Here is a 224,885-nt window from a genome sequence, read left to right on the forward strand (position 1 = left end):
GCCGCGTTCCTCGGGCGGGATCGGCGCGCAGAACCGGGCCCAGAGATCCGGCCAGAACCGGCCCGCGCCGCCGGCATAGAACCAGTCCAGCTCTCGCTGCCGGCCCAGAAACACGCCGCGCAGAACCAGGCCCTGCACCTCGTCGGGAAAGGTTTGCGCATAGGCGAGCGCCAGTGTCGCGCCCCAACTGCCGCCGAACACCATCCAGCGGTCGATGCCCAGTTCCTGCCGGATCTTCCGGATGTCGCCGATCAGATGCTGGGTGGTGTTTGCCGTGACGCTGGCATTCGGCCGCGAACGTCCGCAGCCACGCTGATCGAACATCACCAGCCGATAATGATCGGGATCGAAAAACCGCCGCATATAGGGGCTGGAGCCGCTGCCGGGGCCGCCATGAAGCACCACCACGGGCTGACCCTGGGGGTGGCCCGATTGCTCGATATAGATACGGTGGCCATCGCCGACATCCAGGGTCCGCCTGTCGAATGGCGTGGCCATGGGATGGGGATGTCCCCGGCTTGCACCGATTTCGCCTGCGATCCTGTCCATATTCGGTTTATATAGCGACCGGACCCACGCCGTCACGAAGGAATCTGCAATGACCGCCAGTATCGACCCGGCCGAGATATCGAAGTTCGAGGCCATGGCCGCCGAATGGTGGGATCCGCGCGGAAAGTTCCGGCCGCTGCATATGATGAACCCGGTACGGCTGGATTACGTGGTCACCCAGATCGCCGCCCAGTTCGGGCGTGATCCGCGTGCGCCGGCGCCGTTCAGGGGCCTGCGCATTCTGGATATCGGTTGCGGCGGCGGCCTGTTGTCCGAGCCGATGGCCCGGCTGGGGGCCGAGGTGGTCGGGGCGGATGCGGCGGCCGGCAACATCACCGTGGCCCGCCTGCACGCCGACAGCCAGAACCTGAGCATCGACTATCGCGCCACCACCGCCGAATCACTCGCCGCGGCGGGCGAGCGGTTCGATGCCGTGCTGGCGCTGGAGATCATCGAACATGTCGCCGACCCGCAGGACTTCATGACCACCTGTTGCGCGCTTCTGCGGACCGGCGGCATGATGATCTGCTCGACCCTGAACCGGACGCCGCAAAGTTTCGCCATGGCGATCGTGGGGGCCGAATGGGTGTTGCGCTGGTTGCCGAAGGGTACGCATGACTGGCGCCGCTTCATCACCCCGGACGAGCTTTACGAATTGTCCCGCAAGGCCGGTCTTGATCCGGTCGACCGGCGCGGCATGGTGTTCAACCCGCTGCGCCGCGACTGGCGTCTGTCCGACCGGGATCTGGCGGTGAACTACATCACCACCCATCTGCGGCAGGACTGGGCATGACGGTCGGTCTCTGCCGGGCCTATGACAGGGACGCGCTGGCCCACGCGGTCGGGGCGCGGGTGCTGGTCGACCGCGTATGGCCGCGCGGGATCAGCAAGGCGGATCTGGATCTGACGCTTTGGGCGAAACAGGCCGCGCCCTCGACCGGCTTGCGCAAATGGTTCGGCCACCTGCCCGCGCGCTGGGACGCGTTTCGCCGCCGCTATATCGCCGAACTGGACGCCGCGCCGGAAAACCTGATGCCGATACGCGCGCTGATGGCCAAGGGTCCGGTGGTGCTGATCTATGGCGCGAAGGACCGTGCGCATAATCAGGCGGTGGTCCTGCGGGACTATCTTGATGGTGTGGACGGCACCGCCTAGCGGCTTCAGCTTTCCGCGTCGGCCAGTTCAAGGCGCTGGCGCAGTTCCCGCAATACCGGCAGGGCGGCGCGGACCCGGTCCGGGCCGATGTCACGGACGATTTCATTGATCAGCGGCATGAAGGAGGCGATCGCGGCATCGCGCGCGGCCCGCCCCGCCGGGCTGATCGAGACGAATTTGCGGCGCGCGTCGTCCCAGTCGGGGCGGATATGGACGTGACCGGCCCACTCCAGCCGCGTCAGCGTATTGGTCATGGCGCCACGGGTGACGCGGAACGCATTCGCAAGCTGGGCCGGCGTCCGCTCTTCACGGACATGGGCAAGCAGGTTCAGAACCGAAAAATGCGAGATACGCATGCCACGGGGCAGGGCGCGGGACACAAACTCCCGCGCCAGTTGATCGGTGTTGAACATCTCCGAGAACAGCGCAGCCGCCAAAGGGTCGACCTGCTCGCTTGCGGTGATGGCTTGGGCTTCTGTGGCCATAAGGCAGGTTACACACGCTTGGATTGCCAGACCCGGCGCAGCATGCGTTTGCCCGATGCATATTGCAAGAATTACTCGCCGTCATCGCGATGTCACCGCGACCGCGCTTTCGGACCGGCGGCCGGTCAGCCGGCCAGAAGCGCGTCCAGCTTGCCCTCGCGCTCCAGCGCATGCAGATCGTCGCTGCCGCCGATGCCTTTGCCGTCGATGAAGATCTGGGGCACCGTGCGGCGGCCGTTCGCGCGCTGCGTCATCGCCGCCCGCAAAGTCGGATCGGCGCCCACGTCGGTTTCCTCATAGGCGACGTTCTTGCGGGCCAACAGCGCCTTTGCCGCCGCGCAATAGGGGCAGGTGCGGGTGGTGTAGATCTCGACTCGGGCCATGGCGTGTTCCTTGATTGACAGGCCCTGCCTAATCATTTTTCGCCGCCCTTGCCAGCACCGCCGTGACGATGGGACCGGCACCCGCCGCATGCAGCGCCGTCGCGGCCGCCGTCATGGTCGCGCCCGAGGCCATGACGTCATCGACGATCATCACCGGCCGCCCCGCAAGATCGCCGGCAGGGCCGCGGACCCCGATCGCATCGGCCTGATTGTCGAACCGCTCGTGCAAGTCGCGGTGATCCTGCGCGGGTGTGTGGCGCAGCCGTTGCAGAAGGCCGGGGCGATGCTCCAGCCCCAATTGCCGGGCGACCGTGGCGGCAAGCAGCGCCGACTGATTGTATTTGCGCCGCAAAAGGCGGCGGGCGGGAATGGGAATCGGGGCTACGATCATGCCGGGCCGGGCAAGCGGTTGCGCGGCGCTGGCCAGCCATTGGCCAAGCGCGGGCGCCAGATCGGGCCGGTCGCCGTGCTTCAGCGCCAGCACCAGCCGCCGGCCGCCGCCCGAATAATCCAGTGCCGCGCGGCCCCTGACCCAAGGCCGCGACAGGATGACGCAATCATCGCACAGCAATCGCTGATCTGCCGCAACGCCGCCGCCCGGATCGTCGACATCGCCGGGCGCGGGCAGGCCCACGCCGCAAAGATCGCAGCAATCCTCGCGGATGAACCGCGTCTCGCGCCAGCAATCGCCGCAAAGCCCGCCCTCATGATCCACGGTCGCGCCGCAGCCGAGGCATTGCGGCGGGTAAAGTAACCGTAAAGCGACTTTCCACCCGCGGGGAAGCAGCCTATGTTCAAACCCCATGAATACGGCCCCCGCCACCCCCCATGCCTCGCGCCTGACCGACCGCAAGGCCCTTTCGCGACAAAGGGACCGGGCGCGCCGCCAGGGGACGGTCGATTATCTGCAAAGACTCGCCGCCGTCGAAGTGCAGGATAGGCTGGCCGAGGTTAACAGAAGATTTACGCGGGTGGCCGTCATCACCGCTTTCCCGGAAATCTGGCGGGAATATTTTCCGGATGCCCGCTTCGTCGCGGACGAGACGGTTCTGGACCTGCCGCAACAATCGCTCGATCTGGTGGTTCACGCCATGGGCCTGCACTGGTCGGACGATCCGGTCGGGCAGATCATCCAGTCGCGGCTGGCGCTGGTCCCGGACGGGCTGTTCATCGCCGTGCTGCCGGGTGGCCGCAGCCTTGCCGGTTTGCGCGCCGCGCTGACCCGCGCCGAGGCCGAGGTCTCGGGCGGCCTGTCGCCGCGGCTTCTTCCGATGGCCGATATCCGTGATCTGGGGGCGCTGATCAACCGGGCCGGCCTTGCGCTGGGCGTGGCCGATCAGTTGGAACAGCGGGTCTCGTGGCGCGATGCCTTTCACATGATGCGGGACCTGCGCGGCATGGGCGAGGCGAATGCGATGCAGAACCGGCTGCGTGTTCCCACCCGCCGCGCCGTCCTGACCCGCGCGGCCGAGATCATGGCCGAGACCTGCGCCGACCCCGATAACCCCGGACGGATCCGCGACGGGTTCGAGCTGATCTTTCTGACCGGCTGGGCCCCCGCCGAAGGCCAGCAAAAGCCGCTGCGGCCCGGATCGGCCCGGATGTCCCTTGCCGAAGCCTTGAACAGCCAGGAAAAGCCCCGACCGTGAACGACATGCCATCCCCCGCATTCCGGCCCTCAGTGGCCATGCCCGCCGACCATCCCGCCGTTCCCCCGGCCCGCATCGGTATCCTGATCGCCAATCTGGGAACGCCGGACGCGACCGATTATTGGTCCATGCGGCGCTATCTGAACGAGTTTCTGTCGGACCGTCGCGTCATCGACTATCCAAGGTGGAAATGGCAGCCGATCCTGCAAGGCATCATACTGACCAAGAGGCCGTTCACCTCGGGCGCGAATTACCGGCTGATCTGGAATAATGAGGCGAATGAAAGCCCCCTGATGACGATCACCCGGAACCAGTCCGCCGCGCTGGCCAAGGCGGCGGCGGCGCGTTGGGGCGACCGGGTGATGGTCGATTTCTGCATGCGCTACGGCAACCCCTCGACCGCGTCGGTGGTGGCCCGCATGGTCAGGGCGGGCTGCGACCGGATCCTGTTCCTGCCGCTTTACCCGCAATATGCCGGCGCCACGACCGCGACCGCGAACGATCAGTTCTTCCGCGCCCTCATGGCCGAAAAGCGCCAGCCCGCCAGCCGCACGGTGGCCGAATATTTCGCCCGCCCCGACTATATCGCCGCACTTGCCGCATCGGTGCGCCGCACGCTGGGCGAGCGCATACCGCAGCGGCTGGTGGCCAGCTATCACGGCATGCCGATCCGTTATCTGACCGAGGGCGATCCCTATCATTGCCAATGCCAGAAAACCACGCGGCTGCTGCGTGACGCGCTTGGCTGGCCCGAGGGGGTCATCGACACCACCTTCCAGTCGGTTTTCGGGCGCGAGGAATGGCTGAAGCCCTATACCGTCAAGCACGTGGCCGAGCTGGCCCGGCAAGGCGTGACGGACATCGCCGTGATCTCGCCCGCCTTCGCCGCCGACTGCATCGAGACGCTCGAGGAAATCAACGGCGAAATCCGCGACGCCTATATCCATGCGGGCGGCAAGGACTTCACCTATATCCCCTGCCTCAATGACGATCCCGAGCATATCGCCATGCTGACCGACCTGATCGCGGACAATCTGGGCGGCTGGGTCTGACGTCCGACGTCCGACGGTCCGGCCGGCCGGCCGTCAACGGGCCGGGGTGACGATCTGATAGGTGCAGTCGAACGAGGCTGCGGCGACACGGTAGGTGTCGGCCGTATCGGCCGGGTTCTGCACGATCGCGTCACCGGCCCTGGCGACCATCCGTTCTCCCCACGGGGCGGTGAAATCATAGGGGCCGTTGCCGGCCGGGATGATGAAATACGCCATCGGGACGCCCTTCGGAACATAAGCCGTCCAGCCATCGACCGGCGCGGCGCCGTCCTGTGCGGCATAGCGGTCGGCGAATTTTGCGGCCGCGACCAGATATTCTTCGTTCCCGGTCGCCGGACAGCGGTTCCTGACGACGAAATCGCCGGTTTCGGCCGGTTTGCTTCTGGTCTCCACGCCGTCATTCCTGATGATCGTCACGATCACCTCGCCCGACGCTGCCGGGCGGGCATCCACCGGCCGGGTCTTTTGGGCGATCCCGGTGCGGCCCTGCTGGCGGGCCTCGGCGAAGATGGCGACCATATCGACATCCTCGGCCGCGGCCATTGCCGGCGGCAGAAAGGCGGCGACCACAGCGGATAGCGCGGCGAAAGCAGGAAAAGCGGTCACGGCGAAAGCTCCGTCAAAAGGGGTGGCAGGCGCGGCGATACCGGGCTGCCCGAAAGGTCCGGGTGTGCGAGAATTAGGCCGATCACGGATCGAACCGGCAAGCAAAAAGGGGACCCTTCGGCCCCCTTTTTCCAAAGCGTGTGCCCGGCTGAGCGTCCTAAAGCAGCACGACCTGCGTGCCGATCTTTGACAGCTCGAAAAGCTGGGCGATGTGTTCGTTATAAAGACCGATGCAGCCGTTCGACGATTTGCGGCCGATCTTGCGGGTGTCGTGGGTCCCGTGGATCCGGTAATACTGCCACGACAACCACAGGGCATGCGTGCCAAGCGGGTTGTCGGGGCCGGGGGGGACAAAATCGGGCCACTCGGGGTTGCGCTTTTTCATTTCGGGCGTCGGCGACCAGCTGGGCCCGACGACCTTCTTGATGATCTCTGTACGGCCGCGGCGGGTCAGATCCTCGCTGACCGGGATCGAGGTCGGGTAAAGCCGGTAGGTAACGCCGTCCTCGCCCCAGAAATGCAGCGCGCGCGAGGTCATGTCGACCAGAATGGCGCCGTTGGTCAGGTTCTGGAAATGCGGGCGCCAGTCCTGCATCCGGAAGCTGGAGATATTGTGCCGCGGGCTGGCGCCGGCGTCATACTGGACCATGCCCGCATCCGGTGTCGCGCCGGCCGGCGCGCCGGTGCCGACGACGGGCTGTCCGGTGTAAGGGTCGATCTGCTGGGCAAGGGCGGGGGCGGCCAGACCGGCTGCGCCAACGGCGGCGGCAGTGGACAGAAAGGCGCGACGGTTCAACGGGGACTGCCTGTCGTTCGTCATCAGTTTCTCCTTCGTGGACCGCCTTGGGCCGTTTCGCTTTTCGCGACTGCTCGGTGGGCCGGCGGATTTTTTTTAAGCTGGCGGGTCGTATCCATGCGGGCATGGCCCGGCCTGTCTACGTTCATTCGTAGCCGGGAAATACGCCTATGCGGGCAAAAGTGCAATTCAAACTGGTGTCATCGCAACACTCACGCAACTTTGCTTGCCACGACACTTTGCCGCAGGCATTTGCTTCGCTATGGCACGTAATAAAAACATACATGAGGGTCACGTGAACATGAAACTCCGAGCATTAACCATGGTTGCCGTGCTTGCGCTGGCCGCTTGTGGTGGGCCGCGCACGCCGGCGCTTGGGCCGGACGGTCAGCCCTTGCCGGTCGCCTACAAGATCAGCGGGCGCGAGGCTTCGGCCATCCCCGGCCGGGTGCTTCAGCAGGTCAATGGCCTGCGCGCCAACGTCGGCCTTGCCCCCCTGACACCGAACCCGCAGCTTGATGCCGCAGCCCTTGCCCAGTCGCGCGACATGTCGGCGCAGAACCGGGCGTGGCATTTCGGCTCGGACGGGTCGTCGCCGCTCGACCGGATTCAGCGCAGCGGCTATACCGGCCGGCTGATCGGCGAAAACATCTCGGAAACCTACGAGAACGATATCGCGACGCTGAATGCATGGATGCAGGAACGCGATACCCGCGACGTGATCATGGACCCGTCGGCGCGCAATCTGGGCATCGCATGGTATCAGGAACAGGGCGGCAAGATCTGGTGGACGCTGCTGGTCGGGGCCTGATCAGGACCGCCTGACACGCGGTCGGGTCCGGGCCGCGCGGGAAACGAAAAACCCCGGCAGCGATGCTGACCGGGGTTTTTGATGTCCCGCCTTGGGCCGGCGGGCAGGGCGGATGCGCCCTTACGGCCGGATGATGATCGGCACCCCGGGGCGCAGCATGGAATAGACATCCTCGATCTCGCTGTCGGTGATCGCGATACAGCCCGCGGTCCAGTCGGGACGGTTCGCCGCGCGACCCTCGGCGCCCTGACCATGGATGAAGATATCGCCGCCCGGACGCCGGCCATAGGCCTCGGCCTGCGCCACGTCCTGCGGATCGGGGTAAGAGATACCCACCGACAGATAATATTGGCTGTTCGGGTTGAAGCGGTCGATGAAATAGACGCCTTCGGGCGTCTTGCCATCGCCTTCGAACATCTTGTCGCCAACCGGGTTGTTGCCAAGATTGATCCGATAGGTCTTGAGCACCTGATTGCCGCTGAACAGCATCATCACGCGCTGACCTTTGTTGATCTGCACCTGTGTGACCGGCGGGCCGGCATAGGTCTTGAATTTGCTTTGGGGCTGTCCGCCGCACGAGGCAAGCACGACAACAAAAAGCATCGCAATCGCTGCGCGGATATGTGTTCTGATCACTGCGTCGTCGCCATTTTTGCGTGTTTTGATTAAGCCAAACCTATCACAATCCCAAGAGCACCGCTAGCGGCGCCGGAATATTGCTGCAGTTTCGATATGCGCGGACCAGCGGAACTGATCAATCACAAAAAAGCGCGTCATATCGTAACCGCCGTCCAGCATCTTGCGCGTATCGCGCGCGAAACTGACCGCGTCGCAGGAAATCCACGCAACGACCGGCACGTTTGACGCCGCGATCTGCGCGGCCTGCGCTTCGGCCCCGGCGCGTGGCGGGTCGATCACGATTGCGTCAAAAGAATTCAACTCGGTCGTCAAAAGCGGGTTCCGGGCCAGATCGCGCAGCTCGGTCGTCAGAATCGGCCGCCCCGCCGCCTGCCGCCACGCCGAATCAAGCGCGGCAAGCGGTGCGGCCAAGCCCTCGACCGCGTGGACCCGCGCCCGCCGCGACAGCGGCAGCGCGAATGTGCCCGATCCGGCGAACAGATCGACGATGCGTTCGGCGCCCTTGCACGCCTCGGCCACCACGGCGGTCAGCGCCGTCTGCCCCTCGACCGTCGCCTGAAGAAACCCGCCCGGCGGCGGGATCAGTTGTGCGCCGCCGATAGGCAGCGCCGGGGGGCGGCGGAGCGCAATGATCCGGTCATTCCACGTCAGCCGCGCCAGATCGCCCTGTTCCGCCAGCATGGCCAGCGTCTGGAACAGTGCCGCGTCGGGTTCGCGGCCGCCGGTGACGGTCACGTCCAGCCCCGCCGGCCCCTCGGTCACCGCCAGCGCGCATTCCCCCGCGCGCGAGCCGCCCGCCGCGACGATCTGCCGAAACAACGGCAGCGCCGCGACGATGGCGGGCCGCAGCACGAGACAGTCCTGAATATCGACGATCACGTCCGAGGCGCGGGCGTGAAATCCGATCTGCGCGCCCTTGCGGCTGCGTTTGCCGGCAAGGGTCGCGCGTCGCCGGGATCGCGGGGGCGAGGTGCTGATGCCGTCGACCCGCGCCGTGATCCCATGGGCGGCCAGCGCCTGTACCGGCTGGGCGCATTTCCAATCGGCGACGAAGCGGTCACTGGCGTGTTGCAGCGCACAGCCGCCGCAGCGGCCGAAATACGCACATGGCGGCTCCACCCGAAACGGCGAAGCGGTCAGGATCCGCGGCTCGGCCATGCGGCCGTCCGAGATGTCGCCCGCGACGGTCTCATCCGGCAGAGTCAGGGGGGCGATGATCCGCGCACCAGCCTCGTCGACCCCCACGCCCTCGGCGCGGCGGCCCAGCCGCTCGATCAGGGCCACGGTCATTCCCGGCTGTCCTGCGCGCTGCTGTGCAGGATGCTGCGGGGTTGTTGTTGCGGGGCCGGAAGAGGGGATTTTTCGGCGGCTGGTTTTTCGGCTGCGGGTTCTTCCACTGCGGGTTTTCCATCCCCCGACGCTTCGGTGATCGCCATCCCGGTGTCCGCCATCTCGGGCGCTGGCGTTTCGGGCGCAGGCTTTTCGTCGCCGGCGTTCCCGGCCGCAATGGGTTCGGCGGTTGCGGGCTCGGGCACCGGCTTCGCCGCCGCAGTCAACGGCTTCGCGCCGTCCTGCGGCAGCGGCACCCGGCGGCCTTGGGTGCTGGCCTCGACGATGGCGCGCATTTCGGGGCTGCGGTCCATCAGCTTGGTGAACCGCGCCTCGTCGAGGCTAAGCAATGTGCTGGAACTGATCGCCTTGACCTGTGACCGGCGCGGGCGGCGGGTCAGGATGCCGATCTGGCCGAACATCTCGCCCCGGCCCAGACGTTCCTTGTGCCCGGCGGTGTCCATCTCGACCGCGCCCGAGGCGATGAAGAACACCGAGCGCGCCGGTTCGCCCTTACGCATGATGATGTCACCGGGGTGGACATAGATGGTGCGCAGCGCGCGGGTCAACTGTTTGCGGTCGCTGTCGGGCAGGCTGGCGAACAGCGGGAACTGCTGCACCAGCTCGGCCTTCTGCATGGTCAGGTCCAGCGGCGGGCGTTCCTCCAGTCGGGCGCGCGTGGCCAGAATATCCTGCTGCAAGGTTTGATACAGCTCGGGTCCGATCAGACCGTCATCCCGCAGGATCTGGTATTCGCGCTCTTCCATCCGCGCGGTGGTGCGGCGGATGAAGCGGCGTTCGATTTCCTCGACATAGCCGGGATATTGCAGCCGCAGCCCTTCCAGCGCGGTCGAGGTTTCCTCTTCGCGGCGCCGCAGCAGGTCATGCAGCAGGTCGGCGATGCGGCGACCGTGAATACGGCGGATCTTGGTGTCGATGTGATTGTGCAGCTCGGCGAGCGTCATGCGCTGGTTCAGCAGCATTTCGAAGCGGTTGGCGGTCAGGTTCGACAACAGCCGCGAATAGCCCAGCCGGTTGTGCAGAAACACCGCAAGCCGGTACAGCCGCCCGGTCCCGAGTGCGCGGCGCCCGGCCTCGCGATAGCCGTTGCGGCCGCCGGTGCGGGTACGCTCGATCAGCCGGTCGGCGTCGGTCAGCATCTGGTCGACGATCCGGGTCGAGACCATCTGCTGGCGGAACCCTTCAAGGATGATGTCGCGTTCACGCGCGGCCAGCGCCAGAAGGCCCAGTGTCACGCGCTGGGTTTCGGGAATGTCCTCGGCTTCCTCGGCACGCTCGACCGCCTCGTTCAGACGCTCGCCAAACCGCTTGGCTTCCGAGCGGATGATGTCGTGGTCAAGGTCGTGGTCGCGCACGCTTTCGGCCACATCCTCGCGCACGTTCTGAAGCGCGACGGCGATGACCTGCTGGGACAGGGCGCGGTCCAGCGGCGCAAGCTTCGTCAGACCCAGCCGCTTGACCACCCAGCGCAGCGTCGTGCCCTGAAGGAACAGCGTCATCAGGGTGAAGCCGGTGGCGAGAATCCCGATCTCGCGCTTGATGTCGATCGGCACGCGCAGGTTTTCCGTCACCGCCAGCGCCAGCGTCAGGGTGATCGCCCCGCGCAGGCCGCCCCACAGGATCGCCACACGGTAAGGGCGCTGCACGCGCGGCGAAAACCCCATCCGGTGCAACAGCGGCAACATTCCCCACAGCATCACGATGCGCGCGCTGAATGCGGCCAGCGTCACCACGAGGATCAGCACCAGATCCCACAGCTGCGCATTCGCCATCAGACGCGGGATCAACAGCGCCGCCATGATGAAGATCAGCGCCCCGGCCCAATGCGCCAGAAGATCCCAGACCTCGCGCAGGTGGGTCCAGAGCGCGGGGGTCAGCCGCCCCGGGCCCAGCAGGTTCAGCGTCATGCCCGCCGTCACGACCGCGATGATGCCCGACGCGCCCAGCACGCGTTCGGCCACCAGGTAGGTGACATAGGGCAGCGCGATCGACAGCGACATCTGCGCCGCGGGATAGGACGGAAAGCGCGACATCACGATCAGCCCAAGCTGCCCGGCGATCCAGCCCGAGATAAGGCCAAGTGCGACCAGTTTGGGGAAATCGACCATCGCGTCACGCAGCGTCGGGTTCGGCACGCCGGCCATCACGAAGGCCAGGAAAAAGCCGAACAGCGCGATGGCGGCGGCGTCGTTCAGCAGGCTTTCGCCCTCGACGATGCGGGTCAGGCGCTGGGGTGCGGCGATCGAGCGGAAGATCGACACGACCGCCGAGGGATCTGTGGTGGACACGATCGCGCCAAGCAGCAGGCACGCGATCAGCGGCATTTGCGAGAACGGTTGCAGCCAGAAGCCGACGAAGAAGGTCGCCACCACCACCGCGACCACCGCCATCACCAGAATCGGAACCATGTCGTCCATCATCCGGCGCAGGTTTAGTCCCAAGGCGACCTGAAAGATCAGCGTGGGCAGGAATACGTACAGAAACACCGACGAACGTATCGGCAAGGACAGGATCGCCAGCATCCCGGGATCCAGCTGACGGGCGAACGCGGTCTGCTGCACCAGCACCGCCGAGACGCCCAGTACCGTCCCGATAACCGCCAGCACGACCGAGAACGGCAGCCGCAACCGGGCCGAAAGCGGTTCGCTCAGCCCGATGATGATGAACAGGACCGCGAAGGCGGTGACGATTGCAACAACATCCATGCGGACACCGTAACGGCATGGCCGATCCGCCGAAAGATAGCCCGGCGGGAAGACGATAATTTTTTCGAGATTACCGCGCCTTATTGCCGATCCTGCGGCGGTTCAGCCGGCGGCGGCCGCGGCGTCGTCCCGGGCATCGGCGTCATGATCGTCGGTCACCAGCCTGCCGCCCGACTGCCGCGACCAATAACGGGCGTAAAGGCCGTTCCGCGCCAGCAATTCGTCATGGCTGCCCTGCTCGACGATGCGTCCCCGATCCAGCACGATGATGCGGTCCATTTCCGCGATGGTCGACAGGCGGTGCGCAATGGCCAGAACGGTCTTGCCGGTCATGACACGTTCCAGCGCCGACTGGATCGCGGCCTCGACCTCGCTGTCCAGCGCGCTTGTCGCCTCGTCCAGAACAAGGATCGGTGCATCCTTCAGAAAGGCGCGGGCCAGCGCGATGCGCTGACGCTGGCCACCCGACAGCTTGACGCCACGCTCGCCCAGATGGGCGTCATAGCCGCGTCGCCCGGTGTGGTCCTGCATGGTGATGATGAACTCATGCGCCTCGGCCGCCTTGGCTGCGGCGATGACCTCGGCCTCGGTGGCGTCGGGACGGCCATACAGGATGTTGTCGCGGGCCGAGCGGTTGAACATCGCGGTTTCCTGCGTGACCATGCCGATCTGGCGGCGCAGGCTGTGCTGGGTCACATCGCGGACATCGTGGCCGTCGACAAGGATGCGCCCCTTCGACACGTCGTAAAGCCGCAGCAAAAGCGCGACCAGCGTCGATTTGCCGGCCCCCGAGGCGCCGACGATGCCGACACGCTCGCCCGGTCTGATATGCAGGTCCACGTCGTCCAGACCGCCGCCCAGAACATCGTCGCGCCCATAGGCAAAGCTGACGTGATCGAAATCGACCCGTCCCTTGACGCGGGTCAGGTCGACGGCGCCCTTGCGGTCGGTCAGGGCATGGGGCGGCGACAGCGTTTCCATGCCGTCCTCGACCTCGCCGACCGAGCCCCAGATGCTCATCAGCGACATGCTGACCCAGCCGGTCATCTGCGACAGCCGCATGGATATCGCGCCCGCCGCCGCGATGTCGCCCGCGGTGGCCTGCCCCTGCCGCCACAACAGGACCGATCCGCCGATCAGCACCACCGGCAGCACGCCCGAGACGAACATCAGCGACACCCGGAACAGGCTGGAGGTCATGCCGAAATCGACCGCGCGCTGGCGGAAACGCGACATGGCGGACAGGGCGGCCTGATCCTCATACTCGGCATGGGCGAACAGCTTGACGGTCTTGATGTTGGTGATCGTATCGACGACCTGTCCGGTGACCATCGCGCGGGCCGAGGCGCGGCTGGCCGAGCGGCCCCGGATGCGGGGCAGGAAAAACCGGATCAGCGCCAGATAGACGCCCAGCCACAGTATCAGGACCAGCGCCCCCCAGCCGTCGACCGAGATCAGGAACAGCGCCGATCCGATGATCGAGGCCAGCGCGAAAGCGACCGTGTTGACGATCTCGCTGGCGACATCGGTCACGGCGCGGGCGGTCTGCATCTGCTTCTGCGCGATGCGACCGGCGAAATCATTGTCAAAGAATGTCACCGCCTGACCCATGGTCCAGCGATGCAGCCGCGACAGCACCAAAGGCAGGACGTTCGGCCCGATGATCAGATTCGACGAAATCGTGGACAGGCCAAAGATCACCGGCCGCAGCAGCAGATAAAACCCGACGAAGGCCGCGATCAGAACGACATTGTCGGCCAGCACCCGTTCGGGCGTCGAGGCGGTCACGGCGTCGACCACACTGCCCAGAAGCACGGCGGCGATGACCTCGGCCGTGCCCGAGATCACGGCGGTCGCGCTGGCCACCGCCAGCCCGCCCCATGCCCCGTTCAGGCACCATCCGAAGAATTTCAGCAGCGTGCGCGGCGGCGGCCCCTCGGCCGGGCGGAATGCGTGGATCATGCGCGCGGGGTCAAGGCGGATCATGGCATGCCTCCGTTTTCGCCGGGTTCTGCTTTCCGGGGTCTGGTTGCGGCCGCGATCAAGGCGTCGCGATCGGCCGAGAAATCCGAGGCGATCCACAGCTTTTCAGCCGCCCGCAGCCCTCGGCCTAAGGCCGGCCCGGACAGGTGGTCGGACAGATCGGCGCCAGTCAGCGGCAGGGGCGCGGCCGCCGCGCCCCGCGCGACCTGACCCCGCCAGCCGGGCGGCAGATCGACGCCATGGCGCGCCGCGGCGATCAGGACCGCGCTCTCGCCCTGACCGTCGCCCAGCCGATAGCCCGCGACGGCGGCCGGCCATCCCGCCGTTACCGCGCGGGACAGGTCATGCCAGCGCCGCGACTCGGCCCGGCTCAGCCGCAATGCGTCGGTCGGATCCTTGCCGCCAAGTGCTACGAGGCGGCGCAGCCAGTCCGGTGCCAGCCCGTGTTCAAGCGCGACCAGCGGCGGAAGGGCGGCGGGGTCGGCGCCGGGCAGGATTTCCTGCAACACCCCGGCCTCTGCCGCCAGCCCGATCGCGGCCGAAGGGTCGGGGGCCGAAAGCAGTTTGCGCATTTCGGCCCCGATCCGCTCGCGCGAGATGCGCGACAGGCCCGGCGCGCCTTGCGCGCAGGCCCTCAGCGCCGCCGGATCTGGCGGTTGCCGTGGATCGGTGTACCAGGCGAGGAAACGGAAATAGCGCAGGATGCGCAGGTAATCCTCGGCGATGCGGGTCGCCGGATCGCCAACAAAGCGCAGATGCCGGTTTTGCAGGTCCGGCAGGCCGCCGACCGGGTCGATCACCTCGCCCTCGGGCGTGGCGTAAATCGCGTTCATGGTGAAATCGCGGCGCCGGGCGTCATCCTCGATCCGGTCCGAAAAGGCCACGACGGCATGGCGGCCATCGGTATCGACATCGCGGCGGAAGGTGGTGATCTCATAGGGGCACCCGTCCGCGATCACCGTCACGGTGCCGTGGTCGATCCCGGTTGGCACCGGCTTCAGCCCCGCGGTTCTGGCCAGACCGATCACCCGGTCGGGCGGCGCATCGGTGGCGAGATCAAGATCGCTTGCGGGAAGGCCCAGCAGCCGGTTGCGCACAGCACCGCCAACGATCAGCGCCTGATGACCGCCTTTGCGCAGCATGTCGGCCACCTGTGCCAACCCCGCGTCATCCTGAAACCCGCCGTCAATCCGCATCAATCCAGCCTTTGCGCAAGCGCGTGCAGCATCCGCGCCGTGGCGCCCCAGATGTAATAGGGCCCGAAGGGCAGGACGCGATAGCCCCGGCGCCCGCCCAGCCAGTTCCGATCCTCGATCCGATAGCGGTCGACGGCGGCGACATGTTCCAGCGGCACGGCAAAAATCTCGGCCACCTCACCGGGTTCGGGCCGGGGGTTGAATTCGCGGGTGATCACCGCAAGCACCGGCGTAACCCGAAAGCGGGTGACGGTTTCGTGGGTCGGCAGGCGGCCAAGCACCCGCACGCAATCGGGGGGAAGCGCGATTTCCTCATGCGCCTCGCGCAGGGCGGCGGCGACCTCATCGGCGTCTTCGGCGTCGACCTTGCCGCCGGGCAGGGCGATCTGGCCGGGATGATGGCGCAGCGCCGACGACCGCATGGTCAGGATCAGTTCGGCACCGCCGGGAACCGCGGCCGGGCGGAACGCGGCCAGCACGCCGGCGGGGCGCAAGGGCGATGTGTCGGCGCCCCGCATGCCCGGCAAAAGCTCGTAATCCGAGGTTGTTTCGGCCGCCCGCTGAAGGGCGACCGAAAGCCGTTCCGTCAATGCGGGGATCGACAGCGCCCGCATCGCTATCCGGCGTCACGCGGGTTCGCGGCTTCGTCCTGCGGCAGCGGATTGCCGTCGGCGTCCAGCACCGCCTCGAACCCGAGGCTACGCGGGTCAAAGACGTAATGCGCGCCGCAGAACTGGCAATCGGCGGTCACCGTGCCCTCATCCGTGGTCATATGGGCGATGTCCTTGGCGGAATAGATCGCCAGCGTGCCGCGCACCCGGTCGGCCGAGCATGAGCAGCCGAATTCGACCCTCTGCGCGTCATAGACTCGCGGGGTTTCTTCGTGGAACAGGCGCACCAGCAGGTCGGTCGGCGCGACCGAGGGGCCGATCAGCTCCATCATCTCGACCGTATCCAGCAGATAGTTCGCGCGCGACCAGTCTTCCGATTCGCGCCCCTGCAGAATGTCGGCGGCTTCGATCAGGCCGTTCTCGCCGCTGCCGCCGGCATCGCCCATCGCGACCGAGTTCTGAGCCAGGGTTTGTAGCATGATCCCGCCCGAGCGCCATTTGACCGGCTGGCCCGGCATCTGCGACCGCCCGGCCGCGATGCTGAACCGCGTCGGGATCTGTTCCGACTGGGCGAAATAGGTCTGAGCCGAGGCCGAAATGGACCCCCCGGCAAGCGGCGTGATGCCCTGATAAGGCTGCGTGCCCGCGCCCTGGTCGATCAGGATCGCGAAATAACCCTCGCCGATCAGCGTGAAGGGATCGGCGGCAGCGTCCAGCCGATCGGCCGAAAAATTGGCCCAGGCGCGAAGCTGGGCGGGCTCACCCGCGGCTTGCGGGGCGAAATAATCGGCGGCGATGGTGCGCACGGCGCCGTTGCCCTGCACCTGCAGGCTCAGCTTCCAGCCGCTTTTGACGGTCGGGCCGATCAGGGCGGCAAGAAGCGCGACCTCGGCCACCAGCGCACCGACGGCGGCCGGATAATCGTGACGGGTAAGGATGTGGTCCAGAACGCCATCCAGCCGCGCCACCCGGCCGCGGATGTTCGAGCGGTCCAGTTGAAACGGCAGGACAGTATCGTCCCAGGCGATCTGGTTGATCGAGGCCATGATTTTTCCTTGCTATAGGGCGTTCTATTGCAGATGTTCCGGCGCGAACGCAGCGCGCCTGTCGCCGACCAATATAGGCCGTCACGCCGCAATCCCAAGGGGCCGGCTGCCGTGGCGCCTGCTTCGGGCATGACCGGGCATCCGCAGGCTCTTGCCCCGTCTCGGCCGTCGTGCGACTGGGCGCGGGACCTGTCAGGCGCGACGGACCAGATCGGAACGGGTCGGATCGGAACCGGGGTAACGGGTGGTATCGGCATGATCATTCGCCGCCACGGCGCATCGCCCGATCCGGCGCGTCACTATCGCGTCCGGCCGGGGGCCTATGCGATCCTGCGGCGGGACGGGCATTTTCTGGCGACCGTTCAGGCCGATCCGGGACCCGAGGTCCAGCTTCCCGGTGGCGGAATCGATCCCGGTGAATCGCCTCAGGTCGCGTTGCACCGCGAGGTCATCGAGGAAACCGGCTGGACGATTTCCACCCCGCGCCGGGTCGGGATGTTCCGGCGGTTCGTCTATATGCCCGAATATGACCTCTACGCCGAAAAGCTGTGCTCGGTCTGGTTGGCGCGCCCGATCCTGCGGCTGTCACCGCCGACCGAGCCCGGGCACAGCGCCGTTTGGTTAACCCCGGCAGAGTTGCTTGTAGCTCTGGCCGATCCGGGGTCGCGGGCGATTTTCGGCCATTGGTTGCGAACCGAAGGGTGAAACGGGCCGGAGCGGGCAAGACGGCTACGGGTGAGACGGGCGCCGGCATGGGGGGTGCCGGAAAGTCGGGGGCCGGAAAGCCGGGTGCAGGCAAGCCGGATGCTGATGACCGGTGCCCGCAAGACCGGCATGAGCGCAAGACCGGCGTAAGTGCAGGGTCGGCGTAAGGCCAAGACAGGCGTAAGGGCCCCCGGGATCACCCGGCGATCTTGCGCTCCGATCGGGCGGGATCGGCGGTTAGGGCGCCGCTTTCGCTGCGTTCCAGCAGGATGGCCGAGACGTCGTCGCCCTCGACCCCGCGCGAATATGCGGCGACCGACCACGCCAGCGATTCCAGCAGCGAAGACCCCCCCAACTTCGCATTGGTCTGCAAAATCGTCCTGAGCCCCTCATCGCCCAGTTGACGCCCCTTCGCGTCCGTGGCCTCGGTAATGCCGTCCGAGGCAAGGAAAAGCCGGTCGCCCGGCTCCAGAACCGCCGAGATCTCCTCAAACTCGGCGCCGGCGAACACGCCCACCGGCAAGCCGCCGCTGCCGAGTTCCTGCAACCGGCCATCGCGCCGCTGGATGACCGGATAGGGGTGGCCGGCCTGCACCAGACGGATCCCGCCGGTGGTCACGTCCAGTTCAAGATAGACCATGGTGAAATAGGAATCGGTGCGGATCTCGCGGATCATCATCGCGTTCAGCCGTTTGGCCAGATCGGCGGGCGGCAGGGCGGCAACCGCGCCATGGGCGTTGTGATACAGCGCGATATTCTGCCCGACCGAACCGGACAGATGCACCGCCAGCCGCGCGGTCAAAAGCGCGGCGGTAACGCCGTGTCCCGACACGTCGATGGCATAGATCCCGACGCGTTCCTCATTGATCGGGAAAAAGCCGATCAGGTCGCCGCCGATATGACCGGCCGAGCGCAACAGCAGCGACAGATCGAAATCGCCGAAACGCGCGTTCCGGTCGACCAGCAGACCTTCCTGAAGCATGCGCGCCTCGCGCAGGTCGCGCTCGATCGCGTCCTGCGCGCTTTGCAGCCGGGTCAGGGTTTCCTCCAGCCGGCGATTGCTGGCGCGCAGCCGTTCGTCCATCGCCAGAATGCGGTCGCCGGCCGCCACGCGGGCCAGCAGTTCGGCGCCCGAGACCGGCTTGACCAGAAAATCATCGGCGCCGCTTTTCAGCCCGAACGCCAGATCATGCTTGTCGGTCTTTGAGGTCAGCAGAATGAAATAGCAGTAATGTTGCCGCGGCTTCTGGCGGTAAAGACGGCAGAACTCGGGGCCCTGCATGCCCGACAACACCCAGTCGGAAATGATGAAATCCGGCTCGACACCGGCGCAGATGTCCAATGCCTCGGCGGCGTTCCCCGCCTCGGCCACGTCATATCCGGCGCGCCGCAACTGAATCGCCAGAACCCGGCGATGCGCGCGGCTGTCGTCGACCAGAAGCACCAGCCTGCGGGATTGAGAGGATTTGTCGGGCATGGTTTTCGAAGGCTTCGTATCCGAATCGATGTTGATGCACCCTGTCTAGCCGCCCCGGTTTAACATCGGGTTAAGCCGTTCGATCGCGGCGGTTAGGCTTTTCGTAACCTGTGGCTGCTATCGGTTAAGGGGACGGAGAATCGGGAACGGAAGGCGGCATGATAGATTGGGACAGGGTAGCAGAGCTTCGCTCGGATCTGGGCCCGGAGGAGTTCTTTCCCGTCATCGAACTTTTCGTGGATGAGGTCGAAGCCGTCGCGCTGCGGCTGTCGCGCGACGATGCCGCGCGGCTGGAACGGGATCTGCATATCCTGAAAGGCAGCGCCTGGAATCTGGGGATGCGCGGTTTTGGCGACAGATGTGGCGAGGCCGAGGCACTGGCGGCGCAGGGGGCGGTAGACGCGATCGACCTCGACGCGCTGCTTCAGCATTACGCCGATTCGAAAGCCGCATTCACCCGCGACATCGGGCGCCTTATGGCGGGCGAATTGCCGGACCATGGCTGGCGGGATGAGGGTTAGGTGCGGCCCCCGACGCCGCAGAATGGCCGGCCGACCGGCGGGAGGATTGACGCAAAAACCGGGCGGATCGTTCGGGGTGGGATGGCCACGACGGGTCGGCGCAGGCAGGTCGCGACCGGCCGGTCAGATGAGGAATTCGGCCAGTATCGGATCGTCGGTGATATCGCGATAACGCAGCCCGTTCCGGTCCAGCGCATCGGTCAGGTGGCGCAGGTTCGCGGGGTCCGTCGTCTCGATCCCGATCAGGACCGAGCCGAAGTTGCGGGCCGATTTCTTCAGATACTCGAAGCGCGAAATGTCGTCATCGGGGCCCAGAAGCTCCAGAAAATCGCGCAGCGCGCCCGGTCGCTGCGGCATCTGAAGAATGAAATAACGCTTGCGCCCGGCAAAGCGCTGCGCGCGTTCCTTGACCTCGGGCAGCCGCTCAAAATCGAAATTGCCGCCCGAGCAGACGCAGATCACCGTCTTGCCGGCAAGGTCGGGGATGTCCCGCAGAACGTCAATCGCCAGCGCCCCGGCCGGTTCCAGAACGATGCCTTCGGTATTCAGCAGATCCAGCATCGTGACGCAGATCCGGTTTTCCGGCGCGGCGATGACATCGCCGGGGGCAAAGCCCGACAGTTGCGCGAAGGGCAGATCGCCGATCCGCGCCACCGCCGCGCCATCGACGAAACTGTCCACCCGCTCAAGCGTCACCGGTTCGCCGGCGCTGAGCGCGCCCATAAGGCTTGCGCCGCCGGCGGGCTCGGCAAAGACGAAACCGGCGTCGGGCGCCTCGGTGCGGGCATAGCGGCTGACACCTGCCGAAAGCCCGCCGCCACCCACCGGCAGCACGATCAGGTCCGGGGCCCGGCCCAGTTGATCAAGCATTTCCGCCGCGACCGTCGCCTGTCCTTCGATGATGTCGGGATCATCGAAGGGCGACAGGAAATGCGCGCCGGCCTTGGCGCAATAATCCTTGGCCGAGGCCAGCGTCTGGTCGAAATAATCCCCGGTCAGGCGGATCTCGACCGCGTCGCCGCCGAAGGCGCGGGTCTTGTCGATTTTCTGCTGCGGCGTCGTCACCGGCATGAAGATGGTGCCGCGGGTGCCGAAATGGCGGCAGGCATAGGCCATGCCTTGCGCGTGGTTGCCGGCGCTGGCGCAGACGAAATGCGCCAGATCCGGGCTGGTCTGCATCGCCTTGCGCATGGCGTTGAAGGCGCCGCGCAGCTTATAGCTGCGGACCGGGGTCAGATCCTCGCGTTTCAGCCAGATTTCGGCGCCATATTTCGCCGAAAGGTGGTCGTTGCGTTGCAGGGGCGTCGGCTCGAACAGATCGCGCAACGCAATCTCGGCCTGACGGACAGAAGCCACAAAGTTTTCCATTCTCCGGCCATGCCGCGAATGTGGCGAATTGGCAAGATCGCCGCGCCCTTCCGTGATGATTTCCGGGTATTTCGCGGCTGTTTGCGGCCCGCTGCCTCTTGTGACACCCGACGAATGCGCCTATGCCGTCCGGCAAATTCCAAGGGGATCCGCCATGTCCGACGCGCCGAAGAAAGTCGTCCTCGCCTATTCCGGGGGGCTTGATACCTCGATCATCCTGAAGTGGTTGCAGACCGAATATGGCTGCGAGGTGATCACCTTCACCGCCGATCTGGGGCAGGGCGAGGAACTGGAACCCGCGCGTCAAAAGGCCGAGCTCTTGGGCATCAAGCCCGAAAACATCCACATTATCGACGTGCGCGAGGAATTCGTGCGCGATTTCGTCTTTCCTATGTTCCGCGCCAATGCGGTCTATGAGGGGCTCTATCTGCTCGGCACCTCGATCGCGCGGCCGCTGATTTCCAAGCATCTGGTCGAGATCGCCCATCAGCACGGCGCCGATGCCGTGGCCCATGGCGCGACCGGCAAGGGCAACGATCAGGTCCGGTTCGAGCTTTCGGCCTATGCGCTCGACCCCTCGATCCGGGTGATCGCGCCGTGGCGGGAATGGGATCTGACCAGCCGCACCAAGCTTCTGGAATTCGCCGAGGCGAACCAGATCCCGATCGCCAAGGACAAGCGCGGTGAGGCGCCGTTCAGCGTCGATGCGAACCTGCTGCATACCTCCAGCGAGGGCAAGGCGCTGGAAAACCCCGCCGAGGAAGCGCCCGATTACGTCTATCAGCGCACGGTTTCGCCCGAGGATGCGCCCGATACGCCCGAATATATCGAAATAACCTTCGAAAAGGGCGACCCGGTGGCGATCAACGGCGAGGCGATGTCGCCCGCGACCGTGCTGACCGTGCTGAACGACTACGGCCGCAAGCATGGCATCGGCCGGCTGGATTTCGTCGAAAACCGTTTCGTGGGCATGAAGTCCCGCGGCATCTATGAGACCCCCGGCGGCACCATCCTGCTGGAGGCCCATCGCGGCATCGAACAGATCACGCTGGACGCGGGCGCGGGCCATCTGAAGGACTCGATCATGCCGCGCTATGCCGAGCTGATCTATAACGGCTTCTGGTTTAGCCCCGAACGCGAGATGCTGCAGGCGCTGATCGACAAGTCGCAGGAACATGTCACCGGCACCGTGCGGCTGAAACTGTACAAAGGCAATGTGAACACCGTCGCGCGCTGGTCGGATCATTCTCTTTACAGCGAAAAGCATGTGACGTTTGAAGAGGATGCGGGCGCCTATGACCAGAAAGACGCGGCAGGCTTCATCCGGCTGAATGCGCTGCGCCTGAAGCTGATCGCGGCGCGGAATGCGCGGGTGAAGTAGGGCGGCGCGGACCACCCCCTGACGTCATCTGTCAGCAGGGATGTTCTTCACTGGCATCGCGAAACCCGTGATGCAAAGGCACATCCCATGGACAGAACACCCGTCAATCCCTCGATCTGGTCGCTGAAATTCGGCTTCAATCAGGCCGAGATCTTCACCGGCGCGACGCGGCAACTGGTCTGCTCTGGCCAGACGGCCACCGACGCGGATGGCAACCCGCAGCATCCCGGCAACATGCGCGGCCAGTTCGGCCTCGCGCTCGACAATCTGGCGACGCTGCTGGCCGCCGCCGGGATGAGCTTTGCCAATGTCACCCGGCTGGGCATCTACACCACCGACATGGACGAGGCGCTGAAGCATTTCGATCTGCTCGGCGCGCGACTGGGATCAGCCGGGGTCACGCCGCCCTCGACGCTGGTCGGTGTCACCCGGCTGGCCCTCCCGTCGCTGATGATCGAGATCGAGGCGACGGCGATGGATTGATTCGGCACCGGTCAGTCTGATCGCGGTTGCAGCGCCGCCGGATAGGTGATGCCCCCATCCGCCCCGATCACCGCGCCGGGGGTCAACACCGCCGGGTCGAGCCGTCCCTCGGCCATGATGTGCAAGACCGGGTTTTCGGCGGCGATCAGATAGTCCGCGACGATCCGGCGGTGACAGCGCCACCAGACCGCTTCCGAGCACATCACGGTCAGCGGCCGCTCAGCACCCAATTGAAGGATGTGGTCGAGACCTTCCCGGAACTCGGGAGACAGGGCGTAATCGGCGTAATTGTGAAAGCTGCGGTTGCGCCACAGCGCATTCACCTCGAACGGCACATCGCGCGCCTTGCCGCGCAGCCCACCAAGACGGGCAACGTGTTCAAAGCCGATCCCCTCGGCCGCCAGAGCGGCTGCCAGCACATCCTGATTGAACTGGGGGTTGGCACGCGACATCGGCATCTTGCGGATATCGGCGACGAAACCGACGCCTGCATCCCGGAGCAGCGCGATGAAATCCTGAAGGCTGCGGTCGGAATGGCCGACGGTGAAGAAGGGGGTCGTCACGGATCACTCAAGACGCAAAGCCCCGCCTTTATGAGCGGCGATATGGTCGGTCCTGTCGCTTTTGATCTCGTATTGCGGATCATCCGCGCTGGCGTGATGGGTATAGCCTTTATAGTCGAAGTCGCTGGTATGGACGGCGATGATCCTGCCAAAGACGCGCCCCGCCTCGGAGTTCCAACTGACGTGATCGCCGATCTTGAATCTCTCCGTCATCCGCTCCTCCATCATTCGGCAGCATCGCCCCGCGTCCGAAGCACCGCTTGCGAAAGGGTCAATCGCAGCGAGACCTGCCGGCCATGGCAGCGCGCCGCAGGGGCATCCGCCCAAAAGCCTAAGCCGGCACGCCGCCGCAAGCCAAGCGGCGTTTTCCACGCTCGGCCGCTTTCTTCAGCCCCTTTTCATCGGCGCTACACCCGCCCAGAATGGGCAAGGATCACCGAAGGCTCTCTCATGACCGAACCGCACGCACCCGCCCGCATCGCCATCATCACCGTTTCCGACCGCGCCGCATCGGGCGAATACGAGGACAAGGGTGGCCCCGGCGCCGAGGCGTGGCTGCGCGAGGTCGTCACCTCACCGATGGAGATCACCCGGATCATCGTCCCCGACGGCCGTGAAAGCGTCGCCGAAACGCTGATTTCGCTTTGCGACGACCGGGGCGCCGACCTGATCCTCGTTACCGGCGGCACCGGCCCCGCGCCGCGCGACCTGACGCCCGAGGCGGTCAGCGACATCGCCCATCGCGAATATCCCGGCTTTGGCGAGGAAATGCGCCGCGCCTCGCTCGCCGAGGTGCCGACCGCGATCCTGTCGCGGCAGACCGCCGTCAGCCGCGGCAAGACGTTGATCATCACCATCCCCGGCAAGCCCTCGGCCATTGCCACCTGCCTGAACGCGGTTTTCGCCGCCGTGCCCTATTGTCTCGATCTGCTGGGCGCGGCGCGGATTGAAACCGATCCCGAAAAGATCAAGGCTTTCCGGCCCAAGGGCGCCTAGCGGCGGCCATCACGCCAGTATGGCGATCAGTTCCGCCGGCAGGCGTACCGGCCGCATCGTCGGCCCAAGACAGGCGAGCGTGACGCGGGCGCGGAACAGATCGGCGCCATCGCGGCGGACGGTCTGGTCGACGATCAGCCGCGCCGGGGTGCGTTCGGACAGGGTGGTCTCGACCGTCAGCAGATCGTCGAATCGCGCGGGGGCAAGATAATCGGCCTCGACCCGGCGGACCGCAAAGACGATGCCGCGCGTCTTCAGGTCGTTCTGGTCGATGCCCAGATCGCGCAACCATTCGGACCGGCCGCGCTCGATGAATTTCAGATAGTTGGCGTAATAGACGATACCGGCAAGGTCGGTGTCCTCGTAATAAACCCGGATCGGCAGGTGATGCAGTGCGGAATGGGGCATGGTCGCAGTCTAGCCCGCGCCAAGCCGCGCGGCCAGCCGCAGCGCATAGGCCGGGTCGGTGGCCGCAACCGGCAGCATCGGCGCATAGGCTGCGCGTATAAGCTGCGCCAGCTCCGGCGTGGGCGTGACGTCGACGGCAAATGTCAGGGCCGAGCGCACCGCAAGGGTTTCGGCCAGAATGCCGGGATGGGCATCGGCGAGCGCGCCCCCCATATTGACGAAGGTCAGGCAGGCGCGGATGCCGCCGTCCGGGTCGAACCGGAACAACCGGTACTGATCGGCCTTGGCCTGCGCCAGCCGCGCGGGCAGGCCCGGCACGCCGGTCAGCGCATCAAGATCGGGGACGCCGGCAAGCTCGTCCCAGTTGCGCACGAAAAAGGACATCAGATTCGTGCCCATCTCGGGGTCGGTGTCGGTCAGCGGCTGACCGGCATGGGCGAATACGGCGCGCGTGGCCTCGCGGAAAACGGCAAGGCTTTCATCGCTTAGCCCGAAGATCACCGGCGCGACGGGGCGCCCCCAGCGGGCGCACAGAAAGCTGCCGTCCGGGCGGGTGAACAGGGCGGCGATCTGATCAGGGGTCATGGTCATGACGCACAGATGCCATGCGTTGAAAGCGGTTGCAAAGTCGAAAAGCGAAACGGCCCCGTGCGGGGACGGGGCCGTTCGCGTCTGCGTTGCCGCTCAGGACAGATCGGGACGGAACGACCACAGCAGGGTCTCGCCCGAGGCGTCATCGACGCCGTCATTGTCGGTGATGGTCCAGATCGTGCCGTCCTGGGTGATGGCCATGCCTTCGACCTTGTCCTGCACATAGCCGCCCTGCTGCTTCAGGTCGGGGATCAGGTCGCGAACGGTTTCCTTGGCCACGACCGGCAGGGTGCCGTCCAGCGGCGCGGGCTTAAGCTCGGCCATGTTCACCCGGGTCACCGCCTTCAGCGCGGCCTTCTGCCCGATCTGATTGTCACGCTCCAGCAGGTACAGATAACCGTCGCGGGCGGCGATTTCCGACACCCCGACCCAACCGTTTTCGGGGGCCTTGTCCAGCGGATAGCGGACGCCGGCCCAGGTTTGGGTCGCGGGATCGAGTTGCAGAAGCTTCACCTGACCTTTCGGGTCGTCCTTCCATTCGCGCTGCACGGCCAGCCACAGCTTGCCGTCGACCACGGTCACACCCTCAAGACCGAAGCGCGTCGATTGGGCGGCAAGCGCGTCGGGCAGGGCGATTTCCTGCGTGATCGCCCCGGTTGCGTCGACACGCAGGACGGCATTCGGAACGTCTTTTTCCGGGTTGCCTTCGCTGGCCAGCCAGAACCCGCCTTCACCGTCCGCGGCGATGCCTTCCAGATCCAGCTTTTCGGCCGGCTTGCCGTCGCGGGTCACCGGGGTCCTGGCGCTGATGCGCGCGGGGCTGACCGAGGTGTCGATCGTGAAGATCGCGGGCGCGGCGGAATAGGCGTTGTCGCTGATCGCAAAAAGCGTGTCGGGCTTGGCCGGATCGAGCGTCAACCCGGACAACGCGCCCCAACCGATCAGCGGATCGCTGCCTTCCGAGGTGAGGGTCGGATAGGCGGCCGGGGCGTCGCTGCGCTCATACAGCATCACATGGGCGCGGGCGGCGCCGTCCTCGCCCAGATCGGTTTCGTTCGCGGTCGCGAACAGGTTGCGAGAGGCGATCGTGGTCAGCCCTTCGGGGCCGATGCCCGACGGCAGCATCTGCAGCAGCTTCGGCGCCGCCGGATCGGTCGCGTCATAGACGCCGACCACGCTGCCGCGTTCCGAGGCGACGAACAGCAGGCGCTGACCGTCATAGGTCGCGGTGGCAAGGCCTTCGGGTTCGACGCCTTTCTTGCCGGAACGGCCTTCGGGGTAATGGCCGATGGCGGCGACGGCGCGTTCAAAGCTGTTGCCGCTGTCAAAGACGACGGTGCCATCCTGCGCAAAGACGGTGAACCCGCGCGAGCCACCCTTCCAGTCGCCTTCATTCGCCACGGCGAAACGCTCATTATCCAGCCAGACCAGCGAATCGGGTTCGCGCGCGACACCCGTAAGGCTGCCGCTGAAATCAAGCTTGCCGTCCTTTTCGGTGTCGATCCCGTCGATGTCGACCGTTCCGGCGCTGAAATCCGTCTTGATCGCGCCATCGGCGCCGATCACCACGATGTGGTTATTTTCCTGAAGCGTCACCGCCAGTTCGCCCGCCTCGTTGAAGGCGAGGAATTCGGGTTCGGGATCCTCGGGGGCGATGTCGGCAAGACCGGTCAGGTCGATCACCTGCTTTGCCGCGCAGTCGACCGCGCCGTCAACCAGCGGCAGGCGCACCACGAAACCGGCCGGCATCTGCGGCAGCGCGCCGTCATTCACCTCTTCGTCGCGTTCGTTTTCGATGGCGACGGCGATCATGTCACCGGCGGGGGACAGCGCCACGCTGTCGGGCTGACCGCCAAGGTCGCAACTGGCGGTGACGGCCTTGGTGGTCAGATCCACGGTGCGCAACACACCCGAGGGCTGGGTGAAGGATGCCGAGGTATTCACGCCCACGAACGCACGCTGGCCCTTGACCACGGTGGTCGTCGGCTCGCCGTCCATGGCGACATTGCCAAGCGGTTTCGGCGCGCGCGGGTCGGTGATGTCGATCAGTCCGATCGCGCCCAGCGGGCTGTCGGAATAGATCAGCGTCATGCCATCCTCGGTCACCGCCATGATCTCGGCCGACGTGGTGCGGTCACGATCCTCGCCCGCGGCCATGTTGTCGACGGTGGCGAAACTGGCGATGCGGTTGAAATTCTGCTCGGCCAGCGCAGGGCAGGCGGCAACCAGTGCCAGGGCCGAGGTGAATATGGTCCGACGAAACATCAGCGCGAAACTCCTGTTGATAAGCTCACAGGGCTTTTCAGCCGAAGCGGTGACAGCCGCGTGTCGGTCTTGTGACGTTTTGATGATGGTGCGGCCCGGTCATGAAGAAGGGGGGGGATCAAGAAAGGGGCGCCGCGCCAATCGCAACGCCCCCGGATGACCAGTTGCGGCCGGTCAGTTGACGATGGTCGCCTGCGTGGCGGCGCGCAATTCGTCCTCGGTCACGCCTTCGGCGGTCTCGACGATCTTCAGACCGCCGTCGACCACATCCAGCACGCCCAGATTGGTGATGATCCGGTCCACGACGCTTTTGCCGGTCAGCGGCAGGGTGCATTCCTTCAGCACCTTGGATTCGCCGGCCTTGTTGGTGTGATCCATGACCACGATCACCCGGCCTACGCCGGCGACCAGATCCATCGCCCCGCCCATGCCCTTGACGAGCTTGCCCGGGATCATCCAGTTCGCCAGATCGCCGTTTTCGGCCACTTCCATCGCGCCAAGGATCGCCGCCGCGATCTTGCCGCCGCGGATCATCCCGAAGCTGGTCGCGCTGTCGAAATACGAGGTGCGCGAAAGCTCGGTGATGGTCTGCTTGCCGGCGTTGATCAGGTCTGGATCCTCTTCGCCCTCATAGGGGAAGGGGCCCATGCCCAGCATGCCGTTTTCCGATTGCAGGGTGATGTCCTTGTCGCCGACATAGTTCGCCACCAGCGTCGGGATCCCGATGCCGAGGTTCACATACATCCCGTCTTCCAGTTCCTGCGCGGCCCGTTCGGCCATCTGATTGCGGTCCCAAGCCATGCCGATCAGCCTTTCTTGATGACCAAGCCGGCCTCGCCGTTGCGCACCGCGTCCTCGACGGTGGCGCCGTGGTCCTTGGCCAGCTGCTTGACGTTCAGGGTTTCGCCACCGGCGGCTTTCATGTCGAAAACCGCCTCATGGCTGATGAAGATCTCGCCCTTGAGATGCTCGAAAATCGTGGCGAGCGGAGCGGCAAGGATTGATTTGGCCATTACGCAGTCTCCCTTTTGCGCGTCGTGCGCTGTTCAATACGTTTCTCGTGCGGCCCCTGAATGACCCGGTGCACATAGATGCCGGGCAGGTGGATCAGGTCGGGGTCGATCGAGCCGCGCGGCACGATTTCCTCGACCTCGGCCACGCAGACCTTGCCGCACATGGCGGCGGGCGGGTTGAAGTTGCGGGCGGTCTTGCGGAACACCAGATTGCCGGTGTCGTCGGCTTTCCACGCCTTGACGATCGACAGATCGGCGACGATGCCGCGTTCAAGGATGTAATCCTGACCGTCGAAATTCTTCACTTCCTTGCCGTCGGCGATCACCGTGCCGACGCCGGTCTTGGTGTAAAAGCCCGGAATTCCGGCGCCCCCGGCCCGCATCCGTTCGGCCAGCGTGCCTTGCGGGTTGAATTCCAGTTCCAGTTCGCCCGACAGGTATTGGCGCATGAATTCGGCGTTTTCGCCGACATAGCTGCTGATCATCTTCTTGATCTGGCGCGTGTCCAGCAGCTTGCCCAGGCCAAAGCCGTCGACGCCGCAGTTGTTGCTGGCGATGGTCAGGTCCTTGACGCCGCTTTTGACCAGCGCGTCGATAAGCAGTTCGGGGATGCCGCAAAGCCCGAAACCTCCGGCCGCGATGAACATCCCATCGTGCAAGAGGCCATCCAGCGCCTCGTCGGCATTCGCATAGACCTTTTTCATAGATCCTCCTCTGATCCGGAGTGGTGCTTGCCGAGTAGTGGCCCGCAGGTCAACAAGTGTCAATTGCGCCAACTATTGTTAGCGTCGGAACCAGACGCTGGTCGGGGTTGGGTGCCCTTGCGGTCCTCCGGTCAGAGCGTCGGCGGCATGAGGCGCGGTGAAATCGGCCGAGGACGAAGGCGGGGGTGATGGGGTCGATCGGCGCGCCCTCGGGGCCTTGCGGCATAAACTGGCGGTGCCCGAAATCCGCGCGGCGCAGGGCTTGGATGGACGCCCATCTTCAGCCGACGGGCGTGGACGGCAACCACGGCTGCAACACCGTAATGCAGCAGGATGCCGGATGTGCGCCCCCGCGCGCGTCACCAGTTAATCTGATCGGGCACCATCAGCATTGCCGTTCTGACCGATCATCGGCCATTTGCAGGCGAACAGTACTGTCATCCCGATAATGGGCGCGAAAGCCGAAGTAATGGTTGAAACAGGCGGCGCGGCCTCGCCGCCTATTCGCTGGTGGGCGTCTTTGCGACCTTCGTCGCCGCGGCTTTCCGTGCAGCGGGCTTCTTCGCGGCGGTCTTGGTTGCCCCAGTCCTGGTAGCAGTCTTAGCCGTCGCTTTTGGTTTGGCCGCCTTCGTTTTGGCTGCCGCCTTCGGGGCGGCTTTTTTCGCGCCCTTCTTCGGCGATTTCGCGGCCTTGGCGGTGATCAGTTCCAGCGCCTGTTCCATGGTGATGGTCTCGGGCGTCATGCTGTTCGGCAGCGTCGCGTTGATCTTTCCCCACTTCACATAGGGCCCATAGCGGCCGTTCATCACCTGAACCGGGCCGCCATCGGGGTGGTCGCCAAGCTCTCTCAGCGGCGCGGCGGCGGGCGCGCGGCCGCGGGTTTGCTTGGCGGCCAGCACCTCGACCGCGCGGTTCATGCCGATGGTGAACACCTCGTCCACCTCGGGCAGGTTCGCGTATTTCGACCCGTGCTTGACATAGGGGCCATAGCGGCCGATCCCGGCCTCGATCATCTGGCCATCATCGGGATGCGGGCCGATCGGGCGCGGCAGGTTCAACAGCATCAGCGCCCGGTCCAGATCAAGGCCGGCCGCATCCCAGCCTTTGGGCAGGGACGCCCGCGGCGGTTTGGGATTTTCCGCCGTCGCCTCACCCCGCTGGACATAGGGACCGAAGCGGCCGACCTTCAGGCTGATTTCATCGCCGTCGTTTTCGCCCAGCACCCTGTCGCCCGCGACCTCTTCGCCGTCGGGTGCCGACAAGGGGCGGGTATAGCGGCATTCGGGGTAGCGCGAGCAGCCGATGAACGCCCCGCCCGAACGCGCAGTTTTCAGGTTCAGCCGCCCCTGATGGCACAGCGGGCATTCGCGCGGATCGCCGCCGTCGGCGCGCGCCGGATAGAGATGCGGCGCAAGCGCCTCGTCGATCGCCTCCAGCACCTCGCCGATCCGCAGATCGCTGGTGCCTTCCAGCGCCTTGGTGAAGTCGCGCCAGAACCGGCCCAGAACGTCGCGCCACAGCCGGTCGCCGGCGCTGATCTCGTCCAGTTCGGTCTCCATGTCGGCGGTAAAATCATAGCTGACATAGCGCGGGAAATATTTCACCAGAAAGGCGGTGACCAACCGGCCCTTGTCCTCGGGGATCAGGCGGTTCTGTTCCTTGCGGACATATTCGCGGTCCTGAATGGTCGTGACGATGCTGGCATAGGTCGAGGGCCGCCCGATGCCCAGTTCCTCCATGCGCTTGACCAGCGTCGCCTCGGTATAGCGCGGCGGCGGCTGGGTGAAATGCTGGTCGGGCCAGACCCGGCGCTTGTCGGCCGTTTCGCCCTGCGTGATCACCGGCAAACGGGTGCTGTCGCCGGCATCATCATCGTCGGTGGCATTCGGTGTGGGATCGTCGCGGCCCTGATCATAGACCCGCAGAAAGCCGTCGAACAGCATCACCTGACCGTTGGCGCGCAATCCGACCTGACCGTCCTTGCTGCCGATCTCGACCGTCGTGCGTTCCATCCGGGCGGCTTCCATTTGGCTGGCCAGCGTCCGCTTCCAGATCAGGTCATACAGCGCCCGCTGGTCCTTTTCGGACACCCGCAGCTTGTCGGGCGACAGCATCATGTCGGTGGGCCGGATGCATTCATGCGCTTCCTGCGCGTTCTTCGCCTTGTTCTTGTACATGCGCGGCGATTTCGGCAGGTACTCGGCCCCGAAACGCGCCTTGATCGCGTCGCGCGCGGCCATCACCGCCTCGGGCGCCATGTCGATGCCGTCGGTCCGCATATAGGTGATCAGCCCGGCCTCATACAGGCGCTGGGCCGCCGACATGCAGGCCCGTGCGCCAAGGCCCAGCTTGCGGCTGGCCTCCTGTTGCAGGGTCGAGGTCATGAACGGCGGCCAGGGATTGCGGCTGGCGGGCTTGGCCGTGACGCTGGTCACGAACAGATCGCGGTGCTGGACCGCCGCGACGGCCATATTCGCCTGCGTCTCGTCGGCGATGTCGAAACGCTCCAGCTTCTTGCCGGCAAGGTTGACCAGCGTCGCGTCGTATTCGGCACCCGAAGGCGTCGCCAGCCGGGCATGGACCGACCAGTATTCGCGGGACTTGAATGCCTCGATCTCCATCTCGCGATCGACGATCAGTCGCAGACAGACCGATTGCACCCGACCGGCCGAGCGGGCGCCCGGCAGCTTGCGCCACAGGACCGGCGACAGGTTGAAGCCGACAAGATAGTCAAGCGCACGGCGCGCCAGATAGGCGTCGACCAGCGGCTGGTCGATCTGGCGGGGATGGGCCATCGCGTCGGTCACCGCCGCCTTGGTGATGGCGTTGAAGGTCACCCGGCTGACCTGAGCGCCCTTTTTCAGCGAGGGCGCGAGTGTTTCCAGCAGATGCCAACTGATCGCCTCGCCCTCGCGATCGGGGTCGGTGGCAAGGATAAGGTCGGGGTCTTCCTTCAGCGCGTCCTTGATCGCCTTCACATGCTTGCGACTTTCCGCCGCGACTTCCCATTTCATCGCGAAATCGTCGTTCGTGTCGACGCTGCCGTCCTTGGGCGGCAGGTCGCGGACATGGCCGAACGACGCCAGAACGCGGTAATCGCCGCCGAGATATTTCTCGATCGTCTTGGCTTTTGCAGGGGATTCGACGACGACGACAGGCATTGCAACCTCAAACGTGACAACTGGGCCGGGAACATGGGGGTGCCTTGGCGGACTTGTCAACCAGCGCGGCGATTGCATGTGGTCCGTGGTTGTGCAGACAGGACGCCGCAACTAACTATGCAAAAACCATTTCTGGAACGGAGTATCAGCATGTCCGCACCGATCCACGCCGTCTTTGGCCGCCCGCTGGATGAGCCGGTCCCCCACGGTTTCGACCAGGTCATCTTCGGCATGGGCCGGTTTTGGGGTGCCGAGCGGCTGTTCTGGGAACAAGAGGGCGTGCATATGACATCGGTCGGATTTGCCGGCGGCACCACCGAGAACCCGACCTATGAGCAGGTATCAGCCGGTGACACCGGCCATGCCGAGGTCGTGCGCGTGGTCTTTGACAGCAGCCGGATCAGTTTCGAGCATCTTCTGAAGCTGTTCTGGGACAATCACGACCCCACGCAGGGCGACCGGCAGGGCGATGATGTTGGCAGTCAGTATCGCTCGGTCATCATGACCTTCAACGATACCCAGCAGGCATTGGCCGAGGCGTCCAAGGTCGATTACGGCAACCGGCTGGCCGTCGACGGTTTCGGCGACATCACCACCCAGATCCTGCCCGCGACGACATTCTGGCCCGCCGAGGAATCGCAGCAGCAATATCTGGCGAAGAACGCCGACGGTCGCAGCGATCTGCGCGGCACGGGCGTCGAATCCGCGATGATCCAGCCCAGCGGCGAGCTCTGATGCCGACCTGGAGCGTGCTGAGCCACGTCGCCGGCCGCGAAGCCGCCGAGGCGCTGGCCGGGCGGATCGAGGATCTGGAGCCCGAACCCGCCGGCACCGGCGTTTTCGAGATCGAGGACGGCAGCGACCGCTGGGAGGTCGGTGCATGGTTCACCGAGGAACCCGACGAAATCGCGTTGACCCTGCTCGCCGCCGCCTGGGGGGCCGAGCCCTTTGCGATCTCGGAACTGCCCGAGGTCGATTGGGTCGCCCATGTCCGGCGCGAACTGACCCCGGTCGAGGCCGGCCGCTTCTTCGTCTATGGCAGCCATGATGCCGACAAGTTGCCGCCCCATGCCGTGGCCCTGTGCATCGACGCGGCCATGGCCTTCGGCACCGGCCATCATGCGACCACGCGGGGTTGTCTGTTGGCGCTGGACCGGCTGGCGAGTGACGGTTTTCAGCCGGGCAGGGTCGCGGACATCGGCTCGGGCACCGCGGTTCTGGCCATGGCCGCCGCCCGGCTGTGGACGGTGCCCGTCATCGCATCCGACATCGACCCGGTCGCGGTCGAGACAGCCGCCGCGAATGTCATCTCGAACGGGTTGGCGGGCCGCGTCGAATGCATCGAGGCCGCCGGCTTTGACCATCCGCTGCTGGAATCCGCCGCGCCCTTTGATCTGGTTTTCGCCAATATCCTGAAGCAGCCGCTGATTGATCTGGCGCCCGACATGAGGAAATCGACCGCGAAAGGCGGCCGGATCATCCTGTCCGGTATCCTGACCACCCAGGCCGATGAGGTCCGCGACGCCTATCAGGCCCATGGCTTTCAGCCCGACCGGCGTGACGATCTGGGCGAATGGACCGTGCTGGTGATGACCCGCGCCTGACAATGCCCCTTGGCGCCTTTGGGCGGTGATCAGGGTCGGCGGCGATCAGGGTCTGCGGTGATCAGGCTGGGCGGTTCAACAGATCATCAAGCACCAGCGCCATGACCCGCGCCGAATCCAGCATGTCCTGCACGCCGATCCATTCGTCGGGCTGATGCGCCAGATCCAGCACCCCCGGCCCATAGGCGATGCAGTTCTTCAGCTTGCCGATCCGGTCGATATGCTTCTGATCATAGGTGCCGGGGCTGACCACATAGCCGGCCTCGCGCCCCAGCACGCGCGCGATCGCGGCGGCGGTCGAGCGGACCACCGGCGCGTCGCGGTCGGTCATGCTGGGGATCACCTCGAACAGGTCGCGGATTTCATAGCGAAAGCTGGGGCGCCGGGCCCTGACCTTTTCCAGAAGCGCGGTGACCTCGGCCTTCACCTCGGCCAGATCCTCTTCGATCAGGAACCGGCGGTCGATGGTGATCCGGCAGCGGTCGGGCACGCAAGGCGCGGGCAGGCCGGTGAAGCCCGCCGGCGGTTCGGCCGCGCCGCCGTGAATGGCGTTGATGTTCAGCGTCGATGACCGCGCGCCTTCGGGGATCACCGGCATTTCGGTGTGCTTCCCGGCCAGAAGCGGCCATAGCGTCGCCTCCATCTCGTCCAGGACCGCGCCCATATGCCGCACCGCGCAATCGCCCAGAAATGGCATCGAGCCATGGGCGATGCGGCCCTGGGTCTCGATCTCGGCCCACCAGACCCCGCGATGGCCCAGACAAATGCGGTCCTTGTGCAGCGGCTCGGGGATGATGACGTGATCGACATGGGCATAATGGCCCTGTTCGGCCAGCCATGCGACACCGCCGAAACCGCCCGATTCCTCATCCGCCGTGGCGCTGATCTCGATCGTGCCGGCATGGTCGGGGAAACAGTCGACAAAGGCTTCGGCCGCGATGATGCTGGCGGCCAGACCGCCCTTCATGTCGCAGGATCCGCGGCCATAGATGCGGTCGCCCTCAAGCGCGGCGCCGAAGGGGTCGCGGGTCCAGCCGTGGCCGACCTCCACCACGTCGTGATGGCTGTTGAAATGCACGCAATCGCCGGCCCGCGCCCCCTTGTGCCGGGCGATCAGGTTCCAGCGCGGAAATTCTTCGCTGTCGCCGGGTGTGCCGCGGGCGCGCAGCAGTTCGCAGGCAAAGCCCCGCCCCGACAAGCGGCCGTCCAGATAGGCGCATATCTCGTGATACTGCCGCCCGGGAGGGTTCAGCGTCGGAATGCGGATCAGATCCTGCGTCAGGTCGATCAGGCTGTCGCGGCGGGCGGCTATGGCATTGGCAAGGCGATCCATGGGATGCAGGCTATGCCGCCCGGGGATGCGGGGCAAGCGATCCGCCGGAACCGACTTGAACCGGGGCGGTTGACGACTAGACTAATGTAAATTGGCCTTCATCGGGGGAAACTCATGGCATCGCTGGACCAGCAGATCATCGAAAGTCAGAAGCAGGTCGCTCTGACCCAGCAGAAGATCTCGGAAGTGACGACGCGGCTTGATCAGGCAACGAAAAACGCGGTCGAGGCGCCCTCAATCGACATTGCCAATGCGACGCTGGCCGATGTGCACAAACATACCGAGACGATGAACGCGAATATCGCCGAGCTGATCATGGGGCTGGACGATGTGACGGCGGGCTTCTCGCGCGATTTCGATCAGATGCGCACCAAGACGACTTGGGAAAACGTGGTCGGCGTCTTTTCGCGCGGGAAATCGGAATCGATGCGGCAGGAACGGCTGCGCGACGCCAGCATCGACGACAAGTTGCAGGACCTGATCGGCAAGTCCGACACCATCGTGAAGCTTCTGGACAGCCAGCTTGCGCTGTTGAACGACCAGAAAGCCAAGGTCGAGGCCAACCTGACCCAGACCCTGACCGACCGCGAGGATGCGGTGGCGCAGCTTGAGGCGCTGCGGGCGCAGATTCAGGCGCTGGACCCGCGCATCATCGAGCTTGAGAACCGGATCTCGACCACCACGGATCCAAGCGACCGCACCCGGCTGGAAACCGAACTGGCCAACGCCAACAAGCAAAGCAACGCGCTGGTGCAGGACGAACAGGTCGCGCTGGCCAAATCGCAGACGCTGGAACGTTATATCGAGGCCGGCAAGACCTGGGTCGACAGCCTTCAGAATCAGGCGGCGACGCAGATGGTGCTGATCAACAAGTTGCAGACCGACACCCGGCAGCGGGTGGTGCTGTATGATGCGCTGACCAAGTCGTTGAAAACCGCGCAGCAGCAGGACGTCGCCCACCGGATCAACGAGATCGGGGTAAAGACCGACCAAGAGGCGCAGGCCGCGATGGCCGCGATCGGCACCGCCACGAACGATCGCATGGCCGACATGCTGGAAGCCCATGGCGATCAGATGGTCTTTGCCCGCAAGGTGCTTGAGGAAAAGGCCAAGGCCGATGAGCGTTTCGCCCGCCGCTTCGCCGAAATCGTCGAAAAGCATGACAAGAACCTTTACGGCGGGTGACGGGCTGCGCGCGCGTCGGATCATCTGCATACTGGCGCTGATCAGCGGGACCGGCGCCATGCTTGCGGTTCTGCTGGGCGGCACCGGGTCCGGACAGCCCTCGGATCGGGTCGAGATGGCGGTCTCGGGCGTGTTCTGGGGGCCGGTTCTGGCGGTCGCGCTGCTGGCGGGCGGTATCTTGCTGCTTTATCTTGCCGATGTGATGATCGGGCTGGCCTTCGGCCTTTATGGTATCCTGCGGGCGCTGTTCGATTGGGAGAACCGCGCCGAACATATCCGGCGGGCACAACGCGCCGAACGGGTTTGGGTACGGAATGCCAAGCGTGTCATGCATTCGGGCTGGCAATGGTTGTTGGGCGGTTAAATGGCTGAGACGGGAACCCTGGACGCCGATCACCGGCAACTGACCGACGATCTGGCCTCGCGGCGCTATTTCGCCAAGGTCAGCCGGATCATGGGCGCCCTTCCGACCGTCGCGGCCGAGATGGTGCGCGACCGGCTGATCGGTCCGGTCGAGGTGCGCGTGGTCGGCCATTACGCGCGCGCCATGCTGGCCAGCCTGAACGCGCTTTCGATGCGCTATCTGGTCTCGGGGCGGATCGAGGGGCCGTTGCAGGCCTATCCGACCATAGATATTCACGAAAGCGGCTTTCCGGTCTGGCAGGAAATCGCGCGGCTGGCCAATGACGCGCCTCAGGCCGGCGAGGAACTGGCGCGGACCCCGACGGCCGCGGCGATCAAGGACGACATGATCCGCGAGATCGTCGGCCGCCTGACCGTGCCGACGCGGCTGCAATATGCGATGTCGCAGCGGCTTTACACCGAGGCCGTGGCGGGTGGCGGCCTTTTCTGGCCGCAGATGCCGGTTGTGGCGGAACTTCTGTCGGACGCGGCCGCGCATCGCCGGCGGTGGTTGATCCATTGGGCGGTCTATGACAGCCAGCTTAACGTGCCCGTCGTCTATATGCTCGAGGTTGACGACACCGGACGCCGCGACCTGCCGAAAGATCCGCGCCGCTGGCCCGAGGTGCAGGCCCAGTTGCGGGCCCAGTCGCTGACCGGGCTGATGTTGGTCACGATCGCCGAGGGGTTCGACCGCGATTTTTCCGACCTGCATCCCATCGTTCTGCGGCGGCTGTATCTGGGCCCGATCTATTCGCGTGAATTCACCGCGCAGGAAGGCCCGATCAAGCAGGTGCTGGACAACGCCCGCGCGCCGACGGGCGAGGATTGGGCGCTGGCCTTCACGCTGGAAGAGCTTGTTTCCGAACGTGCGGAGATGCAAAGCGCCGGCCTGTTCTCGGTCGTCGAGCGGCAGGTTTTCCGGCTGGATCCGTTGCAGCGCGAAGGCGTCGGGTTGGGCGCCAGCCGCGCCATTCGCGCGCTGATCCTGCCGCAGCGTCCCTATCAGGCGCTGGCCGAACTGGATCCGCCCGGTTTCCGCGACATCCGCAAATATGTGCCCGGTCCGAACGGGCGGGTGGCGGGGTACCGCTGACATGGCTGTTCATGTCCATTGGCGGCGTTTGCAGGATGGCGGCACCGACGCCTGCCGGCTTGCCAGCCACAACACCGGGTGGCGGCTGGAAGGCGCGGCGATCTGGCAGGGCCGCGGCACCGGAAGCTGTATCGCCTACCGGATCGTGACCGACGGGCAATGGCGCACACAACTGGCCGAGATCGCCGGCTGGTCGCGGGGGCACGCGATCCGCGAACGGATCACCCGCGATCACACCGGCTGGATGGTGAACGGAATGCCGATCGGCATCACCGCCGCGCAGGATGTCGATCTGGGCTTCACCCCCGCCACCAATACGCTGACCATCCGCCGACTCGCGCTGGTCGACGGGCAGGAAATCGCGCTGACGGCGGCGTGGCTCGACCCGGATGACTGGCAGGTCAAGCCGCTGGAACAGGCCTATCGCCGGGTCGGCGCGCGCTATGCCTATCGTTCCCCCGCGCATGGCTATCACGCCATGCTGACCGTCGACCCATCCGGCATCGTGACCGATTACCCGGAGCTTTGGCGGGCGGAATTGCTGACCGAAGGACCCGAGGAGAGTTAGGCCGTGGATGCACGCACCGAAATGGAGTTGCCCGAGGACCGCATTCGTGCCCATTACCCCGGTGCGCTGTCGATGCTGCGCGGGGTCGATCATGCGCCACGTCTAGCCAAGCCCCTGGCACTCGCCGCGGCCGCCCCCGCCGCGCCCGAACGCTCACCCGGCGTTCCCACAGGCGCGCGGTTCCGTTCGACCATCCCCGGGCTGGCCGGGCGCAGCGTCGCGACGGCGCGGCCCGACGGGGTGCGGGTTCTGGACCGGCTTGGCGCGGCGTCGGGCGACGATCTGCCTTCGGCGGCGGCGGCGACCGTCGGCCATGCCCTGCGCCGGGCACTCGCCATCGCATTGGCGGTGGGCGACGAACTGTCGGCCCGCACCGGTGCGGCCGAGCTCAAGCGCGCCAATCTGGAGGGCAACCTGCCGGCCGAGCGCAAGACCGAATTCAGCCAGCTTCTGGCGGCGGAATCGCTTGCCGTGCTGTCGGTATTCGCGAACGCGACCGCTTTTCTGCTGGCGGAACACGCCGGCGGCAACCAGCCCGCGATCGGCGCCGTCGAGGAAATCCTGACCGATTCCCCGCAGGTCGCGCTGGCCGGGGCGCTGTGGGAGCTTGATCAGGATCTGGCGGCGCTGGCCCATGACGACGCCGGGGTGATCGGCGTCACGCTGGCCTATGCCGAAGCCCTGTCCGAGGCGGTCCGCGCCCGGGCCGAGACCGATCCCCGCACCGCGCTGTTCGCCGGCCTGTCATGGCGGGTCGCGGCCGATGACATGCCGATCACCGGTTTCCAGCCCGCGACGCGCGGGCGCGGCAAACCGCTGGCGATGGCCTTCAAGAAGCCCGAGGAAGTGGTCGGCAACGCCATCGCCAAGCATCAGGCGCAGCGGCTGGCGCGGATGATGATGGCCTATGATTTCGACCGGCGCATGAACCCCTTTGTCGAGCTGGGCGGCTTCGTCTTTACCTTTCTGGGCGATGGCAAGCCGGGGACCGGCAAGACCACGCTTATCCAGATGATGGCGGGCCTGCTGAACGATTATTGCGGGGTCGCGGGTTATCCGTTCCGCTATCAGAATTTCGGCATCGAGAATGTCGACAGCTATCAGGGCAAATCCGGGCAGAACGCGCGGGCCTTCATCGACGCGATCCTTGATCCGTCGGTCATCGGCTTCGGCACCATCGACGACATCGACCAGATCGCCGGACGCCGCGGCGATCGTCAGTCAAGCGCCGGGCAGCAGGAAATCACCGCCGTGCTGATGAACGCCTTCGCCGGCGCGCAGACGGTGGTACGCGGCAATTGCACCTTCGGCATGTTCTCGAACTATGCCGAGGCGATCGACGATGCGCTGCGCCAGCGGGCGGGGGCGCGTTTCCTGATCGACGGGCCAAAGACGCGCGAGGATTTCATCGACATCTTTGCGCTTTTGCTGGGCAAACGTCACGACATCCCGCTGGGCGAGCATGACCTGATGCGGGCTCAGACCATCAAGACGGCGGTGCAGGAAAGCTTTGCCCGCCACGACAAGCCCGAGGAAGCCGGGCTTGCCAAGGTCTGGGACCAGGTGACCGCCCAGCTTGGCCCGTTGGACAATCTGGCCGAGATCGGCACCTATCTGCACGCGATCAGCCTTGCCGACGAACGCTTTACCGGCCGCGCCATCAAGAACATCACCGATGCGATCAAGATGCGGGCGATGGATTTCGACATGCCGGATGAATGGTTCACCTCGGCCCAGCCATTCATGCATCAGGATTATGATACCAAGCTGAAGATGATCTCGGCCCTGCGCCAGCCCATCACGACGCAGGTGGTGGTGCAGGAAATCAACCGCTATGCCGACAGCGAATGGCGCTATAGCGAGACTTCGGACGAAACCGCGATTGATAACGCGGTCCGCGACATGGAGCGCGCGGTCCAGGCGCGCCGCCGCTTTGAGGCGAAGCAATGAAACGGCTGATCGAAAAGGGGCTGATGTTCGGTAATCTGGTGCTGGTCGACAGCCCGGCCTGGGTCGCGCGCTATAATCGCGCGCTGGAGAAGCTGACCGGCAAGACCACCGATCTGACCGAGTTCCACATCGACCTTGCCGGTCATTCGCCCGAGGTCGGCGATGCGCTGGGCGATCTCGACTATCTGTCGCCCAAGGGCGCCAACCGGCAGTTCATCCTTCTGACCACCGAGCAAAAGACGGCGCCGCTTCTGAACCCGTCCATCTCGGCGCTGCGCGACATCCTGCGCCGCTTCATCGTGGAAAACGAAAGCCAGCTTCTGTCGCTGACCGCCCGCGACGCGGTTCTGGGCGAGATCGAGGACCATGTGTGGGAGCTTGCCACCCCCGCCGATCTGGCCGCCGTCACCCAGATCAAGATCATCGCCGATACGACCGGCCGCCATATCGCCGAGGCCGACCGCATGGCGGCGCTGATCGAACGGTTCCGAACCGAGCCGGGCGGCTGGTATGACGACGTGCTGATCGCCCAGATGATCACGCAGGCGAAATCGACCGGCGACGTGACCCGCAACCCGGTGCATCTGGGCCGGGTCGAATTTCCGATACCGGATTTCCACGCCGAGGCATTCGGCGGCGTCTACATGATCCGTTCGGTCCCCGAACCGGCGATGATATTCTCGGACAAGACGCAACTGACGAATGTGCCGGGGCTGCTGTCCATCGCGATCGAGGATCGCAATCTCGTCGCGGGCTGGCTGGCGCGGAACGGTCTGGCCGAGCCCATCGCTACCGCCCACGGCACTGATGCGGCGGCCATTCTGCGCCAGAAAATCGACTTTGTACTGGTCGATGCCGCGAACCGGATGGGGCTGGATCAGGGCGACGGCTCGCGTTCCGACCTGCGCCGCGCCGCCGCCCGCATGGGGGAACGGCTGCCGCCCGAGATTGCCGGGCTTGCCGCCCTGCTGCGCTGGGTCGAGACGGGTGGCGACTGGCCGGTCATCGACAGCTCCAACCCCGCATATTTTCATGCCATCCGCGCCACCGCGGGGCCGGCGCGGGACGTGATCAACATGCTGCTGGCGGAAATGGCGCCGCAGGATGTAAGGAACCTTTACATTCTGAACAAGCCATTGTTCTATCGTCTTTACGCAACCTGGCCGGAGCCGAAAAAGGAATATGTCGCGAACCTTCTGTCGCGCGAGTATCAGATGGACAAGCAAGGCACCCGCGCGGCGCTGTTCGGGGGCGAACCCGACATGCGGCCGCCTGATCCGTCACCCTCGACCTCGGGCGGGAATGCGGTGACCGGGCCATGGGGGTCGGCATCGTCGATGCGGCTGAATGAGGCCGGGCTTGAAGGACCCGCACCGGCGGGACCGTGGGGGCGGGCGGGCTGATGGCGTTCATCCGGCTGATCCTGCTGGTTATCCTCATCCAACTGGTGCTGTATCTGTTGCTGTCGGTCTACATCCGCTCGCTGCGCCGCGAGGCGCTTGAAAAGGAATGGGCCGCGCGGCACCCCGAGAATCCCGATGCGACCGAAAAGCGCGATCTGTTCGTCGAAAAGGCGATGGTCGGTTTCAACAAGACGCTGCGCATGCGGCTGGTCGGCCTTGTGCTGATCCTGCCCATGGTGGCCGTCATCGTGATAGCCTATATCGTTAACGTGCAATAAGGGGCTTCGTGATGCGCAGACTCAAATGGATCCTCATGGGCATATTCGCCCTGTTTCTGTTCCTGTTCCTCGACTACACGTTGCCGACCAAGACCACGGTGCGGGTGACCAACGTCTACAACCGGCTGACCGATATCGGTCCGCTCGTCGGTATGTTCTACGCCTCGGCGGATTCGGGGACCGAGACGAATGCGCAGGGCCAGCGCGACATCCGCTTCATCGACACGGCGCGCGCGAACGGCAAGGTCATGGTCTATCGCAATGAGGATACCGGCTGGATCTGGCCGCCCTATTTCAAATACGACAGCTCGAACCTTCAGGCCGAGGCTTCGGATGCGCAATCGACCAGCGAAGCGCCGAAATGGGTCAGCGTCACCAGTTACGGGTGGCGGATTCCGATGATTTCGGCCTATCCAAACGCGATTTCGATGAGACCCGTCGCCGGACCCGACGTGAATCCGACCAACTGGGGCCTGATCATCTTCACGGTCCTGATCCTTGCGTTTCTGCTGCTGTTCTGGCGGATGTGGGCGCAATTCCGCGAACGCACCATCGACCCGACGCTTGCCCGCGCCGACGCGGCGTGGAACCGGGTCGAGGATGGTGCGGACGCAGCCCGCGACCGCGTCGTCACCCGTGCGACAGACGCAAAGGGCCGGTTTCGCGGCTGGCTTGACAGTTGGCGGGGAAAACCCCGGAAATGACGGTGCAGCGCAATCCGGGAACCCCACTGACACCGGACTGGTTCGCCGATATCCGCATCAACACCCCCGCCACCCTGCGCCGCGCGGCAAGCCTGCCGGCGCGCCGCAGCCTGAAAAAGGAATGGCAGGCGGCATGGCTGCTGAACGCGGTGCGCTGCATCGACCTGACCACGCTTGCCGGTGACGATACCGTCGACCGGGTCGAGCGGCTTTGCGCCAAGGCGCGCCAGCCGATCGCGCCCGAGGAGCTTGCCGCGATGGGGGTCGAGGGGCTGACGACCGGGGCGGTCTGCGTCTACCCGACCATGGTCGCCACCGCCAAACGCGCGCTTGGCAACAGCGGCATTCCCGTCGCCAGCGTCGCGACCGGTTTTCCCGCCGGGCTGATGCCCTTGGATCTGCGGCTGGCCGAGATACGCTATGCCGTCGATCAGGGCGCGGACGAAATCGACATCGTGATCACCCGCGCCCATGTGCTGGGCGGCGATTGGGCGGCGTTGTATGATGAGATCCGTGCCATGCGCGAAGCCTGCGGCGCGGCACGGATGAAAGCCATTCTGGCGACCGGCGATCTGAAATCGCTGGAGAATGTGGCCCGCGCCAGCCATGTCGCCATGCAGGCGGGGGCGGATTTCATCAAGACCTCGACCGGGAAAGAAGGCGTGAACGCCACGCTTCCGGTCAGTCTGGTGATGACCCGCGCCATCCGTGAATATCATGCCCTGACCGGCCACAAGGTCGGGTTCAAGCCGGCGGGGGGGCTCAAGACCGCCAAGGACGCGATCAACTGGGAAGTCCTGATGGCCGAGGAACTGGGGCGCGACTGGCTGTCGCCGGACCTGTTCCGGATCGGCGCCTCGAGCCTGTTGGGCGATATCGAGCGCCAGATCTCGCACCACCTGACCGGCCGCTATTCGGCCGCCTATCGCCACGCCATCGCCTGACGGAGAGGGGGACGCCGTGAATAGCATCGCAAAGATCATGGAGACGATGGAATACGGGCCATCGGTCGAGGATAGCGGCGCGGTCCGCGAATGGTTGGCCGGGCACCCGCGCTGGGGCCATTTCATCGGCGGCAAGTTCACGAAGCCTGGCAAGGGGTTCGACACCATCGACCCCGCGACGGGCGAGGTGCTGGCGCATATCAGTCAGGGAACGGTCGGCGATGTGACGGCTGCGGTCCGCGCCGCCCGGCGCGCCCAGCCGGGTTGGGCGAAGCTGTCGGGGCATGAGCGTGCGCGGTTCATCTATGCCATCGCCCGCACCATCCAGAAGCGCGAGCGGTTCCTGTCGGTGCTTGAGACGATGGATAACGGCAAGCCGATCCGGGAAAGCCGCGACATCGACATCCCGCTGGTAGTCCGTCACTTCTATCATCACGCCGGCTGGGCCGAGTTGCGGGACAGCGAATTCCCCGACCATGCGCCGCTTGGCGTCTGCGGGCAGATCATTCCGTGGAATTTTCCGCTGCTGATGCTGGCGTGGAAGATCGCGCCGGCACTGGCGGCGGGCAATACCGTGGTGCTGAAGCCGGCCGAATACACGCCGCTGACCGCGCTGGCCTTCGCCGAGATCTGCGCCGCCGTGGGATTGCCGGCGGGCGTGGTGAACATCGTGACCGGGGACGGTGAAACCGGCGCGGCCCTTGTCGATGCCAAGGTCGACAAGATCGCCTTCACCGGCTCGACCGAGGTCGGCCGCGCCATCCGCGCCGCCACCGCCGGTTCGGGCAAGCGGCTGACGCTGGAACTGGGCGGCAAGTCGCCCTTCGTCGTCATGCCCGATGCCGATCTGGATGCGGCGGTCGAAGGCGTCGTCGATTCGATCTGGTTCAATCAGGGGCAGGTCTGCTGCGCGGGCTCGCGGATATTGGTGGCCGAGCAGGTCGCGGACGCATTCGAGACCCGGTTGCGCCACCGGCTTTCGCATCTGCGCATGGGCCCGCCGCTGGACAAGTCGACCGATATCGGCGCCATCGTCCACCCGGTGCAAAAGGCGCGGATCGAGGCGATCGTGGCCGAGGGCATCGCCGCCGGCGCCGAACTGGTCGGCGGTGAGACCGGCGATGGCTGCTTTATCGCCCCGGGCTATCTGAAGAACATCACCCCGGCGAACCCGGCGATGGCGCAGGAGATCTTTGGACCGATCGCCACGCTGTCGAGCTTTCGCAACGCCGATGAGGCGGTCGAGCTTGCGAACAACACCCGCTACGGGCTCGCGGCCAGCGTCTGGTCGGAAAGCGCGGCGGTGGCAACCGACATCGCGGCGCAGATCCGCGCCGGCGTGGTCTGGGTGAACTGCGCCAATCTGTTCGACGCGGCCGCGCCTTTCGGCGGCATGCGGGAAAGCGGTTTCGGGCGCGAGGGCGGACGTGTCGGGATGCTCGACTATCTGGCGCCGCCGCCGGTGAAACCGGCAAAGGCGGCCGATGCGGGGCGGCTGTCGGCGATGCCGCATGAAGGCGCCTCGGCCGGGGGCATCGGCATTGACCGGACGCCAAAGCTGTATATCGGCGGTGCGCAGAAGCGGCCGGACGGCGGCGCCTCATATGAGGTAAAGGGCGGTCTGGTGCCGTTCGGGAACCGCAAGGATATCCGCAACGCGGTCGAAGCCGCCGCGAAATCGGTGAAATGGGCCGGGATGGGCGGCCATGGACGGGCGCAGGTGCTGTATTACATCGCCGAGAACCTGTCGGCGCGGGCCGAGGATTTCGCCCGCCTGACCAGCAAGCCCGAGGTCGATGCCGCCATTCGCCGCTGTTTCCATTATGCCGCGCAGGCCGACAAGTTCGATGGCCGCGCGGTCCATGCCAAGGCCGGTCATGTGACGCTGGTCCTGCCCGAGCCCTGGGGGGTGATGGGCGTGATCTGTCCCGAAGAAGCGCCTTTGGCCGGGTTCCTGTCGCTGGTCCTGCCGGCGATCGCGATGGGCAATAACGTGGTGGCGCTGCCGTCTCAGCAAGGCGCGCTGGCGGTGACCGAGCTTTATCAGGTGTTCGACACCTCGGACCTGCCGGGCGGTGTGGTGAACATCGTCACCGGCCCCCATGCCGATCTGGCCAAGACCCTGGCCCAGCATGACGAGGTTGCCGCCATCTGGTCGACGCCTGCACAGCGGCGGTTGGTCGAGGCGGAAAACGTTGGCAACCTGAAGGCCACATGGACCCCGGCGCCCCGTGACTGGCTGGGGCCGCAGGCCCAAGGGGTCGAGTTTCTGGACCATGCCGTGCAATGGAAGACGGTCTGGCAGCCCTATGGCGCGCTGCCGGACGGTGGCGCCGGCGCGAAATACTGATCACTGTCCGGGGCGTATGAGACAGCCGGGGGTTTTGCACCCCCGGACCCCCGCAGGATATTTGTGCAAGAAAGAAGGCTGCGGCAAAGAAGGCTGCGGCAAAGAAGGCTGCGGCGTCAGATACGGGCGCCGCCGGTCTTGTCGAACAGGTGGATGTCTTTGCGGGCAACGCTGAGGCGGATCTCATCGCCCAGCGGCTCGCCCGAGGGCAAGGCGACGGTGATCGGTTCGTTCTGAACCTTGCCATGGACAAGGCGTTGCGCGCCCAATTCCTCGACGGCGAGGATTTTCATGGCGATCGGCCCTTGCGGGTCGGGTTTAAGATCCTCGGGGCGTATTCCGATCAGGCCGGCATGGGCGGTGCCGGGCAGGTTCGGCAGCGCCGTGGCGGGGATCAGGTTCATCGCCGGGCTGCCGATGAAGCTGGCGACAAAGGCCGATGCGGGCTGACGATAGACATCAAGCGGCGTTCCGATCTGTTCGACGCGACCGGCCGACAGGACGACCAGACGGTCCGCCAGCGTCATCGCCTCCAACTGGTCATGGGTGACATAGATCGACGTCGTGCCGAGACGCTTCTGCAACTGCTTGATTTCAAGCCGCATAGTGACGCGCAGTTTCGCGTCAAGGTTCGAAAGCGGTTCGTCAAAAAGGAAGGCGGCGGGTTCGCGGACGATGGCGCGGCCCATGGCGACGCGCTGACGCTGGCCACCCGACAGGGCGCGGGGCTTGCGGTCCAGATAAGGGCCGATCTGCAGGATCTGCGCGGCCTCATCGACGCGGCGTTCGATCTCGGCCCGGGGGGTGCCGCGGTTTTTCAGCCCATAGGCGAGGTTCTGGCGCACCGACATATGCGGGTAAAGCGCGTAGTTCTGAAACACCATGGCGATGTCGCGGTCGGCGGGCTCGATGTTGTTCACCACCCGGTCGCCGATCCGGACCGTGCCTTCGGTGATGCTTTCCAGCCCGGCGACCATGCGCAGAAGCGTGGACTTGCCGCAGCCGGACGGCCCGACCAGCACGATGAATTCGCCGTCGGCGATGTCGATGCTGACCTCGCCGATGGCCCGGGTTCCGCCGGGGTAGACCTTGCCGACATTGTCCAGAGTGATTGAAGCCAAGATTATTTCTCCGTCTCGACAAGGCCTTTGACGAACAGCCTTTGCATGGCAATGACCACGGCGACGGGCGGCAGCATCGCCATGACGGCGGTGGCCATCACCAGATGCCATTGCGGCAACCCGTCCACCGCGTCGGCCATGCGCTTGATGCCCGCGACGATGGTGTAATAGCTGGAATCGGTGGTCACCAGCAGCGGCCACAGATACTGGTTCCAGCCATAGATGAACAGGATCACGAACAGCGCCGCGATATTGGTGCGCGACAGCGGCAGAAGGATGTCGCGGAAGAATTTCATCGGCCCGGCGCCGTCGATCCGCGCCGCCTCGGTCAGCTCGTCCGGGATGGTCAGGAACACCTGCCGGAACAGGAACGTGGCGGTCGCGGACGCGATCAGCGGGATAGACAGGCCGGCATAGCTGTTCAGCAGCCCGAGGCCCGCGACGACCTGAAAGGTCGGTACGATCCGCACCTCGACCGGCAGCATCAGGGTGATGAAGATGCACCAGAAGGCAAGGTTCCGCATCGGAAAGCGGAAATAGACGATGGCGAAGGCCGAGAGGACCGAGATCACGATCTTGCCGATGGCGATGGCCAGCGCCATGATCAGGCTGTTCAGCATCATCATGCCGACCGGCGGCGTGCCGCTGGTCGACAAGCCGCTGTCGAGCATCCGGCTGTAATTCTCGACCAGATAGGGGCCGGGCAACATCGGGATGGTGCCCGAAGAGAAATCGGTTGCCGTATGGGTCGAGGCGACAAAGGCGATCCAGACCGGCATCGCCACAAGGGCTATGCCGAAGATCAGCACCAGATGCGCCAGAAGGTTCAACCCGGGGCGGTTCTCGATCATCAGTATTCGACCTTCTTCTCGACCCAGCGGAACTGGATCACCGTCAGCGCGATGACGATCAGCATCAGGATCACCGATTGCGCGCCCGAACTGCCCAGGTTCTGGCCGACGAAGCCGTCGAAATAGACCTTGTAGACCATGATGTTGGTGGCCTGCGCCGGCCCGCCCTCGGTGGTGCTGTCGATGACGGCGAAGGTGTCGAACATGGCGTAGACGATGTTCACGACCAGCAGGAAGAAGGTGGTGGGTGAGATCAGCGGCAGGGTGATGGTGAAGAAGCGCTTGACCGGGCCGGCGCCGTCGATGGCGGCGGCTTCGCGCAGCGAGGCCGGAATGGACTGAAGCCCGGCGACGAAGAACAGGAAGTTGTAGCTGATCTGCTTCCATGCGCTTGCGATCACCACCAGCAGCATCGCGTCGCGCTTGTTGGAGATGTGGTTCCAGTCATAGCCAACCTGATCCAGCAGATAGGGCAGGATGCCGATGGTCGGGTTGAAGATGAACCACCACAGGATGCCGGCGACGGCGGGTGCGACCGCATAGGGCCAGACCAGCAGCGTGGTATAGACCTGCGCCGATTTGATCATCCGGTCGACGGCAACCGCCAGCAGCAGCGAGAAGCCCATCGACAGGACCGTCACCGAAACCGCGAAGATCGCCGTCACCTGAAGCGAGTTCATGTATTCCGGACTGCCGAGCAGCCGCCAGTAGTTGTCCATGCCGACAAAGGTCGATCTGGTTCCAAAGGCGTCTTCGCGCAGGAAGCTTTGCCAGACGGCCTGGGCGGCCGGCCAGATAAAGAAGATGAAGGTGACCGCCAATTGCGGGGCCAGCAGCAACCAGGGCAGAAACTGGTTATTAAAGATCGTGCGCTTCATCTTGTCACTCGGGCCGGTGAGCAGGGGGGCCGTGCGCCGGGCACGGCCCCCGAACGTCGGTTTACTGGTTCTGAGCCTGGAATTCCTCGATCAGCTTGTTGCCACGCTCGACCACGCTGTCCAGCGCGCCCTGGGCGTCCTTGGACCCGGCCAGAAGCTGTTCGAATTCCTCGTCGATGACGCCGCGGATCTGGACATAGTTGCCAAAGCGCAGGCCCTTGGAATTCTCGGTCGGCGGGTTCAGCGTGATCTGCTTCAGGCCCGTATCGGCGCCCGGATTTTCGGCGAAGAAGCCCGACATCTGGTCCGCAGCCGCCTGGGTGATCGGCAGATAGCCCGAGAACGAGGCCCAGTCCGCCTGAACCTCGGGGCTGGAGAGATATTCGAAGAACTTCGCCACCCCGGCATATTCCGCATCCGGACGGCCCGAAAGCACCCACAGCGTGGCCCCGCCGATGATCGAGTTCTGCGGCGCGCCCTCGACATCGTCGTAATAGGGCAGCATGCCGAAGCCCAGTTCAAAGTCCTTGGCGTTGGCGATGACGCCGGCGCGGCTGGCCGAGCTGTTCATGATCATCGCGCATTCCTGCGAATAGAACATCGGCGGGGCGTTGTCGCCGCCGACCGGGCCGCCGTATTTGAAGATGCCCTCATCGGCCCATTTCTTCAGGTTGGCCCAATGCTTGACCTGCACCGGCCCGTTCAGCGACAGCCGGGCGTCAAGGCCGCCGAAGCCGTTTTCCAGCGTGCCGATCGGCTGGTTGTGCCAGGCGCTGAAATTCTCGGACTGGATCCAGCTGATCCAGCCGGTGGTGAAGCCGCAGGTGGCCGCGCCCGAATCCTTGATCTTCTTCGAGAATTCCTCGACTTCGCCCCAGGTCTTGGGCGGGGTGTTCGGGTCGAGCCCCGCCTTCTCGAACACGGTCTTGTTGTAATACAGGATCGGGGTCGAGCTGTTGAAGGGCATCGACAGCATGTTGCCGTCGGTATCGGTGTAATAGCCGACGACCGCCGGCAGGAAGGCGTTCTGGTCGAAGGTCGCGCCCTGATCCTTCATCAGTTGATAGACCGGGACGATGGCGCCCTTGGCGGCCATCATGGTGCCGGTGCCGACCTCGAACACCTGCACGATGGCGGGCTGTTCCTTGGCGCGGAAGGCCGCGATGGCGGCGGTCATGGTTTCGGGATAGGTGCCCTTGTACGAGGGGACGATCTTGTAATCGCTCTGGCTGTCGTTGAAGCCCTTGACGATTTCCTCGAGTTTCGCGCCCAACTCGCCGCCCATGGCATGCCACCACTGGATTTCGGTCTGCGCGTAAGCCCCGCTTACCGAGACGATCAGTGCCAATGCGGATGCGCTAAGTATTTGTTTCATAATATTTCCCCTCCTGTTGAGGTTGCGGTTTGCCCTAGCGGTCTACTGGACGGCTGTGACAGGTCAGCAACCTTTTTATGACGGAAATGTGACAGTCTTGGACCAATTGGTCAACGCCGGTCCGCAGAACCGGGGCCGGCGCGTGGACAATGGCGGATTTGCCGGGATTCAGGCGCCTTCGGTCCTGCCGAACAGGGATTTCACCCAAGCGATCAGGGGAAATAATGTGGCCTCCAGGACCGGGTTGATGACGTATTTGGCGACCGGAATCAGGATCAGGCCCAGAATCAGTCCGAAGATGCCGTCGAAGAACGCGGTCACCGCCCAAGCCGCTATGCCCGGTATCTGCGGCAGCGCGGCCGCGGCGGCCTTCGCGGCCTCGGATATCCATTCATAGGGCTGCGCCATGCCCAGTTCGTGCAAGCCGTGGGATATGATCTGGCCACCGACCCAGATCATCGCGGCGGTTCCGACGATGGACAGGGTTTTCATGAAGCCGGGCATGACCTTGACGATTCCCCGGCCAAAAGCGGCAAGCAGGCCGCGCCGGCTGGTGGCCAGACGGACGCCGACATCGTCGGCCTTTACGATCAGCGCGACGAAACCATAGACCCCCACGGTGATGGCGATCGCGACGATCCCCAGAATCACCGCCTTCATCCAGATCACGTCATCTGCCGGAATGCTGGCAAGGGCGATGGTCATGATCTCGGCCGACAGGATGAAATCGGTCTTTATCGCGCCGGCCACGCGCTGTTCCTCCAACGCGCTGCCGCTGGACCCGGGATGGGTGTATTTTTCGCTGTCATAATTGTCGGAATGGCTGCCGAAAAGCTGGGCCACCTTCTCGGCGCCCTCATAGCACAGATAGCCGCCGCCGATCATCAGCAGGGGCGATATCAGCCATGGCGCGAAGGCCGAAAGCAAAAGCGCGATCGGCAGCAGGATGATCAGCTTGTTGAACAGCGACCCGCGCGCGATCTTCCACACGATCGGCAGTTCGCGCGACGAATCGAAGCCCTGAACATATTTCGGGGTGACGGCCGCATCGTCGATGACTGCGCCGGCGGCTTTTGCACCCGCCTTGGCCGCCTGTCCCGCCACATCGTCGATCGAGGCCGCCGCGACCTTTGCAATCGACGCCACATCGTCCAGAAGCGCAATCAAGCCGCTCATTCGATTTCTCCGCTACCCTGTCCGCCAAAACTGCCCGGCCAATGATCCAAGGGCAAGCTTGGTTCCGGCAATTCGTGCAAACGGGCCCGAAACAGGCTCCGCCCGCATCAGGGAATGACGCGGGCGGTCTTTTCGCGGCAGATCATCGGAACGCGCGTCAGATGACGATCAGCGGCGTTACATTTTCGGCATCAGGACGGCGTCGATGACGTGGATCACGCCGTTCGACTGCTTCACGTCGGGGATCGTGACCGTCGCCTGAGTGCCGTTTTCGTCGGTCAGGACCAGCGCCTTGTCGGAATCGCGGATCGAGGCGGTCAGCACGCAGCCGCCCAGTGTCTCGATCTTGTGGCTGCCGCCCTCATCCATGATCATCTTGCCGATGGCTGGCGACATCGCGTCCGCAGCGACGGCATGGCAGGTCAGCACCTTGGTCAGCTTTTCCTTGTTTTCCGGCTTCAGAAGGTCATCCACCGCCCCCGCCGGCAGTTTCGCAAAAGCCTCATTCGTTGGGGCGAAGACGGTGAAGGGACCCGCCCCCGACAGGGTTTCGGCCAGACCGGCGGCCTTGACCGCGGCGACAAGCGTCGTGTGATCGGCCGAGTTCATGGCGTTTTCGACAATGTTCTTATTGGGGAACATCTCGGCGCCGCCCACCATCGGATTCTGCGCGAACGCGGCGGGCGCGGCAAGGGTTGCGACAAGTGCAATGGTCGCCAGCGGCTTGAGATTAAATTTAAACATAAACTTTTCCTCCGGTATCCGGCGGCGGGTCATCCGCCACCGCTGACCAGAGACACGTAGGGAAACCGGGAAAGTTGCGCCTGATCTTTCCGTCGGGGCATCACAGAGTCGTGAGCGGCGCGATCGCCATCACCTCGCCGGTCGGCGCCCCCGTGGGCGATCCCCCCAGAGGTTCGTCCGAGACGGCAAGCTGCACCGCCGCCGCCGGAGCCACTCCCGGCACCAGTTCCGGCGGCAGGTTCACGCTGGCCGTGCCATCACGCGGCACAAGGCCCAGCGACACCGGCGCCTTACCTTCGCCTGCGATCCACCACAGTTCCAGATCGCGTCCCTCGGGGGGGCCCCCTGCCGTCAGCGTCACCTTCATGGCGCGGCCATCAAGTCGCGCCTCGACCCGCAAGCCGGTGGTCTCGGAAACCAGATCGGCGGCGTATTTCGGGGCGGTATCGAACGGATAGATCATGATCGCCACAGCGACCGCGCAGATGGCGATGGCCCCCGACAGCCAGGCTTTCCAGCCCGCGAACCAGCCGCCTGACGCGCGTGCCGGGGCACGCGGTCGGCCCATGGGCTGATCACGTTGGCCAAGCGCCTGCTGAATTCCGGCCCAAGCTTCTTTCGGTACCGGTTCGGGTGGCACCTCATCCACCATGGCGGCCAGCCGTTCCTGCCACAGCCGGACCTTGGCGGCGAAAGCGGTGTCGCGCCCAAGGCGGTCACGAACCGTCAGCATCTCCTCCGCCGGCAAAAGGCCAAGCGCATATTCGGCGGCCAGCGCCTCGTCTTCCTCATCGGGGGGCAGCACGATGTCGCTCATTGGCCGATACAGTCCTTCAGGCGCAGCAATCCGCGGCGCAGCCAACTGCGCACGGTGTTGATCGGCGTGCCCGAACGCTCGGCCAGATCGGCATAGCTCGCGCCCTCAAGATAAACCGTCCGCAGCGCATTGGCCTGCGTCTCGCCGATCTGCTCCAGACAGGATTCGAGCAGCCGGCGCTGCTGTCTGCGGATGGTTTCTTCCTCGGGGCCAGGGGTGGGTGAAGCGACCGACGCGGCCACCTCGGCGGGCGCCTGCACCGGGCGGCCCTGTCGCGCGCGCAGACGGTCGATGGCGCGATTGCGGGCAATGGTGATCAGCCAGGTCATCGGTGACAGGCCGTTCGCCGCATAGCGGTCGGCGTGATTCCAGATCTGGATGAACACGTCCTGCAGGGTCTCTTCGGCGGCAGCGCGGTCTTTCAGCACCGACAAGCAGACCGCATGCAGCTTGCCCGAGGTCGCCTCATACAGCGACTCGAACGCCTGCCGGTCGCCAAGCGCGACCCGGGCGATCATAGCTTCAACCTCGGCCCGGCGCTGATCCAGCAAAAAAGCGTTCCTTTCGCGCTGCTCTGCCTTGGTAATGCCCCTAACCGCCCGGCGTCAACGCCGCTGACCTTGCGTATGGCGGATGAATGCGCGATCAAGTTCCGGATCACTGCATGAGAGGCCGAAAATGCTGGACGCGAACGCCAAACCCACCGAAGAGATCGACCTGCGCGAAGTATTCGGTCTGGACAGCGACATGAAGGTCAAGGGCTTCGCCGAACGGACCGACCGTGTGCCGGACGTCGACAGCACCTATAAATTCGATCCCGATACGACTTTGGCGATCCTCGCGGGCTTTGCCTATAACCGCCGGGTGATGATCCAAGGCTATCACGGCACCGGCAAATCCACCCATATCGAGCAGGTCGCAGCGCGGCTGAACTGGCCCTGCGTGCGGGTGAACCTTGACAGCCACGTCAGCCGCATCGACCTGATCGGCAAGGATGCGATCAAGCTGGTCGACGGCAAGCAGGTCACCGTCTTTCACGAAGGCATCCTGCCCTGGGCGCTGCGCAACCCGACCGCGATCTGCTTTGACGAATATGACGCCGGCCGCGCCGATGTGATGTTCGTGATTCAGCGCGTGCTGGAGGCCGACGGCAAGCTGACGCTGCTGGACCAGAACGAGGTCATCACGCCGAACCCGTTCTTCCGCCTGTTCGCGACGGCAAACACCGTGGGTCTGGGCGACACTACCGGGCTTTACCACGGCACCCAGCAGATCAACCAGGGCCAGATGGACCGCTGGTCGCTGGTCGCGACGCTGAACTATCTTTCCCATGACGCCGAGGCCGCGATCGTTCTGGCCAAGAACCCGAACTACAACAACGAAAAGGGTCGCAAGGTCATCAACCAGATGGTCACGCTGGCCGACCTGACCCGCACCGCCTTCATGCAGGGCGATCTGTCGACCGTGATGTCGCCGCGCACGGTGATCTCATGGGCGCAGAACGCCCGCATCTTCGACAGCGTGGGTTACGCCTTCCGGCTGACCTTCCTGAACAAATGCGACGAGCTGGAGCGCCAGACAGTCGCCGAGTTCTATCAGCGCCTGTTCGACGAGGAACTGCCGGAAAGCGCTGCGGCGAAGGCGGGGTGATGCGGAGGGGCGCTAATGCGCCCCCCGAATTTCATTCAGCGCGGCCATGGCCAGAAATCCTGACCGGGTGAGGCCCAGTTGCGTGGCAGCAGTGTCGACCGCATCAAGCGTTCCCGCGTCCAGACTTACATTCACCCGGCGTTGTTTCGAGGTGCGTCGAATATATGGCACAGCAATCAGGAATGCCCCTGCGGCCAGCTCATTGGCCACATCCGCCGCGACCTCATGCAGGCTGCGGGGATGGCGCAGGGGTTCATCCTCGAACCAAAGCTCTAGCGCCTCGGCGGCATTCGGCAGGATGTCCTTCTCCTCATCGGCTGCAGAAAAGCAGCCCGGCAGATCGGGAAAGCTGATGCCAAAAGCGCTGTCTTCGTCCTTCTGGACCAAAGCAAGAAAACTTTTCATTCCTTTTCCTCCAACCAACCAGCCATTCGGGCGATGCTGCGGGCCGTACCAAGCGGCAAATCTTTCTTTGGATGCGGTACGATCAGGCTCTGGCCATTCTTTCGGTATTTATGGTGCGATCCCTTTACCGAAATCAGCTGCCAACCCTCGGCCTCAAGACGCCGGATGATGGCGCGACTGTTCCGCTCAATCTGCATAGTGTGTATATATGTGTGACGTAAACTTCCCTGTCAACCTGTCTCGACAGTGCGCCTAAACTGTCGGAAAAAGAGGCTATGAGCAAAGCAGACACCCTCGCCGATGCGATCAGAAAGGCGCCGATTGCAGCAACTCCTGCGCTTGCCTTCTGCCTGCTGGCGGCGCTTGGCATTCTGCCGGGCAGAGCGGCTTGGGCGAATTTTGATCCCAAGTTTAAGCCCATGGAACAGTTTGTGGTTAAACCGGCCAAGCCTGATGCCCCTGCCGGCCAACTGATGCCACTGCCCGCCCATTTCTTGCCCATCGACCTAGACCAGCGCGCCAGTGACCAAGCCTTCGTCCAGAACCGTTGCGCCGGGCTGGTCATGGCGGTTCAGGCCATCACCCCGATGGAGGTCAGCAATCCCCTGACCGGCGTCGACCACTCGCGTGCGAAGCCGCTAGAATGGGCGGCGGGGGTTGATGATAAGGCCAGTTTCCCGTTAGCGGGCAAGGACGAGCAACGCGGATATGCGGCTGATTATTTCAGCATCTTCGGCCCTCCGACGGCCACGCAGACCTTTACCGACCTGCCGGTCTATGTTCAGGATAAGGCGCGCTGTCTGCCGCTTCTGAAATACCTCAAGAACTGACGCAGGCACTGGACGGAACGCGGCAAAAAGAACAGGCTTAGTACCATGAACAAATCCGACAACCCCGCCGATCCGTTCAAGAAGGCCCTGACCGAGGCGACGCGCGCGTTGGCCGACGATCATGAGCTGAACGTGACCTTCACCGCCGATCCCTCGGGGGTGGCGGGCGATACGATGCGTCTGCCGCAGGTCAGCCGGCGGATGACGCGGGACGAAATCTTGCTGGCGCGCGGCACCGCCGATGCGCTGGCGATGAAGCTGCGTCACCATGACGACGCCGTGCACGCGAAATACGCCCCCGCCGGTCCGATGGCGCGCGAGTTGTATGAGGCGATGGAAACCGCGCGCTGCGAGGCGCTGGGTGCCCGCGACATGCCGGGCGCGCTGTCCAACATCGACGCCAAGATCGGCGCCGAGGCCGGGCGCAAGGGCTATGGCCAGATGCGCGCCCCCGCCGATGCGCCGCTTGCCGTGGCCGCCGGTTATCTGGTCCGGCAACTCGCCACCGGCCGGCCCTTGCCGCCCGCCGCGCAACATATCACCGACCTGTGGCGCCCGTTCATCGAGGAACAGGCCGCCGACGCGCTTGGCGATCTTGACGACAGCCTTGCCGATCAGGCGGCTTTCGCGCGGCTGGCGCGCCGGGTGATCGGTGATCTGGGCTATGGCGATCAGCTTGGCGAAGACCCGGACGAGCCTGAACAGGACGAAGGCGACGAGAACGCCGAGCAGGAGGACGAGGCAGGCGACAACCAGTCCTCGGAACCCGATGACAGCGACGATGCCGAGGCCAGCCCCGAACGCAGTCAGGAACAGCAACAGGACGAACGGCAGGCGCAGGTCAGCACCGACGACCAGTCGGACGAGGACATGTCGGACGAGGCCGATATTTCCGACGCCGAACTGCCCCCCGACCAGCCCCCCCCCGTCAGCGACGCGAACCCGGATTACAAGGTCTATACCCAGGAATTCGACGAGGAAATCAAGGCCGAGGATCTGGCCGAACCGGCCGAGCTGGAACGCCTGCGCGCCTATCTGGACAAGCAGCTTGAACCCCTGCGCGGCGCGGTGTCGCGGCTGGCCAACAAGTTGCAGCGCCGGCTTCAGGCCCAGCAGAACCGCAGTTGGGAATTCGACAAGGAAGAGGGCGTGCTGGACGCCGGGCGGCTGGCGCGCGTGGTGGCGAACCCGACCACGCCCCTGTCGTTCAAGGTCGAAAAGGACACCGAGTTCCGCGACACCGTGGTGACGCTGCTGATCGACAATTCCGGCTCGATGCGCGGGCGGCCGATCAGCATCGCGGCGATCTGCGCCGATGTTCTGGCCCGGACGCTGGAGCGCAGTCAGGTCAAGGTCGAGATCCTCGGCTTTACCACCCGGGCGTGGAAAGGCGGCCAAAGCCGGGAAAAATGGCTGGCGAACGGGCGCCCGGCACAGCCGGGCCGGCTGAACGACCTGCGCCACATCATCTACAAGGGCGCCGACGCCCCTTGGCGGCGGGTGCGGCCGAACCTTGGTCTGATGATGAAGGAAGGGCTGCTGAAGGAAAACATCGACGGCGAGGCGCTGGAATGGGCGCATCGTCGTCTTGCCCGCCGGCCCGAGGCGCGCAAGATCCTGATGGTGATCTCGGATGGGGCGCCGGTCGATGACAGCACGCTGTCGGTGAACCCGGCCAATTTCCTTGAACGCCACCTGCGCGACGTGATCGCCATGGTCCAGCGCCGCAAGCAGGTGGAACTGCTGGCCATCGGCATCGGCCATGACGTGACGCGATATTACGACCGGGCGGTGACGATTACCGATGCCGAGCAATTGGGCGGCGCGATGACCGAACAGCTGGCGGCGCTGTTCGACAACGATCCGCGCAAGCGCGCCCGGGTGCTGGGCATATCGGCCATGCGCCGGGCGATGTGAGATGCGGCGCGCTATTGCGGTCGCGCTGACGCTGGCGATGCTTGCCGGATGCGTTGGTCCCGGCAGCCGCGCGGTGCCGGCTGCGCCGCCGGACAGCTATGAAAAGGCGCTGGTCGCGGGCTATCAATCCGACATCCGGGTATTCGGCGACAGCGCCGGTTCGGGTCTGCCGGGCGATCCGATGGGGCGGGCCGCGATCCGGCGCATGGCCGACCGCCGGCTGGATGTGCTGGCCCTGTCGGGTGGCAGCGATGGCGGGGCTTACGGCGCCGGCGTTCTGACCGGCTGGACCAAACGCGGCGATCGGCCCGAGTTCACCGTCGTGACCGGGGTTTCGACCGGCGCGCTGATCGCCCCGATGGCGTTCCTTGGCTCGGCCTATGATGAGCGGCTGGAGTATTTCTATACCCAGACCAGCGCCGACGACATCCTGATTTTTCGGCCTTTGTCCGTGCTGTTTGGCGCCACCGCGGTTGGCGACAGCACACCGCTTCGTGGCCTGATCGAGAACACGGTGACGCCGCAGATGGTCGATGCGATCGCGGCCGAAAGGGCCAAGGGCCGGATGCTGCTGATCGGCACGACCAATCTGGACGCCCAGCGACAGGTGGTTTGGGACATCGGCCGGATCGCGGCCTCGGGACAGCCGGACCGGGTAAGGCTGATCCGGCAGATCCTGCTGGCCTCGGCCTCGATACCGGGGGCGTTTCCGCCGGTCGAGATCGACGTGACGATCGACGGTAAGCCCTATCAGGAAATGCATGTGGACGGCGGCGTGACCCGGGGCGTGTTTGCCTTTCCCCCCGGCTTCGCCCTGCCGCATGGATCCGGGCCGCGCAACCTGTGGACGATCCGCAACAACAAGCTGGCGCCGGAATATGCGGCGGTGGGGCAGAATGCGCTGGCCATCTCGGCCACCAGCGTCGGCACGCTGATCAAGTCACAGGCGCGGGGCGACATTCAGGCGATGCGGGCGCAGGCCCGGGCCGAGGGGTTCACCTTTCATCTGGCAGCGGTCCCGCCCGATTTCCCGCGGGCGCCCAATACGCCGTTCGATACGAAATATATGCGGGCGCTGTTCAGCACCGGCCAGAAACAGATCCTTTCCGGTCAGGCGTGGCGGAAATTGCCGGATCAACTGATGGCACCCGCGGTGCCGCGCCAACCTCAACCAGCAGCCGAAGGTTAACATGGGCTTTCAGAACTTTACCGATCTATCCAACCCCGCCGCCCATCCGCCGCGTCTGGCGGCGCTGCGCAAGGTGATGGCGGCGCGGGCGCTGGACGGGTTTCTGGTGCCCCGCGCCGACGCCCATCAGGGCGAATATGTCGCCGATGCCGATGCCCGGCTGCGCTGGCTGACGGGGTTCAGCGGCAGCGCCGGCTTTGCCGCGATCACCGCCGACCGCGCCGGCGTGTTCATCGACGGGCGCTATCGGGTTCAGGTCAAGTCCGAGGTCGATCCGGATCATTTCACCCCGGTGCCTTTCCCCGAAACGACGCTCGCGACATGGCTCTGCGAGGCATTGCCCGACGGCCGCCGCGTCGGCTTTGACCCGTGGCTGCACACGCGCAAGGAGATCTCGGAACTCGAGGCGGCGTTGGACGGCTCGGGCATCACCCTTGCCCCGGTCGATAATCTGGTCGACGAGATCTGGACCGACCGGCCGGAGCCTCCGGCGGGGAAGGCGCGCCTTCACCCCGAGGCATTCGCCGGAGAGACTGCGGGGGATAAACGGCACGCGATCGCCGCCGCGCTGCGTGCGGCCCATCAGGCGGCGGCGGTCATCACCCTGCCGGATTCGATCTGCTGGCTTTTGAACATCCGCGGCCATGATGTGCCGCGAAATCCGGTCGTGCAGGGATTCGCGGTGATCGAGGATAACGGCCATGTCGCGGTATTCGCCGATCCGGCCAAATTCAGCGCCGAGCTTCGCGCCGCCTTGGGCAACGAGGTCAGTTTCCTGCCCGCCCATGCCTTTGAACCCGCCTTGGCCAATCTGACCGGGCCGGTGCGCGTCGATCCGGCAACCGCGCCCGATCAGGTCTTTCGCCAGCTTGAACAGATGGGCACCCCGGTCTCACCCGCGCCCGATCCGGTGATCCTGCCCAAGGCGCGCAAGAACGCGGCCGAGATCGCCGGCATGCGGGACGCCCATTTGCGCGACGCGGCGGCGGTCGTGCGCTGCCTGCACTGGATCGACCAGCGCGCGCCCGATCTGGCGAACGCGCCGCTGACCGAGATCGACGTGGTCCGCCAGCTAGAGCAGTTCCGTGTCGCGGTGGGCATCACCGACATCAGTTTCGAGACGATCTGCGGCACCGGCCCGAACGGGGCGATCAACCATTATCGCGTCTCGGAATCCAGCAACCGGCGGATCGCGCCCGATGATCTGCTGCTGCTGGATTCGGGCGGCCAATATGTCGACGGGACCACCGATATCACCCGGACCATCCCGATGGGGCAGATCCGGCCGGATCAGCGCGCCGCCTATACCCGCGTGCTGCAGGGCATGATCGCGGTCAGCCGGGCACGGTTTCCGCGCGGTCTGGCCGGCCGCGACATCGACCCGCTTGCGCGGGCGCCGTTGTGGATGGCCGGACAGAATTACGACCACGGCACCGGCCACGGCGTCGGCGCGGCGCTGAGTGTGCATGAGGGGCCGGTGCGGATCTCGCGGATCTCGGAAATCCCGCTGGAACCGGGGATGATCCTGTCGAACGAGCCCGGCTATTATCAAGAGGGCGACTACGGCATCCGCATCGAAAACCTGATCGTGGTGCGACAGGCGCCGCCGTTGGGCGACGACCGCCCGATGCTGGATTTCGAGACCCTTACCTTTGCCCCCATCGACCTGCGGCCGATCGACGCTCTGATGCTGGCGCCGGGCGAACGGGCGTGGCTGAACGATTATCACGCGCAGGTGCGGGACAAGATCGCGCCGCTGGTCGACGGCGAGGTCCGCGACTGGCTGATCGCGGCGACCCGGACGCTTTAACGGGGAATGGTTTGGCCGATGTGCAGCGCACCGCGTTCGCGGGCCAGTTGCACCTGCCGTTCGCGTTCGCGAAACCGCGCGCGGTCGGCTTCGGAATAGCTGCCGGCGCAGTGATGACAGGCAACGCCGGGCTCGTATTCCGGGCGTTCCATATCGGCGGGCGACAGCGGGCGCCGGCAGGCGTGGCACAGCGCGTATTCGCCCTGCGCAAGCCCGTGCCGCAGGCTGACCCGGCCGTCGAATACAAAGCATTCGCCCTGCCACCGGCTTTCGCTTTGCGGCACCTCCTCAAGGTATTTGAGGATTCCGCCTTTCAGGTGAAACACCTCCTCGACCCCTTGCGACAGCAGGAAATTGGTCGATTTCTCGCAGCGTATGCCGCCGGTGCAGAACATGGCGATGCGCTTGCCGCGGAACCGGTCGGCATTGGCGCGCCACCAGTCGGGAAACTCGCGAAAGCTGGTGGTGCCGGGGTTGATGGCGCCGGCGAATGTGCCGATGGCGACCTCGTAATCGTTGCGCGTGTCGATGACGGTCACGTCCGGGGCGTCGATCAGCGCGTTCCATTCCGCCGCCGGAACGTAATGGCCGGTCTGCGCCTGCGGATCGACGTCGGGTTGGCCCATAGTCACGATTTCCGACTTGATACGGACCTTCAGGCGGCCAAAGGGTTGTAGGGCGGCAGAGCTTTCCTTCCACTCCAGCCCCTCGCACCCCGGCACCGCGCGCAGGTGGTCGATGACGGCAAGAACAGCCTCGCGGTCGCCGGCGATGGTGCCGTTGACGCCCTCGCGCGCCAGCAGGATCGTGCCCTTGATGCCGCGGCCACAGCACAGTCTGGCCAACGGCCCGCGCAGGGCCTGCGGGTCGGGAATGCGGGCGAAGTGATAAAGGGCGGCGACGGTCAGCATCCGCGCCATTTGCCCGATTGCGTCGCGGCTTTCAACCGCGGATGGCGCGGGAAAAGCGTTGCCAGGCCGTAGGGGCCCCTTGCGGCGTGGCGGAAAATTCGCCAGCGTGGCAGAGCCTTGATCGGGGGACGTCGGATTATGGGAACAGCACTGATCGTCATCGACGTGCAGAACGATTTTTGTCCCGGCGGTTTGCTGGCCGTGGCCGGCGGGGATGAGATCGTCGCGCCGGTCAACGACATGATGCCCGATTACGACGCCGTCGTTCTGACGCAGGACTGGCATCCCATTGATCACACGAGCTTTGTGGACAACCATTCGGGTGCCGCGCCGTTCAGCACCGTCCAGATGCCCTATGGCCCTCAGGTGCTGTGGCCGCGCCATTGCGTCATCGGCACCCAAGGGGCCGCGTTTCACCCGGCACTGGCCGCCGATCTGGCCGAGATGATCCTGCGCAAGGGGTTCCGCGCCCAGATCGACGGCTATTCCGCCTTTTTCGAGAATGACCATGCGACCCCGACCGGGTTGGCCGGCTATCTGCGCGACCGGGGGCTGGACCAGCTTACCTTCGTCGGACTGGCGCTGGATTTCTGTGTAGCGTGGTCGGCGATCGACGCGGCCCGGCTGGGGTTCGACGTCCGCGTCCGGCAGGATGCATGCCGGGCGATAGACCTAGACGGTTCGTTGGACAACGCCCTTGCCGATATGCGCGGCGCCGGCGTGAGATTGGAGTGAACAATGGTCGATATCGCGACCCGGGTCTATGATCACAAGTGGAAGATCGACCCCATCGTCCGGTCTCTGATCGACGATGATTTCTATAAGCTGCTGATGTGTCAGTCGGTTTTCCGCAACAGCCCCGACACGCAGGTCACCTTCAGCCTGATCAACCGCAGCAAGTCGGTTCGTCTTGCCGATCTGATCGACGAAGGGGAATTGCGCGAGCAATTGGACCACATTCGCGGCCTGTCGCTGTCGCGCGGGGAATCGACCTGGCTGCGCGGTAATACGTTTTACGGCAAGCGCCAGATGTTCCGCCCCGATTTCATGGAGTTTCTGGAGGGGTTGCGCCTGCCGCCCTATCATCTGGAAAAGCACGACGGCCAGTATGAACTGACCTTCGAAGGCCGCTGGCCCGAGGTCATGCTGTGGGAAATTCCCGCGCTGGCCGTGATCATGGAGCTGCGTTCGCGCGCGGTTCTGAACGATATGGGCCGGTTTGAGCTGCAGGTGCTTTACGCCCGCGCGATGACCCGGCTTTGGGAAAAGATCGAGCGTCTGCGCGCCTTGGGGCCGGATCTGCGCATCGCCGATTTCGGCACCCGTCGCCGGCACAGCTTTCTGTGGCAGGACTGGTGCGTGCAGGCGATGATCGAGGGGCTGGGCCCGCGCTTCTCGGGCACGTCGAACTGCCTGATCGCCATGCGCCGCGACATCGAGGCGATCGGCACCAATGCGCATGAACTGCCGATGGTATTCGCGGCTTTGGCCAAGAATGACACCGAATTGCGGCAGGCGCCCTATCGGGTCTTGCAGGACTGGCACGAGGAGCACGAAGGCAACCTGCGCATCATCCTGCCCGACACCTACGGGACCAAGGGTTTTCTGGACGGCGCGCCGGATTGGCTGGCCGGCTGGACCGGCATCCGGATCGACAGCGGCGATCCCGCCAAAGGTGCCGAGATCGCCATCCAATGGTGGAAGGACCGGGGCGAGGACCCGCGCGAGAAACTGGTCATCTTCTCGGACGGTCTTGACGTTGACGAGATCGAGCGGCTGTTCCGCCAGTTCAACGGGCGGGTCAAGGTATCCTTCGGTTGGGGCACGCTGCTGACGAACGATTTTCGCGGATTGGCGGGCAAGGGGCTGGACCCGATATCGCTGGTCTGCAAGGCGGTTTCGGCGAATGGCCAGCCCACCGTCAAGCTGTCCGACAACCCCGAAAAGGCCATGGGTCCGCCCGATCAGATCGAGCGCTACAAGCGCGTGTTCGGCGTCGGTCAGCAGGAACGCATCGCCGTCGTGGTCTGACCCCGGGCAAGGGCGTCGCAGCCCGTCGCAGGCCGCGTTCCCTGTCTGTTAGGCGCGGTCCAGATTGGCGCCGATCAGCCCAGCGACCTGAACCGGATGGGTGGCGGGCAGCATATGCGCCGCGCCGGGCACTGTCGCGCGGCCGACATCGGGCAGACGCGCGGCCAGTGCATCGGCGATGTCGTGGATCACCGCCGGGCTTTCCGCGCCCGCGATCAGCATGACCGGCGCGTCGATCGCTTCAAGCCCGTCCTTGCGCAGGATGCGGCCGGTATCTTCGTAGAGCGATTTGTTCGAATACTGGACAAGCGGCATGCGTCTGATCATCGCCTCTTGCGCCGGGACGGGCAGGGCGTCGAAATCGGTCCCCCAGGTCGTCGTGAACATCCGCGTCGCGCCCCGGATATCGCCGGCCTTGAACAATGCGCCAAGCGCCTCGGCCCATCGCGCGTTTTCCGCGTTGCCCGGGGTGTCCCGAACGGCGGCGAAAAGCACCGGCTCGATCAGGGTCAGGGTGCGAATGGCCTCGGGCGCGGCCACCGCGATCCGCAGCGCAATGGTGGCGCCGAAGCTGTGCCCGATCAGGTCGATCGGCCGGTCGATCAGCTCGGCCGCGATGCGCGTCGACAGCGTGGCGTAATCAGGTCCGTCCGGGGTCGGCTGCCAGTCCGCGCTGCGGCCGTGACCGGGCAGATCAAAGCCGGTCAGCGCGACCCGGCCCTGAAGCTGATCGGCAACCCCCGTCCACAGCCCGGCCGAGCCCAGCATGCAGCTTATCGCAAGGGCGGGGCGGTCGGCGTCGCCGGGCCATGTCCGCAGCGCGGTTTCATGGCCCGCAAGATTGCGGCTGGCGAAGGCCGGCTCAGCCACCAAGGTCCGCCAGATATTCGTCCAGCATCTCCAGCCGGTCCTGTCCCCAGAACCGCTGATCGCTGTCGGTCACGATATAGAAGGGCACGCCGAACACGCCGGCGGTGACCGCCTGCTCCAGATTGCGGGCATAGGTTTCGGCGCCCAGCAACAGCCCGCTGTCGGCCAGCTTGGCGTCAAAACCGTTCGCGGTCAGCGCGGCGCGGATCACGTCATCCTGTGCAATGTCCTTATCCTCGGCCCAGACCGCGCGCAGGATCGCGCGCACCAGACCGCCCAGATCACCGCCCGCGCCCTTGGCGACCGCATCCTGCGCGGCGATGATCGCATAGGACGAAGGCGCCGAGTTGGTCGGCCAATGCGCCGGGTGCAGGTTGAACGGCATGCCCAGCCGCTTGCTCCACCGCATCAGTTCCTGCGCCCGGTATTCAAGGCGCGCGGGCGGGCGGTCCTTTGGCGCAAGACCACCCACCCGCGGGAAAAGCGCCATCGAATCAATCGGCTTATAGGTGATCGTTGCGCCGTGCCGCTTGGCTATCTGTTCCAGCCGGTCACCGGCCAGATAGCAATAGGGGCTGAGCGTCGACAGATAATAGTCGATTGCGGGCATCATACACTCCATGTTTGCGGGCAGGCTAACCCGGTGTTAATCGGGGTGCAATCCAGCGAATCCCCCGCGACCGGCAACGACCCGGCGCGACCAGACATAGGACGCCCCGATGCCCGCAATGACCGAACCGAAGCTGATCGCCGGCAATGGTAACCGACCCCTGGCATTGGCGATGGCCCGACGCATGTCGATGCATCGCGGCATGAACGTCAGTCTGGTCGAAGCCCGGGTCGAACGGTTCAACGATCAGGAAATCTTCGTCGAGGTCTATGACAACGTGCGCGGCGAGGACATGTATATCGTGCAGTCGACCTCGAATCCGGCCAATGACAACCTGATGGAGTTGCTGATCATGACCGACGCGCTACGCCGGTCCTCGGCGGCGCGGATCACGGCGGTGATCCCCTATTTCGGCTATGCCCGTCAGGATCGCCGGGCAAAAGCGCGCACCCCGATCAGCGCCAAGCTGGTGGCCAACCTGCTGACCGAGGCGGGGGTGGACCGGGTGCTGACGCTGGACCTGCACGCGACGCAGATTCAGGGGTTCTTCGACATTCCGGTGGATAACCTTTATGCCGCACCGATCTTCGCGCTGGATGTAAAGCACCATTTCCGCGACCGCATGGACGATCTGATGGTGGTTTCACCCGATGTCGGCGGCGTGGCCCGCGCGCGCGAGCTGGCGCAGCGTATCGGGGCACCGCTGTCGATCGTGGACAAGCGCCGCGAAAAGGCGGGCGAGGTCGCCGAGATGACCGTCATCGGCGATGTGCGCGGCAAGACCTGCATCATCGTCGACGACATCTGCGACACCGCCGGGACGCTGTGCAAGGCGGCGGAGGTGCTGATCGAAAACGGCGCGACCGAGGTTCACAGCTATATCACCCATGGTGTCCTGTCCGGCCCGGCGGTCGAGCGCATTCAGAACTCGGTCATGAAAAGTCTGGTGATCACCGATTCGATCGAGCCGACCGAAAAGGTCAAAGCCGCCTCGAACATTCGCATCGTGCCGACCGCGCCGATGTTCGCCCAGGCGATCCTGAACATCTGGAACGGCACCAGCGTATCGTCGCTGTTCGAGATCGAGACGTTGGGCCCGATCTATGAAGGGCTTTATACCGCCGCTTGAATCTCCGCCCAACGGGTTCAGGGCAGACCGTCTCCGCCACGCCCGGCCCCTGCGCGTTCCCTCACCCGTTTCGGGCCTGTTACGCGCCCGCCGGTTACGCGCCCGTCATTCGGCGGCGCGCGCCATCGGGTTGTTGGGATGCGAGGTCCAGTTGGCATAGGGCTGCACCACCCCGCCGGTACGCGGATCGGTCGCGCCCTGCGGCAACTCGCGCATGGTGATGCAATTCTCGACCGGGCAGACATCGACGCAGAGGTTGCAGGCGACGCATTCGTCGTCCTTCACCTCGAACACCCGGCCGGGCAGCATGGCAATGGCCTGATGGCTGGTATCCTCGCAGGCGGCATAGCAGCGGCCGCATTTGATGCACATGTCCTGATCGATCTGGGCCTTGGTGGTATAGTTCAGGTTCAGATATTGCCAGTCGGTCACATTCGGGACCGCGCGCCCGATCAGGTCGGACATGGTGATCTGATGGCTGTCCAGATATTCCCGCAGCCCCGAGATCATTTCCTGCACGATCTTGAACCCATAGGTCATCGCCGCCGTGCAGACCTGCACATTGCCCGCGCCAAGCGCCATGAACTCGGCCGCGTCGCGCCAGGTGGTGACGCCGCCGATGCCGCTGATCGGCAGGCCGCGGGTTTCGGCCGACCGCGCGATCTCGGCCACCATGTTCAGCGCGATGGGTTTCACCGCCGGGCCGCAATAGCCGCCATGCGCCCCCTTGCCGTCGATGGTGGGTTCCGGCGCGAACAGGTCCAGATCGACCGAGGTGATGCTGTTGATCGTGTTGATCAGGCTGACCGCGTCGGCGCCGCCGCGTTTGGCGGCCTCGGCCGGTTTGCGGACATCGGTGATGTTCGGGGTCAGTTTCACGATGCAGGGCATGCGCGAGTATTGTTTCACCCAGCGCGTCACCATCTCGATATATTCGGGCACCTGACCCACGGCGGCGCCCATGCCACGCTCGCTCATCCCATGCGGACAGCCGAAGTTCAGCTCGACCCCGTCGGCGCCGGTATCCTCGATCTGCCCCAGGATGGTTTTCCAGCTATCCTCGTCGCAGGGCACCATCAGGCTGATGACCAGCGCTCGGTCGGGATAGTCGCGTTTGACCTGCTTGATCTCACGCAGGTTCACCTCCAGCGGGCGGTCGGTGATCAACTCGATGTTGTTCAGGCCCAGTACCCGGCGGTCGGCACCGTAGACCACGCCATAGCGGGGGCCGTTGACGTTGACGACCGGCGGCCCCTCGGCACCAAGCGTTTTCCAGACCACGCCGCCCCAACCGGCCTGAAAGGCCCGGCGGACGTTCACTTCCTTGTCGGTCGGCGGGGCCGAGGCCAGCCAGAACGGGTTCGGGGATTTGATCCCGATGAAATTCGAACGCAGATCAGCCATGGTTTTCCCCCATCAGCTTGGCGTGAATGTCTTCGGCCGCGTCGCGGCCCTCGGCCACGGCGGTGACGGTCAGATCGTCGCCGCCCGCCGCGCAGTCGCCACCGGCCCAGACGCCGGCGACGCTGGTGCGGCCCGGGCCGTTGATGGCGATCTTGCCGCCTTCCAGCACCAGACCATCGGGCATTTCGCTCAGCCGCTGCCCGATCGCGCGGAACACCTGATCGGCCTTGAGCCGGAAGGTCTCGCCCATGGTCAGCCTGCCGTCCGGCCCTTCGGCGGTATAGGCGAACTCGATTTCCTGAACCGCGCCGTTGCCGTGAACCGCAACCGGCGCGGCGTTGGTGATGATCCGCACGCCCGAGCCGGTGGCGTGGTCCTGTTCGTGCTGGCTGGCCGACATGCGATCCTGCCCGCGCCGATAGACGATGGTGACGTTCTGCGCGCCCAGCAGCCGGGCCTGAACGGCGGCGTCCACGGCGGTCATGCCGCCGCCGATGACCACGACATCGCGACCGATCGGCAGGCTGGCCAGATCGGCGGCCTGACGCAGTTCGCGGATGAAGGCGACGGCATCGGCGACATTCTCGCGTTCCTCGCCCTCGGCGCGCAGCGCGTTCACCCCTTGCAGCCCCAGACCCAGGAAAACCGCGTCATAATCGGCCCGCAACTGATCCAGCGAAAAGTCGCGCCCCAGCGCCTTGCCGGTTTCCAGCGTGATGCCGCCGATAGCCAGCACCCAATCAACCTCGGTCTGCGCAAAACCATCCGGGGTCTTGTAGCTGGCGATCCCGTATTCGTTCAGGCCGCCGCCCTTGGGCCGGGCATCGTACAGGGTCACATCGTTCCCCTTGGCCGCAAGCCGGTGCGCGGCGGCCAGACCCGCAGGTCCGGCGCCCACGACGGCGATCCGCTTGCCGGTGGCGGGGCCGCGCTGGAACGGATGCACGCCGCTTTCGATGATCGCGTCGGTGGCGAAGCGTTGCAGCGCCCCGATCTGGACCGGCTTGCCCTCGGCCGTTTCGCGCACGCAGGCCCCCTCGCACAGGTTTTCGGTGGGGCAGACGCGGGCGCACATGCCGCCGAGGATGTTCTGGTGAAAGATCGTCATCCCCGCCGCGTCGGGCGTACCGGTCGAGATCTGGCGGATGAAAAGCGGGATGTCGATGGATGTCGGGCAGGCTGTCACGCAAGGCGCGTCATAGCAGAAATAACAGCGATCGGCGGCGACCTGCGCCTCATGCGCCTCGAGGGCGGGCGCGACATCGGCGAAATTCGTCTCGTAATCGTCTGGCGACAGGCGACCCGCCACCACACCGGGCGAAAGCTGGCTGTTGGCCACGTAGACCTCCCTGAGCTGGCTTCAATAACCCAAGGCTGGCACGGTTCAGGTCGTTTGGCAAATTTTTTATCAAATGGTCAAACATTAATGCGCGGCATTGCCCGCGCCATGCCCGGAGCCGGCTGGGCGGGCAACGTCAGGTCCACCCGCAGCCCGCCGAGATCGGATTTGCCAAGCGACAGCCCGCCGCCGTGCAGCGCCGCCAGATCGGCGACGATGGCCAGCCCAAGCCCCGAGCCCGAGGCGGTTTCATCCAGCCGCGCGCCGCGCGTCAGGGCGCGGGCGTGATGCTGTGGATCCATGCCGGGGCCGTCATCCTCGACCGTCAGGATAAGCTGTTCCTGCTTGGCCGGCCGGGCCGAGATGCGGACCTGCGTACGGGCCCATTTCACCGCATTCTCGGTCAGATTTCCGACCATCTCCTCGAGGTCCTGATGGTCGCCGGCGAAAAACAGATCAGCGGGACAGTCGGTCCGCGCGGTGACGCCCCGGTCGCGCATCACGCCGCCCAGCACCATCAGGATGTCGCCCGCCACCTGCGCCACCCTGGTGCGCTGACCCAGCAGCCCCGGCGCGGCGGCGCTGCGCGCGCGGCGCAGATGCCAGCCGATCTGGCGCTCCATCCGGGTCAGAAATGGCCGGGCTTCGTGGCCGTCGGGCAGGCTGTTCAGCGCCGCGGACAGCGGGGTTTTAAGCGAATGGGCAAGGTTGCCGACATGTTCGCGGGTCCGGGTCAGGACCTGCCGGTTATGGTCCAGAAGCGCGTTGACCTCTTGCACGACGGGGGCAAGCTCGGTCACTTCGGCGGGGGGAAGGTGATCGGCCGAGCCGGCGCGGATGGCGGCGATACCGTGCCCCAGCCGGGTCAGCGACCGCAGCCCCGCCGTCACCTGCACCAGACTGGCCAGCGCCAGCCCGATGCCGAGGATCAACAGCGAGGCGGCCAGCGGGCGCTGCACCGCGCCGATCTCGGTATCAATCTCGGATTGCGGGGCGGTGACCAGAACCGAAAGAACCTCGTCGCTTTCCGGGACGGTATAGGTACGCTGAAGGACCCGCATCGCGGCACCGTCGGGGCCGGTGCCGGGGCCGCCGGTGAAATCGCCGTCCGGCGCGTTCAGCACGCTGTCGAACAGGCTTTCCGACCGCGCGATGGGCACGCCATTCGCCTGGACCTGCCAATACCAACCCGACAGCGGCGCCTGATAGCGCGGCCCCGAGGGCGCCGGGCCAAGCTGGGCCAGCCGGTTGGCGTCGCCGGTGGTCGCCGCGATCAGCGATTCGGCCATGGCGGCGCTTTCACCGTCGATCCGGCGTTCGACAAAGCGTTCCAGCACCAGCCCGATGCCGAACCATGCCGCGATCAGCGCCACGCCAAGCCACAGCGCCGCCAGCCCCAGCAGACGACCGCGGATCGACCCGGGCAGCGGTGATTTCATCCGCGCGACGCCCTGCCGGCCGCGACCGGCTGGCCCAGACGATAGCCCTCGCCGCGGATGGTCGAGATCAGGCCCTCGCCGACCTTGCGACGCAGCCGGCCGATGACGACCTCGATCGAACGGAAGTCACGGTCCGAGGCGGCATCATAAAGATGGTCGGACAGTTCGGTGCGGCTGACCGTCCGGCCCCGGTGATGCATCAGATAGGTCAGGATCCGCGATTCGAAGGCCGTCAGTTTCAGCGGCGCGCCGTCGCGGGTGATGACGCCCAACTGGCTGTCAAGCGCCAGCGCGCCTTCGCGGATCACCACCTGCGCATGGCCCGCCGCACGCCGGACAAGGGTCTGGGCGCGAATGACCACCTCTTCCAGACGAAAGGGTTTGACGGCGTAATCATCGGCGCCGGCGCGGAAACCCGCGACCTTGTCGCTCCAATCGCCGCGCGCGGTCAGGATCAGGACCGGCATGGTGATACCGGCCTCGCGCCAATGGGTCAGCACGTCGATACCCGGCATGACCGGCAAGCCAAGGTCCAGCACGGCCACATCATAGGTTTCGGTCGCGCCCAGATATTCGCCCTGTTCGCCGTCCGTCGCCCGGTCGACGACGAAACCGGCGTTGCCAAGCGCCTGCGCAAGCTGATCGGAAAGGGTTGGGTCGTCCTCGATGACAAGACATCTCATTACTTCGGTCCACCTGTTCACCTGTTCGGCGCGATTCGGGCCTTGATCTGCCCCGCGCCCGCCACGTCGAGAAATCGGCCGGTCCGTGCATCCAGCCGGATCGACAGCACCGCCCTGTCCGGCGTGATCCAGCGGATGCTGAGTGCCGCGCGGACCCCCATTTCGCGCTCGGCCGGGGTCGGCGGGACATAGGCCGCGCGCAGCATCCGCCCTCGATACCGCGAGGCCACGATCGTCGCGACCTCATGCAGCTCCAGTTTGCTATGTGCGCCGTGCATCTCAACCGGCTGCGGGGGCGGACCCTGCCGCCAGCCAAGCGCCCAGACCGTCGCACCGGCCACGATAAGCACAAGCAACAACAAGCCGATAAGGTTCCGGGCGCGACGCGACATGACCGCATTCTATGGCAGTAACCCAAACAAAACCCAAACGGCATATTGGCGATACGTTGTGGTTGGCGCTGCTAGACCGATTCGGGATGGGGCAGTTCGAGCATCAAGGCGCCCCGCAACAGCAAAGGAACTATAGAATGAAGGTCATGCCCAAACTTCTTCGCCACGTGGGTACCGGCGCGCTGATCGCGGCCCTTGCCCTGCCGCTGCCGCTGATGGCGCAGACGGCGGCGCCGGATGCGCCGGCGCCGACGCAGACCGCGCCGACGCAAACCGCTCCAGCCGCACCCGCTCCGGCAACTCCCGCACTGGCCGCGCCTGCACCCGCGCCGTCACCGGCCCCCGCACCGGCCGATACGGCAGCCCAGCCGGTCAAACTGCCGCCGGTGCTGGAAAGTGCCGGTCTGACCAATGTCACCTCGCGTGAGCGGGACGGGCTTACGATGATTCGCGCCCAGCTGGACGGAAAGCCGTTCGGCGCAGTCCTCAACGGTGACGAGATCGTCGGCCTGCGCACCCCGCCGGATGTGGCGCTGCCTCAGGCGCTGATCGACGCGGTTATCCCGCAGGTCGTGCGCGATCAGGCGCAGGTCTCCGAGTTCGCCCGGATCAACGGTGTCGGCGTCCGCGACGGTGAATTCGGATTGATGGGCACCGATTCCGCCGGTGAGTCGTTGCGGGTCCGCTTCTCGGCCGATGGCAAGCTGCAAAACCTTGATCGCGGCGATAAAAAGCACGGCGGCGACGACAAGGGCTGGCGTCGCGGCAAGGATGATCGCAAGGAATCGCATGGCAAGGGCGGCGATCACGGCGACCGCAAGAAAGGCAAGGATCGCGGGCCGGACGGCCGGCGTGGTCATGACGGCGGCCCGAACGGTGGTCCGAACGGGGGGCCGGGCGCTGGCCCCGCGGCCGGAATCTCGGTCGATGAGGCGCGCAAGATTGTCACCGACGCGGGTTACACCGATCTGGGTGCCGTCGGCAGCATCGCGAGATCGGTCCTGATCGACGCGGTCAACCCGAACGGCGAGAATGTCCGGGTCGAGGTCGGCCCCGACGGTAGCGTGATCCGCGAAACCGCGCGCTGATTTCGCGGGCAACCCGAGCGGAAACTTCGGCGCGGCCTTCGGGTCGCGCCGTTCAGCTTTCCGGGCCGCTCAACGCTCGATCACCATCACGCCGTTATCTATGCTGACCCGAACAAAGCGCGACAGAAAGGACATGCCCAGCAGCGACTGGCCCAGCTCTCCCTGCGTCACCACGGCGGGGACGTTGGTATCGCTGATGTCGCCAAGCGTCAGCCGCGCGATGGTGACCTGCGCCGTGGGGACCGCGCCGTTCGCCGTCATCGCGGTGCCGTAATATGCCAGATCGTCCGGCTCGATCCCGATCCGGCGCGCGTCGGCATGGGACAGCACGATGGTCGAGGCGCCGGTATCGACGATGAATGTCACCGGCTGTCCGTTCAGGTCGGCCGTCAGACGATAATGGCCGTCGTTGCCCTGCGGAATCTCGACCCGGCCGCCTTCAAGCGTGATCTGGCGCGGCGAGACGGTGTTGCTGATCTGGTCCCAAAGCCCCGCCGCCGCGATCACGCCCAGAAAGATCAATAGCCATGCCAGCGCCTGACGGATCGTCTGGCCGGGACGGGTGCGCATCTCGACCACCAGAAAGCCGCCGACGGCAATCAGAAGCAGCGCGAAATAGGCGACGTTCATCCACAGATCGGACATGGTTCAGCCAGCAGTCCCTTGAAACAATGCGGTTCCCAGCAATCCGTCGAGAATGAACTGAACCGACAGCGCCGCCAACAGCATTCCGAACAGCCGGGTCAGGACGATGATCCCGGTGCGCCCCAAAACCCGCGCCACGCTGCTTGCGATCTCGAACAAAATCAGCGCCAGCAGCAGAACCGCCGCCATGATCACATGGATCATCGCGACATGGCCCCAGCCGTCGTCGCGCCCCACAAGCAGGATCATCGTCGCAAGCGCCCCGGGACCGGCCAGAAGCGGTGTCGCCAGCGGAAACACCGATGGGTCGTGGGGTTCGGGTGCGGTCTGGCCCTCGCGTCGTTCGGTCCGGCGCTCGAACAGCATGTCGAAGGCGGTCAGAAGCAGCAGGATCCCGCCGGCAATGCGGAATGCCGGCAGCGAGATGCCGATGCCGTAAAGGATCTTTTCGCCAGCGAGGCCGAAAAGCGTCAGCAGGACGAAGGCCACGCAGACCGCGCGCCAGCCGACGCGGCGGCGCTGGCGGTGGGTCATGTCGCCGGTCAGCGCCACGAACATCGGGGCCAGACCGACCGGGTCGATCACCACGAACAATGTCACGAACGCGGTTATGTAGGGGGTCGGATCCATGGCCTGTTATGACCTGCCGCAGATGGCCTGCCAAGCACCCCCGGGCACGGTCCGTCGCGAAAGCCGGCCGATGGTGGCGTCCGGGCCGGATATCACATAATCGGGCTTTGCATTCGGCGCGGCAAGCGCCTAAATGAAGCCCGCAGGCGGGAGAAAACCCCGCGTAAGGGAGCAGACAATGCTAAACAATATTGGTCTTCCTGGCCTTCTTCTGATCGCTGTGGTGGTTCTGGTGCTATTCGGCCGCGGCAAGATCAGCTCACTCATGGGTGAGGTCGGCAAGGGAATTACCGCCTTCAAACACGGCGTGAAGGACGGCACCGACGAAATCGAGCGTGATCTGGAAGAGAAAAAGGCACGCGAAGCGGCGGGTGAACTGCCCGGCGACCTGCCCGGTCAGCGCGCCCGTGACGTGACCCCGGTCGAGCCCAAAGACAAAGCCTGAGCGGCCGCCGCAGGAGCATCGCAGCATGTTGGACCTCGGCTGGAGTGAGCTGCTGCTGATCGGCGTCGTGGCGCTGATCGTGATCGGCCCCAAGGACCTGCCGCACCTGTTCCGCTCGCTTGGCCGCATCGTGGCCAAGGCCCGGTCGATGGCGCGCGAGTTTTCGGCGGCGATGGAGGATGCGGCGAAATCCTCGGGGATCGAGGATGCCACCAAGACCATCAAGGACGTGAAATCGCTGACCTCGAAGAAAAGCCTTGGTCTGGATGCGCTTGACCGCGCGACCGAGCGGTTCGAGAAATGGGACCCGAAAATCCCGACGGCAAATGCCGGTGCCAAGCCGGATCCGGGCAGCAGCGGACCTGAATCGCACCCTGCGTCGGCCGAAAGCCCGGCCGCCGCGACCAGCGTTGCATCGGCGCAAGGCGCTTCGGCGCCGGCCTCGACCCCCGCCCGGACCCCAGCGGCGTCGACGGGTGCCGGATCGGGTGAGCCGGGCGCATCCAAGCGCCGCATACATGCCGTTCGGCGCAGGGACAGGGAAGACGACTGAATTGGCCAGCCCGAAACGACCCGACGACGAAGAAATCGACAACAGCTCGGCGCCCCTGATCGAGCATCTGGCCGAGTTGCGCACCCGCCTGATCTGGTCGGTGCTGGCCTTTGTCGTGGCCATGATCATCTGCTTTACGGTCTGGAACCCGATCTACAATTTCCTGACCCGTCCGATCTGTACGGCTCTGGAAGGGCGGGGGCAGGATTGCGGCCTTATCCTGCTGAAACTTCAGGAAGGGTTCTTTGTCGCCATCCAGATATCGTTTCTGGGCGGCTTCATCCTGTCCTTCCCGATCATCGCCTATCAGCTTTGGCGCTTTGTGGCGCCCGGGCTTTACCGCAATGAAAAACAGGCGTTCCTGCCGTTCCTGATCGCCTCGCCGGTGATGTTCTTCCTTGGCGCGGCCTTCGCCTATTACGTCATCCTGCCGATGGCCTATGATTTCTTTCTGGGCTTCCAGCAGGGGCCGCTGGCGTTGCCCGATGATCCGGCCGCGGCGACGGCAGGCAAAAGTCCAATGGCGGCGATCGTGTTTCAGGGGTCGGTCAGTGAATATCTGTCGCTGACCACCAAGTTCATCCTTGCCTTCGGCCTGTCGTTCCAGCTTCCGGTCCTTCTGACGCTGATGGGCAAGGCCGGTCTTGCCAGCGCCGACGGCCTTGCCAGCGTCCGCAAATATGCGGTCGTGGGTATCCTGATCATGGCGGCCATCGTGACCCCTCCCGATGTCGTCAGCCAGGTCGTGCTGTTCTCGGTCATCTATGGCCTTTACGAAATCTCGATCCAGCTTGTCCGCCGCATCGAGAGAAAGCGCGAGGCCGAGCTGCGCGCCCAGGGCCTTTGGGTCGAGGATGACGACAAGGACGTCGAGGCCGGGACCGAGAAATGACCGATGACGCGCTGACCCGCATCGCCTCCGCGCTGGAGCGGATGTCGCCGCCGCCCGCGCCGCCGCCCAGCTTTTCCGAAGCGACGGCCTATATCTGGCGCCCCGACCCCGACCGGCTGGAGCCTGTCGCAACCGTGTCCCGCGTCGATCTGGTCCAGTTGATCGGCATCGACCGGGCGCGCGACACGCTGCTGACCAATACGCTGCAATTCGCCCGTGGCCATGCGGCGAACAACGCGCTGCTTTGGGGCGCGCGCGGGATGGGAAAATCCTCGCTGGTGAAGGCGGTGCATGCCGCCGCGCGGGCCGAAGGGCTTCCGCTTATCCTGATCGAGGTCGCGCGTGAGGATCTGGATTCGGTGTCCCGTCTGCTGGCGATTCTGGCGCGTTCGGACCGGCGTTTCGTGCTGTTCTGCGACGATCTGTCCTTCAGCCACGATGACACGCAGTACAAAAGCCTGAAGGCGGTTCTGGACGGCGGCATCGCCGGGCGGCCCGAAAACGTGATCCTTTATGCGACCTCGAACCGGCGCCACCTGATGCCGCGCGACATGATCGACAACGAACGCTCGACCGCCATTCACCCCGGCGAGGCGGTCGAGGAAAAAGTTTCGCTTTCGGACCGGTTCGGGCTTTGGCTGGGGTTTCATCCCTGCTCGCAGGACGAATATCTGGCCATGGTCGCGGGCTATTGCGACGCTTACGGTCTGCGCATCGACCCGGACGAAATGCGCGCCGAGGCCATCGAATGGCAGGCAACGCGGGGCGCGCGGTCTGGCCGGGTGGCATGGCAGTTTTTTACCGATCTGGCCGGGCGTCACGGCATTTCGCTGAATCCGAAAGACCAGTAACCAAATTTCAACCAGTTGCAGGGATGCTTGGCGAAAGCAGTCGCGACTCGGGGTTGAAAACACATGCAGACGGTTCAGCACGGGGAAGACCCCGACGGCGGCGATGCCGGCCGGCCGGCCGCGTCCGTCACCGGCGCCGCTTCGCCGGGTGATAAGGTGCTGATGTCCCTGATCCGGCGGCGAAAGCCGGCAGTCGCCGCCGATCAGGCGGCTGCACCCGTCACCGCGCCGCGTCTGACCCCCGAACGGGGCATCGCCACGGCCATCGCCCGGGCCGCGCAACAGATGTTCGGGCTGCCGGTTCTGGCGCGGTCGATCCGCGTCGAACATGTCACGCTCGGCGATCTGCCCGAACTTATTCCCGAACGCGCCCTGATCTCTCTGGTCGAGGGGGCGGCCGAGGCGCTGGGCTGCGTGACGCTTGATCCCGACCTGACCGCGGCGCTGATCGAACAGCAGACCATGGGTCGTCTGACCTCGGGCGGGATCGGACCCCGGCGCGCGACCCGCACCGATGCCGCGATGTGCGCCGATTACATTTCGGGGACCTTGCAAGCGATCGCGGTCGCACTGGCGCCCCTGCCGGACGGGGGCTGGGCGGCCGGCTATCGTTATAGCACCTGGCTGGACGACCCGCGTCCGCTGGATCTGATGCTGGAGGATGTGGTCTATCGGCTCGTCCGCGCCGAATTGCGGCTGGGCTTGAGCGGTGACCGGAGCGGCGCGATCATGATCGCGCTGCCCGAGGTCGAGGCCCCGAGCCAACAAGCCCTGAGCCAACAAGCCGCGACCCAACAGGTGCTGGCCCAACAAGCGTCGACCGGGACGGGGCTTGCGGACGCACCGGCAGTTCAGCTTGGCCAGCAGATCAGGGCGGCCGTCGCGCAGGCGCCGATTTCCCTGAACGCCGTCCTTTGCCGCCGCAAGGTCCCGTTTGCGCTTTTGCGGCGGCTGGTGCCGGGCGACGTCATTCCGCTGGGCAGCGAGCTTCTGAACGGCGCGCGGCTGGAAACCCAAAGCGGACAGGTGATTGCCGAGGGCCGGCTGGGCGAACGCGAGGGCTGTCACGCTTTGCGCCTGCGTGCTGTCGGGACGGCGACGGGGGCAGAGGTGACGGGGGCAACGACGGGGGCAGAAGCGGCGGGGGCAAAGGCGGCCGGGGCGGGGACCGGCGTCGCGTCAGGCGTCCCGGACCTGCGCGCGGCACGCGATGAAACCACCCAAGGCCCGGGTCCATCGTTCGTCGGACATGATGCGGCATATGAGGCCGAGATGGCGCCGCCGCCGGCTCACCTACAGACCGGCCGGTCCCTCGGCGCCAAAGGCGCAACCGGCGGCGCGCAGATCGAGCCGCCCATCGCGGATCTTGCCCTGCGCGATCCCTTTCGCGCCCCCTTTCGCGATGATGCCAATGCCGAGGATGAGCCGGTCCCGGCACCCGTCTTGCCGATGAACCTGTCGGTCGGTTAGGTGCCCGGAATCGCGCGTCACGTCCATTTCTTCGTTTCCGCTTGAAAATCCTGCGTGCAGGACGCATTTAGGGCGCGCCCCCGCAAGGGCGGCGATCCGCTTTAATGGAGTAATCATGGCCAAGGAAGAAATGCTCGAATTCCCCGGCGTCGTGAAGGAACTCCTGCCTAATGCGACGTTCAGGGTCGAGCTGGAAAACGGCCATGAGATCATCGCACATATGGCGGGAAAGATGCGCAAGAACCGCATCCGTGTTCTGGCCGGCGACAAGGTTCAGGTGGAAATGAACACCTATGATCTGAGCAAGGGGCGGATCAATTACCGCTTCAAGTAATGCGGCAACCGCCGTGGTCACCTCGGTCGCACCGAAAGATGTGACGCGGCTGCCGCTGATTCTGGGCTCGGCCAGTCCCCGGCGGCTGGAACTGCTGCGCCAGATCGGCATCGCACCGGATGAGGTTCGCGCCGCCGATATCGACGAAGCCCCCCGGCCGCAGGAAATGCCCCGCGATTACGCGCAGCGCATTGCCGGGGAAAAACTGTCCGCGATATTGGCCGCATCGCCCCCGAACCGCGGCATCGTGCTGTGTGCCGACACCGTCGTCTATGCCGGTCGCCGTATTCTGGGCAAATCCGCCGATGTGGCAGAGGCGCGCCGGTTTCTGCGGCTGCTGTCGGGCCGGCGGCACAAGGTGGCGACCGCCGTCGCCGTCGCCTCGCCGACCCACCGCATCGCCCGGCTGGTCGAGACCACGGTCCGGTTCCGTCCTTTGACGGACGCGGAAATCGACGGCTATATCGGAACGGACGAATGGCGGGGGAAGGCCGGCGGCTATGCCATTCAGGGCGCGGCCGCCGCGTTCATCCCCTGGATTCAGGGATCGTTCAGCGCCGTCGTCGGGCTGCCGCTGGCCGAGACGATGACGATGCTGCGCGCGGCGGGCTGGAAGGAACGGACCGGAACATGAAGGGCAGGCAGGTCATATTGGGCCGGCTGAACGGCGCCGAGGCGGCCGCGCTGACGGTCGATGGCCGGTTGGAGGATCTGGTCCTCGACGCCTCGGCCCTTGCGGGATTGCCGCCCGGGGCGATCTGCCGCGGGGTCGTCGATCGGCTGGTGAAAGGGCAGGGCGGGGTCTTCCTGCGGCTGCCCGATGGCCTGCGCGGTTATCTGCGCGACCGCAGCGGCCTGTCCGAGGGACAGACGATCACCGTGCAGGTCGCCGGCGTGGCCGAGCCCGGCAAGGCGGTTCCGGTCACCTCGCGGATATTGTTTCGCGGCCGGCACAGCATCGTCACGCCCGATGCGCCGGGCATCAATGTCTCGCGCCGGCTGCAGGACCCGGGCCTGCGCGCCGATCTGATCGGCATCGGCGAGGATGCGCTGAACGGCTGGCGCGCGACTGAAACAGCACCCGGCATCATCATGCGCAGCGCCGCGGCCGAGGCCGATCCCGGCGACATTCGCGCCGAACTCGTCGCGCAGCTTGAGCTGGCGGCGGCGGTTCTGGGCGATCAGGCCAAGGGTGCCGAACTGCTCGTGGACGCGCCGAGCCCGTGGGAATCGGCCTGGCGCGACTGGGCCGACCCGGCGCCGGGCGCGATCGAACAGTCGGATGATGCGTTCGACATTCACGGTGTCAGCGATGCGATCGCCGAACTGACCGATCCGCGCGTCGCCCTGCCGGGGGGCGGTGCGATGTATATCGAGCCGACCCGGGCGCTGGTCGCGATCGACGTCAACACCGGCGCCGATACCTCGCCCGCCGCCGCGCTGAAGGCCAATATCGCCGCCGCGCGGGACCTGCCGCGCCAGCTTCGGCTGCGCGGTCTCGGCGGCCAGGTCGTCGTTGACTTCGCGCCGATGCCGAAACGCGACCGGGGCACGCTGGAGCAGCAGTTGCGCACCGCGTTCCGCAACGAGGGCGCGGAAACCGTGCTGACCGGCTGGACCGGCCTTGGTCTTTACGAACTGACGCGCAAGCGCGACCGTATGCCCCTGGCCCGGCTGTTGGGAGGCGCCTGATGAAGCCCTGTCCGATCTGCGGCAAGCCCTCGACCCAGGCATACCGGCCGTTTTGTTCGCGGCGCTGCGCCGATGTGGATCTCGGGCGGTGGTTCAACGGAACCTATGTCCTGCCGGGGAACGAACAGCCCCCGACCGAGGACGAAAACTAAGCCGCGCCACCGCTCCACCCGGGCCGATTTTCGCACTGGACAGCACCGCGCCCCTCGTCTAACAACGCCACACCCCGGCAAAGGCGTTTGCCTTGCCGCTTGGGCCCAGATAGCTCAGTTGGTAGAGCAGCGGATTGAAAATCCGCGTGTCGCTGGTTCGATTCCGGCTCTGGGCACCATAATCCCGCCGACATGACAATGACCGATCCCCGCAAATTTAGGGGAGGCCTCATCGCGCGCCCGGCGGCCATGCGAATCATTGCCTTGGCGGCATGACCGGGCCCCGCGAGCGCCGACAGCGGAAAGCGCAGTTTCGGAGGGGCCGCGCATTGCTCGCCGCTGGAAGTGGTCGTCGTGCCCTCGCGCGTTCAGGATACCCCCGCATATGGCCGGGAAGCGCCTGTCATGCCCGGCCCCGGTCATCATCGGTACACCCACGGCAGGACGGGGTTCTTGAAGTATGAGATCGTCGGGAACCGGCGCTAGCCGGGTGGGCGAAAGATCTTCGCCACCGGCCTCAATATGGGGTCGATCCGTGATGCGGGTTGTGGGGGCGTCAAAGGGCAGCCCGGACAGGGCGATGACGTGGAACGACCCTCGGTTGCCGCCTTGGCGGCGCTGCCGGTTTTCGCGGCGGGCCTTTCGCGAGATGCGTTGCCCGAATCGAGGCGCCCGAGAGGATGCAGCCGGACCCGCCCGGCACCGTTATATCATTCCCGGATCGCCTTGTGATCGCGCAGGATCCGCAGCAGGGTTTCAAGACAGATCAGGCAATGCCGGCTATGGCCGCCGGCCCGGAATTCAGCCAAGAATACCCCGAACAGGAGATTCAGGATGCGCAATTATCAGGCTGCGGCCAACCGCTATCAGGGTGATATGGAATACCGCCGCACCGGTCGAAGCGGCATCGACCTGCCCGTCATCTCGCTGGGGCTTTGGCAGAACTTCGGCGGCACCGATTCCCACGAGACCGGCCGCGCGATCCTGCGCCGCGCCTTTGACCGCGGCATCACCCATTTCGACCTTGCGAACAACTATGGCCCGCCGCCCGGCTCGGCCGAGGAAATGTTCGGCCGGGTTCTGGCGACCGATTTCGCCCCCTATCGGGACGAGCTGATCATTTCGTCCAAAGCCGGCTGGGGGATGTGGCCGGGCCCCTATGGCGGGATCGGCGGCAGCCGGAAATACCTGATCGCGAGCCTTGACCAGTCGCTGAAGCGGATGGGGCTCGACTATGTCGACATCTTCTATTCGCACCGCGTCGATCCGACCACGCCGCTTGAAGAAACCATGGGCGCGCTTGCGCATATGCATCGTCAGGGCAAGGCGCTGTATATCGGCATCTCCAGCTATTCACCCGAACTGACCCGCCGGGCCGCCGCGATCCTGCAAGAGGAGCGCGTGCCCCTGTTCATCCATCAGCCGAATTATTCGATGTTCAACCGAAAGATCGAGGATGGGCTGCTGGACACGCTGGAAGAACTGGGCACCGGATGCATCGGCTTTTCGCCGCTTGCGCAGGGGCTGCTGACCTCGCGCTATCTGAACGGCATTCCCAAGGATGCCCGTGCCGCGCGGGGGGCGCCCAACCGCGCCGGTTTCGGCAAGGACACGATCACCGAGGCGCTGGTCGCGCGGATCAGGGCGCTGAACGCGATTGCCGAGCGGCGCGGCCAGACGCTGGCGCAGATGGCGATCGCCTGGGTGCTGCGCGATCCGCGCATGACCTCGGCGCTGATCGGCGCGCGCACGGTCGAGCAATTGGACAACTCGCTGGGCGCGTTGGGCGGTCTGGCGTTCTCGACCGAGGAACTGGCCGAGATCGACACATACGCCAAGGATGGCAACGTCGATTATTGGGCGGAATCCAGCACGCTTTGATGGCCGGATATGGGGCGCGGGCGGGGTGGGCGTGATGCGGCGCAGCTGTTCGGGATTGTCGAATGCTGGGTTTCCGGGCTGGCCACTACCGGATTTGCATTTCTCGGCCCAGTTTCGTGGTTAGGTATACCGGAAGCTGCTGAGGAACGGGGCAATGGCCTATCCAGTTGAAATCGACCGTGTTGCGCTGCGCGTCCGCGATCTGCCGGCAATGACGGCGTGGTATCGCGAAGCGCTGGGGCTGAACGTGCGGTCGCAGGACCGATCGTCGGTCGAGCTTGGGACCGCCGACAAGACGCTTTTGGAACTGCGCGGCGATCCCGCGCTGCGGCCCGGCGATCCGCGTCAGGCCGGGCTGTTCCACAACGCTTTCCTGTTGCCCTCGCGCGCCGATCTGAGCCGCTGGCTGGCGTTCGCGGCCCAAAGCAATCTGGCTCTGCAAGGCGCGGCCGACCACGGGGTCAGCGATGCGCTTTATCTGGCCGACCCCGAGGGCAACGGAATCGAGATCTATGCCGACCGGCCGGTGTCCGAATGGAACCGCCAGGGGGACACGATCGAGATGTACACCCACCGGCTGGATCTGGACAAACTGCTGGCCGAAAGTTCGGGCGCGTGGCAGGGCATCCCGGAGGGCAGCATCATCGGGCATGTCCATTTGCAGGTCGGCGATCTGGGTGACGCTTATGATTTCATGGCGGGCCGGCTGGGGCTTACGCAAACCTATGACGCGCGCGGCGGGCTGTGGTTCGGCTCGGGCGGGTATCACCACCAGCTTGCCGGCAACGTCTGGAACAGCCGCGGTGCCGGGCGCCGCCCAACGGATATGCCCGGGCTGGATGAGGTCGTGCTGCGGATCAACGACACCGCGCGGGCGCAGATCGGCGAAGGCGCGCGGCTGGATGATCCTTGGGGGACGCCGTTTCTGCTGGAGGATGCAGCCTAGCCCGTCCTACGCGCCTCCGCGTTTGTCGCCGCGTTCCCTGACCCGCATTCCCTGAAAAGAGCGGACCGCCCGGTATGGATGCCGGGCGGTCCGTTTCATTGCGATGATCGCCGGTCGGGGGCGAGATCAGAAGGTGAAGCCCACCTTCATGCCGACGCCGATCAGCTCGTTATTGCGGGTTTTGGCGCGCGCATCGTCACTTGTTTCGGGCGAGGCGTCGCCCAGCTTGGTATAGTTGATCCCGGTCGTGATCTTCATGTTGTCGCGGGTATAGATCGCGGCCAGCGTGATGCCTTTCTTGCCGCTTGTCGGCGCCAGCGGCGACACCAGCTCACCATCCCTGCTTTCCCAGTTCACCGCGACCGATCCGGCCCAGTTTTCATTGAACTTGCGGCCAACGCCCAGCATGACGGCGGTCGAGTTGTCCAGATCGACCAGGCCTTCGCCGGTGACTTTGGTGAAGTTCTCGGGGTCGACCTTAAATTCGCTCCACTTGGTCCAGCGGATCTGACCGAACAGCAGCGTGTCGGCGGCGATGCCGGTCTGGAAGTCCAGCGCGAGCGAGGAGGGCGTCTTGACCTTGGTCTTCGAATCTCCGTTCAGCAGCGGAAGCGCCGGATAGGGACCGGGCCCATCGGGGTCGACCAGCGGGCCTTTTTCGGTCGTGTCGAACGAATGCTTGATCGCCGAGTTGTAGGTCAGCGATACCCGCGCCGCATATTCCGGGATCTCGTAAGACACCCCCGCGACCCAGCCGATCCCCACGTCGCTGTCCAGATCGACGTCATAGCCATTGACCGGCCCATAGGCCAAACCCCGCAGCTTGACGTTGCCCTCGGCGCGGTCGATGCGCAGACCGCCGTGGACGCCGAAGTTATTCTCCATCTTATAGCGCAGCAGGCCGGTCAGCGAGGTCGACTTGACCGTCACCTCGGTGCCCCCGAGTGCGATCGAGCCCTCGCCCGCGGCCGGGTTGGGGTAGGGATAATTCAGGTCGGCGCCGAACGGCTGTTCCAGAATGACCGCCCCGGACAGGCCGTTTCCGAAATCGCGCTTGTATGCCATGCCGATCGAATTGAAGCTGTTCGCCACGTCGTCGAATTCAAGGCCGCCGAACAGGCTTGCGTCGCGGCCCTTGACGGTCGGGGTCACATGCCGAAAGCTGAATTCGGCGTAATTTCCCTTCTCGAACAGCGGCTCGATATTAAAGGCGTTACGCTCGACCCCCGCGGCGCCGGCCACCGTGGCGCCGCAAATCGCGGCTGTCGTGACCATCAAGAATGTTTTCATTATTCGCTCCTCCCTCAAATCCCGAAAACTGGATCCCTGTAACAATCGGTATCACCGGCTGAAAAACCGTCAATCATCGCGACGTCGTGACGTGGCGTTCAACACAACGTTGAAAAACCGCCGTGGCGTCACGGCCACGCTTGCGGGGTTTGCGGCGGCGCTCTGGACATTCCCAGCCGGTCGTGACAGGGGAAACTGCCAAACGAACCCCGGACAAGGATGCAGCAAATGCAGATTCGTGAGGCACTGACCTTTGACGATGTTCTATTGGTACCGGCTGCGTCCAGCGTCCTGCCCGCGACCGCCGACGTGACGACATTCGTCACCCGTACGATCAGGATGAACATTCCGCTTTTGTCCTCGGCCATGGATACCGTGACCGAAAGCCGGATGGCGATCGCGATGGCGCAGGCCGGCGGCATGGGCGTCATTCACCGCAACCTCGGGATCGAGCAGCAGGCCGAGGAGGTGCGCCGGGTAAAGCGGTTCGAAAGCGGGATCGTCTATAACCCGATCACCCTGACGCCCGAACAGACGCTTGCCGACGCCAAGGCTTTGCAGGAACGCTATAACGTCACCGGGTTTCCGGTGGTCGACAATGACGGGCGGGTACTGGGCATCGTGACCAACCGCGACATGCGGTTCGCCAGCGACGACAAGACCCCGGTGCGGGTGATGATGACCGCCGACAACCTCGCCGTCCTGCGAGAGCCCGCCGACCGGACCGAGGCGATCAACCTGATGAAATCGCGCCGGATCGAAAAGCTGCTGGTGACCGACGGCAACGGCAAGCTGACCGGGCTTCTGACGCTGAAAGATACCGAAACCTCGGTTCTGAACCCGCTGGCCTGCAAGGACGAACTGGGCCGGCTGCGGGTCGCGGCGGCCTCGACCGTCGGGAATGAGGGGTTTGAACGCAGCCAGGCCCTGATCGAGGCAGGCGTCGACATGGTCGTCATCGACACCGCGCATGGTCACTCCGAGGGGGTCGGCATGGCGGTCAGCCGGATCAAGAATTTCTCGAATCAGGTGCAGGTCGTCGCCGGCAATGTCGCGACGGCCGAGGGCGCCCGGGCGCTGATCGACGCCGGTGCGGATGCGGTCAAGGTCGGTATCGGGCCCGGCTCGATCTGTACGACGCGCATTGTCGCGGGCGTCGGCGTGCCGCAACTGACCGCGATAATGGATGCGGCCAGCGCGGCGGGCGACGTGCCGGTGATCGCCGATGGCGGCATCAAGTTCTCGGGCGATTTCGCCAAGGCGATTGCGGCGGGGGCAAGCTGCGCCATGGTCGGCAGCGCCATCGCCGGGACCGAGGAAAGCCCGGGCGAGGTGATCCTGTATCAGGGCCGGTCGTTCAAATCCTATCGCGGCATGGGCAGTCTGGGCGCCATGGCGCGCGGCAGCGCCGACCGCTATTTCCAGAAGGACGCGGCCAGCGACAAGCTGGTGCCGGAAGGGATCGAGGGGCAGGTGCCTTACAAGGGCAATGTCTCGGCGGTGATTCACCAGATGGTCGGGGGCCTGCGCGCCGCCATGGGCTATACCGGCAGCGCGACCGTGGCCGAAATGCGCGGCGGCTGCCAGTTCGTCCGGATCACCGGTGCCGGGCTGAAGGAAAGCCACGTCCACGACGTGCAGATCACCCGGGAAGCGCCGAACTATCGGCTTGGCTGACGAACGGCCCCGGTCGTGCGTCAGCGCGGCGACCGGGATCGCCCTCTCGGCCGCGCCGTTCCGCCGGCGCGGCGGAAAACCGGCATTTCAGGGTTCGCCGGGATTTTCGTGAGGATCGGCAATGCCGTCGTCACCGCATCCCGGCCGCGTGGGGCGCCACGCAGATCAGGGCGGGTGTTGATGGTGACGCGAAGATAGTGCGACGAAAGCCTGTTCTGCAGGCAACAAGCTGATAATGCTTCGTTTTCGACGCTTGAAACCAGGTGTCGGAACGCTTGACGGTTTGGCACCGATCCGACGGGTCAAGCCGCATCGGCCCGAAGACGATCTGATCGGGAACGGTGGTCCGCAACGGGCCGGTGCTGGCTCCGGTCGCGAGATTTGCCGTCGCATGGGTTGTGCCGACGCGCCGGAGGCTGTATCGGCAGCGGGCTTTTCGAAATAAAATTGCTTTGCAGGAGTGTGAATTGAAAGCGATCGCAAGCTTTTCGGCGTTCGTCGGCAAGTCATTTGCCATATGGGTGATCCTGTTCGCGGCTCTGGGGTTCTTCCTGCCCGAGATTTTCCGCCCGCTGACCGCGTGGATCGTCCCGCTGCTGGGGATCATCATGTTCGGGATGGGCCTGACGATCTCGGCCGCCGACTTCCGCGAGGTCGCGCGCCGGCCCTTTGACGTCGGCATCGGCGTCGTGTCGCAATTCCTGATCATGCCGCTGGTCGCGGTGATGCTGACCCGGATCATCCCGATGTCGCCCGAGGTCGCGGCGGGCGTGATCCTTGTCGGCTGCTGCCCCGGCGGGACCTCAAGCAACGTCATGACCTATCTGTCCAAGGGCGACGTCGCCCTTTCGGTGGCCTGCACCAGCGTCACGACGCTGCTGGCGCCGGTGGTGACGCCGTTTCTGGTCTGGCTGCTCGCCAGCGAGTTTCTGCCGGTGGACGCCTGGGCGATGTTCATGTCGATCGTGAAGGTGGTGCTGCTGCCGCTCGCGCTGGGGTTCATCGCGCAAAAGCTTATCCCCGGTTTCGTGCGGCTGGCGGTGCCGGCGCTGCCGCTGGTCAGCGTGGCCGGGATCGTGCTGATCGTGGCGGCGGTTGTCGCGGCCTCCAAAGGGGCGATCGTTCAGTCCGGCCTTCTGATCTTTGCCGTGGTCGTCCTGCATAACGGCATCGGCTATCTGCTGGGATTTTTTGCCGCCCGCGCTTTCGGGCTGAGTCTGGCCAAGCGCAAGGCGATCGCGATCGAGGTCGGGATGCAGAATTCCGGTCTGGGCGCGGCGCTGGCGACGACCTATTTTTCACCGCTGGCCGCGGTGCCAAGCGCGATCTTCAGCGTCTGGCACAATATCTCGGGCGCGCTGCTGTCGAATTATTTCGCCACGCTGACCGAAGAGCCAAAGGCAAGCGAACAGACCGTCTAGGGCTGTCGCCTCATTGCGGAACCCGGCCTAAAGGGTGTCGCGTATCTCGCCCAAGCCGTCATGCCCGCGAAGCATGGCGGCTTTATCATTGGCCGGCGGCTCAGCGTGCCGTGTTCGTCCTTCAGCAGATGTTCGATATAGCTGTGGCGAAATTTCGAAAGATCCTCGCGGCAGATGAACTTGCCGTCGGTCCAGCCCGGCGCGGCATCGTCGATCAACCGCGATATGCCGGGTTGGACCGAGACCCAGGACCGAAGCTGATCGCGCCTGAACAGGCGGCCGCAGACATGGCAGGGCAGTTTTGCATGGCTGTGCGTAGTGGCGTGATCATTCATGATGCGAGGTTCCGAGGTTCAGGGCGCATTGCCCATGTGATCAATGTGCGGGCGCCGCGGCGATCTTTGTCGGTCTTTGCATGATAAGCACGACCGGCAGCATCGCGAATGCGGCCCATCCGGTCAGGGTGAAAGCATCCTGAAACGCCAGCATCGCGGCCTGCGCCGAAAGCTGCGCGGCCAACTGCCCGGCGCCTTCCGCAGTCGTCGGATCCAGCCCGAGGGGTTGCAGGTATCTCCAGACGTTCGGGTTGAACGCGGTCAGATGGCTGCTCAGCACCGACCAATGGAATTGCGTCCGGCTGGCCACTTGCCAGCCGATGATGGCGATCCCGATGGACGACCCGATCGAGCGGGTGACGCCATAGATCCCCGATGCCTCGTCCTGCCGGTCGGGGCCGACGTTCTGGAATGCCAGCGTCGACATCGGCACGAAAAACAGCCCCATGCCCAGACCGGAAACCACGCCCGGTATCGCCAGATCCCAGAACCCTGCGTTCAGGTTCAGCCAGCCCAGCGCAATATTGCCGGTCCCGGTCAGCAAAAGACCCATGGCGACCAGCATCCGGGGATCGAAGCGGCGGACGAGCACCGAGCCGGTGATGACCATCGAAAACCCCGCCGCGATGCCGCGCGGCATGAACAGATAACCCGCGTCAAGCACCGGATAGCCCAGCAGCCCCTGCACGAACAGCGGCAACACCGCGATGGTGCCGAACATGGCCAGACCAAAACCCATCATGGCGAAATTCGCCGCTGCAAAGCTGCGGTCGCGAAACAGCGAAAAGTCAATGATATTGGTGGAAAGCCCCCATCCGCGCGCCACGAAAAGCACCCCGGACACCGCCGAGATGATCGCCGCGACCTGTATCAGCGGCGAGGAAAACCAGTCGCGCGTTTCGCCCTGATCCAGAACCAGTTGCAGCGCGCCGATCATCGCCACCATCAGCCCCAGACCGGTCCAGTCGATGCTGACCTTGCGGGTTTCACCGCGCCTCAGCTCTCCCGACATCATGAACAGTGCGAAAGCCGCAATCGGAAGGTTCACGTAGAACACCGCACGCCACGAGAAATACTCGGTCAGGATCGCGCCAAGGGTCGGGCCAAGGACGGGCGCGACGATGACGCCCAGCCCGAACAGCGCCATCGCCTGACCGCGTTTTTCGCGCGGGAAACTGTCGAACAGGATGGATTGCGAAAGCGGGATCAGGAAGGCCCCGAAAATGCCCTGACCCAGGCGGCACAGCACGATGACCTCGACGCTCCACGACAGGCCGCAAAGCGCCGAGAATACCGCGAACCCGACGATCGCCACCGTGATCAGCCGCCTGCGGCCAAAGCGGCGGGCAAAGAACCCGGTCAGCGGCATGACCACGACCGAGGCCACGATATAGCTGGTCAGGATCCAGATGGTCTGATCGTTGGTGATGCCGAACGTCGCCTTCATATGGGGCAGGGCGACGTTGACGATGGTCGAATCCAGCACCTCGAGGACGGCGGTCAGCACCACGGCCAGAACCACCGTCCAGCGCACCGTGCCGGCCGGCCTGGTGCTTTCAGTTGCCTCGGCGGCCAGCGACATGGCTATTTCGCGTCCAGCGCCGAGGTGTCGACCGTGGCGGTGACGCTGGCGCCGACCCGCAATTGCAGCGCCTTGTCGTCCGGCGTGTCCTCGATCCTGATCCGCACCGGGAAACGCTGCGTGACCTTGACCCAGTTTCCGGTCGCGTTCTCGGGCGGCAAAAGCGAGAAAACCGCGCCCGAGCCCGCGCCGATGCTGTCCACCACACCCTTGACCTTGGTGCCCGAATACATGTCGATTTCAAGCGCGACCGGCTGGCCGGGGCGGATGCGCCGCAAATCGGTTTCCTTGAAATTGCCGTCCACCCACCATGCGCCTTCTTCGACCAGCGCGAACAGTTGCTGCCCCGGCGCCACGTAGGACCCGGGGCGCAGCGTCAGGTTGGCGATCCAGCCGCTGGTCGGGGCAAGCACCGTGGTGTGGTCAAGGTTCAGCTGCGCCTGTTTCAGCCCGGCCAGCGCCAGACGCACGCCGGCGTTCTGCTCGCCGGTGTCGCCCAACTGATCGCGCGCCGCGGCAAGCGCCGCCTCGGCCGCCTGCTTTTGCGCCTCGGCCTGATCGCGGGCCGCCGTCGCCTGATCAAGCGCGGCTTTGGCGATGTCGCCCAGCCGGAACAGGCGTTCGTTACGGTCAAAGTCAAGCTGCGCGCGGCGCAGGGCGGCGTCGGCATTGGTCACCTGCGCCGCCGCCGCCGTGACGTCGGATCCGGCCACGCCCGCGACCTGCGTCGCCTGATCAAGCTGGGCCTGCGCCAGATCCACGGCGGCGGTCATGGCGTCGGGGTCCAGCCGGAACAAGACGTCACCCGCCGCGACATAACCGTTTTCGACCACCGCCACGTCGATCACCCGGCCGGCGATCTCGGGCGCGATATTGACGATATTCGCGCCGAGATACGCGTCATCGGTCGAGGGATAGGTCTTGCCGTGTTCCCACCACCACCAAAGACCCGCGCCGATCAGCACCGCGATGGCCAAAAGCCCCAGCGATTTCACGTTTTTCATCTATGTCGCGTCTTTCACGTTGGTTGCCGCCGGCCGGGATCGCGCCCATTCCTGCAACGGACGGCTGCCGGGCTGTCGGCTCATGTGCATTCATGACCGAAAACAAGTGACTGACAAGCAAGCGCATTCGCCGGGAAAGCGGCGAGTAGATACGCGACATCAGGCGGGTTTTCAATTGCTTCGCCCCCTGCTTCCGCGCCCGCTTTCGCCCCGGCACCCGGTCAGGCCGGGCGCCTGCAACTTGCGTGTCATCCTCAAAGGGATTCTGACGATGACGGCGAACGTTGGGCCGCTACAATGGCGCGGTTATCGCGGGACCGGGGTTTCGGGCTGCGCCGGGGATAGGGCGAATGGGACGTTCCTGATCCACCGGCGGATTTAATGCGGGGGAAACCGTCCGGGGCGCGCCCGGCAAGCCGGTTCATGATTGGCGGGCGCCCTAAGCCGGGATGATTTTGGCCTTGCCACCTTCGACCGCCGCTTTCACGAACCCATCCTCAGCGACGCGGGTCTTGCCGGGCGAAAGCCGATCCTGCATCCTTGCCTGATCCGTAACCAGCTTTTCAAGCTATCGCGCGAATGGGGGCGCCACGATCTGGCCGACACCGCCCGCCGCACCATCACCTCGCCACCATCGCCGATTGCGGTTCCGACGTTTTCAAGGGTGCTGCCACATGAGTGACTTTTCTGCGAAACTCGCCCCCGAACTTGTCGCCGTTCAGGCGGCGGCGGATGCGGAACTGGGCCCCGCGAGCGATCTGACCCTGCTGCCCGCCGATCAGGGCAGGGCGCGTTTTATCGAGAACAACCGCTGGTGGAACCGCGATCTACCGGCGCTGGAACGGGTCGAGACGGTTATTGTTCCGGCCAGTGATGATCTGGGCACACCGCAACTCAGCGCGCTTTGGCTGGTGCCGCCGCAGGCGCGGCCGGGTGTGGTCGTATACGTGCATGGAGGCGGCTTTGCTTTCGGCAGCCCAGCCACGCATGAGCGTTTCGCCTCGGAGCTTGCTCTGGCGTCAGGGCGCGCGGTCCTGTCGCCGAACTATCGGCTTTCGCCCGAGTTTCCCTTTCCCGCCGGGCTGATGGATGTGGTCGCGACGTTGCGGGCGGCGGACATGCTCGCGGCTTCTGCGCGGCTGCATCCGGGGCCGGTCGCGGTTGCGGGCGATTCCGCCGGCGCTAACCTTGCCCTTGCCGCGCTATTGTATGAAATCGCCGCCGGCCGGCCATCGCCGGCGTCTGCGGCGGCGCTGTTCTATGGCGTGTTCGATGCCGATTTCGACAGCCCGTCCTATCAATATTTCAGCGACGGGCCGGGGCTGACCCGCGGCAAGATGCAGCGCTATTGGGACTGGTATCTGCCGGATCCGGCGGCCCGCGCCGACCCGCTGGCGTCCCCGCTTCGGGCAGAGCCGAAAGCGATGGCCGCGCTGCCGCCGCTGTTCCTGCTGGCGGCGGGTATAGATCCGCTGCTCAGCGATACCGAAAGGCTCGCCGTGCGGCTGGCCGAGGCGGGGCGGCCAGTTGATCCGGTCGTCGTGCCCGGGGTGACGCACGGGTTCCTGCAAATGACCCGCGACCTGCCGCAGGCCCGCGAGGCAGCCGCATTGGCCGGCGCTTTCCTGCGCGAACACGGCTGAAAATCATCCGCAAACCCCGGGGACCAATAAAACTGGTCCACCGGCCGCTTTGGTGGCCGATTTGGCGGCCCTGCTAATCGGAAATTAACCGCCGTGCGGTAGCGATACGGCATGGCTGGAATCATCCGATCTTTCACAGACGCAAGGCGGCCCCGTCATCGTTCGGCAGGCTGGTTCGCCGCGCTTGCTCTGATCGCCCTGACGCTTCCGGGGCTGCTCTGGCCCGCCTTGGCGGCCGCGCCAGGCAATCTGCAGCCGGCCGAGGTCTGCGAATGGGCCGCCGTCAAGGTCGCCGCCGAAACCGGCGTTCCGGTCGATATCCTCGCCACTCTGACCCTGACCGAAACCGGCAGGCGGCGCGAGGGCAAGGTCCGCCCCTGGGCGTGGAGCGTGAATGCCGAAGGAAAGGGCACGTGGTTCGACGACCCGCAATCGGCCCTTGCATTCGCCTCGGACCGTGTCGCGCAGGGGCGCCCGAACGTGGATATCGGCTGTTTTCAGATCAATTACCGTTGGCACGGCAAGAATTTCGCCTCGATCGCCGAGATGTTCGACCCGTTGGCCAACACCCGCTATGCAGCCCGCTTCGTCCAGCAGCTGCACGCGGAATCCGGTGACTGGCGCATGGCGGCGGCGGCGTTTCATTCAAAGACGCCGGGGTTTGCGGACAAGTATCTGGTACGCTTCGACCAGCTTCGCGCCGCCTATCTGAAAAACGGCTTCGGCGGGCTGGAGGGCACGCCCGAGACCTATAACCAGTTCGCCGGTCTCAGCCCGCTTCCGCCCGAGGAGATTGCCCCGGTCCGGCAGCGGCTGACGATTCTGGGTGCGCCCATGGGGACGCCGCGCACCGGGACGGCGGCCTCGCTTGCGGTGCTGGGTGGCCGGCGCGGATCGCTGCTTAGGGCGGGAACGCGGCTGGTCGCGATGGATCAGGAGACGGGGGCGCAGATGCCTTGATAAAACCCCCCGCCCGCGCCAGTTTGTTGCGGATGTCGTCTGTCACGTCGGCAGCCGCGATCCGCGGGAAACGGCCGGCCGGGTGGAATGAATACGCATATGCCAGACAACCACACGCAGGTGCTGCGATGACCCCGGGTGCAAGGGTCGCCGCAGCGATTGAGGTTCTTGATCGGGTCATCGCCGGCGCCCCGGCCGAGCAGGCGCTGATCCAATGGGCGCGCGCAAGCCGCTTTGCCGGCTCGGGCGACCGCACGGCGGTGCGTGATCTGGTGTTCGACAGCTTGCGGCGGCTGCATTCCCGCGCGGCCCTTGGCGGCGGGCTGACCGGCCGCGGCGTGATGATCGGGCGCTGCCGCGAGGAAGGCATCGACCCCGACACGGTATTCACCGGCCTTGGCCACGCACCGCCGCCGCTTGATGACGCGGAGCGTGCGGCGCCGCCGCCCGGAGACGCGGCCGGAGACGCGGTCGAGGACGCGGCCGGGCTCGACGTGCCGGGCTGGCTCGTCCCGGCGCTGCAATCCGCGCTTGGCGATGATTACACCCCGGTCATGGCGGCGATGCGAGAACGCGCGCCGGTCTGGCTGCGGATCAACCCGAAACGCGCCGCGCCGGATCTGACCGATGCCCTTGCCGATGCCGGCATTCAGACGCGCCCGGTTTCTGGCCTGCCGCAGGCGCTGCAAGTCGTGCAGGGCGAACGCGGAATCGCCCGCTCAACGCCGTTTCTGTCGGGTCAGGTCGAGTTGCAGGACCTGTCCAGCCAGATCGCGGCGGCAGCCCTTCCCGTCCAGGCCGGCGATCGGGTGCTTGACTATTGCGCCGGGGGCGGGGGCAAGACGCTGGCGATGGCCGCCGTGACCGACGCGCATTTCGACGCCCATGACGTGACGCCCTCGCGCATGGCCGATCTTCCCGCCCGCGCCGCAAGGGCAGGCGCGCGGGTGCGCATTTTGCAACCGGGAAAGGCCGAAGGCCCCTATGATCTCGTGGTGGTGGACGCGCCCTGTTCGGGTTCCGGGACGTGGCGCCGTACGCCCGACGCGAAATGGCGGCTGACACCGGATCGGCTGGCCGGGATCACCGCGCTTCAGGCCGAAATCCTTGATCGGGCGCAGGCGCTAGTCCGTCCGGGCGGCCATCTTGCCTATCTGACCTGTTCGCTGCTTGGTGCCGAAAACGACGCGCAGATCGACGCTTTCCTGAAACGGTTTCCGGGTTTCACCGTCGAGCACCGGCAATTGTTGACGCCTCTGGATGCGAGCGACGGGTTTTTCTATGCCGTGATGCGGAAAAATGGCTAAAATGCTGTGGCATTTACGAACCATTAAGAAATGGTTGGTTAGGGTCCTGTCATCGACCACGGGAACCGCACCGATGCCGCATTCCGATTCATTTCCTGGCCTGCCGCGCAGCGGTCTGACCGTTCTGCCGCTTCTGGTCCTTCCGGTGCTGCTGGGCAGTTTCTGGCTCGCGTCGGACCGATGGCTCAGCGGTGCGCCGGATGCGCTGGCGCTGATCGTCGCCGGGCTGTGCGCGGCCTTGCTGATTCTGGCGATGGTCATTTCGGGGGCATCTGTCCGGCGCGCATTCTCGGCCCGGCTGCTGCTGCGCAGGCTGCAGCCGGAATTTGAACCCTTGGCGGTGCCGGTCTGGGTTGCCGATGGCGATGGATGCATCCTTTATCAGAACCCGGCCGCTGCGCGGATGTCCGGTGACCGGCGGGGTCAGCCACTGGCGAATGCCTTTGCGCGTCTGGCGGCCGATCCGCAGGTGATCGTTGGTCAGCTTCTTGCGCGCGCGCTCCGCGATGGCCGTGCGCGCCGCCGCCTGACGGACGCCACCTATGGCCAGGCGCTGACGGCGGAGATCCGGCTTGGCGGTGCACTGATGCTGTGGCGGATCGAAGCGGCCGAACAGGCGGCACCGCCGCCGGCCGAGGACGTGCAGCGTGAAACCGCCTCGGGCACGACCGCGGATTTCGACAGGTTGCCGATCGCCTTGCTGGGCATGGACCACGACGGCAAGGTAACCGCGATCAATGCCGCAGCGCGCAGGCTGCTGGGGGATATTCCGGCCAATGCGCGGTTCCCCGATCTGTTCGACGGGCTGGGCCGGCCGGCGGCCGACTGGATCGCCGAGGCTCTGGACGGCCGGTCGGAAGGTCGCCCCGAGGTGCTGCGCGCGCGGCTCTCGCCAACCGAAACCTATATGCAGATCACCTTGTCACGTGAAAACGGCGGCAGTTCGGGGCTGATCGCGGTGCTGTCGGATGTCACCGCGATGAAAACGCTTGAGGCGCAATTCGTCCAAAGCCAGAAGATGCAGGCGATCGGCCAGCTTGCCGGCGGGATCGCCCATGATTTCAATAACCTGCTGACGGCGATTACCGGGCATTGCGATCTCTTGATGCTGCGCCATGATCGCGGCGACCCGGAATATGCCGATCTCGATCAGATCAGCCAGAACGCCAACCGCGCGGCCAGCCTGGTCGGTCAGCTTCTGGCGTTTTCGCGCAAGCAGACGCTCAAGCCGACCGTGCTCGACCTGCGCGAAACCCTGTCGGATCTCGCCCATCTGCTGAACCGGCTGGTCGGGGAACGGGTCGTTCTCAGCATCGACCACGATCCGGGCCTGCACCGCGTCCGCGCCGACAAGCGACAGTTGGAGCAGGTGGTCATGAACCTGGTCGTCAACGCCCGCGACGCAATGCCGGCGGGCGGGACGGTCTCGATCCGGACCGAGAATTACAGCGCCAAGGCCGCAACGCCGGGCCTGCACGCGCCCCTGCCACCCGGTGACTATGTGCGCATTCAGGTCAGCGACGAGGGGTGCGGGATCGCCCCCGACAAGCTCGACAAGATATTCGAGCCGTTCTACACCACGAAACGCACGGGCGAGGGCACGGGCCTTGGTCTCTCCACCGTTTACGGCATCGTCAAGCAAACCGGCGGCTATATCTTTTGCGACAGCGAGCTGGACAAGGGGACGGAGTTTACCGTCTATCTGCCGAACCATATTCCCGGCAACCTGGCTGCCGAGCGGGCAAGTCAGGTCAGGGGCGGCGCGACCGCCAATCCGGCCGACGCGCTTGCTGATGACGCGCCCGCGGGCGATGCGGCACCCGTTCAGGCCCATTCCGATCAGACCGCCGAAAACCCGACCGATCAGGCAGTCGCGCCGGCCGGGGTCACCACGGCCGCGGAATATGCCCCGGTCGTCGGCAGCGTGCTTCTGGTCGAGGACGAGGCGCCGGTCCGATCCTTCGCGGCGCGGGCGCTGACCCTGCGCGGGTTCAGCGTGACCGAGGCCGACAGCGCGGAAACGGCGTTGGATCTGCTGTCGAATGCGCGGCTGAAGGTAGATGTCTTTGTAACTGATGTGGTGATGCCCGGCATGGACGGCCCGGCATGGGTTCGCACCGCCCTGAAAGACCGGCCGAACACCCGCGTGGTGTTCATCTCGGGCTATACCGAGGATATTTTCAACGACGGCCAGCCGCCGATCCCGAACGCGACATTCCTGCCGAAGCCGTTCACGCTGTCTGAACTGACGGCGACGGTCCAGAAAATCATGTCGGATTGAACGGTCGTGGGTCGTCGACGCAGTTAAGTGACCGGCGCGGCGGGCGCGTCAGGTCAGCGACTGGTACAGCGCGATATCGGCCGCCATGGCCGCGCGCGCCTTGGCCTCGGTCTCGGGGCTCAGCGTCACGTCGACCGAGGGCGGCACGTTGACGCGCGGCAGGCTGATCTCGCAATCCAGCCGATCCTCGAGAAACCGGGTCAGCGCGTCCATATCCTCATAGCGGAAAATATGGGTGACAAGCCGCGTGCCGCCATCGGTCAGGAAATCGGCCTGCGAGCCGAACCCCGCCGTCATGTCGCGATTGCCCGCCGCATGCAGGCCGACGAAATCGTCAAAACTGATCCCGGCCATGGAATGCGCCGGATCGTCGTTATCGTCGCGCAGCCGGAACCGGTACCAGCTGCGCAGCCAGTCGATGGGCTCGCGCATCAGGGCGACGGTGGTGAACTCGCCCCCCGCCGCCAGACCCAGCCATGGCGCGATGTGATCGCGATAGCTGCGCGCCGTCGTGTGCTTCAGCGCCGCCGGGCGCTGGACGCTTGCGCAGGCGAGTGATTCGAGCGCGACCTCGACGGCCGTCGATCCGGCCTTCGGTGTCGCGAGAAACACCAGCCGCTTGTCCCAGAATATCAGCATGCAGCCACTCCATCCGCTTGGGGCGGGGCAGAGATATTCATGTTGCACGCGACTGTAAACCGTTTGTTAACCCTCGCCGCGTAAGGTCGGGCAGGACGTGCAAATGATATGTTGCCAAGATGTTCTGGTTTGGGCATAAGGGAACAAGGCAGGAACATTCCGCTGAGGGGCGCAATTGCCCCCGGCCGATGAGTGTGAAATAACCACGGGCGAGGAATGATATGACAACGGCGAGCATTTTCGAGATGAGTGACAAGCGCAGCGCAGACAAGCAGAAGGCGCTGGACAGTGCGCTGGCCCAGATCGAGCGGCAGTTCGGCAAGGGCTCGATCATGAAGCTGGGCTCGGACAGCCCGATCGCCGAGATCGAAGCCACCTCCACCGGTTCGCTGGGGCTGGATATCGCGCTTGGCATCGGCGGCCTTCCCAAAGGCCGCATCATCGAGATTTTCGGCCCCGAAAGCTCGGGTAAAACCACCCTGACCCTGCATGTCGTCGCCGAAGAGCAGAAAAAGGGCGGCGTCTGCGCCTTTGTCGATGCCGAACATGCGCTGGATCCCAGCTATGCCCGCAAGCTCGGGGTCAATCTGGACGAGCTGCTGATCTCGCAGCCCGATACGGGTGAGCAGGCGCTTGAAATCGTCGATACGCTGGTGCGTTCCGGCGCGGTCAATCTGGTGGTGGTCGACTCGGTCGCGGCGCTTACCCCAAAATCCGAGATCGAGGGCGATATGGGCGACATGCAGATGGGCTCACAAGCCCGTCTGATGAGCCAGGCGATGCGCAAGCTGACCGCCTCGATCGGGCGCAGCAACTGCATGGTGATCTTCATCAACCAGATCCGGATGAAGATCGGGGTGATGTTCGGCAGCCCCGAAACCACGACCGGCGGCAATGCGCTGAAATTTTATGCCTCGGTGCGTCTGGATATCCGCCGGACCGGCTCGATCAAGGACCGCGACGAGGTGGTCGGAAACTCCACCAAGGTCAAGGTGGTCAAGAACAAGGTGGCGCCGCCGTTCCGGCAGGTCGAGTTCGACATCATGTATGGTGAGGGGATATCGAAGACGGGCGAGCTGATCGACCTTGGCGTCAAGGCCGGCGTGGTCGAGAAATCGGGCGCCTGGTATTCCTATGGCGATGAACGCATCGGTCAGGGACGGGAAAACGCGAAGAACTTCCTGCGCGACAATCCCGCCCTGTCGCTCGAGATCGAGGACAAGATCCGCGCCAGCCATGGTCTGGACTTTGCCGGCCTCGAAGAAGACGAGACCTTGACCGAAGAATAAGCCGACCCGCAGGCTCGACCGGGTCGGCACGCCCGGCTGATCCGGCCGGGACGGGTTTTCCGGACCGGGCGTCAAGAACCGGGGCGCGGACGTGGCAACGGACACCCGCTCCCGGCTTTTTATCACGCCATATGTGTTATCGCGCCATGCGTGCGGATCATGTGCGCGGATCATATGTACCGATGTTGCGCGTAACGCCTTTCCTGCGGTTATCCGTGCGGGGCGTCGGCGCGCCGCCACGGCAAACGGTCCGCCGAACATCCTGGCGCCGAATATCCTGTCACCGAATACCGTGCCCACCCGATCCCCCCGCTTGAATATCGCCATCCCCACGATCCCACCGCTTGAACCCAGCCGCCCGAATCCCGTCCCTTGAATTCCGTCCCTTGAATCCAACCGCCGCGAAACCGGGCGTTGCGACTTCGGCGTCAGGATATATTTGGCCCCCCGATATGCCGGGCCCGCATCCGTGGCCGTCGACCTGCTGGCTATACCGCGTTTCGGCTTTACGCAGGCGGCGCGGAACGCTATCACTCAGCGCCGCCCGACCCGAGGATTTCTCATGCCCAGCCTGAACGACATCCGATCCACGTTTCTGGATTTCTACGACCGCAATGGCCACCAGGTGGTCGAGTCCAGCCCGTTGGTTCCCCGCAACGATCCGACGCTCATGTTCGCGAACTCGGGCATGGTGCAGTTCAAGAACGTCTTCACCGGCGTCGAAAAGCGTGATTATCGGCGGGCGACGACTGCGCAGAAATGCGTGCGCGCCGGCGGCAAGCACAATGATCTGGACAATGTGGGCTATACCGCGCGCCATCATACGTTCTTTGAAATGCTGGGGAATTTCAGCTTTGGCGATTATTTCAAAGATCAGGCGATCCCCTATGCCTGGGAGCTTCTGACCCGCGATTTCGGGCTCGACAAGGATCGGCTGCTGGTCACGGTCTATCACACCGATGACGAGGCGGCGGAGATCTGGAAAAAGGTCGCCGGTTTCTCGGACGACCGCATCATTCGCATTCCCACCGATGACAATTTCTGGCGCATGGGTCCGACCGGACCCTGCGGCCCGTCCACCGAGATCTTCTATGATCACGGCCCGTCGATCTGGGGTGGCCCGCCCGGCTCGAAAGATGAGGACGGCGACCGGTTCATCGAGATCTGGAACCTCGTCTTCATGCAGTTCGAACAGTTCGAGGACGGCACGATGAAGCCGCTGCCGAACCCGTCGATCGACACCGGCATGGGGTTGGAGCGGATCGGCGCGCTGCTTCAGGGCAAGCATGACAATTACGACACCGACCTGATGCGCAGCCTGATCGAGGCCAGCGCCAACGCCACCAGCAGCGACCCCGATGGCCCTGGCAAGGTCCATCACCGGGTGATCGCCGATCATCTGCGCTCGACCAGCTTCCTGATCGCCGACGGCGTCATGCCCTCGAACGAGGGGCGGGGCTACGTGCTGCGCCGGATCATGCGCCGCGCGATGCGTCACGCGCATATGCTGGGCGCCAAGGATCCGGTCATGTACCGCCTTGTCCCGGCGCTTGTCCGGCAGATGGGGGCTGCCTATCCCGAACTGTCCCGCGCCCAGTCGATGATCGAGGAAACGCTGAAAACCGAGGAAACCCGGTTCAAGCAGACGCTGGATCGCGGGTTGCGGTTGCTGGACGATGAAATCACCCGCCTGCCGGAAGGCGCTGACCTGCCGGGCGAGGCGGCGTTCAAGCTGTACGACACCTATGGTTTCCCGCTGGACCTGACGCAGGACGCGCTGCGCGAGAAGGGGCGCGGCGTCGACACCGCCGGTTTCGACAGCGCGATGGCTGAACAGAAGGCCAAGGCGCGCGCCGCCTGGGCGGGCAGTGGCGAATCCAAGGACGCCGCCATCTGGTACGATCTGGCCGAAAAGCACGGCACCACGGAATTCCTCGGCTATGACACCGAGGAGGCCGAGGGTCAGATCGTCGCTCTTGTCGTCGATGGCGCCGCAGCCACCGGGGCGAAACTGGGCGACAAGGTCCAGATCATCGTGAACCAGTCGCCCTTCTATGCCGAATCCGGCGGGCAGGTGGGGGATACCGGCCTGATCAAGACCGAAACCGGGGCGGCGCGGGTCACCGATACGAAAAAGGTCGCCGGCGTTTATGCCCATATCGCCGAAGTTACGCTGGGCACGATCCAGCCGGGGCAGGGCGCGCAGCTTTCGGTCGATCACGAACGGCGCGGCATGATCCGCGCCAACCATTCGGCCACGCATCTGCTGCACGAGGCCCTGCGCCGCACGCTTGGCGATCACGTGGCCCAGCGAGGCAGCCTGAACGCGCATGACCGACTGCGGTTCGATTTCAGCCACGGCAAGGCGCTGACCGCCGAGGAAATCGGCAAGATCGAGCGTGAGGTGAATGATTTCATCCGCCAGAACTCGCCGGTTGAGACGCGCATCATGACGCCTGACGATGCCCGCGCCATCGGTGCGCAGGCCCTGTTCGGTGAAAAATACGGCGATGAGGTGCGGGTCGTCTCGATGGGGCGTCAGGCCAATTCCGGCAAGGGCGCCGACGGCAAGACCTATTCGCTGGAACTGTGCGGGGGCACTCACGTCGGGCGTACCGGCGACATCGGAATGTTCGCGCTGACCGCCGAAACCGCCTCGGCGGCGGGCATTCGCCGGATCGAGGCCCTGACCGGGCAGGCTGCGATGGCCGAACTGCGCCGGGTCGATCAGGAACTGTCCGAGATTGCCGGTTTGCTGAAGGCGCAGTCGGGCGATGTGGTGAACAAGGTCCGCGCGCTGGCCGAGGAACGCAAATCGCTGGCCAATGAGGTCGCGCAGCTTAAACGCCAGCTTGCCATGGGCGGTGCCGGCGGCGCGGCCGAGGCGAAAGAGATCGGCGGCGTCAGGTTCATCGGTCGCCGCGTCGATGGTGTCGGCGGCAAGGAACTGGGCGCGCTGGTTGATGAGATGAAGGCCCAGCTTGGCAGCGGCGCGGTGCTGGTGCTGGCCGAGGCGGACGGCAAGGCGACCGTCGCGGCCGGCGTGACCCCGGATCTGACCGACCGGATCAGCGCCGTCACCATGGTGCAGACCGCGACGGCGGCGCTTGGCGGCAAGGGGGGCGGTGGCCGCCCCGACCGCGCCCAGGGCGGTGCGCCCGATCTGGCCAAGGCCGATGCGGCTATTGCCGATGTCGAAAAACTGATCGGAGGTGCGAAATGACCGCCCTGTGGATTGCTCATGTCGATGTGACGGATGCCGAGGCCTATGGCCGGTATGCCAAGCTCGCCACCCAGGCGATCGCCGATCATGGCGGCGTGTTTCTGGCCCGCGCCTCGCGCTATGTGCAGCTTGAAGGTCGCGACCGCGCCCGCAACGTGGTCGCCCGCTTCCCCAGCCTCGAGGCCGCGGAAGCCTGCTATCGCAGCCCGGCCTATCAGGCGGCGCTGGAACATGCGCGCGGTGCGGCCGAACGCGATCTGGTCATCGTCGAGGAAAGCCCGCAGGACTGACGCCCCCGCGCCAGTCCCCCCGCACCAGTCCCCCCGCACCAGAACGCCGCGCCAGCCGCTTCCGTTCGGCCACGCCGCCCATGCGCGGTTTTGTGACCGTTCGCGCGCCGTGCGGGGCAAGATATGACGTGATTCCAAAGGGATTTCATGGCATTCTTGCCAAAACCAAAAAACGGGGGCGGGGCATGTGTCGCTGGGCGGCCTATATCGGCAGGCCGATCTTTCTTGAGGATATAATTGCAAGGCCCAGCCATTCGCTGATCCGGCAAAGCCATTGCGCGACGCGCGGCCATACCGCGATCAACGCCGATGGTTTCGGCATCGCATGGTACGGCGAGCGCCCCGAGCCGGGACTTTACCGCGATGTTCTGCCGGCATGGAGCGATCCCAACCTGCGCAGCCTGACGGCGCAGGTCCGCTCGGGGCTGTTTCTGGCCCATGTCCGCGCCTCGACCGGCACCGCGACCAGCCGCAACAATTGCCATCCCTTCACCGCCGGGCGCTGGTCGTTCATGCATAACGGCCAGTTCGGCGGCTATGACCACTGGCGCCGCGATGCCGATCTGCTGATCGACGACAGGTTCTATCCGGAGCGCAAGGGCGCGACCGACAGCGAGGTTCTGTTTCTGGTCGCGCTGGCCGAGGGGCTGGACAGCGACCCGCAAGGCGCCATGGCGCGCGCCACCGCGCGGATGCAGGCGCTGGCGATCAGCCGGGGAACGGCGCCGCACGTCCGCCTGACCGCCGCGTTCTCGGACGGCAAGCGGCTGTATGCGCTGCGTTTTGCCACCGATGAACATGCGCCGTCGCTGTTTCACCGCTGGTCCGCCAGCCGTCAGGGCAGGGCGGTCGTCTCGGAACCGCTGGATCTGGACGAAACCGACTGGCTGGAGATTCCGCCGGCGTCCTTCTGCATCTTTGAGGGCGAGGACGTCCGTGTCCTTCCCTTCGCACCGGCGTTGCAGGATTTGCGCGCCGCATAGCAGGTCGGGCTCGGTTCCGGCTTTCCCCCGCGCGGATGCGGCGATATACCCGCATGGGCTTTGATCGAAGGAACTGTCGGAATGGCGAATGTGGTAGTGGTCGGCGCGCAATGGGGCGACGAAGGCAAGGGCAAGATCGTCGACTGGCTGTCCGAGCGTGCCGATGTCATCGCGCGCTTTCAGGGCGGCCATAACGCCGGGCACACGCTGGTCATCGGCAACGAGGTCTTCAAGCTGTCGCTGCTGCCCTCGGGGATCGTGCGCAAGAACAAGCTGGCGGTGATCGGCAATGGCGTCGTGCTGGACCCGTGGGCGCTGTTCACCGAGATCGACAAGCTGACCGCGCAGGGGGTCGAGATTTCGACCGAAAACCTGATGATCGCCGAGAACACGCCGTTGATCCTGCCGCTGCATCAGGATCTGGACAAGCTGCGCGAAGAGGCCGCCGGCGCGTCGAAGATCGGCACCACCGGGCGCGGCATCGGCCCGGCCTATGAGGATAAGGTCGGCCGCCGCGTCATCCGCGTCGCCGACCTGGGCGATGAAGAGACGCTGGATGCGCGGCTGGATCGCCTGCTTGCCCATCACGACCCGCTGCGGCAGGGTCTGGGCGCCGCGCCCATCGACCGGGCTGCGCTGCGCGCCAGCCTGCTGGAGATCGCGCCGAAGCTGCTGCCCTTTGCGCAGCCGGTCTGGAAGATCATGGCGGATGCCCGCAAGGCCGGCAAACGCATCCTGTTCGAGGGCGCGCAGGGCTCGCTTCTGGATATCGACTTCGGCACCTATCCCTATGTCACCAGCTCGACCACCATGTCGGGGATGGCCGCGTCGGGCACCGGCATGGGCCCGGGCGCGATCGGTTTTGTTCTGGGCATCGTCAAGGCCTATACCACCCGCGTCGGCTCGGGGCCGTTTCCGACCGAGCTTGACGACGCCGATGGCCAGCGGCTGGGCGAACGCGGCCATGAATTCGGCACCGTCACCGGGCGCAAGCGGCGCTGCGGCTGGTTCGACGCGGTTCTGGTGCGCCAGACCTGCGCGATCTCGGGTGTGAACGGTATCGCGCTGACCAAGCTGGATGTGCTGGACGGGTTCAAGACGCTGAAAATCTGCGTCGGCTATGAGGTCGATGGCGAGCGGTTCGATTACCTGCCCACCGCGGCCGCGCTTCAGGCCCGCGTCACCCCGATCTACGAGGAATTCGAGGGCTGGCAGGAAAGCACCCAAGGCGCGCGAAGCTGGGCCGATCTGCCGGCCGCGGCGGTGAAATACGTCCGTCGCATCGAGGAACTGATCGACTGCCCCGTCGCGCTTTTGTCCACCAGCCCCGAGCGTGACGACACCATCCTCGTCCGCGATCCGTTTGCCGACTGATGGACCTGAAAACGCGCAAACGCTGGTCGCTGGTGATCCTGCTGATCGGGCTGCCGCTTTATATCGTGGTGGCGGTGACGCTGGTGAACTGGATGGACCGCACCTTCGGGCGCCAGCCGATCCTGATCGAGGTCGCGGTCTATGTGGTCTTGGGCATGGTCTGGGCCTGGCCGTTCAAGCGCATCTTCACCGGTATCGGAAAAGATGAATGACCGGACCCGTCGTTTCCAGCGACGGGGGGGTGACATTGGTCGGGGGCGGCGCGCTGACCGAATCCGAACTGGCGCAGGCGCTTCTGCACGCGCCGGTGCTGGTCGCGGCGGATGGTGGGGCGGATGCGGCGCTGGCGCTTGGTGCCATGCCCGATGCGGTGATCGGCGATTTCGATAGCCTCTCGGCTGACGCACGCGGCCGCATCCCGCCGGATCGGCTGCATCACGTGGCCGAGCAGAACAGCACCGATTTCACCAAATGCCTGACCCGGATCCGGGCGCGCTTTGTTCTGGCGGTCGGCTTTTCGGGCCGGCGGCTGGATCATACGCTCGCGGCGCTCAGCAGCCTTGTCGAACACCCGGACCCGCCCTGCCTGCTGATCGCGGCCGAGGATCTGGTGTTTCTCGCCCCGCCGCAACTGCGGCTTGATCTGGCGGCGGGCACCCGGGTTTCGCTTTATCCGCTGGGGCCGTCGCGGGGGACCAGTACCGGGTTGCGCTGGCCAATCGACGGGCTGGAGTTCGCACCGGCCGGGCGCGTCGGTACATCCAATGCCGCGACCGGGCCGGTCGAGTTGCGGCTTGAGGGTTCGATGCTGGTGTTGTTGCCGCGCGATTGTCTGGCGCAGGCGATGACGGGTCTGGGGGTCTAGGCGCCCCAGGTCCGGTTCAGGAACCCGACCCAGTTGCGCCACGCGATCTTTTCGACCAGCGCCTTGTCATAGCCATGCGCATCCATCGCCGCCAGAAGCGCCGGCAGCGCAGCGGCGTCCGCCAGATCGGTCGGCATCAGCGCCCCGTCGAAATCGGACCCGAGCGCCACGCCGTCCTCGCCCAGCTTCTCCAGCAGATGATCCAGATGCTGCAGGATGATGTCGAAGCCGGAAAACGCCAGCCGCTTGCCGTCGGGACGCAGGAAGCCGCTTGCATAGTTCAGCCCGACCAGACCGCCGCTGTCGCGCACCATGGCCAGTTGCGCGTCGGTCAGATTGCGCGATGACGGCGCGACCGCGTGGGCGCAGGTATGCGAGGATACCAGGGGCGCGTCGGACAGTTTGGCCACGTCGCGGAAACCGGCCTCGTTCATATGGGCAAGGTCGATCATGATCCGCAGCGCGTTGCATTCCCGAACCAGATCGCGGCCCGCCGCGGTCAGCCCGTCGCCGGTGTCGGGGCTGGACGGAAAGGCGAAGGGCACGCCATGGGCGTATATCGTCGGGCGCGACCACACCGGCCCAAGCGAACGCAGACCCATCGCGTGCCAGACATGCAGCGCGTCCATGTCGTGGATCGCCTCGGCCCCTTCCATATGCATGATCGCGGCGATCTTGCCCGCATCCTTGGCGGCCAAGATATCGGCGGCGCTTTTCACCACCGACAGAGTGCCGGTGCGCTCCATCGCCAGCAACTCGGCGGCCTGCTGCATGGCCGAGGGCAGCGCATGGTCGTGCGGCACCGCAGTCGCCAGCGGAATTGAAAACGGCGGGTTTTCCATCGCCTGCACGATCTCGGGGCCATGCAGCGGCTCGGGCGAGGCGATCCAGATCGCGAAGAAACCGCCCATCATGCCGCCCGCCTGCATCCTCGGAAGATCCAGATGTCCGGTGCCATCACCCTTCAGCCACAGGTTGTCACGCCCCGGGCCGGCATCGACCATACGCTGCAGAAAATCGTTATGTCCGTCGAATACCGGGATCATCGGCCTGCTCCTTCTAGCGTGCAGGGCATGGGTAACGCAGGCGGTGGACAAGCACCAGCCCGACGGCGCATAGATGCGTTCAATCATTCCGACACCCAGAAAGGAGATGCCCATGCTGCGGAGATTTCTGATTGCGCTGGCGCTGATCGCCTCGGCCGGACAGGCCGCCGCGCAAGAGGTGACGCTGCGGATGCATTACTTTCTGCCCGCCGACAGCTTCGTTCCGGCCTCGATCCTTGAACCATGGGCGCAGAAGATCGAAGCGGACAGCAAGGGCCGGATCAAGGTCGAACGCTATCCCTCGATGACGCTTGGCGGGACGCCCGCCGATCTGGCGGATCAGGTGACGGACGGGGTGGTGGATGTGGTCTGGACGCTGCCGGGCTATACCCCCGGCCGTTTCCCCCGCACCGAGGTTTTCGAGCTGCCCTTCATGTCGCGCGACGCCGGCGCGACCAGCCGGGCGCTTTGGGATATGGCGCAGGAATGGCAGGACAGCGATTTTCGCGACCTTCATCTGCTGGGGCTATGGGTGCATGGCCCGGGCGTGATCCATTCCGCCAAGCCGGTCGAGAAGATGGAGGATATGGCCGGGTTGACCATCCGCGCGCCTTCGCGTGCGGCCTCGATGCTGCTTGAACGCGTGGGGGCGGCGCCGGTCGGGATGCCAGCGCCCGCCGTGCCGGAGGCGCTGTCGAAAGGCGTGATCGACGGCGCGCTTTTGCCGTGGGAGGTGACTTCGTCGGTGCGGGTGTCGGATTTCGTCCATAATCACACCCAGTTTCCCGGCCCGGCGGTCTATACGGCGGTGCTGATGCTGGCGATGAACAAATCGGTCTATGACGGTCTGCCGGATGACCTGAAAAAGGTGATCGACGACGCCTCGGGACGCGAGTTTTCCGGGCGCGCGGGCCATGCGCAGCAATTGGCGGATTTTCCGCCACGCGATGCCGCGATCGCCGCCGGGGACAACATCATCACCCTGTCCGAGGATGAGGCCATCCGCTGGCAGGCCCTTGGCGGCGAGGTGATTGCCGATTGGGCGGCGGCGCAAACCGCCTTTGACGGTCAGGCACTGGTCGATCAGGCACGCGAGGCGATTACCGCCGCCGGTCCGCAATGATTGATCGCGGGCTGGCAGGGCGGCTTGCCAGATGGCTGGCGCTGGCCGGCGGGGCGGTTCTGCTGGCGCTGATCGCGATGACGGTGATCAGCATTCTAGGCCGCGCCGGGCTGAGCCTGTCGGCGATCTGGCAGGGCGCGCCGGGCTGGATGGCGCGGCTGCGCCCGCTGCGCGGCGATTTCGAACTGATCGAACTGGGCAGCGCGGTCGCCATATTCGCGTTCTTGCCGTGGTGCCAGATCACCGCCGGCCATGCCCGCGTCGATCTGGTCGCCGACTGGTTGCCCGCGGCCGTGAACCGGGCGCTGATGCGGTTCTGGGACTGGGCGATGCTGGCCGTCATGGGTGTCATCCTGTGGCGGCTTTGGGTCGGGATGATCGGCAAACAAGGCGCGGGCGAGACCAGCTTTCTACTGGGCGTGCCGGTCTGGTGGGCCTATGCGGCCGGGGTGTTCTGCATGGTCATCGCGGTGCTGACCGCCGCCATCATCGCGTTTTCAGGCGCCGCTGCGCAGGATGAGGGCGCGCAGCCCGACATGGCCTCGGTTACCGGGATCGACGCGGAATGAGCGATCTGGCGATTGGGCTGTGGTCGCTGCCCGTGCTGCTTGTGATGATCCTGCTTCGCGCGCCCATCGGGCTTGCGATGCTGATCTGCGGCGGGGCCGGGATCTGGCTGGCGAACGGCAATCCGAACATGATCCTTGGCAAGCTGCGGACCGAGACATTCTCGACCTTTTCCAGCTACAGCCTGTCGATCGTGCCGATGTTTCTGCTAATGGGTCAGTTCGCCTCGATCGGCGGGATGTCGCAGGCATTGTTCCGCGCCGCGGAAAGCTGGCTTGGCCACCGGCGGGGCGGGCTGGCGATGGCGGCGATTGGCGCCTGCGCGGGGTTCGGCACCATCTGCGGATCCTCGTTGGCGACCGCGGCCACGATGGGGCAGGTCGCCTTGCCGGAACTGCGCCGCGCCGGTTATCCGGGCGGTTTCGCCAGCGCCACACTTGCGGCGGGCGGCACGCTTGGCATTCTGATCCCGCCGTCGATCGTGCTGGTGATCTATGCCGTCCTGACCCGCCAGAATATCGCGCAACTGTTCCTTGCCGCCATCGTCCCGGGCGTGCTGGCGGCGCTGTTCTATATGGTCGTGGTCGCGCTGTACGTCCGCCGGCACCCCGAGGCCGGCCCGGTCAGCCCGCGCCAGCCGATGGCGGCGCGGCTGCGTGCTCTGATCGGGGTCAGCCCGGTCCTGGCGGTGTTCCTGCTGGTCGTCGGCGGGATCTACGGCGGCTGGTTCACCCCGACCGAGGGCGCCGCCGTCGGCGCGGCGGGGACCGGGCTGATCGCGCTGACCAGCGGCCGGCTAAGCCGGGCCGCACTGGCGCAGGCGCTGCTGGCGACGGCCCGGGGCTCGGCCATGGTGTTTTTCATCGTGCTGGGCGCGGGGCTGTTCAATTCCTTTCTGGCGCTGACGCAGGTCCCGCAAACGCTGTCGGCGGCAATGGCGTCGTCGGGGCTGTCGCCGCTGGGCATTCTTGTGGTGATCCTTCTGGGGTATCTGGCGCTTGGCTGCATCATGGACAGCTTGTCGATGATCCTTTTGACGGTGCCCATCGTGTTTCCGCTGATCATGGGGCTGGATTTCGGCCTGCCGCCCGAGCATCTGGCGATCTGGGTCGGCATTCTTGTGCTGATCGTGGTCGAGGTCGGGCTGATCACGCCGCCGGTCGGCATGAACCTGTTCGTGATCGCCAGCATGGACCGCCGCACGCCCACCATCGAGACCTGGCGCGCGGTCTTCTGGTTCGTCGCGGCCGATTTTATCCGGGTCGCGCTTTTGGTGGCCTTTCCCTCCATCGTGCTTTTCGTGCTGTGACTTCTGTGGCAGCATGCCGGGGGGAGGGACCCGGACATGTCCAGCATTTCGACCGATTTCGACGGTCAGACCATCATCTGCACGTTTGAAGTAACCCCCGGCACCGCCCAGGATCTGCTGGAGGCGCTGGAGGACGCGTATCGCGATGTCATCAGCAAGCAGCCGGGCTTTGTTTCGGCGTGGATGCATATGAACGACGCCCATACGCGCATCTGCACCTATTCCCAATGGGCCGGGCGCGGCGATTATCAGGCGATGCTGCGCAATCAGGAAATGCGCGACCGGAACCGCCATATCTCAAGCCTCTGCAAAAGCTTCGAGCCGGTGATGTATGATGTCACGGCGGAATTTCCCGCCTGACGCTGCAATTGCAGAAAATGCGCGTGCATCTGCGGCGAATTGCCGATAGTCGTTAATCGTCGACGGTTCGGGGGCAGGATCATGGCAGGTCGCATAATCACCGTAGCGCAGCAAAAGGGCGGGTCGGGCAAAACCACGCTGACCGTCAATCTGGCCATATCGCTTTTGGCGCGCGGCTATTCGGTCGCCCTGATCGACACCGATCCGCAGGGATCCTTGGGCCGTTGGTTCATGGAACGGCGCGAACGGCCCGACACCGATCAGGACGAGGCGCTGGAATTTTCGACCTCGTCGGCATGGGGCGCCTCTTACGAGGGCGAAAAGCTGAAGAAAAACTATGATTTCGTGCTGATCGACACGCCGCCCAAGATCGATTCCGATCTGCGCCCGGCCTTGCGCGTCGCCGATCTGGTCATGGTGCCGGTGGCGACAAGCCATGTCGATCTGTGGGCGACCGAGGGGGTTCTGGACCTGACCCGGCGCGAAAAGCGTGGCGCGATGATCGTGATGAACCGCACCCGCCCGGGCACGCGACTTGCCGTCGAAGTGGCCGAAGCCGCCGCCGAGCTGGAGGCTTCGGTCGCCGGCGCGCATCTGTCGAACCGCGTCGCCTATGCCGAGACGCTGGGGCAGGGTCTGGGTGTGATCGAGCGCGCAAGGTCCGGCCCCGCCCGGGACGAGATCGACGCGCTGACCGACGAGGTTCTGGCCGCGGTAAATTGACTGGCGTAAATTGACTGCCGTCAACCGATTGGCCTCAGCTTGCCGGAGGCTCAGGTCTGGATGCCGCCGCGGGCGATATCGAACACCGCCTGCACCAGTTTGGAGCTGCGGCGTTCTTGCAGACAGATTAGCGCCTCATCCATGATCAGCTGATCGTCCGGTGCCAGCCTGATCGGGACCAGACGCGGGTCGACGCCGAATTCCGCCATCGAAACGAAGCCGACGCCGCCGCCCGAGGCGACGATTTCGCGCACCGCTTCGCGCCCCTCGGCCTCGATCGCCGGTTGCAACTCGACACCGGCGGCGCGGGCGGCCATTTCCAGCTTGGTCCGGGTCTTTGACCCACGCTCACGCAGGACCAGCGCATGGTCGGCAAGCTCGGGCAGGGTCATCCGCTGCCGGTTCGCCAGCTCATGCGTGACGGCCACAAAGGCGATGATGGGCGAGGCGCTGAGGCGCAGGCAGTCAAAGTTGTTCAGCGTCGGCAGTTCGCCCAGAATTCCCAGATCGGCCTCATAATTGTAAAGGCTGGTGACGACGGTTTCGGTATTCCCCGCCCTGACCGAGATCCGCACCCCGGGATAGCGCCGACGAAAGGTCGACAGGATGTGCAGCAGGTGATGGGCGCTGTCGGCCACGATACGCAGGTTGCCCGATTGAAGCGCGCGGCTTTCCGACAGCAGCCCGACGGCCTCTTGCTCGTTGTCGAACAAGCGCCGGGTGATCTGCAAAAGCTGTTCGCCGGCGCTGGTCAGTGTCACCTGTTTGCGCATGCGGTTGAATAACAATACATCATACTCGGCTTCCAGCTTGCGGACCTGATCCGAAATGGCAGGCTGTGTCAGAAGCAATTCCTCGGCGGCACGGGAAAAACCGCCGCAGATCGCGACATAATGAAATGCGCGCAACTGGACATATCGCATCGGTGCCCCGAAATAAAAGTGATGGTATGATCAAAACTAACGATTTGATTTATGATGCGCAATGAGGCTGACTGTTGCGCCAATAAGAAAAAGGCCTGACACATGCATCCGCTTCTGATCCTGCTGAACCTAGCCGCCGCCGTGATGTTGCTGTTGTGGGCCGTTCGCATGGTGCGGACCGGGGTGGAACGGGCATGGGGCGCCTCGCTGGCCGGGGCGCTGCGGCGCGCGCGGGGCGGTGTCGCCGGCATGGCGACCGTCGGGACGATGCTGGCCGTGGTTTTGCAAAGCGCGACGGCGGTCGGAATCCTTGCGGTCGGCTTTGCCGCATCGGGGATCATCGGCGCGGGGGCCGGTATCGCCGCCTTGCTGGGCGCCGATTTCGGGTCGGCGCTGGTCGTGAAACTTTTGTCCTTTGACCTGGGCGAGTTGGTTCCGATCCTGATTCTGGTCGGCGCGACGCTGTTTCTGAAAGTCGAGAATCGCACATGGCGTCAGGTCGGCCGGGTGGCGCTGGGCATCGCCTTTGTCCTTTTGTCGCTGCGCATGATCGGCGAGGCGACCGAGCCGCTGCGTGAAAGCGCCGTTCTGCCGCAGATCGCGAACTATCTGCGGGGCGATCAGTTGACGGCCTTCGTCTCGGCGGCGATTCTGGCGTGGCTGCTGCATTCCTCGGTCGCGACGCTGTTGCTGCTGGTCCAATTCGCGGCCAGCGGGTTTCTTCCGGTCGAGGCGGCGGCACCGATGGTGCTGGGCGCGAACCTTGGCGGCGCGATCGTCGCGGTCTGGCTGACCCGGGGGGCGGGGCTTCCGGCGCGGCACATTCCGCTTGGCAACCTGATCTTCCGTGGCATCGCCGCGGTGATCTGGCTGGTTCTGCTGCAATTCGTTCCGTCGCCCCTTCAATACCTCGGCGACGGGGGCGGGGTGCAGCTCGTCAACTTCCATGTGCTGTTCAATCTGAGCCTTCTGGTTTTTGCGCTGCCCTTCGTCGGCGTGGTCGAGCGGCTGACGGCGCGGCTGTGGCCGGTCGCCGATGACGACGCCGAGATCGGCGCCGCCTATCACAGCGCGCTGGACCGCAATACCGTCAACCAGCCCCGGCTTGCGCTGGCCAGCGCCCGGCGAGAGCTTTTGCGGATGGGCGAGGCGGTCGAGGCGATGCTGCGCCCGGCGCTGAACATGCTGGACGGCGGCGATCCCAAGCAGATCCTTCGGTTGCGGGCCATGGATGATGAGGTCAACCACCGCCATACCGACATCAAGCTGTTCATCGCCGAGGTGAACCGGGGCGAGTTGACCCCCGAAGAGGCGCAGCGCGGGCTGGAGCTTGCGTCGATGGCGATTGATTTCGAGGCGATCGGCGACCTGATCGCCAAGAACCTGATGAATCAGGCCGATGAAAAGGCGCGGCGCAAGCTGCAATTCTCGAACGAGGGCTGGGCTGAACTGAGCACGATTCACGCCCGTGTGGTCAGCAACCTGCACATGGCGCTGAACGTGCTGGTATCCAGCGACCCCGACACCGCCCGTCAGCTGGTTTCCGAAAAATCCGTCCTGCGGCGGATGGAGCGGGACAGCCACGACAAGCATCTTGCCCGGCTGCGGCAGGGGCATGCGGAAAGCGTCGAGACCAGCGACATCCATCTGGAGGTGGTGCGGTCGCTGAAAGAGATCAACTCGCTGTTGGTCAAGGTCGCCTATCCGATCCTGGCCGAACGTGGGGATCTGCTGGAAAGCCGGCTGGCCGGGGATGATGACGCATCGCAGAAATTTATGATCTGATTTATATTATCGATTTTACATATGTAACTTCACATGAGATTTTGCCGGCAGACCTTCGGTTGCAAAGGATCATGACCGAAATGACGAATGCCGCATTTCCCATGCCCGACCCCAAGATGGGCGAGCCTTACCTGCTGACGCCCGGCCCTTTGACCACGGCTTTCAGCGTCAAGGAAGCGATGCTGAAGGACTGGGGGTCATGGGACGACGATTTCCGCGCGATGACCAGATCACTATGCAATCAACTGGTCGCTTTGGCCGGCGGCGCCGCGGGCGAACTGGTTTGCGTGCCCATGCAGGGCTCGGGCTCGTTCGCGGTCGAGGCGATGCTGGGCACGATGGTGCCGCGCGACGGCAAGGTTCTGGTGCTGGCCAACGGCGCGTACGGTCTGCGCGCGGCGGAGACGCTGCGGGTGATGGGGCGCGCCCATACGCTGATCGACAAGGGCGACTATCTGCCGCCGCGCGGGGATGAGGTGGGTCGGGCGCTTGATGCCGATCCCGCGATAACCCACGTCATCGCCATTCATTGCGAAACCTCGTCCGGCATTCTCAACCCGGTGGCCGAGATCGCGCAGGCGGTCCACGCGCGCGGCCGCAAGCTGCTGGTCGATTCCATGAGCGCGTTCGGCGCGGTTCCGCTGGACGCCGGTCAGATCGGCTATGACGCCATGGTTTCATCGGCCAATAAATGCATCGAGGGCGTGCCCGGCTTTGGCTTCGTGATCGCCCGCAAATCGGCGCTGGAAGCCGCCAAGGGCAACGCCCATTCGCTAAGCCTTGACGCTCATGCGCAATGGGCCACGATGGTCAGGACCGGCCAGTGGCGCTATACCCCGCCGACCCATGTCGTCGCCGCCTTCCTTGAGGCATTGCGTCTGCATGCCGCCGAGGGCGGCGTTGCCGGTCGCGGCGCCCGATATGCGCTGAACCGCGATGTGATGGTGGCCGGGATGCGCGATCTGGGGTTCGAGACGTTGCTGGCCGACCGCTGGCTGTCGCCGATCATCGTGACCTTCTTCAACCCGGCCCATCCGAATTTCGACTTTCAACGGTTCTATCAATTGATGAAATCCAAGGGTTTCATCATCTATCCCGGCAAGCTGACCGTGGTGGACAGCTTCCGCATCGGCTGCATCGGACGCATGGACGAACATGTGATGCGGCGCGTCGTCACCGCCGCGGCGCAATCGCTTGCGGAAATGGGGGTCGACAGTGCCGCGCCCCCCGCCGCCGCCATCGCCGAGCGCGCCAAGCTCGCCGCCTGACCTATTCAACGAACGGAAACCGACATGAACGCCCCTTCCCGCACACCCGTCGTGGTCAACGACCGCCCCTATCCCTGGCCCAAGGTTCCGGCCATCGCGATCTGTCTGGACGGTTGCGAGCCCGCCTATCTTGATGTCGCCATCGCGCAGGGCTTGATGCCGACGCTGAAACGGATGCGCGAAACCGGGACCGACCGGCTGGCGCATTCGGTCATTCCGTCCTTCACCAACCCCAACAACCTGTCCATCGCCACCGGCCGCCCGCCGGCCGTGCACGGGATCTGCGGCAACTATCTGTACGAACGCGAAACCGGCAAGGAAGTGATGATGAACGACCCGCGCTTCCTGCGCGCGCCGACGATCTTCAGCCGCTTTTACGATGCCGGGGCGCGGGTCGCGGTGGTCACCGCCAAGGATAAGCTGCGCGCCCTGCTGGGCGCCGGTCTGCGCTTCGATCAGGACCGGGCGATCTGCTTTTCCTCGGAGAAATCGGACGGAACGACGGTTGCCGAAAACGGGATCGAGAACGCCAGCGCATGGCTGGGACGCCCGGTCCCCGAGGTTTATTCGGCCGACCTGTCCGAGTTCGTGTTCGCCGCCGGGGTCAAGCTGCTGGCGGAATGGAAACCGGATGTGATGTATCTGACCACGACCGATTACGTGCAGCATAAATACGCCCCCGAAGATCCGCAGGCGCAAAGCTTCTACAAGATGTTCGACGGCTATCTTGCGCAGCTAGATGCCCTTGGCGCGGCGATCGTGGTGACCGCCGACCACGGGATGAAGCCCAAGCATCTTGCCGATGGCAGTCCCGCGGTGATCTATGTGCAGGACCTGCTGGACCAGCGTCTGGGCAAGGATGCCGCGCGGGTGATCCTGCCCATCACCGACCCTTACGTAGTCCATCACGGCGCGCTTGGATCCTTTGCGACCGCCTATCTGCCCGACGCTGCGGACCAGGCCGGGATCATCGCTTGGCTGTCGGAAGTGCCGGGCATGATGCTGGTCGTGGACCGCGACGAAGCCGTGCGGCGGTTCGAGCTTCCCCCCGACCGGATCGGCGATATCGTGATGATCTCGGGCGAGAACATGACCCTGGGCACCAGCGCCGACCGGCATGATCTGGCCGCGCTGAACGAGCCGCTGCGCAGCCACGGCGGCTTGACGGAACAAGAGGTGCCCTTCATCGTCAATCGCAGGATCGCGCTGCCCGCGCAGCCCGAGCTGCGCAACTTTGACGCCTTCCTTTATGCCTGCACAGCGGCGGCGGTATGAACATGCTGAAAAAGACCCCTCCGATCCAGACCCGGCACGAAGCGATGCGCATCGCCGGCCGCAAGGTGGACAGCAAGGACCGGATCCCGGTTCAATACCCGTGGACGGGCGAGGTGATCGGATCGGTGCCCGCCGGGACCGCCGAACACGCGGCCGAGGCTTTTGCGATCGCCTGCGCCTATCAGCCGACGCTGACCCGCTATCAGCGTCAGCAGATCCTGCTGAACACGGCAAAGATCATCAACGACCGCAAGGCCGAGCTTGCGCCGATCATCACCGCCGAACTGGGCATTTCGCTGGCCGACGCGCTGTATGAATGCGGTCGCGCCTATGATGTCTATACGCTCGCCGGGCAGATGTGCATTCACGACGACGGCGAGATATTCTCGTGTGATCTGACCCCGCATGGCAAGCAGCGCAAGATTTTCACCACCCGCGAGCCGTTGCGGGCGATCTCGGCGATCACGCCCTTCAACCACCCGCTGAACATGGTCAGTCACAAGATCGCGCCCGCGATCGCGACCAACAACTGCATCGTGGTGAAGCCGACCGAACTGACGCCCCTGACCGCGATCTGGCTGGCCGACGCGCTGTATGAGGCCGGGTTGCCGCCCGAGATGTTGTCGGTCGTGACCGGGCTGCCCGCCGATATCGGCGACGAGATGATCACCAATCCCGATTTCGATCTGATCACCTTTACCGGGGGCGTGCCGGTCGGAAAGCTGATCGCGCAGAAGGCGGTCTACAAGCGGCAGGTGCTGGAGCTTGGCGGCAATGACCCGCTGATCATCTGCAACGATCTGAGCGATGCCGATCTGGCCAAGGCGGCCGATCTGGCGGTGGCCGGCGCGACCAAGAACTCGGGCCAGCGCTGCACGGCGGTAAAGCGCATTCTGGTACAGGAATCGGTCGCCGACCGCTTTGTGCCGCTGGTGCTGGAACGGGCCCGCGCGCTCAGTTTCGGCGATCCGATGGACCCCAAGACGGAACTTGGTTGCGTGGTCAGCGAAAACGCCGCCGAGACGTTCGAGCGCCGGGTCATCGAGGCCGAGGGGCAGGGCGCGAAGATCCTGTATCATCCCGGCCGGCAGGGGGCGCTTTTGCCGCCGATCGTGGTGGATCACGTTCCCCATGAAAGCGAGTTGGTGATGGAGGAAACCTTCGGCCCCGTCATCCCCGTCATTCGCGTGCCCGATGACGATGCCGAGACGATGAGGATCTCGAACGCGACCCAGTTCGGCTTGTCCTCGGGGGTCTGCACCAATGATTTCCGCCGCATGCAGCATTACATCCGCGGGCTGGTCGTGGGCACCGTGAACATCTGGGAGGTTCCGGGCTATCGGATCGAGATGTCGCCCTTTGGCGGTATCAAGGACAGCGGCAACGGCTATAAGGAAGGCGTGATCGAGGCGATGAAAAGTTTCACCAACGTCAAAACCTTCTCGCTTCCATGGCCGTGATTGACCCCTAGCCGCCCGCATCCACAAGCCGTCATCGTCCGGGCCGGGGCAGGTGCCTCGGCCTGGTCCACGCGCATTTCAGGTGCCGGATGAGCCTGTTGCCGCTAAGCCTTGTCCTGTTCGCGGCGCTGCTTCATGCGACGTGGAACGCGCTGGTCAAGGCGGTCGACGACCGGGCCGGCGTGCTTGCGGCGGTATCGGCGACCCATGCGGTTTTCGGGCTGATACTGGTCCTGACCATGCCCGCGCCGTCGATACCAAGCTGGCCGATGATCGCGATCTCGGCGACGTTGCATTACGGCTATTACATCCTGCTGTTCCGGTCATATGCGCATGGCGACCTGAGCCAGGTCTATCCGATCTCGCGCGGGTTGGCGCCGGCGCTGGTCGCGCTTTCGGCGGTGGTGCTGATCGGAGAGGTTCTGCCGCCGGCGGGATGGTTCGGCATCGCGCTTGTGTCGCTGGGCGTGGGGCTGCTGGCGCTGCAAAGGGGCGCGGCGCATGCGTCGGGGCAGGCGGTGCTGTTGGCGATCTATCTGGGCGTCCTGATCGCGGCCTATTCCGTGGCGGACGGCATCGGCGTGCGCCGCGCGGACAGCGTTTTCGGCTATATCGGCTGGCTGTACCTTCTGGAATTTCCGGTGCCGCTGGCGATCGCGATCGCGCGGCGCCGAAAGGGGCGCGGGTTCAGCGCACGCACGCTGTCATGGGGCCTGTTCGGCGGCATATGCGCCGTGTCGGCCTATGCGATCGTGCTTTATGTCAAGACCATCGCACCGCTGGGCGCCGTGTCCGCCGTGCGCGAATCAAGCGTCATTTTCGCCGCCCTGATCGGCATCGTCTTTTTCCGCGAAAGACCGGTGGCCGGCCGGCTTCTGGCTGCTGCGATCGTCGGGGCCGGGGTGATGGCGCTGGCACTGGCTTGAGCTGAAAAAACCATCGTGCTGCCTTATGCTGTCATAAAAATTATAGATTTTACTTATTATAACGCTTCCGCACATTTTGAGTAATCCGGCCGATCGCCCTGTGGGGAATCGTCGTCTTGGTGATCGCGCCGTCGTTAACGACCAGATCAACGCCGCCTTTGCGGTGCCGTTCAAAAAACCATCTGGCTTATGAAAAGCGGGGAAGCGAAGATGAAACTGAAATCCATGCTGGCGGCCACGACCTTTCTGGTGCTGGGCGCCCTATCCGCGCGGGCAGAGACCGAGCTGACGGTCTATACCGCGTTCGAGGCCGATCTGCTGGAACGCTATGCGGCGGCCTTCAACAAGGATTATCCCGATATCAAGATCAACTGGGTCCGCGATTCGACCGGCGTGGTCACGGCAAAGCTGCTGGCCGAGAAAAACAACCCGCAGGCCGATGCGGTCTGGGGGTTGGCCGCGTCGTCGCTTTTGGTGCTGAAATCCGAAGGCATGCTGGAACCCTATGCCCCGGCTGGTCTGGATAAGCTGGACAAGCGTTTCTACGACGCCGATACGCCGCCGTCCTGGGTCGGGCTGGACGCCTGGATCGCGGCGATCTGCTATAATACGGTCGAGGGCGAAAAGCTGGGCCTGACCGCGCCCAAGACCTGGGAAGATCTGACCAAGCCCGAATATGCGGGCCATGTCGTGATGCCGAATCCGGCGTCGTCGGGAACCGGCTTTCTTGACGTATCGGCATGGCTTCAGACCTTTGGCGAGGAAAAGGGCTGGGACTTCATGGACCGGCTGCACGCCAATATCGCAAGCTATACCCATTCGGGGTCAAAGCCCTGCAAGATGGCGGCGGCGGGCGAAACGGTCGTCGGCATCTCATTCGCGTTCCGTGGCGCCCAGTCCAAATCCGAAGGCGCGCCGATCGAGGTCATCACGCCGACCGAAGGGCTGGGCTGGGACATGGAAGCGGTCGGCATCATGGCCGGCACCGCCAATCTCGAGGCCGCGCAGAAGCTGGAGGACTGGTCGGTCTCGCCGGCGGCCATGGCGCAATATGCCGAAGGTTATGCGGTGGTCGCACTGCCCGGCGTCGTCGCCGATATTCCGAACTATCCCAAGGATGTCACGGAAAAGATGATCGACAACGATTTCGAATGGGCCGCGACCAACCGCGACAAGATCCTGTCGGAATGGTCGAAGCGTTACGAAAGCAAAAGCGAACCCAAATCCTGATCGGCAGCAAAAAGGGCGCCGCGCTGAACCAGCGGGCGCCCGCAACCAATGGACGTGCGACATGAATATTAGGACCGGATCCCTGATGCCAAGCGCCCCCGTCAAACCCGACAGCTATCTGGAAATCTCGGACCTGTGGAAATCCTTCGGGGATTTCGTCGCCTTGCGGAATATCTCGCTGGACGTCGCGCGGGGTGAATTCATCTGCTTTCTGGGGCCGTCCGGATGCGGAAAGACCACGCTTCTGCGCGCCATTGCGGGGCTTGACCCGCAGTCGCGCGGCACGATCCATCAGGATGGCCGGGATATTTCCAGATTGCCGGCCTCGCGCCGGGATTACGGCATCGTTTTTCAGTCCTATGCGCTGTTTCCGAACCTGACGGTGACGCGGAACATCGCCTTCGGGCTGGAAAACACCGGCCGCCCAAGGGCGGAAATCGCCACCCGCGTCGCCGAGCTTCTGGCTTTGGTCGGGCTCGCGGATCACGCGGACAAATACCCCGCACAGCTTTCCGGGGGCCAGCAGCAGCGCGTGGCGCTTGCCCGCGCCATCGCGATCAGCCCCGGGCTTCTCTTGCTGGACGAGCCGCTTTCGGCGCTGGACGCAAAGGTCCGCGTCCATCTGCGCCATGAGATGAAAGAGCTTCAGCGCAAGCTGGGCGTCACCACCATCATGGTCACCCACGATCAGGAAGAGGCGCTGGCGATGGCCGACCGTATCGTGGTGATGAACCACGGCGTGATCGAACAGATCGGCACCCCGACCGAGATATACCGCGATCCCGCCTCGTTGTTCGTGGCCGATTTCATTGGCGAGACCAACCGCATCCGCTGCCGTTACAGCGATGGCGCGGTGACCATTGGCGGCAGCGTGCTGCACACAAGGACCGCAGGCCACCGGGACGGCGCCGATGTGATGATGGCGATCCGCCCCGAGGATGTGCTGCCGCATTCGACCGGCCATGACGCGGTGAAGCGGCCGAACCATCTGGCCGCGCAGGTCACCGGGATGGAGTTCCTCGGCTCGTTCTGGCGCATGCATCTGCGCAGCGCCGAGCTTGGCGATACGCCGCTTCTGGCGAATTTCTCGATGAATGCGGTGCGGCGGTTCGACCTGCATCAGGGCGATGACCTGACGGTCGAACTGCCGCCGGACCGGGTTCTGATCTTCGCGCAGGCGGGTTGAGTGATGGCGGTGACGCAAGCACTTCCCGCGGGGCGCGCGGTCTCGCTGCGACTGGATGCGGACGGCTGGATCAAACGCGCCTTCATGGCGGTGATCGCGCTTTACCTTGTCATCACCCTTGCGCTGCCGCTTTACACGATGCTGTCGCGGTCCTTCGTCACCTACGGCTTCGATCTGGACGCCTATGAGCTTCAGGTCAGCGACGAGACCGGCCGGAACTTCGCCCCGCCCGTCACCGCCGCCGCGCTGAACGCGCAATTGCAGCGGTTCGCGCCGGCCGATCTGCGCAGCTCGGCCGAGGGGCGGATTCCGGTCGTCGATCTGTTTCCGGATTTCAGTTTTCGCAGCCCGGTCGTCTATCGGTTAAGGGCCGCCAAGCCCGACGCGCAATGGCTTGTCGGGCTGGATCCGGTCAGCTCGACCGACTGGCAGGAATACGACAGCAACAGCTTTCGCCGGGTCAGCCTGCGGCCGGTCGCGACGGCGGGATTTCAGAACTATGCCGCCTATTTCGGCAATCCCGCCCTGTCGCGGTCGATCGTGAACTCGCTGACCATCGCGACGATCAGCACGCTGTTCACCGTGCTTGCCGCCTTTGGATTTGCCTTTGCGCTGAACCGCAGTTGCATGCGGCTCAAAGGGCCGATGAAAATGATCGCGATGATGCCGATCCTTGTGCCGTCGCTGTTGCCGGGCATCGCGCTGATCTACCTTTTCGGCAAGCAGGGGATGCTGAGCGGGCTTTTGATGGGGCACTCGATCTATGGCCCGCTTGGGATCGTGATCGGATCGGTTTTCTTCACCTTCCCGCATGCGCTGATCATCATATCGACGGCGCTGTCGATTTCCGACCAGCGCCAATACGAGGCGGCCGAGGCGCTGCGTGCCTCGCGCTGGCGCACGTTCTGGACCGTGACCATACCGGGCGCGCGCTATGGGCTGATCTCGGCGGCATTCGTCACTTTCACGCTGGTGATCACCGATTTCGGCCTGCCGAAAGTCATCGGCGGCCAGTTCAACGTGCTGGCGATCGACATCTACAAGCAGGTGATCGGCCAGCAGAATTTCGAGATGGGGGCGGTCGTTTCGGTGGTGCTGCTGGTGCCGGCGGTGCTGGCCTTTCTGATCGACCGCTATGTCCAGCGGCGGCAGGTGTCGCTGCTGTCGTCGAAATCGGTACCCTATCAGCCACGGCCGCGCGCGGGCTTCGACAGGCTGTGTTTCGGCTGGTGTGCGCTGGTGGCGCTGTTCATCCTTGCCATCATCGGGACCTGCCAATTGGCCGCGATGGTCAAATTCTGGCCCTATGACCTGTCGCTGAGCCTGAGGAACTTCGCCTTCGACCGCATGGATGGCGGCGGCTGGGGGGCATATTGGAACTCGATCCGGCTGGCGTCGCTGACGGCGGTCATCGGCACGGTCATCGTATTCACCGGCGCCTATATGGTCGAAAAGCTGGACGGCTTCGCGGTCGGTCGCGCCGCGTTCCAGTTTCTCGCCATGCTGCCGATGGCGGTGCCGGGGATGGTGCTTGGCCTGTCCTATATCTTCTTTTTCAACAACCCGGCCAATCCGCTGAACGCGATCTACGGCACCATGACGATTCTGGTGATTTCGACCATCACGCATTTCTATACGGTCGGCCACCTGACAGCCCTGACCGCGCTGAAACAGATCGACCCCGAGTTCGAGCCGGTCGCCGGGTCGCTGCGGCAGCCGTTCTACCGGGTCTTTGCCCGGGTGACGGTGCCGATCTGCCTGCCGGCCATTCTCGACATCATGATCTATCTGTTCGTCAATGCGATGACGACCGTCTCGGCGGTGGTGTTCATCTATTCGACCCACACGGCGCTGGCCTCGATCGCGGTGCTGAACATGGATGACGCGGGCGACATCGCACCGGCGGCGGCCATGGGCATGATGATCTTCTACACCAATGTCGCCGCCCGCCTGCTGCATGCGCTCTTGTCGCGCCGGATCCTGCGCCGGACGCAGGCATGGCGACGGCGCTGAGACATGAACCCGCCGGCCGGCCTGGCCCGGTCCGTAGCTGAAACCGGAAAGATCATGACCCAGACCCTGCCCTCACACGCCCGCGCCGTCATCATAGGCGGCGGGATCGTCGGTTGTTCCGTCGCCTATCACCTGACCAAGCTCGGTTGGACCGATGTCGTCCTGCTGGAGCAGGGCCAGCTTTCCAGCGGCACGACATGGCATGCCGCCGGGCTGGTGGGACAGTTGCGCAGCAGCGCCGGCATGACCGGCCTGGTCCGCTATTCGACCGAGCTTTATGCCGGGCTCGAGGCCGAAACCGGGCTGGCCACCGGCTGGAAGAACTGCGGCTCGATCTCGGTGGCGCGCTGCGACGACCGGATGACCGTGCTGCGGCGCACGGCTGCCTCGGCGCGGGCGCAGAACGTCGAGGTCGAGGTCATATCGGCCACCGAGGCGCGGGACATGTGGCCGGTCATGGATAGCGCGGACCTGAAAGGGGCGGTCTGGCTGCCGGGCGACGGCAAGGCCAATCCGACCGACCTGACCCAATCGCTGGCCAAAGGCGCCCGCAGCCGCGGCGCACGGATCCTTGAAAACATCCGGGTGACCGGGATCACGGTCAGGGATGGCCGCGCTTGCGGGGTTCAGACCGCGCAAGGCGATATCGCCGCCGAAATCGTGGTGAACTGCGCCGGGCAATGGGCGCGCAAGATCGGTCAGATGTGCGGCGTCGCCGTCCCGCTGCATTCGGCCGAGCATATGTATGTCGTGACCGGCAAGATCGAGGGCGTGCACCCCGAGCTGCCGGTCTTGCGTGATCCCGACGGTTATATCTATTTCAAGGAAGAGGTCGGCGGGCTGGTCATGGGCGGCTTTGAGCCCGAGGCGAAGCCATGGGGCATGAACGGCATTCCCGATGACTTTCAATTCTCGCTTTTGCCCGACGATTGGGATCAGTTCGAGATCCTGATGGAAAACGCGCTCATCCGCGTGCCGGCGCTGGCCAATACCGAGATCCGCAAATTCTATAACGGCCCGGAAAGTTTCACCCCCGACAATAATTTCATTCTGGGCGAGGCGCCCGAATTGCGGAATTTCTTCGTCGGTGCGGGGTTCAACTCGATGGGTATCGCCAGCGCCGGCGGGGCCGGGCGGGCCTTGGCCGAGTGGATCGTGAACGGTGCCCCGACCATGGACCTGTGGCCGGTCGACATCCGCCGCTTTGCCCGGTTCAACAACAATGGCGCGTGGCTGCATGACCGGGTCAAGGAAACACTGGGTCTGCATTATGCCATGCCATGGCCGAACCGCGAGCTTGATACGGCGCGACCGCTGCGACGCTCGCCGCTGCATGACCGGCTTGCCGCCAAGGGGGGCAGCTTTGGCTCGAAGATGGGTTGGGACCGGGTGAACTGGTTCGCCGGGGCCGACCGCCCGACCCGGACCGGCTACGGTTTTGGCCGCCAGAACTGGCATGACTCCGTCGCGCGCGAGGTGCAGGCCACACGCGACGCCGCGGCGGTCTTTGACCAGAGCTCGTTCGGCAAACTGTTGGTGCAGGGGCGCGATGCGGCGCGGGAACTGAACCGGATCTGCTCGGCGGATGTGGACGTGCCCCCCGGCCGCTCGGTCTATACCGGGATGCTGAACGAACGCGGCGGTTATGAAAGCGACCTGACCGTGTTGCGGCAGGCGCAGGACCGGTTCCTGCTGATCACCGGCTCGGCCCAGCCGGTGCGGGACATGGACTGGATCAACCGCAACCTGTCGCCCGACGCGCATGTGATGGTGACCGATGTCACCTCGGGCTATGCGGTGATCGCCGTCATGGGGCCGCAATCGCGCGCCGTGCTGTCGCCCTGACCCCCGAGGATCTTTCGGACGGCGGCTTTCCGTTCGGTGCCGTGCGCGAGATCGACCTTGGCTATGGCACCGGCTTTGCCCACCGGATGAGCTATGTCGGCGAACTGGGGTGGGAACTGATCGTGCCCACGGAAATGGCCGCCGGGATCTATGACCTGCTGGATGCGAAAGGCGCCGATCTTGGCCTGACCGATGCCGGCTATTACGCCATCGAATCCATGCGGCTGGAAAAGGGCTATCGCGCATGGTCGCGGGAACTGACGCCGGACATCACCCCCCATGAGGCCGGGCTTGGCTTTGCCGTGGCGATGCAAAAGCCCGATTTCATCGGCCGGCAGGGGCTGATCGCGGCACGATCCACGGGCGCCGCGCCAAGCCGGCGCATCGTGCAATTCACCCTGAACGACCCTGAACCCGTGCTTTGGGGCGGCGAGGCGGTCCTGCGTGACGGCACCACGGTGGGGGAATTGCGGTCGGCTTTCTACGGCTACCGGCTGGGCCGCTCGGTCGGGTTGGGTCTGGTCCATTGCGACGATGGCGTCGGTGCCGATTTCATAAGCAGCGGCACCTGGGAAATAGACCTGGCCGGCGCGCGGCTGGCTGCATCCGCGCATATGCGCCCGGCCTATGATCCGAAATCCGAGCGGATGAAATAATAGGCCGGTCCGACGAGATGGTCGCCCGTGATCGCGCGGCTTTTTTCGTGCCGCTTATCTTTCTGTGGCGAGGAAATGGCTTGTCAGCTTTGTTCACTTGCTGGATATTCCCCAAAAATAAACCCATCAAAGGATCAGGGATTTGCCAGGGGTCAAGATTTTATCAGCGTTTGCGTTTGTTACGACCCTTGCCGCGTGCGGCGGCGGCAGCAGCGGGGGCGATAATGGGGTAGTGGTGCCTCCGCAGCGCAGCTTTGCCGAACTGACCGCCGAGACCAATCGGCTGAGTGCAAAATTCAAGCGATTGCAGGCGACGCCGGTTGAAAATATGCCGACTGCCGGCACGGCCAGATACACCGGCATCGGCGGTGTGGCCATTCGCAATACTGACGGCACGTCAACCGCAGGGCTGGGTGAGGCGCGCGTGGATGCGGATTTCGCCAGATCGACCATCTCGGGCCGGATCAATCAGATCAAGTCGGATCCAAGGGGCGCAGCGGTCAGCGGCGAAATCGGCCTGAACGGCACGATCTCGAGGCAGACGGTCATTGGAACAACCTCGGGCAAGCTGACGGTCAACGGTGAGGCCTTCACCACCAACACCAATTTGGTCGGGACATTCGCGGGAAATACCGCCGGGGCTTTCGGCGCCCTTGGCGAAGGCACCGCGGTCAGTGCTGCGCGCCGCACGCCGGTCGCGATCGTGGTTGCCACCGAAAAGCAATAACACCAACTGCTTAAGGCCTTTTGGCGAAGCTTTGTTCTTGTCCGTCGCGTCTGGTGCGGTATGTATGGTCCCCTCACAACAAGACGCAAGGGCACAAGCATATGATCAGAGCAACGAGTATTTTGGCAATCATGGTGATCACCGGGCTTTCGGCCTGTGGCGGCAGCAGTGGCGGCGGCTCTTCCAACACGCCAAGCCGCAGCTTTGCGGAACTGAGGTCGGATGCCGACCGTCTGGACAGAAAACTGGGCAGCATGAAGGAAACCCAGGCGCGGAATATGCCGACCTCGGGCACGGCAACATATAAGGGTATCGGGGCTGTGGCGCTGGAAAATGCCAATGGGTCGGAAACCGAAGGGATCGGCGAGGCGCGGCTGAGCGCGAATTTCGCCAATTCGACCGTCGCGGGGCGGATCAGCCAGATCAAAGGCGACCCGAGAAAGGCGAATATCAGCGGCAATATCGACCTGAACGGCAGGATCATCGGCCCGAAGGTTGGTGGCAGGACCACGGGGCAACTGGTGGTGAATGGCGAAAGTTTCACCACGAACACCGATATGGTCGGTTCATTCGGTGGCAAGAAAGCCGGCGCCTTCGCAGCCTTGGGCGACGGGACCGCGGTCAGCGGCTCGCGGCGGTTGCCGGTCTCGGTGGTGGTGCTGACCGAAAAGCAATAACGCCGGCGGCTTGATGCCTTCTGACGAAGCTGTGTTCTTGCCCGCCGCGTCTGGTGCGGTATGTATGGCCCAACCAGAACAAGAAGCAAGGGCACAGGCACATGATCAGAGCAACGAGTATTTTGGCAATCACCGTGATCACCGGGCTTTCGGCCTGCGGTGGCGGCGGCGGCGGGGGCCGCAATGACGGCCCCAGCTTTGCCGATATCGCGCGCAGCGGCGACAAGATCCTTTACCGGTACGAGGGCACGCCCGCGACGGCGCTTGCGAACATGCCGACCTCGGGCAAGGCCGGCTATCGCGGCGTGGTCGGCGTCGATGTCGACAACGACAACAAAAACCGCGCCAGTTTCCGCGACATGGACGCGGTGGGCGAGGCGAAGCTGACCGCCGATTTCGGCTCGTCATCGGTGACCGGCAAGCTGGACAACTTCAAGGGCCGCAACGGCTATGGCAAGGTTTCCGGGACGATGAATGTATCGGGCCGCATCGTCGGCAACCGGATCTCGGGCTTGACCAGTGGTGTCATGAAGGTTCCGGGACAAGAGACCGCGGCCATCGGCACCACCTTTGGCGGCGGCTTCAAGGGCACCGGGGCCGAGTCGCTCTATGGCTCCGGGACCGGCAAGGTCGGCAAGAAGTCGGTCTATATCCAAGTTCAGACCACACAGTGAGGCTTGGCGGTGCGCTGGCGGGCGTTGCCGCCGTGGTTGGCGTTGCCGCCGCCGCATCCGCCGAGGATCTGACCCAGCCGTGGCAGGCCGCATTGGGCGCGGCTTCGCAGCGGCTGTCGCTGTATTCCGTGACCCGAGCCGCGCCCCCCGGATCCGAGGAATATATCGCGGGGCGCGCGCATCTGATGGGCGTGGACCACAAGGCCGGGATCGAGTTTCTGGGCAAGGACTGGTTCGCGCGACCCATCCTGACCTACGAATCCAACTTCAACGACAAGATCCCGGGCCGCACGATCAAGCTGGGCGGGTTGACCTTCGTGGTCGCCCCCGAGGACCGGGCCAAGGGCGGGGGCGTGGTGGGCTTGCGTGCCGGCGGGGCGGCGGTCTGGTCCTATGCGCAGGGCAGCACGATCACCGCCGCGACCGAAGTCGGCCTGCGCTATCTGCCGGCGCATGACCTGACCCGGGTCAACGCCGATCTGTCGGTCTGCGCCACGAACTGGCTGGGCGGCTGGACCTGGGCCGACGCCTGCGCCGCCTATTTCCACATCAACCGCAACGACGGCGAAGAGGTTGACGAGCGGCAGTTCAGTCTTGGTCTGACCAATGATTTTTCGGCCGCCGGCGCGGATCACGAGATCAGCGGCGGGCTGCGCCTGACCGAACGGCCGGCCTATTCCAAGACCTCGGTCGACCTGTCGTGGGAGGGCGCGCTGCCGCAGATCGGGGCGCTGCGCATGGGCGCGATGTGGGGCGAGGAAATTCCGGGTCAGAACACATCGGTCCGCGGCGTGAACCTGCGCCTTGCACGACCGATCCGGGACCAGCCCACGGTGATCGGCATCGATGTTCAGTGGACAAAGGGGGCGCAGATCTTCGGCTTTGACCGGACCGACCGGATCGTCGGTGTCAGCGTTCAGCGGCAGGTCTGGCGCGATGTGACAGCGACGCTGCAACTGCGCCAGACCGATTCCAGCGTCGACGTATTCGACGAAACCACGGCGTCGCTTGATTTCAGCTTCGCCAACTGGCGGTTTTAATCAAGCTCGACCGGGGCGAAGGGCGCGGTCAACTCGGCCTTCTTCTCTTTTTTGTCATAGATGCAGATCATCCGGTCCGGATCGCCCTCTTGCGGGGTCAGGGTCACGATCGCGGCGCCGAAATTTTCGGATCCGAAAGGATTCACCTCGATCGCGATGTCGCCCGGATCCTGCACCAGATCGCGGCAGGCCTGATCAACCTCGGCCTGAAACGCGGCCCAGGCATCATCCGACGAGGCCAGCGCCGGCGTCACGGTGACGAATGAAACGGCAAGAACGGTTATACCAAGTCTCATATCCACGGTCCCTTTCGGTTGGTTTTGTCAGAAACGTCGGGCACTTGCGGGCGGTTCGAACACAAAGCCGTGGGAAACCCGCAGGCCTCGGTTGGCGTTATGCCAACAGTCCCGGCAACAGCCGGTAAAAAGGAGGAAACGAGATGCGCATGAAACTGGCAATCCCCGCGGCCCTTGGCGCGGTAACGCTGCTTACCGCCTGTCAGCCGGCGGATACCACAACCGTCGTGGTAACGCCGCCCGCCGATTGTAACGCGGCGGCGTATCAGCAGTATGTCGGCCAGAAATCCCCGGCGATCAGTCTGCCGGCGGGTACCGAGTTCCGGCACTATCGCACCGGCGATCCGGTCACGATGGACCTGAACCCGGCGCGGGTGAACTTTGAATATGACCGCACCGGCAAACTGGTCAAAGTGACCTGCGGATAAGATGAAATGCGCGGGGGCGGGCGGCACGCTGCCCGTCCCGGCGGCGTTCCGCCGCGCCGCGCCTTCCGCCGATCAAAGCTGAAGCGTGGCCCAACCCGCCAGCAGCAGCGCCAGACCCGAGGCGACTGTGCGGATCTGGTTCCAGAACTGCCAGCGACCCGAAAATTCGGTCCATATCCGTTTCGCCTCGGCCGGATCAGCGGGCACGGGGATGGCGGCCAAGGCCTGATTCATCGGCACGTTGACGGCCATGGTCAGAACCAGCCCGCCCAGCCCATAGACCAGCGCGGCGGCAAGAAACGCCAGCGCCGCCGTTCCGCTTTGCGCCCTGACCACGAAAGCGGTCAGCGCCAGCACGACCGGCGTGCCGAAAAACACCGTCGCGAACACCAGATTGAGAACCGAGGCGTTCATGGCCTGCATCGCCTGAATCGCGACGGCCGGATCGGTCGCGTCCAGTCCCCACATGGTCGAACAGACCCAAGCGAAGAAAAATCCGAATATCGCGCCGGTGAACAGCAATGACAGCAGCGGCATGATCATAAGCATATGAACCTCTTGACTGAATACGGTTCATGGTGCCCCTGATCCGGGCGAAAGGCCAGCCGCGGCGGAATCAGTCGCGGCGGCGCCTGGAACGTTTGTTGCCGCCGCGCTGTCCCGCCCGCCCGGCGGTCGACCGGCCCGAGGATTTCACCGCCGCCTCGGCGGCCTCTTCGATCGCGGACTGGCGGGCCAGCGGATCGTCGGCGACCGCAAGCTCGACCGCTTCCAGACGCTTGACCTCGTCGCGCAGCCGTGCTGCGTCCTCGAACTCGAGGTTTTCGGCCGCCTTGCGCATCTGGGCGCGCAGCGCGTCCAGATGGGCGGCCAGATTGGCGCCGACCATGGGTTTTTCCACCCGCGTGGTGATGCGGGCCTGATCGGTATCGCCCTGCCACAGCCCGGCCAGCACGTCCTCGACGTTCTTGCGCACGGTCTGCGGCGTGATGCCATGGGCGTCGTTATAGGCCTGTTGCTTGGCGCGGCGACGGTCGGTCTCGGCGATGGCGCGTTCCATGCTGCCGGTCATGCGGTCGGCATAAAGGATCACCCGGCCATCGGCGTTCCGCGCCGCTCGGCCGATGGTCTGGATCAGCGAGGTTTCCGACCGCAGGAAGCCTTCCTTGTCGGCGTCCAGGATTGCGACCAGCCCGCATTCGGGGATATCCAGCCCCTCGCGCAGCAGGTTGATGCCGACCAGCACGTCAAAGGCCCCAAGCCGCAGGTCGCGCAGGATCTCGATCCGCTCCAGCGTGTCGATGTCGCTGTGCATATAGCGGATCTTGATGCCCTGTTCGTGCAGATATTCGGTCAGATCCTCGGCCATGCGCTTGGTCAGCGTGGTGACCAGCGTGCGATACCCGGCGGCGGTGACGCGGCGCACCTCGTCCAGCAGATCGTCGACCTGCATTTCGACGGGCCGGATCTCGACCTGCGGATCCAGAAGGCCGGTCGGGCGGATGACCTGTTCGGTGAACACCCCGCCGGTCTGGTCCAACTCCCATTCCTTGGGCGTGGCGCTGACAAAGATCGACTGCGGGCGCATCGCGTCCCATTCCTCGAACTTCAGCGGCCGGTTGTCCATGCAGGAGGGCAGGCGGAAGCCATGCTCGGCCAGTGTGAACTTGCGCCGGAAGTCGCCGCGATACATGCCGCCGATCTGCGGCACCGAGACGTGGGATTCATCGGCAAAGACGATGGCGTTGTCGGGGATGAACTCGAACAGCGTCGGCGGTGGCTCGCCCGGCGCCCGGCCGGTCAGATAGCGCGAGTAATTCTCGATCCCGTTACAGGTTCCCGTCGCCTCCAGCATCTCGAGGTCGAAATTCGTCCGCTGCTCCAGCCGCTGCGCCTCCAGCAGCTTGCCCTCGGCCTCAAGCTGCTTCAGCCGGGTCGCAAGTTCGGCCTTGATGCCCTTGATCGCCTGCTGAAGCGTCGGGCGCGGGGTCACATAGTGGCTGTTCGCATAGATGCGGATCTGCTTGAAATTGTCGGTTTTCTGGCCCGTCAGCGGGTCGAATTCGGTGATGCTTTCCAGCTCATTCCCGAAGAAGGAAAACCGCCATGCGCGGTCTTCAAGGTGGGCGGGCCAGACCTCGACCACATCCCCGCGCACGCGGAAACCGCCGCGCTGAAAGGCGGCGTCAAGCCGGCGGTATTGCTGTGCCACCAGCTCGGACAGAAAGCCGCGCTGGTCATAGGATTGGCCGACGACCATGTCCTGGGTCATCGCCGAATAGGTCTCGACCGAGCCGATGCCATAGATGCAGGACACCGAGGCGACGATGATCACATCATCGCGTTCCAGCAGCGCCCGCGTGGCCGAGTGGCGCATCCGGTCGATGGCCTCGTTGATCTGCGATTCCTTCTCGATATAGGTATCGCTGCGGGGCACATAGGCCTCGGGCTGGTAATAGTCGTAATAGCTGACGAAATACTCGACGGCGTTGTCGGGGAAGAAGCCCTTGAACTCGCCATAAAGCTGCGCGGCAAGGGTCTTGTTCGGGGCAAGGATGATGGCGGGGCGCTGCGTGTCCTCGATCACCTTGGCCATGGTATAGGTCTTGCCGGTGCCGGTCGCGCCCAGCAATACCTGATCACGCTCACCCTCATTCACCCCGGCCGCCAGTTCGGCGATCGCGGTGGGCTGGTCGCCGGCGGGGGCGAATTCCGATTTCATCACGAAACGCCGGCCACCTTCCAGTTTGGGACGGGTCACTTCGGGGAATCGGGCGATGGGGGCGTTGGTGTTGTTATGGGCCACGGTTTCACCTTTGTTCCGGTTTCCAATCTGGCCATTCGCCGCCCGGATGCAAGGGCGCGTCAGTCCGTATTCAGCACATCCTCGCCGATTATGATCTCATCGCCCCGTTTGAACACCAGCCGGGCGGTCGGTTCCGAACCATCCGCCGGATAGCGCGTCAGCAGGCCGTTCCTGATCTCGTAGCGGCCGGCGTCGCTGCTGCTGTTGCTGGCGGTAAAGCCGCCGGTGGAATTGCCGGCGCCGTCGGTGAAACCGGCACTTGCCCCGCCAGAGGATTCGCCGCCATAGGTGCCGTCCTTGCGGAACACGGTCACCGAGCTGCTGTGGACCCCGCCTGAGCCGACAGCCGGGGAAAACCCGCTGTAATAGAACCAAGAGATACTGCCCGCCATGGTGCTGCCATCGGGCAGGGGCTCCACGGGGTAAAGCGTGGCCCGCCCGTCGTTCAGCGCCCCGTCCTCGATCGTCAGCGTGTCGAACGTGCCGTCGGCCATGGCCAGCGTCACCTGATTTCCCGCGACAGTATAGGTCCCGTAATCGGTGTCCGTCGGTTCGCGCAGCGTCGCCGGGTCGGGCGGGGTCAGGCCATTGGGCGGCGATCCGTCATGGTAATAACCGTTCGGCCAGAACACCAACAGATGCGAGCGGGCATCCATCCGCATCATCATGTCCATACCCAGCGAGCTTTGCATCCAGGTCCCGAAATAGGCGCCGTTCAGTGGCCCCGGTTGCGCACGGGGCATCAGGGGCGGCGCGCCGTTGCTGACATAGCGGGTGGTGAGAAGCAGGCCGGACAGGAAGGACTTGAAGCCGTCGGCGGATTGCTTGATCTGTTCCGCATCATCCATGTCGCCGCGAAACCCGATCGGCTGGAAACGGTCGCCGACCTGATAGCCGGCCAGAACCATCAGATCGCCATCGACTTTCAGCCCTTTCATGGCAAAGGGATAGCCGGCCTCATTCCCCTCCTCGACGGGGCCCAACGATTTGACGCTCTCATCGTCATCGTCAAGAAACAGGCGCGGGTTGGCCTCGATGAAGTCCCGCAATTGCCCCGAGGCGGGTTGCGAACGGCCGATATAGAAATAGCAGTTCCCGCAGGGCTGATCGTCGTCGGGGGACAGAAGCTGAAACTCCGGCGTGCGTTTCAGCACCTCCCACCCCGGGGGCACCACGAAGATCGAGTTGCTGAACTGGCGCATCTCTGCCGTCGCCGGAAAAGCCGCAAAGGCGGCAAAAGCGGTACATGTGAACGCCGCGCGCGCGGGAAACCCCAACATGAACATACCTGTAACCGGGACGATGGCTCAGCTTACGGGGCCTGAGCTTTGCCCGGGCTTGGGGCTTTGGCAATCGCTAAATAAACGCCTTCTTAGCCGGCCGGGGCAAAAACCCCGCAGGCCAGCCGGTCGCCCGCGTTACCGGCGGGCTGGCCGGCGTAATCATCGGCGCCCGCATGCAGGATGAATGCCGCGCCATCGGCATCGGTCAGCACATCGGCGGGCAGATTCGGGACGAAATATTCGACCATCACCGTACCGGTTGCCGGCGCGTGGACATTGGGTAAATCACCCTGATGCGGGCCTTGGGCATCCATCACCCCATGCGCGCGCCCCCCGGCCAGATGACCGCCGGCGGATTTGAAATCCGGCCCGTCGCATGTCCCCGTCTCGTGAATATGGGCGCCGTGGACGCCCTCCGGGACGCCGGACAGGTTCAGCGTCACAAGCGCCATGCCCGAAGCAGTGTCGGCCACGGAAACCATGCCCATCGCCGTGCCGTCGGCGGTGACAAGCTGCGCGGTGACGGGGGGTGCCGCGGCCGGCGCGTCCTGCGCGTGGCCGGGCAGCGCGGTGACCGCCGCGGCCAGGAATAACAGCGCGCCCGCAACCCAGGCGCCACTCGGTCGCGCCCTGTGCCCCGGCTGCGGTATGGCTTTGGTCGTCGCGAAGAAGCGTTGCATGAAAGAACCCTTTCGTTGCGCGCCCGGCCGTGGATGGCCGTGGTGTATCAGACCGAACGTGACCTGAACGGGATGGTTCCGGATTCAAGCGGGGCCTTGATCCGGCGCCCCCGATGGCTGATAAGATCGGCAAGGATCAAAGGGGAAAGATCAGCCATGCGCGCCCGGATTTATCAGCCCGCCCGCAACGCCATGCAATCGGGCACCGCCCGCACCCGTCAATGGGTGCTGGAATTCGCGCAATCCGATTCCCGCGAGATTGATCCGCTGATGGGCTGGACCAGCTCGGACGATACGCAAAGCCAGGTGCGGTTGCGCTTTGACGACCGCAAATCGGCCGAGGATTACGCGCGCGAGCGTCACATCCCCTATACCGTGATCGAGCCGCAGAAGCGCGCGTTGAACATCCGCCCCCGCGGCTATGGCGAGAATTTCGCCACCGACCGCCGCGCGCCCTGGACCCATTAGGGCCGCGAGCCGTTTGGACGGGGGACGGCACGGTTCCGGCGATGTCGATCAGCAACACCATTGTCATTGCGCGTGAATCGCCTCTGGGCGCCGATCTGGCGCTTTTGCATCGGCGCCACACGCAGGACATGCACGCCGAAACCCCGCCCGAAAGCATTCATATGCTGGACGCCGGGCAGCTTGCCGATCCGGACATCGCGTTTTTCGTGTTGCGCGAGGATGGGCACCCGGTCGGCATGGGGGCGGTCAAACGGCTGGACGCCGGACATGGCGAAATCAAGTCGATGCATATTCTGACCGAGGCGCGGGGGCGCGGATATGCGCGCCGCATTGTCGAACATCTGCTCGCCCATGCCCGGGCTGAGGGGATGGGACGGTTAAGCCTTGAAACCGGCTCCGAGCCGATTTTCGAGCCCGCACGGCAGCTGTATCTGCGTGCCGGCTTTCAGGAATGCGGGCCGTTCGCCGGTTATGTTGAGGACCCGAACAGCGTTTTCATGACCCGCGCGCTGTAAGGCGGGGCTTGCACCGGACCCGAAGCTGACGCAAAAGCCCAGTCACGCGGTCCCGTAGCTCAACTGGATAGAGCAGCCGACTTCTAATCGGCAGGTTGAGGGTTCGATTCCTTCCGGGATCGCCAGTTTTCCGAACCGGTGTCGTTCGTCGCGAATGGCGGGCGTGGCGCGCGCCAATGAAACCCCGCGGCGATGAAAACCAGCGCCAATGAAAAAGGGCCGGGAAAATCCCGACCCTTCGGTTGTCCGACCCGGACCTTGATCAGTTGCGGTTGCCCATGAACTGAAGCAGGAACATGAACAGGTTCAGGAAGTCCAGGTACAGCTGAAGCGCACCCATGATCGCCGACTTGCCCAGAAAATCATGGTCGGTATTGGCCAACGCCAGATAGGTGTTCTTGATGTTCTGGGTGTCGAAAGCGGTCAGCCCGGCGAAGATCAGCACACCGATCGCCGAGATCGCAAAGTTCATCGCGCCCGACTGAAGGAAGATGTTGACGATCGACGCAACGATCAGCCCGATCAGACCCATCAGCAGGAAAGTGCCCCAGCCGGACAGGTCACGCTTGGTGGTATAGCCCCAAAGCGACAGGCCGCTGAACGCGATCGCGGTGACCAGGAAGGTCTGGATGATCGAGTACGAGGTGAACGAAATGAAAATCCAGCTGATCGACACGCCCATCAGCGCGGCGAAAGCATAGAACAGCACGGTCGCGGCCTGAACCGAAAGACGGCTCAGCGCGGCGCCAAAGGCAAAGACCATGACCAGCGGCGCGAACATCACCACCCATTTCAGCGGCGACAGATACAGCGTCTTGCCGAATTCGGTCAGATACTTGCTGCCCAGTTGCCATTGGGTCGGTTCGGGCGAAACGGAAAGGACGTTCATCCCCCATGCCGCCAGCGCGGTCACCAGCATGCCAACGGCCATCAGACCGTAGACGCGGTTCATATAGGCCCTCAGGCCCTGGTCCACGACGGCGGACCGGGTACCGGTCTGCGCAGTGCGGATCGTGTTATAGTCAGCCATCAAAGCCTCCGGTTAGTAAAGCGGCCCGCGGGTATGCGGACCTCTGCGAACGAATATCGGGGTACGAGGCCCTCAAATCAAGATCGTAACACGGAAAAACCCACTGTTTCATTTGGTTTTTAAGGGAATCCGGCCGATCACATTATTGCCAGCCGGCACGCCCGCCGATGCCGATCGCCGGGTGGCCCCGATACCGGCATCCGCGGTGTCCCGTCGGCTCGCCGGAAAGGCGGCCTTTTGGCGGGCGGGGTGTCGCCCTTTCCAGACCCACCGCAGCACTCGCTGGGTGCCCGCTTTGACGTTCCGGCACGGGTTTGCGCCCGGCGGCGGGGTCAGGCCACCCGATACGGGCAAACCGAGCCGCGATACCGTCACCGGGTTCAATCAAAAGTTGCGCGCGACGGGCTGCACATCGGGACGAGATCGCCCGTTTTCACGGTCCGCCCGGGCATAGAATCAGGTCCATGCATGGCACGACAGAATCACCCACGCCGCGAAAAACGGACCCTTTGGCCCCCTCAAACCGTTCATCGACGGGTGTTTAGCCACCGATCCGCCGCCAAAGCCTGTCTTTTTTGGCAGGGTGCAAAACTTACCGCTTCGTAGCATCTGTAAATTGTAGCAGTATCGGCAAATGCTTCCTTTGATTGTGTGAGGGTTAGGATGAAGCATCAGGTAGATGTCCATGTGGGCAAGCGTATTCGGCACCGCCGTTGGATGACGGGGGTGACGCAGCAGCAACTTGCGGACAAGGTTGGAATCAAGTTCCAGCAGATCCAGAAATACGAGACCGGGATGAACCGCGTCTCGGCGTCCCGGCTGTGGGATATCGCGGCGGTTCTGGATGTTCCGGTCAGCTTTTTCTTCGAGGGGCTGAAGGACTCGGAACCTGTTCCGCAGGTCGAGGGCGACATCATGGCGGATAAGGAAGCCCTGCAACTTATCCGGGCATATTACGCGATGCCCGAGGTGCAGCGCCGCCAGATTTTTGAGCTTGCACGGGTATTGTCCGACGCCGCATAACCCCACCCGTAGGGGTGAGGTTGCGGGGCGCAGATGAACGATCAGGACAAGCGCGCGATCCGCGCCACGGCACATGTGCTGGCCGATGCGGCGCGGGTCGAGACGCTGCGCTATTTCCGCGGCGCGGCATTCGCGCTTGAGGACAAGGGCGTCGGCCGCTTCGATCCGGTGACCGAGGCGGACAGGTCGAGCGAGCGGGCGATGCGCGCGATCCTTGCCGAACGCCGCCCCGACGACGGGATTCTGGGCGAGGAATATGGCGTCTCGGCCGGCACCTCGGGGCTGACCTGGGTTCTGGACCCGGTGGATGGAACGCGCGCGTTCATGTCCGGCATTCCGATGTGGGGGGTTCTGATCGGCGTCTGGGACGCGCTCGGCCCGATCTATGGGCTGATCGACCAGCCCTATATCGGCGAGCGGTTCGAGGGTGGCTTTGGCGTGGCCGAGATGGTTGGCCCCCATGGCACGCGCCCGCTGCGGACGCGCCAGTCGCCCGGCATCGCGCAGGCAACCATGCTGAGCACCTTCCCCGAAATCGGCACGTCCGAGGAACATGCGGCGTTCCGGCGCGTGGCCGATCGCGTGCGTCTGGTCCGCTACGGGCTTGATTGTTACGGCTATGCGCTGTTGGCGGCGGGGCAGGTGGATCTGGTGATCGAGGCGGGGTTGCAGCCCTATGACGTGGCCGCCCCGATCGCGGTGATCGAGGCGGCGGGCGGGATCGTCACCGACTGGCAGGGTGGTCCAGCGAAAGACGGCGGACGGCTGCTTGCCGCTGCCGACGCCGCGATCCACGCGTCGGCGCTGGAGCTGTTGCGGGGCTGACCGAAGCGGGTGGCGACGCCGCAAAACGGCGCCCCGCCTTGCCGTCCCCCGTTTCCGCCGTTGCCCGCCCGACACGCCCGACCTATGGTCCACGCGACCATCGCCGCGAAAGTTCCCGACATGTCCGATATCGGCACCGATCCTGATCCCGACGAAGAAGCAGCGCAGCGGCAGCGGTCCCTGATGAACGACATCGGCGAGGCGATCGAGGCCGGGGACGCCGCGCGGCTCGACGCGTTGCTGGAACCGATGCATGCGGCCGACGTCGCCGATATCATCGAAAACCTGCACGGGGCCGAGCGCCGCAGCTTTCTTCAGCTTTACGCCGACAAGATCGACGGCGAGATCCTGTCCGAAATCGACGAGGCGATCCGCGAGGAGGTTCTGGAGCAGCTTCCCCGCGATGTCGTGGCCGAAGCCGTCCGCGAGATGGACAGCGATGACGTCGTTGACCTGATCGAGGATCTGGACGAGCCCGAGCGCGCCGAGATCCTTGCCGCTCTGGATGAAGGCGACCGGGTCGCGGTTCAGCAATCGCTGGCCTATCCCGAATATTCGGCCGGCCGTCTGATGCAGTCCGAGGTGGTGACCGCGCCGGAACACTGGAACGTCGGCCAGACCATCGACTTTCTGCGCTCTGAAGAATGGCTGCCGGAACAGTTCTATCACATCGTGCTGGTCGACCCGCGCCGGCATCCGGTCGCATATGTCACGCTGGGGCGGCTTCTGGCCGCGCGGCGCGATACGCCTTTGCGCGATATCGTCGAGCCCAGTTTTCGCGTGATCAGCGCGTATGATGAAGAAGCCGACGTGGCCTATGCCTTCAACCAGTATCATCTGATCTCTGCCCCGGTCGTGGACAAGGACGACCGGCTTGTGGGCGTCATCACCATCGACGACGCCATGTCGGTTCTGGACGAAGAACACGAGGAGGACATCCTGCGCCTTGCCGGTGTGGGCGAGGAATCGGCCATCACCGATACGGTGTTTGAAACGCTGCGCCAGCGCGTGCCGTGGCTGATGGTCAATCTGGTGACCGCCAACGTGGCGGCGCTGGTGATCTCGATGTTCGAGGGAACCATTCAGCAGGTGGTGGCCTTGGCGGTGCTGATGCCGATCGTCGCGTCCATGGGCGGGAATGCGGGCACGCAGACACTGACCGTTTCAGTGCGCGCCCTTGCCACCAAAAGCCTGACCGGCAGCAACGTCTGGCGCGTCGTCCGCCGCGAGGCGCTGGTCGGCATGCTGAACGGGCTGACCTTTGCCGTGGTGATGGGGGTCGTGGCCTGGATCTGGTTCGACGGTATCTCGCTTGCCGGGGTGATCAGCATCGCGATGGTCGTCAACCTGTCGATCGCGGCGCTTGCGGGGATATTGATACCGCTGACGCTGGAAAAGGCCGGGGCGGACCCGGCGCTTGCCTCGGGCACCTTCGTGACGACGGTGACGGATGTGGTGGGGTTCTTCGTCTTTCTGGGCCTCGCCTCGGCGGTTCTGGTTTGACCGGCGGCGGGGCTTCCGCGGACAAGGCCGCGCTGCGGGCGCGGGCGCTGGCCGCGCGCGATGCCGTGCGGGGGGCGGCCGACACCATATTTCTGTCGCAGGCGCTGCGCCCTTACCCCCGGGCGATTGTGGCCGGCTATTGGCCGATCCGGTCCGAGGCCGACCCCTTGCCGGCATTGCGGGGCCATCCCGGTCCCATGGCGCTGCCGGTCGTGGTCGCGGCCGGGCAGGCGCTGATTTTCCGGCTTTGGGACGGCCAGACCACCGTTGCCGGCCGGTTCGGCGCCGCTGTCCCGCCCGAGGATGCGGCCGTCGTCCGGCCCGATGTAGTGATCGTGCCGCTTGTCGGTTTTGACCGCTCTGGTCACCGTCTTGGTTATGGCGGCGGGTATTACGACCGCACGCTTTCCGCCCTGCGCGCCGGGGGGCCGGTGACCGCAATCGGCTTTGCCCATTCGGCCCAGGAACTGGACCCGATCGCGGCGGAAGCGACCGATCAGCGGCTGGACATGATCGTCACCGAGGCGGGTATTATCCAGTTGCGATAGGATGAGCAACCTCAGATTGTGTATCGCGACAACCCCTTGTCCCGGCTGGGTAATGCCGGCGGCGCCATCCCGGTGCGAATCCATCCCGCCGCATTTCCCCAAAAAAATCGCAGCCCGTCAAAAAAATGTGTTGAAATGTGATGTGAACCACGGCATTTTGCCTTGGCGAGGACGATTGACGCTAAATCTAGTGTTTCTCAAAGGGCGTGACAGGGCTGAGATGTCGGTATTTTCATCCGTCGAACGGCGCGTTTGACGGGCGATGATAGCGAATAAACGGCGACACCCTGACAGGAAACACAACCATAAGTTGCTGAACGCACAGGATCAGGACGGATATCGGACTTTGGCGCATTCCGCCGGAGCGGATCATTAACCGCAACGGGGGAGGGGGGAACAGTGAAGCGGCCCATCCGACGCAACGGATCAAGGGCGGCCTGTCGAGACAGAAACGCGCAACAAGACGCGAAAACTAGGACCGTCCGGGGAACCGGGCGGTTTTTTTGATTTGGCTCAGCCGGGCAGCGGGCCGGTCAGGAACAGGCGGATCGAAAGGCCGCCATGTGGGACGGGCGCGTTGTCGGGCCCGAACGGCAGGCCGGTGGCGCGCGCAAGACCGGGCTCGGAGGTGATGACCCCGACCCGCCAGCCGGCGAACCGCTCCATCAGGGTTTTTCCCAGCGCGCCGTAAAGCGGAAACAACAGCTTCCGGTTGCCGATGCGCGCGCCATAGGGCGGGTTGACGATGACCAGACCGGGGGGCAGGTCCGGACGCGGCAGGTCGCTGATCGCGTGATGGGTGAATTGGGTCAGGGCGGATACGCCCGCGCGCGCTGCGTTGTCGCGGCTCATCTGTATCGCGCCGGTGTTGCGGTCGCTGCCAAGATATATCGGCGTGGCGGGTGGTGTGATGGCGGGGGCGGCGGTGCCGCGCATCCGCGCCCAGACCTTTGGGTCGAAGCTCGACAGAAGCTCAAAGGCGAAGCTGCGCGACCGGCCCGGCAACAGCCCCGCGGCGATTTCGGCCGCCTCGATCACGAATGTGCCCGAGCCGCACATCGGGTCGACCACCGGTTCCTGCCAGTCGAACCCGCATTGCTGCAGGAACAGCGCCGCAAGCGTCTCGCGCATCGGGGCCTTGCCGACCGCGGATTTGTGGCCGCGCTTGTGCAGCGACTCGCCCGAGGTGTCGACGCTGATCGTGCAAAGATCGTCCTCGATCCGCATCTTGATCGTGACGGGGGCATCGGCGCTGATCGGGGCGCCCAGCGTGTCGGTGATCGCGCGCTCGATCCGCTGCGTGGCGGCGCCGGCGTGATAGATTCGGGATTTGCGCGCGGTGGTTTCGACCCGGACCGGCACATCGGGCCGCAGCACATCCGACCACGGAAACTTATGCGCGCGCTTGTCCAACTGGGCCAGATGCATGGCGCGAAAGGCGCCGATGCGGGCCAGCACGCGGGTCGCGCCGCGCAACGTCAGATTCGCGCGCCATACGTCCGGCCAGCCCCCCAGAAACTCGACGCCGCCGGGGACCTGCCTTGCGCCGGCAAAGCCCGCCGCGAGCGTTTCATCCAGCAGCACGGCTTCCAGTCCGGGCGGGGCAACAAGAAATATGTCGAAATGATTATCATCGCTCATGCCGCCCCGGTTAAACCGTTCGCGGCCGGATGGCGATGGGGAACAGCGCCCGAACGTCGCGGCGCCCGGCCGGACAGGGCCGCTATTTCGTCAGGATCAGCTTGCCCTGCCGGGTGATGCGCAGCGTATAGACCTGATCGTTCAGATTGATATGCGCCAGATTGCCGCCTGCGGTCAGGCGGATGGCGTCGTGCTCAGGCGTAGCATCAAGGCGCAGATTGCCGGGGCGGGTGAAATCGTAGGGCAGGTTCAGCGTCATGGTCCCGTTCCATTTTTGCGTTTCTGCGCCAAGACTAACAAAGGCGTCGGCAATGTCAAAGTGTTTTAGTCAGGTTTATTTCGAGTGGCGAAAAATCGCGCCCCGGCTAACCCGCAAGGCAATTCGCGATGCTTTGGGCAAGGGCGAGAATCAGGCGCTGGTATAGATCCGGACCGGCCTTCAGCGTCGTGCCGGACGGGTCCAGAGGTTCGCCCAGCCGCGCTCCGGTGCCCTCGATCGCGGCCTGCAAAAGGCGGGTGTCGTGCTGGGCCTCGGGGAAGGCGCAGACGGCGCCCGCGCGGGCGATCCGGGTCTTGAGCTGCGACAGCCGCGCGGCCGAAGGGGGCGAGCCATCGCTGAGCGTCAGGGCCTCGACCGGGCCAATGTTAAAATAGGTTATAAAATACCTGTAAGCATCATGAAAAACGATGAAATTCTTGTTTCTCTCTGGGGCAAGAAGTTGCACCACCTCGGCCTCGGCCTCGGCCTGCGCGATCGAGGCGATCACCTTATCCAGATTGGCGCGGTATGTCGCGGCGTTCCCCGGGTCGCGCGCCGCCAGCGCATCGGCAATCGCCCGCGCCCAGATCTTGCCATTTTCCGGGTCGAGCCAGGCGTGGGGGTCGATATCCGACACATGCTCATGACCGTCCGAATCGCCGCCGTGATCATCGCCGCCGTGATCATCGCCCGCCGCCAGCGGCAGGCGCCGGGTGTCCTGCACCGCAAGCAGCGGCATCGAATGACCCTTGGGCATCCGCGCCGCCACGCGCTGCAACCACGGCGACATTTCCGGCCCGATCCAGATCAGCAGATCGGCGTCCTGCAAGGCCCGGGCCTGCGAGGGCTTCAACTGATAATGGTGCGGGTCCGTGCCCGCACCCATCAGGACCGAAGGCGACCCGGTTTCGCCCATGATCTGCGCCACAAGCGATTCGGTCGCCGGAATATCGGTCACCACCTTGGGCGCTTCGGCCAAAGCGGGCAGGGCGCAAAGCTGGACGAACAACAGCAGGGCGAGTCGGCGGAGCATGATCTTTTCATTCCTTCTCGTATTTGTTGCGTCGTTATATGTTATGATATAACAGGTCAACATAAGTGTTACAGGATAACAGTTTTGCCCGATCCCACTCCAACCGATGCCGCCGCGCTGGCGTTTCATGACCATGACCATCTGGATTGCGCCGCCGACACCCTTGCACGGGCCGAGGCGATCGCGCGCGATCATGGCGCCCGCATGACGCCGGTGCGGCGCCGGGTGCTTCAGATCCTGCTGGAGTCGCACAGCGCCATGGGTGCCTATGAAATCCTTGACCGTCTGGGCGCCGAGGGCTTCGGCAACCAGCCGCCCGTCGCCTATCGCGCGCTGGATTTTCTGGTCGAACAGGGGCTCGTCCATCGCATTCAGCGGCTGAACGCCTTCACCGCCTGCCTGTGTCCCGGCGAAAGCCACAGCCCGATGTTCCTGATCTGCCGCGCCTGCAACCGCGTTGCCGAAAGCTCATCGGGGCCGTTTCGGGATGCGTTGGCGGCCAGTGCCATGGCCATCGGCTTTCAGATCGAGCGGACCACCGTCGAGGCGGTCGGTCTATGCCCCGCATGCGCGCAGGCACCGGCATGAGCGCGCCGCTGATCGAGGCGCGGGGCCTGACCATCCTGCGCCCCGGCGCCGTCCGGGGCGATCCGGACGCGGCGGTCCTGTCCGACATCACCATGGCGATTCGCCCGGCCGAGATCGTGACCGTCGTCGGCCCAAACGGATCGGGCAAATCGACGCTGGTCCGCGCCCTGCTGGGCCACCTGCCCGCCGCCGGCGGCGAGGTGCTGCGCCAGCCCGGGCTGCGGGTCGGCTATGTGCCCCAGCGCCTGCATATGGACGCCGCGATCCCGATGACGGTGCGCCGGTTCCTGTCCCTGCCGGTGCGCGTCTCGGACGATCAGGCGCGCGCGGCATTGGGGCGAACCGGCGTTCCGGGACTCGAGGGGCGGCAGATCGCGCAGCTTTCCGGCGGCCAGTTTCAGCGCGTCCTGCTGGCGCGGGCATTGCTGAACGATCCGCAGATCCTTGTGCTGGACGAGCCGACGCAGGGGCTGGATCAGCCCGGGATCGTCGCGTTCTATCGCCTGATCGAAGATCTGAGGCGCGAAACCGGCGTGGCCGTCCTGCTGGTGTCGCATGACCTTCTGGTGGTCATGGCCTCCTCGGACCGGGTGCTGTGCCTGAACGGTCATATCTGCTGCGAAGGCACGCCCGAGCATGTGTCGCTGGCGCCGGAATACCGGGCGCTGTTCGGGGCGGGCGGCGAAGAGGCGCTGGCGCTTTACCGCCACGTTCACGACCATGAACACGACCACGCCGGCGGGGCATGCGATCATCACCATTCCGGCCATCATCATCCCGACCTTGGTAAGGAAGCCTCGGAACATGCTTGACGATTTCATGGTGCGCGCGGTGCTGGCCGGGCTTGGCATCGTATTGGCGACGGGCCCGCTGGGCTGTTTCGTTGTCTGGCGGCGGATGGCCTATTTCGGTGATGCGACCTCGCATGCGGCGATTCTGGGCGTGGCGATCGCGCTGGCCTTCGGGGTCTCGGTCTATGCGGGAACGCTGGCGGTGGCGCTGGTGATGGCGGTGATCGTCTCGACCCTGGCGGGGCGGGGGCACGCGATGGACACGCTTCTGGGGGTGCTGTCGCATGCCGCGCTGGCGTTCGGCCTGATCGCGGTCGCCTTCGTGCCGGATGCGCGGCTGGACCTTCAGTCGTTCCTGTTCGGCGATATTCTGGCCGTGCAGCCGGTCGATGTCGCCGTCTCATGGCTGGGCGGCCTGTTCGTTCTGGGGCTGCTTGTCTGGCGCTGGCAACAGCTTGTGACCGCCACCGTGAACGAGGAACTGGCGCTGGCGGCCGGGATTGATCCGGGCCGGGCAAGACTGATTCTGTCGATCGCGCTGGCGCTGGTCGTCGCGGTGGCGATTCGCATCGTCGGGGCGCTTCTGATCTCGGCCTTGCTGATCATTCCCGCGGCGGCGGCGCGGATCGGCACCCGCACGCCCGAGGCGATGGCCGTGGCGGCGACCGGAATCGGGCTGGTGTCGGTTCTGGCCGGTCTGGCGGCCTCTCTGTATCTGGATACGCCGGCAGGGCCGTCCATCGTCGCGGCCGCCGCCCTGTGTTTCGTGGTTTCGCTGGCAATGCGCAGGCCGGCCTAGCCGGGGGGATCGGGGGCCGGCGGCGGGTGTTTGCTGATTGGCAACAGTTTGTCCCAAACCAGCGCAACACAAGGGAACTTGGCCGCGTACGCAGGTGTTGGCGAATATGCAACAGTTACAACAAAGCGATATGTGATGCGCCTTTTAGGTTCTTTCCAACATAGCCGGTTTATGCGACTGTCGCCCTCGATGCTGTCGGTCTCGGCGGCTTTCTACAGTAGAATACGGAGCATGATCATGAAAAAAGTTGCTACCTTCGCTCTGGCCCTTGGCCTGACCGCGACTTCGGCCCTGGCCGGCGGCTACGTCGCCCCGGTTGTGGACGTTGAACCCGTTGTGGTTGACACCAAACCCGCTTCCTCGAACGCTGGTTTGATCGTTCCCGCCCTGCTGCTGCTGGGCGTTGTTGCCGCCGTTGCCTCGTCGAACGACGACGATGACGACGACGACAGCTCGACCAACTAATGATCTAGCTTCCCTCGGGAAGCGATCGGTTGAAGGGCTGGCGCTTAGCGCCAGCCCTTTTTCCATTCCTCAACGATGACGGTCGGACCGGCCCAGCAATTCAAACCGGGCCATCCGCCGATGTCGGACAGCCCCAATCGGGCGCGTATCGCGGTGCGATCGCTTTGGGCGGCGGTTATTTGTTCAGCCCGTCCTCGAACTTGACCGAGGCATGGCTGCCGTCGCAGAACGGCTTGTTCGACGACGCGCCACAGCGGCACAGGGTTTGACGATTGCGGATCTCATAGCTTTCGCCGCTGGCGCTTTGCACGCGGATACCGCCGCGCAGCGAAAGCGGGCCGCTGACGCCTTCGCCCGGATCCTCGATCAGCGACAGGGAAGCCGGCTCGGCGGTCTCGATCGGCTTACGGGTGGCGTTGTCCCAAACCATCAGCCGCCCCGACGGGCAGTGATGCGCCTCATAGATCGCCAGTTTGACATGCGCTTCGCCCGGCATCTGAACCTCGTTCCAGAACCTTTGTCCGTTGTCGCAGAATCGGGCGAATGCGCAGTAGGTTTCATTATCGGTCAGGCTGATCGTCGGGCCGTCGATTTCGGTCGCGCCCTCCAGCAGCGGCGCGAATGAGGCGGTTTCGGTCAGGTCGACGCCCGCCTTAAGATGCGATCCGTCGCAGTACGGCTTGTTCTTGGAATGACCGCAGCGGCACAGCATATCGCCATCCTTCAGGGCGAAAGCCTGCCCCTCTTGATAGGACCAGGACTGCCCTTCGCTGTTCTGGGTGATCACCGAGACATGAAGCGGCGGGGTGCCATGCACGCGATAGGGGCCGTTCTTCGTCACCTCGATTGATACCGCCGGATCGCTTTCGACCGAACCGATCTGAATGGCGGGCTTGTCTTTCTGGGTCATCAGGTCCTCCTCCTGCGGGGGAAGCGCCATCTATGGGCAGGCGGCGGTTCCGCAGGGGCATTGGAACACCGCCCCGAGGCTCTGGCAACCGGTTAAGCGCCGGTAAACTGCCGGTTTGGAGGTTTCTTTTGCGTCCGGGGGGATGATCCTGCGGCGGATAAACCAAGGGCCTGCCGGGTTTTTATCCGGCAGGCCCTGATGATTCGCGCTTTGCGCGCTGCAGGCGGCGGGTCTGATGCCGTGCCCGACCTGCGCCCGTTCAGTCGCGCAATATCTGGATGGTCACATAGCCCAGATTGGGGCTGATCCACTGGCGCGACACCGGAATTCCGCCGCCCGAGGTGACCAGATAGTTGTTCTGGAACTTCACCCCATAGCCTTCGCAGCTTTCCACCACGCGCTGCCCCGGACCGGCCGCCGCACCCGGTGCGATCTGGCAGTTCACCGGCAGCGGCCGCTCAAGACCGTCGCCGCCGATGAAATACATGGTCCGCGTGGCAGAACCGGCGCGCCGGGCCCGAATCAAGGCCTCCGAGCCGCGGATCTCGGCCGCCGAAAGGTCGTGGCCCAGACCCTTGGTGCCCGTCAGCATGCCACGGCGCAGCAGAAGCGCCTGCATATTGGTGGTAGCAAACGTCCGCACGCCGTTGTTTTCGCCGATCACGGCCATGGCCTGGGTCGCGCCGCTGCTTTCCAGCCCCGCCAGAATAAGCGGGCCCGGGTTGGCGGCCAGCGCGCGCGCGGCGATGTCCTGAGGGCTGTCCGGCGTCTGCGCGGCTGCCGCCTCATCCCCGCCGCGACGGCTCGCGACGGTTTGCGACACCGCCTGACGCAGCGAGCCGAAAAGGCTGCTTTTGTTCTGGTCCTCGACGGTTTTGCTGGAGCAGCCGGCAAGCGCCAAAACCGCCAGCAATGCGGCCGAACCGGCCCCGCGTCGCATCGAAATCTGTCCCAATATCACCGCCAGAACCTCCCCCAGCCTTCGTAGATCTTGCCCTTCTGGCTGTAGCGAATTTCGTCATACAGACGGCCCGATATCCGCACCCGCGATCCGCCATCGCGGTTAAGCGACCGCAGGTCGCCGCCGATGCGATCCTTGGACGGCTGGCCGGTGGCCCATGCCAGCGGGATCGAGATGGTGATGCCCTTGTCGAACGATCCTTCGCCGAATTCCTCGGCCGACATGTCGGTCTTGGTGGCATAGGCGCCGACGACCCAGCCGTTCGCGAACTCGCGGTCGATGGCCACGGTCGCGCCCCAGTCGCCGGCAAGATATTTGCCCGCGTCGATACGGCCGACAAAGCCCTGGCCAAAGTCGTAATAGGCCGACAGGTGGCCGGTGGTGACCTCATAATCCTGAAAATCGAACAGCACGTCATAGTCGCGTTTTTTCACGCGGTTGATTTCCGCGCCAAGCGCCAGACGGCTGTCGTTCGGCTTCCACAGGACTTCGCCCGAGACACCGCCGAACGCGCGTTCCAGCAGACCGACGGTAACTCGGGTATAGACCGCCTCGGCCGGGCGCGCGTACCAGGTCATGGTCAGGCGCGGGATGGTCGGATGGGTTTTGCCGCCATATTCCCGCGCGTCGGAACGCACGATCGTCTGCCCGGGCTCGACCGGCGATCTTTCGCCCTTGCCGATGGTGCCAAAGGCGCGCTGACGGATTTCACCGGCAAAGATCAGGCCCGAAATCGGCTCATAGCGGGCGGTGGCCTTGCCGCCGATCTCGTACCGGATCGGCTCGTCCGGGTCGAACAGGCCGACCGACATGTAGGGACCGACCGCCCATTGAAAGCGCGGGAAAACGCCGGGCGTCTGCACCAGCCCGGCGCCGCCCATAGCGGGTTCGCCGATCTGGGCGTATTGCGCGATCTCGGTGGTGGGGGTGTTCTCCAGCCGCTCGATATCGGACCGGCGCAAGGTCACCGACGAGGTGGGCATGCCCTTCTCGACCGAGGTGATGACCAGCGTCTCGACCGAGGGCGGCAGCGCGCGGGTCATCAGACGCGACGTCCGGCCGATGGCCTCGGCCTGCTGCAGATAGCGGGTGTTGCGGATCCGGACCTCGGCCCGGTTCGCGGTCAGCGCCATGGATTCCAGTATCTGACCTTCCTTGGCCAGCGAATCCTTCAGCGCCTCCTGAATCGCGGGTTGCGCGGTCGGATCGGCCGACCAACTGCCCGACCAGCCGTCCGGGTCCGCCGCGCGCGAGGGGCGCGGGCGCACCGGCGCGGGCGCCTTTTCAAGACCCGAGGGGAAGGGCGACTGACGCGGATCCATGACCATGCTGAATTGCAGACCAACCGTCTTGCCACCGATCAGATAGCCGGTAAGGGCATAGTTCTGGCCAAGCTGATAGGTCGCGCCCAGGTTGATCCGCGACGACGGCTTGTCGGCGCCGGCCCCGACCTCACGCTCATAAGCGTCGCCCGAGTATTCCGCCGCCAGCGACAGCTTGTCGTTCGCCTGCCAGACCACACCCGCGAACGGGGCGACGTCGCCACGGAACCATTGCTTGAAATTCGGCTTGCCGCCGAGCCCGACGTCAAGCGCCGGACGGTCGCCGAAGGGTGATCCGATGCTGCCGCGATTGGCAAAGCGACCCCAGCCAAGGCCCGCCGTCACCCGCAGCCGGGGGTTGATCGTCTTGGTGGCGACGACATATTCCGCGCCAAGCACGCCGGTTCCGATGAAGTCCTGAACGCCGACCGCGACGGCGGGGCTATAGGCACCCTCGTCCAGCACCTGAACCCTAAGGTCGAATGAGCGGTCATACAGGTAGTCGCGGCCCTGTTTCGGGTCGAGACCCTTGATGCCGGAATAGCGCAGCGTGGCGGTCACCCGCGGCAGGACCTGAAAGGTCATGTTGTTGCGCCGGCCCAGTTTTGACCATGCGGCGGAAACCGACAGCGTGCCGTCCTTCAGCCCCTCGGCGGTGGGCATATCCACGATACCGGGCAGGCCATAGGTGTTCAGGTGGGTGCCGGTCATCGGCTCGGGATAGGCGGGTCCGACGACCACGCCTGCAACCACAAGTGCGGGTGCGGCGGTCGTCAACAACCAGCGGTATATGGGGGATCGGTTCATCGGATGCACTGTCCTTGGATCTGCCTTATGGCGTTGCCGACACGGTATAGCCTGTACGCTGCGTTTGGCCAGCAATACATGGAACATTCGGCGTTCTCACGCCTGTGTGGGTGCATGCGGGCAACAGCGCCGCGCCGCCGTGGAAAGCTGGCGGAAAACCGGCCGCGCGGGCTTTGCACGGCCGGTTTGCCGCCATTCGCTGCCTGCGATCAGCCGACCTTGCCCTAGCTGGCGGCCTTTTCGACCGGACCGGCGCAACCCGGGTTGGATTTGGTCCCGATGCGCAGTTTCGAGCTCATCGGGAATTTCTCGCCCGACATCGAATCCGAGCAGTCGGTGCCGCTGACGCGGAGGCTGAACGGGGCGTCGTTCAGGGTGCCGATGAGCTCGACCCCGCCCGCATAGACCAGGCGGCGAACCTTGATCGTACGACCCTTCTGGTTCTCGGGCGTCTTGTAGACTGCCTTGTCGCCGCGCACCTCGACGCTCCAGAACGGTTCATTGCCACGTGCGACCACCGAGGTCAGGTTCAGCGTCTCGGCCTCGCCCGTCGAGACGGCGGACTGTTCGCTGTTCGCGATCTCGATCGGCACATCCAGCGGCGACACCGCCGGCGGCTGCGGCTTTGCCGGTTCGGTCGGGGCAGGCGCGGGGCCGGCGCCAAGCGGCTGGCCGGTCATCGGGTCGATACAGGCGGTCAGCGCAAGAAGCGGCAGGCACAGAAATGCGGGGCGGAGGTTCATTCTCGAGGCCTATGGGTTGGATCGGTTGTCGTTACCATGCCCCTAGCAATGCCCGTCACAGGAAGCAAGATTCTTGCGCGGCTTGGGCCAGATGTCGCCAAGTTTCGGCCGGAAACTCAGCAATTTGGCACGTTGACGGCCAGTCCCCCCAGCGAGGTTTCCTTATATTTCTCGGACATGTCGCGGCCGGTCTGGCGCATGGTTTCGATGGCCGCGTCAAGCGGCACGAAATGCTTGCCGTCGCCGCGCAAAGCCAGACTGGCCGCGCTGACCGCCTTGATCGCGCCAAGGCCGTTCCGCTCGATGCAGGGCACCTGTACCAGCCCCTTCACCGGGTCGCAGGTCATGCCAAGATGGTGTTCCAGCGCGATTTCGGCGGCGTTCTCGACCTGTTCGGGGGTGCCGCCCATGACCGCCGCGAACCCGGCCGCGGCCATGGCGCTGGCGCTGCCGACCTCGGCCTGACAGCCGCATTCCGCGCCCGAGATGCTGGCGTTATACTTCACCAGCCCGCCGATGGCCGAGGCCGTCAGCAGAAAATCCGGCAGATCGCGTTCGGATGCCCCCGGCACGTGATCCAGCCAATAACGGATCACCGCCGGGACCACGCCTGCCGCGCCGTTGGTGGGGGCGGTGACGACCTGACCGCCGGCGGCGTTTTCCTCGTTCACCGCCATGGCATAGGTGGACATCCAGTCGTTGATCACATGTGGCGCGGTCAGGTTCATGCCGCGTTCCGCCAGCAATGCCTGATGCAGCCCATGGGCGCGGCGCCGGATCGACAGCCCGCCCGGCAGCGTGCCCGAGGTCGCAAGCCCGCGATCCATGCAATCGCGCATGACCTGCCAGATCCGTGCGATGCCCTTGTCCAGTTCCGCGTCGCTTAGCCGGGTACGCTCATTCTCGCGCTTCATCTGGGCGATGGATTTGCCGGATTTTGCCGCCATATCCAGCATTTCCGCGGCCGAGGAAAACGGGAAGGGAATGGCCGGACCACCGTCGGATTTCTTCTTGTCCTCGGCGTTCAGTTCGGCATCGGTCAGCACGAAGCCGCCGCCGACCGAATAATAGGTCTGGCGCACGATCACGTCGCCCTGCGCATCGGTGGCCATCAGGACCATGCCGTTGGCGTGCCCGGGAAGCGGCGGCCCGAAATCGAAGATCAGATCGCTGTCGGGGTCGAAGCGCAGACTGCCCAGCCCGTCCGGCGACAACGTGCGGGTTTCGCGATTGGCGGCCAGCGCGGCCTCGGCCTTTTCGGCGTCCATCGTGTCGGGGACAAAGCCCGCAAGCCCAAGGATCGTGGCCCGGTCGGTGGCGTGGCCCTTGCCGGTGAAAGCCAGACTGCCGTGCAGACTGGCCCGCAACCCGTGGATCGTAAACGGCTGGCTGCGCAGATGCTCCAGAAACCGCGCCGCCGCCACCATCGGCCCCATGGTGTGCGAGGACGACGGGCCGACCCCGACCTTGAAGAGATCAAAGACCGATAGAAACATCTGCACCTCCGGCGCCGCAGGCAATTCTGCCCCAAGCGGTACATTAGCGCCGCGCTTCTGCTCTGCAAGCCGCGACGCTTTGCGGGTCGTTTCCGGCGGCTCGGCGCCGGGCCGGCGCAATCGGTGCGGCCGGGACTCGCCATTGCCTGTTCATTGTGCAATATGCCCTGTTTTTAGGCATCTTCAAGCGCGGCCATGAACGGCGGCGGCGGCGACCGGCAGGTCGGCTTGCCGGCCCCGGCGTGGCGGTTAAAGGACGACCCATGACACCCGCCGACCCCATCCGCCTTGGGCCCGAAACGCTGGGGCCACCCGTATTCCTTGCCCCCATGGCCGGGATCACGGATCTGCCGTTTCGCCGCGCGGTATCAAGGTTTGGCGCCGGGCTGGTGGTCAGCGAGATGGTTGCCTCGACCGAGATGGTGACGCCGCGCCCCTCGACCCGCGCGGCGGTGCGCGCCAAGGCGCTGACCGAGGGCGGGGTGCCGGTGTCCGTCCAGATCGCCGGGCGTGAGGCCGGGCCGATGGCAGAAACCGCCCGCATCGTCGAGAACATGGGCGCGCGGATCATCGACATCAACATGGGCTGCCCGGCCAAGAAGGTCACCGGCGGCATGTCCGGCGCCGCGCTGATGCGCGATCTGGATCACGCCCTGGGGCTGATCGAGGCGGTGATCGGCGCGGTCACGGTGCCGGTCACGCTGAAGATGCGGCTTGGCTGGGACGGCGATTGTCTGAACGCGCCGGAACTCGCCCGGCGCGCGGCGGGGGCGGGCGTGCGGATGGTGACCGTGCATGGCCGGACCCGCGCGCAATTCTATACCGGTCAGGCGGATTGGTCGGCGATCCGGCCCGTCGCCGATGCCCTTGCCGATCTGGATCAGCCGCCGCCCCTGGTCGCGAACGGCGACGTGGTCGATGCCGCCTCAGCCCGGCAGGCGCTGGCGCGTTCCGGCGCGCGGGCGGTGATGGTCGGGCGCGGCGCGCAGGGCGCGCCCTGGGCGGTGGCCGCCATCATGCATCAGCTTTACGGCAGTCCCGCGCCGCAAATCCCCTCGGGCGATCGGCTGGTCGATCTGGTCGGCGCGCATTACGACGACATTCTGTCCTTTTATGGCGCGGAACTGGGCCTGCGGACCGCGCGCAAGCATCTGGGCTGGTACGCCGAGCGCGCCGGTCTGGGCGATAGCCGCGCGGTTCTGATGCGCGCGGCCTCGCCGGCCGAGGCCATGACCGCGATCCGCCACGTCTTTGCCGGGGGCGAGGTGGTCCCGGCCGATCCGGTTCCGGCTGATCCGGTTCTGGCATGAGCTGGGCGGTCGCGCGGGATTTTCGTCCAGCCCAGCCCGGTCCGGGCTGGATGGCATTGCCGCTGGCGGCCATCATCCTTGACGCGCGCGGCCGGATCGCGGCCATGAATGACGCGGCCGAGCCGTTTTTGAACATGTCCAGCCGTTCCTCGCTTGGCCAGTTCCTCGAGGCCGAGCCGATCGCCGCGCGGGTGCGGATCAGCCCGCCGCTGGGGCCGATGATCGCCAAGGTCGCGGGCGGTCATGACGCGCTGTCGCAGCCCGCCGTGCGTTTTGACATCGGCGACCGCAGCGGTGGGCACCACACGCGGCTGGCCACGATTTACCTTGGCCCGGTCGAAGATCCGGCGGGCGGGGTGATGATGATCATCTCGCCCACCGACACCGCGGATCGGCTGGGCCGGGGACTGGCCGCCCGAACTGCGGCGCGCAGCGCCATCGGCATGGCCGAGATGCTGGCGCATGAGATCAAGAACCCGTTGGCGGGCATTCGCGGCGCCGCCCAGCTTCTGGCCATGTCGCTGCCGCCGGATGAGCAGGATCTGGCCGAACTGATCGTGGCCGAGTCGCGCCGGATCGTCGCGCTGCTGGAAGAGGTCGAGCGTTTCGGCGACACCTCGGCCCCGGTGCTGGCGCCGGTGAACCTGCATAACGTTCTGGACCGGGCGCGCCGATCGGCCGGGGTGGGATTTGCCCGAGGGGTCAGGCTGGTCACCGATTACGACCCCTCGCTTCCCGCCGCGATGGCCGATGCCGACAAGCTGGTGCAGGTGTTCCTGAACCTGCTGAAGAACGCCGCCGAGGCGATGGAGCGCGCCGGCCATCAGGATGGAACGATCCGGATCCGCACCTTCTATGACGGCACGTTGCGCCTTGCGCCGACCGAAGCCGAGCCGGCGGGCCGCGCCCTGCCGTTGCAGGTCGAGGTCGAGGATGACGGCCCCGGCATCCCCGAGGGCATTGCCGAGCAGATATTCGATCCGTTCGTTTCCGGTCGCGAGAACGGCACCGGCCTTGGGCTGGCATTGGTTTCCAAGATCGTGACCGATCATCGCGGCTTTATCGGGGTCGAAAGCCGCCCCGGCCGCACCGTTTTCCGCATTTCCCTGCCGAAGGCCGAAGGAGAAACCTGATGGATGGCACCGTATTGGTCGCCGATGACGACCGCACCATCCGCACCGTCCTGACCCAGGCGCTGACCCGCGCCGGCTGCCGCGTGCATGCGACCGGCAGTCTTGCCCAGCTTCAGCGCTGGGTCGAGGAAGGGCGCGGCGATCTGGTGGTGACCGACGTGATGATGCCCGATGGCAATGGCATCGACATGATCCCGGCGATCCGAAAGGCGCGGCCCGATCTGCCGGTGATCGTGATCTCGGCCCAAAACACCATCGTGACCGCGATCCGCGCGGCCGAGGCCGATGCCTTCGAATACCTGCCGAAACCGTTCGATCTGCCCGATCTGATGGGCAAGGCCGGTCAGGCCCTGTCGCGCCGCGCCCGCCTGTCGGACCGCACGCCCGACCGCGCGGGACAGGCCGCCGCGCCATCGCCGGTCACGGCGGCAGCCGGCGTGCCGGCTGAGGCGGGCGCCCCCCTTGGCGCCGACCCGGCATTGCCGCTGATCGGGCATGCGCCCGCGATGCAGGCGCTGTTCCGGATGGTCGCGCGGGTCCTGAACGCGGATCTGCCGGTATTGATTCTTGGCGAGGCCGGTGTCGGTTCGACCACCGTGGCGCGCTCGTTCCATGACCTGTCGGATCGTCGCGGTGCCGCGCTTGTCATCCTGACCGCCGCCGATGCCGCATCGGAAACGCTGTCCCGGATGATCGACAAGGCGCGCGGCGGCACGGTCCTGATCGAGAACCCCGCCGGTTTCGACGCAGGCACGCAAGCCCGGCTGATCGGGTCCATCGAGGCGTGGGAGAACGGCCCCGACCGCGCGCAGGCGCCGCGTCTTATCTCGACCCTCGGTCCCGATCCGCAGGCCGAGGTCGCGGCGGGGCGGCTCAGGGCGGATCTGTATTATCGGCTGGCGGGGGTGACCATTACCGTGCCGCCGCTGCGCCAGCGTGTCGACGACATCCCCGCGCTTGCGCGTCATCTGCTGGCGCGGGTGGCGGCGCAGGGCCTGCCGGGGCGCACGCTGTCAGACGAGGCGATGGCGCTGATCCGCGCCCATCCGTTCCCCGGCAACGTGCGCGAGCTGGAAAATCTGCTGCGGCGCCTGACGCTGACCGCCGCCGAAGATGAAATCTCGGCCGCCGAAGTGCGCGAGGCGCTTGAAACCGACCATCCGGCGCATTTCAACGCTGGCCGTATCGACGCCGGGATCATGGCGACCGGCGGCACCCGGCCCATGGCGGCGGGGCAGCCGGCCGCGCGCACCCCCGAGCGTGCGCAGGCCACCGATCCCGGCACCGGGCGCCTGTCGCAATCGGTCGAGGCGCATCTGCGGCGTTATTTCGACCTGCACGGGGATTCTCTGCCGCCGCCCGGTCTTTACGACCGTATCCTGCGCGAGGTCGAACGGCCGCTGTTGCAGATCGCGATGGACGCGACCGGCGGTAATCAGCTTCGTTGCGCCGATATGCTTGGGATCAATCGCAATACGCTGCGCAAGAAGCTGACCGATCTGAATATTGAGGTGACACGCCGCCGCAAACTGATGTAAAACCGCCACAGGTGTTGTGGTTGCTGTCGCGAGATGGCAACAGCGCGCCGAATTGCCCGGCTCAACAAGGGCGATGAGAGGCGAGTATGATGGCGGGCAGGTTGCCGCGATGAACAAGGTCTCGGGTTTGCGTTGGGACCATATGCTGGACCGCTGGCCCGAGCGGCTGGCGCGTTTGCGCCGTCAGCGGCGCTGGCAGACGGCGGCGACGCTTGGTCTTGTCGTGCTTGGCCCGTTGCTGGCGCTGGCCTCGTTCGTCGTGCTTGGCCCGATGGCGGCGGTCGACGGCAACAACTGGCTGCGTCTGGTCCTGATGCTGGACCTGGTTTATTTCCTGCTGCTCTCGGCACTCGTCATCCAGCGGCTGGTGGCGATGATCGCGGCGCGGCGGCGCAGCGCCGCCGGTTCGCGCCTGCACCTGCGGCTGACCGGGGTGTTCGGGCTGGTCGCACTGGTCCCGGCCGTTCTGGTCGCGCTTTTCGCCGGGCTTACGCTGAATATCGGGCTTGAGGGCTGGTTCTCGGACCGGGTGCGGCAGGTGGTCGGCACCTCGCTTGCCGCGGCCGAGGCCTATCAGAACGAACACCGGCGCGACCTTACCCAGGACGCCGAGGCGCTGGCCCAGTATCTGGACCGCGCCGGGCAGGCACAGCCGTTTCTGGACGATGGCGAGATGCGCCAGTTGCTGACGCAGGGGCAGGCGGCCATTCAGCGCGGCCTGCGCGAGGCCTATGTCATCGACGGCAGCGGCACGATCCGCGCGCGGGGCGAACGCAGCTATCTGTTCTGGTATGAAAAGCCCGCGCCCGAGGACCTGAAGAAATCGCGCGAGGACGGCGTCGTCCTGATCGAGGATTGGAGCAACAACGAATTTCGCGCGCTGGTCTGGCTTCAACCGCTGCGCGACCGCTATCTCTACGTCACCCGCGATGTGGACGGCAGCCTTCTGGGGCTGCTGGACGACACCCGTGCGACCGTGGGTCTGTATAACGAGCTGGAGGCGACGCGCGGCCGGGTGCTGCTGGAATTCTCGCTGGTCTATCTTGGCTTTGCGCTGTTGCTGGTTGCGGCGGCGGTCTGGCTGGGGCTGTGGTTCGCCGAGCGGCTGTCGCGGCCGATCGGACGGATCGCGGCGGCCTCGGTCGCGGTCGGCGAGGGCAATCTGGACCTGCAGATCCCCGAGCCCGACACCGGCGACGAGATCCAGACCCTTGGCCAGTCGTTCAACCGCATGACCCGGCAGTTGAAGGCGCAGCGCGAGGAGCTTCTGGTCAGTCATCGCCAGTCCGAAGATCAGCGCCGGCTGTTCGATTCCGTGCTGACCTCGGTCACCTCGGGGGTCATCGGGCTGGATGCGGCCGGCGAGATCGATTTCCTGAACCGGTCGGCCACGCTTTTGCTGGGGCTCGATGCCAAGAAGGACCACGACAAGCCGCTGGTCGAGGCGGTGCCGGAATTCGCCGATCTGTTCGATCGGCTGACCTCGGGCGTGGCCGAGTTCGTGCAGGACGAGGTCCGTCTGGTCCGCGACGGGCGGATGGAGAATCTGCTGGTGCGGATGGCGATCCGGCGCGGCACCGACCGCGCGCTGGAAGGCTATGTGGTGGCGCTGGACGACATCACCGATCTGGTCGGCGCGCAGCGCATGGCGGCCTGGGGTGACGTGGCCCGACGTGTCGCCCATGAGATCAAGAACCCGCTGACGCCGATTCAGCTTTCGGCCGAGCGGCTGAAGCGCAAGTTCATGCCTCTGGCCGGTAACGACGCCCCGGCGCTGGAGCAGTATACCGACGTAATCATAAGACAGACCAATGACTTGCGCAGGATAATTGATGAGTTTTCTAGGTTTGCGCGGATGCCGGAACCCGACCGGAAGCCGGTCGACGTGGCGAAGCTTCTGCGCGACTCGGTTCTGATTCAGCAGGACGCGCTGCACGGGGCGGAACTGGTCGCACGGATCCCGGATCACCCGGTCGTCGTTGATTGCGACGCGACCATGATCGGACAGGCCTTGACCAATTTGCTGAAGAACGCCGGCGAGGCGATCGAAGAAAGACGAAAAGCGGGCGACACCAAAGACTGGGTTCCCGAAGTCGACGTGACAATGACGGCGACACCGGAAGCCGTCGAAATCGCCATCATCGACAACGGAAATGGACTGCCGCCGGACCGCTCGCGGCTGTTCGACCCTTACGTGACCATGAAAACCGGCGGCACCGGGCTGGGGCTGCCGATCGTCAAGAAGATCATCGAAGAACATGGCGGCCGTCTTTACCTGACGGATGCGCCCGGTCATCGCGGGGCGATGGCCGAAATCCGCCTGCCGATCGCAGGAACACAGACACATCACGCGGCGCGGGCACGTAACCACCCGGCAGCGGATGCAAGAACAGAAGGGGCAGACAAGTGACCAATGACATCCTGATTGTCGACGACGAAAAGGATATCCGCGAGCTTATCTCGGACATCCTGAAGGACGAGGGCTTCGCGACCCGGCTGGCCGGAAGCTCGGACGAGGCGATGAACCAGCTGAACAGCGATCCGCCGGCGCTGCTGATCCTTGACATCTGGCTCAAGGACAGCCGGATGGACGGGATCGACATCCTGAAGCAGGTCAAGCGCAACAACCCCGACGTGCCGGTGGTGATCATCTCGGGGCATGGCAACATCGAGATCGCGGTCGCGGCGATCAAGCAGGGCGCCTATGACTTCATCGAAAAGCCGTTCAACATCGACCAGCTCATGGTGGTCATCACCCGGGCGATGGAAACCAGCCGGCTGCGGCGCGAGAACCTGAACCTCAAGCGGCGCGACCCGGTCGCTGCCGATATGCTGGGCAACTCGCCTGCGTTCAAGCGGCTGCGGGATCAACTGGACAAGGTCGCCCGCTCGAACGGGCGGGTCATGCTGACCGGGGAGCCGGGCTCGGGCAAGGAGCTTGCGGCGCGCTACATCCACGCGCAATCCCCCCGCGCCAAGGAGGCCTTCGTGATCGTGGCCTGCGCGACGATCGAACCCGAACGGATGGAAGAGGTCCTGTTCGGCCGCGAATCCGCCGACCGGGGGGTCGAACCCGGGCTGCTGGAACAGGCCAATGACGGGGTGATCTATTTCGACGAGGTCGCCGACATGCCCTTGGGCACCCAGCCCAAGATCCTGCGGGTTCTGACCGAACAGCAGTTCACCCGCTCGGGCGGTTCGGACAAGGTGCGGGTGGACCTGCGGGTGATATCCTCGACCAACCGTGATCTCGAGTCCGAAATAGCGGCCGGGCGTTTCCGGCAGGAATTGTTCGATCGCCTGAACGTGGTCCCGATCGCGGTGCCGACGCTGGCCGAACGGCGGGACGACATCCCGGCGCTGGCCTTGCATTTCGTTGAATATTTTCAGGCCAATCAGGGTCTGGTCCCGCGCGAATTGCCCGAGGAAACCATGGCCGCGCTGCAAGCCATGGTCTGGCCCGGCAACATCCGCCAGTTGCGCAACGTGATCGAGCGGGTGCTGATTCTGGCCGAGAACGCCGGTCCGGTGCAGCCGTCCGAGCTGGAACCGCAGGGCGCGGCCTCGGCCGGCAGCGAGGCCCTGACCCTTGGGCCGAAGATCACCGGGCTGGCGCTGCGCGAGGCGCGCGAGCTGTTCGAGCGCGAATATCTTCTGACCCAGATCAACCGCTTTGGCGGCAATATCAGCCGTACGGCGCAGTTCGTCGGGATGGAGCGCAGCGCGCTGCACCGCAAGCTCAAGTCGCTCGGCGTCGTCGGCGGTGTCCGCATTGATGACGAGGTCATGGGGAAATGACCGGCGTTTCGCGGTATCCGGGGCCGGTGACATGAAGATCATCATCTGCGGCGCGGGTCAGGTGGGCTGGCAGATCGCCCGCCAGCTTTCGGGTGAGCGCAACGACGTCACCGTGATCGACACCGATGACGAATTGATCCGGCGCATCACCGACGGGCTGGACGTGCAGGGGGTGGCGGGGTTTGCCAGCCATCCCGATGTGCTGGACCGGGCCGGGGCGCAGGACTGCGAATTGCTGATTGCCGCGACCCATTCCGACGAGGTGAACATGGTCACCTGTCAGATGGCCTATTCGCTGTTCGGCGTGCCGCGCAAGATCGCGCGCCTGCGTTCCCCTTCTTATCTTGAGGCGCTTTATTCGGATGTGTACCGCACGGCGCATCTGCCCATCGACGTGGTGATCTCGCCCGAACGAGAGGTTGCGCTGGCCGCGCTTCAGCGTCTGGACGCGCCGTCGACCTTTGATGCCGAGGGGTTCATGGGCGGGCGGGCGCAATTGCTGGGCATCAGCCTGTCCGACGATTGCCCGGCGCTGAACACGCCGCTGCGGCAATTGTCGGAACTGTTTCCCTCGCTTCGCGCGGTCGTGGTCGGGGTGCGGCGCGGCGGCAAGCTGTTCGCGCCCGAACCCCGCGACCAGCTTTTCGCGGGCGATCACATCTATATCTTCACCAACAGCGAGGATGTGCACCGGACCCTTGAGATCTTCGGCAAGCCCGCCGTCCGGTTGGAGAACGTGGTCATCATCGGCGGCGGCAATGTCGGGCTGGGCGTGGCGCAGGCGCTGGAGAACCGGCCCGGGCGGGTCCGCACCAAGCTGATCGAGCGCAACCGGTCGCGCGCCGAGAAGGTGGCGGATGATCTGGACCGGACGATCGTCCTGCACGGTGACGGCATGTCGATCGAGATACAGGCCGAGGCCGGCGTGCCGCATGCCGACGCGGTGCTGACCCTGACCGAAGATGACCGGGTCAACATTCTGGCGGCGGTGCGGGCCAAGGCCGCGGGCGCCAAGCTGACCATTGCGCTGATCAACGACCCGACACTGGTGCCGCTGCTGGATGATCTGGACATCGACGCCCATATCAACCCGCGCGCCTCGACCGTTTCCTCGATCCTGCGTCATATTCGCCATGGCCGGGTGACCGATGTCTATTCCATCGGCGATGCCGAGGCCGAGATGATCGAGGCGCAGGTTCTGTCCACATCGCCCATCGCGGGCAAGCTGGTGCGGGACGCCGGTTTCCCCAGCGGTGCCTTGCTTGGCGGGGTGCTGAAGGGCGACAAGCTGATGAAGCCGCTGCCCGATCTGCGGATCGAGGAAGGCGATGTGGTGGCCATATTCGCGCTTGCCCGCGACGTGCAGCAGGTCGAGCGCCTGTTGCAGGTCGCCATCGACTTTTTCTAGGCGCGGACGGTAGGCGGGATGGAGAAACTGCGCCGGGTACCGATCCTGATCCTGCTGACCGGCGTCGGCGGTATCGCGATGATGGTGCCGGCGATGCATGCGCTGGTGATCCGCGACCACGCCGTGGCGCGGAACTTTTTCTATTCCGGTCTGCTGACCCTGATCCTTGCCGCGATACTGGCGCTGGCAACGGGGGCGAACCCGGTCGCGGGGCGCGCGCGCGGCGCGCTGGTCACGCTGATGGGCACCTTCACCATATTGCCTTTGGTGCTGGCGGTGCCGTTTTCCGAATCCGTCCCCGATACCGGGCTGTATAACAGCTGGTGGGAGATGGTCTCGTCCCTGACCACCACCGGCGCCACCTTGTTCGACGCGGAACTGCTGCCGCCCAGCCTGCATGTCTGGCGCGCGCTGGTCGGCTGGATGGGCGGTTTCTTCATCCTTGTCGCGGCCATCGCCATCATGGCGCCGTGGCGGGTCGGCGGGTTCGAACTGACCGCCGCCCCGGACGAACGGCAGGAATACCGCGATCACCTGCCCAAGCCCGACGGCGGTTCGGGCTGGCGCAAGCTGGCGAGCCGCGCCGACCATATCGCCCGGATGTCCGATCCGGCGCAGCGCGCCCTGCGGCATGCGGGCGCGATCATGCCCTATTACATCGGCTTCACCATGTTGCTGTGGGTGCTTTTGCTGATGCTGGGCGATCCGTCGCTGGTGGCCTTTTGCCGGGCGTTGGGGACGATATCCACCTCGGGCATATCGCCGTTGAACGGCGCCGTCGGCCGCAGCGCGGGGACGCCGGGCGAGGTGGTGGTGTTTCTGTTCCTGTGCCTTGCCCTGACGCGCCGGTTCTGGCCCGGCGGGAACGAGCTGCGAACCTCGGACAGGCTGCTGCGCGACCCCGAACTGCGCATGGCGGCGTTTCTGGTGCTGCTGGTGACGGCGGTTCTGGCGCTGCGCCACTTCACCGACCTGATCGACACCGCCGACCCCCAGGGCCCAAGCACCGTCGCCATCGGCTTTTTCGCGTGGGTGCAACAATTCATCCGCGCGGTCTGGGGCGGCATGTTCAACGCGCTGTCCTATCTGACCACGACCGGCTGGAACTCGGTCGCGTGGGAGGATGCGCGGCTGTGGTCGGGCCTGTCCTCGCCCGGGCTGATCCTTGCCGGGTTGGCGCTGATGGGGGGCGGGGTCGCCACCACCGCCGGCGGCGTCAAATTGCTGCGCGTCTATTCCCTTGCCCGCCATGGCGAGCGCGAGATGGTGCGCATCATCCACCCGACGGCCGTGATGGGCGGTGGCCGGATCGAGCGGCGCTTGCGGCGCGAAGGTGCCTATCTGTCCTTCATCTTCTTCATGGTTTTCGCCATTTCGATCGCGGCGGTGGTGGTGCTGGTCTCGATCTCGCGGCTGAACATCGAAACCGCCACCATCTTGTCGGTGTCGGCGCTGACCAATACCGGGCCGCTGGCCGGGACGATCCCGCTGATCCCGACATTCGAGGGTTCGGCCGGCGTCGCCGGCGCGCCATGGGCCGGCTGGGCCGGGTTGTCGATGTTGACCAAGGGAGTGCTTGCGGTCGCCATGGTCGTCGGGCGGCTGGAGCTTTTGGCCATCCTGGTTCTGTTCAATCCCGATTTCTGGCGGCGATAGGCTATTTGCCGCTTCCACGCCCGGAACCGATTCGGCGTAATGCGATAAATCGGGGAAATACGATAAATCGCCTTTCGGGAAACTGCCGCTTTCACGGTCATCATTATCAGAAAAAGGGCGGTTTGGCAGGCATGCGCGCGGGGCGCATTGCAGCGGCGCAACGCTTTTGCATCATAAATGCCCATTTTTCTTGCTGCGCTTGCATGGTCAACGGGCGCATTCTAAGTGTCAGCCAGATGCCATAAGAAAAATGAAAAGGGTGCAACCGGATGGCCGGCGACAAGCAGAATCTGCAGGATTCGTTCCTGAACCACGTCCGCAAGGTCAAGGTTCCTGTGACGATATTCCTGATCAACGGGGTCAAGCTTCAGGGCGTGATTACCTGGTTTGACAATTTCTGCGTCCTGCTGCGCCGGGATGGCCAGTCCCAGCTTGTCTATAAGCATGCGATCTCGACCATCATGCCGGGCCAGCCGATCACGCTTTACGAAGGCGACGAGCAGGGGTGAGCGACGCCGAGTCCGATCGCGCAAACCCGGACCGCGCCATCCCCGACAGCGGCACGCATGATACGCGGGAAAAACCGACCCGCGCCTATGTCATCCATCCCGATCTGGGCAACAGCCGGACCCGCCGGTCGCCCGAACATGCGCTGGAAGAGGCCGTGGCGCTGGCCCATGCCCTGCCGGCGATCGAGGTTGTCGGGGCCGAGGTCGTGCGTCTGCGCACCCCGAACCCCGGCCATCTGTTCGGCACCGGCAAGCTGGACGAACTTTCCGCGCGGCTGAAGGAAACCGAAGCCAAGCTTGTGCTTGTGGACGGGCCGGTGTCCCCGGTTCAGCAGCGCAATCTTGAAAAGGCGTGGAACGTCAAACTTCTGGACCGCACCGGCCTGATCCTTGAAATTTTCGCCGACCGCGCCCGCACCCGCGAAGGCGTGTTGCAGGTCGAACTCGCCGCGCTGTCCTATCAGCGCACGCGGCTGGTCCGGGCCTGGACCCACCTTGAACGGCAGCGGGGCGGCCTTGGCTTCGTCGGCGGTCCCGGCGAGACCCAGATCGAGGCCGACCGCCGCGCCATCGACGAGCAGATGACCCGGTTGCGCCGGCAGCTTGAGCGGGTGGTAAAGACCCGCACCCTGCACCGCGCCGCCCGCGCCAAGGTGCCTTATCCCATCGTTGCGCTGGTCGGCTATACCAACGCCGGAAAGTCGACGCTGTTCAACCGCATGACCGGCGCCGATGTGCTGGCCAAGGACATGCTGTTCGCCACCCTTGATCCGACGATGCGGGCGATCAGCCTGCCTTCGGCCGATGGCGGCGGCTCGGGGCGCCGGATCATCCTGTCCGATACGGTCGGTTTCATCTCGGACCTGCCGCATGAACTAGTCGCCGCCTTCCGCGCCACGCTCGAGGAAGTGCTGGAGGCGGATCTGATCCTGCACGTTCGCGACATCAGCCACCCCGAGACCGAGGAACAGGCGTCGGATGTCGGCGAGATCCTCGACGGGCTTGGCGTAGCCGAGGATGTGGCCCTGATCGAGGTCTGGAACAAGATCGACGCCCTGCGCCCCGACATTCGCGCCGCCCTGATCGCGACCGACGCCCGCCGGCCCGATGTGGTTTCCGTCAGCGCGCTGACCGGCGAGGGGATGGATAACCTGATCCGCGCCATCGACCAGCGGCTGGCCGAGGTGCTGGACGAACCGCGCCGCGCCTTTACGCTGGATCTGGGTTTCGCGCAGGGTCGCGAACGCGCCTGGCTGTTCGACGCCGGCGTGGTCGAGCGCGAAGCGGAAACCGACGCGGGTCACCGGCTGCACCTGCTGTGGACCGACCGGCAGCGCGGCGCGTTCCGGAACCGTTTTCCCGATGCGGGACTGCCGCCGCTGCCCGGTGAAGACGACCCTACGGCCTGAACACCACCGCCAGCACGACCAGAATAAGCCCCGACACCGACAGCGCCAGCGCGGCCATGTTGACGACCACCACGGTTTTCATGCGCTGCCGCATTTCGGCATCCCCGATGCCGGCGCGCTTTAGCCGGACCACCGTCAGGATGCACCATAGAATGGCCGCCAGCCCAGCGATGCTGATCGCCGCGCCGCTCCAGATCAAAATCTCGAAAATCATCGCCTTACCCCGATCATCCGGCCTGCCCCTAACGGTCATCGCCGACACCCGCAAGCCCGGGCGGCTGCTGTTGACCCGCGGGCCGTCCATGGGGCGGCGGGCCACGATGCTGCCAAATCCCGGCGTCTTGTTGGATTATTTATAAATATCAATATTTTGCAAATTCGCCATGCCCTTGACTGTTTGCCTGTCGATTGAGACAAGGCAGCAAGCGACGAAGATTCCAGAACAGCAGGAGCAGATAACAGATGCCGAGCGATGCCTATAGCGTGACCGCGGACGAACTTCGCCAGTTCGTCGAGCAGATTGAGCGTCTGGAGCAGGAGAAAAAGGACATCGCCGAACAGATTCGCGAGGTCTATGCCGAAAGCAAGGCGCGCGGGTATGACCAGAAGGCGCTGCGCGCCATCGTCAGCCTTCGCAAGAAGGACAAGGACGAAGTGGCCGAGCAAGAGGCGATCCTTGATATCTACAAGCAGGCGCTTGGCATGATCTGACCGGGCTGCGGGCGTGTCCCGCCCTGCGGGGACAGGTGCCTACGGGACGACCGGGCCGGCGGCGGTGATCCGGGCGCTGGCCGATTGCGTCGGCCCGGCGCGGCCCATGGCGTGGGGCATTCCGACCGCGAGGCGCCTTGTCCTGCCGACGGCACAGCCGACAGCGCAGCCGACGGGACGGCCTGCGTCGGGCAGGCATCATCGCCTCCATGCCCGACCCGCGCAGCGGTCATCACGTGACGAATTCTGTGGCCTCCCGTTGCCCCACGCGGCAAAACCCGCCGAAACCTGCCTTAAACCCCCACGATCCGCGGCTCTGGACCGGACGATTGCGCGCTGCTGAAGGGCTTTGAATGAACATCCGCGGCCGATCGCCCGCGGTCCGCGAACAATTTCCCCCGCGTTGCCGGCGTTACCCGGGAAAGCCGTCCTGTTTGCGTGGTGCGAGGGGCGCCCGTCTTGTATCCCGCCTGCGGTGATGCAAACCTTTCGCCGGGGCCAATGCAGGCCCGGTACATCAAGGTGTCCATCGCCATGACCTTTCAGATTTCCCGCCGCGCCGTTCTGCGCGGAACCGCCGCCCTTGCCGCCGCGACGGCGCTGCCGGGTTTCGCCCTTGCCGCCGAGGGCGGCCGCATCACCGTCGCCAACGACAGCGAGCCGCGTCAGCTTAACCCGGCCATCGTCGCATCGAATGGCGTGTTCTTCATCTCATCGAAGATCATCGAGCCGCTGGCCGAGGCCTCTTATGACACCGGTGGCCTGAAACCGCTGCTTGCGACCTCGTGGGAGGGATCCGAGGACGGTTTGTCGATCACCTTCAAGCTGCGCGAGGGGGTGAAATGGCACGACGGGACGCCGTTCACCGCGGCCGATGTGGCGTTTTCCGCCATGCAGGTCTGGAAACCGCTGCAAAACATCGGGCGCAACCTGTTTGCGAACCTCGACGCGGTCGATACGCCGGATGATCTGACGGCGGTGTTTCGGTTCTCGAAGCCGACACCCTTGCAACTGATCGCGCTGGCCCTGCCGGTCGTGTCCTCGGTCCTGCCGAAACATGTCTATGAGACCGGCGATATTGCCGAAAACCGGGCCAACAACGCGCTGATCGGCACCGGTCCCTATATCTGGGGCGAATATCGTCCGGGCGAATATTACCTGCTGAAGAAAAACCCGTCCTATTGGCAGGCCGGTCTGCCCACGGTGGACGAACTTGTCTATCGCGTCCTGTCCGACCGCGCCGCCGCCGCAAGCTCGCTTGAGGCCGATGAGATTCAGCTTGCCGCGTTTTCGGCCGTGCCGCTGGTCGATCTTGACCGCATCGGCAAGGTGCCGGGGCTGAAGGTGGTGACCAAGGGCTATGAGGCGCTGACCTATCAACTGATCGTCGAGATCAACCACCGGACCGAGCAGCTTAAGAACCTGAAGGTCCGGCAGGCCATCGCCCATGCCATCGACAAGAAATTCGTGCTCGACACGATTTTCCTCGGCTATGCCGCCGAGGCGACGGGGCCGGTGCCGGCGAACGATCCGACCTTCTACACCCCCGATGTCACGGTTTACGATTTCGACGTCGAGAAGGCCAAGACGCTTCTGGACGAGGCCGGCTATCCCGCCGGCGCCGATGGCAAGCGGTTTGCCCTGCGGCTGCTGCCCGCGCCTTATTTCAACGAAACCAAGCAGTTCGGCGATTATCTGCGGCAGGCGCTTGCCGCGGTCGGCATCGAGGCGAACATCGTCTCGAATGACAGCGCCGGGCATCAGAAGGCGGTTTATACCGACCACGCCTTTGATCTGGCGGTTGCGCCGACCGTGTTCCGGTCCGATCCGGCGATCTCGACCACGATTCTGGTCCGCTCGGGCACGCCGGACGGGGTGCCGTTCTCGAACCAGGGTGGCTATGCGAATGCCGAGATCGACGCTTTGGTCGATGAGGCGCTGGTGACGCTGGACTCCGCCAGGCGGATCGAGCTTTACAAGAAGTTCCAGCAGCTTGTGACCGCCGATCTGCCACTGATCAACGTGGCGGACTGGTCATTCACCTCGGTCGTGTCCGACCGGCTGACCAATGTCGCGAACAACCCGCGTTGGGCGGTGTCGAACTGGGCGGATCTTGGCATCTCGGGATGAACCGTCTTCTCCGGCTTATCCTGCGACGGCTGATCATCAGCATTCCGGTGCTGCTGATCGTCGTCATCGGGGTATTTCTGCTGCTGAACAGCGCCGGCGGCGATGCGGTCGACGCCTATCTTGCCGCGATGGGCGGCGGCGATGCCGAGCTGGCCGCCCGGCTGCGCGAGCAATACGGGCTGGACGGATCGACCTTCGGGCGGCTGATGTTCACCTTGGGTCAGTTGGCCCAGGGCAATCTTGGCCAGTCCATCGCGCTTAACCGTCCGATCGCCGATGTGATCGCCGAGCGGCTGCCGAACACGCTTTGGCTGATGGGCAGCGCCACCGCCATGTCGTTCGTTCTGGGCTCGGCCCTTGGGATCGTCGCCGGCAGGCGTCCCGGTTCGGCCAGCGACCGGCTTTTGTCGGGGGGATCGCTGCTGCTTTACTCGGTGCCCAGCTTCTGGTTGGGGCTGGTCCTGTCGGTCGCTTTCGCGGTGCAACTGCGCTGGTTTCCGGTGTCGGGGATCGAGACCGTCGCCTCGGGCAAGACCGGGCTTGCGCGGGCGGCGGATATCGCATGGCATCTGGTGCTGCCGGTCACCGCGCTTGGGGTGATCTATCTGGCCCTGTTCCTGCGCATCATGCGCAGCGGCATGGTCGAGGCATGGGGCCAGGATTACACCCTTGCCGCCCGCGCGCGGGGTCTGTCCGGCTGGCGGATCACGCTGAACCATGCGGCGCGGAACGCGCTTTTGCCGCTGATCACCATGCTGGGGTTGCAGGCGGCGTCGATGCTGGGCGGTTCGGTGGTGATCGAAAGCGTCTTTGCCATTCCGGGCTTTGGACGGCTGGCGCAAGAGGCCGTGGCGGTCCGGGATGCGCCGCTTCTGATGGGGGTCATACTGGTCTCGGCGCTGATGGTCATTCTGGCCAATCTGCTCGTTGATCTTGCCTATGGGCTGATCGACCCGCGCATCGGCAGCAATGCGGATGGCAGGCCGGAAGGCGGGGGCCGCCGTGCTGCGTGATCTGATGCGACGCCCCGAGGCGCTGATCGGCGGCGCGATCCTCATGTTGCTGATCCTGATCGCGGTGTTGGCGCCGGTTCTGGCGCCCGGCGATCCATTGGCGATCGCCGGCCGTCCGCTGATCCCGCCCCTGACCGATGCGGCGCATCCGCTGGGCACCGACCGGCTGGGCCGTGATCTGCTGGCCGGGCTGATCCATGGCGCGCGCACCTCGGTCACGGTGGGTCTGGCGGCGGCGCTGGTCGCGATCGGTGTCGGCATGGTCGTCGGCACGGCCGCAGGTTTCGCCGGCGGTTTTGCCGATGAGGCGCTGATGCGGGTCGTCGATGCGTTTCAGATCGTCCCCGGCTTTCTGCTGGCGCTGGCCTTCGTCTCGGTCAGTGGGCCGTCGCTGGGGGTCGTGATCCTTGCCATCGCGCTCGGGGCGTGGACCGGCCCCGCGCGGCTGGCCCGCGCCCGGGTCCTGTCGCTGCGCGAGACCGAATTCGTCGCCGCCGCCCGCGTCCTTGGCATGCATCCGGCCGAGATCGCCTTTCGCCAGATCATGCCGCTGGCCCTGCCACCGGTCCTGACGCTTACGGCGGTCATCGTTGCGGGCGCGGTGCTGACCGAATCGGCGCTGTCCTTTCTGGGTCTGGGCGATCCGAACGTGGTGACATGGGGCGGCATGATCGCCGAGGGGCGCAACCAGTTGCGCTCGGCCGCATGGCTGTCGATCATCCCCGGTATCGCGCTGGTGCTGACGGTGGTCTCGACCTATCTGTTCGGCGAGGCGCTGACCGATACCCTGACCGGGCGGAGACAGGCATGACCGGCGCCCCGCTTCTGACGATCCGTGACCTGTCGGTGATCTGGCCCGGCACGGAGCGGCCCGCCGTCGCGGGCGTCAGCCTTGATCTGCGGCAGGGCGAAAGGCTGGCGCTGATCGGCGAATCCGGTTCCGGCAAGTCGACGCTGGCCCGCGCCATCGCCGGGCTGTTGCCGCCGCGAACTCGGCTGCGCGGCGGTCTGCACTGGGCCGGCGACACGCCGCGGCTTGGCCGCGACATCGGCTATGTGTTTCAGGATCCGGGCGGCAGTCTGGACCCGCTTCTGTCGATCGGCGCGCAGTTGGTCGAGACCCTGCGCGCGCATCTGCCGCTTGATCGGGCCGCGGCCCGCGATCGGGCACAGGCATTGCTGACGCAGGTGCGGCTGCCCGATCCGGCGGCTGCGCTGGCGGCCTATCCGCATCAGTTTTCCGGCGGTCAGCGGCAGCGCATCGCGATTGCGCTTGCCATCGCCGCCGACCCGAAGCTGCTGATCGCGGACGAGGCCACCTCGGCGCTGGACATGCTTGTGCAGGCCGAGATCACCGCCTTGCTGCGCGAACTGTCCGAGACGCGCGGCATGACGCTGTTGTTCATCACCCATGATATCGCGCTGGCCGGTGGTCTGGCCGACCGCATCGCGGTGATGCGTGACGCGCATCTGGTCGAAGCGGGCGCGGCGCGGCAGGTCATCGACGCGCCGACCGAAGCCTATACCCGCCAATTGCTGGCCGCCCATATGGATCTGAACGGTCCCCGGCTGGTCGGCCCCGCACCCGAGGCCGTATCGGCATGACACTGTTACTGGCCGAGGGCATCGACAAGACCTATCCGGGCGCCAGCCGCAAGGCGCTGGACGCGGTGTCGCTGAGCATCGGGGCGGGCGAGACGCTGGGGTTGATCGGGCCATCGGGATGCGGGAAATCGACGCTCGCGCGGGTGATCACCCGGCTGACCCCGGCGGACGCGGGCACCATCCGCTTTGACGGGCATGACTGGCTTGCCCTGCGGGGCGGCGCGCTGCGGCGGGCGCGGGGGGCGATGCAGATGGTGTTTCAGGACCCCGCCGCCGCCTTTCATCCCCGCGCCACCGTCGGGGGCGCGCTGACCGAGGCGTTGCGCCTGCATCATCAGGGCGACCGGGGCGACCGACCCGCCCGGATCGCCGCACTTCTGGCACAGGTCGAGCTTCCCGCCGATCTGGCGCCGCGCCCGGTCGCCGCCTTGTCGGGCGGCCAGCGCCAGCGGGTGGCGATCGCCCGCGCCATCGCCACGAACCCCCGGCTGATCGTGCTGGACGAGGCGACCTCGGCGCTGGATGCATCGGTTCGCGGGCGGATATTGCAACTGCTGGTGCGGTTGCAACGCGAGCTGGGTCTGGCCTATCTGTTCGTCGGCCACGATCTGGCCGTGGTCCGGGCGGTGTCGCACCGGATTGCGGTCATGGACGCGGGCCGGATCGTCGAAGAAGGCGCCACCGATGCCCTGCTCGCCGATCCGAAAACCACGCTGTTGCGCCGCCTGATTGCGGCCGTGCCGCATCTGCACCCGGAAGGAGCCCCCGCATGAACGCCGATTGGTATCCGCTGTCCGACGCGCCGCCGTTTCCCGCCGCAGGCTATGCGGCCTTGGCCGATGACCTCGCGGACATCCTTGGCACCCGCAACGATGTGCTGTTGATACAGGCCGAGGCCGTGGTGGCGCTGGAGGCCGTGGCCCAGTCGCTGGCCCAATCGCCGACCCAGTCGCCGGGGCGCCCCGGTATCCGGGCGCTGAACATCGTCACCTCGCTTTACGGCCGCTGGTTCGGCGGCTGGCTACGGCGCGCCGGGGCCGAGGTGGTCGACCTGATGGCGGCTTTGCCGGGTCAGCCGGTCACCGCGGCCGAGGTTGAACAGGCGCTGTCCGGTGGCCGGTTCGATCTGGTCGCGGTCGTTCATGCCGAAAGCGCCTATGGGATCCTGAATCCGCTGCCGGAAATCGCCGCGCTGGTCCGGGCGCATGGTGCGCTGCTGGTCGTGGATGCGGTCGCATCCGTCGGCGGCCATGCGCTCGCGGTCGATGATCTGGGCGTCGATGTGGCGGTGATCGGCCCGCAAAAATCGCTGGGGGGACAGGCCGGGGTATCGGCGCTGTCGATTTCGGACCGGGCGTGGGGGCGGGTCGCCCCGGCGGGCGAAGCGCCCTCGATCCTGTCACTGGCCGATCAGCGCGATCAGTGGCTGAAAACCGGGCGCGGCATGCTGCCCGGCACCCCTTCGGCGCTGGAGTTTCATGCGCTCGCGCAGACCCTTCGGCGCGTCAAGGCCGAGGGGATCGCGGCCCTGCAGGACCGTCACCACCATGCCGCCACCGCCGCGCGGGCCGGCGCCCGGGCTTTGACCGGCCGCGCGTGGGTGGCCCCGGATCAGGCGTCCAATCTGGTGACGGCGGCGGCGCTGCCGGACGGATTGACCGCCGCGCAGGTTCTGGCCGCCGCGGCGCCGGGCCATGCGCTGTCGGCGGGCGTGGGTCCGGGCGGCGAGGGGCTGATCCGGCTGAACCATACCGGGGCCCGGGCCAGCCTGCCGGTGGTGCTGGGCGATCTGGCCGTGCTGGGGCGGGCGCTGGCGGCGGCCGGATACCGGGCCGATGTCGGGGCGGCGCTGGTCGCGGCCGAGCGTGCCGCAAACGCGGACAGATCCGCCTGATGCCGCCAGCCGTATACCCGCCGGCAATGCCCGCATCGCCCGTTCTGCGCCGGCCGCAGGCGATTGTCTTTGATTTGGACGACACGCTGCTGACCGCCTATCGCACGCCCGAAAAGACGTGGTTCGCGATTATCAGCGAGCACTCCGATGCGCTGGGTGTCCACGATCGTCGCTGGGTCACGGCCGAAGTGCTGGACCGGGTGCTTGACTTTCTGTCGCAGGACGAAGGCCGCAAGCTGTGGCGGCTGGAGGGCGACCGGACCCGGCGGCGCGTGGTGCGTTCGGCCTTTCACCGGCTGAATCTGGCCCGGCCCGAGGGGACCGAGCCGCTGCACGGTGTCGATGCCGACCGCATCGCCGACCGGTTCGAGACCTATCTTGAGGATACCATCACCCTGAAACCCGATACGCTGCCGGTGCTGGATGCGTTGCGGGGCATGGATATCCGTCTGGGACTGCTGACCAACGGCTCGGGTCCCCGGCAGCGCGGCAAGATCGCGCGCTTCGATCTGGCGCGGCATTTTCAGGCCATCCGCATCGAGGAAGAGGCAGGCTTCGGCAAACCCGATCCCCGCGCCTATCGCGCCATCCTGCGGGCGTTGGACACGGTGCCCGCATTGGCGTGGATGATCGGTGACGACCCGACATGGGATGTCGAGGCCCCGGCGCGGCTGGGCCTGACCGGGATCTATTATTGCGAGGATGCGCGCCTGCCCACACCACCCGCCGCCTCGGCCCGGATCTCACGGCTGGGGGCGCTGCTGCCTTTGGTGGAACGGGCGGCGTAAGGCGGGCGCGCTTTGGGGATTCGGGCGTGCGGCGGGTGACCGCGGGGTGGGTTTCAGGCATTCCGCGCGGCACCGCCGCGATGGATTCAGACGCCGTCCACCTCAATGAAAATCGCGCGACCCCGGCAGGATGCGCAGATTGCGGGGATGGGCGGGGACAGGTGGTGGCATGCCGTCGGGCGCGGCTGTGTATCCGGCCAGACGGGCCAGCACGTCGCTGCGGTCGGTCAGGTGGTCGACGACGACATGGATCACGCCCTCGCTGCTTTGAACACAGCCTTCGACCGCGATGACGCGGGCCGCCATCGCCACCTTGCGGAAGGCCGCGAGGACCTTGGGCCACAGGACCAGATTGGCGCTGCCGGTTTCATCCTCAAGCGTGATGAAGCACACCCCCTTGGCCGATCCCGGGCGCTGGCGGATCAGCACCAGCCCGGCGATGCGCACCCGTGTACCATGCGCCGTCTCGCGCAGCCGGGCCGCAGGGATATAGCCCTGCCGGGCCATGCTGGCGCGCAGGAACCCCATCGGATGGACCTTCAGCGACAGCCGCAGGGTCTGGTAATCGGCCACGACATGTTCGCAGACCGGCATGGCGGGCAGGGTGACCGGGGGCTCGGCCCCTTCATCCGCCGCGCCATGGGCCGCGGTGAACAGCGGCAGATCGGGGGCGTCCTTCAGCGCCCGCGTGTGCCAAAGCGCGGCACGCCGGTCCAGCCCGCAGGAGCGGAAGGCGTCGGCCGCCGCCAACCGCCGCATCGCACCGGTATCCAGACCGGCGCGGCGGTGCAGATCTTCGAGATCCGCATAGGGGTCGTCCCGCGCCCCGGTCAACCGGGCGGCGGCGGCTGCGGCCAGCCCGTCCACCTGCCGCAATCCAAGGCGCAGCGCATAACCATCGCCCGCGGGTTGCAGCGTATTGTCCCATTCCGACAGGTTCACATCCGCCGGATGGACCGGCACGCCATGTTCGCGCGCATCGCGTACGATCTGGGCGGGCGCATAGAAGCCCATCGGCTGGCTGTTCAGAAGCGCGGCGGCAAAGGCGGCGGGGTAATGGTGTTTCAGCCATGACGAGACATAGACCAGATGCGCGAAGGCCGCCGCGTGGCTTTCGGGAAACCCGTATTCGCCGAAGCCCTTGATCTGATCGAAGCAACGCTGGGCGAATTCGGGGTTATAGCCGCGTTCGACCATCCGCTCGACCATCTTGCCCTGCAACGCTCCGATCGTTCCGCGCGACCGGAACGTGGCCATGGCACGGCGCAGCTCATTCGCCTCGGCATCGCTGAACCGGGCCGCGACCATGGCGATCTGCATCGCCTGTTCCTGAAAGATCGGCACGCCCTTGGTGCGGCTGAGGATGTTGCGCAGCTCATCCGGATCGTATTCCGGCCCGGGCGAGGGGTAATCCTCGGGCTCTTGCCCATTCCGGCGCCGCAGATAGGGGTGGACCATATCGCCCTGAATGGGGCCGGGGCGGACAATGGCAACCTCAATCACCAGATCATAGAAACAGCGTGGCCGCAGGCGTGGCAGCATGTTCATCTGCGCCCGGCTTTCGACCTGAAACACGCCGACACTGTCGGCGCGGCACAGCATGTCATAGACCGCCGGATCCTCGGGCGGGATATTGGCCAGCGTCAGGGGGCGCCGGTAATGCGTCGCGATCAGGTCAAAGCATTTGCGGATGCAGGTCAGCATGCCAAGGGCCAGCACATCGACCTTGAGTATCCCCAGTTCGTCGATGTCGTCCTTGTCCCATTCGATGAAGCTGCGTTCCGGCATGGCGCCGTTGCCGATGGGGACGGTGTGGGTCAGCGGACCTTCGGTCAGGATGAAGCCGCCGACATGCTGGGACAGGTGGCGCGGCATGCCGATCATCTGTTCGGCCAGCCGCACGGTCATCGCCAGCCTGCGATCGGAAAGGTTCAGCCCGGTTTCATTGGCATGGCCCAGATCCTCGCCCCAACTGCCCCAGACCGTATTGGCCAGCGCCGAGGTCACATCCTCGGACAGACCCATGGCGCGGCCGACCTCGCGGATGGCGCTGCGGGGGCGGTAATGGATGACGGTGGCGCAAAGACCGGCGCGGTCGCGGCCGTATTTGCCGTAGATGTGCTGGATCACCTCTTCGCGGCGCTCATGTTCGAAATCGACGTCTATATCGGGTGGCTCATCGCGGGATTCGCTGATGAAACGCTCAAACAGCAGATTGCTGGTGGCGGGGTCCACGGGGGTGATGCCCAGCACGAAACAGACCGCCGAATTCGCCGCCGAGCCGCGCCCCTGACACAGGATGCCCTCGGCGCGGGCAAAGCGGACGATGTCATGCACGGTCAGGAAATAGCGCGCGATGTTTTTGCGGGCGATCAGCGCCAGTTCCTTTTCCAATGTGGCGCGCACATTGCCGGGGATGCCGCCGGGATAGCGATCCGCCGCCCCCGCCCATGTCAGCGCGCCCAGGTGCTGATCCGGCGTCAGCCCGCCCGGCACGGTTTCGCGGGGGTATTCATAGCGCAGGTCGCCCAGGCTGAAGCGGCAGGCATCGGCCACCCGGCGGGTGGCGGCGATGGCATGGGGCCAGTGGTGGAAAAGCCGGGCCATCTCGGCCGGGGATTTCAGGTGCCGCTCGGCGTTCGGATGCAGCAGGTGACCGGCGCGGTCGATGGTCACGCCTTCACGGATGCAGGTCATCAGATCCTGCAGGGGACGACGCTCGGGGGCGTGGTAATGGACGTCATTGGTGGCGAGTATCGACAGCCCGCAATCGCGCGCCGCCCGGTCCAGCCGGTTGATCCGCGCCACATCGTCGCCCCGGTACAGATAGCTTGCCGCCACATGGCGCAGCGTCGGCAGACGCGCGGCAAGACCGGGCAGCGCCGCGAGATCGCCGCCGGAAGGGTCAGGCAGCCAGATCAACTGAATGCCCGCCGCATGATCGGCCAGATCGTCAAGGCTGAGGTCGCATATGCCCTTGGCCTGCCAATTGCCGTCCAGATCATGGCGCCGCCCCTTGGAGATCAGCGCCGAAAGCCGGCCATAGGCCGCGCGGTCGGTCGGATAGGCCAGAAACCCGGTGCCGTCCGACAGCACGATCCGGGCGCCGATGACCGGGTGAAGGCTGGTTTTCCGGGCGGCGGCATGGATGCGCACGACGCCCGCCAGACTGTTCAGATCGGCCACCCCGATGGCGTCATAGCCAAGCTGATGCGCGGTTTCGGCCAGTTCGGGCGCAAGGCTGGCGCCGCGCAGAAAGGAAAATGCGGTCGAGATCCCCAATTCGACGAAATCACAGCGCGGATTGGGGGTGAAGGCGCCGGTCGTATCCGGGCGTCTGGGGCTTTGCTTGTCGGGCATCAGGCGCACTCCCTCATGCGAACTCACCATGCACGAACCAGCGCGGTGCGGCGCCACGGCCGTCATCGGCCAGCCCGGCCCGGAACAGCCACAGACGGCGCCCGGCCTGATCCTCGACCCGATAGTAATCGCGCAGCCGCGTGCCGGGCCGGTCGGCCCACCATTCCGGCGCGATGCGTTCGGGCCCCTGCCAGCGGGCCACGCGTGAGGCCGCCCCGTGCCATTGGAACTGCGCGGGCGGGCCTTCGGGAACGGCGTAAAGCACGCGCACCTCTTGCGGCGGGGTGAACAGCCGCAGCGGACGCCCCGGGACGGGGGCGGTTTGATGGGATGCGGCGGCCAGGGGCGGCGCATTGGCGATGGCGCGCTCGGGGATATGCCGCGCCCGCCGGATGGGCTGGGTCACGCAGCCAGGGCCGAAACGCGCCGCCAGCCGGTCCAGCAGACGCGGCAGATCGGGGCCGGCCCGCGCCTTGCCGCCAAGGTCGCGTTGATGGTTCGGCATGGTCTGGGTTTGCGGCGCGGCAAGCTCGATCAGATCAAAGCCAAAGCCGGGGTCGATCTTCTCCAGCCGTTCACGAAACAGAAAGGCGATGTGGTCGGGATCGCGGCTGGGGGTCGAGGCCCCCGCCGTGATCCAGCGCATCTCGCCGTCCACCCGCCAGACCGTCAGCCGCAATGCGCGCGCGCCCCGCCCCGCGGCGGCCAGATCGCGGCACAGCGCGCGGCACAGGCCCGGCAGGTGGTGGGTCGGGTCCAGAACCGGTTCAGCCAGACGGGACAGGGTGCGGAAGCTGGCCGGCGGCTCGGGCGGGCAGATCGGTTCGGCCAGCCGTCCGCTGGCCTGATCCAGCCGGATCACGGGGTTGTCCTGCGGCAAGGTGCGCAGGAAACGGCGGCTTAGCGCGATACGCGGGATCGCGGCCAGATCGCCCACCGTTTTCAGCCCCAGCCGGCGCAGCAGCAGCACCGTTTCCCCGGGCAGCCGCAGCGCCGCCACCGGCAACGGATGCAGCGCCTTTGTGTCCTGCGCGATGCTGCGGGCCTTGGGCGAAAAGCGCGCCAGAGCCCATGCCGCCCCCCATGTGGGCGCGCAGGCCAGATCGGCGCTGTACCCCAGCGCGGCCAGTTGATCCTGTATCGCGACCAGCATTCCGGGCTCGTCCCCCCACAGGTGATCGGCGCCGGTGGTGTCCAGAACCAGCCCGAAGCCACCGCGGGACTTTTCGGGCCCCGATCCCGGCTGGTCGGCGCTGCGATCCGGTGCCGTCCACGGACAGAACCGCCGTGCCCAAAGCGCCAGCCGGTCCAGCGCGGCGGCATCACCCTGCGGGTCCGCCGGATAGAGCCCAAGCGTGGGGCAGATGGCGCGCATATCCGCCAGCCGTCCGCCCTCGGCCACGCCGGCGCGGCGGGCGGCGGCATTGACGGCGTAGATTACCGGCCCATGCGTGCCCTCGACCCACAGCGCCAGCGGCGGGTTGTCCGGTGCCGGGTCAGCCATGGGCACCCGCCCCGGAGCCGGAACATTGCTGCGGCAGGCCAAATCGGGCCGGGCGATGTCGGGCCGGGGGGTGTCAGGTCGGGCGGTATCGGGCCGGGCGGTATCGTGGCGTTGTCGGGCCCCGGGCCCGAAGGCAGGGGCAGAGGGCAGCAGCGGTTGATCACCGGGCGCGGCTGCCGGGCTATCCCCGGGCACGCGCATGGGCGGCTGCCCGTTTCGCCCCCTCAGCTTCTGCCAACGCTCCATCGGAAACGAGGGCAGAGAAATACAGGTGATCCGCCGCCCGGTCATGGCGCACCGCCCATGTGCCCGGACGCTTGTCGCGCGACCGGAACAACTCGACCCGCCAGTTCGGATCGCCCGGCGCGATGATGTCGTCGGGGTGCGGCGCCGAGGGCAGCGGCGAGACGCGCCAGCGGTCGCGCATGGCGCTGGCCTGCGCTTCGGCCGCGTGCCGGATCAGCCAAAGCGTCACCCCCGAGGCTTCGGCCCGGATCGCCAGCCGCCGCGAGCAGGTGAAATCCAGCGCCGTGGGATTGCCGTGAACCTCGGCCACCACCGCCCCCAGATCGGCGCAGGTCAGCGCCTCTTCCGCCGCGATCAGCACGTCGCGCGGGTGCGACAGTTCCAGCAGCAGGGCGTGCCGGGACAGGGACAGAAAGCAGGGCTGGCCAGTTTCGCGCCCGCTGAGCCGGTCCTGTATCCACAGGATCGGTCCGTTGCCGACCTGCCGCGAAGCCATCTGCGCCAGCACAAAGCCCGCCCATCCCGCGCCGCCCGTGGCAAATACCTCGTTGCAGCGCGCCGCAACGGGCGCGTCCTGCATCGGAACAAGGCTGAGTTCGGGGCTGGACATACATCGCATGAGATTCGAGTGTTCTTGCTTTGTTCTAAATCTGCACGGCATGCAGAGTCAATTATCGACGCCATCCCGAAAGGCGCGCCGCGGTCATCGAACAGGGGTCGGAAGCCATGGGCCGGCCCGGGAGCGGACACGAGGCAGCCAGCTAATATGCCAGTTCTATGGGGAAAATCACCGGTCAGTTCGCGCGGCGGTTTTCGCGGACGGCGCGCGATGGGCTGCCCGGGGTCGGCTTCACGATATATTGCGCACAGCTCGGCAATGCCGTTTCGGCCATCACATCGGCCGGCATGTCCGGTGCCGGGTTATTTCCGTGTTGCCCGGAAACGGATGCACCCCGCCCGATTCGACATCCCTGAAATGGATGCCGGGCCGGGCGGGGCTTTTGGGCGGCGCTGGCGGCGCGCCGCGCGGTTTACCGCCCGGTGATGCCCGGGAATGCGATCAGCAGGCCGACGGCAAGAATTTGCAGCGCGATAAACGGCATCAGCGAGCGGAAGATGATCCCCAGCGTGATCTCGGGCGGCGCCACAGATTTCAGGTAGAAGGCGGCAGGGCCGAAGGGCGGCGACAGGAAACTGACCTGCATGTTCATGCAGAACAGCACCCCGAACCACACCGGATCCATGCCCAGTTTGGTGATGATCGGCACGAAGATCGGCATGGTCAGCAGCGCGATACCGACCCAGTCCAGAAACGCGCCCAGAAAGAACAGGATCGCCATCATCACCAGTACGATCACGGTCGGGTTGTCCGAGATGCCGGTGATCATGGCCGAGACGAACTCTACCCCGCCCATCAGGTTGTAAACCCCGACGATGGCGGTGGCGCCGATGCCGATCCAGACGATCATGCCGACCGTGGCCAGCGTCTGGATCGCCGCATCGCGCAGCAGGGCATAGCTGAACTCGCCGCGCAGCACCGTCGACAGCAGCACCCCTCCTACGCCGATGGCCGAGGCTTCGGTGACCGAGGCGATGCCGCCATAGATCGAGCCCAGAACCATGACGACCACCAGAATCGGCAGCGCCAGCCCCTTCAGCAAACGGATCTTTTCCGCGCGCGGGACCGGGGTCGGGTCGACGGCCGGGACCGCGTCCGGCGTCAGATAGGCGCGGGCGAGGATATAAAGGCAGTAGAACATCGCCAGCATGAAGCCGGGCAGGAACGAGGCGGTGAACAGCTCTCCGATCGAGACGTTGGCGGTCAGGCCATAGATGATCAGCACGATCGACGGCGGGATCATCGTGCCAAGCGAGCCGCCGGCGCAGACCACGCCGATGGCCAGACTGCGGTCATAGCCCAGACGCAGCATCTGGGGCAGGGCGAGCAGGCCCAAAAGCACGATCTCACCGCCGATGATGCCCGACATGGCGGCCAGAATGACCGAGACGAACACGGTCTGAATGGCGACGCTGCCGCGTACCCGCCCGGCAAACAGCTTCATCGCGTCGAACAGATCGCGGGCGATGCCCGACCGATCAAGGATCGCCGCCATCAGCACGAACATCGGCACCGACACGAAGACGAAGTTCATCACGAAGGAATAGACCCGGCTGGTGATCAGCGGGATCGACATCGGCCCGAACCAGCCAAGGGCAAAGATCAGCGCGACCAGCAGCGTGACGAAGGCCAGCGGCATCCCGGTCAGCAATAGCAGGACCAGCATGCCGAACATGACGGCCGTGCCCCATTCGATGCCAAGGGCCTGAAGGTTGATTCCCAGATCCATCATCGGCGTTTATCCTTTGGCCTTGCGGGCGTAATTCACGGCGAAGATCAGGAACTGCACGACAAGCAGCACCATGATGACGAAGATGAAGATCTTGATCAGCGCCGGGGTGGGCGGGCTCCATGCGCTGCCGGTGGTCTCCAGCCGTATCTGGCCGCTGGGGGTGATGACCGCGCGCGTCACCATATGCCAGGCCGCATAGGCGAAGAACGCCGAGGCGATGGCGCAGATGATCGAGATGATGATGTCGAAGATGCGGCGCAGGCCCGGGGACAGCGCATCATAGATCAGCACGACGCGGATATGACTGTTGCGGCAGGTGCAGTAGAGACCGCCGAAGGTAAAGGCCAGCCCGCACAGAAACACCGTGGTTTCATGGGCCCAGATGGTCGGGCGGTTGAAGATGTAGCGCAGGAACACCTCCATCAGAAGGACGGCGGCGGCAAAGACGATACCGGCGGCAAAGACATAGGCCACCCGATCGACGATGCGGCCCATCGCGCCCGCTTCGGGCGGGATCGGGCCCACCCCTTCGCTGGTGGCGGCAAGGTCGATTTCTTCGATGCTGCGATCTTCGGTCATGCGATGATCCCCCCTTAAAGCAAGACAGACCGCCCCGCGATGACGGGGCGGCCCGGGCGTCTGCTGGTTATTCCAGCATGTTCTTTTCTTTCAGATAGGCGGTCAGCGTATCATAGACCTTTTGCGCCATCGGGGACTGGGTCGCGATCTTCTGCCATTCGGCCATGCCCAGTTTGCGGAATTTGGCGCGCTCTTCATCCGACCAGTTGTGGATGGTGATCTTCGGATCGGCCTTGGCCTCGGCGACGGCGGCCTCATCCGCGGCGCGGTTGCCGGCAAGCTGGGTTTGCTGGAATTCCTTGACGGTGTCTTCCATCAGCTTCTTCATGTCATCCGGCAACGCGTCCCATTTCGCCTGATTCATCGAAACCTCGACAAGCGGCAGCGAATGGAAGCCCGGATAGACCGGATTGGGCGCGACGGTGTTCAGCCCCTGCTGCTGGTTCACCGAAAACACCGAATAGTCGGCGGCATCGACGACACCCTTGTCGATCGAGGTATAGACCTCGGACGAGGGCAGGTTGACGGGCGAGGCACCGGCGGCGGCGAAGACGTTGGCGATCGGGCCTTCGGGGGTGCGGACCTTGACGCCTTTCAGATCGTCGACGCCATTCAGCGGCACGCGCGACACGAAAGCCTCCAGCCCCGGGGTGGTGACGCCGATGAAATGCAGGCCATAGCTGCCCAGCAATTCCTGCATCAGCTCTTTGCCGCCGCCGTTTTCCACGAAGTCGATCATCTGTTCGGGCGCGGACCATGCGCCCACCGGGTTGGAGATCAGGCCGAACGCCGGGTCCTTGCCCGCCCAATAAGAGCTGTCGCAGATCTGTCCGTCCAGAATGCCGGCGGCCACCGCATCGAGCGTTTCGTTATATTCGACGACCGAGCCGACCGGCAGCAGTTCGATCTTGATCTTGCCGCCCGATTTCTCGGCCACCAGTTCGGTCCAACCCTTCTGGAATTCAAAGTTCGGGTTCCCCGCCGGGTCCGAGGACTGGAACTTGAAGCTGAAATCCTGCGCGGCGGCCGCGCCGGCGAACACCAAAAAGGCCGCAGTGGCCGCATGGAACAATCTCATAGGGGTCCTCCCAAAGTTAGTTTGATTTTTCAGGTTTTACGACATGTTCAACCACGCACCGCGCCTGCGGCGGGGGGGCTGTTGCGGGCTATACCGCCCGTCCTCCTTGACCTCGTTCAAGGTCGAAGCCGATATCCAGCAGCGCCGGATCTATGTTCTGCTCCAGCCGGGTCATCATGCTTAGCCCCAACTCGATAAGTTCGTCCGACCGGGCGCAGGCGCGCGCAACATCGCCGTCAAGCACCGCCTGCATCAGCGCGATGTGATGGTCGATCGAATCGTTCATCCCGCGCTGACCGCTAAGCCGGCTGATATCCAGATAACCCGTCCGCCGCCCGAGCGCCTTCAGCGGGCGCAGGCTGCGTTCCAGAAAACGTTCGCCCGAGGCTTGAATCATCAGCATATCGAAAGCCTTGTCCAGAACGTTGAACCGGTCAAGAGTGATCGCGCCGCGTTCATCGCGCAACTTGCGCAATATATAGGTCAGCCGGGCGCGGTCGTTGCTTTGCATGCTTTCGATCGCGGCGGCGCAGACGAACCTTTCCATGTCCCGGCGCAGAACCGCCAGCCGCCGCTCGCGTTCCAGATTTATGGGGGCCACGAGCAGACCATTGCGCGGCTGCACGGAAAGCAGCGTTTCGGCCGCCAGCCGGCGCACGGCCTGATGCACCGGCGTTCGCCCCAGCTTGGTCAGGGTCTGCAGATCCTGCGTCCGCAGATGGGCGCCCGGCTGAAGTTGCAATGAGATGAAAAGCTCTTCGATCCGCTCATAAGCGGCGCTGGTCAGATCTCCCACGCCGGACATCACGCCGGGATCAGCCGCGCCCAAGGCTGGCTCGGCCATGCCCGGTTCCGCTGTTCCGGCTGAGTTTTCGGTGGTGGCGGGCATCACTTTCCCTTATTGATGTTTACTGATATTTCACGGCATATCTGCGAAGTCAACGCGATTCGCATCGACCCGGTGATACCGGGCGCAGCAGGGGGAACAGCAGCCATGGTCATGATCACCGCTATCGAAACGCTACGGACCCAGGAATTCTCGAACGTCCTGTGGGTGCGTCTGCATACCGACGAGGGGCCGATCGGTCTGGGAGAGACTTTTTACGGCGCCGAAGCGGTCGAGGCGCATATCCACAATACGCTGGCGGTGCGGCTGCTGGGCAAGGACCCGACGCGGATCGAGGCGCTGAACCGGGCGATGGTCGACCTGCCGATGGCGCAAAGCTCGACCGGGGTGGAATACCGCGCGGCTTCCGCCGTCGACATCGCGCTTTGGGACCTGTTCGGCAAGATCACCAACCAGCCCGTCCATAACCTGCTGGGCGGCCTGAATTGCGACAAGCTGCGGCTTTACAACACCTGCGCCGGTTATGGCTATGTGCGCAGCAACAACATCCGCCCGGTCGATACATGGAATATCGGCGGCGCGGACGAGGGGCCTTATGAGGATCTGAAGGCGTTCATGACCGACGCCGGCGCGCTGGCCGAAAACCTGCTGGAAAGCGGGATCACGGCGATGAAGATCTGGCCGTTCGATCCGCCGGCGCAGGAAAACCGGGGCATGTACATCAGCGCCGAACAGCTTCGCAAGGCGTTGGACCCGTTCGAGAAGATCCGCAAACGGGTGGGCGACAAGATGGATATCATGGTCGAGCTGCACTCGCTTTGGAACCTGCCGGCGGCCAAGAAGATCGCCCGCGCGCTGGAACCCTATGATCCGTTCTGGTTTGAAGATCCGATCCGCATGAACTCGCCCCAGGCACTTGAGGAATATGCGGCATCGACCGATGTCTGGGTCTGCGCCAGCGAGACGCTCGGCTCGCGCTTTCCCTACAAGGACATGCTGGAGCGGAACGCCACCCATGTCGCCATGGTCGATCTGTGCTGGACCGGCGGCCTGACCGAGGGGCGCAAGATCGCGGCGCTGGCCGACACCTATCACCGCCCGTTCGCGCCGCATGACTGCACCGGGCCGGTGTCGTTCGTGGCGGCGATCCATGCCTCGTTCAGCCAGCCGAACACCCTGATCCAGGAATCGGTGCGCGCCTTCTATGACGGCTGGTATCGCGAGCTGGTGACCGAAATGCCGGTGATCAGCGATGGCTATGCGCTGCCGATGGAGGGTCCGGGTCTGGGGACCGAGCTTCTGCCGGCGGTGTTCGAGCGCAGCGACCTGACCGTCCGGCGGTCGGAGTTCGAGGGGTGACGGTGGCGGGTCTGTTTGATCTGACCGGCCGCACGGCGCTGATCACCGGCTCGACCCGCGGTCTGGGCCGGGCCATTGCCGAGGGGCTTGGCGGGGCGGGGGCGGCGCTGGTCGTCAACGGACGTGACCGGCACGCGACCGAGACGGCGGCGCGCGAGATGCGCGAGGCCGGGTTCAACGCCCGCGCGGCCGCCTTTGACGTGACCGACGAGGCTGCCGTCACGGCGATTTTCCGCGATCTCGAGGCCGAGGGTGCTACGATCGACATTCTGGTCAATAACGCCGGCATCCAGCACCGTCAGCCGATGGTGGAACTAAGCCTTGCCGACTGGCAGCGGGTCATCGACACCAACCTGACCAGCGCCTTCCTGCTGGGGCGCGAGGCGGCGCGGCGGATGATCCCGCGCGGGCGCGGCAAGATCATCAACATCGGGTCGCTGACCAGCGAACTCGCCCGCGCGACGGTCATTCCCTATACGGTCGCCAAAGGCGGGATCCGGCTGTTGACCAAGGGCATGGCGGCGGAATGGGGCCCGCATGGCATTCAGGCCAATGCGATCGGACCGGGCTATATGCTGACCGAAATGAACGAGGCGCTGACCGCGAACCCGCAATTCGACGCCTGGGTCAAGGGGCGCACGCCCGCCGGTCGTTGGGGTCGCCCCGAGGAACTGGTCGGGACCGCGATCTATCTGGCCTCGGGCGCGTCGGATTACGTCAACGGCCAGTTGATCTTTGTCGATGGCGGGATGATTTCGGTGCTTTAGCCCGGGCGCCGCGCCGCCATCGGAAAACGCCCCGCCACGAAACCATGACGGGGCGTGTTGCTTAGACGGGTTGCAGGAACAGCCGTTCGCTTTCGCCTTCCTGCCGGTCGGCCGGGCGCAGGTCGCGGTAGGCGTGCCAGGTTCCATGCCCCAGAAGCGGAAAGACGATGATCAGCCCCAGCAACCCGGTCGCGACCGAGACCAGAAACAGCGCCAGAACGATCGCGCCCCAGGCGATCATGACCGCCAGATTGTTCCAGACCATGGCCATGCTGATGCCAAGCGCGGACAGCGCGTCGGTCTTTTCCTGAAGCAGCATCGGAACCGCAAAGACGCTGATCGAAAAGGCGAAGGCGGCGAACAGCGCACCGACCGAGCCGCCGACGATCAGCAGCGCCCATCCGGTCGGCGTGGTGAACAGCGTCGGAATGATCTCGTCCATGCCGGGGAAGGGCTTGATGCCGAAGAACAGCGCCCAGATCAGCACCGCCGCCCGCATCCACAATAGAAACAGCATCAGCAGGATCACACCCATGAACAGCGCCGAGGGGCCGGAACGCGGCCGGACGAACAGCATGCCGAACAGCGACGTGCGGGCGCCAATCTCGATATTGCGGCTTTTGACGTAAAGCCCGTTGGCGATCAGCGGGCCAAGAACCATGAAGCCGGCCAGGGCGGGAAATACGAAATAGTCCAGCTCGAACCGGAACATCAGCCAGACCACCAGCGCCGAGACGATAAAGACGCCAAGCCCGTAAAGCAGGCTGGGCACCGGGTTGGTCCACAGATCCGACCAGCCTTCGCGCAGCCATTTCAGCGCCGTATGCCACGGCAATTCGCGGGCCAGCCGGTTTTCGCGGGGCAGCGGCGGCACGACCTCGGGGATCAGACTGTGTTCGTCGTGACCTTCGGGTTCGGGTGGGGTGTTGCGATCACTTAGCATGAGGGTCTCGCCGCGCGCAGGGCCACGACGCCTTCCATGTTGGGCTGTAGGGCACATTCGGGGTTCGAGGCGAATGATACCACGATCAGATGGATATTCGCCGCGATGAAGATCGTCAGGACCAGAACCGAGGCAACCAGCGCGAAAAGCCGCGGGCCGGTCCAGAAGGCGCGCGTCAGGACCGGGCTCATTGCGTGCCCCCGGCTTGCGTGCCTTCTGCCGGAGTGGCTTCAGCCTCAGTGCCTTCTGCCGGAGTGGCTTCAGCCTGAGCAGCTTCGGCCTCAACACCTTCGGCCTGAGCATCTTCGGCCTGAGCACCTTCGGCCTGCGCTGCCTCGACCGGCGTAGCTTCGGTCTGCGCACCCGCAGCCTCGGCGCTCTCGGCCTGCGCACCCGAGGCGTTGGCTTCCTTGCCCTTGTCCATGATGTAGACCGCAAGGATCTTGCGCTCGGTCGGGGTCAGGCGGTTCTCCCAGTCGGGCATCCAGCCCTGACGGCCGCCATAGACGGTCTGGAAGATCGCCTTGTCCGAGCCGCCGTAGATCCAGAAGTGATCCGTCAGGTCCGGCGCGCCCTGGCTGATGTCGCCGGTGCCGTTGTCGCCGTGACAGCTTGCGCAGTTCTCGGCGAAGATCGTGGCGCCCTCGGTCAGTTTTTCGGCCGGCGCGGGCGTGCCCGAAAAGTTCTGGACATAATCGGTGACGGTGCGGATCTGGTCCCGGGTCAGCATGCCGTCCCGGCCAAAGGCGAGCATCTGCGACACCCGGGTATCGGGGTTGTCGTTGTTGATCCCGACGCGGATGGTTTCCATGATGTCGTCAAAGGTGCCGCCCCACAGCCACGCGCTGTCGATCAGGCTGGGAAAACCCGGACCGCCCTGCGCATTCACGCCGTGGCAGCCGGCGCAGTTGTCGCCGAAAAGCTGGTTCCCGGTTTCGGTCACCCGCTGCATCAGCGCCGGATCGGCCATGATCTGATAGGCCGGCATGTCGTCGATCCGCGTCGCCCAATCCGCACGCGCGTTATTGGCGTCGATCACCGATTTCTCGACCTCGGCACGCTGATCGGCGCCAAGGATGCCCCTTGTATAGGTGGTGAGCAGCGGCCAGGTCGGCAGCAGAACCCACGCGATCGCCGACCAGATGGCGGTGACGGCGATGAAGAACCATACGGCGGTTGGAACGCGCGTATTCAACTCGGTGATGCCGTCCCATTCGTGCCCGGTCGTCTGATGCCCGGTCAGGGGATCACGTTCTTTTACCGACATGGTCCCTCCTCATCGTCGAAAATGCTGTTTGCGGCCTTGTCAAAGCGGTTCCGCAGCGCCGGCCAATAGGCATAGATGGTGATCGCGACAGACAGGGCGATCAGATAGAACAGCCCGTAGGATTTTGAAAAACCTACCAGAAACTCATGTGTGAACTGCATTGCCGGTCACTCCTGCGCCACGGCCTGGGTTTCATAGGGCAGCTGCGTCAGCCGCCCCAATATTTGCAGATAGGCGACCAGCGCGTCCATTTCGGTCACCACGTCGGTATTGCCGTCAAAGGTGCGGATCGTGGTCGCCTCGCCATAGCGCTCGGCCACGCCCGCCGCACCGTCGCTGTCCGGCCGGGCCTGCGCGGCCGCGTCCTTGCTGGCCGATGCGATCATCTCGTCCGTATAAGGGACGCCGACGGCGCGCAGCGCGGCCAACCGCGCGGGCAGGCTGGCGGTTTCAAGCGTGCGATCCTTGAGGAAGGCGTATTGCGGCATGATCGAGGCCGGCACCACGTCGCGGGGATTGATCAGGTGGCGAACTTGCCAATCGTCCGAGTATTTGCCGCCGACCCGCGCCAGATCGGGGCCGGTCCGTTTCGATCCCCACAGCATCGGGTGATCATACTGGCTTTCCGCCGCCAGCGAATAAGGTCCGTAACGTTCGACCTCATCGCGCAGGGTGCGGATCATCTGGCTGTGACAGGCATAGCAGCCTTCGCGGATATAGATGTCACGCCCGGCCTGCTCCAGCGGGGTGTACACCCGCATGTCGGAGGCCGTCTCGACGGTGTCGTCGATGGTGAACAGGGGCGCGATCTCGAATATGCCGCCGATGCTGGCCACCACGATGATGGCCCCGGTCAGCGCCAGAGAGTGCCGCTCGGTCCGGTAATGGGTCCGGGCGTGAAGGTCGAAGAACCGCCTGAAAGGTGCAAGAATTGTTTTCAGCATGTGATTACTCCGCCGCCGGCACGGTCTGACCGCTGGTGCCGGATGAGATGGGATGATCGCGCTCGGGGACCAGCTTCGGGGCGTGACGGATCGTCATCACCACGTTCCAAAGGGCGATGCAGGCCCCGATCAGGAACAGCAGGCCGCCAAGGGCGCGTGCGATGTAATAGGGATGCATCGCGATCATCGACTCGAGGAAGGAATAGCGCAGCGTCCCGGTGTCGTTATAGGTGCGCCACATCAGCCCTTGAATGATGCCGCTGTTCCACATCGCGAAGACATAGATGACGGTGCCGGCAAGGGCCAACCAGAAGTGCCACTCGACCGCCTTGGCCGAATACATCCGCTGGCGGCGCCACAGCATCGGGGTCACCGCGTAGATCGAGCCGAAGGTGATCAGCGCGACCCAGCCCATGGCACCGGCGTGCACGTGGCCGACCGTCCAGTCGGTGTAATGCGACAGCCCGTTGACCGGCCGGATCGCCATGAACGACCCTTCGAAGGTGGAAAGGCCATAGAACACCGCCGCGACCATCATGAACCGCAGCGTGGCGTCGTCGCGGACCTTTGCCCATGCGCCGTTCAGCGTCATCAGCGCGTTGCCCGCCGAGGCCCAGGACGGCACCAGCAGCATGACCGAGAAGGTCATGCCCAGCGTCTGCACCCATTGCGGCAGCGCGGTATAATGCAGGTGGTGCGAACCGGCCCACATATAGAAGAAGGTGATCCCCCAGAACGACAGGATCGACAGGCGGTAGGAATAGATCGGCCGCTCGGCGCGCTTGGGCAGGAAGTAATAAAGCATCCCCAGAAAGCCCGAGGTCAGGAAGAACGCGACCGCGTTATGGCCGTACCACCATTGGGTCATCGCATCCTGCACGCCCGAGAACGCCGAATAGCTTTTCGCCCCAAGCCAGGATGCCGGCACCGCAAGGTTGTTGACGATATGCAGCATCGCCACGACCAGAATGAAGGCCAGGTAATACCAGTTGGCGACATAGATATGCGGCTCGTTCCGGCGGGCCAGCGTGCGCATGTACAGCACGAAATAGACCACCCAGACCACGACCAGCCAGATATCGGCATACCATTCCGGTTCGGCGTATTCCTTGGACTGGGTGACGCCCATGAAATAGCCGCTGGCCGCCACGACGCAGAACAGGTTATAGCCGATCAGCACGAACCACGGCATAAGCTGGCTGGGCATCCGCGCGCGACAGGTGCGTTGCATGACATGGAACGAGGTCGCGATCAGCGCATTGCCGCCGAAGCCGAAGATCACGCCCGAGGTGTGGACCGGCCGCAGCCGCCCGAAACCCGACCATGCCGCGTCAAAGCGCAGGTCCGGCCATGCCAGCAGCGCCGCCACCCAGACGCCCATGGCCATGCCGATGACCGCCCAGATCAGCGCGATCACGATCCCGACCTTGGTCGGGTCGTCGTAATAGGACGCAAACCGGTCCTCGCTGGGTTCGGGATCCTCCAGTCGCGGCATCAGGATCAGCGTCATGATCGCGCCGAAGGCCAGAACGACCCAGCCTTGCGCGCCCATCAGATCCCCCTGGCCACCGGCGGCCATGACAAGCCCGACCAGAGTGACTGCAATACATATTAAGAACGCGCCGATACGCTCGGACCGGGTCAGTCGCGAGATCATGACTCTTGCTCCTTGTCCTTTGACTGGGTGGAAGTTGGTATTGGTTCGCCGGCCTGCGATTTGCCGGGCTGCGATTTGCCGGGCTGCGATTTGCCGGGCTGCGGTTTGCCGCTTAGCGGACGGTCGTCGCCATCGAACAGAATGCGTTCAGCGTCACCGGCCAGATCGTCATACTGGCCGTTGCGCAGGCTCCAGAAAAAGGCGGCAAGACCAATGCCGCCCATGACGAGGGTGATCGGAATAAGAAAGGCCAGCACGCTCATGCCGTCACCGTCGGGCGATATGCACCGGCCGGCCGCGTGGCGGCGCGCGCAGGGGCCGCATTCAGCCGCAGCGAGTTTCCGATGACGATGACCGAGGAAATCGACATCGCCAGCGCCGCGACAAGCGGGGTGACGAAACCCAGAACCGCAAGCGGAACGGCGATGCAGTTGTAGATGATCGCCAGCACGAAATTCTGGCGCACGATCCGCGCGGTCCGCCGGGCCAGATGGATCGCCTGCGGCACGGCCTCGAGCCCGTCGCGCAGAAGGACGAAATCCGCCGCGGTCCGCCCCACGTCCGAGGCGCTGCCGGGCGCCATTGATACATGGGCCGCCGCCAGCGCGGCCGCATCGTTCAGCCCGTCCCCGACCATCAGCAGGCTATGACCCCGGCCTTGCTCGGCTTCCAGAAATGCGATCTTGGCTTCGGGCGCCATGCCGTGCCGCGTCTCGGCGATGCCAAGCTGGGCCGCGACACGGTCCACGCGCGCCCGGTTGTCCCCCGACAACATCGCAACGCTCAGACCGTCGCGGGCAAGGGCGGCGATGGCCGGGGCGGCGCCGGGACGCATGGTCTCGGTCAGCGGAAAACTGATCGGTTGACCGCCTTCAAACGCGAAGCTCGGGTCGTCACTGGTCGGGGCCGTGGCGGCGATCTCGGCCACCCAATCGCTGCGACCCAGCCGGGCGGGACGGCCGTCCAGATCCGCGGCAATGCCAAGCCCAGGAATTTCCACGACGTTTTCGATACGCAGATCGGTCTGGACGGCGGCGGGATCCGGCGTGATGGCACGGGCGGCCGGATGACCCGACAGGGCGGCCAGCGCGCGCGCGGCGTCAAGCGTCGCAGGATCGCCCCGGACCGCCCCCACCACCGGTCCCAGCGCCGGGCGCCCGGTGGTCAGGGTGCCGGTCTTGTCGAATACGGCGCCGTCGATCTCGGCCAGACGCTCCAGCGCCGCGCCATCCTTCATCAGAATACCCTCTGCCATCAGCCGCCCTGCGGCGACGACATGGGCGACCGGCACCGCCAGACCCAGCGCGCAGGGGCAGGTGATGATCAGCACGCTGATCGCCACGAAGGCCGCGCGCTGCCAGTCGCCGCCGGTCCAGAATATCCAGCCGATGAACGTCGCCAGAGCCGCCAGATGAACCAGCGGCGCGTAAAGCCGGGCGGCGCGGTCGGCGATGCGGACATAGGTCGTGCGCCCCTGCTCGGCCGCGGCCTGCATGCGGATCATCTGGGCCAGAAAGGAATCGTCGGCGCTGCGCAGCGCCTCGGCCTCGATCTGGCCGGTCATGTTCAGGGTGCCGGCCTCGAGCGTGTCGCCGGGGCCCGCCGCGACCGGCATCGCCTCACCGGTGATCAGCGACCGGTCCATGTCGGTGCTGCCCTTGGTGATGCGCAGATCGACCGGCACGTATTCCCCCGGGCCGACGACGATGATCTGACCGGGCCGGATCTCATCCAGCGCGACAAAGGCGAGTTCGCCCTGCGGCTGCCGCACCAACGCGCCCTTCGGCGAAAGTTGCGCCAGCCCCGCGACCGCGCTGCGGGCCCGCTGGCGCATCATGTGATCCAGATAACGGCCGGCGAGCAGGAAGAACAGCAAGGTGACGGCCGCGTCGAAAAAGACGTGGTCTCCGCCCCGGGCCAGTTCGACCAGACTCAGCGCCGTGGCCAGCAGGACCGCGAGCGCGATGGGAACGTCCATGTTCAGCCGCCGCGCCCGCAGCGCCTGAATGGCCGAGCGGAAGAACGGCTGACCCGAATAAAGCACGATCGGCACCGCCAGCAGCGCCGCGATCAGGTGAAAGCTGTTCCGCGTCGCGGCCTCGGCCCCCGACCAGACCCCGACCGACAGCAGCATGATATTCGCGGCGCCAAAGCCGGCGACGGCGGTGGCGCGCAAAAGCGCCTTGCCCGCCGGATCGCTGCGATTGTCGCCATCCGTCAGCGTTGCGGGCGCGGCGGCAAAGCCAAGACCGGCCAGCGCGTCCATGACCGGACCCGGGTCGCTGTCGGGCGCCGGCAATGTCAGGCGCAATTGCTTCAGGGTCAGATTGACCCGCGCCGAGATCACGTCCGGCCGGGCGTTCAGGGCCTTTTCGATGCTCGCCACGCAGCCGCCGCAACGAATTTCGGGGACCGACAAAACGCACAGCCCACGGCCGTCCGAAGCGGCGCGGACCGTTTCGCGGGCATGCGCCCGGGCAAGATCGGTGCTGCGGTTGATCGCCTGTTCGCGGCCGGTCATCGGATTATCCCTGCCTCTGCGTGGAAGGGCGGCGCCCCGGCGCGGTTGGGGCCGATGCGGTCGGGGCCGATGCGGGCGGGGCCGGTGCGGGGGTGCGCACCTGCGACAGAACCGTGCCGTCTTCCGCACAGGTCAGCCGCAGCCGCCAGTTATCGGAACGGAATGTGACGCGGAAGCGGCCGCTGTCGGCGCCTTCGCCCTGTTCGGTCATGGTCGCGATGCGGCCGGCCTGCATCTGTTTCTGAAATTCGGCGGGGTGCAGATCCAGCAAAGGCGCCAATTCCTGCGCATCGACGGTGATCTGCCCGTTGCGCACTTCCAGCTTCATGGCGCCGCCTCCAATGCGAAGGCTTGCGGCTCAAGCGCGACATCGGCCAGTGTGGACTGGTCCAGACTGGCCATGAACGCCTCTTGGGCGATGACCAGCCGGGCGCGAAGCCGGCAGCGATTGGTCGCGACACAATGTCCGCCATCGCTCTGGAAACATTCGACCAGCGGTTCCTCGGCGTTCAGGGCCCGGAACACCTCGCCCAACGAGATTTCGGCGGGCGGACGCGCAAGAATGGCCCCGCCACCGCCGCCACGGCGGGTCACGATCAGGCCGGCACGCGCCAGCGTTGCCATTGCCTTGGCCAGATGGTGACGGGAAATGGCGAATTCCTCGGCGATCTCGGCGGACGACAGCGGTGTCTGCGGATCCTGCGCCAGCCGTATCATGGCGCGCAGCCCAAAGTCGGTGAAAGTCGTCAAACGCATCCCGTAATCCCGTCGACGCCGTAAGAAAATGCGTGTCGTCATTAAGTGGTAAACAATATACCTATTCACGCGCGCGTCATTGCGTCCAATTGTCACATCGCGCGCGTCGCACGCGGGCGCGGGCGCGACGGTTCGGCAAATAATTGATAATATTAATTAATATATGTGGGAAACGGCTATGCCCGGGTCCCTGCGCGGCCTATGGCGGCGCGGCCGAAATCGACCGGATCGCGGCGGCGTTCAGGGTTTTGGCGCCATGTCCTCGGCCACCATCCGGCTGGCGCCGGACAGATCGCCCAGTTTTTCACCGGCCGCGATCCGGCCGCGATTGCGGTTGGCGCGGGCCTGGCGCGCGGTCGCCTCGGCCAGCACCTCGTCGGCCTCGTCCGGCGGCAGGATCAGGACGCCGCATTGATCCAGAAGGACCAGATCGCCCGGCAGAACCGGGACATTGCCGCAGGACACCGGCAGGTTCAGCGCCCCTCCAAGGTCGTTCAGCCGCGTGGTGATGGCCGAGACGCCGGTGCAATAGGTGGGCAGCCCGACCTCGATGATTTCATCGGGGTCGGTGCAGGGACCGTCCAGAATGACGGCAGCCGCCCCGGCGGTCTTGGCCGCAAAGGCCACGCCGCCGCCCAGACAGGCGTGCCGCGTGTCGCCCAGCCGGTCGATCACCAGAATATCGCCCGGGCGCAGCACCGAAATCGCGTGGTGGAGCATGGTGGAATCGGTGCCCGGAATGGCGACGGTGATCGCCGTCCCGGCAATCACCCCGGGCAAGGGCGCGATGGGGCGCAGCGCGTTGTTGACGAAACCCCGGTGCCGGAAATGGCCGATGGTGGCGATCTCGACCCCGGTGAAGCCGTCGATCAGCCGCGGATCGACCTGCGGCGGCACCGGCCCGATCTGGTATTTCTTCATCTCTGGAATCCCTTCGGTGAATGATCGGGTGCGACGGTGGTGTCGCGGGCCGGCGCGTCCTGCCAGTCCCGACCGGGCACCGCCGCCAGAAGTTCGCGCGTATAGGGCGCGCGCGGGGTCGAGAACAACGTGGCGGGGTCGTTTTCCTCGACGATCTCGCCCTGACGCATCACGGCGATGCGGTCGCAGATGCGCGAGGCGACGCGCAGATCATGGGTGATGAACAGCATCCCGAACTGCAATTCCCGCTGCATCCGCGCCAGAAGATCCAGTATCTGCCGCTGCACCGAGACATCCAGCGCCGAGACGCTTTCATCGGCGATCAGCAGGTCGGGCTCGACCGCCAGCGCCCGGGCGATACAAATGCGCTGCCGCTGCCCGCCCGAGAACTCATGCGGAAAGCGGATGGCCGCGCCCGCATCCAGCCCCACATCGCCGATCAGTTTCAGCGCCCGGTCTTTGGCTTCGGCCGGTGGGACTCCGTGAATGATCGGCCCCTCGGCGATGGCGCTGCCGATGCTTTGGCGCGGGTCAAGCGCGGTATAGGGGTCCTGAAACACGATCTGGACCCGGCGGCGGGCATCGCGCAGTGCCCGGCCGGTAAGCCCGGTGAACTGGCCGTTGTCGATGATCACGTCGCCCCGGTCGGGCTCGATCAGGCGGATCACGCATTGCGCCAGCGTCGATTTGCCGCTGCCGCTTTCGCCGACCAGCCCCAGCGTCTCGCCGCGCCGGATCGACACGTCGACCCCCTTCAGCGCCGTCACCTCGCGCCCGCCGCCCAGAAGCGAGCGGCTTTTGTAGGTCTTGGTCAGATCCGTGGCCGTCAGCACCGTATCGCCCAGATTCTGCGCGGGTGTTTTGGGCTCCAACTTTGGCACGGCGGCGATCAGCGTCTTGGTATAGTCGGCCTGCGGGTTGCGAAGGATCTGGTCCTTGCTGCCGATCTCGACCAGCCGGCCGTGGCGCATCACCGCCACGCGGTCGGCGATTTCGGCCACGACGCCGAAATCATGGGTGACGAAGATGATGCCGGTGTCGTGTCGATCCCGCAATTCCAGCATCAGCTTCAGGATCTTGGCCTGCGTGGTGACATCAAGCGCCGTCGTCGGTTCGTCCGCCAACAGGATCGCGGGGTTCAGCGCAAGCGCGGTCGCGATCATCACCCGCTGGCTCTGACCGCCGGAAAGCTGGTGCGGATAGGCGCGCAGAATGGCCTTGGGGTCGGGCAACCTGACCTCGTTGAACAGGTCAAGGACACGCGCCTGAATTTCCGCGCGCGACAGGTCGGTATGCTGACGGAAGGTTTCGGCGACCTGATCGCCGATCCGGTAGATCGGGTTCAGCGCCGCCGACGGTTCCTGAAACACCATGGCCAGCCGGCTGCCGGCCAGCGCCAGCCGCTGTTTGCGGGACAGTTTGAACAGGTCGCGGCCTTCGAACAGGATCTGTCCCGATGGCTTCGGCAGGTTCGAGGGCAGAAGCCCCATCACCGACAGCGCGGTCAGCGATTTGCCGGATCCGGTTTCGCCGACGATGCACAGGATCTCGCCGCGTTTCAGCGTCAGCGACAGATCCTCGACCGCAAAGGGGCGGTCGGCACCGGCGAGCAGCGGCACCGACAGGTTCCGGATGTCCAGAAGGGTGTCCTCGGTCATCGCGCGCCCTCCCGGGCCAATGGGTCGCGCATGTCGCAGCCCTTCAGATGCGCGACCAGCTTTGCGATGGATCGGGTCAGTTCGGTGAATATCGCCTCGCCATGCGCGGCCGAGGCCAGATGTGCATCGCCGCCCATCATGCCGTCGGGGTTCACCTCATCGGCATTCAGCGGCAATCCCACCGGCATCTCGCCAAAGCTGATGCCCGCAACCCCGGTCATCGGCAGGCCGAGCGCCCGGCCCTTGGCGGATGGCCGGATCAGATCGGGGCGCATGGCGGCGGGTTGCAGATACATGGCAAGCGAGGTCAGCGGGTCGGCCCCGTGGCCCCGCGCGGCCGCCGCCTTGTCGCCGTAAAGCCGGGTCCAGAGGCTGTCCGGTATCGCCCGCCACAGATCGACCGAGGCAATCGCGACGCCCCGTTCGCGGCGGAGTTTACGTGCCACCTGATCAATCAGGAATGCGTTCGTGGAATGCCCGTTCAGGATCAGCAGACGCTCGATCCCGTGGTCCAGAAACGCGCCCAGCATGTCTTCAAGCACCGCGCAGAAGGTCGCGGCGCGAAGCTGGATGCCGCCCGGAAAGCCGCGGAAGAACTCGGCATAGCCGAAAGGAAGGCAGGGCGCGGCGATCGCCCCCGACAATTCGGCCGCGCGCAGGGCCACCGCTTCGGCCAGCTGATAGTCGCCCATGGGTGCGTGAGGACCCTGTTCCTCCTGACTGCCAAGCGGCAGCAGGATCACCGGATCCTCGGGCAGGCGGTCGCGGAATTCCGCGACCGTCATGTCTTTCAGCGCATGTTTCACGCCGGCAGTTTCACATAATCACCGAACATCCGCATCTCGCCGTCGGGGCGCGGCACGAAGGTGATGTCGGAGCGATGCGCCCAGTTATAGACGCTTTTCCACATGTAATAGCCGGGCGTCACATCCTGCCAGGCCTGCGACAGTTTCAGATAGGCGGCCTTGCGGGCCTCGAACTCGGTCGCTTCCTCGAATACCTTGCCGGCGGCGAGGTATTCCGGCGTCGGATCCCATGTCTTCCACTGCGCGGTCGAACGGCTTGCCGTCGGGCCCCAGTCCAGCCACAGCGGCTGATAGGGGTCGCCGGGGATGAAGTCGGTCGACATCGACATGTTCATCATGTGGTAGGGCCGGGTATAGACCAGCTCGAAATTGTCGAGGATCTCGGCCACGACATTCACGCCGACCTGCCGCCATTGCTCGATCATGATCTCGGCCGCGGCTTCGTAATTCGGATAGAACTGGCGGGTGATATGCCATTGCAACGGCTGGCCGTCATAACCCGATTTCGCGATCAGCGCCTTGGCCGCCTCGGGATCATAGGGCAGCGGGTTCACCATGTTCGGGTCGTAGAACTTGCCGTATTCGGGGAAGTTGAACGGCACCGCCGGGTGGAAGGTGGTGTCGCCGAACAGCGCCTGCACGATGGCATCCATGTCGATCGCCTGCACCATTCCCTTGCGCAGGTTCACGTCGACCAAGGGGTTGTCCTGCGGGTCGGGGCGGCAGTTGAAGGCAAAGGCGGGATAGTTCCCGGCCAGGGCGCGGGCGACGGTCACGTTGTCATAGCTTTCCATCTGCGCTTCCTGGTCGGTCGGGATATTCGCCATGAAGTCGAATTCCCCCGAAACCAGACCCGCCATCCGGCCGGCGAATTCGGGCACGATGCGCCAGATGATCTTGGCGGCGGGGGGCGGCCCGTCCCAATAATCGTCGAAAGCCTCCATCTCGAGCACCTCGCCCGAGCGGAACAGCGTGACCTTATAGGGGCCGGTGCCGATGGGCGCCTGTCCGAAGGCGTCGACGCCCATTTCCAGATAGGCCTTTTTCGGCACCACAAAGCCGATATAGCCGGTCAGCTTGCCGGGGATATAGGGGTCCTCGCGCTCGGTCTCGATCTCGACGGTCAGATCGTCCTTTGGCTCGACCCGGACGAAGCCGGCGGTAAAGGTCTTGCCGCGCGGCTCAAAGGGCTTTTCGCCCCACAGCCGTTCCGGTCCAAGGGTAAAAGCCACGTCCTCGGCGGTCATCGTCTCGCCGTTGTGGAACTTGACGCCCTCGCGCAGCTTCAGCGTCCAGACCTTGCCGTTCTGGGTCCATTCCGTTGCCAGCCCGGGTTTCAGGGTCAGACCCTGTTCGTCGGCGATATAGTCGCGCTCGACCAGATGCGAATAGAAATTGGGAAAGAACCGCCGGGTGGTGGTCGAGATCCCGTTTATCGCGTTGATATTGGCCCAAAGGTTGTCGACCGCGACGGTCAGCGTTGGCCGTGCGCCCTGCGCGAAAGCCCAGCCCGTTGGCAGGATCAGCGACGCCGTTCCCGCACCGATCGAGTATTTCCCGAATGTCCGTCTGGTAATCATCTTCATACCTCCGTGGGGTGGTTGGGTTCAGGTTGTTCGTGACTTGAGCATCGGATCCAGCCGGTCGCGCAGCGCATCGCCAAGCACCGACATGGACAGGGTGATCAGAAAGATCAGAAGGCCGGGCCACACCGAGATCCACCACGCGGTGGACAGATAGTCCCGCCCGTCGCCAAGGATCTGGCCAAGGCTGGTGTTGGGCGGCTGGATGCCGAGGCCAAGGAAAGACAGCGAGGTTTCCATCAGGATGATCTGCGGGAAGGTCAGCGTGACCTGCACGATCAGCGCCGAGGCGACGTTGGGCAGGATATGGCGCAGATAAAGCCGCCCCGGCGCCGCACCAAGCGCCACCACCGCCCGCGCATAAGGCTGCGCGCGTGCCGACAGGACGACACCCCGGGCAAGGCGGGCATAGGTTTCCCAGCCGAACATGCCCATCAGGATCACGAAAAGCACCATCGAGTTGCCGAAAAAGGCCAGCAACGTCAGCGCGATCAGGATGAAGGGCAGCGAGGCCTGAAAATCGACGATCATCATCAGCACTTCCTCGACCCAGCCGCGGAAATGCGCCGCGATGAAGCCGACGAGCGTGCCGAAAACCGCGCCGATGAACGTGCCCATCAGCGCCACCGACAGCGACATCTGCAACCCCGCCACCAGCCGGGCGACCATGTCGCGGCCGATGTTGTCGGTGCCCAGCGGGAATTCGGCGGTGCCGCCCAGCCAGACCGGCGGTTTCAGGCGGCTGAGCAGCGCCTGATCGGTGACCGCATGGGCCGTAAACACGTTTCCGACCAGCGCCACGCTCACCGCGAGAATCAGCACCACGGCCGCAAGGATCACGATCAGGTTCGGACGGCGCTTCATCTCGCGGCCTCGCGGATGCGGGGGTCCAGAAAGCCATAAAGCAGATCAACCACCAGATTGGCGATCACCATCGTCGTGGCGATCACCAGCACCAGCCCCTGAACGACCGCCAGATCGCGCTGCGACACCGCGACGACCAGCAACCGCCCGATGCCGGGCCATGCAAACACCGTCTCGACCACGATCGCCCCGGCGATCAACTGACCCAGATTTAGCCCGATGACGGTGACGATCGGAATCGCGGCGTTCGGAAAGGCGTGAAACAGCACCCGCTTCCAGAACGGCACACCCTTGGCGGCGGCGGCGCGCATATAGGGTTTTTCCAGCACCTCCAGCATGGCCGAGCGGGTGAAGCGGGCCAATGTGCCGGCGCTGAAGGTGGCAAGCGTTATCGCCGGCATGACCAGATGCCGCCAGGTGCCGGTGCCCGAAGAGGGCAGGATCTGCAAGGTCAGCGAAAACAGCAGGATCAGCAGGATGCCAAGGAAAAAGTTCGGCAGCGCAAAGCCGAAAACCGCGAATGCCATGATCGCCCGGTCCAGAAATCCGCCCCGGCGCAGCGCGGCGATGATCCCCGCCGGGATGCCGATCAGCGCGGCGAGGCCCAGCGACACCAGCCCCAATTGCAGCGTGGCGGGCAACCGCTCCATGATCAGGGTCATCACCGGCCGGCTGTCGCGCAGCGAAACGCCGAACTGTCCGGTCGCCATCTGCCCGATATAATTCAGATATTGAATGAAAAGCGGCTGATCCAGCCCCCATTGCCGGCGGAACTGTTCGACCTCGTCCGGCATGGCGTCGGGTCCCAACAGGGCCACGACCGGATCACCCGAGGTGCGCAGGACGATAAAGGCGAAGGTGACGACCAACCACAGGGTCAGCGCCGTTCGCAACAGTTTGATCAGCCAGAATCGCGCCATGGGCCGGGGGTCACGCATTCCTGTTCGGATGGGTGGACCAGCGAACCACGCGATTGCCAGCGAATCAATTCCCTAATCGCGGATGATTTCATATGTTTTGGATATGAATACAGGACTCGACCTGCGCCAGTTGCGTTATTTCGTCTGTCTCGCCGATGAACTGCACTTCGGCCGGGCGGCCGAGCGGCTGGGCATCGCGCAGGCGCCGCTGAGCCAGCAGATCCGCCTGATGGAGGAGCGGCTGGGCGTCACCCTGTTCAACCGGACCACGCGGCGCACCCGGCTGACCTCGGCAGGCGAGACGCTGTTAAGCCATGCCCGGACAATTCTGGACGGGATGGACCGGGCCGTCGCCCATACCCGCGCCATGGCGGGCGAGGCGACCGGGCGGCTGACCGTGGCCGGGGTCAATGTCGCCATGACCCATGTCATCCCGCCGATTCTGGCCGCGTTCCGGCGCGAGCGTCCCGCGGTCATCGTCGATCTTGCCCATCTTGGAACCTCGGAACAGTTGCGGACGCTTGAAACCGGCGAGGTGAACATCGCCTTCATCCGCCCGACCGAGCAGGCCGCCCATATGCAGATCGAAACCCTGCTGCGCGAAGGCTTCGTTGCCGCGCTGCCCAAGGATCACCCGTTGACCGCAAAGGCCGAACTGTCGCTGCGCGATCTTATCGCCGAGCCGATGATCGGTTACGCGCCGATCCTTGGGGCGAATTATGCCACACTTCTGCGCGACGCCTTTCGGCGCGCGGGGTTGTCCCCCCGCATCGTCCAGGAAAGCAGGCATACCACAACGGTCGCGGCGCAGGTCGCCTCGGGTCTGGGGGTGGCGGTGATGCCGTCATGGATCAGGAACGTCCATTCGCCTTATCTGGAGTTCCGGCCGGTGCCCGAACTGCCCTTCGCGGTCGAGCTTATGGTGGCATGGCCGGCGGGCGAAACCTCGCCCATCGTTCAGGATTTCATAGCCATCACCCGCAGAACCATCGCCGGGATTGCGCGCGATGGCGGGTTTCAGCTGCCCGACCCGCGGGGCTGACCGGGGTGATCAGACCAGAACGTCGATGGCAAGCGGCGGCGGCGCGCCCTGTTCCATCGCCTCGAAATTGCCGAACATGCGCTGAACCGACGCCCCGAACCCATCGGCCGAGACGGCGGCGATATGCGGCGTCACGATGACCCGGTCCAGACCGAGCAGGGGGTTGTCGGGCTGCACCGGCTCGACCGAGAACACATCTACCCCGGCCCCGCGCAGGCGGTGTGCCCGGATGGCCTCGGCCAGATCGGATTCGACCACGACCCCACCCCGGGCGACGTTGATCAGCAACGCTTCGGGTTTCATCAGCGCCAGCGTGTCGCGGTTGATCATGTTGCGGGTGCTGTCGTTCAGCTCGCAGTTCAGCGTCACCACGTCGGCGCTTTGCAGCAGATCCGGCAGCGCGGCGAAGCTTACCCCAAGCTCACGTTCCTCGGTCTCGGCCAATGGCGTCCGCTTGGAATAAAGCACCCTGCAGCCGAAGCCGCGCAGCAGACCCGCCAACGCCTTGCCGATATAGCCAAGCCCGACGATGCCAACGGTCTTGCCCGACAGCGTGCTGGAGGTCACGGCAAGCTCGGACTTGGGCCAGCGCCCGTCCTCGACCGCCACATGCCCGCGCACGATATTGCGGTTAAGCGCAAGGATCATGCCAAGCGCGGTTTCGGCGACGGTGATGGCGTTGGACCCGGTGGTGCGGAACACCCGCACCCCCTGCCGCCGCGCGGCCTCAAGGTCGATGTTGTCAAAGCCGACGCCCCATTTATGCACCGCCTTCAGTCCCGGTACCGCCATCATCGCCGCCGTCATCGGCACGTCGCTGACGATGGCGTAATCGGCACCTTCCAGCGCCGCCAGTTGCGCGTCCGGATCGCGCGAGGAGGCGTTGTCCAGCGTCCAGCCCGGGGCAAGAAAGCCGCCCATCCGCGCCATGCGGTCGTCTGTGGTGGGGTCAAGGAATACGATGCGCGGCATGAAAATATCGGACCTTTCTAGATCGTGAAGCGAACCCCGGGACGGGCCAGCCCGCCGCCCTGCGCCATGACGGTGCCATCCGCACGCCAGCAGGCCGCCCCGGTCAGCATCGCATCGGCACCAAAGCCGATCGCGTTCATGCCGCCGCCGATGGTCTTGACCAGCCGCACCTCGTGACCCATCGCGCGCAGCGCGTCGGCCATCGGCGCGAAAGCCGGTTCGAGTTCGACATGCTGCCCCTCGGTCCAGATGCGCGGGGCCTCGACGGCCTGTTGCAGCGTCATGCCGAAGTCGATCAGGTTGACAATCGCCTGCATGGCCGAGGGGAAGATCCGGACCGCGCCGGGCAGACCCAGCGCGAAACGGGGCGCGCCATCCTTCAGCACGATCATCGGCGCCATCGAGGTCGGCACCCGTTTGCCCGGCTGGATCGACATGGCGCGGCCGGGGTGGGGATCATAGTTCAGCATGTAATTGTTGGGGATGATCCCGGTGCCCGGCACCATGAAGCGTGCACCGAACAAGCCGTTGATGGTATGGGTGGCCGAGACGATGTTGCCATCCCGGTCGGCCACCGTCAGATGGGTGGTATCGCGGCTTTCACGCGCCTGTGGCGCCGCATCGCTTGCGCCGCCGATGTCGCGCAGGCGCGACTGGCTGTCGCGGGCATAGTCTTTCGAGATATACAGATCGACCGGCACATCGACGAAATCCGGGTCGCCCGAGGCGGCGCGGCGGTCCTCGAACGCGACGCGGATCACTTCGGCCAGCAAATGCAGGCATTGGGCGCTGCCGAAACCCATGGCGCGCAGGTCATGGGGCTCCAGCAGGTTCAGCATCTCGACCACATGCACGCCGGAGGATGCGGGCGGCGGCGGACCGGCCACGGTATAGCCGCGATAGTTGCCAAAGATCGCCGCGCGTTCGACGGCGCGAAACCCGGTCAGATCGTCCAGCGTGACATGGCCCGCGTCGGGGCCGTCCGTGGCCAGCCGGTCGACCAGCGCCCGGCCAAGCGCGCCGCCGTGCAACGCCGCCTCGCCCTGATCGCGGATCATGCGCAGGCTTTCGGCGTAATCGCCCATGACCAGCCGCGTGCCCGCCGCGACCGGCGCGCCGTCCGGCAGGAAAATGCGCGCGATCTCGGGATCGGCGGCAAGGTCCCCGGCATGTTCCCTGACCGCGCCGTTCAGGTAATGGCTGGCGGTAAAGCCGCGCGCGGCGATCCGGATCGCCGGGTCGATGACATCGGCAAAGGGCAGCCGGCCGTATTCGGCCTGCATCATGCACCAGCCGCGCAGGTTGCCCGGAACCGCCACCGCCGAGGGCCCGATCGTGTTGCGGCGCCCGACCGTCTCCATCGCATAGGGCGGGCTGCCGGGAACCGGGTCGAACATATCCTCGCGCGCCTGCGCGCCCGCCGTCGACATGGCGTCGATCACCACATGCCGGCCGTCGGCCAGCCGGATATGGGAAATGCCGCCGCCCGCGATGCCGACCATCATCGGCTCGACCACGGTCAGGGTCAAAAGCGCCGCAACCGCCGCATCGACCGCATTGCCCCCGATCGCCAGCATCTCGTTGCCCGCCGCCGAGCCAAGGGGGTTGTTCGTCACCACTACCCCGATGGATCCGATCGCGGGCCGCTTTTCGCAGGTGAAGGGCAATGTCCGGGTGTGTTCAGCCATGGCGCCATCGTCCGCAGCGCGCCGCGGATGTCAATCTCCGCGATGTGTCGATCCGCGCGTCAGGACCGAGAGCCGGTCAGGATCACCACGGCGCCCAGAATGCAAATTCCGCCGCCAAGCAGGTCCCATCGGGTCGGAACCTGCCCCTCGGTCAGCCACAGCCAGACCAGTGAGGCGGCGACATAGATGCCGCCATAGGCCGCATAGGCGCGGCCGGCGAATGCCGTATCGACCCGGGTCAGCAGGAACGCGAAAAGGATCAGCGCGGCGGTGCCGGGCACCAGCCACAGCGCCGAGCGGTCCAGCCGCAGCCAGGCCCAGAACGCAAAACAGCCGGCAATCTCGGCCATCGCCGCCACGACATATAACGCGAGCGAGCCGGCGGGCAGGGTCATCCCGGGTTAAACGTCCAGCTCTTCCACGAAACGGGCGTTTTCCTGAATATATTCGAACCGCAGTTCCGGCTTCTTGCCCATCAGACGCTCGACTAGATCGCCGGTCTCGCCGCCGTCCTCGTCGTCGATGGACACGCGGATCAGCTTGCGCGTCTTGGGGTTCATCGTGGTGTCCTTCAGGTCCTTGGCGTCCATCTCGCCCAGACCTTTAAACCGCTGCACGTCGATCTTGCCCTTGCCGCCCAGACCCTTGGCCAGCATCCTTTCCTTTTCCGCGTCATCCGAGACGTAAAGCCGGATCGCGCCCTGGGTCAGCCGGTAAAGCGGCGGGCAGGCCAGATACAGATGGCCCTTGTCGATCAGCGGCCGCATCTGGGTGAAGAAAAAGGTCATCAGCAGGCTGGCGATATGGGCGCCGTCCACATCGGCATCGGTCATGATGATGATCTTGTCATAGCGCAGATCATCGACGTTGAACCGGCTGCCCATGCTGACCCCGAGCGCCTGGCACAGATCGTTGATTTCCTGATTGGTCCCCATCTTCGACGAGGCCGCCCCGAGCACGTTCAGGATCTTGCCGCGCAAAGGCAGAAGCGCCTGATTGTTGCGGTCGCGGGCCATCTTGGCCGAACCGCCGGCGCTGTCGCCTTCGACGATGAACAGCTCGGTCCCGTCGCGGTTGCTGGCGCTGCAATCGACCAGCTTGCCGGGCAGACGCAGCTTCTTTGTCGCCGATTTGCGGGCGGTTTCCTTTTCGACCCGGCGGCGCAGGCGTTCCTCGGCCCGAAGGACAAGGAAATCCAGAATGGCCCCGGCGGATTTCGTATCGGCCGCCAGCCAGTTGTCGAAATGGTCGCGGACCGCGCCCTCGACCAGCCGCGCGGCCTCGGTCGTGGCCAGACGGTCCTTGGTCTGGCCGACAAATTCCGGCTCGCGGATGAAGCAGGACACCAGCGCGCAGCCGCCCGCCAGCAGATCCTCGCGGGTGATCTGGGCGGCCTTGCGGTTGTTCACCAACTCGCCATAGCCGCGGATGCCCTTCAGGATCGCCGACCAGAAGCCGGCTTCGTGGGTGCCGCCTTCGGATGTGGGGACGGTGTTGCAATAGGATTGGATGAAGCCGTCGCGGGAGGGCGTCCAGTTGATCGCCCAATCGACCTTGCCGACCGCGTTGAAACGTTCGCGGAAATCGACATTGCCGGCAAAGGGGCGCTCGGCATAGGTGCTGGCGCTGCCCAGCGTCTCATGCAGATAATCCGCGAGACCGCCGGGGAAATGGAACGTCGCCTCGACCGGCGTTTCGCCGTCGTCGATTTCCGATTTCCAGCGGATTTCGACGCCCGAGAACAGATAGGCCTTGGACTTGGCCATTTTCATCAGCCGCGCCGGTTTCATCCGGTGATGGCCAAAGATTTCCTCGTCCGGGTGAAAAGTCGTCGTGGTGCCGCGCCGGTTCGGGGACTGACCGACCTTTTCGATCGGGCCAAGCGGTATCCCGCGCGAGAAATGCTGTTCGTAAAGCTCGCGGTTGCGGGCCACCTGAACGACCATGCGATCGGACAGCGCGTTCACCACGCTGGCGCCGACGCCGTGCAACCCGCCCGAGGTCTGATAGGCATCGCCGCCGAACTTGCCGCCGGCGTGCAGCGTGCAATGGATCACCTCGAGCGCCGACTTGCCCGGAAACTTCGGATGCGGGTCGATGGGCATGCCGCGGCCGTTGTCGCGCACCGTGACCGCCCCGTCGGCATGCAGCTCGACCTCGATGCGAGTGGCGTGGCCGGCCACCGCCTCGTCCATCGAGTTGTCAAGGATCTCGGCCGCAAGATGGTGCAGCGCGCGTTCGTCCGTGCCGCCGATATACATGCCCGGGCGCTTGCGCACCGGCTCCAGCCCCTCCAGCACCTCGATGGATGCGGCGGAATAGCTTTCGCTTGCGGCGGAAAGAAGATCGTCGGCCATATATGTCCCGGTCTGCTCGATTCTTGTTTCAGCCACTATCCCACGACCCGGGGCAGCGGGGCAAGGCTTGTGGTGGGGTGCGTTGATCCACCTAGGGGTGGGGTTCGGTGGCTCAGCCAGGGCCAGCGCTACTCGGGTTCGTTCAACCGCTCTTGCCACATTTTCTGGAAAGCCGGCCGGGACTGGCAGTCGGCCAGCCATGACTGAAGCGAGGGGAATTGTTCCATCAACTGGCCATAGCCCTGCGCATAGCGGATGATTTCGGCCACGTTTATGTCGGCCACGGTGAACCGGCCGCCTACCATATGCCCGGACCGCGCCAGATGGTCGTCGATGACCTGCAACGGACGCACCAGCCGCTCGGCGGCATTGGCGACCGCCGCCTGATCGCTGCCCGGCTGGGCCTGACCGGGGCGGTGCAGATATAGGATCGTCAGCGCATCGGCCTCGATCGCGGTGGCCGCATAGAATGACCACTGGTCCATCCTTGCACGCTCGATCTCATCCATCGGGCCAAACGGGGCGCAGTGGCGGGACGCGAGATACAGCGTGCAGGCCAGCGATTCCGACAGGATCAACTCGCCATCGACCAAGACCGGGATCGCCGCCGCCGGCGACAGCTCCATGAACTTGGGTGAGCGGGTGTTCAGCGGCGCATCGGGCGACATGGGGTCGGCAAGGCGATAGGCCTGAATGACGGGCACCTGCCGGAACTCCAGCCCGATTTCGTGGCAAAGCCAGATAATGCGCGAAGCGCGCGAGCGGGTCACGCCGTATATGGTCAGCATCAGGGCCTCCGTCCGATATGCCGGGGCAGCCTAGCAATGCGGTGCGGGCGCGGCTAGCGGCTTTCCACCGCTTCGCCCGTTATCGTGAACGCCCGGACGGCATCACCCCGAAGGCGGGGTTGCCCGGTGGGGTTGCCTGTTGCCGGGGCCGCGATTATGGCCTTATGGGTCATGAGTATTTTTTCCCGCATACGCCCCAATCTGGGCCCGACTCTGGCCCTGGCCCTGCCGCTTGTCGGCAGCCATCTGGCGCGCATGGCGCTGGGCGTGACGGATACGGTCATGGTCGGCTGGTACGGGGTCGAGCCGCTGGCCGCGCTGGTGCTGGCGACCTCGTATTATTTCCTGCTGTTCATGCTGGGATCGGGCTATGGCATCGGGGTGATGGGGGTGATCGCGACCGCCATCGCGCGCAAGGACGAGACCGAGGCGCGGCGCGCCACCCGCATGGCACTTTGGATCTCGATCCTGCATTCGATCATCTTCCTGCCGGCGATGTGGTTTTCCGAGGACATCCTGCTGTGGCTGGGCCAGGATCCGCTGATCGCCGCGCTGGCGCAGGACTACCTGCGTATCGGCGGACTGATGCTGTTCCCGGCTTTGTGCGGTCTGGTCCTGAACAGCTATATCGCGGCGCTGGAGCGGGCGCGGATCGTCCTTTGGGTCACGCTGGCGGGGTTGCCGCTGAACATCCTGCTGAACTGGCTGCTGATCTTTGGCAACTGGGGGTTCCCGCAGATGGGCGTTGCCGGCTCGGCGCTGGCCAGCCTGACGGTGCAGATGGCGCAGCTTGTCCTGTTGCTCGGCTATGCCGAACGGCTGTCGCGCGCGCGTGGTTTCAGCCTGTTGCAGCGGTTCTGGCGGCCGGACTGGCAGGCGTTCCGCCGGCAGTTCTGGCTGGGTCTGCCGGTCGGGCTGACGCTGGTCGCCGAATCGGGGCTGTTCGTCGCTTCGGGCGTCATGATGGGCTGGATCGGAACCCAGCAGCTGGCCGCCCACGGCATCGCCATTCAGGTCACGGCGATCGCCTTCATGATCCATCTGGGCATCGGCAATGCCGCCACCGTCCGCGTCGGGCAGGCCATGGGCCGCCGCGATCAGCGCGGGATGGAGGACGCCACCCTGACGGTGCTGTTCCTTGCGCTTCTGGTGGTGGCGGTGGTGGTGATCATCTTCCTGACCATGCCCGCGCCGCTGATCGCGGTCTATCTGGACCAGACCGACCCCGAGGCGCCGATGCTGATCGCGATCGGCAGTATGCTTTTGGGCTATGCGGCGCTGTTTCACATGTTCGACGGGCTGCAGGCGGTGGCGCTGGGTCTTTTGCGGGGCGTTCAGGACACCCGCATTCCGATGTATATCGCGTTTTTCAGCTATTGGGCGGTCGGCATGCCCATCGCCTGGGTGCTGGCATTCCCGCTGGGGTTCGGTCCCCCCGGGCTGTGGCTGGGGCTGGTGGCCAGTCTGGTCGCGGCCTCGGGGCTTTTGCTGTGGCGGTTCTGGTACGGGCTGCGGCATGGCAAATGGGTTGCGCGATCCGAAACCCAAGCGCCGCCGGATCCGATGAGCGAAACCGCCGCGATGGTTTCGGCGATGCCGTTCGACAGCATGGGCGAGACGCTGGCCACCACCACCCCCTTGCCGGACGGCGGCCGGCGGGACTAAGGTTTGACGGTCGTCAAAGGGGAACAGATCTTGCGCCTGTATTTCGTCCAGTTCCGTTGCCATCCCGGCATGACCTATCAGGTCGCCGACGCGATCTATGACCGCGAAGTCGTGTCCGAGCTTTACTCCACCTCGGGCGACTATGATCTGATGGCCAAGGTCTATGTGCCGGATAGCGAGGATGTGGGGCGGTTCCTGGCCGAGAAGCTGTTCGACATTCCGGGCATCAGCCGCACCCTGACCACGGTGACGTTCCGCGCCTATTAGCGCGCCGTGTCGGGCCGAGCCATTACCCTTACGCGGACCTTCTTGGCCGGCCGAGCGTGCGGCGCAGCGCCCGCCAGAAACGCCCGTCGATGGCCACCAGACCAAGCGCGATCAGGCTCATTCCGGCGAACTGGCGGGGCACCAGCACCTCGCCCAGAAACAGCGTGCCAAGCAGGATCGCGCTGACCGGGACCAGAAATGTCACCAGCGCAAGATTGGTCGCCCCGGCCGTCGAAAGGATGCGGAAATACAGCACATAGGCCAGCGCGGTCGACAGCGCGGCCAGACCGACCAGCGCGCCCATGGCCGACATGCTGGGCACCGGCAGCGTCCACGGGCGGTCAATTACCATCATCAGCGGCAGCAGCATCAGGCTTGAGGCGGTCACCTGTCCGGTGGCCGTGCTCATCGGGGCGACGCCCATGGCGCGGAACCGGCGCCCGAAGATTCCCGCAAAAGCATAGGAAATCGCCGCGCCGATGCACATGAGCTGCGCCACGACGTTCACGCCGAGATCATGCAGCGCCGCCGTTCCGATCATCACCGCCACGCCGGCGAAACCGATCAGGACACCGGCAAGCTTGCCGCCCGTCATCCGCTCATCCCCGGTCAGGAATTGCGCGAAGATGACCGTGAACAGCGGCGTCGAGGCATTCAGGATCGACGCCACGCCCGAGGCGATATGCTGCTGGCCCCCGACGATAAGCGAAAAGGGGATGGCGTTGTTCAACAGCCCCATGATGAAGAACGCGACCCAGACCCGCCGATCGCGTGGCATCCGTTCGCCCCGCAATCGCAGCACGATCAGCAGGATGACGGCGGCAAGCGCCACGCGCGACACCACCACGGTCAGAACCGGCAACTCTCTGACCGCGATCCCGTTGAAGAAGAACGATCCGCCCCAGACGACCGAAAGGGCGATCAGCATCGCCCATTCGAGAAGGGTCATTGGGCGGTTTGACGGGGATGACGCGGGCATATCTCGGGTCTCCGGTGCGGGCGGGGGAACGCCCGCTTTTCCGCGCCAATCTGGCATAACGGCGGCAGGCGGGCGATCCGTTTCTTGCGCTTGAATGACGGGGATGGCAGCCTTGCGCGGACTAAGTCAGTTCAGAAGGGACGGGCCGATGACCGGACAGAACCAAAACCGGACCGAGGGCAATGACCTGATCATCTCGCGCCGGATCGCGGCGCCTCCGTCGCGGATCTGGCACGCCTGGACCGAGCCGGAACAGTTGCGGCAATGGTTCGCGCCAAAGCCGGTCGAGGTGACCGATTGCACCATCGACGCGCGACCGGGCGGGGCGTGCAACGTGACCATGCGGCTGCCCGACGGGACCGAGATGCGGAACCCGGGCTGCGTGCTGGTCGCCGAGGTTGATCACAAGCTGGTTTTCACCGATGCGCTGGGCGCCGGCTTTCGCCCGGCCGGCGCGGGCTTCATGACCGCCGTGATCCTGATGGAGCCGGACGGCGACGGCACGATGTATTCGGCGCGCGTGCTGCATGCCACGGTCGAGGACCGGGAGCGGCATGAGGACATGGGCTTCTTTCAGGGTTGGGGCCAGTGTCTGGACCAGCTTGCCGCATTGGTTGAAACCTAGGGCGCGGGCCGGGGGGCGAGGGGGTCATTTCCGCTGGATCAGCCGGAAAGCGGCCGAGGCCGACCAGCCCGCCGCCACGGCGATGAACAGCGACATCAGACCGTACAGGAACGGCTGCTCTCGGCCCAGCTTGTAGAGCCAGCGTTCCAGCCCGACCTTCTCGACCGGCAGGCCGGCCTGAAATGCGTCGACGACAAGACCGTGCCGCAGCAGAAAGATCCGGGTGCGATAGATGCCCTCGACCAGATTGGCGGGCAGCCGCACGTCGGCCCGGAACAGGGTCTGTTCGGCCATCTTTATGCCGCCCTCGTTCAGGATATAGGCGCCCGACTTTTCGCGCAGGCGGACCAGCGCCTCGCTGAACTCCTGCGGTTTGTCGACGTTCAGCGGGCCGCCGAACGACCTGACCGCCAGCGGGATCGAGATGCGGTTACGGATATCGTCCCCGGGCGCGAGTATCTTGTCCAAGGGTCCCGTGGTCGCCACCGCGTAAAAGCTTGGCGCGGCGCCGATCTGCACCTGTTCGGTATTGACCCAGATGCCCAGACGGCGGGCGCGCTTGCGCACCGTGACCCGTTCCGCCGGGCCCTCAAGTGTGATGATCGCGTCAATCGGCGGCCCCGGGGGTATCGGGGTTTCGCGACGGATCGCGGCATAGATCAGGATATCCGAGCCGTCGAAATTCGCGGTGATGGCGACCGCATCCTTGGACAGCCCGGCGACCACCGATTCCGGCGGCAGCGGCCGGTCCTCGGGCGTGGTCGCAGGCACGCCGCGATCGGGATAGATCGGCACCGGACCGCCGTTCTGGCCAAGGACCGGAACCGTCATCAGCATCAGCGTGGCCAGTCCGATTGCGGGGGCGAGCGTTTTCATTCCGGCCCCGTGCTGAGCGAAAACAGGTCGTCCGGGCGGATGAACAGGTCCAGCGCCAGCTTGCCGCAGACCGCCAGCACCAGAAGCGCCAGAAGGATGCGCAGTTGCTCGGCCTTCAGACGGGCGCCGAGGCTGCTGCCGATCTGCGCGCCGATCACGCCGCCGACGATCAGCAGAACGGCGAGCATCACATCGACCGTGTTCGACGATACCGCATGCATCAGCGTGGTGAAGGCCGAGACGAACAGGATCTGGAACAGCGAGGTGCCGATGACCACCCGCGTCGGCATACCCAGAAGATATATCATCGCCGGCACCATGATGAAGCCGCCGCCGACCCCCATGATCGCCGCCAGCACACCGACCGCGACGCCGACGATCGCCGGCGGTATGACGCTGATATACAGACCCGAGGCGCGGAACTTGATCTTCCACGGCAGGCGGTGGATCCAGTTATGCTGATTGCGGCGGCGCGGCTGTTGCGGGCCTTGGGCGCGGCGCAGGGCGCGCAATGATTCCTGAAACATCAGCGCGCCGATCAGACCCAGAAAGATCACGTAGCAAAGCTGAACCACCAGTTCGATCTGACCCAGCCGCGCCAGCCAGTTGAACAGCAGAACGCCCGCCCCCGAGCCGATGACGCCGCCGATCAGCAGGACGACCCCCATGCGCACATCCACCGCCTTGCGGCGCAACTGCGCCAGCACCCCGCTGACCGAGGATGCGACGACCTGATTGGCGCCGGTCGCCACCGCGATGGCGGGCGGGATCCCGACAAAGAACAAAAGCGGCGTGATCAGGAAACCGCCGCCCACCCCGAACAGCCCCGACATCACCCCGACCACGGCGCCCAGACCCATCAACAGGAAAGGGTCGACGGAGACTTCGGCGATGGGAAGATAGATCTGCATTCGGGCCCCGTCGGGGACGGTCACGGCGCGCCCCGTTGCTCAGTCTGTAAAGAAAACGCGCGAAGGTCAAAGTAAAGGCGGTAACTATTTACGGAAGCCGCGGAATTTTCGCCGCGGAAAGCCGACCGGCCGCCCCGGGGGCGACCGTTCCAGACCCCGGGTTTCGCAAGGTTCGTTTCGGCGCGTGCCTGTGGCGCCGGCCTATACCGTGTCCAGATACAGCTCGACCGTTTCCTCGTCGGACAGCTCGGCCATGTAATGCAGCTCTTGCCGTTTGGTCATGACGAAATTCTCGATCAGCTCCGGCGGGAAGATCCGCCGGATCGAGGGTGCGGCGGCGAAGGCGTCGATCGCCTCGGCCCAGGTGCCCGGCAATTGGTTCAGCCCCTGTTCATAGGCGTTCCCGGAAAACGCGGGCGGGCAGGGGGCCTTGTCCTCGATCCCGTTCAGCGCCGCGCCCAGAACGGCGGCGATGGTCAGATAGGGGTTCACGTCGCCGCCCGCCACACGATGTTCGATCCGGCGCGCGGCCGGCCCGGATGAGGGGATGCGGATCGCGGCGGTGCGGTTCTCATAGGCCCAGCCGATGCCGGTCGGGGCGTGGGCGTTCGGGACCAGCCGGTCATAGCTGTTTTCATGCGGGGCGAAGATCAGGGTCGAGCCGGGCATCGCCTCCAGACAGCCGCCGACGGCATGGCGCAGAACGTCGGTTCCCAGATCGCCGCCATCGTCGAAAATATTGCGCCCCTCGTGATCGAGGATCGAGAAATGCATATGCATGCCGTTGCCGTTCCACAGCTCATAGGGCTTGGCCATGAAGCTGCCGGCAAAACCCGCGCCCCGGGCCAGGCCCTTGACCACCAGCTTGAACAGCCATGCGTCATCCGCCGCTTTCAGCGCGTCGGATTGGTGCATCAGATTGATTTCGAACTGACCCGGCGCAGCCTCGGAAATGGCGGTATCGGCGGGAATGTCCATCGCCTCGCAGGCTTCATAAAGCTGGGTGAAGAAGCTGTCGAACGTGTCCAGCGCGCGCAGGCTGAGCGTTTCCGCGCCGGTGCGGCGTTTGCCGGACCGGGGGCTGGGCGGAACCCGCAGGGTCTTGCCCGAATCGTCGATCAGAAAGAATTCAAGCTCGGTCGCGACGACGGGTGTCAGCCCGGCGGCCTTGTAGCGCTCCATCACCCGGGCCAGCGCCTGCCGGGGGTCGCCGGCATAGGGGCGGCCATCGGGGTGAAACATCCACAACGGCAGCAGCCCGGTCGGCGCATCGAGCCACGGCATCGGCATGAAGCCGCGCTCGGTCGGCAAAAGCATCCCGTCGGGGTCGCCGGATTCGAAAACCAGCGGGCTGTTCTCGATATCCTCGCCCCAGATATCCATGTTCAGCACCGAGAACGGAAACTTCGTGCCCTCGGTCATCACCTTGTCGGCGAAACGCGCCGGGATACGCTTACCGCGCGGAACGCCGTTCAGATCGGCGGCAGCTACGCGTATTGTCTTTACTTCGGGATGTTCCCGCAGCCAGTCCATAAATCACCTGATCAGTTGAGGGCGGTACCTGATCCGGCCCGCCGCATCCGGGATATGCCTGTTCAGACGCCGATTCACCACCCCGAACAGCCCGGTCAGGCATAGCGTCAGCAATATGAAATAGCCCGCCACGATCGGATAGGCCACGAACGGGTTGAAGGTCTGGCCGGCGAAATAGCTGGCATAATAAAGCGCGTCGCCCTTTTGCTGGAACGCCGGAAAGCTTGAGAAAAACACCAGCGTCGTGGCGTGGAACAGAAAGATCGCCTCATTCGTATAGGCCGGCCACGCCAGCCGCAGCATGGTCGGCCAGACGATGCGTCTGAACAGCCTCCAGCCGGTCATTCCATAGGCGTCGGCGGCCTCGAGATCGCCTTTCGGCACCGACATCAGCGCGCCATAGAAGATCTGCGCCGAATAGGCGGCGGTGTTCAGGATCAGCACGATCAGTGCCCCGGCCCAGGCGCGGGTCAGCCAGTTCGTCGCGATCGTGATCCCGAAGACGTCGATCCCGGCGCGGGGCAACAACACCAGCATCTCGTAGGCCATGAAGAACTGGATGAACAGGGGCGAGCCGCGAAAGACAAAGATGAACGCCTCGGCCGGTTTGCGCAGCCACGGGCGCGTGCTCGCCTTGGCCAGTGCCAGCCCGGTCGCGATGAAAAAGCCGATCAGCAGCGAAAGCACGCCGAAATAGATGTTCCACAGCAGGCCCGAACCGATCAGCACGACCTGCTTGCACAGGGTGAAATCGGTTTTCGGCAGCAGTTTTTCACCGATCCCGATCGAGCGCAGGCCGTAATCCGCGATGATCTGCATGCATTCGCTCATCCGGCGGCCTTCCGCATACGCTCACCCGCCATCGTGGCCTGACCGCGCGACAGCCGCCCGGTCAGCCGCTGCAACACCTTTTCCGAGACCCAGGTCATCAGAAGATAGAAAACCAGGATCGCGGTGAAATACCACAGCCGCCAGTCGGGATGCGGATAGGCGAAGCGGCTGGTCTTTGCGCCGCCAAGCTCCTTGGCCCAATAGACGATATCCTCGACCCCCAGCAGGAACAAAAGCGGCGTGGCCTTGATCAGGATCATCCACAGGTTCGACAGCCCGGGCAGCGCATAGGCCCACATCTGCGGGATCAGCACCCGGCGCGAGACCTGACGCGGGGACATCCCGAAAGCCTCGGCCGTCTCTAACTGGGCGCGGGGCACGGCCCGCATGGCGCCGTAAAGCACATTGGCCGCGAAGGCACCGAACACGACCGAAAACGCCACCACCGCCAGAAAGATCGAGTAGCTTTCATGGATCCATGGCGGACTGGTCGACAGCGGTATCTTGGCCGCCGCACAGACCACGAAGTCATTGCCCTGCCGCACCGGGACCGAGGTATCGCAATAGGCCCGGCTTTTCAGCCACTCCAACCCCTGATCCAGCGCGATGGGCACGAACAGGAAGAAGATGATGTCGGGGACGCCGCGCACCATGGCGATATAGATCTTGCCCAGCCAGCGCAGCGGCGCGAATGCCGACCGTGCCGCCAGCGCACCGCCGAAACCGAACAGCAATGCGACCGGTGCGGTGATCGCCAAAAGCCCCAGAACGGTGCCGAATGAGGCGTAAAACATCATATGCGTGCCGGATGTGAGATAACACATCAGCCAGCTAAAGCCCTCAACGGCCTTGGGGTCGGCGCAGTACTGGAACATGATATGGCCGGGTTGCCGAAGCGATCAGCCCCGGCAACCCGATTTCAAATCAGAAAACCCGGGCGTCTTCGCCGAACCATTTCTTGATCATCGTGTTCAGGCTGCCATCCTTTTTCATTTCCTGAATGGCGCCGTCGAACTTGGCTTTCAGGTCATTGTCCGACTGGCGCAGACCGACCGCGATGCCTTCGCCAAGGGCGAATTCATCGCCGACAAAGACCAACTCGCCATTCGAATCGGCGACGATCTGATTCAGGAAGTCCTTGTCGGCCAGAACGGCGACCGCCTGACCGTTGCGGACGGCGGCGACGGTTTCATCGGGCGTGGCGAATTCCAGCAGCGTCGCGCCGCTTTCGGCGACACGCGCGGCCTGAATGGTCGAGGTCTGCGCCGCGACCACGCCGCCCTTCACATCCGCATCGGCGGTCAGCCCGACATAGGCCGAGGGCACCGGCGGCAGATAGTTGTCGCTGAACTGGATGACCTTCTTGCGTTCGTCATTGATGCTCATCCCGGCAAGAATCGCGTCATAGTTGGACGAAACGAGGTTCGGGATGATCGAATCCCAGTCGTTCTTGACCCAGGTGCAATCGGCCTGCATGCGCTTGCACAGCTCGTCCCCCAGCTCGCGCTCGAACCCGTCGATCTCGCCCTTGTCGTTGATGAAGTTATAGGGGGGATAGCCGCCCTCGGTCGCAAGACGGACGGTCTGGGCGGCGCCGGCGCCGACGGTCAGGGCCATGATTGCGGCCGCGAGTAGCAGTTTTTTCATGATTCAGGTCTCCTGTTGGCTATTGATTGGTTTTTGTTCTGATTTTCAGATCGCCATGCTGGCGCTTAGAAACTGTCGCAGGCGTTCGGTCTGGGGATTGCCGAAAATCTGTGCGGGCGGCCCTTCTTCCTCGACCAGACCCTTGTGCAGGAAAACCACATGATCCGACACGTCCGCCGCCAGCCGCATGTCATGGGTGACAAGCAGCATGGTGCGGTGTTCACCGGCCAGATCCTTGATGACCTTGACCACCTCTTGCTGCAATTCGGGGTCAAGCGCGCTGGTCGGTTCGTCGAACAACAGCGCCCGGGGCTCCATGCACAAAGCACGCGCGATTGCCGCGCGCTGTTGCTGGCCGCCGGAAAGCTGCGCGGGCCATGCGTCGGCCTTGTCGCCGATGCCGACCTTGTCCAGCAGCTTGCGGGCCCGGGCCTCGACCTCGGCGGCGGGCTGGCCGAGAACCGTGCAGGGCGCCTCCATCACGTTCTGCAGGATGGTCATATGGGCCCACAGGTTGAACTGCTGGAACACCATCGACAGGTTGGTGCGAAAGCGGGTGACCTGCGCGCGGTCGGCGGGGCGCCGGGCGGCGCCGTCACCTTTCCAGCGGACCGGCTCGCCTTCGAAAATCACATCGCCTTGCTGGCTGTCCTCCAGCAGGTTGCAGCAGCGCAACAAGGTCGACTTGCCCGAACCCGACGACCCGATCAGGCTGAGCACGTGCCCCCGTGGCGCCGACAGGCTGATGCCCTTCAACACCTCAAGCGGGCCATAGGCCTTGTGCAGGCCCTTGATTTCTATGACGGGTGACGGGGCGGGTTCGTTATTCGGCAAAATGGCTGACGTTTCCGTGGCGGTTATAACCCGCCAATAGGGCTATGTTTTTGTCGCGATTGCAACATCACAATGCCGGATGACGCCTTTATCAGCCTGCCGCCAGGCCCTGCCTGCGCAGAATCTTCTGCCGCTCCAGCGCCGAATCGCGGTCGGTGACGCCCAACAGACCCGACACCAGTCGAATCAGCGTTTCCTCATCCGCCGTGCGGCTGCCGTCCGAAAGCGCCACGTCCCACATCGCGCGGATCACGGCCTGACGGTCATCAAGCGCGACCCGTTCCTTGATGAGCTTGGTGAAGCGCACCGTATCCGGGGCCTCGGCCTCGATCATTTCCGCGGCACTTCGCCGCTCGGCCGCCTGATCGATGGATATGCCCCGGCGCTGGGCCAGAATGCGGTCGATCCGCGCGGCTTCCCGGTCGGTATAATGGTCATCGGCGCGGGCGATCCGCACCAGCAATGCCGCGATCGCGACTTCGGCATCAACGGGCGACAGCGAACCCGAAGGCCCATTATCGCCCAGCAAGCGGCTCAGCAAATTACGAAACATGGCGATCACTTTCTGCTGCAAGCGGATCCCGACAGGCCGATTCGTCATTCAGCGATGGAATCATAGCCCTCGACAATGGCAATGTCAGCCACCGAGACGCCGGAACGGAGCGCCTTCGCCGATTGATATTCCGGCGAATTATAGCAGTCGCGCGCCGCCGACAGGCTGGGAAACTCGATCACCACCGTGCGCTGGCGCAGGGCACCCTCGACAACCTCCTGTTCCGGGCCGCGCACCAGAAACCGGCCGCCGTATTTGGCGAAGGCTGCGGCATTGGCCCGGCGATAGGCGCCATAAGCTTCCGGGTCGTCGACGGTCACATGTCCGACCCAATACCCCTTGGGCATGGTCCCCCCGAAAATCAGTATTAAAATCAGTATTTCTGCGGCACGTACAGATCGTGCGGCAGCACCTCGCGTTCGTAATCGGCGTTGAACACGCGGTCGGGCAGTTCGATATGGCCGTGCGGAACCTCGGTATAGGGGATCAGCGACAAAAGATGCGCCATGCAGTTCAGCCGGGCGCGTTTCTTGTCATTGGCGGGGACGATATGCCACGGCGCTTCGGGAATGTTCGTGCGCTCGAACATGTCCTCTTTGGCCTTGGTGTAATCCTCCCACCGGACCCGGGCCTGAAGATCCATCGGCGACAGCTTCCACTGTTTCAGCGGGTCGTGGATGCGCATGAGAAAGCGCAACTGCTGTTCCTCATCGGTGACCGAGAACCAGTATTTGATCACCCTGATCCCCGAGCGGACCAGCATGCGTTCAAATTCCGGCACGTCGTTGAAGAATTGTTCGACCTGATCTTCGGTCGCGAAACCCATCACCCGCTCGACCCCGGCGCGGTTGTACCAACTGCGGTCGAACAGAACGATCTCGCCGCCGGCGGGCAGATGCGGGACGTAACGCTGAAAATACCATTGCGTCTTTTCGCGGTCCGAGGGCGCGGGCAGGGCGACCACGCGGGCGACGCGGGGGTTCAGCCGCTGGGTGATCCGCTTGATGGCGCCACCTTTGCCGGCGCTGTCGCGACCCTCGAAGATCACCACGACCTTTTCCTTGTGATAGGAAACCCAGTCCTGCAACTTGATCAGTTCGGCCTGAAGGCGCAGCAATTCCCGGAAATATTCACGCCGGTCCATCTGGTTGGGATGCTGGCGGTCATAGATGCGCCGGATCTCCTCGGACAGGATCGCGTCCTCAAGCTCGATCTCGACATCCTCGTCCAGCGTGTCCTGCAACTCGGCTTCCAGCCATTCGTCTTTCTGATCTTTCATCTGCTGGGTCCGCCCCGTCTTATGTCACCTAATTCTGATCCGCATCACTATCCGCCGAATGTGACAGTTTTCATGGCGCCGTTACTGAAGTCCGAATAAAGCGGCGCAGGCCCGCGTCAGCCCGATCGAGAACGTGCCATCGCGCGCGGCCGCGACGGTGCCGCACCACTGGCCCGAGGTGGTGAACAGGCTTTTGGTCGAGCGGTTCGCGGGTTTATAGGCGATGCGCTTGCCGCCGGCGTCGAACAGATTCATCGTGCCCAGCCCGTTCTGGACGTAATAGCCGACCGGCGTGCCGTCGTCGGTGACGATCAGGTCGGTGCCCTGCGCCGCGACCGAAGGCAGGTTGGCGCGATTGGCCGCCCCGTTCAGCGGGTTGGCGGCAGAGTTGCGGTTGTTCGTCGGGCGATTGGCGAAAAGCGCGGGGCTGTTTGCCGGGTGGCCCGGGCCAAGGTCGAAGGGCAGCGTGCCGCGATCGACCAGAAACACCCCCGCCTCGGCAAAGGCGGGCAGCGGTGACAGCATGATGAGGATCGAAAGCGCGCGCAGCATGGGCATTTCCGTAAGCTAACCCCGTTTGCCGAAGGATAGCGGGCGGGGCGCCACCTGAAAAGGCGCATCACGGGCACGGCCTGTCACATTGCGCTGTGATCGCCGGGGGCGTGCCGGCGGGTTCGCGCGTTCTGGCCGGTCTCAGACCAGCCGTTCATCCTCTTTGGCGGCGCGGACGAAATCGCGGAACAAGGGCGCAGGGTCGAAGGGTTTCGACTTCAGTTCGGGGTGAAACTGAACGCCGATGAACCACGGATGGTCGCGCGCCTCGACGATCTCGGGCAGGCGGCCGTCGGGGCTCATGCCGGAAAACCGCAGCCCCGCCGTTTCGAGCTTTTCGCGATATTTCGCGTCGACCTCATAGCGATGGCGGTGGCGGTCCTCGATCTCGGTGGCGCCGTCATAAACCTGCGAAACGAGCGAATCCGGCGCCAGATGCGCGGTATAGGCGCCCAGCCGCATGGTGCCGCCCTTGTCGTCGGTCAGCTTGCGCTCGACCTTGTGATTGCCCTGCACCCATTCCTTGAGATGGTAGACCACCGGCGTGAACCGGGTCTCGCCGGCCTCGTGGTCGAATTCCTCGGACCCGGCATCGGGCATGTCGGCCAGGTTCCGGGCCGATTCGATCACCGCCATCTGCATGCCCAGACAGATGCCCAGATAGGGCACCTTCTTTTCGCGGGCGTACCGTGCCGCCGCGATCATCCCCTCGGTGCCGCGTTCGCCAAAGCCGCCAGGAACCAGAATGCCGTGGAATTCCTCCAGATAGGGCGCCGGATCCTCGCGCTCGAAGATCTCGGCGTCGATCCATTTCGGCTTGACCCGCACCCGGTTGGCCATGCCGCCGTGGGTCAGCGCCTCGCCGACCGATTTATAGGCATCCTCAAGCTGGGTGTATTTGCCGATGATGGCGATCTTCACCTCGCCCTCGGCGTTCTCCAGCCGGTCCATGACATCTTCCCAGCGGCTCATGTCGGGACGCGGCGCGGGGCTGATCTGGAAGGCGTCCAGCACCGCCCGGTCCAGCCCGGCGGCGTGATAGGCCAGCGGCGCCTCATAGATCGACTTCAGGTCATAGGCCGGGATCACCGCATCGGGGCGGACATTGCAGAACAGCGCGATCTTGGCGCGTTCCTTTTCGGGAATCGGATGCTCGGACCGGCAGACCAGAATGTCGGGGGCAAGACCGATGGATTGCAGTTCCTTGACGCTGTGCTGGGTCGGCTTGGTCTTGAGTTCACCCGAGGCCGCCAGATAGGGCAGCAGCGTCAGATGCATCAGGATGCATTCGCCGCGCGGACGTTCGTGGCTGAACTGGCGGATCGCCTCGAAGAAGGGCAGCCCCTCGATGTCGCCGACGGTGCCGCCGATCTCGCACAGCATGAAATCGACCTCATCCTCACCGATGGTCAGGAAGTCCTTGATCTCGTTGGTGACGTGGGGAATGACCTGGATGGTCTTGCCCAGATAGGCGCCGCGCCGTTCCTTTTCCAGCACGTTGGAATAGATCCGCCCCGAGGACACGCTGTCGGTCTTGCGCGCGGGCACGCCGGTAAAGCGTTCGTAATGGCCCAGATCAAGGTCGGTTTCGGCGCCGTCGTCGGTGACAAACACCTCGCCATGTTCAAAGGGCGACATCGTGCCCGGATCGACGTTCAGATAGGGGTCGAGCTTGCGCAGACGGACGGTATAGCCGCGCGCCTGCAACAGCGCCCCCAGCGCGGCCGAGGCAAGCCCCTTGCCCAGCGAGGACACGACGCCGCCGGTAATAAAGATGTATCGCGCCATGATTGTCCCCGTGTTTTATGTCGTCAAAGCGGCACTGATTTGGGCGGCACCACGGGACTTGAGCTATAACCGATTCGTCCCGGGACCGCAACGGGACCGCAAGTTATGGTAGGGGGCACAAATGCCGTCCCCCGTCGATGGTATCAGATCAGTTGGCCGGTGCAGCCGGTGTCGCGGGGGTGGCCGGCGTATCCGTCGGGGCGGCATCAGCGGGTGCTGCATCCGTCGGCACTGCATCAGCCGGGGCTGCATCAGCAGGGGCCGCAGGCGTGGCCGGCGCGGTCGTGGCGGCTGGTGCGGGGGGCGTTGCAGGCTGGTCGGCCGGTGCCGCAGGGGTCGGCGCCGTATCGGCGGGCGCGGTGCTGGTCGGTGCAGTGTCGGTCCGTGCAGCTTCAGCCGGCGCGGTGCTGCTGGACGCGCCCGGAACCGGCGGCGTCGCGGGCTGACCCGATGCCGGCGGCGGTACGTAAACCGGCGCCTGCGGCAGATCGGGGTTCGTCGCCGGTGCCGGGGTGCCGGTCTGGATGCCGCCGATCTGGTCCAGAATCGAATCCGACGAGCTGTTGCGCGCGGCGATGATCGCCAATGCCAGCGAGGTGATCAGAAAAGCGATCGCGAAAATCCACGTCAGCCGCGACAGCGCGTTCGCCGCCTGGCGTCCGGTCATCACGCCGCCGCCTCCGCCGCCGCCCATGCCAAGGCCGCCGCCTTCGGACCGTTGCAGCAGCACGACCCCGATCAAAAGCAGGGCGAGGATCAGATGCACGGTAAGAACGACGTTTTCCACAGGAGCGCGGGCCTTTTTCGGATTTGACGCGCCTATCTAGGCGCGGCAGGCCGGCTTGGCAAGCGCCGGTTGCGGTCAATACCGATCCGCGGCCCTGTCGTGTCGCCGAATTTGTCACGCCGGACGCGCGGGCGCGGGCGTCATGGAATTATTACTTTACAGGCGATCCAAAGGGCAGCACCATATCTTGTAGGCGCATCTGGTTCTTTCGCTGGGTGTTGCCCAAACACCTAGGCTTGGGGCGGAAAATGCGCCGCTCCACAAAAAAAGGCAGGGACAGGCATGGCACAGGTTGATCACTTCTTCCTTTCGGACGAGATTCACCCCATCGACATCTGCGAAAGCGTCGCCACGCATCACGAATGGGATTTCGACAGGCTGACCGACGATCAGATCGCGATGGCGGTCGAAGGGCAATGGCGGACCTATTCGATGACCCTTGCCTGGTCGGCCCGCGACGAGGTGTTGCGCCTGATCTGCACCTTCGACATGGACCCGCCGGCCGAGCGGCTTGCGGCGCTGTACGAGACGCTCAATCTGGTCAACGATCAGGTCTGGGACGGCGGTTTCGTGTTCTGGGCGCCGCAGCGGCTGATGGTCTGGCGCTATGGCCTTGTGCTCAGCGGCGAGGCCATCGCCGGACCCGAGCAGATCGACCACATGATCCGCGCCGCGATCGACGCGGCCGAGCGGTTCTATCCCTCGTTCCAGCTTGCCTGTTGGGGGGATGCGACGCCAAGTGCCGCGCTGGACATCGCGCTGTCCGAAGCCTACGGAAGGGCATAGCGCGGGGGCGTCCGGGGCGCGCGCGCGCGGGCGCGCCTTGCGCCGATCGGCAAAGGGGGGCGCAATGGATCTGGACGTTTTGAATCAACGCGGAATCGTGCTGGTCGGGGCCGGCCGCATGGGATCGGCCATGCTGGAGGGCTGGCTGGCGCGGGGGCTGCAACCGGACGCGGTGCATGTAATCGACCCGAACCCGTCCCCGGCGCTGATAGAGCGCGGTATCCGCTTCAACGGTGCCTTGCCGGATGATCCGGCGGTAGTCGTCATCGCCGTCAAGCCGCAGATGATGGCCGACGCGCTGCCGCAGCTGAAGGGTTTCGGCAATGGCGATACGCTGATCCTGACCGTCGCCGCCGGGGTCACGATCGCCGCGTATGAGCGTGCCTTTGGCGCCTCGACGCCGATCGTGCGCATCATGCCGAACACGCCCGCCGCCATCGGTCAGGGCATCTCGGCCATCATCGGCAATGCCGCCGCCGGTCCCGCCGATCTTGCCCTTGCCGAAAGCCTGATGTCCGCCGTTGGCCAGGTCGTGCGCCTTGACGACGAATCGCAGATGGACGCGGTAACCGCGCTGTCTGGTTCCGGGCCGGCCTATGTCTTTCACCTGATCGAGACCATGGCGGCCGGGGGCGAGGCGCAGGGGCTGTCGCCCGAGCTGGCCCTGCAACTGGCGCGGGCCACGGTTGCGGGGGCGGGGCAACTCGCGCTGGTCGGAGACCTGCCGCCCGGAAAATTGCGCGAGAACGTCACCTCGCCCGGCGGCACGACCGCGGCCGCGCTGAAAATCCTGATGGACGGGGAAACCGGCTTTCCGCCGCTGCTCCGCCGCGCCATCGCCGCCGCCGCCGACCGAGGAAGGGAGTTGGGCGCATGACGGCGACATTCGACGATTTTCTGAAGATCGACATCCGCGTCGGCAAGATCACCCGCGCCGAACCCTTTCCCGAAGCGCGGAAACCGGCCATCAAGCTGTGGGTCGATTTCGGCGATGAGATCGGCGAGAAACGCTCGTCCGCGCAGATCACCCGGCATTACCGACCCGAGGAACTCGTCGGCCGGCAGGTTCTGGGCGTGGTGAATTTTCCGCCGCGCCAGATCGGCAAGGTCATGTCCGAGGTGTTGGTGCTGGGCGTCCCCGATGCCGAGGGCGAGGTCGTGCTGCTGACCCCCGATCAACCGGTCCCCTTGGGCGGAAGGATGTTCTGATGCTGCGCTTGCTGATTACCCGCCGGATGACCGGTGCGGTCGAGACCGCCGCCCAGGGCCGTTACGACACCACCATCCGCGATAGCGAGATCCCTTTGACCGCCTCCGAGGCTGCGGCGGCCATGGCCGAATATGACGTGATCATGCCGACGCTGGGCGATGCCTTTACGGCCGAAGCGTTCAAGGGCGATCCCGCGCGCTGCCGGATGCTGGCGAATTTCGGCGCCGGCTATAACCATATCGACATCGCCGCCGCGCGCGCGGCCGGGATCGACGTGACCAACACCCCCGACGCGGTGACCGATGCCACCGCCGATATCGCGATGACGCTGATCCTGATGACGGCGCGCCGCGCGGGCGAGGGCGAACGGCTGGTCCGCAGCGGCGCATGGAAGGGGTGGACCCCGACGTTCATGCTGGGTCAGCATGTAAGCGGCAAGGTGCTTGGCGTGCTTGGCATGGGCCGGATCGGCAAGGCGATCGCGCGGCGGGCGCATCTTGGTTTCGGCATGGATGTGGTGTTCTTCAACCGCTCGACCGTATCGGCGCTGGACATTCCGGCCCGGCAGATGGACATGGACGCCGTTCTGCAAACCGCCGATTTCGTCGTGGTGGCGCTGCCCGGAGGGACCGCGACGCACCACATGATCGGGGCCGAGCAGATCGCGAAAATGCGCCGCAATGCGGTTCTGATCAATATCGCGCGCGGCGATATCGTGGATGAGGCCGCGTTGATCGCGGCATTGCAGGAAAACCGTATCGCGGGCGCGGGGCTCGACGTGTTCGAGCGCGAGCCGCAGATCCCCGAAAGCCTGCTGGCTTTGGAAAACGCGGTGCTGCTGCCGCATCTGGGCACCGCGACCGAACAGACCCGCACCGAGATGGGAATGCGGGCGCTGGCCAACATACAGGCATTCGCCGAAAACCGCGCCCCCCGCGATCGGGTGAACTGACGCTAAGCTAACTTTTGTTATGCTCATTCCAGGGTTGTGCGGGGGAACTTCACCCCGACCCCGGCGTTTCCTTCCCGCAAGAACACTTCGTGAAAGGAATTGTCATGAACTGGGATATTATCGCCGGTAAATGGGACCAACTGAAAGGCTCGGTCAAAGAGAAGTGGGGCGACCTCACCGACGACGAGGTGACCGAGATGGCGGGCAAGCGCGACAAGATTGCCGGCAAGCTCCAGGAGAAATATGGCTGGACCAAGGAAGAGGCCGATAATCAGATCAACGATTTCTTCCGCGACAAGGGCTGAGTTCAGCCTT

At 65.1% G+C, this 224,885-nt stretch carries 220 protein-coding genes, 2 tRNA genes and 2 pseudogenes (1 of these 224 running past the window's edge); 115 read left to right on the forward strand and 109 right to left on the reverse strand.

The features are described from left to right. Positions 1-498, reverse strand: the 5' portion of a protein-coding gene (pip, locus tag ACFSCT_RS13265) for a prolyl aminopeptidase (protein WP_379143455.1). 417 nt of this gene lie to the left of the window's left edge; only the first 498 of its 915 coding nucleotides appear in the window; it begins with the start codon at positions 496-498; its stop codon lies beyond the left edge, outside the window. 100 nt (positions 499-598) lie between these two features. On the opposite strand from pip, the gene ubiG reads away from it, so the two are divergent. Then, positions 599-1,342, forward strand: coding sequence for a bifunctional 2-polyprenyl-6-hydroxyphenol methylase/3-demethylubiquinol 3-O-methyltransferase UbiG (gene ubiG / locus ACFSCT_RS13270; RefSeq protein WP_379143457.1), 744 nt, complete (start codon positions 599-601; stop codon positions 1,340-1,342). Continuing rightward, a complete protein-coding gene (locus ACFSCT_RS13275; RefSeq protein WP_379143458.1) occupies positions 1,339-1,704 on the forward strand; it encodes a DUF488 domain-containing protein in 366 nt (121 codons plus the stop codon). Before ubiG ends, ACFSCT_RS13275 begins: the two co-directional genes overlap by 4 nt. Before the next feature lie 5 nt (positions 1,705-1,709). Here the strand turns inward: ACFSCT_RS13275 and ACFSCT_RS13280 are convergent, their stop codons facing one another. The 3 genes from ACFSCT_RS13280 to ACFSCT_RS13290 all read right to left on the reverse strand — a co-directional run bounded on the left by ACFSCT_RS13280 (position 1,710) and on the right by ACFSCT_RS13290 (position 3,377). After that, the gene (locus ACFSCT_RS13280; RefSeq protein WP_379143460.1) at positions 1,710-2,189 is read right to left on the reverse strand and encodes a MarR family winged helix-turn-helix transcriptional regulator; all 480 of its coding nucleotides are present in this window, start codon (positions 2,187-2,189) and stop codon (positions 1,710-1,712) included. Between the two features lie 125 nt (positions 2,190-2,314). Next, positions 2,315-2,572: a glutaredoxin 3 gene (grxC, locus tag ACFSCT_RS13285; protein WP_379143462.1), complete on the reverse strand. Its 258-nt coding sequence runs from the start codon at positions 2,570-2,572 to the stop codon at positions 2,315-2,317. A gap of 28 nt (positions 2,573-2,600) precedes the next feature. After that, positions 2,601-3,377, reverse strand: coding sequence for a double zinc ribbon domain-containing protein (locus tag ACFSCT_RS13290; protein ID WP_379143463.1), 777 nt, complete (start codon positions 3,375-3,377; stop codon positions 2,601-2,603). Between ACFSCT_RS13290 and ACFSCT_RS13295 the strand changes: the two genes are divergently transcribed. Together ACFSCT_RS13295 and hemH are read left to right on the forward strand one after the other, a co-directional pair. Continuing rightward, complete coding sequence (locus ACFSCT_RS13295; protein WP_379143465.1) at positions 3,376-4,221, forward strand: class I SAM-dependent methyltransferase; 846 nt, start codon at positions 3,376-3,378, stop codon at positions 4,219-4,221. The two genes, ACFSCT_RS13290 and ACFSCT_RS13295, sit on opposite strands and share 2 nt — an antisense overlap. Before the next feature lie 38 nt (positions 4,222-4,259). Continuing rightward, positions 4,260-5,273, forward strand: coding sequence for a ferrochelatase (gene hemH, locus ACFSCT_RS13300; RefSeq protein ID WP_379144377.1), 1,014 nt, complete (start codon positions 4,260-4,262; stop codon positions 5,271-5,273). Positions 5,274-5,306: 33 nt separating this feature from the next. On the opposite strand, the gene ACFSCT_RS13305 is transcribed toward hemH, so the two are convergent. After that, positions 5,307-5,879, reverse strand: a complete 573-nt coding sequence (locus tag ACFSCT_RS13305; protein WP_379143466.1) for a hypothetical protein — start codon at positions 5,877-5,879, stop codon at positions 5,307-5,309. Positions 5,880-6,036: 157 nt separating this feature from the next. Further along, positions 6,037-6,699, reverse strand: coding sequence for a L,D-transpeptidase (locus tag ACFSCT_RS13310; protein WP_379143467.1), 663 nt, complete (start codon positions 6,697-6,699; stop codon positions 6,037-6,039). 277 nt (positions 6,700-6,976) lie between these two features. Between ACFSCT_RS13310 and dalA the strand changes: the two genes are divergently transcribed. Continuing rightward, positions 6,977-7,486, forward strand: a complete 510-nt coding sequence (dalA, locus tag ACFSCT_RS13315) for a divisome-associated lipoprotein DalA (RefSeq protein WP_465263183.1) — start codon at positions 6,977-6,979, stop codon at positions 7,484-7,486. 120 nt (positions 7,487-7,606) lie between these two features. Here dalA and ACFSCT_RS13320 read toward each other — a convergent pair whose 3' ends face one another. The 7 genes from ACFSCT_RS13320 to hslO form a co-directional block, all read right to left on the reverse strand. Beyond that, entirely contained in the window at positions 7,607-8,089 is a 483-nt protein-coding gene (locus ACFSCT_RS13320; protein WP_379143469.1) for a L,D-transpeptidase family protein, read from the reverse strand. 96 nt (positions 8,090-8,185) lie between these two features. Continuing rightward, positions 8,186-9,415 carry a class I SAM-dependent RNA methyltransferase gene (locus ACFSCT_RS13325; protein WP_379143471.1) on the reverse strand — a complete coding sequence of 410 codons (1,230 nt, stop codon included), beginning with the start codon at positions 9,413-9,415 and terminating at the stop codon, positions 8,186-8,188. Then, entirely contained in the window at positions 9,412-12,180 is a 2,769-nt protein-coding gene (locus tag ACFSCT_RS13330; RefSeq protein WP_379143473.1) for a cation:proton antiporter, read from the reverse strand. The genes ACFSCT_RS13325 and ACFSCT_RS13330 overlap by 4 nt, the downstream gene beginning before the upstream one ends. Before the next feature lie 102 nt (positions 12,181-12,282). Further along, positions 12,283-14,166 (reverse strand): ABC transporter ATP-binding protein, encoded by a 1,884-nt coding sequence (locus ACFSCT_RS13335; RefSeq protein WP_379143474.1) that lies wholly within the window; start codon positions 14,164-14,166, stop codon positions 12,283-12,285. Then, entirely contained in the window at positions 14,163-15,359 is a 1,197-nt protein-coding gene (locus ACFSCT_RS13340; protein WP_379143475.1) for a CCA tRNA nucleotidyltransferase, read from the reverse strand. The genes ACFSCT_RS13335 and ACFSCT_RS13340 overlap by 4 nt, the downstream gene beginning before the upstream one ends. Then, positions 15,359-15,973, reverse strand: a complete 615-nt coding sequence (locus tag ACFSCT_RS13345) for a CoA pyrophosphatase (RefSeq protein ID WP_379143477.1) — start codon at positions 15,971-15,973, stop codon at positions 15,359-15,361. The genes ACFSCT_RS13340 and ACFSCT_RS13345 overlap by 1 nt, the downstream gene beginning before the upstream one ends. 2 nt (positions 15,974-15,975) lie before the next feature. Next, entirely contained in the window at positions 15,976-17,016 is a 1,041-nt protein-coding gene (hslO, locus tag ACFSCT_RS13350) for an Hsp33 family molecular chaperone HslO (protein WP_379143478.1), read from the reverse strand. A 258-nt stretch (positions 17,017-17,274) separates the two neighbouring features. Between hslO and ACFSCT_RS13355 the strand changes: the two genes are divergently transcribed. After that, positions 17,275-17,721 carry an NUDIX domain-containing protein gene (locus ACFSCT_RS13355; protein WP_379144378.1) on the forward strand — a complete coding sequence of 149 codons (447 nt, stop codon included), beginning with the start codon at positions 17,275-17,277 and terminating at the stop codon, positions 17,719-17,721. Between the two features lie 196 nt (positions 17,722-17,917). On the opposite strand, the gene ACFSCT_RS13360 is transcribed toward ACFSCT_RS13355, so the two are convergent. Further along, positions 17,918-19,198, reverse strand: coding sequence for a PP2C family protein-serine/threonine phosphatase (locus ACFSCT_RS13360; RefSeq protein WP_379143480.1), 1,281 nt, complete (start codon positions 19,196-19,198; stop codon positions 17,918-17,920). Between the two features lie 158 nt (positions 19,199-19,356). Here ACFSCT_RS13360 and ACFSCT_RS13365 point away from each other — a divergent pair, with 158 nt between their 5' ends. Next, the gene (locus ACFSCT_RS13365; RefSeq protein WP_379143481.1) at positions 19,357-19,719 is read left to right on the forward strand and encodes an Hpt domain-containing protein; all 363 of its coding nucleotides are present in this window, start codon (positions 19,357-19,359) and stop codon (positions 19,717-19,719) included. Positions 19,720-19,842: 123 nt separating this feature from the next. On the opposite strand, the gene ilvA is transcribed toward ACFSCT_RS13365, so the two are convergent. Then, positions 19,843-21,087: a threonine ammonia-lyase IlvA gene (gene ilvA, locus ACFSCT_RS13370; protein ID WP_379143483.1), complete on the reverse strand. Its 1,245-nt coding sequence runs from the start codon at positions 21,085-21,087 to the stop codon at positions 19,843-19,845. 154 nt (positions 21,088-21,241) lie between these two features. On the opposite strand from ilvA, the gene ACFSCT_RS13375 reads away from it, so the two are divergent. Both ACFSCT_RS13375 and ACFSCT_RS13380 read left to right on the forward strand, forming a co-directional pair. Continuing rightward, on the forward strand, positions 21,242-22,468 hold the full coding sequence (locus ACFSCT_RS13375; protein WP_379143484.1) for an argininosuccinate synthase: 1,227 nt from the start codon (positions 21,242-21,244) through the stop codon (positions 22,466-22,468). Positions 22,469-22,555: 87 nt separating this feature from the next. After that, complete coding sequence (locus tag ACFSCT_RS13380; protein ID WP_379143486.1) at positions 22,556-22,951, forward strand: RidA family protein; 396 nt, start codon at positions 22,556-22,558, stop codon at positions 22,949-22,951. A gap of 11 nt (positions 22,952-22,962) precedes the next feature. On the opposite strand, the gene ACFSCT_RS13385 is transcribed toward ACFSCT_RS13380, so the two are convergent. Further along, positions 22,963-23,514, reverse strand: a complete 552-nt coding sequence (locus ACFSCT_RS13385; protein WP_379143487.1) for a DUF488 domain-containing protein — start codon at positions 23,512-23,514, stop codon at positions 22,963-22,965. A gap of 3 nt (positions 23,515-23,517) precedes the next feature. Continuing rightward, positions 23,518-23,727, reverse strand: coding sequence for a hypervirulence associated TUDOR domain-containing protein (locus ACFSCT_RS13390; RefSeq protein WP_379143488.1), 210 nt, complete (start codon positions 23,725-23,727; stop codon positions 23,518-23,520). Between the two features lie 237 nt (positions 23,728-23,964). Here ACFSCT_RS13390 and mog point away from each other — a divergent pair, with 237 nt between their 5' ends. Continuing rightward, a complete protein-coding gene (gene mog, locus ACFSCT_RS13395; RefSeq protein WP_379143490.1) occupies positions 23,965-24,510 on the forward strand; it encodes a molybdopterin adenylyltransferase in 546 nt (181 codons plus the stop codon). 9 nt (positions 24,511-24,519) lie between these two features. Here the strand turns inward: mog and ybgC are convergent, their stop codons facing one another. From ybgC to topA, 7 genes are all read right to left on the reverse strand, one after another. After that, a complete protein-coding gene (ybgC, locus tag ACFSCT_RS13400; RefSeq protein WP_379143491.1) occupies positions 24,520-24,918 on the reverse strand; it encodes a tol-pal system-associated acyl-CoA thioesterase in 399 nt (132 codons plus the stop codon). Between the two features lie 9 nt (positions 24,919-24,927). Continuing rightward, positions 24,928-25,503: a hypothetical protein gene (locus ACFSCT_RS13405; RefSeq protein WP_379144380.1), complete on the reverse strand. Its 576-nt coding sequence runs from the start codon at positions 25,501-25,503 to the stop codon at positions 24,928-24,930. Between the two features lie 99 nt (positions 25,504-25,602). Beyond that, positions 25,603-27,774 (reverse strand): esterase-like activity of phytase family protein, encoded by a 2,172-nt coding sequence (locus ACFSCT_RS13410; protein WP_379143492.1) that lies wholly within the window; start codon positions 27,772-27,774, stop codon positions 25,603-25,605. A gap of 174 nt (positions 27,775-27,948) precedes the next feature. Next, positions 27,949-28,575, reverse strand: a complete 627-nt coding sequence (locus ACFSCT_RS13415) for a CoA transferase subunit B (RefSeq protein ID WP_379143493.1) — start codon at positions 28,573-28,575, stop codon at positions 27,949-27,951. A gap of 5 nt (positions 28,576-28,580) precedes the next feature. Further along, positions 28,581-28,787, reverse strand: a complete 207-nt coding sequence (locus ACFSCT_RS13420; protein WP_379143495.1) for a hypothetical protein — start codon at positions 28,785-28,787, stop codon at positions 28,581-28,583. After that, positions 28,787-29,491: a CoA transferase subunit A gene (locus tag ACFSCT_RS13425; protein WP_379143497.1), complete on the reverse strand. Its 705-nt coding sequence runs from the start codon at positions 29,489-29,491 to the stop codon at positions 28,787-28,789. Before ACFSCT_RS13425 ends, ACFSCT_RS13420 begins: the two co-directional genes overlap by 1 nt. Positions 29,492-29,991: 500 nt before the next feature. Further along, positions 29,992-32,652 (reverse strand): type I DNA topoisomerase, encoded by a 2,661-nt coding sequence (gene topA, locus ACFSCT_RS13430; RefSeq protein ID WP_379143498.1) that lies wholly within the window; start codon positions 32,650-32,652, stop codon positions 29,992-29,994. Positions 32,653-32,802: 150 nt separating this feature from the next. Here topA and msrA point away from each other — a divergent pair, with 150 nt between their 5' ends. Then, positions 32,803-33,387, forward strand: a complete 585-nt coding sequence (gene msrA / locus ACFSCT_RS13435; protein WP_379143500.1) for a peptide-methionine (S)-S-oxide reductase MsrA — start codon at positions 32,803-32,805, stop codon at positions 33,385-33,387. Then, positions 33,387-34,256 (forward strand): 50S ribosomal protein L11 methyltransferase, encoded by an 870-nt coding sequence (locus tag ACFSCT_RS13440; protein ID WP_379143502.1) that lies wholly within the window; start codon positions 33,387-33,389, stop codon positions 34,254-34,256. The genes msrA and ACFSCT_RS13440 overlap by 1 nt, the downstream gene beginning before the upstream one ends. Before the next feature lie 61 nt (positions 34,257-34,317). Here the strand turns inward: ACFSCT_RS13440 and ACFSCT_RS13445 are convergent, their stop codons facing one another. After that, complete coding sequence (locus ACFSCT_RS13445; RefSeq protein WP_379143504.1) at positions 34,318-35,589, reverse strand: acetylornithine deacetylase/succinyl-diaminopimelate desuccinylase family protein; 1,272 nt, start codon at positions 35,587-35,589, stop codon at positions 34,318-34,320. A gap of 114 nt (positions 35,590-35,703) precedes the next feature. On the opposite strand from ACFSCT_RS13445, the gene ACFSCT_RS13450 reads away from it, so the two are divergent. Genes ACFSCT_RS13450 through ACFSCT_RS13495 form a run of 10 tightly spaced genes read left to right on the forward strand, consistent with a single transcriptional unit; the run spans position 35,704 to position 46,469 of the window. After that, on the forward strand, positions 35,704-36,774 hold the full coding sequence (locus tag ACFSCT_RS13450) for a hypothetical protein (protein WP_379143505.1): 1,071 nt from the start codon (positions 35,704-35,706) through the stop codon (positions 36,772-36,774). Continuing rightward, positions 36,749-37,138 (forward strand): hypothetical protein, encoded by a 390-nt coding sequence (locus tag ACFSCT_RS13455; RefSeq protein WP_379143507.1) that lies wholly within the window; start codon positions 36,749-36,751, stop codon positions 37,136-37,138. Before ACFSCT_RS13450 ends, ACFSCT_RS13455 begins: the two co-directional genes overlap by 26 nt. Then, positions 37,139-38,272, forward strand: coding sequence for a hypothetical protein (locus ACFSCT_RS13460; RefSeq protein ID WP_379143509.1), 1,134 nt, complete (start codon positions 37,139-37,141; stop codon positions 38,270-38,272). It begins immediately after the preceding gene. A gap of 1 nt (position 38,273) precedes the next feature. After that, entirely contained in the window at positions 38,274-38,840 is a 567-nt protein-coding gene (locus ACFSCT_RS13465) for a putative glycolipid-binding domain-containing protein (RefSeq protein WP_379143511.1), read from the forward strand. 21 nt (positions 38,841-38,861) lie between these two features. Next, positions 38,862-40,790 carry an AAA family ATPase gene (locus ACFSCT_RS13470; RefSeq protein ID WP_379144383.1) on the forward strand — a complete coding sequence of 643 codons (1,929 nt, stop codon included), beginning with the start codon at positions 38,862-38,864 and terminating at the stop codon, positions 40,788-40,790. Continuing rightward, on the forward strand, positions 40,787-42,193 hold the full coding sequence (locus ACFSCT_RS13475) for a DUF6638 family protein (protein WP_379143512.1): 1,407 nt from the start codon (positions 40,787-40,789) through the stop codon (positions 42,191-42,193). Before ACFSCT_RS13470 ends, ACFSCT_RS13475 begins: the two co-directional genes overlap by 4 nt. Next, positions 42,193-42,471 carry a hypothetical protein gene (locus tag ACFSCT_RS13480; RefSeq protein ID WP_379143514.1) on the forward strand — a complete coding sequence of 93 codons (279 nt, stop codon included), beginning with the start codon at positions 42,193-42,195 and terminating at the stop codon, positions 42,469-42,471. Before ACFSCT_RS13475 ends, ACFSCT_RS13480 begins: the two co-directional genes overlap by 1 nt. A gap of 11 nt (positions 42,472-42,482) precedes the next feature. Continuing rightward, positions 42,483-43,175 carry a DUF1523 family protein gene (locus ACFSCT_RS13485; RefSeq protein ID WP_379143516.1) on the forward strand — a complete coding sequence of 231 codons (693 nt, stop codon included), beginning with the start codon at positions 42,483-42,485 and terminating at the stop codon, positions 43,173-43,175. Next, a complete protein-coding gene (gene deoC, locus ACFSCT_RS13490; protein ID WP_379143518.1) occupies positions 43,172-44,119 on the forward strand; it encodes a deoxyribose-phosphate aldolase in 948 nt (315 codons plus the stop codon). The genes ACFSCT_RS13485 and deoC overlap by 4 nt, the downstream gene beginning before the upstream one ends. 16 nt (positions 44,120-44,135) lie before the next feature. Then, on the forward strand, positions 44,136-46,469 hold the full coding sequence (locus ACFSCT_RS13495; RefSeq protein WP_379143520.1) for an aldehyde dehydrogenase family protein: 2,334 nt from the start codon (positions 44,136-44,138) through the stop codon (positions 46,467-46,469). Between the two features lie 116 nt (positions 46,470-46,585). Here ACFSCT_RS13495 and ACFSCT_RS13500 read toward each other — a convergent pair whose 3' ends face one another. The 8 genes from ACFSCT_RS13500 to ACFSCT_RS13535 all read right to left on the reverse strand — a co-directional run bounded on the left by ACFSCT_RS13500 (position 46,586) and on the right by ACFSCT_RS13535 (position 53,982). Beyond that, positions 46,586-47,590, reverse strand: coding sequence for a sn-glycerol-3-phosphate import ATP-binding protein UgpC (locus ACFSCT_RS13500; RefSeq protein ID WP_379143522.1), 1,005 nt, complete (start codon positions 47,588-47,590; stop codon positions 46,586-46,588). A 2-nt stretch (positions 47,591-47,592) separates the two neighbouring features. Next, positions 47,593-48,441 carry a sn-glycerol-3-phosphate ABC transporter permease UgpE gene (gene ugpE, locus ACFSCT_RS13505; protein WP_379143524.1) on the reverse strand — a complete coding sequence of 283 codons (849 nt, stop codon included), beginning with the start codon at positions 48,439-48,441 and terminating at the stop codon, positions 47,593-47,595. Then, positions 48,441-49,319 (reverse strand): sn-glycerol-3-phosphate ABC transporter permease UgpA, encoded by an 879-nt coding sequence (ugpA, locus tag ACFSCT_RS13510; protein ID WP_379143525.1) that lies wholly within the window; start codon positions 49,317-49,319, stop codon positions 48,441-48,443. The genes ugpE and ugpA overlap by 1 nt, the downstream gene beginning before the upstream one ends. A 61-nt stretch (positions 49,320-49,380) precedes the next feature. Next, positions 49,381-50,694: a sn-glycerol-3-phosphate ABC transporter substrate-binding protein UgpB gene (gene ugpB, locus ACFSCT_RS13515; RefSeq protein ID WP_379143527.1), complete on the reverse strand. Its 1,314-nt coding sequence runs from the start codon at positions 50,692-50,694 to the stop codon at positions 49,381-49,383. 168 nt (positions 50,695-50,862) lie between these two features. Further along, positions 50,863-51,870: a DUF808 domain-containing protein gene (locus ACFSCT_RS13520; RefSeq protein ID WP_379143529.1), complete on the reverse strand. Its 1,008-nt coding sequence runs from the start codon at positions 51,868-51,870 to the stop codon at positions 50,863-50,865. Between the two features lie 177 nt (positions 51,871-52,047). Continuing rightward, complete coding sequence (locus tag ACFSCT_RS13525) at positions 52,048-52,614, reverse strand: fasciclin domain-containing protein (RefSeq protein WP_379143531.1); 567 nt, start codon at positions 52,612-52,614, stop codon at positions 52,048-52,050. 100 nt (positions 52,615-52,714) lie between these two features. Then, the gene (locus tag ACFSCT_RS13530) at positions 52,715-53,431 is read right to left on the reverse strand and encodes an anti-sigma factor (protein WP_379143533.1); all 717 of its coding nucleotides are present in this window, start codon (positions 53,429-53,431) and stop codon (positions 52,715-52,717) included. Beyond that, positions 53,428-53,982, reverse strand: coding sequence for a sigma-70 family RNA polymerase sigma factor (locus ACFSCT_RS13535; RefSeq protein ID WP_379143535.1), 555 nt, complete (start codon positions 53,980-53,982; stop codon positions 53,428-53,430). Before ACFSCT_RS13535 ends, ACFSCT_RS13530 begins: the two co-directional genes overlap by 4 nt. 127 nt (positions 53,983-54,109) lie before the next feature. Between ACFSCT_RS13535 and cobS the strand changes: the two genes are divergently transcribed. Further along, a complete protein-coding gene (gene cobS / locus ACFSCT_RS13540) occupies positions 54,110-55,081 on the forward strand; it encodes a cobaltochelatase subunit CobS (RefSeq protein WP_379143537.1) in 972 nt (323 codons plus the stop codon). Positions 55,082-55,093: 12 nt separating this feature from the next. On the opposite strand, the gene ACFSCT_RS13545 is transcribed toward cobS, so the two are convergent. After that, on the reverse strand, positions 55,094-55,486 hold the full coding sequence (locus tag ACFSCT_RS13545) for a type II toxin-antitoxin system HicB family antitoxin (RefSeq protein WP_379143539.1): 393 nt from the start codon (positions 55,484-55,486) through the stop codon (positions 55,094-55,096). Next, positions 55,483-55,683, reverse strand: coding sequence for a type II toxin-antitoxin system HicA family toxin (locus tag ACFSCT_RS13550; protein ID WP_379143541.1), 201 nt, complete (start codon positions 55,681-55,683; stop codon positions 55,483-55,485). Before ACFSCT_RS13550 ends, ACFSCT_RS13545 begins: the two co-directional genes overlap by 4 nt. Before the next feature lie 78 nt (positions 55,684-55,761). Between ACFSCT_RS13550 and ACFSCT_RS13555 the strand changes: the two genes are divergently transcribed. The 4 genes from ACFSCT_RS13555 to ACFSCT_RS13570 are packed head-to-tail and all read left to right on the forward strand — an operon-like array spanning position 55,762 to position 61,232. Next, positions 55,762-56,316 (forward strand): hypothetical protein, encoded by a 555-nt coding sequence (locus ACFSCT_RS13555; protein ID WP_379143543.1) that lies wholly within the window; start codon positions 55,762-55,764, stop codon positions 56,314-56,316. Positions 56,317-56,361: 45 nt separating this feature from the next. Beyond that, entirely contained in the window at positions 56,362-58,233 is a 1,872-nt protein-coding gene (gene cobT / locus ACFSCT_RS13560; RefSeq protein ID WP_379143545.1) for a cobaltochelatase subunit CobT, read from the forward strand. Position 58,234: 1 nt separating this feature from the next. Next, a complete protein-coding gene (locus ACFSCT_RS13565; protein ID WP_379143547.1) occupies positions 58,235-59,422 on the forward strand; it encodes a patatin-like phospholipase family protein in 1,188 nt (395 codons plus the stop codon). Between the two features lies 1 nt (position 59,423). After that, positions 59,424-61,232, forward strand: a complete 1,809-nt coding sequence (locus ACFSCT_RS13570) for an aminopeptidase P family protein (RefSeq protein WP_379143549.1) — start codon at positions 59,424-59,426, stop codon at positions 61,230-61,232. Here ACFSCT_RS13570 and trhO read toward each other — a convergent pair. Further along, positions 61,229-62,143 (reverse strand): oxygen-dependent tRNA uridine(34) hydroxylase TrhO, encoded by a 915-nt coding sequence (trhO, locus tag ACFSCT_RS13575; protein WP_379143551.1) that lies wholly within the window; start codon positions 62,141-62,143, stop codon positions 61,229-61,231. The two genes, ACFSCT_RS13570 and trhO, sit on opposite strands and share 4 nt — an antisense overlap. 138 nt (positions 62,144-62,281) lie before the next feature. Here trhO and pncA point away from each other — a divergent pair, with 138 nt between their 5' ends. Both pncA and pncB read left to right on the forward strand, forming a co-directional pair. Then, entirely contained in the window at positions 62,282-62,878 is a 597-nt protein-coding gene (pncA, locus tag ACFSCT_RS13580; RefSeq protein ID WP_379143553.1) for a bifunctional nicotinamidase/pyrazinamidase, read from the forward strand. A 3-nt stretch (positions 62,879-62,881) separates the two neighbouring features. Further along, a complete protein-coding gene (gene pncB / locus ACFSCT_RS13585) occupies positions 62,882-64,174 on the forward strand; it encodes a nicotinate phosphoribosyltransferase (RefSeq protein WP_379143555.1) in 1,293 nt (430 codons plus the stop codon). Positions 64,175-64,222: 48 nt separating this feature from the next. On the opposite strand, the gene ACFSCT_RS13590 is transcribed toward pncB, so the two are convergent. Together ACFSCT_RS13590 and ACFSCT_RS13595 are read right to left on the reverse strand one after the other, a co-directional pair. Further along, complete coding sequence (locus ACFSCT_RS13590) at positions 64,223-65,044, reverse strand: alpha/beta fold hydrolase (RefSeq protein WP_379143557.1); 822 nt, start codon at positions 65,042-65,044, stop codon at positions 64,223-64,225. Continuing rightward, on the reverse strand, positions 65,037-65,654 hold the full coding sequence (locus ACFSCT_RS13595) for a 2-hydroxychromene-2-carboxylate isomerase (protein WP_379143559.1): 618 nt from the start codon (positions 65,652-65,654) through the stop codon (positions 65,037-65,039). Before ACFSCT_RS13595 ends, ACFSCT_RS13590 begins: the two co-directional genes overlap by 8 nt. 109 nt (positions 65,655-65,763) lie before the next feature. On the opposite strand from ACFSCT_RS13595, the gene ACFSCT_RS13600 reads away from it, so the two are divergent. Then, positions 65,764-66,783, forward strand: a complete 1,020-nt coding sequence (locus ACFSCT_RS13600) for a ribose-phosphate pyrophosphokinase (protein WP_379143561.1) — start codon at positions 65,764-65,766, stop codon at positions 66,781-66,783. A gap of 105 nt (positions 66,784-66,888) precedes the next feature. On the opposite strand, the gene preA is transcribed toward ACFSCT_RS13600, so the two are convergent. From preA to ACFSCT_RS13625, 5 genes are all read right to left on the reverse strand, one after another. Continuing rightward, on the reverse strand, positions 66,889-68,187 hold the full coding sequence (gene preA, locus ACFSCT_RS13605) for an NAD-dependent dihydropyrimidine dehydrogenase subunit PreA (protein ID WP_379143563.1): 1,299 nt from the start codon (positions 68,185-68,187) through the stop codon (positions 66,889-66,891). Beyond that, the gene (locus ACFSCT_RS13610; RefSeq protein WP_379143565.1) at positions 68,180-69,526 is read right to left on the reverse strand and encodes an NAD(P)-dependent oxidoreductase; all 1,347 of its coding nucleotides are present in this window, start codon (positions 69,524-69,526) and stop codon (positions 68,180-68,182) included. The genes preA and ACFSCT_RS13610 overlap by 8 nt, the downstream gene beginning before the upstream one ends. A gap of 77 nt (positions 69,527-69,603) precedes the next feature. Further along, the gene (locus ACFSCT_RS13615; protein ID WP_379143567.1) at positions 69,604-70,965 is read right to left on the reverse strand and encodes an ATP-binding protein; all 1,362 of its coding nucleotides are present in this window, start codon (positions 70,963-70,965) and stop codon (positions 69,604-69,606) included. Beyond that, positions 70,962-71,648 (reverse strand): response regulator transcription factor, encoded by a 687-nt coding sequence (locus ACFSCT_RS13620; protein WP_379143569.1) that lies wholly within the window; start codon positions 71,646-71,648, stop codon positions 70,962-70,964. The genes ACFSCT_RS13615 and ACFSCT_RS13620 overlap by 4 nt, the downstream gene beginning before the upstream one ends. A 17-nt stretch (positions 71,649-71,665) precedes the next feature. Continuing rightward, positions 71,666-72,040 carry a hypothetical protein gene (locus ACFSCT_RS13625; RefSeq protein ID WP_379143571.1) on the reverse strand — a complete coding sequence of 125 codons (375 nt, stop codon included), beginning with the start codon at positions 72,038-72,040 and terminating at the stop codon, positions 71,666-71,668. A gap of 146 nt (positions 72,041-72,186) precedes the next feature. On the opposite strand from ACFSCT_RS13625, the gene ACFSCT_RS13630 reads away from it, so the two are divergent. Then, on the forward strand, positions 72,187-73,128 hold the full coding sequence (locus ACFSCT_RS13630) for a hypothetical protein (protein WP_379143573.1): 942 nt from the start codon (positions 72,187-72,189) through the stop codon (positions 73,126-73,128). 69 nt (positions 73,129-73,197) lie between these two features. Here the strand turns inward: ACFSCT_RS13630 and ACFSCT_RS13635 are convergent, their stop codons facing one another. Both ACFSCT_RS13635 and ACFSCT_RS13640 read right to left on the reverse strand, forming a co-directional pair. After that, complete coding sequence (locus ACFSCT_RS13635; protein ID WP_379143575.1) at positions 73,198-73,773, reverse strand: retropepsin-like aspartic protease family protein; 576 nt, start codon at positions 73,771-73,773, stop codon at positions 73,198-73,200. A 3-nt stretch (positions 73,774-73,776) separates the two neighbouring features. Then, positions 73,777-74,403, reverse strand: coding sequence for a MarC family protein (locus ACFSCT_RS13640; protein WP_379143577.1), 627 nt, complete (start codon positions 74,401-74,403; stop codon positions 73,777-73,779). A 178-nt stretch (positions 74,404-74,581) separates the two neighbouring features. On the opposite strand from ACFSCT_RS13640, the gene ACFSCT_RS13645 reads away from it, so the two are divergent. From ACFSCT_RS13645 to ACFSCT_RS13700, 12 genes are all read left to right on the forward strand, one after another. Then, positions 74,582-74,848 (forward strand): twin-arginine translocase TatA/TatE family subunit, encoded by a 267-nt coding sequence (locus ACFSCT_RS13645; RefSeq protein WP_379143579.1) that lies wholly within the window; start codon positions 74,582-74,584, stop codon positions 74,846-74,848. Positions 74,849-74,873: 25 nt separating this feature from the next. Then, positions 74,874-75,401, forward strand: a complete 528-nt coding sequence (gene tatB, locus ACFSCT_RS13650) for a Sec-independent protein translocase protein TatB (RefSeq protein WP_379143581.1) — start codon at positions 74,874-74,876, stop codon at positions 75,399-75,401. 1 nt (position 75,402) lies between these two features. Further along, complete coding sequence (tatC, locus tag ACFSCT_RS13655; RefSeq protein WP_379143583.1) at positions 75,403-76,293, forward strand: twin-arginine translocase subunit TatC; 891 nt, start codon at positions 75,403-75,405, stop codon at positions 76,291-76,293. Further along, complete coding sequence (locus ACFSCT_RS13660) at positions 76,290-77,144, forward strand: ATP-binding protein (protein ID WP_379143585.1); 855 nt, start codon at positions 76,290-76,292, stop codon at positions 77,142-77,144. Before tatC ends, ACFSCT_RS13660 begins: the two co-directional genes overlap by 4 nt. A gap of 63 nt (positions 77,145-77,207) precedes the next feature. Then, a complete protein-coding gene (locus ACFSCT_RS13665) occupies positions 77,208-78,614 on the forward strand; it encodes a flagellar motor switch protein FliM (protein ID WP_379143587.1) in 1,407 nt (468 codons plus the stop codon). Positions 78,615-78,729: 115 nt separating this feature from the next. Continuing rightward, entirely contained in the window at positions 78,730-78,948 is a 219-nt protein-coding gene (infA, locus tag ACFSCT_RS13670) for a translation initiation factor IF-1 (protein ID WP_036636451.1), read from the forward strand. Positions 78,949-78,961: 13 nt separating this feature from the next. Next, the gene (locus ACFSCT_RS13675; RefSeq protein WP_379143589.1) at positions 78,962-79,582 is read left to right on the forward strand and encodes a Maf family protein; all 621 of its coding nucleotides are present in this window, start codon (positions 78,962-78,964) and stop codon (positions 79,580-79,582) included. After that, on the forward strand, positions 79,579-80,640 hold the full coding sequence (locus tag ACFSCT_RS13680; RefSeq protein WP_379143591.1) for a ribonuclease E/G: 1,062 nt from the start codon (positions 79,579-79,581) through the stop codon (positions 80,638-80,640). Before ACFSCT_RS13675 ends, ACFSCT_RS13680 begins: the two co-directional genes overlap by 4 nt. Then, the gene (yacG, locus tag ACFSCT_RS13685; RefSeq protein ID WP_379143593.1) at positions 80,640-80,792 is read left to right on the forward strand and encodes a DNA gyrase inhibitor YacG; all 153 of its coding nucleotides are present in this window, start codon (positions 80,640-80,642) and stop codon (positions 80,790-80,792) included. Before ACFSCT_RS13680 ends, yacG begins: the two co-directional genes overlap by 1 nt. A gap of 103 nt (positions 80,793-80,895) precedes the next feature. Next, positions 80,896-80,971 (forward strand) — tRNA-Phe (locus ACFSCT_RS13690). 655 nt (positions 80,972-81,626) lie between these two features. Then, positions 81,627-82,673, forward strand: a complete 1,047-nt coding sequence (gene mgrA / locus ACFSCT_RS13695; protein WP_379143595.1) for an L-glyceraldehyde 3-phosphate reductase — start codon at positions 81,627-81,629, stop codon at positions 82,671-82,673. A gap of 154 nt (positions 82,674-82,827) precedes the next feature. Continuing rightward, positions 82,828-83,619, forward strand: coding sequence for a VOC family protein (locus ACFSCT_RS13700; protein ID WP_379143597.1), 792 nt, complete (start codon positions 82,828-82,830; stop codon positions 83,617-83,619). Between the two features lie 126 nt (positions 83,620-83,745). Here the strand turns inward: ACFSCT_RS13700 and ACFSCT_RS13705 are convergent, their stop codons facing one another. After that, on the reverse strand, positions 83,746-84,909 hold the full coding sequence (locus ACFSCT_RS13705) for an OmpP1/FadL family transporter (RefSeq protein ID WP_379143599.1): 1,164 nt from the start codon (positions 84,907-84,909) through the stop codon (positions 83,746-83,748). A 228-nt stretch (positions 84,910-85,137) separates the two neighbouring features. Between ACFSCT_RS13705 and guaB the strand changes: the two genes are divergently transcribed. Both guaB and ACFSCT_RS13715 read left to right on the forward strand, forming a co-directional pair. Then, positions 85,138-86,586: an IMP dehydrogenase gene (gene guaB / locus ACFSCT_RS13710; RefSeq protein WP_379143601.1), complete on the forward strand. Its 1,449-nt coding sequence runs from the start codon at positions 85,138-85,140 to the stop codon at positions 86,584-86,586. Between the two features lie 467 nt (positions 86,587-87,053). Next, positions 87,054-88,007: a bile acid:sodium symporter family protein gene (locus tag ACFSCT_RS13715; RefSeq protein WP_379143603.1), complete on the forward strand. Its 954-nt coding sequence runs from the start codon at positions 87,054-87,056 to the stop codon at positions 88,005-88,007. On the opposite strand, the gene ACFSCT_RS13720 is transcribed toward ACFSCT_RS13715, so the two are convergent. From ACFSCT_RS13720 to ACFSCT_RS13730, 3 genes are read right to left on the reverse strand one after another with little or no spacing between them, the layout of a single operon-like run. Continuing rightward, positions 88,004-88,342, reverse strand: a complete 339-nt coding sequence (locus ACFSCT_RS13720) for a hypothetical protein (protein ID WP_379143605.1) — start codon at positions 88,340-88,342, stop codon at positions 88,004-88,006. The two genes, ACFSCT_RS13715 and ACFSCT_RS13720, sit on opposite strands and share 4 nt — an antisense overlap. A 40-nt stretch (positions 88,343-88,382) precedes the next feature. Continuing rightward, positions 88,383-89,924 (reverse strand): DHA2 family efflux MFS transporter permease subunit, encoded by a 1,542-nt coding sequence (locus tag ACFSCT_RS13725; RefSeq protein WP_379143607.1) that lies wholly within the window; start codon positions 89,922-89,924, stop codon positions 88,383-88,385. Positions 89,925-89,926: 2 nt separating this feature from the next. After that, on the reverse strand, positions 89,927-90,928 hold the full coding sequence (locus ACFSCT_RS13730; protein ID WP_379143609.1) for an HlyD family secretion protein: 1,002 nt from the start codon (positions 90,926-90,928) through the stop codon (positions 89,927-89,929). Positions 90,929-91,355: 427 nt separating this feature from the next. Between ACFSCT_RS13730 and ACFSCT_RS13735 the strand changes: the two genes are divergently transcribed. The 5 genes from ACFSCT_RS13735 (at position 91,356) to ACFSCT_RS13755 (ending at position 97,119) form a co-directional block, all read left to right on the forward strand. Further along, entirely contained in the window at positions 91,356-91,610 is a 255-nt protein-coding gene (locus ACFSCT_RS13735) for a hypothetical protein (RefSeq protein WP_379143611.1), read from the forward strand. Further along, positions 91,603-92,571: an alpha/beta hydrolase fold domain-containing protein gene (locus ACFSCT_RS13740; protein WP_379143613.1), complete on the forward strand. Its 969-nt coding sequence runs from the start codon at positions 91,603-91,605 to the stop codon at positions 92,569-92,571. The genes ACFSCT_RS13735 and ACFSCT_RS13740 overlap by 8 nt, the downstream gene beginning before the upstream one ends. Positions 92,572-92,799: 228 nt before the next feature. Next, a complete protein-coding gene (locus tag ACFSCT_RS13745) occupies positions 92,800-93,531 on the forward strand; it encodes a lysozyme family protein (RefSeq protein ID WP_379143615.1) in 732 nt (243 codons plus the stop codon). Between the two features lie 128 nt (positions 93,532-93,659). After that, positions 93,660-94,838, forward strand: a complete 1,179-nt coding sequence (locus ACFSCT_RS13750; RefSeq protein WP_379143617.1) for an RsmB/NOP family class I SAM-dependent RNA methyltransferase — start codon at positions 93,660-93,662, stop codon at positions 94,836-94,838. Positions 94,839-94,911: 73 nt separating this feature from the next. After that, on the forward strand, positions 94,912-97,119 hold the full coding sequence (locus tag ACFSCT_RS13755) for a hybrid sensor histidine kinase/response regulator (protein ID WP_379143619.1): 2,208 nt from the start codon (positions 94,912-94,914) through the stop codon (positions 97,117-97,119). 48 nt (positions 97,120-97,167) lie between these two features. Here ACFSCT_RS13755 and ACFSCT_RS13760 read toward each other — a convergent pair whose 3' ends face one another. Next, positions 97,168-97,758: a sulfotransferase family protein gene (locus ACFSCT_RS13760; RefSeq protein WP_379143621.1), complete on the reverse strand. Its 591-nt coding sequence runs from the start codon at positions 97,756-97,758 to the stop codon at positions 97,168-97,170. Positions 97,759-97,979: 221 nt separating this feature from the next. Between ACFSCT_RS13760 and recA the strand changes: the two genes are divergently transcribed. The 7 genes from recA (at position 97,980) to ACFSCT_RS13795 (ending at position 105,782) form a co-directional block, all read left to right on the forward strand. Further along, positions 97,980-99,047: a recombinase RecA gene (recA, locus tag ACFSCT_RS13765; protein ID WP_379143623.1), complete on the forward strand. Its 1,068-nt coding sequence runs from the start codon at positions 97,980-97,982 to the stop codon at positions 99,045-99,047. Positions 99,048-99,609: 562 nt separating this feature from the next. Further along, complete coding sequence (alaS, locus tag ACFSCT_RS13770) at positions 99,610-102,270, forward strand: alanine--tRNA ligase (protein ID WP_379143625.1); 2,661 nt, start codon at positions 99,610-99,612, stop codon at positions 102,268-102,270. Beyond that, entirely contained in the window at positions 102,267-102,560 is a 294-nt protein-coding gene (locus ACFSCT_RS13775) for a DUF1330 domain-containing protein (protein ID WP_379143627.1), read from the forward strand. Before alaS ends, ACFSCT_RS13775 begins: the two co-directional genes overlap by 4 nt. 185 nt (positions 102,561-102,745) lie before the next feature. Next, complete coding sequence (locus tag ACFSCT_RS13780) at positions 102,746-103,543, forward strand: class II glutamine amidotransferase (RefSeq protein WP_379143629.1); 798 nt, start codon at positions 102,746-102,748, stop codon at positions 103,541-103,543. An 81-nt stretch (positions 103,544-103,624) separates the two neighbouring features. Continuing rightward, complete coding sequence (locus ACFSCT_RS13785) at positions 103,625-104,917, forward strand: adenylosuccinate synthase (RefSeq protein ID WP_379143631.1); 1,293 nt, start codon at positions 103,625-103,627, stop codon at positions 104,915-104,917. Further along, positions 104,917-105,129 carry a DUF2842 domain-containing protein gene (locus tag ACFSCT_RS13790; protein WP_379143633.1) on the forward strand — a complete coding sequence of 71 codons (213 nt, stop codon included), beginning with the start codon at positions 104,917-104,919 and terminating at the stop codon, positions 105,127-105,129. The genes ACFSCT_RS13785 and ACFSCT_RS13790 overlap by 1 nt, the downstream gene beginning before the upstream one ends. Then, positions 105,126-105,782: a thiamine diphosphokinase gene (locus ACFSCT_RS13795; protein WP_379143635.1), complete on the forward strand. Its 657-nt coding sequence runs from the start codon at positions 105,126-105,128 to the stop codon at positions 105,780-105,782. Before ACFSCT_RS13790 ends, ACFSCT_RS13795 begins: the two co-directional genes overlap by 4 nt. On the opposite strand, the gene ACFSCT_RS13800 is transcribed toward ACFSCT_RS13795, so the two are convergent. Then, positions 105,779-106,828 (reverse strand): dipeptidase, encoded by a 1,050-nt coding sequence (locus ACFSCT_RS13800; protein ID WP_379143637.1) that lies wholly within the window; start codon positions 106,826-106,828, stop codon positions 105,779-105,781. The two genes, ACFSCT_RS13795 and ACFSCT_RS13800, sit on opposite strands and share 4 nt — an antisense overlap. A gap of 112 nt (positions 106,829-106,940) precedes the next feature. Here ACFSCT_RS13800 and ACFSCT_RS13805 point away from each other — a divergent pair, with 112 nt between their 5' ends. The 5 genes from ACFSCT_RS13805 to parA all read left to right on the forward strand — a co-directional run bounded on the left by ACFSCT_RS13805 (position 106,941) and on the right by parA (position 110,910). Further along, a complete protein-coding gene (locus ACFSCT_RS13805; protein WP_379143639.1) occupies positions 106,941-107,951 on the forward strand; it encodes a TRAP transporter substrate-binding protein in 1,011 nt (336 codons plus the stop codon). Beyond that, a complete protein-coding gene (locus ACFSCT_RS13810) occupies positions 107,948-108,520 on the forward strand; it encodes a TRAP transporter small permease (RefSeq protein ID WP_379143641.1) in 573 nt (190 codons plus the stop codon). The genes ACFSCT_RS13805 and ACFSCT_RS13810 overlap by 4 nt, the downstream gene beginning before the upstream one ends. Beyond that, positions 108,517-109,827, forward strand: coding sequence for a TRAP transporter large permease (locus ACFSCT_RS13815; RefSeq protein WP_379143643.1), 1,311 nt, complete (start codon positions 108,517-108,519; stop codon positions 109,825-109,827). Before ACFSCT_RS13810 ends, ACFSCT_RS13815 begins: the two co-directional genes overlap by 4 nt. Before the next feature lie 36 nt (positions 109,828-109,863). After that, positions 109,864-110,187 (forward strand): antibiotic biosynthesis monooxygenase family protein, encoded by a 324-nt coding sequence (locus ACFSCT_RS13820; protein ID WP_379143645.1) that lies wholly within the window; start codon positions 109,864-109,866, stop codon positions 110,185-110,187. 81 nt (positions 110,188-110,268) lie between these two features. Further along, complete coding sequence (gene parA / locus ACFSCT_RS13825; protein ID WP_379143647.1) at positions 110,269-110,910, forward strand: ParA family partition ATPase; 642 nt, start codon at positions 110,269-110,271, stop codon at positions 110,908-110,910. 50 nt (positions 110,911-110,960) lie between these two features. Here parA and ACFSCT_RS13830 read toward each other — a convergent pair whose 3' ends face one another. Then, complete coding sequence (locus tag ACFSCT_RS13830) at positions 110,961-111,833, reverse strand: LysR substrate-binding domain-containing protein (protein WP_379143649.1); 873 nt, start codon at positions 111,831-111,833, stop codon at positions 110,961-110,963. A 102-nt stretch (positions 111,834-111,935) separates the two neighbouring features. Between ACFSCT_RS13830 and ACFSCT_RS13835 the strand changes: the two genes are divergently transcribed. The 13 genes and pseudogenes from ACFSCT_RS13835 (at position 111,936) to ACFSCT_RS13895 (ending at position 128,595) form a co-directional block, all read left to right on the forward strand. Beyond that, positions 111,936-113,618, forward strand: a complete 1,683-nt coding sequence (locus ACFSCT_RS13835; RefSeq protein WP_379143651.1) for a Na/Pi cotransporter family protein — start codon at positions 111,936-111,938, stop codon at positions 113,616-113,618. Between the two features lie 71 nt (positions 113,619-113,689). Beyond that, positions 113,690-114,886 (forward strand): 2-aminoethylphosphonate--pyruvate transaminase, encoded by a 1,197-nt coding sequence (locus tag ACFSCT_RS13840; RefSeq protein ID WP_379143653.1) that lies wholly within the window; start codon positions 113,690-113,692, stop codon positions 114,884-114,886. 24 nt (positions 114,887-114,910) lie between these two features. Beyond that, the gene (gene phnA, locus ACFSCT_RS13845) at positions 114,911-116,161 is read left to right on the forward strand and encodes a phosphonoacetate hydrolase (RefSeq protein ID WP_379143655.1); all 1,251 of its coding nucleotides are present in this window, start codon (positions 114,911-114,913) and stop codon (positions 116,159-116,161) included. After that, complete coding sequence (gene phnY / locus ACFSCT_RS13850; RefSeq protein ID WP_379143657.1) at positions 116,158-117,621, forward strand: phosphonoacetaldehyde dehydrogenase; 1,464 nt, start codon at positions 116,158-116,160, stop codon at positions 117,619-117,621. The genes phnA and phnY overlap by 4 nt, the downstream gene beginning before the upstream one ends. 89 nt (positions 117,622-117,710) lie before the next feature. Beyond that, on the forward strand, positions 117,711-118,547 hold the full coding sequence (locus ACFSCT_RS13855; protein WP_379143659.1) for an EamA family transporter: 837 nt from the start codon (positions 117,711-117,713) through the stop codon (positions 118,545-118,547). Positions 118,548-118,757: 210 nt separating this feature from the next. Continuing rightward, positions 118,758-119,777 carry a putative 2-aminoethylphosphonate ABC transporter substrate-binding protein gene (locus tag ACFSCT_RS13860; RefSeq protein WP_379143661.1) on the forward strand — a complete coding sequence of 340 codons (1,020 nt, stop codon included), beginning with the start codon at positions 118,758-118,760 and terminating at the stop codon, positions 119,775-119,777. 85 nt (positions 119,778-119,862) lie between these two features. Continuing rightward, positions 119,863-120,963 carry a putative 2-aminoethylphosphonate ABC transporter ATP-binding protein gene (locus tag ACFSCT_RS13865; RefSeq protein WP_379143663.1) on the forward strand — a complete coding sequence of 367 codons (1,101 nt, stop codon included), beginning with the start codon at positions 119,863-119,865 and terminating at the stop codon, positions 120,961-120,963. Positions 120,964-120,966: 3 nt separating this feature from the next. Next, positions 120,967-122,976 (forward strand): putative 2-aminoethylphosphonate ABC transporter permease subunit, encoded by a 2,010-nt coding sequence (locus ACFSCT_RS13870; protein ID WP_379143665.1) that lies wholly within the window; start codon positions 120,967-120,969, stop codon positions 122,974-122,976. 54 nt (positions 122,977-123,030) lie between these two features. Beyond that, positions 123,031-125,477: pseudogene (locus tag ACFSCT_RS13875) on the forward strand (GcvT family protein). Between the two features lie 142 nt (positions 125,478-125,619). Then, entirely contained in the window at positions 125,620-126,204 is a 585-nt protein-coding gene (locus ACFSCT_RS13880) for a transferrin-binding protein-like solute binding protein (RefSeq protein WP_379143667.1), read from the forward strand. Positions 126,205-126,305: 101 nt separating this feature from the next. Further along, complete coding sequence (locus tag ACFSCT_RS13885) at positions 126,306-126,881, forward strand: transferrin-binding protein-like solute binding protein (RefSeq protein ID WP_379143669.1); 576 nt, start codon at positions 126,306-126,308, stop codon at positions 126,879-126,881. Between the two features lie 101 nt (positions 126,882-126,982). Further along, positions 126,983-127,555 carry a transferrin-binding protein-like solute binding protein gene (locus ACFSCT_RS13890; RefSeq protein ID WP_379143671.1) on the forward strand — a complete coding sequence of 191 codons (573 nt, stop codon included), beginning with the start codon at positions 126,983-126,985 and terminating at the stop codon, positions 127,553-127,555. Further along, positions 127,552-128,595: a hypothetical protein gene (locus ACFSCT_RS13895; protein ID WP_379143673.1), complete on the forward strand. Its 1,044-nt coding sequence runs from the start codon at positions 127,552-127,554 to the stop codon at positions 128,593-128,595. The genes ACFSCT_RS13890 and ACFSCT_RS13895 overlap by 4 nt, the downstream gene beginning before the upstream one ends. Here ACFSCT_RS13895 and ACFSCT_RS13900 read toward each other — a convergent pair. Further along, positions 128,592-128,891 (reverse strand): hypothetical protein, encoded by a 300-nt coding sequence (locus ACFSCT_RS13900; protein ID WP_379143675.1) that lies wholly within the window; start codon positions 128,889-128,891, stop codon positions 128,592-128,594. The genes ACFSCT_RS13895 and ACFSCT_RS13900 overlap by 4 nt on opposite strands. Positions 128,892-129,034: 143 nt before the next feature. On the opposite strand from ACFSCT_RS13900, the gene ACFSCT_RS13905 reads away from it, so the two are divergent. After that, entirely contained in the window at positions 129,035-129,319 is a 285-nt protein-coding gene (locus tag ACFSCT_RS13905; protein WP_379143677.1) for an I78 family peptidase inhibitor, read from the forward strand. A 72-nt stretch (positions 129,320-129,391) separates the two neighbouring features. Here the strand turns inward: ACFSCT_RS13905 and ACFSCT_RS13910 are convergent, their stop codons facing one another. The 4 genes from ACFSCT_RS13910 to ACFSCT_RS13925 all read right to left on the reverse strand — a co-directional run bounded on the left by ACFSCT_RS13910 (position 129,392) and on the right by ACFSCT_RS13925 (position 134,088). Next, on the reverse strand, positions 129,392-129,868 hold the full coding sequence (locus ACFSCT_RS13910; RefSeq protein WP_379143679.1) for an anthrone oxygenase family protein: 477 nt from the start codon (positions 129,866-129,868) through the stop codon (positions 129,392-129,394). Between the two features lie 67 nt (positions 129,869-129,935). Continuing rightward, a complete protein-coding gene (uvrB, locus tag ACFSCT_RS13915) occupies positions 129,936-132,125 on the reverse strand; it encodes an excinuclease ABC subunit UvrB (RefSeq protein ID WP_379143681.1) in 2,190 nt (729 codons plus the stop codon). A 59-nt stretch (positions 132,126-132,184) separates the two neighbouring features. Continuing rightward, on the reverse strand, positions 132,185-133,405 hold the full coding sequence (locus ACFSCT_RS13920; protein ID WP_379143683.1) for a hypothetical protein: 1,221 nt from the start codon (positions 133,403-133,405) through the stop codon (positions 132,185-132,187). Positions 133,406-133,497: 92 nt separating this feature from the next. Continuing rightward, positions 133,498-134,088: a superoxide dismutase family protein gene (locus ACFSCT_RS13925; protein ID WP_379143685.1), complete on the reverse strand. Its 591-nt coding sequence runs from the start codon at positions 134,086-134,088 to the stop codon at positions 133,498-133,500. Positions 134,089-134,244: 156 nt separating this feature from the next. Here ACFSCT_RS13925 and ACFSCT_RS13930 point away from each other — a divergent pair, with 156 nt between their 5' ends. From ACFSCT_RS13930 to ACFSCT_RS13940, 3 genes are all read left to right on the forward strand, one after another. Next, positions 134,245-134,556 carry an ETC complex I subunit gene (locus ACFSCT_RS13930; protein ID WP_379143687.1) on the forward strand — a complete coding sequence of 104 codons (312 nt, stop codon included), beginning with the start codon at positions 134,245-134,247 and terminating at the stop codon, positions 134,554-134,556. Positions 134,557-134,597: 41 nt separating this feature from the next. Then, positions 134,598-135,071, forward strand: coding sequence for a GNAT family N-acetyltransferase (locus ACFSCT_RS13935; protein ID WP_379143689.1), 474 nt, complete (start codon positions 134,598-134,600; stop codon positions 135,069-135,071). 48 nt (positions 135,072-135,119) lie between these two features. Beyond that, positions 135,120-135,196 (forward strand) — tRNA-Arg (locus ACFSCT_RS13940). 137 nt (positions 135,197-135,333) lie between these two features. Here the strand turns inward: ACFSCT_RS13940 and ACFSCT_RS13945 are convergent. Further along, complete coding sequence (locus ACFSCT_RS13945) at positions 135,334-136,101, reverse strand: Bax inhibitor-1/YccA family protein (protein ID WP_379143691.1); 768 nt, start codon at positions 136,099-136,101, stop codon at positions 135,334-135,336. 663 nt (positions 136,102-136,764) lie between these two features. Here ACFSCT_RS13945 and ACFSCT_RS13950 point away from each other — a divergent pair. The 4 genes from ACFSCT_RS13950 (at position 136,765) to ACFSCT_RS13965 (ending at position 140,000) form a co-directional block, all read left to right on the forward strand. Then, positions 136,765-137,124, forward strand: coding sequence for a helix-turn-helix domain-containing protein (locus tag ACFSCT_RS13950; RefSeq protein WP_379143693.1), 360 nt, complete (start codon positions 136,765-136,767; stop codon positions 137,122-137,124). Between the two features lie 33 nt (positions 137,125-137,157). Next, the gene (locus tag ACFSCT_RS13955) at positions 137,158-137,949 is read left to right on the forward strand and encodes an inositol monophosphatase family protein (protein ID WP_379143695.1); all 792 of its coding nucleotides are present in this window, start codon (positions 137,158-137,160) and stop codon (positions 137,947-137,949) included. Positions 137,950-138,069: 120 nt separating this feature from the next. Next, positions 138,070-139,452: a magnesium transporter gene (gene mgtE / locus ACFSCT_RS13960; RefSeq protein WP_379143697.1), complete on the forward strand. Its 1,383-nt coding sequence runs from the start codon at positions 138,070-138,072 to the stop codon at positions 139,450-139,452. Further along, complete coding sequence (locus ACFSCT_RS13965; protein ID WP_379143699.1) at positions 139,449-140,000, forward strand: 5-formyltetrahydrofolate cyclo-ligase; 552 nt, start codon at positions 139,449-139,451, stop codon at positions 139,998-140,000. The genes mgtE and ACFSCT_RS13965 overlap by 4 nt, the downstream gene beginning before the upstream one ends. A 513-nt stretch (positions 140,001-140,513) precedes the next feature. Here ACFSCT_RS13965 and ACFSCT_RS13970 read toward each other — a convergent pair. The 3 genes from ACFSCT_RS13970 to ACFSCT_RS13980 all read right to left on the reverse strand — a co-directional run bounded on the left by ACFSCT_RS13970 (position 140,514) and on the right by ACFSCT_RS13980 (position 142,933). Beyond that, positions 140,514-141,641: a THUMP domain-containing class I SAM-dependent RNA methyltransferase gene (locus tag ACFSCT_RS13970; protein WP_379143701.1), complete on the reverse strand. Its 1,128-nt coding sequence runs from the start codon at positions 141,639-141,641 to the stop codon at positions 140,514-140,516. Between the two features lie 82 nt (positions 141,642-141,723). Continuing rightward, complete coding sequence (hemP, locus tag ACFSCT_RS13975) at positions 141,724-141,900, reverse strand: hemin uptake protein HemP (RefSeq protein ID WP_379143703.1); 177 nt, start codon at positions 141,898-141,900, stop codon at positions 141,724-141,726. Positions 141,901-142,006: 106 nt separating this feature from the next. Further along, positions 142,007-142,933: a zinc ABC transporter substrate-binding protein gene (locus tag ACFSCT_RS13980; RefSeq protein ID WP_379143705.1), complete on the reverse strand. Its 927-nt coding sequence runs from the start codon at positions 142,931-142,933 to the stop codon at positions 142,007-142,009. 84 nt (positions 142,934-143,017) lie between these two features. On the opposite strand from ACFSCT_RS13980, the gene ACFSCT_RS13985 reads away from it, so the two are divergent. From ACFSCT_RS13985 to ACFSCT_RS14000, 4 genes are all read left to right on the forward strand, one after another. Beyond that, complete coding sequence (locus ACFSCT_RS13985; RefSeq protein WP_379143707.1) at positions 143,018-143,521, forward strand: Fur family transcriptional regulator; 504 nt, start codon at positions 143,018-143,020, stop codon at positions 143,519-143,521. Continuing rightward, on the forward strand, positions 143,518-144,333 hold the full coding sequence (locus ACFSCT_RS13990; protein ID WP_379143709.1) for an ATP-binding cassette domain-containing protein: 816 nt from the start codon (positions 143,518-143,520) through the stop codon (positions 144,331-144,333). Before ACFSCT_RS13985 ends, ACFSCT_RS13990 begins: the two co-directional genes overlap by 4 nt. Further along, positions 144,326-145,111 carry a metal ABC transporter permease gene (locus tag ACFSCT_RS13995; RefSeq protein WP_379143711.1) on the forward strand — a complete coding sequence of 262 codons (786 nt, stop codon included), beginning with the start codon at positions 144,326-144,328 and terminating at the stop codon, positions 145,109-145,111. The genes ACFSCT_RS13990 and ACFSCT_RS13995 overlap by 8 nt, the downstream gene beginning before the upstream one ends. A gap of 237 nt (positions 145,112-145,348) precedes the next feature. Further along, positions 145,349-145,576 (forward strand): hypothetical protein, encoded by a 228-nt coding sequence (locus tag ACFSCT_RS14000; RefSeq protein ID WP_379143713.1) that lies wholly within the window; start codon positions 145,349-145,351, stop codon positions 145,574-145,576. Positions 145,577-145,751: 175 nt separating this feature from the next. Here ACFSCT_RS14000 and ACFSCT_RS14005 read toward each other — a convergent pair whose 3' ends face one another. The 5 genes from ACFSCT_RS14005 to ACFSCT_RS14025 form a co-directional block, all read right to left on the reverse strand. After that, positions 145,752-146,486 carry a CDGSH iron-sulfur domain-containing protein gene (locus tag ACFSCT_RS14005; RefSeq protein ID WP_379143715.1) on the reverse strand — a complete coding sequence of 245 codons (735 nt, stop codon included), beginning with the start codon at positions 146,484-146,486 and terminating at the stop codon, positions 145,752-145,754. A 259-nt stretch (positions 146,487-146,745) separates the two neighbouring features. Beyond that, the gene (locus ACFSCT_RS14010; RefSeq protein WP_379143716.1) at positions 146,746-147,426 is read right to left on the reverse strand and encodes a YjbF family lipoprotein; all 681 of its coding nucleotides are present in this window, start codon (positions 147,424-147,426) and stop codon (positions 146,746-146,748) included. A 17-nt stretch (positions 147,427-147,443) separates the two neighbouring features. Next, positions 147,444-149,576: a YjbH domain-containing protein gene (locus tag ACFSCT_RS14015; protein ID WP_379143718.1), complete on the reverse strand. Its 2,133-nt coding sequence runs from the start codon at positions 149,574-149,576 to the stop codon at positions 147,444-147,446. Between the two features lie 224 nt (positions 149,577-149,800). Then, a complete protein-coding gene (locus ACFSCT_RS14020) occupies positions 149,801-150,319 on the reverse strand; it encodes a COG3650 family protein (protein WP_379143719.1) in 519 nt (172 codons plus the stop codon). A 116-nt stretch (positions 150,320-150,435) separates the two neighbouring features. Continuing rightward, on the reverse strand, positions 150,436-151,815 hold the full coding sequence (locus ACFSCT_RS14025) for an L-serine ammonia-lyase (protein ID WP_379144386.1): 1,380 nt from the start codon (positions 151,813-151,815) through the stop codon (positions 150,436-150,438). A 263-nt stretch (positions 151,816-152,078) separates the two neighbouring features. Between ACFSCT_RS14025 and dusB the strand changes: the two genes are divergently transcribed. The 9 genes from dusB (at position 152,079) to hflX (ending at position 164,576) form a co-directional block, all read left to right on the forward strand. Next, complete coding sequence (dusB, locus tag ACFSCT_RS14030; protein WP_379143721.1) at positions 152,079-153,125, forward strand: tRNA dihydrouridine synthase DusB; 1,047 nt, start codon at positions 152,079-152,081, stop codon at positions 153,123-153,125. Beyond that, a complete protein-coding gene (locus ACFSCT_RS14035; RefSeq protein ID WP_379143722.1) occupies positions 153,122-154,258 on the forward strand; it encodes a two-component system sensor histidine kinase NtrB in 1,137 nt (378 codons plus the stop codon). Before dusB ends, ACFSCT_RS14035 begins: the two co-directional genes overlap by 4 nt. Beyond that, the gene (locus ACFSCT_RS14040) at positions 154,258-155,796 is read left to right on the forward strand and encodes a response regulator (protein WP_379143724.1); all 1,539 of its coding nucleotides are present in this window, start codon (positions 154,258-154,260) and stop codon (positions 155,794-155,796) included. Before ACFSCT_RS14035 ends, ACFSCT_RS14040 begins: the two co-directional genes overlap by 1 nt. 142 nt (positions 155,797-155,938) lie before the next feature. Further along, positions 155,939-158,206, forward strand: coding sequence for a sensor histidine kinase NtrY-like (locus ACFSCT_RS14045; RefSeq protein WP_379144389.1), 2,268 nt, complete (start codon positions 155,939-155,941; stop codon positions 158,204-158,206). After that, on the forward strand, positions 158,203-159,594 hold the full coding sequence (gene ntrX / locus ACFSCT_RS14050; protein ID WP_379143726.1) for a nitrogen assimilation response regulator NtrX: 1,392 nt from the start codon (positions 158,203-158,205) through the stop codon (positions 159,592-159,594). Before ACFSCT_RS14045 ends, ntrX begins: the two co-directional genes overlap by 4 nt. A 31-nt stretch (positions 159,595-159,625) precedes the next feature. Next, positions 159,626-161,002: a Trk system potassium transporter TrkA gene (trkA, locus tag ACFSCT_RS14055; RefSeq protein ID WP_379143728.1), complete on the forward strand. Its 1,377-nt coding sequence runs from the start codon at positions 159,626-159,628 to the stop codon at positions 161,000-161,002. An 18-nt stretch (positions 161,003-161,020) separates the two neighbouring features. After that, positions 161,021-162,658: a potassium transporter TrkG gene (locus ACFSCT_RS14060; protein WP_379143730.1), complete on the forward strand. Its 1,638-nt coding sequence runs from the start codon at positions 161,021-161,023 to the stop codon at positions 162,656-162,658. Positions 162,659-162,927: 269 nt separating this feature from the next. After that, the gene (hfq, locus tag ACFSCT_RS14065; RefSeq protein ID WP_379143731.1) at positions 162,928-163,167 is read left to right on the forward strand and encodes an RNA chaperone Hfq; all 240 of its coding nucleotides are present in this window, start codon (positions 162,928-162,930) and stop codon (positions 163,165-163,167) included. Positions 163,168-163,205: 38 nt separating this feature from the next. Beyond that, a complete protein-coding gene (gene hflX / locus ACFSCT_RS14070; protein WP_379144390.1) occupies positions 163,206-164,576 on the forward strand; it encodes a GTPase HflX in 1,371 nt (456 codons plus the stop codon). Here the strand turns inward: hflX and ACFSCT_RS14075 are convergent. After that, positions 164,566-164,790 (reverse strand): hypothetical protein, encoded by a 225-nt coding sequence (locus ACFSCT_RS14075; RefSeq protein ID WP_379143733.1) that lies wholly within the window; start codon positions 164,788-164,790, stop codon positions 164,566-164,568. The genes hflX and ACFSCT_RS14075 overlap by 11 nt on opposite strands. A gap of 248 nt (positions 164,791-165,038) precedes the next feature. Between ACFSCT_RS14075 and ACFSCT_RS14080 the strand changes: the two genes are divergently transcribed. From ACFSCT_RS14080 to ACFSCT_RS14115, 8 genes are all read left to right on the forward strand, one after another. Next, the gene (locus ACFSCT_RS14080; RefSeq protein WP_379143735.1) at positions 165,039-165,287 is read left to right on the forward strand and encodes a DUF2312 domain-containing protein; all 249 of its coding nucleotides are present in this window, start codon (positions 165,039-165,041) and stop codon (positions 165,285-165,287) included. Positions 165,288-165,821: 534 nt separating this feature from the next. Next, positions 165,822-167,417, forward strand: a complete 1,596-nt coding sequence (locus tag ACFSCT_RS14085; RefSeq protein WP_379143736.1) for an ABC transporter substrate-binding protein — start codon at positions 165,822-165,824, stop codon at positions 167,415-167,417. Further along, positions 167,414-168,430 carry an ABC transporter permease gene (locus ACFSCT_RS14090; RefSeq protein WP_379143738.1) on the forward strand — a complete coding sequence of 339 codons (1,017 nt, stop codon included), beginning with the start codon at positions 167,414-167,416 and terminating at the stop codon, positions 168,428-168,430. The genes ACFSCT_RS14085 and ACFSCT_RS14090 overlap by 4 nt, the downstream gene beginning before the upstream one ends. Beyond that, positions 168,393-169,241: an ABC transporter permease gene (locus tag ACFSCT_RS14095; protein WP_379143739.1), complete on the forward strand. Its 849-nt coding sequence runs from the start codon at positions 168,393-168,395 to the stop codon at positions 169,239-169,241. Before ACFSCT_RS14090 ends, ACFSCT_RS14095 begins: the two co-directional genes overlap by 38 nt. Next, the gene (locus tag ACFSCT_RS14100; RefSeq protein ID WP_379143740.1) at positions 169,238-170,035 is read left to right on the forward strand and encodes an ATP-binding cassette domain-containing protein; all 798 of its coding nucleotides are present in this window, start codon (positions 169,238-169,240) and stop codon (positions 170,033-170,035) included. The genes ACFSCT_RS14095 and ACFSCT_RS14100 overlap by 4 nt, the downstream gene beginning before the upstream one ends. After that, positions 170,032-170,808, forward strand: coding sequence for an ABC transporter ATP-binding protein (locus tag ACFSCT_RS14105; RefSeq protein ID WP_379143742.1), 777 nt, complete (start codon positions 170,032-170,034; stop codon positions 170,806-170,808). Before ACFSCT_RS14100 ends, ACFSCT_RS14105 begins: the two co-directional genes overlap by 4 nt. Then, complete coding sequence (locus ACFSCT_RS14110) at positions 170,805-171,929, forward strand: aminotransferase class V-fold PLP-dependent enzyme (RefSeq protein ID WP_379143744.1); 1,125 nt, start codon at positions 170,805-170,807, stop codon at positions 171,927-171,929. Before ACFSCT_RS14105 ends, ACFSCT_RS14110 begins: the two co-directional genes overlap by 4 nt. Continuing rightward, on the forward strand, positions 171,929-172,717 hold the full coding sequence (locus ACFSCT_RS14115) for an HAD family hydrolase (RefSeq protein ID WP_379143746.1): 789 nt from the start codon (positions 171,929-171,931) through the stop codon (positions 172,715-172,717). Before ACFSCT_RS14110 ends, ACFSCT_RS14115 begins: the two co-directional genes overlap by 1 nt. Before the next feature lie 102 nt (positions 172,718-172,819). Here the strand turns inward: ACFSCT_RS14115 and ACFSCT_RS14120 are convergent, their stop codons facing one another. The 7 genes from ACFSCT_RS14120 to ACFSCT_RS14150 all read right to left on the reverse strand — a co-directional run bounded on the left by ACFSCT_RS14120 (position 172,820) and on the right by ACFSCT_RS14150 (position 182,724). Further along, positions 172,820-176,077, reverse strand: coding sequence for an error-prone DNA polymerase (locus tag ACFSCT_RS14120; protein ID WP_379143748.1), 3,258 nt, complete (start codon positions 176,075-176,077; stop codon positions 172,820-172,822). Between the two features lie 13 nt (positions 176,078-176,090). Beyond that, positions 176,091-177,581, reverse strand: a complete 1,491-nt coding sequence (locus tag ACFSCT_RS14125; protein WP_379143750.1) for a Y-family DNA polymerase — start codon at positions 177,579-177,581, stop codon at positions 176,091-176,093. Between the two features lie 181 nt (positions 177,582-177,762). After that, a complete protein-coding gene (locus tag ACFSCT_RS14130; protein ID WP_379143751.1) occupies positions 177,763-178,437 on the reverse strand; it encodes an ImuA family protein in 675 nt (224 codons plus the stop codon). Positions 178,438-178,858: 421 nt separating this feature from the next. Then, entirely contained in the window at positions 178,859-180,175 is a 1,317-nt protein-coding gene (locus ACFSCT_RS14135; protein WP_379144393.1) for a TRAP transporter large permease, read from the reverse strand. 9 nt (positions 180,176-180,184) lie between these two features. Further along, positions 180,185-180,757, reverse strand: coding sequence for a TRAP transporter small permease subunit (locus ACFSCT_RS14140; RefSeq protein ID WP_379143753.1), 573 nt, complete (start codon positions 180,755-180,757; stop codon positions 180,185-180,187). A 67-nt stretch (positions 180,758-180,824) separates the two neighbouring features. Beyond that, positions 180,825-181,835: a TRAP transporter substrate-binding protein gene (locus ACFSCT_RS14145; protein WP_379143755.1), complete on the reverse strand. Its 1,011-nt coding sequence runs from the start codon at positions 181,833-181,835 to the stop codon at positions 180,825-180,827. A gap of 88 nt (positions 181,836-181,923) precedes the next feature. Further along, positions 181,924-182,724, reverse strand: a complete 801-nt coding sequence (locus tag ACFSCT_RS14150) for a GntR family transcriptional regulator (RefSeq protein WP_379143757.1) — start codon at positions 182,722-182,724, stop codon at positions 181,924-181,926. Positions 182,725-182,835: 111 nt separating this feature from the next. Here ACFSCT_RS14150 and ACFSCT_RS14155 point away from each other — a divergent pair, with 111 nt between their 5' ends. Further along, positions 182,836-184,041, forward strand: coding sequence for a mandelate racemase/muconate lactonizing enzyme family protein (locus tag ACFSCT_RS14155; RefSeq protein ID WP_379143759.1), 1,206 nt, complete (start codon positions 182,836-182,838; stop codon positions 184,039-184,041). Positions 184,042-184,043: 2 nt separating this feature from the next. Then, complete coding sequence (locus tag ACFSCT_RS14160; RefSeq protein WP_379143761.1) at positions 184,044-184,808, forward strand: SDR family oxidoreductase; 765 nt, start codon at positions 184,044-184,046, stop codon at positions 184,806-184,808. A gap of 61 nt (positions 184,809-184,869) precedes the next feature. Here the strand turns inward: ACFSCT_RS14160 and ACFSCT_RS14165 are convergent, their stop codons facing one another. The 16 genes and pseudogenes from ACFSCT_RS14165 to ACFSCT_RS14240 all read right to left on the reverse strand — a co-directional run bounded on the left by ACFSCT_RS14165 (position 184,870) and on the right by ACFSCT_RS14240 (position 199,666). Then, positions 184,870-185,751: a DUF2189 domain-containing protein gene (locus ACFSCT_RS14165; RefSeq protein WP_379143763.1), complete on the reverse strand. Its 882-nt coding sequence runs from the start codon at positions 185,749-185,751 to the stop codon at positions 184,870-184,872. Next, on the reverse strand, positions 185,745-185,942 hold the full coding sequence (locus tag ACFSCT_RS14170; protein WP_379143764.1) for a hypothetical protein: 198 nt from the start codon (positions 185,940-185,942) through the stop codon (positions 185,745-185,747). Before ACFSCT_RS14170 ends, ACFSCT_RS14165 begins: the two co-directional genes overlap by 7 nt. Next, positions 185,939-187,018: a cytochrome-c oxidase, cbb3-type subunit III gene (ccoP, locus tag ACFSCT_RS14175; RefSeq protein ID WP_379143766.1), complete on the reverse strand. Its 1,080-nt coding sequence runs from the start codon at positions 187,016-187,018 to the stop codon at positions 185,939-185,941. Before ccoP ends, ACFSCT_RS14170 begins: the two co-directional genes overlap by 4 nt. Next, the gene (locus ACFSCT_RS14180) at positions 187,009-187,179 is read right to left on the reverse strand and encodes a cbb3-type cytochrome c oxidase subunit 3 (RefSeq protein WP_379143768.1); all 171 of its coding nucleotides are present in this window, start codon (positions 187,177-187,179) and stop codon (positions 187,009-187,011) included. Before ACFSCT_RS14180 ends, ccoP begins: the two co-directional genes overlap by 10 nt. 6 nt (positions 187,180-187,185) lie before the next feature. Next, positions 187,186-187,962 carry a cytochrome-c oxidase, cbb3-type subunit II gene (gene ccoO, locus ACFSCT_RS14185; RefSeq protein ID WP_379143769.1) on the reverse strand — a complete coding sequence of 259 codons (777 nt, stop codon included), beginning with the start codon at positions 187,960-187,962 and terminating at the stop codon, positions 187,186-187,188. 4 nt (positions 187,963-187,966) lie between these two features. Further along, entirely contained in the window at positions 187,967-189,619 is a 1,653-nt protein-coding gene (gene ccoN / locus ACFSCT_RS14190) for a cytochrome-c oxidase, cbb3-type subunit I (protein WP_379143771.1), read from the reverse strand. 116 nt (positions 189,620-189,735) lie between these two features. Further along, a pseudogene (ccoS, locus tag ACFSCT_RS14195) lies at positions 189,736-189,882 on the reverse strand (cbb3-type cytochrome oxidase assembly protein CcoS); the annotation flags it as partial. After that, positions 189,879-192,140, reverse strand: coding sequence for a heavy metal translocating P-type ATPase (locus ACFSCT_RS14200; RefSeq protein WP_379143773.1), 2,262 nt, complete (start codon positions 192,138-192,140; stop codon positions 189,879-189,881). The gene ACFSCT_RS14200 and the pseudogene ccoS, both read right to left, overlap by 4 nt. A gap of 4 nt (positions 192,141-192,144) precedes the next feature. Then, positions 192,145-192,468, reverse strand: coding sequence for a DUF6522 family protein (locus ACFSCT_RS14205; RefSeq protein WP_379143775.1), 324 nt, complete (start codon positions 192,466-192,468; stop codon positions 192,145-192,147). After that, positions 192,465-192,896 carry an RrF2 family transcriptional regulator gene (locus ACFSCT_RS14210; protein WP_379143777.1) on the reverse strand — a complete coding sequence of 144 codons (432 nt, stop codon included), beginning with the start codon at positions 192,894-192,896 and terminating at the stop codon, positions 192,465-192,467. The genes ACFSCT_RS14205 and ACFSCT_RS14210 overlap by 4 nt, the downstream gene beginning before the upstream one ends. A gap of 240 nt (positions 192,897-193,136) precedes the next feature. Continuing rightward, positions 193,137-193,817, reverse strand: a complete 681-nt coding sequence (locus tag ACFSCT_RS14215) for an RraA family protein (protein WP_379143778.1) — start codon at positions 193,815-193,817, stop codon at positions 193,137-193,139. Beyond that, positions 193,814-195,475: a dipeptide ABC transporter ATP-binding protein gene (locus ACFSCT_RS14220; RefSeq protein WP_379143780.1), complete on the reverse strand. Its 1,662-nt coding sequence runs from the start codon at positions 195,473-195,475 to the stop codon at positions 193,814-193,816. Before ACFSCT_RS14220 ends, ACFSCT_RS14215 begins: the two co-directional genes overlap by 4 nt. Beyond that, the gene (locus ACFSCT_RS14225) at positions 195,472-196,281 is read right to left on the reverse strand and encodes a creatininase family protein (RefSeq protein ID WP_379143782.1); all 810 of its coding nucleotides are present in this window, start codon (positions 196,279-196,281) and stop codon (positions 195,472-195,474) included. The genes ACFSCT_RS14220 and ACFSCT_RS14225 overlap by 4 nt, the downstream gene beginning before the upstream one ends. Beyond that, positions 196,278-197,861, reverse strand: a complete 1,584-nt coding sequence (locus ACFSCT_RS14230; RefSeq protein WP_379143784.1) for an ABC transporter substrate-binding protein — start codon at positions 197,859-197,861, stop codon at positions 196,278-196,280. The genes ACFSCT_RS14225 and ACFSCT_RS14230 overlap by 4 nt, the downstream gene beginning before the upstream one ends. 27 nt (positions 197,862-197,888) lie before the next feature. Next, positions 197,889-198,728: an ABC transporter permease gene (locus ACFSCT_RS14235; protein ID WP_379143785.1), complete on the reverse strand. Its 840-nt coding sequence runs from the start codon at positions 198,726-198,728 to the stop codon at positions 197,889-197,891. Continuing rightward, a complete protein-coding gene (locus ACFSCT_RS14240) occupies positions 198,725-199,666 on the reverse strand; it encodes an ABC transporter permease (RefSeq protein WP_379143786.1) in 942 nt (313 codons plus the stop codon). Before ACFSCT_RS14240 ends, ACFSCT_RS14235 begins: the two co-directional genes overlap by 4 nt. 85 nt (positions 199,667-199,751) lie before the next feature. On the opposite strand from ACFSCT_RS14240, the gene ACFSCT_RS14245 reads away from it, so the two are divergent. Next, complete coding sequence (locus ACFSCT_RS14245; RefSeq protein ID WP_379143788.1) at positions 199,752-200,690, forward strand: LysR substrate-binding domain-containing protein; 939 nt, start codon at positions 199,752-199,754, stop codon at positions 200,688-200,690. A 9-nt stretch (positions 200,691-200,699) separates the two neighbouring features. On the opposite strand, the gene ACFSCT_RS14250 is transcribed toward ACFSCT_RS14245, so the two are convergent. From ACFSCT_RS14250 to ACFSCT_RS14270, 5 genes are all read right to left on the reverse strand, one after another. Beyond that, positions 200,700-201,662, reverse strand: coding sequence for a 2-hydroxyacid dehydrogenase (locus ACFSCT_RS14250; RefSeq protein WP_379143790.1), 963 nt, complete (start codon positions 201,660-201,662; stop codon positions 200,700-200,702). 17 nt (positions 201,663-201,679) lie between these two features. Continuing rightward, positions 201,680-203,350 carry a gamma-glutamyltransferase gene (gene ggt, locus ACFSCT_RS14255; RefSeq protein ID WP_379143791.1) on the reverse strand — a complete coding sequence of 557 codons (1,671 nt, stop codon included), beginning with the start codon at positions 203,348-203,350 and terminating at the stop codon, positions 201,680-201,682. A 59-nt stretch (positions 203,351-203,409) separates the two neighbouring features. After that, positions 203,410-203,745, reverse strand: coding sequence for a YnfA family protein (locus ACFSCT_RS14260; protein ID WP_379143793.1), 336 nt, complete (start codon positions 203,743-203,745; stop codon positions 203,410-203,412). A gap of 6 nt (positions 203,746-203,751) precedes the next feature. Then, positions 203,752-205,707, reverse strand: a complete 1,956-nt coding sequence (gene parE / locus ACFSCT_RS14265) for a DNA topoisomerase IV subunit B (protein ID WP_379143794.1) — start codon at positions 205,705-205,707, stop codon at positions 203,752-203,754. Positions 205,708-205,835: 128 nt separating this feature from the next. Further along, a complete protein-coding gene (locus tag ACFSCT_RS14270) occupies positions 205,836-206,495 on the reverse strand; it encodes a glutathione S-transferase family protein (RefSeq protein ID WP_379143795.1) in 660 nt (219 codons plus the stop codon). A 171-nt stretch (positions 206,496-206,666) separates the two neighbouring features. Here ACFSCT_RS14270 and ACFSCT_RS14275 point away from each other — a divergent pair, with 171 nt between their 5' ends. Continuing rightward, a complete protein-coding gene (locus tag ACFSCT_RS14275; protein WP_379143797.1) occupies positions 206,667-208,160 on the forward strand; it encodes an MATE family efflux transporter in 1,494 nt (497 codons plus the stop codon). A gap of 30 nt (positions 208,161-208,190) precedes the next feature. Beyond that, a complete protein-coding gene (locus ACFSCT_RS14280; protein WP_379144395.1) occupies positions 208,191-208,427 on the forward strand; it encodes an Lrp/AsnC ligand binding domain-containing protein in 237 nt (78 codons plus the stop codon). A gap of 28 nt (positions 208,428-208,455) precedes the next feature. Here ACFSCT_RS14280 and ACFSCT_RS14285 read toward each other — a convergent pair whose 3' ends face one another. Next, positions 208,456-209,376: a DMT family transporter gene (locus tag ACFSCT_RS14285; RefSeq protein ID WP_379143798.1), complete on the reverse strand. Its 921-nt coding sequence runs from the start codon at positions 209,374-209,376 to the stop codon at positions 208,456-208,458. Between the two features lie 178 nt (positions 209,377-209,554). On the opposite strand from ACFSCT_RS14285, the gene ACFSCT_RS14290 reads away from it, so the two are divergent. Next, entirely contained in the window at positions 209,555-210,031 is a 477-nt protein-coding gene (locus tag ACFSCT_RS14290) for an SRPBCC family protein (RefSeq protein ID WP_379143800.1), read from the forward strand. Positions 210,032-210,055: 24 nt separating this feature from the next. Here ACFSCT_RS14290 and ACFSCT_RS14295 read toward each other — a convergent pair whose 3' ends face one another. From ACFSCT_RS14295 to secG, 13 genes are all read right to left on the reverse strand, one after another. Next, positions 210,056-210,907 carry a TIGR02186 family protein gene (locus tag ACFSCT_RS14295; RefSeq protein ID WP_379143802.1) on the reverse strand — a complete coding sequence of 284 codons (852 nt, stop codon included), beginning with the start codon at positions 210,905-210,907 and terminating at the stop codon, positions 210,056-210,058. Further along, positions 210,904-211,818, reverse strand: coding sequence for a sulfite exporter TauE/SafE family protein (locus ACFSCT_RS14300; protein ID WP_379143804.1), 915 nt, complete (start codon positions 211,816-211,818; stop codon positions 210,904-210,906). Before ACFSCT_RS14300 ends, ACFSCT_RS14295 begins: the two co-directional genes overlap by 4 nt. Positions 211,819-212,019: 201 nt before the next feature. Next, a complete protein-coding gene (locus ACFSCT_RS14305; protein WP_379143806.1) occupies positions 212,020-213,351 on the reverse strand; it encodes a glutamine synthetase family protein in 1,332 nt (443 codons plus the stop codon). 3 nt (positions 213,352-213,354) lie between these two features. Further along, a complete protein-coding gene (locus ACFSCT_RS14310; protein ID WP_379143808.1) occupies positions 213,355-214,182 on the reverse strand; it encodes an ABC transporter permease in 828 nt (275 codons plus the stop codon). Then, positions 214,179-215,057 carry an ABC transporter permease gene (locus ACFSCT_RS14315; RefSeq protein ID WP_379143810.1) on the reverse strand — a complete coding sequence of 293 codons (879 nt, stop codon included), beginning with the start codon at positions 215,055-215,057 and terminating at the stop codon, positions 214,179-214,181. Before ACFSCT_RS14315 ends, ACFSCT_RS14310 begins: the two co-directional genes overlap by 4 nt. Before the next feature lie 49 nt (positions 215,058-215,106). Then, entirely contained in the window at positions 215,107-215,829 is a 723-nt protein-coding gene (locus ACFSCT_RS14320; protein ID WP_379143812.1) for a transporter substrate-binding domain-containing protein, read from the reverse strand. Between the two features lie 45 nt (positions 215,830-215,874). After that, positions 215,875-216,663, reverse strand: a complete 789-nt coding sequence (locus ACFSCT_RS14325; RefSeq protein ID WP_379143814.1) for an ABC transporter ATP-binding protein — start codon at positions 216,661-216,663, stop codon at positions 215,875-215,877. Positions 216,664-216,754: 91 nt separating this feature from the next. After that, entirely contained in the window at positions 216,755-217,216 is a 462-nt protein-coding gene (locus tag ACFSCT_RS14330; RefSeq protein ID WP_379143815.1) for a tellurite resistance TerB family protein, read from the reverse strand. A 44-nt stretch (positions 217,217-217,260) separates the two neighbouring features. Next, positions 217,261-217,563 (reverse strand): DUF1330 domain-containing protein, encoded by a 303-nt coding sequence (locus tag ACFSCT_RS14335; RefSeq protein WP_379143816.1) that lies wholly within the window; start codon positions 217,561-217,563, stop codon positions 217,261-217,263. A 26-nt stretch (positions 217,564-217,589) separates the two neighbouring features. After that, entirely contained in the window at positions 217,590-218,495 is a 906-nt protein-coding gene (gene ppk2 / locus ACFSCT_RS14340) for a polyphosphate kinase 2 (RefSeq protein WP_379143817.1), read from the reverse strand. An 81-nt stretch (positions 218,496-218,576) separates the two neighbouring features. Then, positions 218,577-219,047, reverse strand: a complete 471-nt coding sequence (locus tag ACFSCT_RS14345) for a hypothetical protein (protein WP_379143818.1) — start codon at positions 219,045-219,047, stop codon at positions 218,577-218,579. 141 nt (positions 219,048-219,188) lie between these two features. Continuing rightward, the gene (locus ACFSCT_RS14350) at positions 219,189-220,835 is read right to left on the reverse strand and encodes a CTP synthase (RefSeq protein WP_379143819.1); all 1,647 of its coding nucleotides are present in this window, start codon (positions 220,833-220,835) and stop codon (positions 219,189-219,191) included. A 148-nt stretch (positions 220,836-220,983) separates the two neighbouring features. Beyond that, on the reverse strand, positions 220,984-221,622 hold the full coding sequence (gene secG / locus ACFSCT_RS14355) for a preprotein translocase subunit SecG (RefSeq protein WP_379143820.1): 639 nt from the start codon (positions 221,620-221,622) through the stop codon (positions 220,984-220,986). A gap of 282 nt (positions 221,623-221,904) precedes the next feature. Here secG and ACFSCT_RS14360 point away from each other — a divergent pair, with 282 nt between their 5' ends. The 5 genes from ACFSCT_RS14360 to ACFSCT_RS14380 all read left to right on the forward strand — a co-directional run bounded on the left by ACFSCT_RS14360 (position 221,905) and on the right by ACFSCT_RS14380 (position 224,875). Further along, a complete protein-coding gene (locus ACFSCT_RS14360; protein WP_379143821.1) occupies positions 221,905-222,408 on the forward strand; it encodes a type III secretion system chaperone family protein in 504 nt (167 codons plus the stop codon). A 64-nt stretch (positions 222,409-222,472) separates the two neighbouring features. Next, positions 222,473-223,285 carry a pyrroline-5-carboxylate reductase gene (gene proC / locus ACFSCT_RS14365; protein ID WP_379143822.1) on the forward strand — a complete coding sequence of 271 codons (813 nt, stop codon included), beginning with the start codon at positions 222,473-222,475 and terminating at the stop codon, positions 223,283-223,285. Beyond that, positions 223,282-223,617: a tRNA-binding protein gene (locus tag ACFSCT_RS14370; RefSeq protein ID WP_379143823.1), complete on the forward strand. Its 336-nt coding sequence runs from the start codon at positions 223,282-223,284 to the stop codon at positions 223,615-223,617. Before proC ends, ACFSCT_RS14370 begins: the two co-directional genes overlap by 4 nt. A gap of 2 nt (positions 223,618-223,619) precedes the next feature. After that, positions 223,620-224,570, forward strand: a complete 951-nt coding sequence (locus tag ACFSCT_RS14375; RefSeq protein ID WP_379144397.1) for a 2-hydroxyacid dehydrogenase — start codon at positions 223,620-223,622, stop codon at positions 224,568-224,570. A gap of 104 nt (positions 224,571-224,674) precedes the next feature. Next, positions 224,675-224,875: a CsbD family protein gene (locus tag ACFSCT_RS14380; protein WP_379143824.1), complete on the forward strand. Its 201-nt coding sequence runs from the start codon at positions 224,675-224,677 to the stop codon at positions 224,873-224,875. Positions 224,876-224,885 lie beyond the last annotated feature (10 nt).

The organism is Paracoccus pacificus (genome assembly GCF_042680785.1).
Lineage (GTDB): Bacteria > Pseudomonadota > Alphaproteobacteria > Rhodobacterales > Rhodobacteraceae > Paracoccus > Paracoccus pacificus.

Bases quoted from the DNA above. Each gene is read 5' to 3' on its own strand.
- ubiG (WP_379143457.1), top strand. From the start codon at position 599: ATGACCGCCAGTATCGACCCGGCCGAGATATCGAAGTTCGAGGCCATG.
- ACFSCT_RS13275 (WP_379143458.1), top strand. From the start codon at position 1,339: ATGACGGTCGGTCTCTGCCGGGCCTATGACAGGGACGCGCTGGCCCAC.
- ACFSCT_RS13280 (WP_379143460.1), bottom strand. From the start codon at position 2,189: ATGGCCACAGAAGCCCAAGCCATCACCGCAAGCGAGCAGGTCGACCCT.
- grxC (WP_379143462.1), bottom strand. From the start codon at position 2,572: ATGGCCCGAGTCGAGATCTACACCACCCGCACCTGCCCCTATTGCGCG.
- ACFSCT_RS13295 (WP_379143465.1), top strand. From the start codon at position 3,376: ATGAATACGGCCCCCGCCACCCCCCATGCCTCGCGCCTGACCGACCGC.
- ACFSCT_RS13290 (WP_379143463.1), bottom strand. From the start codon at position 3,377: ATGGGGTTTGAACATAGGCTGCTTCCCCGCGGGTGGAAAGTCGCTTTA.
- hemH (WP_379144377.1), top strand. From the start codon at position 4,260: ATGCCCGCCGACCATCCCGCCGTTCCCCCGGCCCGCATCGGTATCCTG.
- ACFSCT_RS13310 (WP_379143467.1), bottom strand. From the start codon at position 6,699: ATGACGAACGACAGGCAGTCCCCGTTGAACCGTCGCGCCTTTCTGTCC.
- dalA (WP_465263183.1), top strand. From the start codon at position 6,977: ATGAAACTCCGAGCATTAACCATGGTTGCCGTGCTTGCGCTGGCCGCT.
- ACFSCT_RS13320 (WP_379143469.1), bottom strand. From the start codon at position 8,089: ATGCTTTTTGTTGTCGTGCTTGCCTCGTGCGGCGGACAGCCCCAAAGC.
- ACFSCT_RS13325 (WP_379143471.1), bottom strand. From the start codon at position 9,415: ATGACCGTGGCCCTGATCGAGCGGCTGGGCCGCCGCGCCGAGGGCGTG.
- ACFSCT_RS13330 (WP_379143473.1), bottom strand. From the start codon at position 12,180: ATGGATGTTGTTGCAATCGTCACCGCCTTCGCGGTCCTGTTCATCATC.
- ACFSCT_RS13335 (WP_379143474.1), bottom strand. From the start codon at position 14,166: ATGATCCGCCTTGACCCCGCGCGCATGATCCACGCATTCCGCCCGGCC.
- ACFSCT_RS13340 (WP_379143475.1), bottom strand. From the start codon at position 15,359: ATGCGGATTGACGGCGGGTTTCAGGATGACGCGGGGTTGGCACAGGTG.
- ACFSCT_RS13345 (WP_379143477.1), bottom strand. From the start codon at position 15,973: ATGCGGGCGCTGTCGATCCCCGCATTGACGGAACGGCTTTCGGTCGCC.
- hslO (WP_379143478.1), bottom strand. From the start codon at position 17,016: ATGGCCTCGATCAACCAGATCGCCTGGGACGATACTGTCCTGCCGTTT.
- ACFSCT_RS13360 (WP_379143480.1), bottom strand. From the start codon at position 19,198: ATGCCCGACAAATCCTCTCAATCCCGCAGGCTGGTGCTTCTGGTCGAC.
- ACFSCT_RS13365 (WP_379143481.1), top strand. From the start codon at position 19,357: ATGATAGATTGGGACAGGGTAGCAGAGCTTCGCTCGGATCTGGGCCCG.
- ilvA (WP_379143483.1), bottom strand. From the start codon at position 21,087: ATGGAAAACTTTGTGGCTTCTGTCCGTCAGGCCGAGATTGCGTTGCGC.
- ACFSCT_RS13375 (WP_379143484.1), top strand. From the start codon at position 21,242: ATGTCCGACGCGCCGAAGAAAGTCGTCCTCGCCTATTCCGGGGGGCTT.
- ACFSCT_RS13380 (WP_379143486.1), top strand. From the start codon at position 22,556: ATGGACAGAACACCCGTCAATCCCTCGATCTGGTCGCTGAAATTCGGC.
- ACFSCT_RS13390 (WP_379143488.1), bottom strand. From the start codon at position 23,727: ATGACGGAGAGATTCAAGATCGGCGATCACGTCAGTTGGAACTCCGAG.
- mog (WP_379143490.1), top strand. From the start codon at position 23,965: ATGACCGAACCGCACGCACCCGCCCGCATCGCCATCATCACCGTTTCC.
- ybgC (WP_379143491.1), bottom strand. From the start codon at position 24,918: ATGCCCCATTCCGCACTGCATCACCTGCCGATCCGGGTTTATTACGAG.
- ACFSCT_RS13405 (WP_379144380.1), bottom strand. From the start codon at position 25,503: ATGACCCCTGATCAGATCGCCGCCCTGTTCACCCGCCCGGACGGCAGC.
- ACFSCT_RS13410 (WP_379143492.1), bottom strand. From the start codon at position 27,774: ATGTTTCGTCGGACCATATTCACCTCGGCCCTGGCACTGGTTGCCGCC.
- ACFSCT_RS13415 (WP_379143493.1), bottom strand. From the start codon at position 28,575: ATGGCTTGGGACCGCAATCAGATGGCCGAACGGGCCGCGCAGGAACTG.
- ACFSCT_RS13420 (WP_379143495.1), bottom strand. From the start codon at position 28,787: ATGGCCAAATCAATCCTTGCCGCTCCGCTCGCCACGATTTTCGAGCAT.
- ACFSCT_RS13425 (WP_379143497.1), bottom strand. From the start codon at position 29,491: ATGAAAAAGGTCTATGCGAATGCCGACGAGGCGCTGGATGGCCTCTTG.
- topA (WP_379143498.1), bottom strand. From the start codon at position 32,652: ATGCCTGTCGTCGTCGTCGAATCCCCTGCAAAAGCCAAGACGATCGAG.
- msrA (WP_379143500.1), top strand. From the start codon at position 32,803: ATGTCCGCACCGATCCACGCCGTCTTTGGCCGCCCGCTGGATGAGCCG.
- ACFSCT_RS13440 (WP_379143502.1), top strand. From the start codon at position 33,387: ATGCCGACCTGGAGCGTGCTGAGCCACGTCGCCGGCCGCGAAGCCGCC.
- ACFSCT_RS13445 (WP_379143504.1), bottom strand. From the start codon at position 35,589: ATGGATCGCCTTGCCAATGCCATAGCCGCCCGCCGCGACAGCCTGATC.
- ACFSCT_RS13450 (WP_379143505.1), top strand. From the start codon at position 35,704: ATGGCATCGCTGGACCAGCAGATCATCGAAAGTCAGAAGCAGGTCGCT.
- ACFSCT_RS13455 (WP_379143507.1), top strand. From the start codon at position 36,749: ATGACAAGAACCTTTACGGCGGGTGACGGGCTGCGCGCGCGTCGGATC.
- ACFSCT_RS13460 (WP_379143509.1), top strand. From the start codon at position 37,139: ATGGCTGAGACGGGAACCCTGGACGCCGATCACCGGCAACTGACCGAC.
- ACFSCT_RS13465 (WP_379143511.1), top strand. From the start codon at position 38,274: ATGGCTGTTCATGTCCATTGGCGGCGTTTGCAGGATGGCGGCACCGAC.
- ACFSCT_RS13470 (WP_379144383.1), top strand. From the start codon at position 38,862: ATGGAGTTGCCCGAGGACCGCATTCGTGCCCATTACCCCGGTGCGCTG.
- ACFSCT_RS13475 (WP_379143512.1), top strand. From the start codon at position 40,787: ATGAAACGGCTGATCGAAAAGGGGCTGATGTTCGGTAATCTGGTGCTG.
- ACFSCT_RS13480 (WP_379143514.1), top strand. From the start codon at position 42,193: ATGGCGTTCATCCGGCTGATCCTGCTGGTTATCCTCATCCAACTGGTG.
- ACFSCT_RS13485 (WP_379143516.1), top strand. From the start codon at position 42,483: ATGCGCAGACTCAAATGGATCCTCATGGGCATATTCGCCCTGTTTCTG.
- deoC (WP_379143518.1), top strand. From the start codon at position 43,172: ATGACGGTGCAGCGCAATCCGGGAACCCCACTGACACCGGACTGGTTC.
- ugpE (WP_379143524.1), bottom strand. From the start codon at position 48,441: ATGATCGAGAACCGCCCCGGGTTGAACCTTCTGGCGCATCTGGTGCTG.
- ugpA (WP_379143525.1), bottom strand. From the start codon at position 49,319: ATGAAGCGCACGATCTTTAATAACCAGTTTCTGCCCTGGTTGCTGCTG.
- ugpB (WP_379143527.1), bottom strand. From the start codon at position 50,694: ATGAAACAAATACTTAGCGCATCCGCATTGGCACTGATCGTCTCGGTA.
- ACFSCT_RS13520 (WP_379143529.1), bottom strand. From the start codon at position 51,870: ATGAGCGGCTTGATTGCGCTTCTGGACGATGTGGCGTCGATTGCAAAG.
- ACFSCT_RS13525 (WP_379143531.1), bottom strand. From the start codon at position 52,614: ATGTTTAAATTTAATCTCAAGCCGCTGGCGACCATTGCACTTGTCGCA.
- ACFSCT_RS13530 (WP_379143533.1), bottom strand. From the start codon at position 53,431: ATGAGCGACATCGTGCTGCCCCCCGATGAGGAAGACGAGGCGCTGGCC.
- cobS (WP_379143537.1), top strand. From the start codon at position 54,110: ATGCTGGACGCGAACGCCAAACCCACCGAAGAGATCGACCTGCGCGAA.
- ACFSCT_RS13545 (WP_379143539.1), bottom strand. From the start codon at position 55,486: ATGAAAAGTTTTCTTGCTTTGGTCCAGAAGGACGAAGACAGCGCTTTT.
- ACFSCT_RS13550 (WP_379143541.1), bottom strand. From the start codon at position 55,683: ATGCAGATTGAGCGGAACAGTCGCGCCATCATCCGGCGTCTTGAGGCC.
- ACFSCT_RS13555 (WP_379143543.1), top strand. From the start codon at position 55,762: ATGAGCAAAGCAGACACCCTCGCCGATGCGATCAGAAAGGCGCCGATT.
- cobT (WP_379143545.1), top strand. From the start codon at position 56,362: ATGAACAAATCCGACAACCCCGCCGATCCGTTCAAGAAGGCCCTGACC.
- ACFSCT_RS13565 (WP_379143547.1), top strand. From the start codon at position 58,235: ATGCGGCGCGCTATTGCGGTCGCGCTGACGCTGGCGATGCTTGCCGGA.
- ACFSCT_RS13570 (WP_379143549.1), top strand. From the start codon at position 59,424: ATGGGCTTTCAGAACTTTACCGATCTATCCAACCCCGCCGCCCATCCG.
- trhO (WP_379143551.1), bottom strand. From the start codon at position 62,143: ATGCTGACCGTCGCCGCCCTTTATCACTTCGCCCGCATTCCCGACCCG.
- pncA (WP_379143553.1), top strand. From the start codon at position 62,282: ATGGGAACAGCACTGATCGTCATCGACGTGCAGAACGATTTTTGTCCC.
- pncB (WP_379143555.1), top strand. From the start codon at position 62,882: ATGGTCGATATCGCGACCCGGGTCTATGATCACAAGTGGAAGATCGAC.
- ACFSCT_RS13595 (WP_379143559.1), bottom strand. From the start codon at position 65,654: ATGCCCGCAATCGACTATTATCTGTCGACGCTCAGCCCCTATTGCTAT.
- ACFSCT_RS13600 (WP_379143561.1), top strand. From the start codon at position 65,764: ATGCCCGCAATGACCGAACCGAAGCTGATCGCCGGCAATGGTAACCGA.
- preA (WP_379143563.1), bottom strand. From the start codon at position 68,187: ATGGCTGATCTGCGTTCGAATTTCATCGGGATCAAATCCCCGAACCCG.
- ACFSCT_RS13615 (WP_379143567.1), bottom strand. From the start codon at position 70,965: ATGAAATCACCGCTGCCCGGGTCGATCCGCGGTCGTCTGCTGGGGCTG.
- ACFSCT_RS13620 (WP_379143569.1), bottom strand. From the start codon at position 71,648: ATGAGATGTCTTGTCATCGAGGACGACCCAACCCTTTCCGATCAGCTT.
- ACFSCT_RS13625 (WP_379143571.1), bottom strand. From the start codon at position 72,040: ATGTCGCGTCGCGCCCGGAACCTTATCGGCTTGTTGTTGCTTGTGCTT.
- ACFSCT_RS13630 (WP_379143573.1), top strand. From the start codon at position 72,187: ATGCCCAAACTTCTTCGCCACGTGGGTACCGGCGCGCTGATCGCGGCC.
- ACFSCT_RS13635 (WP_379143575.1), bottom strand. From the start codon at position 73,773: ATGTCCGATCTGTGGATGAACGTCGCCTATTTCGCGCTGCTTCTGATT.
- ACFSCT_RS13640 (WP_379143577.1), bottom strand. From the start codon at position 74,403: ATGGATCCGACCCCCTACATAACCGCGTTCGTGACATTGTTCGTGGTG.
- ACFSCT_RS13645 (WP_379143579.1), top strand. From the start codon at position 74,582: ATGCTAAACAATATTGGTCTTCCTGGCCTTCTTCTGATCGCTGTGGTG.
- tatB (WP_379143581.1), top strand. From the start codon at position 74,874: ATGTTGGACCTCGGCTGGAGTGAGCTGCTGCTGATCGGCGTCGTGGCG.
- ACFSCT_RS13660 (WP_379143585.1), top strand. From the start codon at position 76,290: ATGACCGATGACGCGCTGACCCGCATCGCCTCCGCGCTGGAGCGGATG.
- ACFSCT_RS13665 (WP_379143587.1), top strand. From the start codon at position 77,208: ATGCAGACGGTTCAGCACGGGGAAGACCCCGACGGCGGCGATGCCGGC.
- infA (WP_036636451.1), top strand. From the start codon at position 78,730: ATGGCCAAGGAAGAAATGCTCGAATTCCCCGGCGTCGTGAAGGAACTC.
- ACFSCT_RS13680 (WP_379143591.1), top strand. From the start codon at position 79,579: ATGAAGGGCAGGCAGGTCATATTGGGCCGGCTGAACGGCGCCGAGGCG.
- yacG (WP_379143593.1), top strand. From the start codon at position 80,640: ATGAAGCCCTGTCCGATCTGCGGCAAGCCCTCGACCCAGGCATACCGG.
- mgrA (WP_379143595.1), top strand. From the start codon at position 81,627: ATGCGCAATTATCAGGCTGCGGCCAACCGCTATCAGGGTGATATGGAA.
- ACFSCT_RS13700 (WP_379143597.1), top strand. From the start codon at position 82,828: ATGGCCTATCCAGTTGAAATCGACCGTGTTGCGCTGCGCGTCCGCGAT.
- ACFSCT_RS13705 (WP_379143599.1), bottom strand. From the start codon at position 84,909: ATGAAAACATTCTTGATGGTCACGACAGCCGCGATTTGCGGCGCCACG.
- guaB (WP_379143601.1), top strand. From the start codon at position 85,138: ATGCAGATTCGTGAGGCACTGACCTTTGACGATGTTCTATTGGTACCG.
- ACFSCT_RS13720 (WP_379143605.1), bottom strand. From the start codon at position 88,342: ATGAATGATCACGCCACTACGCACAGCCATGCAAAACTGCCCTGCCAT.
- ACFSCT_RS13725 (WP_379143607.1), bottom strand. From the start codon at position 89,924: ATGTCGCTGGCCGCCGAGGCAACTGAAAGCACCAGGCCGGCCGGCACG.
- ACFSCT_RS13730 (WP_379143609.1), bottom strand. From the start codon at position 90,928: ATGAAAAACGTGAAATCGCTGGGGCTTTTGGCCATCGCGGTGCTGATC.
- ACFSCT_RS13740 (WP_379143613.1), top strand. From the start codon at position 91,603: ATGAGTGACTTTTCTGCGAAACTCGCCCCCGAACTTGTCGCCGTTCAG.
- ACFSCT_RS13750 (WP_379143617.1), top strand. From the start codon at position 93,660: ATGACCCCGGGTGCAAGGGTCGCCGCAGCGATTGAGGTTCTTGATCGG.
- ACFSCT_RS13755 (WP_379143619.1), top strand. From the start codon at position 94,912: ATGCCGCATTCCGATTCATTTCCTGGCCTGCCGCGCAGCGGTCTGACC.
- ACFSCT_RS13760 (WP_379143621.1), bottom strand. From the start codon at position 97,758: ATGCTGATATTCTGGGACAAGCGGCTGGTGTTTCTCGCGACACCGAAG.
- recA (WP_379143623.1), top strand. From the start codon at position 97,980: ATGACAACGGCGAGCATTTTCGAGATGAGTGACAAGCGCAGCGCAGAC.
- alaS (WP_379143625.1), top strand. From the start codon at position 99,610: ATGCCCAGCCTGAACGACATCCGATCCACGTTTCTGGATTTCTACGAC.
- ACFSCT_RS13775 (WP_379143627.1), top strand. From the start codon at position 102,267: ATGACCGCCCTGTGGATTGCTCATGTCGATGTGACGGATGCCGAGGCC.
- ACFSCT_RS13780 (WP_379143629.1), top strand. From the start codon at position 102,746: ATGTGTCGCTGGGCGGCCTATATCGGCAGGCCGATCTTTCTTGAGGAT.
- ACFSCT_RS13785 (WP_379143631.1), top strand. From the start codon at position 103,625: ATGGCGAATGTGGTAGTGGTCGGCGCGCAATGGGGCGACGAAGGCAAG.
- ACFSCT_RS13790 (WP_379143633.1), top strand. From the start codon at position 104,917: ATGGACCTGAAAACGCGCAAACGCTGGTCGCTGGTGATCCTGCTGATC.
- ACFSCT_RS13795 (WP_379143635.1), top strand. From the start codon at position 105,126: ATGACCGGACCCGTCGTTTCCAGCGACGGGGGGGTGACATTGGTCGGG.
- ACFSCT_RS13800 (WP_379143637.1), bottom strand. From the start codon at position 106,828: ATGATCCCGGTATTCGACGGACATAACGATTTTCTGCAGCGTATGGTC.
- ACFSCT_RS13805 (WP_379143639.1), top strand. From the start codon at position 106,941: ATGCTGCGGAGATTTCTGATTGCGCTGGCGCTGATCGCCTCGGCCGGA.
- ACFSCT_RS13810 (WP_379143641.1), top strand. From the start codon at position 107,948: ATGATTGATCGCGGGCTGGCAGGGCGGCTTGCCAGATGGCTGGCGCTG.
- ACFSCT_RS13815 (WP_379143643.1), top strand. From the start codon at position 108,517: ATGAGCGATCTGGCGATTGGGCTGTGGTCGCTGCCCGTGCTGCTTGTG.
- ACFSCT_RS13820 (WP_379143645.1), top strand. From the start codon at position 109,864: ATGTCCAGCATTTCGACCGATTTCGACGGTCAGACCATCATCTGCACG.
- parA (WP_379143647.1), top strand. From the start codon at position 110,269: ATGGCAGGTCGCATAATCACCGTAGCGCAGCAAAAGGGCGGGTCGGGC.
- ACFSCT_RS13830 (WP_379143649.1), bottom strand. From the start codon at position 111,833: ATGCGATATGTCCAGTTGCGCGCATTTCATTATGTCGCGATCTGCGGC.
- ACFSCT_RS13835 (WP_379143651.1), top strand. From the start codon at position 111,936: ATGCATCCGCTTCTGATCCTGCTGAACCTAGCCGCCGCCGTGATGTTG.
- ACFSCT_RS13840 (WP_379143653.1), top strand. From the start codon at position 113,690: ATGACCGAAATGACGAATGCCGCATTTCCCATGCCCGACCCCAAGATG.
- phnA (WP_379143655.1), top strand. From the start codon at position 114,911: ATGAACGCCCCTTCCCGCACACCCGTCGTGGTCAACGACCGCCCCTAT.
- phnY (WP_379143657.1), top strand. From the start codon at position 116,158: ATGAACATGCTGAAAAAGACCCCTCCGATCCAGACCCGGCACGAAGCG.
- ACFSCT_RS13855 (WP_379143659.1), top strand. From the start codon at position 117,711: ATGAGCCTGTTGCCGCTAAGCCTTGTCCTGTTCGCGGCGCTGCTTCAT.
- ACFSCT_RS13860 (WP_379143661.1), top strand. From the start codon at position 118,758: ATGAAACTGAAATCCATGCTGGCGGCCACGACCTTTCTGGTGCTGGGC.
- ACFSCT_RS13865 (WP_379143663.1), top strand. From the start codon at position 119,863: ATGCCAAGCGCCCCCGTCAAACCCGACAGCTATCTGGAAATCTCGGAC.
- ACFSCT_RS13870 (WP_379143665.1), top strand. From the start codon at position 120,967: ATGGCGGTGACGCAAGCACTTCCCGCGGGGCGCGCGGTCTCGCTGCGA.
- ACFSCT_RS13885 (WP_379143669.1), top strand. From the start codon at position 126,306: ATGATCAGAGCAACGAGTATTTTGGCAATCATGGTGATCACCGGGCTT.
- ACFSCT_RS13890 (WP_379143671.1), top strand. From the start codon at position 126,983: ATGATCAGAGCAACGAGTATTTTGGCAATCACCGTGATCACCGGGCTT.
- ACFSCT_RS13900 (WP_379143675.1), bottom strand. From the start codon at position 128,891: ATGAGACTTGGTATAACCGTTCTTGCCGTTTCATTCGTCACCGTGACG.
- ACFSCT_RS13905 (WP_379143677.1), top strand. From the start codon at position 129,035: ATGCGCATGAAACTGGCAATCCCCGCGGCCCTTGGCGCGGTAACGCTG.
- ACFSCT_RS13910 (WP_379143679.1), bottom strand. From the start codon at position 129,868: ATGCTTATGATCATGCCGCTGCTGTCATTGCTGTTCACCGGCGCGATA.
- ACFSCT_RS13920 (WP_379143683.1), bottom strand. From the start codon at position 133,405: ATGTTGGGGTTTCCCGCGCGCGCGGCGTTCACATGTACCGCTTTTGCC.
- ACFSCT_RS13925 (WP_379143685.1), bottom strand. From the start codon at position 134,088: ATGCAACGCTTCTTCGCGACGACCAAAGCCATACCGCAGCCGGGGCAC.
- ACFSCT_RS13930 (WP_379143687.1), top strand. From the start codon at position 134,245: ATGCGCGCCCGGATTTATCAGCCCGCCCGCAACGCCATGCAATCGGGC.
- ACFSCT_RS13935 (WP_379143689.1), top strand. From the start codon at position 134,598: ATGTCGATCAGCAACACCATTGTCATTGCGCGTGAATCGCCTCTGGGC.
- ACFSCT_RS13945 (WP_379143691.1), bottom strand. From the start codon at position 136,101: ATGGCTGACTATAACACGATCCGCACTGCGCAGACCGGTACCCGGTCC.
- ACFSCT_RS13950 (WP_379143693.1), top strand. From the start codon at position 136,765: ATGAAGCATCAGGTAGATGTCCATGTGGGCAAGCGTATTCGGCACCGC.
- ACFSCT_RS13955 (WP_379143695.1), top strand. From the start codon at position 137,158: ATGAACGATCAGGACAAGCGCGCGATCCGCGCCACGGCACATGTGCTG.
- mgtE (WP_379143697.1), top strand. From the start codon at position 138,070: ATGTCCGATATCGGCACCGATCCTGATCCCGACGAAGAAGCAGCGCAG.
- ACFSCT_RS13970 (WP_379143701.1), bottom strand. From the start codon at position 141,641: ATGAGCGATGATAATCATTTCGACATATTTCTTGTTGCCCCGCCCGGA.
- hemP (WP_379143703.1), bottom strand. From the start codon at position 141,900: ATGACGCTGAACCTGCCCTACGATTTCACCCGCCCCGGCAATCTGCGC.
- ACFSCT_RS13980 (WP_379143705.1), bottom strand. From the start codon at position 142,933: ATGCTCCGCCGACTCGCCCTGCTGTTGTTCGTCCAGCTTTGCGCCCTG.
- ACFSCT_RS13990 (WP_379143709.1), top strand. From the start codon at position 143,518: ATGAGCGCGCCGCTGATCGAGGCGCGGGGCCTGACCATCCTGCGCCCC.
- ACFSCT_RS13995 (WP_379143711.1), top strand. From the start codon at position 144,326: ATGCTTGACGATTTCATGGTGCGCGCGGTGCTGGCCGGGCTTGGCATC.
- ACFSCT_RS14000 (WP_379143713.1), top strand. From the start codon at position 145,349: ATGAAAAAAGTTGCTACCTTCGCTCTGGCCCTTGGCCTGACCGCGACT.
- ACFSCT_RS14005 (WP_379143715.1), bottom strand. From the start codon at position 146,486: ATGACCCAGAAAGACAAGCCCGCCATTCAGATCGGTTCGGTCGAAAGC.
- ACFSCT_RS14010 (WP_379143716.1), bottom strand. From the start codon at position 147,426: ATGCGACGCGGGGCCGGTTCGGCCGCATTGCTGGCGGTTTTGGCGCTT.
- ACFSCT_RS14015 (WP_379143718.1), bottom strand. From the start codon at position 149,576: ATGAACCGATCCCCCATATACCGCTGGTTGTTGACGACCGCCGCACCC.
- ACFSCT_RS14020 (WP_379143719.1), bottom strand. From the start codon at position 150,319: ATGAACCTCCGCCCCGCATTTCTGTGCCTGCCGCTTCTTGCGCTGACC.
- ACFSCT_RS14025 (WP_379144386.1), bottom strand. From the start codon at position 151,815: ATGTTTCTATCGGTCTTTGATCTCTTCAAGGTCGGGGTCGGCCCGTCG.
- dusB (WP_379143721.1), top strand. From the start codon at position 152,079: ATGACACCCGCCGACCCCATCCGCCTTGGGCCCGAAACGCTGGGGCCA.
- ACFSCT_RS14035 (WP_379143722.1), top strand. From the start codon at position 153,122: ATGAGCTGGGCGGTCGCGCGGGATTTTCGTCCAGCCCAGCCCGGTCCG.
- ACFSCT_RS14040 (WP_379143724.1), top strand. From the start codon at position 154,258: ATGGATGGCACCGTATTGGTCGCCGATGACGACCGCACCATCCGCACC.
- ACFSCT_RS14045 (WP_379144389.1), top strand. From the start codon at position 155,939: ATGCTGGACCGCTGGCCCGAGCGGCTGGCGCGTTTGCGCCGTCAGCGG.
- trkA (WP_379143728.1), top strand. From the start codon at position 159,626: ATGAAGATCATCATCTGCGGCGCGGGTCAGGTGGGCTGGCAGATCGCC.
- ACFSCT_RS14060 (WP_379143730.1), top strand. From the start codon at position 161,021: ATGGAGAAACTGCGCCGGGTACCGATCCTGATCCTGCTGACCGGCGTC.
- hfq (WP_379143731.1), top strand. From the start codon at position 162,928: ATGGCCGGCGACAAGCAGAATCTGCAGGATTCGTTCCTGAACCACGTC.
- ACFSCT_RS14075 (WP_379143733.1), bottom strand. From the start codon at position 164,790: ATGATTTTCGAGATTTTGATCTGGAGCGGCGCGGCGATCAGCATCGCT.
- ACFSCT_RS14080 (WP_379143735.1), top strand. From the start codon at position 165,039: ATGCCGAGCGATGCCTATAGCGTGACCGCGGACGAACTTCGCCAGTTC.
- ACFSCT_RS14085 (WP_379143736.1), top strand. From the start codon at position 165,822: ATGACCTTTCAGATTTCCCGCCGCGCCGTTCTGCGCGGAACCGCCGCC.
- ACFSCT_RS14090 (WP_379143738.1), top strand. From the start codon at position 167,414: ATGAACCGTCTTCTCCGGCTTATCCTGCGACGGCTGATCATCAGCATT.
- ACFSCT_RS14095 (WP_379143739.1), top strand. From the start codon at position 168,393: ATGGCAGGCCGGAAGGCGGGGGCCGCCGTGCTGCGTGATCTGATGCGA.
- ACFSCT_RS14100 (WP_379143740.1), top strand. From the start codon at position 169,238: ATGACCGGCGCCCCGCTTCTGACGATCCGTGACCTGTCGGTGATCTGG.
- ACFSCT_RS14105 (WP_379143742.1), top strand. From the start codon at position 170,032: ATGACACTGTTACTGGCCGAGGGCATCGACAAGACCTATCCGGGCGCC.
- ACFSCT_RS14110 (WP_379143744.1), top strand. From the start codon at position 170,805: ATGAACGCCGATTGGTATCCGCTGTCCGACGCGCCGCCGTTTCCCGCC.
- ACFSCT_RS14115 (WP_379143746.1), top strand. From the start codon at position 171,929: ATGCCGCCAGCCGTATACCCGCCGGCAATGCCCGCATCGCCCGTTCTG.
- ACFSCT_RS14120 (WP_379143748.1), bottom strand. From the start codon at position 176,077: ATGCCCGACAAGCAAAGCCCCAGACGCCCGGATACGACCGGCGCCTTC.
- ACFSCT_RS14125 (WP_379143750.1), bottom strand. From the start codon at position 177,581: ATGGCTGACCCGGCACCGGACAACCCGCCGCTGGCGCTGTGGGTCGAG.
- ACFSCT_RS14130 (WP_379143751.1), bottom strand. From the start codon at position 178,437: ATGTCCAGCCCCGAACTCAGCCTTGTTCCGATGCAGGACGCGCCCGTT.
- ACFSCT_RS14135 (WP_379144393.1), bottom strand. From the start codon at position 180,175: ATGGATCTGGGAATCAACCTTCAGGCCCTTGGCATCGAATGGGGCACG.
- ACFSCT_RS14140 (WP_379143753.1), bottom strand. From the start codon at position 180,757: ATGACCGAAGATCGCAGCATCGAAGAAATCGACCTTGCCGCCACCAGC.
- ACFSCT_RS14145 (WP_379143755.1), bottom strand. From the start codon at position 181,835: ATGAGATTGTTCCATGCGGCCACTGCGGCCTTTTTGGTGTTCGCCGGC.
- ACFSCT_RS14150 (WP_379143757.1), bottom strand. From the start codon at position 182,724: ATGCCCGCCACCACCGAAAACTCAGCCGGAACAGCGGAACCGGGCATG.
- ACFSCT_RS14155 (WP_379143759.1), top strand. From the start codon at position 182,836: ATGATCACCGCTATCGAAACGCTACGGACCCAGGAATTCTCGAACGTC.
- ACFSCT_RS14165 (WP_379143763.1), bottom strand. From the start codon at position 185,751: ATGCTAAGTGATCGCAACACCCCACCCGAACCCGAAGGTCACGACGAA.
- ACFSCT_RS14170 (WP_379143764.1), bottom strand. From the start codon at position 185,942: ATGAGCCCGGTCCTGACGCGCGCCTTCTGGACCGGCCCGCGGCTTTTC.
- ccoP (WP_379143766.1), bottom strand. From the start codon at position 187,018: ATGTCGGTAAAAGAACGTGATCCCCTGACCGGGCATCAGACGACCGGG.
- ACFSCT_RS14180 (WP_379143768.1), bottom strand. From the start codon at position 187,179: ATGCAGTTCACACATGAGTTTCTGGTAGGTTTTTCAAAATCCTACGGG.
- ccoO (WP_379143769.1), bottom strand. From the start codon at position 187,962: ATGCTGAAAACAATTCTTGCACCTTTCAGGCGGTTCTTCGACCTTCAC.
- ccoN (WP_379143771.1), bottom strand. From the start codon at position 189,619: ATGATCTCGCGACTGACCCGGTCCGAGCGTATCGGCGCGTTCTTAATA.
- ACFSCT_RS14200 (WP_379143773.1), bottom strand. From the start codon at position 192,140: ATGACCGGCCGCGAACAGGCGATCAACCGCAGCACCGATCTTGCCCGG.
- ACFSCT_RS14205 (WP_379143775.1), bottom strand. From the start codon at position 192,468: ATGAAGCTGGAAGTGCGCAACGGGCAGATCACCGTCGATGCGCAGGAA.
- ACFSCT_RS14210 (WP_379143777.1), bottom strand. From the start codon at position 192,896: ATGCGTTTGACGACTTTCACCGACTTTGGGCTGCGCGCCATGATACGG.
- ACFSCT_RS14215 (WP_379143778.1), bottom strand. From the start codon at position 193,817: ATGAAGAAATACCAGATCGGGCCGGTGCCGCCGCAGGTCGATCCGCGG.
- ACFSCT_RS14220 (WP_379143780.1), bottom strand. From the start codon at position 195,475: ATGACCGAGGACACCCTTCTGGACATCCGGAACCTGTCGGTGCCGCTG.
- ACFSCT_RS14230 (WP_379143784.1), bottom strand. From the start codon at position 197,861: ATGATTACCAGACGGACATTCGGGAAATACTCGATCGGTGCGGGAACG.
- ACFSCT_RS14235 (WP_379143785.1), bottom strand. From the start codon at position 198,728: ATGAAGCGCCGTCCGAACCTGATCGTGATCCTTGCGGCCGTGGTGCTG.
- ACFSCT_RS14240 (WP_379143786.1), bottom strand. From the start codon at position 199,666: ATGCGTGACCCCCGGCCCATGGCGCGATTCTGGCTGATCAAACTGTTG.
- ACFSCT_RS14245 (WP_379143788.1), top strand. From the start codon at position 199,752: ATGAATACAGGACTCGACCTGCGCCAGTTGCGTTATTTCGTCTGTCTC.
- ACFSCT_RS14250 (WP_379143790.1), bottom strand. From the start codon at position 201,662: ATGCCGCGCATCGTATTCCTTGACCCCACCACAGACGACCGCATGGCG.
- ggt (WP_379143791.1), bottom strand. From the start codon at position 203,350: ATGGCTGAACACACCCGGACATTGCCCTTCACCTGCGAAAAGCGGCCC.
- ACFSCT_RS14260 (WP_379143793.1), bottom strand. From the start codon at position 203,745: ATGACCCTGCCCGCCGGCTCGCTCGCGTTATATGTCGTGGCGGCGATG.
- parE (WP_379143794.1), bottom strand. From the start codon at position 205,707: ATGGCCGACGATCTTCTTTCCGCCGCAAGCGAAAGCTATTCCGCCGCA.
- ACFSCT_RS14270 (WP_379143795.1), bottom strand. From the start codon at position 206,495: ATGCTGACCATATACGGCGTGACCCGCTCGCGCGCTTCGCGCATTATC.
- ACFSCT_RS14275 (WP_379143797.1), top strand. From the start codon at position 206,667: ATGAGTATTTTTTCCCGCATACGCCCCAATCTGGGCCCGACTCTGGCC.
- ACFSCT_RS14285 (WP_379143798.1), bottom strand. From the start codon at position 209,376: ATGACCCTTCTCGAATGGGCGATGCTGATCGCCCTTTCGGTCGTCTGG.
- ACFSCT_RS14290 (WP_379143800.1), top strand. From the start codon at position 209,555: ATGACCGGACAGAACCAAAACCGGACCGAGGGCAATGACCTGATCATC.
- ACFSCT_RS14295 (WP_379143802.1), bottom strand. From the start codon at position 210,907: ATGAAAACGCTCGCCCCCGCAATCGGACTGGCCACGCTGATGCTGATG.
- ACFSCT_RS14300 (WP_379143804.1), bottom strand. From the start codon at position 211,818: ATGCAGATCTATCTTCCCATCGCCGAAGTCTCCGTCGACCCTTTCCTG.
- ACFSCT_RS14305 (WP_379143806.1), bottom strand. From the start codon at position 213,351: ATGGACTGGCTGCGGGAACATCCCGAAGTAAAGACAATACGCGTAGCT.
- ACFSCT_RS14310 (WP_379143808.1), bottom strand. From the start codon at position 214,182: ATGAGCGAATGCATGCAGATCATCGCGGATTACGGCCTGCGCTCGATC.
- ACFSCT_RS14315 (WP_379143810.1), bottom strand. From the start codon at position 215,057: ATGTTCCAGTACTGCGCCGACCCCAAGGCCGTTGAGGGCTTTAGCTGG.
- ACFSCT_RS14320 (WP_379143812.1), bottom strand. From the start codon at position 215,829: ATGAAAAAACTGCTACTCGCGGCCGCAATCATGGCCCTGACCGTCGGC.
- ACFSCT_RS14330 (WP_379143815.1), bottom strand. From the start codon at position 217,216: ATGTTTCGTAATTTGCTGAGCCGCTTGCTGGGCGATAATGGGCCTTCG.
- ACFSCT_RS14335 (WP_379143816.1), bottom strand. From the start codon at position 217,563: ATGCCCAAGGGGTATTGGGTCGGACATGTGACCGTCGACGACCCGGAA.
- ppk2 (WP_379143817.1), bottom strand. From the start codon at position 218,495: ATGAAAGATCAGAAAGACGAATGGCTGGAAGCCGAGTTGCAGGACACG.
- ACFSCT_RS14345 (WP_379143818.1), bottom strand. From the start codon at position 219,047: ATGCTGCGCGCGCTTTCGATCCTCATCATGCTGTCACCGCTGCCCGCC.
- ACFSCT_RS14350 (WP_379143819.1), bottom strand. From the start codon at position 220,835: ATGGCGCGATACATCTTTATTACCGGCGGCGTCGTGTCCTCGCTGGGC.
- ACFSCT_RS14360 (WP_379143821.1), top strand. From the start codon at position 221,905: ATGGCACAGGTTGATCACTTCTTCCTTTCGGACGAGATTCACCCCATC.
- proC (WP_379143822.1), top strand. From the start codon at position 222,473: ATGGATCTGGACGTTTTGAATCAACGCGGAATCGTGCTGGTCGGGGCC.
- ACFSCT_RS14370 (WP_379143823.1), top strand. From the start codon at position 223,282: ATGACGGCGACATTCGACGATTTTCTGAAGATCGACATCCGCGTCGGC.
- ACFSCT_RS14380 (WP_379143824.1), top strand. From the start codon at position 224,675: ATGAACTGGGATATTATCGCCGGTAAATGGGACCAACTGAAAGGCTCG.